Here is a 230686-nt window from a genome sequence, read left to right as displayed (position 1 = left end):
GGCGGCGTTGAAGTCGATGCCGGCATCGCCGAGTCCTACGACCTCGCCGTGGTGGCCGAGGGCGGCGTCTTCGCTGACCAGGCACGCAAATCCTTCGCGCATGACTACCAGCAGAACGCCTGGGTCGGCACGGTCACCTTGAGCGACCAGAGCCCCGTCGGCGTGGCCTACGAACGCTTCACGCGCAACGGCCCGCTGGCCCTGCTGCCCCTGCGCCCGCGCGACGGCCAGCGCCGTGCGGCCCTGGTCTGGTGCCTGCCACAGGACGAGGACGATGTGGCCGGCCTGAGCGACGCGCAGCGCCTCACCGTCATCAACCAGCTGCTGGCCGACGAGGTCGGGCCGCTGCAGGCGATCAGCCCGCTCAAGTGCTTCCCGCTTGGCCTCAATGCCGAGCGCACCCTGGTCGAAGGCCGCAGCATCCGCATCGGCAACGCAGCCCAGACCCTGCACCCGGTCGCCGGCCAGGGGCTGAACCTGGGCCTGCGCGATGCCTGGAGCCTGGTCGATGCGCTGCGCCGCTCGAACGACATCGACGCGGCGCTGAGAAGCGTCGAATGGCAGCGCGCCCCCGACCGCTGGAGCACCATCGTCAGTACCGACTTCCTGGCCCGCACCTTCAGCTGGCGCTGGCCGGGCCTGCCGGCCGCACGAGCCCTCGGCCTGGCGGCACTGCAGTCGCTGCCGCCGCTGAAGAAGGCCTTGGCAAGACAGATGATGTTTGGGCGGCGCTGAGCAGCGACGGGCCGCGCACAAGGAGGGCAGACCCTTCCGCCCAGGGCCTTCGCGCTCCGGCAGAATCCAGCGATTCCTGCTCCACCGCACGCACCCATGCCCGCAGCCCTGCCCACCCCGCGCTTCAACGAGTTCTACCGCTACGACGCGCTGACCCAGCTCCTGTTCGAGTACGCGGAAGCGCGGCCGAATCTGGTCTCCGTGCGCTCCATCGGCAAGAGCTTCGAGGGCCGCGACATCTGGCTGCTGGTGCTGACCAACACCGCCACCGGCGCCGACGTGGACAAGCCGGCCTTCTGGCTGGACGGCAACATCCACGCGGCCGAGCTGACCGCCTGCACCACCTGCCTGTACTACCTGCACCAGCTGCTGCGCGACCACGGCAACGACGCTGCCATCACCCAGCTGCTCGACACCCGCACCCTCTACATGGTGCCGCGCCTCAACCCCGACGGCGCCGAGCTGGCCCTGTCGGACCGGCCGCGCCACATCCGCAGCTCGACCCGGCCCTACCCCTACGACGAAGAGCCGGTCGAAGGCCTGACGGTCGAGGACATCGATGGCGACGGCCGCATCCTCACGATGCGCATCCCCGACCCGCATGGCGGCTACAAAAAGCATGCGGGCGACCCGCGCCTGATGGTGCCGCGCGAGCCGGGCGAGTTCGGCGGCGAGTACTACCGACTGATGCCCGAGGGCTTCATCAAGGCCCACGACGGCCTGACCGTGGTCGTCAACAAGGACCGCGAAGGCCTGGACCTGAACCGCAACTTCCCGAGCGACTGGCGCCAGGAATACAAGCAGCTGGGCGCCGGCCCCTACCCGACCAGCGAGCCCGAGGTGCGGGCCATGGTGGACTTCGTCGCCACCCATCCCAACATCGGCGCCGCCATCAGCTTCCACACGCACAGCGGCGTGATCCTGCGGCCCATGGGCACACAGAGCGACGAGGACATGATCCCCGAGGACCTCTGGACCTACCAGCGCTTCTCGGCCCTCGGCGAGAAAGCCACCGGCTACCCGGCCATCAGCATCTGGCACGACTTCCGCTACCACCCCAAGGAAGTCATCACCGGCACGCAGGACTGGATGTACGAGCACCTGGGTGCGCTGTTCTGGGTGGTGGAGCTGTGGTCGCCGGCGCGCGAGGCCGGCATCGCGAACACCAAGTGGATCGACTGGTACCGCGACCACCCGGCCGAGGACGACCTGAAGCTGATCCAGTGGAGCGACGAGCAATGCGACGGCCAGGCCCATGTGGACTGGCGGCCCTTCTTCCATCCGCAGCTCGGCGCGGTCGAGATCGGCGGCTGGGACAAGATGAACTACTGGCGCAATCCGCCGCCCGCCTTGCGCGAGCGCGAGGCGGCGCGCTTCCCGGCCTGGCTGACGCAGATTGCCCTCTCGCTGCCCAAGCTGGAGCTGGTCCGCACCGAGGTGCGGGCCCTCGGCCCCGACACCTGGCGCGTGCGCCTGGCCGTGGCCAACAGCGGCTACCTGCCGGCCTATGTGACCAAGCGCGCGCTGGAGCGCAAGGTGGTGCGCGGCGTGATGTTCGACATCCACCTGCCGGCCAATGACCCCGAGGTCAGCCTGATCAGCGGCAAGGAGCGCCTGGAAGGCCCTCAGCTGGAAGGTCATGCGCCCAAGCAAAGCCAGCTCGCCTTCATCGGCACCCGCGAAGTGACGGCCGACCGTGCCGTGGCCGAATGGGTGCTGCGCGCGCCGGTCGGCACGCGGCTCACGCTGACGGCCAGCGCGGAGCGCGCTGGAACGATACGGACCGAGGTGGTGCTGGACTGAGGGCCATGCGCGAAGACAAGCCGTTCAGGCCCTTGGCCGCATTGCTGATTCGCAGGATCCTGGTCTGGGCCCTGCTTGCGACGCTGGCTTTTGCTGCGCTGCAGGCCTGGCTGACCTACCGGGCTGTCGAACAGAGATTCGTCGATACGTTTCGCAGCGTAGGCTCGTACACCGCGGAGACTCTGACGCCGCTCGTCTGGCGAATCCACGACGACCTGGCTCAAAGCATGCTGGATGCGTTGGCAAAGAATCCCATGGTGGGCTACGTCGAGGTGAGAGAAAACTCAGAGGGAACCGGAAGGGTGTTTGCCAAGAGCGGCGACGGGAGCAACACGGATCGTGGCATTGAACTGAGCTTCAGCATCATGGCGCCGTATCCAACAGAGCACGCGATTGGGCAATTGAGGCTGGTCATGAGCAAAGCCGCGTTGCTGGCGGAGGTCTGGAAGAGCGTGGGGGTCGTCGTACTGCAGTGTGCTGCCATGACGGCACTGCTGGTCGCTGCCGTACTCGCTCTGCTCCAACGAAATTTGCTGAGGCCGATGGCGCAGCTCGGCGAGTTCGTCACCAAGCTCGATGCCAACAACCTGAGCGCGCCGCTGGCCATCCGGCGCAGCAGCTCGGCAACTCGCGACGAACTCGACCTCGTGGTCGACGGCTTTCAGACACTGCAGGGCCGCATTGCCAGTCACGTGGACACCCTGTCCGAGCAAGTGGCCGACCGGACCGCCCACCTGCAACGTGCGCTGGACAGCCTGAAGGTCTTGTCAACGACCGATGCGCTGACCGGCTGCTACAACCGCCTGCACTTCGGCGAGCGCTTTCCGCAGGAGCTGGCGCGCGCGCTGAGGTACGGGCGGCCGCTGTCGACCATCTTCTGCGACGTGGACCGCTTCAAGTCGGTGAATGACACCCATGGCCACGCGGTCGGCGATCAGGTGCTGCGAGCCGTCGGCCTGCGACTGCGCGAATCGCTGCGCTCCAGCGGCGACTGGGTGGTCCGCTATGGCGGCGAGGAGTTCGTCCTGGTGCTGCCGGAGACCAGCCTGGTCCAGGCCAGCCAGTTGGCCGAGCGGATACGGCAGGCCGTGGCCGAGCAGGTCCGCATTCCCTTGGCCGACGGCTCGGAACTTTGCGTGACCGTGAGCTTCGGCGTTGCCGAGCAGCATCCGAGCGACGACGGCGAGTCCCTGCTCAAGCGCGCCGACCATTGGCTCTTCGAAGCCAAGCGCTGCGGCCGCAATCAGGTTCAGCCGGTCCTGTAGCGGCCGGCTGGAAGAAGCTCACTCGTCCTCTTTCTCGGCCAGGCCCTGCTCCTTCGCCGCCTGCATGGCCTCGCGCCAGACATGGGCCGGCACGAAGCTCTGCAGCTGCTCCAGCGCGCGCTCGATCAGCTCGTCATGCAGCTCGTGGCCGATGCCGGGGAGGATGTCGGCGGTGACATCGGCACCCAGCTGCACCAGTCGCTGGGCGGCCGTGACCTGGTCCTGGCTGGGCAGCACGCCGTCCTGCAGGCCGTGCAGCAGATGGACGCTGACCTGCGCCGGCGCATGGCCCGGCATGGTGGCGTAGCCGCCGCTGAAGGCCAGCACACGGCCCACCAGCGCCACCTCGACCTGCACCGCCTCCAGCGCCAGCACCGCGCCCTGCGAGAAGCCGGCCAGGGCCACGCGTTGCCAGGGCAGCTCGAACTGCGCCGCCCAGCTGCGCACGGTGGCGATGAAGTCGGGCAGTGCGGCGTCAACGCGCGCCGCGTGGTTGTCGTCATTGGCACCGACCAGCGAATACCACTGCCAACCACTGCCGCCGCCGGGAATGGCGTCGTAAGGCTCAGGGCCATTCAGCGACAGCACGGCCGCCTGCGGGTACTGCGTGTGCAAGGCCTGGGCCAACGGCCGCATCTGCGCGGCATCGGCGCCAGCGCCATGCAGCAGCAGGAACAGCAGATCGGGCTTGCCCTCGGCCGGCAGCAGGGCCAGGGCCTGGGAGCGATGGGTGTCGTCAGCGGTGCTCATGGCACGGATTCTCGCTTGCAGCGCCGGCCGACGCTGCTGCTTTGAGCGCCGTCAAGCCCGCGCAAGCCAGGGGCGTCACCATGAACGCCCTCAACGGTGAGGAATTCCGTCATGCCCATCAAGCGTCGCCCGCTGCTGCTGCTGCCACTGGCCCTGGCGGCCTGCCAGGACGCAGCCACGCCGCTGAAGCTGGGTTTTCTGGGCGGGCTGTCCGGCCGTGTGGCAGACCTCGGTGATGCGGGCCGCAATGGCGCCCTGCTGGCCGTTGAACAGTGCAATCAGGCCGGCGGCCTGCAGGGCCGGCCGGTGGAGCTGCTGATTGCCGACGACGAGCAGAACGAAGAAGCGGCACGGCGCGGCATTGAAACGCTGCGTCAGGCCGGCGCCCGGGCCGTGATCGGCCCGCTGACCAGCTCCATGGGCGTGGCCGTGCTGCCGCTGATCAACCAGCACCAGTTGCTGACCCTCAGCCCCACCATCACCTCGACGGAGCTGTTCGGCCTGGACGACTACCTGATGCTGGTGGCGCCGCCGGTGAGCGAGAACTGCGCGCGCAGCGCTGCCCACCTGCATGCCAAGGGCCTGCGGCGCGCTGCCGTGGCCTATGACCTGGGCAACCGCAGCTACACCGAGGACTGGCTGCGGCACTTCAGCAAGTCCTTCGCCGCCCTCGGGGGCAGCGTGGTGGGCCAGGCTTCGTTCCGTGCCGGCGAGAGCTATGGCGACGTGGTGGGCCGCTTGCTGGCCAGCCAGCCCGACCTGCTGATGTTTGCCGCCAATGCGCTGGATACGGTGCGCCTGACCCAGGCCGCACGCAACCAGGGCGCCACGCAGGCGATCAGCGCCGCCTCCTGGGCCGCCACCGAGAGCCTGCTGCAGCTGGGCGGGCGCACGGTCGAGGGCATCAGCCTGCCGCAGTACTTCGACAGGGATGACCGTTCGCCCCGCTACCTGGCCTTTGCCGAGGCCTACCGCCAGCGCTTCAAGCAGGAGCCCGGTTTTGCCAGCGTCGCCGCGCATGACGCCACCCGTGCGCTGCTCAGCGTGCTGGCCAGCGGCTCGGGCGCGGCGCTCAAGGCCGCCCTGCTGGCCGGCCAGCGCTTCGAGGGCCTGCAGGCCAGCTTCAGCTTCGACCGCTTCGGCGACGCCCAGCGCAAGACCCACATGACCGAGGTGCGCGACGGCCGCTTCGTGCGACTGCCGTGAAAGGGCCGTCCTGGCCCCGCATCGAGCTGCGCCTGCGCACCTCGCTGATGCTGCTGATGGTGCTGGCGGCGGCGCTGACCTTCGGCCTGGTCGGCGGGGCCATCCTGTCGTTGCGCCTGCCCCAGGTCGAGCTGCGGGCGCAGGAGCAGCTGCGCGCACGCGCGCTCAGCACCGCCCGCCTGCTGGACCTGGACCTCTCCGGCATCGAGGCGCAACTGCGACCGCTGAGCCACCTGCTGGCCAGTGCCGCCGCCGATCCGCAGCCGGTGCTGGATGCACTGACCCGCGCCGACAGCCCCTTCGTGGCCGTCTTCCTGCTCGAGGCCAGCGGCCGCGTGCAATCGCTGGGGCTGCGCGATGGCCGCGCCGAGACCCGGGGCGAGTTGCGCGGCGCGGATTTCTCCGGCAACCCGCTGTTCCGAGCCATGCAGGAGCGTGGCAGCGCCGGCAACGGCGCGCTGTGGAGCGACAAGTACCTGTCGACGCTGGCCGGCACCACCACGGTGGCCCTGGCCCTGCCGGTGGACCGCCGCCTGCTGATTGCCGAGCTCGACCTGGGCCGCATGCTGACCAAGCTGGAGCATGCGTCCAAGGAGGCCGAGGCCGAGGTCTTGATCGTCGACGGCCGGGGCCAGTGGCTGGCCTCCACCCGCAGCGCCTTCAGCAGCACCGAGCGCCACCTGAACTACGCCAACATGGCCAGCGTACAGGCACTCGACCGGGGCGAAGCCGGGCCCGGCCGGGAGATGCTGTTCGGCGAGACGCGCCTCATCAGCGCCGTGCGGCCGGCCTTGCTGGGCTGGAGCATCATCGCCAGCGCGCCGGCCGGCTGGGGCCAGTACTCCTACCGGGTCACCGTCCTGCTGGTGCTGGCCGGCTTCGGCGGCGCGCTGGCCATCAGCATGCTGCTGGCGCCCTGGTTTGCCACGCTGTTCACGCGGCCGGTGCAGGCCCTGATCGCGCGTGCGCACGCAGTGGCCGACGGCGACTACCTCGGCGCATGGCCGGGCCGGGGTCCGATCCGCGAGCTCAACCAGCTCGGTGCCGACCTGGCCCGCATGGTCAAGACCATACAGACCCATGGCGAGCGGCTGCGCGCCACGCTGGACAGCGCGCCGGCCGTGTCGGTGCAGTGGTACAGCCCGGACGGCCGCGTGCTGTACTGGAACCAGGCCTCGGAGTCCATGTACGGATACAGCGCGAGCCAGGCCCTGGGCGCCGAACTGCGCGAGCAGCCCTTGATGTACCTGGACGGCGCCCAGGTGCAGGCCTTCCTGGACATCCTGGCCACACTGGACCGCGACGGCGGCAACTTCGGGCCAGCCGAGTTCGAGCTGCGGCACCGCGACGGCCAGCCCGTCCATGTGCTGGCCTCGGTGTTCGCCGTGCCGGGGGAGCGCGGCCAGAAGGTCTTCGTCTGCATGGACGTGGACATCACGGCCGCCAAGCGCAACGAGGCCGAGATCCTGCGCCTCAACCAGGGCCTGGAGGCCCGTGTGGCCGAGCGCACCGAAGCGCTGACCGCCGCGAACGAGGAGCTGCAGACCACCATCGAGTACCTGAAGGCCACGCAGCAGCAGCTGGTGCGCTCCGAGAAGCTGGCCGCCCTCGGACGCCTGGTGGCCGGCGTGGCCCATGAGCTGAACACCCCGCTGGGCAACGGCCTGATGGTGATCACCACGCTGCGCGAGAGTCTGCGGGCCCTGCAGGCCGAAATGAGCCAGGGCCTGCGGCGCAGCACGCTGGACAGCTTTGTGGCGCAGGCCGAGCAGGGCAGCGACATCGCCGAGCGCAACCTGCGCCGCGCCGCCGAGCTGGTGGCCAACTTCAAGCAGGTGGCGGTGGACCAGACCAGCGCGCAGCGCCGTCAGTTCACGCTGAAGGAGATCGTCGGCGAAGCCTTGCTGATGCTGAGTCCGACGACGCGCAAGACGCCGCACCGCCTGCGCACCGTGCTGGCGGAGAACATCTCGATGGACAGCTACCCCGGCGCCCTGGTCCAGGTGCTGAGCAACCTGGTTGAGAACGCGCTGGTGCACGGCCTCGCTGAATGCGCCGAGGGCGAGATCCTGATCTGCACCGAGGCCGGCGCACCCGGCCAGGCCCGCATCGTGATCAGCGACAACGGCTGCGGCATCCCGCCCGAACACCTGGGCCGCATCTTCGACCCCTTCTTCACCACGCGCATGGGACGCGGCGGCTCGGGCCTCGGGCTCCATGTGGTGCACGAGCTGGTCGGCAGCGTGTTAGGGGGCCGAATCAGCGTCTACAGTTCACCGGGCGCAGGCGCCCGGTTCGTGATCGAGCTACCGCTTGCCGCTCCGTTGCAGGTAACGCAGCCGGGTGATCTCTGAACGGGGGTCCTGCCGCCGGCTTGATCCACATCATTCGCCAAGTCGCGCAACAGGCCAGGATGAGATCATCGGCGTCGTAGGCCCCTAACCAGCTCAGCTCGTGAATGAGGATGCCATGCAGACCAACACCGAACCCGAGGTGCCCCTGCCCCTCACCGTGCTCGTCGTCGACGACACCGGCGAGAACCTCAGCATCATCGGGCAGCTGCTGCGCCCCCACTACCGCGTGCGGGTGGCCAACTCGGGCGCGCATGCGCTGGTGGCGGCTGCCGGCGAGCCCCGGCCCGATCTGATCCTGCTCGACGTGATGATGCCGGAGATGGACGGCCACGAAGTGCTGCGCCGCCTGCGCGCCCAGCCTTCCACCGCGGACATCCCGGTGATCTTCGTCACTGCGCTGGACGCTGACGAGGACGAGGAGATCGGTCTGGCCCTTGGGGCCGTGGACTACGTCACCAAGCCGATCAAGCCGGCCCTGCTGCTGGCCCGGGTCAAGGCCCACCTGGAGCTCAAGCGCTGGCGGGACTGGCTGAGCAACAAGAACGCCGAACTGGATGCCGAGGTGCATAGGCGCATGCTCGAGAACGAGCTGATCAAGGAGGTCAGCCTGCATGCCCTGGCCCTGCTGGCCGAGAAGCGCGACAACGAGACGGGCAACCACCTGCATCGCACCCAGTCCTACGTGAGCGTGCTGATACGCGCGCTGCGCAAGCATCCGCGCTTCGAGGCCGCGCTGGCCAACCCGATGGACTGCCAGCGCATGGTGCGTGCCGCGCCGCTGCACGACATCGGCAAGGTGGGCATCCCGGATGCCATCCTGCTCAAGCCCGGCAAGCTCACGCCCGACGAATTCGAGATCATGAAGACGCACGCTGCCATCGGCAGCCAGGCCCTGGCGGACGCCATCGAGCGGGTGCGGAACCGCCAGCCGTTCAGTGGCGTCGACTCGGACACCTCGCTGGCCTTCCTGGCGACGGCGCAAGACATTGCCGGGGGGCATCACGAGAAATGGGATGGCAGCGGCTACCCGCGAGGGTTGGCCGGCGACGCCATTCCGCTGCCCGCGCGCCTGATGGCGGTGGCCGACGTGTTCGATGCGCTGATGTCCCGGCGCCACTACAAGCAGGCCTTTCCACTGGAGCAGGCGCTTGAGATCATGCGCGACGGTCGCGGCAAGCATTTCGATCCGGACATCGCAGACGCCTTTCTGCGCAGCGTGGACGAGTTTGTCGACATCTCGCGGCGCTTCGCCGACCACGAGGCGGAGCAGGCGCCATGAGGCGGTGGCTGCTGCTGCACAGCCTGCTCGGCGCCTCGCTGCTGGCATGCGCGCCCGCTCTGGTGCAAGCGCAGGCGCAGGCAGCCAGCTCACCGGCCTTCAAGGAACGCATGGCCACGCCGGCCCAACTGAAGGCCCTGCGCCAGGGCGGCTATGTGCTCTACATCCGCCACGGCGCCACCGACAACAGCCGAGCCGACCACCTGCCCGTCGATCTCAGCAACTGCGAAACCCAGCGGGTGCTCAGCGAGGAGGGGCGTGCCGGCATGCGCCTGCTGGGCCAGCGCTTCCGCCGCCTGGGCATCCCGGTGCACGAGGTGCTGTACAGCCCGACGTGCCGCACGCGCGACTCCGCCCTGCTCGCCTTCCCGGACCTTCCGCGCCGCAGCGAGCATGACCTGATGTATTCCGCCAACTTCACGTCGGAGCAGAAGAAGCCGCTGCTCGTCACGATCCGAAGGCTCGTGTCCACGCCGCCGCCGGCAGGCAGCAACACGGTGCTGATCGCGCATGCCCCCAATCTGGCCGACCTGATCGGCTACTTCGTCAACCCGGAAGGCACGGTCGTCATCCTGCAGCCGCACGGCAAAGGCGGCTTCGAGTACCTGGCCAGCATCCCGCCAACGCTCTGGGACAGCTTGCTGGCCCGACCCCTGAGCCCATGACCACCAACCAGAAATTCGCCAAGCAGGCCCGCCGACTGCGCTTCCTGGCCGTGTTCTTCGTGCCGATGGCGCTGGCACTGAGCGGCAGCCTGCTCTATGCGATGTGGTCGGATCGGGTCCAGGCGCAGGCCACCGAAGCCGTGTTCGTCGAGCAGCGGCATGACCTGGCGGTGGCCGCCGATGCTCTAGCGATCAGCCGCGAGTTGCTGGGCCTTCAGCAGCAGGTCGAGGACCTGATGGCCGACACGCACCGCCTGTCCGACGCGGCCCAGACCTATGCGCTGCACGCCCGTGCCGTCGATGCGATGGCGGGGGTCGAGCAACGCCTGCTCAAGCTGCCGGTGACCCAGGCAAACGCGGAAGCCGAGGCGACGCTGGCCCAGGCCCGTGAACGCTTCAATGATTTCCGGCGCGACCTGATCCGCAGCACCGACCTCGCCGCCATCGATGCCACGCAGGCACGTGAGCTGCTGAGCCGCACGGCGCGGCACTTCCTGAGCTTCTCGCAGAGTGCGCATGTACTCGCCCAGCAGCTGACCAAGCACACCAGCGACGAAGCACAGGCATCCATTGCCCAGGTCCGCGAGGACAACGCAGTTCGCCTTCGCTGGGTGGCGCTGGGCACGCTGGCCCTGGTCCTGGCCTGGCTGGCCGTAGCAAGGCGCATCGCCATGCGGCTGGACTGGATCAACGAAGCGGTGAACGACATCGCCCAGGGCAGCGGCATCGACGATCCCAAGCTGCGCGAGCAACTGCTGACACAGGCCAGGCCCTCGGGCAGCCTGCTTGGCTCGCTGGCGGCCTCGCTGCTGGAGTTCTCGCGCGTGCAGGCGGAGCGTGACCAGGCGCAACAGGCCCTGGACGCGGAACGCCTGCAATTGCGCACCCTGATCCAGGGAATGCCCGACCTGGTCTGGCTCAAGGACGCCGACGGCGCCTATCGCATCTTCAACCGGCGTTTCATGGAACTGACCGGGCGCGAGGCGGCCGATCTGGTCGGCAAAACCGATGCAGACCTGTTCGCCGCTGAAGAGGTTCAGCGCTACCGCGACGCCGACCGCCTGGCCCTGGCAACGGGCCAGCACACGGTCGAACCGCATTGGCGGACCTTCGCCGACGGCCACCGCGAACGCGTGCTCGTGATCAAGACCCTGATCCGTGATGCGGCCGGGCAGTTGATCGGCATCCTCGGCGTGGGCCGCGATGTGACAGCCCTGCATGCCGCCGAGCAGGAACTGATGCAGCACCGCGAACGACTGCAGCAACTGGTGGCCGAGCGCACGGAGGAGTTGCAACGTGCGAATGAAGAGCTGCGCATCGTGTTCGACGCTGCCACCGTCGGCATCGTGCTGCTGCGCCGCCGACGCGTCCTGCGCTGCAACGCCCGGTTCGCACAGATGCTGGACCGGCCCATGGAGATGCTGACCGGCGAATCAACCCGCCTCTGGTATGGCAGCGACGAGGAATTCGAGCAGGCCGGACGCCAGCTCTACCCGGAAGGCGCCAGCTACGACAACCCCGCCGCCCTGGAGCAGTCGCTAACGCGCAGCGACGGCAGCCGTTTCTGGGCACGCATCACAGGCGCGCCGCTGCGCCTGGAGGGCCAGGCTGATCTGGTGATTGGCATCATCGAAGACGTGACGCGCGAGCACGAAGTGGCCGAGGCCCTGCGTGCCGCCAAGGACGCGGCCGAGAGCGCCAACCGCGCCAAGAGCTCCTTCCTGGCGAACATGAGCCACGAGATCCGCACGCCGATGAACGCCATCATCGGCCTCACCCATCTGCTCAAGCGCGACCAGGTCAACGAGCGCCAGCGCCAGCAGCTCGAGAAGATCTCCGGCGCGGCCCTGCACCTGCTGGCCGTCATCAACGACATCCTCGATTTCTCGAAGATCGAGGCCGGCAAGTTCACGCTGGAGCCCACGGACTTCGACCTCGAACGCTGCATCGCCAACGTGTTCGCACTGAACGCCGATCGCGCCGACGCCAAGAACCTGGAGGTGGTGGCCGACATCGGCACGCTGCCGCCCCAGCTGCATGGCGACGGGGTGCGACTCGGCCAGGTGCTGCTGAACTTCGTCAGCAACGCGGTGAAGTTCACCGAACACGGCAGCGTGGTGCTGCGCGGCAGCCTGGTGCTCGAGGAGGGCGAGGAGCTCTGGCTGCGCTTCACCGTCACCGACACCGGCATCGGCCTCACGCCGGAGCAGCAATCCCGCCTGTTCCGGGCCTTCGAGCAGGCCGACACATCGACCACCCGGCTGTACGGCGGCACGGGCCTGGGCCTCGCCATCTGCAGGCGGCTGGCCGACCTGATGGGCGGGCAGGTCGGGGTGCGCAGCGAGCCCGGAAAGGGCAGCAGCTTCTGGATTGAGCTGCCGCTGCGCCGCGCGCAGGCGCCGGTGGCAGAGCCGGTCGCCCTGCCCCCCGGCACGCGGGTGCTGGTGGTGGACGACATGGAAGAAGCACGGCAGTCCCTGTCCGACATCCTGAGCCGCCTCGGAGCCCGGGTGGAAACTGCGAGCGACGGCAGCCAGGCCCTCGTGCTGCTGGCCGAGGCCGAGGCCAGCGCCGACCCCTACAGCCTGCTGCTCACCGACTGGCAAATGCCCGAGATCAACGGTGTCGAGCTGGTGAACCGGCTCACACAGCTCAACCTGCGCCAGCGCCCTGTCTGCCTCCTCATCAGCGGCTCGACCGGTTGCCCGCAGGCCGACATGTTGCCGGGCGAGATCGCGGCCTTCCTGCCCAAGCCGGTGCTGCCGGCACAGTTGCTCGACGCAGTGGCCAAGGCCTGGGCTCAGGCCCTGCACACGGGGCCCGACCCGCAGCGGGCGCCACCTGCTGCCCCCCCCAAGACGGCGGGTGCACGCATCCTGCTCGCCGAGGACAACCCGCTGAACCAGGAGGTGGCAGCCGAGCTGCTGCGCGAGCTCGGCTATGCCGTGGACCTGGCCGACGACGGCCTCGCGGCGCTGGAGATGGCACAGCAGCATCGCTACGACCTGATCTTGCTCGACCAGCAGATGCCGCGCCTCGACGGCCTGGAAACCTGCCGACGGCTGCGCGGCCTGCCGGCCTACCGGACGACCCCCATCATCGCCATGACCGCCAACGCCTTTGCGCAGGACCGCGCAGCGGCGCTGGCTGCCGGCATGAACGATCATGTGCCCAAGCCGGTGGAGCCGGACCAGCTGCGCGACACGCTGGCACGCTGGCTCCAGGCCGCCCCCGGGGCGACTGCCGCGGCCGACGCGGCACCTGCACATGCTGCCCCACCCCTCACCGGCCCGACCAGCGAGCTGCGCGAGCGGCTGAAGGCGCTGGCCGGCTTGAATCTCGAACTGGGCCTGCGCAGCGTGCGGGGCCAGGAGCAGCGCCTCGCCGCCCTGCTGCAGCGCTTCAATCAGGACCACAGCGCCGACGCGCTGCATTGCCGACAGGAATTGCAGGATGAACATCCCGACCAGGCCCGCCACCGCATGCACACGCTGCGCGGCGTGGCAGGTACGCTGGGGCTTTCGGCCATCCAGCAGCTGGCACGCGCGGTGGAACAGCCCCTGCAGGCCCAGCCGCCCGACACCGCCGCTGCCGAGGCCGCCCTCGAGCCGCTCGCGCAGGCGCTGGCGCAGGTCCAGCAGCAAATGGGCACCTGGCCTGACATGGTGCTGGCGCCGGCAAGCACCAGTCCCAATCTGGAGCGGCTGCGTGAGGCGCTGATGAACTGGCTGGTGCTGCTGCGGCGCGACGACCTGGACGCGGCGGACGCCTTCGTTCCGTTGCGCCCCTGGCTGGAGCAGTTCTGCCCGGAGCTCGTGCGCCCGCTGACGGTGGCGGTCGATGGCTTTGATTTCCGGACCGCCGCCACCCTGGCCGAGCAGGCCTGGAAAAGACTGACTCCGTCCTGAGGCCGGCGCTCAGCTGCGCTGCTTGTCGTTGTCCTTGTGGCCGATCAGGCGCACCAGCGCCTGGCGCAGGCGCTGGGCATCGATGGGCTTGGTCAGGAAGTCGTTCATGCCCGCAGCCAGGGCTTCATCGCGCTCGGAGATCAGGGCGGCGGCGGTCAGCGCAATGATGGGCAGTTCGGTCGCATTGAAGCGGCGGCGCACCACGCGCGTGGCCTCGTGGCCGCTCATCACCGGCATCTGCACGTCCATCAGCACGGCGTCATAGGGCTTGCCCAGCGTGGCGGCGGCGTTGATGGCCTCGATGGCCTGGCTGCCGTCGCTGGCCTGCGCCACCTCCAGGCCCCACTGCTCCAGCAGGGCCACGGCGATCATCATGTTGACCGGGTTGTCCTCGACCATCAGCACACGCAGGCCTTCGAGGTCCTCGTTGTTGCGCGCCTCGCGCAGCTGGGTGCTGATGGGCGTGGGCGCGGCCGGCAGGTCCAGTTCGGCCCAGAAGACCGAGCCCTGGCCGTATTCGCTGTCGACGCCGACCTGGCCGCCCATCAGCTCGGCCAGCTCGCGGCAGATCGAGAGGCCGAGGCCGGTGCCGCCGAAGCGCCGCGTGGTCGATTCGTCGGCCTGCGTGAACGGCTGGAACAGGCGCTCGCGCAGCTCGGGCGAGATGCCGGGGCCGGTGTCCTGCACCTCGATGCGCACGCGCTCGGCGCTCAGCGCCCGCACGCGCACGGCCACCGAGCCGCTCTCGGTGAACTTGAGCGCATTGGTCAGGTAGTTGGAGAGGATCTGACGGGTGCGCACCGGGTCGCCCACCACCCAGGCCGGCACGCTCGCGTCGACTTCGATCTGGAACGTGAGGCCGCGCGCCTGCGCCAGCGTCAGGTAGGCCAGCTTCATCGTGCCGAGCATGTCGCGCAGCGCGAAAGGCACCGTCTCCAGCGTCAGGCGGCCGGCCTCGATCTTGGAAAGGTCGAGGATGTCGGAGATCAGGCCCGAGAGGCTCTCGGCGCTGTCCAGCATCTGGTCCAGGTACTCGCGCCGCTTGTCCTCCTTCATGTCGGGCTGCTGCAGCATGCGCGCGAGGCCCACGAGGCCGTTCAAGGGCGTGCGGATCTCATGGCTGGTGTTGGCCAGGAAGGCGCTCTTGGCGCGGTTGGCGGCCTGCGCCTCGTCCTTGGCCTGGGCCAGCGCGGCCTCGACGCGGCGGCGCTCGGTCACATCTTCAAGAATCCAGATCGTGCCGCCGCGGCTCGGGTGGTTGGGGTCCACCGCGCGGGCCAGCAAGCGGCACAGGAAGGTGGAGCCGTCGCGGCGCTTCATCGAGCGCTCGGTCTCGACCTGTTCGCCGGACGCCAGGCGCGGCCCCAGCTCGGCGCCGACCAGTTGCCAGTCCTCCACGCTCGGCCAGACCACGCTGCCATGCTGGCCCACCAGCTCGCCCGGCCCCCAGCCGAACATCTGCTCCACCAGCGGGTTGACCAGCACGAAATGCTGGTCGCGCGTGAGCGTGATGCCGATGGAGGCGTTCTCGAGGATGGCCGAGTGCACGAGGCGGGTGCGCTCGGTGTCGGTCACGTCGCGGGCATTGATGACCAGGTAGCTCTGGCCCTCCATCTCGAAGGGCGCGGCCGACAGCACCATGGACACCGGCAGGCCTGACTTGCTGCGGAAGCTGACCGGCAGCTCGCTCGCCCTGCCATGCTCCCGCACCGCCGCCACCACGCGGGCGCGGTCCTCGGGGTCGTACCAGATACCGAGCTCGTCGGCCGTGCGGCCCAACACCTCCTCGGTGGTGTAGCCGCTCAGCTGCTCGAAGGTCTTGTTGACCATGGCGTAGCGGCCGGTCGCCATCTCGGTCAGCGTGATCACGTCGGGGCTGGTGGCCACCAGGTGCGAGAGCAGGGCCTCGGAGCGGCGCAGCGCCTCCTGGGCGCGCGAGGCCTCGGTCTGGTCAATGAAGAAGGACAGCGTGGCCGGACCGCCGATGGCATCAACCCGCACCGTCGTGACCTGCACCAGGCGGCGCCGGCGCGACAGCGTGCGCAGGCGGAACTCGGCCTGCGGCAGCATCGCGCCCACCGGCATGGCCTCGATGCGGGCGGCGCGCTGGCGGGCCCGTTCGTCCTCGCCCGGCTCGTAATGGGCAAAGATGTCCTGGCCGATCATGCTGGAGCGCTGGGTGTAGCCGAACATGGCCATGGCGGCCGGGTTGGCATCCAGCACGCGGCCCCAGCGGTGCAGCACCAGCGGGCTCGGTGAGCGGCGGAACAGCTCGCGGTAGCGCGTCTCGGTGGCCTGGATGGTCTGCTCGGCCTGGACCTCGTTGGTCACGTCGCGGCCCACGCCCCAATAGCCGCGGAAGTTGCCCTCGGCATCGAAGCGCGGCTCCCCGCTGATCGACACATAGCGCTGGCCGCCGTCGCTGCTGCGGCGGCGCGCCACCAGGCCATGGAAGGAGCGGTGCGATTCGAGGTCGGCGCGGTGGGCATCGAGCTCCTCGTCCGACAGGCCCATGTTCTCCAGCTCCCAGGGCGTCTTGCCGAGGCGCGAGCTGAGGTCGAGGCCCGAGGAGCCGGGCTTGTCCTCGGCCAGGTGGGTGAAGCGGAACTCGCGGTCCATCTCCCAATACCAATCGGCCGCCATCGACAGCAGGTGGCGAAAGCGGGCATTGCGGTCGTTGGCCTCGCTGACCGACCGCTTGACCATGCGCAGGGTCGCCAGGCCCACCACCAGGCCGGTCAGCAAGACCACGGCATGAGCAGCCAGCATCAAGGGGATCCGGGGCGGCCCGGTCCTCGGAACGATCTCGCCGCTCAGCTGGCCCCAGGCGATGGCCGCCAGGCCCGCACCGGCCGCCGCCAGCATCGCCAGGCCGGAGCGCAGGCCCTGTATGGCCGTGGCCATGGCCACGGTCAGCGCCAGCACTCCCAGACCGACAGCATTGATGCCGGCCTGGCGCACGAAGGCCGCTGCCACGGCGACGAACACCACGCTGAACAGCACGGCGAGCACGAAGCCGCGTCCGTAGCGCCGGGGCAGCTTCCACAGGCCGATGAAGCACAGGCCGATGAAGCACAGGCCGCTCATCAGCACCAGCAGCAGCGGCATCAGCCAGCCCTGCATCAGCTCATCCGGCCTGCGGTAAATCAAGAGCGCCAGGCTCAGTGCCAGGCCCAGCGTGCCGCAGCCACCCGCCAGCAGGCGCACCGAGCGCCACTGGATGCGGCTCTCGAGCGCCCCCTGCTGGGTCGCCAGGTCATGTTCCTGGCCAACCAGGCTGCTCAGTTCCTCGAGGGTGTCCCTGCTCTTCTTGATCACGCGGCCATGCTCCCGGCATCAGAAGCGTGAGTCTGACCCAGAAGGCGGTCACCGGGCCATAGAGAGCGGCCCCGTCGGCGCGAAAACCGCCCGCTTTGCCGCGCAGGTCACGATCGGCGCGACAGAGCGAGAAATACTGCTCAGCCCTGACCACACGGATTGTGGCGGGCCTTCGACAGCCACAGGCCCCTTCCGGGCCCTGTGCGCGGTCTCAGCGCGCCGCGTTCAAGCTGTCGCGCGTCTGCATCGCCACGCGACGGGCGGCCGCGGCGAAGTCCTCGCCCGAGCTGGCGTAAAGCACGGCCCGCGAGCTGTTGACGATGATGGGAGCACCCTCGCGCCAGCCGGCCTTGACCGTGGCCGCCGCATCGCCGCCCTGGGCGCCCACGCCGGGGATCAGGAGCGGCAGCGTCGGCGCCAGCTCGCGCACGCGGGCGATTTCCTCGGGGAAGGTCGCGCCCACCACCAGGCCCAGTTGGCCGTTCTTGTTCCACTCGGTTTCGGCGAGGCGGGCCAGGTGCTCATAGAGGCGAGGCTGGCCCGGCACATCGGCCAGGCGCTGCATCTGCCAGTCATTGCCGCCGGTGTTGGAAGTGCGGCACAGCAGGATGGCGCCCTTGTCGGGGTAGCGCAAATAGGGCTCGATGGTGTCGAAGCCCATGAAGGGCGAGAGGGTCACGGCATCGGCCTGGTAGCGCTCGAAGGCCTCGCGGGCGTACTGCTCGGCGGTGGAGCCGATGTCGCCGCGCTTGGCGTCGAGGATCACCGGCACCTGGGGCGCCACGCGCTTGATGTGGGCCATCAGGCGCTCCAGCTGGTCTTCGGCGCGCTGGGCATGGAAGTAGGCGATCTGCGGCTTGAAGGCGATCACCAGGTCCTTGGTCGCGTCGACGATGGCGGAGCAGAAGTCGTAGATGCGCGAGGCATCGCCCTTCCAGGCGCCCGGGAACTTGGCCGGTTCCGGGTCCAGGCCCACGCACAGCAGGGAGTTGTTGAGGCTGGCGGCGGCGTGGATCTGCTGGACGAAGTTCATGGCTTGAGTCAGGGGCGCGAAGACCCGCTATTGTCCTGCTTTTGAAATCGGGGAGAGAGAAGCGATGCAGGTCCTGAGCACCGAGCGGCTGCGGCTGCGCTGGTTCGACGCCGACAAACCCGGCGACGCCGAGTTCATCCTGGAGCTGCTCAACGAGCCGTCCTGGCTGCAGAACATCGGCGACCGCAATGTCCACAGCCTCGACGCTGCCCGCGCCTTCATCACCGACCGCCTGGTCGGCGGCTACTGGTTCCAGGGCTTCGGCTTCTGGGCCGTGGAGCGCCTCGCGGATGGCGCCCTGCTCGGCATGTGCGGCCTGATCAAGCGCGACAGCCTGCCCCATGTGGACGTGGGCTACGGCTTCGTGCCGCGCGCCTGGGGCGCCGGCTATGCCCGCGAGGCCGCTGCCGCCTGCCTGCGCTACGGCCATGAGGTGCTGGGGCTGAACACCATCCTCGGCATCACCTCACCCAGCAACACCGCCTCGGCCCGCGTGCTGGAAGGCATTGGCCTTCGACATGTCGAAACCACCGTGCTCGATGGCGAGACCCGCGAGACCGCGCTGTTCCGCTGGGACGCGCCGGCCACCGCCCCCCTGGACGACATCGCCCAGATCGAGCTGCTGCTGCACCGCGTGCTGGGCGCCTTCGACAACCGGCAGGGCGCGATACCGCTGATCGCCAGTCTGCCGCGCTGGCTGCTGCCCCACGCCAGCATCGCCTGCGACCGGCCCGAGGGCCTGGAGCTGATGGATCCGCGCACGTTCATCAAGCCGCGCGCCGAGCTGCTGTTCGGCGGCCGATTGAGCGAGTTCACGGAAGGCTTGCACGGCCCGCTGCAGACCGAGCTGCTCGGCCGCATCGCCCAGTTGCGCCTGCGTTATCGCAAGTCCGGCGTGCTCGACGGCCAGGCTTTCGAGGGCAGCGGTGAGAAGCGGCTGCAAGTCGTCAAGACCGCCGACGGCTGGCGCGTGGCCGCGCTGGCCTGGTGTGACGACGTCGCGGCCTGATCCGCCAGAATCAAACCCAGCCCACAGGAGATGCCCATGCGCCGCCGCCAGCTCTTGATTGCCTCCGCACTCGCCCTTCCCCTGCTGCAGGCCCAGGCCGCCGAAACGGGCAGTACCGGGGAGTGGTACTTCATCTTCCTCGAGACCGGCAAGCCCACGCCGGACGACAAGGCGGCCGTGCAAAAGATGCAGCAGGGCCATCTGGACAACTTCGTGCGCCTGCATGCCGAAGGCAAGCTGTTTGCCGCTGGGCCCATGCGCGACCCGGCCCGCGTCAAGCGCGGCATCGTCGTGGCCAAGGCGCCGTCGCGCGAGGCCTTGCAGCGCTACTTCGATCCGGACGAGTACGTGCGCGAGGGCTATATGACGGTCAACGCCGCCGTCGCCCGGCCCAACAAGGCCTTGATCACACTGGCCGTGAATCCCGGCGGCATCGAGGAAGCGCGCATCGTACTGATCGGCCGCGACGAGAAGGCCACGCCGGCCGCGCAGGTTCAGCGCCGCGCGCTGCTGCAGCAGCAGGTCGACAGCGGCCGTTTCGGCGCCTGGTACTCGCTCGCCACCGGTCCGGTGGCGGAGGTGCTGTTCGCCAAGACCACCGATGGCGACGCCCTGCAAGCCGCGCTGGCCGCCTACCCGGGCTTGGCCGACAAGACGGTCAGCCTCGATGTGTGGGGTCAGTGGCTGGGCAAGGGCGTGCTGAACTGAGCGCTCAGATCCGCACTCAGATCCGCTTCGCCAACTCTTCCGCCTTGCCGGTGTAGCTGCCCGGCGTCATGGCCAGCAGCCGGGCCTTCTCGGCCTCGGGCAGTTCCAGCGTGGCGATGAATTCGGCGATGGCCTCGCGGGTGATGGCCTTGCCGCGGGTCAGCTCCTTCAGGCGCTCGTAGGGGTTGGGCAGGGCGTAACGGCGCATCACGGTCTGAATGGGCTCGGCCAGCACTTCCCAGGCGTGGTCGAGGTCGTCAGCCAGGGCGGCTTCGTTGATCTCGAGCTTGTCCAGGCCCTTCAAGAGCGAGTCGTAGCCGAGCACGGCGTAGCCGATGGCCACGCCCATGTTGCGCAGCACGGTGGAGTCGGTCAGGTCGCGCTGCCACCGGCTGACGGGCAGCTTCTGCGACAGATGGCTCAGCACGGCCGAGGCCAGGCCGAAGTTGCCCTCGGCATTCTCGAAGTCGATCGGGTTGACCTTGTGCGGCATGGTCGAGCTGCCGATCTCGCCGGCCTTGGTGCGCTGCTTGAAGTAGCCCAGCGACACATAGCCCCAGACGTCGCGCGACCAGTCGATCAGGATGGTGTTGACGCGGGTCATCGCGTCGAACAGCTCGGCCATGTAGTCGTGCGGTTCGATCTGGATGGTGTAGGGGTTGAAGGTCAGGCCCAGCTGGCCTTCGATCACGCGCTGCGAGAAGCCTTCCCAGTCGAACTCGGGCCAGGCGCTCAGGTGGGCGTTGTAGTTGCCGACGGCGCCGTTCATCTTGGCCAGCAGCTTCACGTCAGCAATGCGCTCGCGGGCATTGCGCAACCTGGCCACGACGTTGGCGATTTCCTTGCCCACGGTGGTGGGGCTGGCGGTCTGGCCGTGCGTGCGGCTCAGCATCGGCGTGGCGGCCATGGCGTGGGCCATGTCGGTGAGCTTGGCGATGATCTTGTCGATGGTCGGCAGCACCACGTCCTGGCGCGCGGCCTTCAGCATCAGGCCGTGGCTGGTGTTGTTGATGTCTTCGCTGGTGCAGGCGAAGTGCACGAACTCGCCGGCGGCCTTCAGCTCGGGCTGCGACTCGAAGCGCGACTTCAGCCAGTACTCGACCGCCTTGACGTCATGGTTGGTGGTCTTCTCGATGTCCTTGATCGCTTGCGCGTCGGCTTCCGAGAAGCGCGTCACGAGGCCGCGCAGCAGGCCGCGCGAGGCTTCGGACAGCGGCTTGAATTCGGCGAAGCCGGCATCCGACAGCGCGATGAACCACTCGACCTCGACCTGCACGCGGCGGTGCATCAGGCCGAACTCCGAGAGCAGCGGGCGCAGGGCGGCGAAACGCGAGGCGTAGCGGCCGTCCAGCGGCGAGAGAGCAGTCAGAGCGGAGAGCGTCATGGTGGGGTGTGGCGCAGGGCCGGATGAGGGCAAACCCGCAGATTTTAGCCGCAGGGCCCGGGCGGGGAATCGCCCCCACAATGCGGCCGCTGAGCTCGACAACATTCAGTCCAACAAAAATCCTCGGGGAGCCCGATCTTGTCTCGTCCATTGCGCACCGCCCTGCTCTGCGCCGGCCTGCTGGCCTTGAGCGCCTGCCAGCCCAAGAGCGCCGAAGCCCCCTCCGCCGCGAGTTCGCCTGCTGCCAATGCCGCGCAACTGGCCCAGCTGCAGCAGGGCGTCGACCAGTTGCTCAAGCGCTACCGCCAGATGATCGTGCTGATGGACGGCGAGGCTCAACTCAAGCCTGCCGAGCGCCGCGCCGTCGCGGCCGTGGGGCAGCTGATCTTCCACGAGATGCGCGAGGGCACGGAAGCGCTGTGGAAGCTCTCGGCCGCCCACCAGGACCCGGCCCTCGTGGCCGCGCTGGCCCAGGTGCTGGACCGCATCGAGTCCGAGCCCAGCTGGTTCGATGCCGACCGCCTGGCCTTCAAGGACTACCTCGCCCGCATCGCCGAGCAGTACGCCGGCGCGCAAAGCCTGGCGGCGCTGAAGCTGGCCAAGCGCGCGAACGAAGACCTGGCCGTGCTGGCCGAGGTCGAACAGGCTTACGAGCGCGAGCTGAAGGACGTCTTCGGCCGCTTCGGCAACAAGCGCGGCATCGAGCTCAAGCGCGAGAAGTGGAGCGACTACGTGGCCAAGCTGCGCAGCCTCTACAGCCGCGAGCAGATCCTGCGCGACTACGCCACCATCGTGCCCTATGCCAGCGCCACGCCGGCACCGGCGGCTTCATCGGCAGCACCGCGCGAGCTGTTCGGCGAGGACCTGCCAGCGAAGACGGTCCTGCTGACCTTCGACGACGGCCCGCATGGCCGCTACACCGACGAGATCCTCGAAATCCTCAAGCGCTACCAGGCGCCCGCCGTTTTTTTTCAGCTGGGCCAGAACCTCGGCAAGCTTGACGCCAAGGGCCAGGTCTTGCCTGGGCCGGGCAGCCAGGTGGCGCAGCGGGTTCTGGCCGCCGGCCACCAGCTCGCCAACCACAGCTTCACCCATGGCCTGATGTCCAAGTTCGAACAGGCCAAGGTGCGCGAAGAAGCCGCCAACACCGAGGCCCTGCTCGACAAGGCCGGCCGGCAAGGAGCGCCGCTGTTCCGCTTCCCTTACGGCGCGCGCAACGAGGCCGCGCTGGCCACCGTCGAGGCGCTGAAGCTGCGCTCGATGATGTGGAACATCGACTCGCTGGACTGGTCTGACCCCATCCCCAAATCCATCGCCGCGCGCGTGCTCGGCGAGCTGGACAAGCGCCAGCGCGGCATCGTGCTCTTCCATGACATCCATGCCCGCACCGTCCAGGCCCTGCCCCTGGTGCTCGACCAATTGAGCGCCGAAGGCTACCGCTTCGCCAGCTGGAAGGACGGCCGCATCGTCACGGCCGACGCGGCGGCGCCCGCGCCCATGCCCACGGCCGGCACCAGCCTCTACCGCGACAGCCATGCGCTGATCGTCGGTATCGACCAGTACGACAAATGGCCACGCCTCTCGCATGCGGCCCGCGATGCCAAGGCCATGCGTGAGGCGCTGGAGACGCGCTTCGGCTTCCGCGCCGAGAACATCACGATGCTGCTCGATGGCGAGGCCACGCGCGCCAACATCCTGCGCGCGCTGAACGACAAGCTCGGCGATGCCAAGCGGGTCAAGCGCGACGACCGCGTGCTGGTGTTCTTCGCCGGCCACGGCAGCACGCGGCGCCTGCCCAGCGGCCGCGAGATCGGCTATGTGATCCCGGTCGATGCTTCGCAGGATGATTTGCAGACCGACGCCATCGCCATGCCGCAACTGCAGGAAGTGGCCGAGGCCTTGAGCGCCAAGCATGCGCTCTTCGTCATCGACGCCTGCTACTCGGGCCTCGGCCTCACGCGCGGCGGCGCCGCCAATTTCGCGCGCGACAACAGCCGCCGCATAGGCCGGCAGATGATGACGGCCGGTGGCGCCGACCAACAGGTGGCCGACGATGGCCCTGGCGGGCATTCGGTCTTCACCTGGACGCTCTTGCAGGCCCTGTCGGGCAAGGCCGACCTGAACGGCGACGGCCTGATCACCGGCACCGAGCTGGCCGCCTATGTAGCGCCGGCCGTCTCGGCCATCGCGCACCAGACGCCGGCCTTCGGCAGCCTGCCGGGCTCGGAGGGCGGCGAGTTCGTGTTCGAGCTGCCGGTGGTGGAGCAGGCCTTGAGCGGCGACAGCAACCAGCTCGACGCCGCCGCCAGCCGCCTGGCCAAGCGCATCGACGAGGTGGCTTCGCCGCAGACCGCCGCCAGTGCGGTGAAGGTGACCATCACCGGGCTGGATGGCAAGGAGCAGTCGCTCTCCACCTCCACCGCCAAGGTCGAGACCGGCTCGCGTGTGGCCGCCCAGCGCGCCAACGACCGCGGCCTGCAGCTCTACAAGGAGCGCCGCTACGACGAGGCCGAGGCCGCCTTCGTCGAGGCACTGAAGCAGCAGCCCTCATTCGCCCTCGCGGCCAACAACCTCGGCTTCGTCTACTTCAAGCGCGGCAAGCCGGCCGAGGCGGCGCGCTGGTACGAAAAGGCCATTGCGATGGATGGCAGCCGGGCCCTGGCCTGGCTCAACCTCGGCGATGCGCGGCTGCAGGCCGGCGACGATGCGAAAGCACTGGAGGCCTACAAGACCTTCGTGGGCCTCTCACCCAAGCATGGCCGTGCGGCCGAGCTGCAGGCCTTCATCGCCGAGCCGGATGCGGCGCACCGGCCCAAGCTGCCGCTCTGATCAAGTGTTGAGCGGCCGTTTGATCAGCGACTGATCAACGCCGGCCGGGCAAGGCCCAGCGCAAGCCGCGCGTGAAGGCTGCAGGGGCCACCGAGAGGTGGTCCTCGTCGGCGATCACCTGCGACTGGATCTGCAGGCCGCGCAGCTTGCCGGCGCGCAGCAGCTTCTCGAAACGCTGCATGTCGCCGACGATGTCGTCACCCTCCTCGCGCGAGCCGCGCGGCCGCTCCTTGGCGCCGGCCAGCAGCAGCACATGCGCCGGCAGCTCGCCATGCTCGGCGGCCAGGGCCTTCGCGCGCTTCAAGAGCAGGCCCTCGTCGTACCAGAGCGAGGGGCTGCTGAGGATGTATTGCTCGAACATCTTCGGCGTGTTCAGCAAGATGTGCGCGCCCAGCAGGCCGCCATAGGAATGGCCGGCGAAGACCTTGCGACCCATGTCGGCGCGCCAGGTCTTCGCCACATAGGGCAGGACCTGCTCGGCCAGGTAGCGGCGGTACGGTTCGGCCTCGCCGTAGACCTTGCTGGCGCCTCCGCCATCGCGGCGCGGCGTCGGCGTGTAGTCGCGGTTGCGGCTGACCGTGGCGCTGTCGCCCTCCGAGTACGACAGCCCGACGAGGATGAAGTCCTCCAGGCCCCGGCCGCCGTCGCCCACCCGACGGGCAATGCTGCGCAAGAGCGGGAAGCCGTAGTCGGCATCGCTGATGAAGAGCACTGGATAGCGGCGCTGCGGCTCGGCCTCGTAGGAGGCGGGCAGGCTGACGAAGAGCTGGTAATTGCGCTTCAGCGCCGGGGCCGGGAGGGCATGCACCTCGGTGCGTGAGAGCGTGTAGGGAGACTGAGCTTGCGATGGCGCCGCAGCGGCCACGAGCAGGCCCAGCCCCAGGCACAGGGAGCGGATCAGCATGACGGCGCGCCTCAGCTGTGCAGCTTGGCGAGCGACTGGCGGATGCGGGCCGCGTCGCGCAGGCGCTGGGCCGAGCCATCGGCGTCCAGCAGCACCACCGTCACTGGCTTGCCGCCGCTCACCATGCGCATGGTCAGGCAGCGGCCGGCTTCCTCGGTGTAGCCGGTCTTCGAGAGGCGGATGTCCCAGCCCTTGGCACCGACGAGGCGGTTGGTGTTGTTCACGTCGCGCGGCTTGCCGTTCAGGGGCACGCTCGCCTTCTTGTCGCTGGTGATCTTGCTGATCTCGGCATAGCGGGCGGCCGCGTTGGCGATCTTGGCGACCTCGACCGCCGTCGAGGTGTTGGCGGGCGAGAGGCCGGTGGGCTCGGCAATCGCCGTGCGCGTGAGGCCGAGGCTGCGGACCTTGGCCTGCGCGGCCTGAACAAAGGCCGCCATGCCACCGGGGAAGGTGCGGCCCAGGGCGGCAGCGGCGCGGTTCTCGGAGGCCATCAGGGCCATCTTCAGCGCGGCGAGGCGGCTCATCTCAGTGCCCACGCGCACACGCGAGGCGCTGTGCTTGAGCGTGTCCACGTCCTCGGGCGCGATGCGGATCTTCTCGTTCATGTCGAGCTTGGCATCGAGCACGACCATGGCCGTGATCAGCTTGGTCAGCGAGGCGATGGGCACGACCTGGTCGGCGTCCTTGGCCATCAGCACGCGGCCGGTGGCGTCTTCCAGCACCAGGGCGTGCTTGGCATTGACGGCGAGCTTGAAGGCCGGCGCATCAGCGGCGGATTCGGCGGCCGGGGCCGGCTTGGCGATGTTGCGGGCTGCCGACGGCAGGGCGGCGAAGGCGAGGCTGAGGGCCAGCAGGCTCAGCCAGTTTTTGGGGGTGGTTTGGGGGACGGGAACCATGGCTAGCAGAGACGGCATGGCGCGCATTGTGGCCGCATTGCGGGGCTGCCCCAGGAGATACCAGTGCGACCGCCCAACTTGGACTGGCCTGCAGGCGGCCATCGCCCAATCGTGAGCAATCTCACGAGTAGGCACTGCCGCCTAGGTAGAAACCTTGATTCGTTGATACCAATCAAAGACACTTCGTTACCACTTGGCACACCCGCTTGAAAGACGGGGTCGCAAAGCCTCCGGTCTACCGCCATGCCCTCTCGGGTGCGGCCACGATAGCGGGGTTGCCGGAGGGCCCGCAAGGGTCGCTCTGCCGCAAGCGGGGCTCAGGCCCCGCTGCTTGCTTCATGGTCTTTCGCGCGGCTGCGCCGGCACTTCATCGAGGGCTCAATCGCCTGCTGATCGGGGTGCAGTCCAACCCCAGCGTCCGCCTTGAAGAAGCCATGAAGTCCTCCCCCTCGAAGTCCCTTCCCCATGCCAGCCTGGCGCGCCGCGTCGCGGTTGCGGGCAGCCTCGGCGTCGCCGCCCTGATCGGTCTCTCCTGCCTCGCCCTGAGCCTGCGCAGCGCCGGCCATGAGCGCGATGCCGCCGCCGCCCTGGCCCGCAGCGAAGCCGGCGCCATCGCCCGCATGGCCGATGCCTTCGATGCCCAGGCCCGATTGATGGCCGAGCGCTTCTACAACACCTTCGCCACCGAGTTCAGCGGCCGCTTCAGCCAGAACACCGAGGGCGAACTCATCTACGACGGCCGCAAGCTGGCCGGCAATTTCGACGCGGTGGACCGCTTCAGCCAGAACACCGGCGGCGCCGCCACCATCTTCGTGCGCGAGGGCGACGACTTCCGTCGCATCGCCACCTCCTTGAAGAAGGAGAACGGCGAGCGCGCCATCGGCACCTTGCTGGGCACCACGCACCCGGCCCACGACAAGCTGATCGCCGGCCAGGCCTATGTGGGCCGCGCCCAGCTGTTCGGTAAGCCCTTCATGAACCGCTATGAGCCGATCCGCGATGCCCAGGGCCGCGTGATCGGCATCCTCTTCGTCGGCTTCGACACCAGCGGCTTCCAGCAGTCGCTCGAGCACCTGGCCGGCGGCGTCAAGCTGTTCGAGCATGGCGGTGTGTTCCTGCTCGACCCCAAGGGCGCCAGCGGCAAGCCGCTGCTGCGCGGCCTGCCGGGCCAGGCGGCCCAGCCGCTCGCCGAGCGCGTGAGCGAGACCGAGGCCTTCATGGCCCAGCTGCAAGACGGTGCCCTCATCCAGAAGGCGCCGGCTCTCCTGAACCGCAAGGCCGAGGACAGCTGGCTGGTGGCCCGCCAGAGCAAGGACAGCGGCCTGTGGGTGCTGGCCGAGGTGCTGGACCATGAGGCGCTGGGCCAGTACTGGATCAACCAGCGTGCCCTGTGGCTGACGCTGGGTGGCGCCAGCCTGGCCCTGGCCATCGGCCTCAGCCTCTTGCTGCGCCATTGGCTCGGCGGCCCGCTGCGCTCGCTGAACCGTGCCGTGGCCCGCGTGGCAGACGGCGATCTCTCAACCACAGTGACCGTGCACCGCAACGACGACCTCGGCGCCCTGGCGCACAGCGTGGAAGCAATGCGCCAGCGCCTGGCCCAAACCATGGGCTCGGTGCGCGAGGCCACCGACAGCATTTCCACCGCCAGCGCCCAGGTGGCCGCCGGCAGCCAGGACCTCTCGGGTCGCACCGAAGAAGGCGCCGGCAGCCTGCAGCAGATTGCCAGCTCGGTGGAGCAACTGGCCGCCGCCGTGACGCAGACGGCCGAGGCCGCCCAGTCGGCCAACACGCTGGCCGGCAATGCCCGCGACGTGGCCTCGCGGGGCGGCGCACTGATGGGCCGCGTGGTCACGACCATGGACGAGATCAATGGCGCCAGCCGGAGAATCAGCGACATCATCGGCACCATCGACAGCCTGGCCTTCCAGACCAACATCCTCGCGCTGAACGCCGCCGTGGAAGCGGCCCGCGCCGGCGACCAGGGCCGGGGCTTCGCTGTCGTGGCCAGCGAGGTGCGCAGCCTCGCGCAGCGCAGCGCCGAAGCCGCCAAGGAAATCAAGCGCCTGATCGGCAGCAGCGTCGAGCAGGTCGAGGCCGGCGCCGAGCTGGTGCACCAGGCCGGCGACAGCATGAGCGAGATCGTGGCCAGCGTCGAGCGCGTCAGCGCCGTCGTGGCCGAGATCAGCACCGCCACGCAGGAGCAGCGTGCCGGCATCGGTGAGGTCAATGGCGCCATCACCCAGCTGGACGGCGCCACGCAGCAGAACGCCGCACTCGTCGAGCAGAGCACGGCCGCCGCCGAAAGCCTGCGCGAGCAGGCCCGCAACCTGGCCGAGGTGGTGGGGGGCTTCCGGCTGCAGCCGGTCTGACATCGAGAGCGCGGCTGAAGCGGAGCTGAAGCCGGGTGCGCTGGACCGGGGGTATGCTGAAAGCCTTCAGCCAGCCCCCAGCCGAGCCATGTCAAATCAAGCCAGCGTTCCCCCCCTGCACTACGACCGTCGCAGCATCCTGCTGCACTGGGTCAGCGCCTTGCTGGTCTTCGGTCTGTGGTGCGTCGGACAGACCATCGACTGGTTCCCACGTGGCACGCCGCGCATCACGGTGCGCAGCCTGCACATCACGTTCGGCGTGCTGCTCGGCTTCCTGATCCTGGCTCGCCTGCTGTGGTGGGCCCGTGGCGGCACGCGGCCGGCAGCCGACTCCGGCCTCGCAGGCCGCATCGCGAAGGCCGCCCATGGCCTGCTCTACCTGCTGCTGATTGCCGCAGTCGGCGCCGGCATCGCCCTGACCCTGGTGCGCGGCGACAACCTGTTCGACCTCTACAAGATCACCTCGATCGCACCCGACAACAAGGCGCTGCGCCACGATGTCAAGGAGCTGCACGAACTGGCAGCCAATGCGCTGCTGATCCTGGCCCTGCTGCATGCGGCAGCGGCCGTCTGGCACCACCGCGTGCTGAAGGACGGCGTGCTGCGCCGCATGTGGCCCACGCTCAAATAGGCGCGCGAGCCCGGCCATGCTGATACGCGATGTCTGCTTGAGCGATGGCCGCCAGGGCCGGGACCTGCTGGTGCAGGACGGGCGCATCGCCGCCATCGGCCCACAGCTTGCCGCGCCGGAGGGCACGGAGATCATCGACGGTCAGGGCTGGCTGCTGAGCCCGCCCTTCGTCGATGCGCACTTCCATCTCGATGCCACCCTGAGCCATGGCCAGCCACGCGTCAACGACAGCGGCACCCTGCTCGAAGGCATCGCGCTGTGGGGCGAGCTCAAGCCGCAGCTGACGCAGGAGGCGCTGATCGAGCGCGCCCTGCGCTACTGCGACTGGGCCGTGGCACGCGGCCTCCTGGCGATACGCAGCCATGTGGATGTCTGCGACGACAGGCTGCTCGCGGTCGAGGCGCTGCTGGAAGTGAAGCGCCGGGTCGCGCCCTACCTGGACCTGCAACTGGTGGCCTTTCCGCAGGATGGCCTCTTGCGCTCAAAGAACGCGCTGGTGAATCTGCGCCGCGCGCTGGACCTCGGCGTCGAGGTCGTCGGCGGCATTCCGCATCACGAGCGCACCATGGCCGAAGGCGCCGAGAGCGTGCGCATCCTCTGCGAGCTCGCCGCCGAGCGCGGCCTGCGCGTGGACATGCATTGCGACGAGAGCGACGACCCGCTGTCGCGCCATGTCGAAAGCCTGGCCTTCGAGACGCAGCGCCTCGGCCTGCAAGGCCGCGTCACCGGTTCGCACCTGACGTCCATGCATTCCATGGACAACTACTACGCCGCCAAGCTGATCGCCCTGATGGCCGAAAGCCGGCTCGGCGTGGTGGCCAATCCGCTGATCAACATCACGCTGCAGGGCCGCTTCGACAGCTACCCCAAGCGCCGCGGCATGACCCGCGTGCCCGAGCTGCTGGCGGCCGGGCTGGATGTCGCCTTCGGCCACGACTGCGTGCTCGACCCCTGGTACTCCATGGGCAGCGCCGACATGCTGGAGGTCGCCACCATGGGCCTGCACGTGGCGCAGATGACCTCGCGCACCGCCATGCGCCAGTGTTTCGAGGCGGTGACGGTCAATGCCGCGCGCATCGTCGGCCTCGAGGGCTATGGGCTTGAAGTGGGCTGCCATGCCGACTTCGTCCTGTTGCAGGCCCGCTCGCCGGAGGAGGCGATCCGGCTGCGCGCTGCGCGCCTGCTGGTGGTGCGCCGGGGCCAGGTCTTGAGCCGCATGGCGCCGGCCATCGCCTCGCTCCACCTGGCGGGCCGCCCTTCCAGCGTCGACTGGAGCTTCAGCCCACCCCGGTGAGCCGGCCGAAGCAGCCAGGGCGCGCAAAAGTGTGGCGCAAGCCCGCAGGCCTGACAAGCCGCATTTCCCTGCCCTAGATCGCCGATTTTGTACAGCCTATCGTGGCCGAACCGCTTGGCTAGAATCGCGCCGCACTGAGAGGGGGCCGTCGGCTCCTCCCACCCAAGACATGAAGCTCATCGGATCCCTTACCAGCCCCTACGTCCGCAAGGTCCGCATCGTGATGGCGGAGAAAAAGCTCGACTACCAGCTGGTGCTGGAAGACGTGTGGAGCAATGACGCCATCCTCAAGATGAACCCGCTGGGCAAGGTGCCTTGCCTGGTGATGGAAGGCCAGGACTCGATCACCGGCGCGGTGTTCGATTCGCGCGTCATCGTCGAGTACGTGGATACCTTGTCGCCGGTCGGCAAGCTCATCCCCGAGCGTGGCCGCGAGCGCACCGAAGTGCGCACCTGGGAAGCGCTGGCCGATGGCCTGATCGACGCCTCCATCCTTTCGCGCCTAGAGCACACCTGGGGCGGCCGCACGCCCGAGCAGCGCAGCCCCGCGTGGATAGAACGTCAGATGGGCAAGGTCTACGCCGCCCTGCGCGCCATGGGCCAGGGCCTCGGCGAAAAAGCCTGGTGCTCGGGCAATCACTTCTCGCTGGCCGACATCTCGGTGGGCTGCGCGCTCGGCTACCTGGACCTGCGCTTCCCGTCGATTGACTGGCGCGGTGACCATCCCAACCTCGCCAAGCTCTACGAGAAGCTCAGCACCCGCCAGAGCTTCATTGATACCGTTCCACCCGCCGCCTGATCGGGCGACCTGCAGCGCATTCAGGCGCTGTGCTGGACGGCACGCTGCGGTAGCAGGTGCAGCTCGTGGTACAGCGCCGCAAACCGTCGCTCCACGTCGGCAAGGCTCAACTGCCAGCGCTGACCGATTTCCTCGCTCAACAGGCCACTGGCCACCAGGCTCAGCAGGTGCTGGTCGCTGAGGCTCAGCGGCTCATGGCCGGCCAGCGGTGCCAGGTCTTGCCCCGAGGCCACGCATTGCGCCAGTTGCAGGTTGCTGCGCGGCAGGCCGAAGGCGGCCAGCATCTGGCGCGCGATCATCGGCGACATGCCCGCCCGACCCTCATGCAACTGGCTGAGCGCCGCCGGCAGGGCCGCGCCTGAGCCGGCGTCGACGCAGTAACCGTCGCCGCCGCTGCGCAGCGCTTCAAAGAGCAAGAGATCGTCGGCCGAAGGCGTCAGCAGCAAGACCTTGGGGCGCTGTTCGCCCTCGGGCTGCAATTCGCGCAACAGGCGCGTGGCATTGCCATCGACCAGGCGCAGATCGCAGGCCAGCACATCGGGCTGGTGCAGATGCACCTGGCCAGCGGCCTCGCGCACCTGCTCGGTCTGGCCGCAGAGCTGCCAATGCCCTTCCTGGGCCAGCACGGTGCCGGCGCGTATCAGCGATTGATGGGTTCGACGGATCAGGAAGGCGGAGGGCATGCAGCAGGAACACGAGGTAGCGCTGCGGATTGTCCCGAGCGCGCCGGGCCGGACAACCCCGTGATCCGGTGCCCCCCAAATCCAGGGATCGTTCCAGGGATCAGGCCGGCGATGGCTCAGGCATGCGGCGAGCCCACCAGGCCCTGCGGCGCAAAACTCTGCGCGCTGGCGATCGGCCAATAGACCTTGAACACATTGCCCGGCAGTTCGCCGCCGCCCAGCAGCGCGCCCGGCTTGATGAAGGGCAGGAGGTTGGCCAGCAGCTTGACCTCGTGCCGGCTGACCCGGTGCACGATGTGGGCCGCCGTGATGTCGCCCGGGTGCAAGAGGCCGGCCGCCTGCACCAGCTCCTGCAGGGCCTTCAAGGTGTTGTCGTGATAGCTGAAGACGCGCTGGGTCTTGTCGGGCACGACGAGGGCCTGCTGGCGCAGGCTGTCCTGCGTGGTCACGCCGGTGGGGCAATGGCCGGTGTGGCAGGCCTGGGCCTGGATGCAGCCCAGCGAGAACATGAAGCCGCGCGCCGAATTGCACCAGTCGGCCCCCAGGGCCATCATGCGCGCGATGTCGAAGGCGCTGACCACCTTGCCGGCGCAGCCCAGCTTGACCTTGTGACGCAGGTTCAGGCCGACGAGCGTGTTGTGAACCAGGAGCAGCCCCTCTTGCAGCGGCGCGCCCACATGGTCGGTGAACTCCAGCGGCGCGGCGCCGGTGCCGCCCTCGGCACCGTCGATGACGATGAAGTCCGGCGTGAGCCCGGTCTCCAGCATGGCCTTGGCGATGGCGAACCATTCCCAGGGATGGCCGATGCAGAGCTTGATGCCGACCGGCTTGCCGCCCGAGAGCTGGCTCAGCCGCTCCAGGAACTGCAGCAGTTCCACCGGCGTGCCGAAGGCGCTGTGCGAGGCCGGTGAGATGCAGTCCTCGCCCACCGGCACGCCGCGTGCCTCGGCGATCTCGGGCGTCACCTTGGCACCGGGCAGCACACCGCCATGGCCGGGCTTGGCGCCCTGGCTCAGCTTCAGTTCGATCAGCTTGACCTGCGGATCGCGGGCATTGGCCTCGAAGCGCTCGGCATTGAACGTGCCATCGGCATTGCGGCAGCCGAAGTAGCCCGAGCCGATCTCCCAGATCAGGTCGCCACCGTTGGCGCGGTGGTGCACGCTGATCGAGCCCTCGCCGGTGTCATGCGCGAAGCCGCCTTTCTTGGCGCCGGCATTGAGCGAGCGGATCGCATTGGCGCTGAGCGCGCCGAAGCTCATCGCCGAGATGTTGAAGATGCTGGCCGAATAGGGCTGGGCTCGGCCCTCGCCGATGGTGATGCGGAAGTCATGCGAAGGCAGGTGGGTGGGCGAGAGCGAATGGTTGATCCATTCGTAGCCCTCCAGCTGCACGTCGAGCTGGGTGCCGAAGGGGCGCTTGTCCGGGTCGCCCTTGGAGCGCTGATAGACCAGCGAGCGCTGCTGGCGCGAGAACGGCGCGGCCTCGCTGTCGCCCTCGATGAAGTACTGGCGGATCTCGGGGCGTATGTATTCGAGGATGAAGCGCAGGTGGCCGATCACCGGGTAGTTGCGCAGCACCGAGCGCTTGGTCTGGCGCACGTCGTACCAGCCGACCCAGGTCAGGGCACCGAAGAGCAGCACCAGCGGCACGCCATAACGGCTGTAGAACAGCAGGCCGAGGCTGATGCCGAACAGGGCCGCGCAGAGCAGCCAGGTGGCATAGCGGACCGGAAAGTGATGATCGACGGATTGCAACCAACGGGGCATGGAGAGCACCTTTCGCGCTGAACAGCGCTGGCCTGCATGCTATGCCCCGCAAGCCCGGCCGTACCCTGGGGCAAGCCATGCCCTGCTGCACAATCGGCGCCACATTCTGGGAAAGCCTGTTCATGACCCTCCTGAAGAAAATCTGGTCGCCGATCAGCTGGTTGCTTGGCAAGTTCTGGTGGCTGCTGGACGGCTCGCGTCGCGCCTTCATCAACCTGCTGTGGCTGCTGCTACTCATCGTGCTGTTCAGCGCCCTGTTTCGCAGCGGCCCCAAGCCCTTGCAGCAGAAGACCACCCTGGTGCTGAGCCTGCGCGGCCCGCTGGTCGAGCAGTACTCGGGCTCGGCCCGCTCGCAGGCCCTCGCCGAGCTGCAAGGCCAGAAGGCCGCCAAGCAGACGAGGCTGCGCGACGTGCTGGCCGTGCTGGACGGCGCCGCCAAGGACCCGCAGATCACCGCCGTGCTGCTGGACCTGGATGAATTCAGCGGCGCCGGCATGGCCGGCCTGCACGAGGTCAGCAGCGCGCTGCAACGCTTCAAGAAGGCCAGCAGCGGCAAGAAGGTCTATGCCTATGGCGACCACTACAGCCAGCGCGCCTACCTGCTGGCTGCGCAAGCCGACGAGATCTACATGCACCCGATGGGCAATGTGATGATCGAAGGCTTCGGTGGCTACCGCACCTACTACAAGGACGCCTTCGAGCGCCTCGGCGTATCGGCCAATGTGCTGCGCGTGGGCACCTACAAGAGCGCGGCCGAACCCTACTTCACCAATGCCCCCAGCAAGGCCACGCAGGAGGCCGACAGCCTGCTGTACGGCGCGCTGTGGACCAGCTACACGGACCAGGTCGAGGCGGCCCGCAAGCTCGAGAAGGGCGCCATCGCCCGCGACATCGAGCAGCTGCCCGAGCAACTCGCCGCCGTGAAGGGCGATACCGGCCAGCTTGCGCTCAAGCAGAAGCTGGTCGACGGCCTCAAGACCCGCGACGAGATGCGTGCCCTCTTGGTCGAGCGCGGCGCCAAGGAAGGCGCTAGCTTCCGCCGCATCGCCTATGGCGACTACCTGGCCCACCTGAAGCACAAGCCGCCGTTCGGCCCGGCCGTGGGCGTGGTGGTGGCCGAGGGCTCCATCGTCGATGGCGAGACGCAAGCCGGCCGCGTGGGCGGCGACTCGACCGCCCAGCTGATTCGCCAGGCGCGCGAGAACGAGCAGGTCAAGGCCATCGTGCTGCGCGTCAACTCGCCAGGCGGCAGCGCCTTCGCTTCCGAGATCGTGCGCCGCGAACTCGAGATCACGCGCAAGGCTGGCAAGCCGGTGGTGATCTCCATGGGCGACGTGGCGGCCTCGGGCGGCTACTGGATCTCCATGAGCTCGGACAAGGTGATCGCCGATGCCGACACCATCACCGGCTCCATCGGCGTGTTCGGCATGCTGCCCACGGCCGACAAGCTCGTCGAGAAGCTCTCGCTGCACAGCGCCGGCACCACCACCACCTGGCTCAAAGGCAGCTACGACCCGATGCGGCCGCTGGACCCGCGCTTCGCCTCGCTGGTCCAGTCCTCCATCGGCCACATCTACGACGACTTCACCGCCAAGGCCGCGGCCGCGCGCAAGAAGAAGGTCGAGGAGATCGATGCCGTGGCGCAAGGCCGTGTCTGGACGGGCGCGCAGGCGCTGGAGCGCGGCCTGATCGACCAACTCGGCAGCTATGCCGACGCGATCCAGGCCGCCGCCCAGCTGGCCAAGCTGGAAGGCGAGCCGCGCCTCATCTACATCGAGCGCGAGCCGGGCAAGCTCGACAAGCTGCTGGCCTCGTTCGCGGATGCCGTGGCGCCGTCCATCTCGAATGCCATCCGCGAGCAGCTGGGCTTCACGGCCGCCGTGCCCACGCCGCTGCAGCAGGTCCAGCAGGACCTCGCCTGGCTCTCCGAAGTCAGCGAAGGCCGCAAGCCCTTCACAGGCGTGGTGCACTGCCTCTGCGCCCTGCCTTGATCGCCCCTCAACGGAGCCCACGATGAAGACGAAGATGACGATGCTGGCCGGTGCCCTGTGCGCCTCGGCCTTCGCGATGGCCGGCGCCGAGCCCTATCCGGCCACGCCGCGCCTGCCGGTGCAGGACACGTACCACGGCACCACCATCACCGACGACTACCGCTGGCTGGAAGACTTCGGCAAGCCCGAGGTCAAGGCCTGGGTGGCGGCGCAGAACAAGCTGAGCCGCGCCGCACTGGATGCCGTGCCCGGCCGTGCAGCCGTGGAAGAGCGGGTGCGTGGACTCCTGAACTCGCGCTCCAGCATGTACTACGGCCTGCAACGCGCCGGCGGGAAGTGGTTCGCGATCAAGCAGCAGCCGCCCAAGCAGCAGTCGCTGCTGGTGATGCTGGATTCGCCCGACGCGCTTGCCAGCGAGAAGGTGGTGCTGGACCCGAATGAGCGTGCCGCCGACGGCTCGCTGGCCATCGACTTCTACGTCCCCTCGCCCGATGGCAAGCGCGTGGCCGTGTCGCTGTCCGAGAAGGGCAGCGAAGACGGCTCCATCCACCTGATCGAGGCCGCCAGCGGCCAGCAGGTCGACGTGGTGATCCCGCGCGTGCAGTACCCGACCGGCGGTGGCTCGGTAGCCTGGAGCGCCGACGGCAAGAGCCTGTTCTACACGCGCTACCCGGCACCGGGTGAACGTGCGGCGAGCGAGCTGCATTTCCATCAGCAGGTCTGGCAGCACCGGCTGGGGCAGCCGCTGAAGGCCGACCGCTATGTGATCGGCAAGGAGTTCCCGCGCATCGGCGCCACGGTGCTGAGCGTGGCCAGGAGCGGCGAGCAGCTGGCCATGGTGGCCAATGGCGACGGCGGCGAGCATGCCTTCTACCTGCACGGCAAGCAGGGCGGTTGGCAGCGCCTGGCCGCCTACGAGGACAACATCAAGAAGGCCGAGTTCGGCAACGACGGCTGGCTCTACCTGCTGTCGAACAAGGACGCACCGCGCGGCAAGATCCTTCGCATTCCCCTCGCCAAGCCGCAGCTGAAGAACGCCCAGCTGCTGGTGCCGGAAACCGAGGGCGTGCTGCAGCACATGGAGATCAACGGCGGCAAGCTGTTCGTCTCGGCCTTGCTCGGCGGGCCCTCCAAGCTCAGCGTGGTCGACCTGAAGACGCTGGCCATGAAGGACATCGCGCTGCCGCCGGTCAGCAGCGTGAGCGGCCTGCAGGGCGGCGCCGACGGCGAGGTGCTGGCCCTCTTGCAGAGCTACACCGAGCCGCCGGCCTGGTGGCGCCTGCAGAGCGAAGGCCAGCCCGTGAAGACCGCGCTGGCCAGCCGCAGCCCGGTGGACTTCAGCGACGTGGAGGTGAAGCGCGAGTTCGCCACCTCCAAGGACGGCACCCAGGTGCCGCTGAACATCATCCACCGCAAGGGCCTCAAGCTGGACGGCAGCAACCCGACCATCCTCAACGGCTACGGCGGCTACAACATCAGCCAGACACCGGGCTTCTCGATCACGCGCAAGCTCTGGCTGGAGCGCGGTGGCGTCTACGTGATCGCCAACCTGCGTGGCGGCGGCGAGTACGGCGAGGCCTGGCACCTGGCCGGCAACCTGACCAAGAAGCAGAACGTGTTCGACGATTTCATCGCCGCGGCCGAGCACGTGATCGCACGCGGCTACAGCTCGCCGGCGAAGCTCGCCATCCAGGGCGGCAGCAATGGCGGCCTCTTGATGGGCGCGGCGCTGACGCAGCGGCCCGAGCTGTTCCGCGCGGTCCATGCCTCGGTCGGCATCTACGACATGATGCGCATCGAGCTGGACCCCAACGGTGCCTTCAACGTCACCGAGTTCGGCACGGTCAAGGACAAGGCGCAGTTCGAGGCGCTGTATGCCTATTCGCCCTTCCATCGCGTGAAGGATGGCACCGCCTACCCGGCCGTGCTGTTCACCACCGGCGACCATGACGGCCGCGTCAACCCGGCGCAGTCGCGCAAGATGACGGCCCGCCTGCAGGCTGCCAACCCGGCCGGCCAGCCCATCCTGCTGCGCACCAGCAGCGCCAGCGGCCATGGCATGGGCTCCTCGCTGGACGAGACCATCAAGCTGCAGACGGACACCTTCAGCTTCCTCTTGCAGCAGCTGGGCATGGCCCAGCCCTGAGCCGGGTCGGGCCGCTACAATGCGGCCCACAGCGCCGATTTGTTCCGGATTGCGGGCGCTATAGAAATTCCGCTAAACAGGAACGCCACCCGGTGTTCCGTCTTGTCAGCGGCACCGGTTTTTCTTTTTTCGGAAGGCGTGAATCCATGACCCCGCAAAGCGTCGGCTTCGTCCAGCCGCAGCGCATGCAGTTCGAAGAGCCCCTGCGACTGCGCAGCGGCGCGCAGCTCGGCCCTTACGAGCTGCACTACGAAACCTACGGCCGGCTCAACGCCGACCGCAGCAATGCCATCCTCGTCTGCCACGCCTTGAATGCCAGCCACCATGTGGCGGGCGTCTACGAAGGCCAGGACAAGAGCGAAGGCTGGTGGGACAACCTGATCGGGCCCGGCAAGCCGCTGGACACCAACCAGTTCTTCGTCATCGGGATCAACAACCTCGGCTCCTGCTTCGGCTCGACCGGCCCGATGCACCAGAACCCGGCCACCGGCCGCGCCTATGGCGCCGACTTCCCGGTGGTGACGGTGCATGACTGGGTCGATGCACAGGCCCGTGTGCTGGACCGGCTGGGCATCACGCAGCTGGCTGCGGTCCTGGGTGGATCGCTCGGCGGCATGCAGGCGCTGGACTGGTCGCTGCGCTACCCCGAGCGCATGCGCCACTGCATCGCCATCGCCACCGCACCCAGCCTCTCGGCCCAGAACATCGCGTTCAACGAGGTGGCGCGGCGCGCCATCATCACCGACCCCGACTTCCATGACGGCCATTACTACGAGCACGGCGTCGTGCCCAAGCGAGGCCTGCGCGTGGCGCGGATGATCGGCCACATCACCTACCTCAGCGACGACGTGATGGAACAGAAGTTCGGCCGCCAGATGCGTGCGGCAGAACTCGGCTATTCCACGCAAGACATCGAGTTCCAGATCGAAAGCTATCTGCGCCACCAGGGTGACAAGTTCAGCGAGTATTTCGACGCCAACACCTACCTCCTGATCACCCGCGCGCTGGACTATTTCGACCCGGCCCGCGAGCACGGTGGCGACCTCTCGCGCACCTTCGCTGCCGCGCGCTGCAAGTACCTGCTGGCCAGCTTCAGCACCGACTGGCGCTTCTCGCCGGCACGCTCACGCGAGATCGTGAAGGCCCTGCTCGACAACAAGCTCGACGTCTCCTACGCCGAGATCGATGCACCGCACGGCCACGATGCCTTCCTCCTGGAGGACCCGCGTTATCACGGCGTGCTCAGGGCCTATTTCCAACGCATCGCGGGAGAGCTGGCATGAGCGCCGTGCAAGTGATGGAACAGATCGCGGCGCTGGTGCCCCAGGGCTCGCGCGTGCTTGACCTCGGCTGCGGCACCGGCGAGCTGCTGGCCTATCTGCAGAAGCATCGCGGCTGCACCGGCTATGGCGTGGAGCTGAACGACGCCAACCTGCTGGAATGCGTGAAGCGCGGCGTCAACGCGATCCAACTGAACCTGGAAGAAGGCCTGTCGATCTTCGAGGACCAGAGCTTTGACGTGGTCCTGCAACTGGAGACGCTGCAGCACCTGCGCAATACCGAGGCCATGCTGCGCGAGACCGCGCGCGTGGGCCGCAGCGGCATCGTCAGCTTCCCCAATTTCGCCCATTGGCCCAACCGCCTGCAGGTCCTGCTCGGCCGCATGCCAGTGACGCGCGTGCTGCCCTACCAGTGGTACGACACGCCCAACATCCGCGTCGGTACCTATGCCGACTTCGAGGTGCTGGCCGGCAAATGCGGGCTGCGGGTGCTGGACAGCTTCGGCATCCAGGAGGGTCGTGCGGTTCGCACGCTGCCGAACCTGATGTCCAGCATGGCCGTCTTCAAGTTCGACCGCGGCTGAAACGACGGGCCGCCTCCCACGCGGCCAGCCTGCTCAGCTTTCAAAGCGCCCCAGCCTCACCATCGTGTTTCCCGGCTTGCCATGCTGGGTCGAGGGCATGACCAGCACCGTGCGGTCATGGCGGGTGCGGAACACGGTCGCGCCATCCTGCGCGAAGGCCGTGCCGGCCTGCTCGATGACCTGGAGGCCCCGCACCGGGAACAGGAAGTGGAAGTCGCTGCTCAGCGCCACCACGGCCTCGTCCACCCGCACCAGGTGCTGGACCTCGGGCAGCGGCAAGCGCAATCGCGCTGCGGCCCAGGCCTCGCTGACCACGCCGGTGAGGCGCAGAAAGCGCACGACGCTGTCGATGGCCACCTCGGCCGACGAAGCCTCCCAATGCTGGCCGCATTCGATCAGGAGCGCATTCTTCTCGCTCGCCGGATCGCCGAAGCCGCCCCGGTCGCGCATGCGCAGGCCGGACGGGTGGCCGGTGTCGATCAGCAAATCGCCCGGCATGCCGAGCTCGCGAGCAAAGGACGCGCCCTTGTCGAGCAGGCCGCAGACCATCAAGGGCCGGCAGGCGTCCTGCATGGAATGGATGTCGAGCAGCCAGTCGGCCGCATCGACAAACGGCTGGAGCTGGCGCGCCCGGCGCAGCTCCACCGAATCGCGGGGGCCGAGCAGCTGGGCGTCGTCCCAGACGCGGTTCAGGTCTTCGTCGACGCAACGAGACAGGTTCGGATAGGCCGCGTCAAAACGCTGGTAGGCCGCCACATTGGCGAAGCTCAGGAGCAGCCTGCCTGTAGCCGGGGTCAGATCTTGCGCCGAGTGCTGGCCGAGCAGCCAGTCCAGCGCGATGGCACCGCACAACTCATTGCCATGAGTCAGGGCCTGCACCATCACCGTCTTGCCGGGCCGGCCCGAGTCGAAGACATGGACGTAGTCCACGCCACTGTGGCTCTCGCGCCAGCGGGAGATATCGGGCGGGCTCAGTTCGATCGGACTTTCGCTAGCGGACATGACTTCCTCAATGACGGACGGCCTCGGCAGTGGCCTGCTTGACCCAATTCAACGACTGCTCGCGCACCCATGACTGGTCAGCCTCACCCTCATAGCCACTGTAGGCTGCAAAGTAGACCACCTTGTTCTTCAGGACGAGCGTTGTCATTCCAATCACCATGGGCACCTGGGTCGACTTGCCTCCAGCCTCAGCCTGGAAGACCGTGAGTATCGTGAACCCTATCCGGTCAGCTTGATCGAGAAAAAACTCCTGTGGGCGAACTTCTCCGACACGCATCTTCAGATCGGGCACCCCCAGTCCTGGCCCGAGCTCACTGGTCGCCTTGTCCATCTGCTTTTCAATGCCTGGCCGGGCCAGCTTGAGCATGTCATCGAACTGGTCGCGCAACACCTTCCGCACGGACTGGAACATGGGGGCACTGACCTCGGTACGCTCAGCTTGACGCAGCGTCTGGACCATGAAATAGCGCCGCAACGGCTTCAGCTGCCCAGCCCTGACAAGATCGATATCGTCTTCAGCGACAAAAAAAGCCAAGAGGCGATTGGTCGGTGCCGTCATCGCTTCACCTATGCGAAGCAGACCCGGCAATTGGGAATCGACCGTAGCGAACCCCTGTGGCACCGGCAAGTAAAGGGCTGTGGAGCCTATCCTTGCATCAACGGCCCCTGGGCGGGTCTGCGCAGCTGCCGCAAGCGGCATGACCAGGAAGGCCAGCGTAAGCAAGCCAGCAAGGCGGGCGCGTAGTTGATTCAGCATCAGGAAACTTGCAGTTGGTTGCCGGCTGCCGGACGGCAAGGCCGCGCAGCCGGACTGTAATTGCTTCAGCGCGCCGTCGCCGGCGGCAGCTGCAAGGCCAGCAAGTCGCGCAGCACCAGCTTGATGCTGTCGCGGATGGCGGCCTCGTTGGCCAGGCGCAGGCGCTCGACCGGCAGCAGCTTGTCGCCGATCTCGACGGTGGCGGCGTTGCGCACCGTGCGCTGGTAGACCGTCGCCTTGCTGCTGCGCTCGACCAGGGTGTAGCTGATGCCCAGCCGCACCGTGGTGTCCAGCGAGACGAGGGGCTGGTCCAGGTCGGTCAGCTTGATGTCGAGCTGGTAGCGGCCGGCCTCGCGCACCAGCGGGAACATGCCCACCGCCCGCAACGAATCCTCGAAGGCCTGCTCCAGCGCCTGGCTGCTGACCTTGGAACCCCACCAGCGGTTGGTGGCCTGGCCGCCGGTGACCGGGCCGAGCGCCACGTTCTGGCGCAGCGCATCGGGCACCCAGGCGCGCATCTGCAGCGCATCGGCCGGGCTCAAGCCCATGGAGAGCGATTCGGACGGCGTGCCACAGCCCGCCATCAGGCCCGCCGCCAGCGCCGCGAGCATCGAGGCCACGATGATCCTGCCTGTCTTCGCCATCATCATTCCACCCTTGCTTGTTCAGAGCCGCCGGTGCTGCAGCGCCGGCAGTTGCTGGCGCACGGCCGCCAGCCGCGCCAGGTCCAGCTCGGCCTGCACCAGGCCTTCGCCCTCGGGCAGCACATCCAGCACCTCGCCCCAGGGGTCGACGATCATGCTGTGGCCCCAGGTGCGCCGGCCATTTTCATGCCGGCCGCCTTGCGCCGAAGCGAGGACAAAGGCCTGCATTTCGACCGCTCGCGCCCGCAAGAGCAGCTCCCAGTGCTTCTCGCCCGTGGTGTAGGTGAAGGCCGCCGGCACCGCGAACAGCGCGCAGGGCGGCTGGCCCGGTGCAAAGCTCAGGGCCCGGTAGAGCTCGGCAAAGCGCAGGTCGTAGCAGATCGACAGGCCCACGCGCACGGGTCCGGCCTGCACGGCCACCGGCTCGCTGCCGGCCTCCAGCACGCGGCCTTCGTCGTACTGCTCGCTGCCGGTCTGGAAGCGGAACAAATGGATCTTGTCGTAGCGCGCCGCGAGCATGCCCTCGGGGCTGTAGACCAGGCAGCTGTTGCGCACGCGGGCCGGATCGGCCGTGCGCAAGGGCAGGGTGCCGCCTATCAGCCACAGGCCCAGCTCGCGGGCCGTGTCGGCCAGCATGCGCTGGATGGGCGCGGCGGGGTCCTGGTAGGTTTCGGCGATGCGCAGCTTGTCGTCATCCTGCTTGCCCATCAGGCAGAAGTACTCCGGCAGCAGGGCCAGCTCGGCGCCGGCAGCCGCAGCGCGCTCCAGCCACAGGCGGGCGCTGGCCAGGTTGCGGTCCACGTCGGGCGTGGAGACCATCTGCACGGCGGCGATCTTCATGGCGAGGCTCCGGAGGCGGCTGAGCTGGCGGCGGGGGCGGCGGGTTTGAGCTCGACCTTCTCGACCTTGGGATCGTCCCAGTTGCCCGAGACCAGGAACTCGCGCGTGCCGGCTTCCATCATCGGCCGGCGCAGTATCAGCTGGGCCAGGAAGGTGGCCAGGCCCACGGCCGGGTTGATGGCCGCATAGGCCAGCGAGGCGCCGCCGGCATTGACCTCGGGCATCACCAGCACGCGCAGGTTCTGGGTCTCGGCCGCCAGATCGGCCTCGCCCTCGATGGCCACGATGGCCTGCACGCCGCGCATGCGCAGGTTCTTGCTGTGGGCCACGCCCCGGCGGATGTCGATATCGCCCTCGACGCCATCGAAGGCAAAGCCTTCCTGGAACACGTCGCGGAAGTCGAGCAGGAAGCGGCGCGGCAGCGACTGCAGGCTCAGCACGCCGAGCAAGCGGCCCACACCCGGCTCGGCCTGCAGGAACTGACCGGCATCGAGGTGCAGCTTGAGCTGGCCCGACATGCTCGCGTAGTCCGGGCTCAACGGCGAACCGAGCCAGCCGATCTGGCCGGCGAGCTGGCCCTTGCCGCCGCGCAGCAGCCTGCCGTGGCCCAGCTTCTCGAGCAGTTGGCCGGCATCGCTAACGTCCAGTTTCCAGTCCATCTGCGCGCGGCGCTGCGGCTCGCCGGGCAGCAGCGCCCAGGTGCCGGTGGCGCTGAGCAAGGCGTCGGGATGGCGGATCTGCAAACGGTCCAGCTTCCATTCGCGGCTCGGGCCCTGGTGCTGGGCCTGCACCTCGAGGCGGCCAAGCTTCTTGCCGCGCAGCTCGAAGTCGTCGACCACGATGTCCAGCGCCGGCACGCTGCTGGGCGCCTGGTCGAGCAGCTGGCTGACGCTGTCGACCTCGCTCTTGGGCAGCGAGAGCCGCGCCAGCCGCGCATAGACGGTGCCGGGCTGCGGCGCGCGGGCCGGCCGCAGCTCCACGTAGCCGCTGAGCTGCTGGGCATCGAGCGTGGCCCGCCAGGTCTGCTTGTCCGCCGCCAGCGAGACACCGGCCATCACCCGATTCAAGGGCCGGCCCGCCACCTGCAGCGCTTGGGCGCGCAGGCTGATGTTGGCGGGCAGATAACCGCCGCCATCGCCGCCGGCATCACCGGACTGCAGGTTGAACAAGCGCTGGGCCGTCTGGCTCCAGGCATCGAGGTTGACCGTGGCCAGGTTGGCCGTGGCGCGCACGCCGGTCTCGGGCAGCTCGGCGAGGCTGTCCTGCACCGCCAGGCTGCCGCGCAGCACGCGCGCGCCCTCGCCGCTGACGTCGCGCTGGTAATGGGCCTGCAGGAGCGTCTGGCCGAGTTCGACACGCAGCTCGTCGCGCTTGGCGTCGATCATGCTGATGCGCAGCACGAGCGGCCATGGCGCCTCGGCCTCCTTCTTGAAGGGCGCCGGCAGCTCGGCCGCCATGCCTTGCAGCGAGCTGGTGAGGTCCAGCTCCACATGGCCTTGCACCAGGCCCAGCTGCAGCTTGTACGCCGCCTGCCCTTGCAAGGCGGGCGCCAGCTTGGCCGCCAGGCCCAGCTCGGGCGCGCGTCGCAAGCCCTCGGCCGTGGCCAGGCCCTGGGCCGTGAAACGCAGACTGCCATCGCCCTGACTGCCACCTTCAAACGTGGCCTCGCCACCGGCCACGCGGGCCGCGCCATTGCCGATCTGTACACCCTTGTGGTCGAAGTCCACGCGCGCGCGGGCATTGGCCAGCAGCGGCACGTCGGGGCGCAGCTTGAGGTCGTTGCCCGCCAGCAGGACCTGGCCCTTGACCGTGCTGTGGGCGATGTCGGCCAGCGGCAGCTGCAGCGCCAGCTTGAGCTGGGCGCTGCCGGTGGCGGTGGCTGCATCGAGGCCATGGCCGGTCCAGCCCGACACCGGGCTGGCGCGCAGATACGCCAGCAGCGCGTCTGCCGCGCCGCGGCCGCCGCCTTCGAGCTCCAGCACCGGCTTGTGGTGCATCAGGTCCTTGATGCCGCCGTTGACGCCGCTGAGCTCGAAGCCCATCACCCGCGTGCTGCCGTTCTTGATCTGAAGGCTGCCCCGGTCGATCACGACCTGGGCATTGAGCTGCTCCATCACCGGCCAGGGCGAGTTGTAGGCCGGCGCCTCGGCGGTGGCGGCGTGGCTGGGCACATAGGCCAGCTCGACGTCGCGCGCCTCGGCGCTGATGCGGAACTGGCCCTGGCTCTTGGGCGCGTCGAAGGGGAACTCGGCCAGGTCGCCGTTGAGCCGCACGCTGACGGCGCGCGCCTCGCCGGCCCGCAGTGCATCGCGCAGGTAGCGACGGGTGTGTGAGTCCAGCACCTGCGGCAGGTAGCGGGCCACGCGGGAAGCCGGGGCGCGGTCCACCTTGCCGGTGAGCTTCAGGAGGCCGGGGAAGCGCCCTCCCTTGCCCACGCCGGTGCCGGGGCCGCTGCGCCAGTGCAACTCGAAGTCACCCTGCAGGTCGCTGTTCGCCAGCTGCAGGTTCGTGAGCTTGAAGTCCAGCTGCGGCGGCAGGCCGTCCTTGCGCGGCTCGATCTGCCAGGCCAGCAGGCCGGCCAGACGCTGCACCGGCAGCACCGGCTCTTCATAGAGGCCAGGCAGGTCGATCTCGCCTTCGGCCATCTTGAAGCGCGCCTCACCGCCCTTCTCGCTGGCCTCGATCTGGGCGCTGACGCCGCTGATGCCGGGCCGGCCTATGCCGGTCTCGGCTGCATGGCTGCGCAGGATCAGGCCCTCGACCTGGGCCCGCGCCTTGTAGCTGCGCGGCGCGGCCACGGCGCCCTGCCAGCTGAGGCTCAGCTCGCTGAGCACGCCCTGCGGTGCCAGCTCGGCCAGCCATTCGCGCTGCGCGCTGGACAGCGGGGCACGCTCGGCGATCTGGGCCATCAGGGCGAAGTCCAGGCGGTCGGCGCTGAGCGCGCCGCCCGTGAGCTTGCTGGCATCGACGCTGAGGCCGAGACCACCGGGCTGCTGCAGCGTCACCGACCAGTCGGAGCGCGGCCAGGCCAGACCGTCATCGGCCACGAAGCCCAGCTGCTGGGCCGACAGCGTGACCGTGTCGCCGCCCCGGGCCAGGCTGAGCCGGCCTTCGATTCTCTCCAGCTCCAGCTCCGGCGCATCGCTGGCCAGGCGCAGCTGCACCTGGCGCAGGCCCATGTCCACCGTGGCGCGTTCGGCCTGGCCGGCCTTGATGTCGATCCAGGCCCGCAGCGCGCCATCGCCGGCGCTCAGCTCGAAGGGCAGGCTGACGTAGCGGCGCAGCTGGCTGACGTCGGCACGCGGCAGATCCGCATAGAGCTGGCCGGTCCAGTGCTTCAGGCTGCCGGCGCCATGCAGCAGCGACTGGTTGAAGCGGCCCCGCAGGCTGAAGCGCTCGCCCCATTCTGCCGGCGGCGTGGCGTCGAGGCGCAGCTCATGGCGGCGCAGGCCGTTGCGCACGACCAGGTTCAGGTCGGAGAGCTGCAGCGGCGCCGCCTGGCGGGCTTCGTCCACCCAGCGCAACCGACCCTTGAGGATGACGAACTCATGCTGCGAGAAAAACCAGTCGGCCAGGTCGCTGCCGGCCTCGGCGCGCTCGTCGGGCTGCAGGTCGAAGCCGGCCACGAAGATCCGGCCTTGCGCGTCGCGGCGCACCTCCATCTCGGGGCTGTCGACCAGCAATTGCTCGAAGCGCGGCGACAGTGCCAGGAAGGAGCGGGCCGACAGCGCCGCCACCACCCGCGGCAGGCGCAAGACCTCGCGCTGGCGCTTGTCCAAGAGGCGCAGGTCGTGCAGTTCCAGCGCCGGAATCCAGCCGCCGGAGCGGACTTCGATCTGGGCGATGCGCACGTCCGCGCCCAGGATGTGCGAGGCTTGGCGTTCTATCGCCGGACGCCAGTCGTCGATGTACGGCAAAATTGCCCAGTGCAGCAGCAACCAGCTCAGCAGAACCAGTCCCCAGGCCAGCATCAGCAGGCGCAGGGCCCAGCGCAGAGTCCACCGCATCAAACGGTAGGGGCGCAGGGCGGCTTTCTTGGCGGCAGCGGAGAGGGTTGCTGGTACAGACGACATGAGAGAGGGCTCGCCCTGGAGCCGCGACCTGCTCCGGCATCGCCGGGCCACCGCCAGGCTTGTTGCCGAAGCGCGAGCACCCAGGAGCGCAGCCAATCTAGCACAGCGCAGACCATCCAATGACCGAGGCTTCCCCCGTCGCCATCCTCCCGGCCAGTGCCGATCACAGCCGCTTCGTGCAGCGGATTCGCCGCCGCTATGCCGCCGAGCTGCCCCTGCTGCCGCCCGGCCTGCCCGGCCGGACCGAAATCGAAGCCCTGGTCGCCGCACTGCAAACGGGTGGCCGGACCCTGGCCTCGGCCCTGCGTGTGGCCCGCCACCTGGTGCTGGAGCGCCTGGCCGTGCTGGACATCGAGCAGGGCGCCGCCGTCAAGGACGTCACCGAGGTGATGACCCTGCTGGCCGAGACCACGCTGTGCCTGGCGCTGGAGCAGGCGCGGCGCGAGCAGGATGCGGTCAATGGCGTGCCCCGCAATGAAGCCGGCGAGCGCATCGAGTTCTGGGTCGTCGGCATGGGCAAGCTGGGCGGGCGCGAGCTGAACGTCTCGTCCGACATCGACCTGATCTACGTCTACGACGACGACGGCCAGACCGACGGCCCCGCCTCCATCAGCGCCCACGAGTACTTTGCCCTGCTGGCGCGCAAGCTCTATGCGCTGATCGGCGAGGTCACTGAGGACGGCCAGGTCTTCCGCGTTGACCTGGCGCTGCGGCCCAATGGCAACTCGGGCCCGCCGGTGGTGAGCCTCGCGATGCTGGAAGAGTATTTCCTCGTCCAGGGCCGCGAATGGGAGCGCTTTGCCTGGCTGAAGAGCCGCGTGGTGGCGCCGCTGGATGCGCCCGCCCTGCAGCGCGCCCAGTATCTGCGCCAACTGGTGACGCCCTTCGTCTACCGCCGCTACCTGGACTACGGCGTGTTCGAGGGCCTGAGGCAACTGCACCGCAAGGTGCGCGACGAGGCCCAGAAGCGCGCCGCCGGCCGGCCCGAGCGGGCCAATGACGTGAAGCTCTCGCGCGGCGGCATCCGCGAGATCGAGTTCATCGTCCAGCTCTTGCAGGTGGTGCGCGGCGGCCAGTTCCCCGAGATCCGCACCCGCTCCACCGTCAAGGCGCTGCGCAGCCTGGCGGCTCGCGGCCTGATGAAGCCGGCCACGGCCGAGGGCCTGGCCGAGGGCTACCGCTTCCTGCGCCAGGTCGAGCACCGCATCCAGTTCCTCGATGACCAGCAGACCCATGCCCTGCCCGGCAGCGACGAGGACCTGGCCTGGATCGCCCGCAGCCTGAAGCTTGCCTGCCGCGCCGATGCCTGCGAGCTGCTGGACCGGCTCTGCGAGGTGCGCGAGCTGGTGGCCACCGAGTTCGATGCCCTGCTGCACGACGGCCAGGCGCCGCAGACGAGCGGCAGCGGCAACGGCTGCAAGAGCTGTGGCGGCCCGCCGCTGCCCATCGATACCGAGGAGTTCCTGGAGAAGCTGCAGCCCGAGTTGGCCGACAGCGTGCGCCGCTGGGCCAAACAGCCGCGCGTGCAGAACCTGCGCGAGGAGTCGCGGCTGCGCCTGGCCAAGCTGGTCGGCCGTGCCTCGTTGGCGGTCAAGGAAGGCAAGAGCACCCTGGATGCGGCGATCCGCTTCGTCGACTGGATCGAGCCGCTGCTCAGGCGCGAGAGCTACCTGGCCCTGCTGGTCGAGCGCCCGGCGGTCCAGGCCCGTTTGCTCTCGCTGCTGGGCCTGGCGCGCTGGCCGATGCGCTACCTGATGCTGCATCCCGGCGTGATCGACGAACTGGCCGACAACCGCCTGATGAACCAGCGCTTCGACGGCGCCGCCTTCGTCGCCGAGCTGGAAGAGCGCCATGCCGCCTGGGCCCGCCACGGCGAGGCCGACGAGGAAGCGCTGCTCGACACGCTGCGCCGCTCCCACCATGCCGAGGTGTTCCGCACCCTGGTGCGCGACGTGGAGGGCCAGATCACGGTCGAGGAAGTGGCCGACGAGCTCTCTGCGCTGGCCGACGCCACCTTGCAATGCGCGATCAACTGGGCCTGGGCTCGCTTGAAGCAGGCGCACCGCCCCGCGCCACGGCTCGCGGTCATTGCCTACGGCAAGCTCGGTGGCAAGGAGCTGGGCTATGGCGGCGACCTGGACGTGGTCTTCCTGTTCGACGACGAAGACGAGAACGCGCCCGAGATCTACGGCGCCTTCGTGCGCAAGCTGATCACCTGGCTGACCCTACGCACGGCGGCCGGCGAGCTGTTCGACATCGACACGGCGCTGCGGCCCAACGGCAATTCGGGCTTGCTGGTCACGTCCGTCAACAGCTTCGAGAACTATCAGCAGGGCCGCGGCGGCAACACCGCCTGGACCTGGGAGCATCAGGCCATCACACGGGCGCGCTTCTGCGCCGGCGACCCGGCCCTGGCCGAACGCTTCGAGGCTGTGCGCCGCGCCGTGCTGACCGCCCCGCGCGACCATGCGGCGCTGAAGCAGGAAGTCCAGGCCATGCGCGAGAAGGTGCGCTCGGCCCGGCCGGTGCGCGCCGGCCTGTTCGACGTCAAGCACAGCCCCGGCGGCATGATGGACGCCGAGTTCGCCCTGCAGTACCTGGTGCTGGCCGAAGGCGGCCAGCATGCCGAACTGCTCGACAACAAGGGCGCCATCGCGCTCTTGCAGCGCGCCGAGGAAGCCGGCCTCTTGCCGGCCGGCGTGGGCAGCGCGGCGGCCGATGCCTACCGCGAACTGCGACGCGCCCAGCACAAGGCGCGGCTGGATGAGCAGCCCACGCAGGTGGACGAAGCTCTGCTGCAAGAGAAGGGCCTGGCCCCGCCACGCGAGGCGGTGCTGGCGCTGTGGCGCGCAGTCTTCGGCTGAGCGCCTGGCCGCTGCTGGCCGGGCTGTTCGGCCTCGCCGCAGCGGCCCTGTTTCCGCTTCACCTCGAGCCCGCGGTGATCTCGCCGCTGGCCGCCCTGGTCCATCTGAACGAACGCCATCTGCTCGCCAACCTGGCCGGCTGCGCCGTGCTCGGCTGGCTGGGCCACCGGGCCGGCATGGGCTGGCCGCAGGCGCTGGCCTGGCTGCTGGCCTGGCCACTTGGCCAACTCGCCCTGCTCGCAGGGCCGCCGCTGACGCACTTTGGCGGGCTCTCCGGCTGGCTGCATGCGGGCAGCGCCCTCATCATCGTGAGCCTCTTGATGCGCGGAGGCCGTGAGCGCTCGATAGGCACGGCCCTGCTCGCTGGCTTGCTCGTCAAGCTGGCGCTGGAACAGCCCTTCGCGCCACCACGCTTCGATCCGGACTGGGGCTTTGCGCCGGCCCCCTTTGCCCACCTCGCCGGCAGCGTGATCGGGGCCGGCCTGGCCTTGGCCGCGCGATACTGGCCGCTTCGAAGTTCAAGGAGACAAGACCCATGATCACGCTGTGCGGCATGTCGCTGTCCAACTACTACAACAAGGTCAAGCTGGTGCTGCTGGAAAAGGGCCTCCCCTTCCAGGAAGAACTGGTCAAGACCTTCTCCAATGATCCTGAGGTGCTGGCCGCCTCGCCGCTGGCCAAGATCCCCTTCATCCGCCTGGCCGACGGCCGCACGCTGTGCGAGAGCGAGGTGATCTGCGAATACCTGGAGGCCTTGCAACCCACCCCGGCCCTGCTGCCGACTGACCCCTTTGAGGCGGCCAAGGTGCGCGAGCTCATCACCTTCGTGGAACTGCACCTGGAACTGGTGGCGCGCGAGCTCTACGGCCAGGCCTTCTTCGGCGGCAGCTGCAGCGAGAGCAACCAGCAGCGCGTGCGCAAGCAGCTCACCAAGAACATCGAGGCCTTCAAGCGCCTGGCCAAGTTCTCGCCCTACATCGCCGGCGACCACTACACGATGGCCGACTGCGCCGCCTGGGCCAGCCTGTCCGTCGTGGGCATGGCCACCAAGGCCGTGCTGGGCGAGGACCTGCTGCTCGCCGCCGGCATCGACTGGAAGACCTACACCCGCTTCATCGCCGAACGCCCGGCCGTGCAGCGCGTAGTGGCCGACCGCAAGGCGGATGCCGAGAAAGCTGCGGCCGCCAAGGGCTGAACCCGGTTGCCACCAGGCCCGGAAGGCTAGCGCCAAGGGCGCTTGACGGCCTGTCCGTCGATTTCTGCAGTCTGTCGCGCCTCGTTTGGGCGCCGGGAGGGTCGGAGATATGGTGTGCTACATCAGCAACACACCGGCCACAGGCCCAGTTCGATATGCAGACCTGGAACCAAACCGCCCCGATCTACCAGCAGCTCGCCGACCGCCTGGCCGTGCAGCTGCTGGATGGAGATCCCTCCGAAGGTGAAGCCATGCCTTCGGTCCGCGCCCTGGCAAGCCGCTATCTGATCAATCCGCTGACGGTCAGCCGCGCCATCCAGGCCCTGTCTGACATGGGCCTCGTGGAGACGCGGCGCGGCATGGGCATCTATGTCCGCCCCGGCGCCCGCGCAGCACTGCTGAAGAGCGAGCGCGAGCAGTTTCTTCAGGAAGAATGGCCCGCCCTGCGAGAGCGCCTGGCCCGGCTGGGCATCTCGGCCACCGATCTGAACTGGGAGTCGCAACAATGAACGACAACAACAACCTGATCGAAGCCAGCGGCTTCTCGCTGCGCTACGGCCGCAAGACCGCGGTAGACAACCTGAGCTTCCACATTCCCAAGGGCCGCGTGGTCGGCCTGCTGGGCCACAACGGCGCCGGCAAGACCTCGCTGATGAAGGCCATGGTCGGCCTGCATGGCGGCTCCGGCTCGCTGAAGGTGCTGGGCCTGGACCCGATCTCGCAGCGCGGCGAGCTGCTGGAGTCGCTGAGCTACATCCCCGACGTGGCCGTGCTGCCGCGCTGGGCCCGCGTGCATGAGCTGATCACGCTGATGAGCGGCCTGCAGCCCAAGTTCTCGGCCGAGCGGGCGCGCAAGCTGCTCAAGCGCACCAGCGTCGGCGAGAACGACAAGGTCAAGGCGCTCTCCAAGGGCATGGTCACGCAACTGCACCTGGCCCTGATCGCCGCCATCGACAGCAAGCTGATGATCCTGGACGAGCCCACGCTCGGCCTCGACGTGATGTCTCGCAAGAGCTTCTACGAGATGCTGATCGACGAGTGGTGCGACGGCGAGCGCACGGTGATCATCTCGACCCATCAGGTCGAGGAGATCGAGTCCCTGCTGTCCGACGTGATGATGCTGGACGAGGGCAAGCTGGTGCTGAACATCAGCCTGGAGGAGATGGACTCGCGCTTCGTCGCCCTGGCGCACGACCCGGCAGCCGCCGATGCGGTGGCCGACGCCCACCCGCTCTTGCGCTACCGCCAGCAAGGGCGCCCGGCCGCGCTGTTCGACGGTGCACCGCCGGCCCATCTCGAGGGCGTGGGGCAGCGCTTCCGCCCCAGCCTGGTGGACCTGTTCATGGCCCTCACCCGCAAGCCCGAGATGCAGCGCCAGCAGGCCTGATACCCAGCGCGCAAGGAGCAAACAATCATGACGACGACAAAACGTTTCACGACCCTGATGCAGCGCGAATGGATGCAGCATCGCATCGGCTGGATGGTGGTGATGGCCCTGCTGCCCGCGATCACGCTGGTGGCCATGCCCTTCCAGGGTTCGGCCGAACTCGGCAATGCCAAGCTGCCGCCGGCCTCGCTGCTGGCCCTGATGATCATGGGCGGCACCGCCGCCGCCGTGTTCGGGCTCAGCTGGTTCGTGGCCATGTTCCAGTTGCCTGGCCTCGCCCGCCGCGATCAGCAGGACCGCACGATCGAATTCTGGATGTCTCTTCCGGCCAGCCACAGCGAGAGCGTGGCCGCCACGCTGCTGACGCATGCCGTGCTGGTGCCGATTGCGGCGCTGGCGGTCGGCCTGGGCTTCGGTCTGATCGTGGGCCTGGCCTCGATGTTCAAGCTGATCGGCGTGGCCGCACTGAGCCAGGTGAGCTGGATCACCGTGATCGGCACCGCGCTGGTGGGCGTGCTGAGAATGGCTTTCGGTGTGCTCTTGATGACGCTGTGGACGGCGCCGATGTTCATGATCCTGATGGCGGCCTCGGCCTGGCTCAAGCGCTGGGGCGTGCCGGCCGTGATCGGCGCCCTGGTCATCGGCGGCAATGTGCTGGACAAGGTCTACGGCATCCGCATCGTCGGCGACCTGCTGAAGGCCCAGTTCCAAGGCGCCGGTCACGCGCTGTTCAATGCCAGCAACACCTTTGAAGGCCGCACGATGAAGAGCCCGGACGAGGTGGGCGACTTCCTCAACAACCTGGCCACCTGGGCCCTGCAAGACGCCGGGGCGGCCGTGCAGCAGCTGGCATCACCGCACCTGATCGGTGGCCTGCTGGTGGCGGCCGGCTGCTTCTACCTGGTGATACTGGCCCGCAAGCGCTCGACCTGAAGCGAGCCCACCCATGCAAAGAGCCCGCACAAGCGGGCTCTTTTTGCTTTCAGCGGTCGGGGATGCCGATCAGGCTGCCGGCTGCGCTGCCGCGCCGGTAGCGGCGGCCACCTTGGCCGTCACCTCCTTGCGGAAGCGGTTCAGTTCCTGGACGCTGGCAAAGCTGCGCTCCATCAAGAGGCTCATGTTGTGCAGGATGCGTTCGACCACCTTGTTCTCCCACACGGCGTCGAACTGGATCTGCTTGTCCAGCCAGTGCTCCAGCCATTCCGGGTCGGGCAGGCGGCTCTGGATGGTGTCACGCGGGAACAGCTTGGCGTTCACATGCAGGTTGGTCGGGTGCAGGGCCTGGGCCGTGCGGCGGGCACTGGCCATCAGCACGCCGACCTTGGCGAAGGCGGCACGGGCCTCGTCGCCAAACTTGCTCATCGCGCGCTTCATGTAGCGCAGATAGGCACCGCCATGGCGGGCTTCGTCGCGGGCCAGGGTCTCGTAGATCGCCTTGATGACCGGCTCGGTGTGCCATTCGGCAGCACGGCGGTACCAGTGGTTCAGGCGGATCTCGCCGCAGAAATGCAGCATCAGCGTCTCGAGGGCCGGGGCCGGGTCGAAGTCGAAACGGATCTCGTGCAGTTCCTGCTCGGTCGGCACCAGGTCGGGACGGAAGCGGCGCAGGTATTCCATCAGCACCAGCGAGTGCTTCTGCTCCTCGAAGAACCAGACGCTCATGAAGGCCGAGAAATCGGAATCGTCACGGTTGTCACGCAGGAACATCTCGGTGGCCGGCAGCGCCGCCCACTCGGTGATGGCGTTCATCTTGATCGTGCGGGCCTGGTCTTCGGTCAGCAGGGCCGGATCGAACTTGTCCCATGGGATGTCCGTATCCATGTTCCAACGCACGGCTTCCAACTGCTTGAATAGTTCTGGGTAAAGCATGGTCTCCATCCTTAGCGGGTGCGGCACGATTCTAAGCTTGTCATATGACAAAACTAGGCCAAACCCGTAGGCCTTGGACGGGCAGCCCAGTGTGCCAGCGCCGACGCCAAACCAGCCAGATCCGACACATGACGCACGCCGGCCGGACAGCGCCGCAGCGCGTTGGAGCCGCCCCCAGCCCACAGCTCGATCTGCGCGGGCAGCAGGCTGCGCAGGCGCCGCAGCTCGTCCAGCAGCACAGCCGCCGGCAACTGGCCGGAGCAGCTGAGGGCCACGATGTCGGCCCGCTGCATGGCCGCCGCCAGAACGATGTCGCTCGGCGGGGTCTGCACCCCCAGGGACAGGCAGCGGCAGCCCTCCAGGGTCAGCAAGGCCTCGACCATCAACAGGCCCAGGCCATGCTGCTCACCCGGCAGCGTGGTCAGCAGCACCCGGGGACCCCCTGGCGGCGTGGCGCGCTCGAGCCCGTGAATCGCCGGTCGCAACACCTGCTGCAGCGACTCGCTGTAGATGTGCTCCTCGAACACCTGCAGCTCGCCGCGCATCCAGGCCTGGCCCACCTCGGTCGTCAGCGGCCCTATCAATTCCTTGATGCAGACGGCCAGGCCCATGCGGATGATGGCCTGGGCCAGGCGCTGCCTCAATAACTCCACCTCATGGGAGCGCAGCAAACTTATATAGCCCGCCAATTCGGGTGCCGTCACCACCTCCGGACCCAGGCGCCGGGCCCGTTCGGTGCGGGCTTGGAGCAGCAGCTTTTCCAGCTCCTCGGGCGGTGCAGCCACCACCCGCCCCGGCCGGAAACCCGCGTCCAGCAAGCGTTTGAGCAGGTGCAAGCGCCGCAACTGGGCCTCGCTATAGAGGCGCTCGCCCTGGGCGTCACGCTGAGGAGCAGGGAAGCCATAGCGCCGCTCCCAGACCCTCAGGCTGTCCTTGCTGATGCCGGTCGCCCGCTCGACTGCCGCGATGCCGTGCAGGCCAGTTTTGGCAGCCGCGCTACACATCGCACACTTTGCAATCAGACATGATTTGTGTACGACAAATGTCGTACAAGACACATTTCTGGGTCAAATCGGCCTCAATGACATGGTTTGACTATGACAAACAATGTACACCACACACTGCAGGCCCGACTCAATCCACAGGCAGATGCCAAGACCTCATCCGGGCACACGAAGGCAGGCGCTCGATTCCTTGCCTGATCGCAAGCCAAGCCCTTGGCGCCAGGTCGGCGGCTTTCCTTGCGGGGGGCTGATGTTGCATACTTCAGCCCTGACGAATAAATTTGTCCCTGCTGCTCGGGACAATCTGGAACGAAGTTCCAACAAAGCCGGCAGTCAAGAGTACATAAGCGAAATGTCGAGCAAGAAGGCTAGACGCGCGAGGCCCGGGGTTTGATGCCCAAGACCGCGCAGGCGCATCAGAAGACCAGAACAACCAGGACGTATTTCAGTCGCCAGATCTCCCCGTTCGCGGGGATGCAATCCCGAAGCCTTTCTCCTCCTCCTCCCTCCCTCCCTCGTTAGCTTCGGGGCGTCTCGCGACTACTTTTATGACCAGGGCTTCCGCCAGCGGCGGGAGCCCTTTGCATTTGTGCAGCGCATTTCTTTCGCCCGGGAGGGCGAGCAAGGAAGAAGGTAGCCGGCGGCGGGAGGCTTAGCGCAGCCAGCCCTTGCGGCGGAAGTAGATGAAGGGCGCGGCCACCGAGGCCACCATCAGGGCGATGGCGAAGGGGTAGCCCCATTCGGCCTCCAGCTCGGGCATGTGCTTGAAGTTCATGCCGTAGATGCTGGCGATCAAGGTAGGCGGCAGCAGCGCGACGCTGGCCACCGAGAAGATCTTGATGATCTTGTTCTGGTTGATGTTGATGAAGCCGACGGTGGCGTCCATCAGGAAGTTGATTTTGTCGAACAGGAAGGCCGTGTGCGAATCGAGTGAATCGATGTCGCGCAGGATCTGGCGCGACTCCTCGAACTGCTCGGCGTTGAGCATGCGGCTGCGCATCATGAAGCTGACTGCGCGGCGCGTGTCCATCACATTGCGGCGGATGCGGCCGTTCAGGTCTTCCTCACGGGCGATGGCCGCCAGCACCTCGCCGGCCTCTGCATCGTTGACGTCCTTCTTGAGCACGCTGGCGCTGATTTTCTCGAGGCTGTCATAGATGCTCTCCAGCGCGTCGGCCGAGTACTCGGCGTCGGCGTCGTAGAGCTTCAGGAGCACGTCTTTCGCATCCTCGATCAGGGCCGGGATGCGGCGTGCCCGCAGGCGCAAGAGGCGAAACACCGGCAGGTCCTCGTTGTGGACCGAGAACAGCACCTTGTTGTAGAGGATGAAGGCCACGCGCACATTGCGCGGAGCCTCGTCGTCGTCGATCAGGAAGTCGGAGCGGATGTGCAGCTCGCCGTTGTCTTCCTCGTAGAAGCGGGCCGATTCCTCGAGGTCGTCGTCGACGATGTTCTCGGGAATGGTCAGGCCGAAACGGTCACGTATCCAGCCCTTTTCCTCGCTGCTGGGATTCTCCAGATCGACCCAGACCGGCTGCGACTGGGCCAGGGCCTCGGGGCTTTCGATTTCTTCTTGGAACAGCCCGCCCTTCAGGCGGCCATTGTCCAGCGTGAACACATTGAGCATGCAGATCTCCAGCGCACTCCGCGCCGTCGTCACTTCGTCGAGAGAGGACGGGCTGGGCCGTCCGGGGGAGGGGATGCACCCGTCTCACTCCGGACAAGCGGCACGGATCGGCAAATACTGCTGAACCGCTGCCTTCTGATGCCATCGAGGCATCTACTTGGCGCTGGAGTGGACGGTCACCGAGGGTGGTCGCTGTCCAAGAAAAGCTCCAGAGATTGGATCGAATGATTATGTCATTCACCAAGAGGCCGCAGCAAGCCGGAAATCTTCTTCACCGACTGCGACAAAGTGCACTTGCAAAAGGCTTGTCAGCACCTAGCTTCGGTAGCACACTGGACTCGCACTCCCCCTCAACCCAAGCCTCATCCTCCGCTACCCGACATCTGCCTCAACTGCTCTTTGGTTCTCTCATTTTTTCCCCTCGAAGACTTGATCCACCCCCTGTGAAAGGAGGCTTTATGAACCTGACTATCAGTGGCCACCATCTCGAAGTGACTCCAGCGCTGCGCGAATATGTGCTGACCAAGCTGGACCGGGTGACCCGACACTTTGACCAGGTCGTTGACATCAACGTCCTGCTCACCGTGGAAAAGCAGAAGGAAAAGGAACGCCGGCAAAAGGCCGAAGTCACCCTTCACGTCAAAGGACGAGACATCTTCGTCGAACAAGCGAGCGAAGATCTGTATGCAGCCATTGATCAGTTGATGGACAAGCTGGACCGACAGGTCTGCCGTCACAAGGACAGGATCCAGGACCACCAGCATGCCTCTGCCAAGCGCCTGGAGATGCCAGCGCCTTGAGCCTCACTGGCCCTGCGGCCCACAACGGAAGCGACCCGCAGGGTCGCTTTTTTTGCGCCCGCAGCCCCGCCGACCGCCTTGTTGCTGCGCCGCCGCAAAATGCGCAATACTCCGACCCGGGGGTAGGTCGGCACGACAAGCAGACCGCGCCCTTCCTATAATTCCGCCTCACCTATCCGAACAAGCGTCCTGCCCAAGGCCTACCGGCCGTAGACGGCGCTGTGACCTGATGAACCGTCTCGCCGCTATCCTGCCCGCCAGCAATGTGCTGGTGAATGTGGACGCATCCAGCAAGAAGCGAGTTTTCGAACAAGCCGGCCTGCTGTTCGAAAACAACCATGCGATTGCGCGGGCCCTGGTCACCGACAACCTGTTCGCCCGCGAGCGCCTGGGTTCCACCGGCCTTGGCCATGGCGTGGCCATCCCGCACGGCCGCATCAAGGGCCTGAAGAACCCGCTGGCTGCGGTGCTGCGCGTGCAGCAGGCCATAGGCTTCGATGCACCGGACGACGAACCGGTCGGCCTCTTGATCTTCCTGCTGGTGCCCGAGGCGGCCACCCAGCGCCACCTCGAGATCCTGTCCGAAATTGCCGAGATGCTGTCGGACCGTGAGCTGCGCGAGCGACTCAAGTCCGAGGGTGAGGCCAGCGCGGTGTTCCGCCTGATCGCCGACTGGGAACCCTTGAAGTCCGTCGCCTGAGTGAAACCTACTTCCATCAGCGCCGACCGGCTCTTTGAAGAGCATCGCGAAGCGCTTCGCTGGGAGTGGATCGCGGGGCACGCCCATCCCGAGCGCCGCTTTGACGAAACCGCTGTGCGCGACGCGCAGTCGGCCGCCGACCTCGTCGGCTACCTGAACTACATCCATCCTTACCGCGTCCAGATCGTCGGCCGCCGCGAGGTGGCCTACCTGAGCCAGGCCTCGGGTGAGGTGCTGGACCGCCGCATCTCGCGCATCGTCACGCTGGAGCCGCCGGTCATCATCGTGGCGGACAACCAGCCTCCGCCGGACAAGCTGGTCGCCATGTGCGACCGCGCCGAGATCCCGCTGTTCGTCACCACCGAATCGGCAGGCCATGTGATCGACGTGGTGCGCGCCTACCTGGCCCAGCTCTGCGCCAATCGCAACACCCGCCACGGCGTGTTCATGGACATCCTCGGCCTCGGCGTGCTTCTCACCGGCGAATCTGGCCTTGGCAAGAGCGAGCTCGGCCTGGAGCTGATCTCGCGCGGCCATGGCCTGGTGGCTGACGACGCGGTCGACCTGTTCCGCATCTCCCAAACCGCCATCGAGGGCCGCTGCCCCGAGCTGCTGGCCAACCTGCTGGAAGTGCGCGGCATCGGCCTGCTGGACATCAAGGCCATCTTTGGCGAGACGGCCGTGCGCCGCAAGATGCGCTTGAAGCTGATCGTCCACCTGGTCCGCAAGGAGACCATGGAACGCGACTTCGAGCGCCTGCCCTATGAGCCGCTCTACGAAGACGTGCTCGGCATGCCGGTGCGCAAGGTGGTGATCGCCGTGGACGCCGGCCGCAACCTGGCCGTGCTGGTAGAAGCCGCCGTGCGCAACACCATCCTGCAACTGCGGGGCATCGACACCTACCGCGAGTTCGTCGAGCGCCATCAGCGTGCCATCGCCAACGGCGGGCACGGCGACGACGATTTGTAAGCGCGCTGAGGCGGCCGCTCAGCCCCGATGCGGGCAAGCCGTCTTGGTACAGGTCGCGTACAGCGCCAGCGAATGCTCCTGCAGCTCGAAGCCCCGCTCCAGCGCGATGGCGTGCTGGCGCTCTTCGATGGCCGGGTCGTAGAACTCCTCGACGCGACCGCAGGTCAGGCAGACCAGGTGGTCGTGGTGATGCCCCTGGTTCAGCTCGAACACAGACTTGCCGGTCTCGAAGTGATTGCGCGACAGCAGGCCGGCCTGCTCGAACTGGGTCAACACCCGGTAGACCGTGGCCAGGCCGATGTCGGCGCCCTCGGTCAGGAGCGCTTTGTAGACATCCTCGGCCGTCATGTGGCGCTGCGCCGTGTTCTGGAACACCTCCAGAATCTTGATGCGGGGCAGGGTGGCCTTGAGGCCGCTGTTCTTGATCTCTTCGGTCTGGTTCATCGGGTTTTGGATGCGTCCGGCCGCTCCCGGGCCTGCCGCTAGAATGCGCCGATCATAGCCAGCTTGGCTGCTCCCGCGACACGGCAAGTCCCTACACATGCGCTCGATTTCCAGAACTGCGTTGTTCCCGCTGGTGGCCCTGTCCACCCTGCTTGGCGGCTGCTCGTCGCTGCCCTCGCTGAGCGATCTGACCAGTGTCACCGGCGAAAAGATGCTGGGGCTGATCACGCCCTACCGTGTCGAGGTGGTGCAGGGCAATGTCCTGACCAAGGAGCTGGTCGCCAAGGTCAAGCCCGGCATGCCGCGCGCCCAGGTGCGCGACCTGCTCGGTTCGCCGATGCTGACCGATGCCTTCCATGAAGACCGCTGGGACTATGTGTTCACGATCCAGCGCCAGGGCGCGGCGCCACAGAACCGCAAGGTCGTGGCCCTGTTCGAGGGCGACAAGCTGAAGTCGCTGGACGTGCCCGACGACCTGCCGGCCGAGAACGACTTCGTCGCCGCGATCAACACCTTCAAGCCCACCGGGCCAGGCCCCAAGCTGAGCCTGAGCGAAGCCGAGCGCGACAAGCTGCCAGTGCCGAAGAAGGCCACACAGCCGGTGCAGGAACCCACCGGCGCCGTGCGCACCTACCCGCCGCTGGAGCCCCGCTCGTGACCGGCGCAAGCCGCAAGATCCGCATTGCCATCGCCGGGGCCTCGGGCCGCATGGGCCGCATGCTGCTTGAAGCGGTCCAGCAATCGCCCGATTGCGAACTCAGCGGCGCCCTGGACCGCGAAGGCAGCGAGAGCCTCGGGCTCGACGCCTATGCCTTCCTCGGCCAGCGCAGCGGCGTGACGATCACGGCTGACCTGCGTGCCGGCCTGACGGGCGCTGACGCACTGATCGACTTCACCCGCCCCGAGGGCACGCTGGCCCACCTGGCCATCTGCCGCGAACTGGGTGTGCGCGCCGTTATTGGCACCACCGGCTTCACCGAAGCACAAAAGGCCGAGATCGCCGAAGCTGCCAAACACGTCGGCATCATGATGGCGCCGAACATGAGCGTGGGCGTCAACGTCGTGCTGCGCCTCCTCGACATGGCAGCCAAGGCCCTCAACGAGGGCTATGACATCGAGATCATCGAGGCCCACCACCGCCACAAGGTCGATGCCCCCAGCGGCACCGCGCTGGCCATGGGTGAGGCCGTGGCCAATGCCCTGGGCCGCGACCTGAAGCAATGCGCGGTCTACGGCCGTGAAGGCGTGACCGGCGAGCGCGACCCGTCCACCATCGGGTTCGCCACCGTGCGCGGCGGCGACATCATCGGCGACCACACCGTGCTGTTCGCCGGCACCGGCGAGCGCATCGAGATCTCGCACAAGTCCAGCAGCCGCGCCACCTATGCCCAGGGCAGCCTGCGGGCCTGCCGCTTCCTGATGCAGCAGGGCCCTGGCCTGTACGGCATGAACGACGTGCTGGGCCTGGCCTGAACTCACGAGCAAACAAGCTAGCAAACGACAGCGGCACATGAGCGGATTCAACGACTTCTGGCTGCAAGGTGACCTGGTCACCCGCACGGTAGCGCTGTTGCTGCTTTGCATGTCGATCAGCGCTTGGGTGGTGATCTTCTGGAAGGGCTGGATACTGGCCCGCACCCGTCGCGACATCGCCCGCGCCGTGCCCGCCTTCTGGGCGGCCGCCTCGACCACCGACGGCCGCCAGGCGCTGCAGAATTTCGATCGCGAGCAGGTGCTGCTGCCTTTGCTGGATGCGGCACTGACCGCCGCCAGAAGCGGCACGCTCGAATCCGCCGGCCGGCGCGAATCGCAACTCACCCGCCGCCTGCGCGACGCCCTGCATGCCGTGCTCGCCCGCCTGCAGTTCGGCCAGGTGCTGCTGGCTTCCATCGGCAGCACGGCGCCCTTCGTGGGTCTCTTCGGCACGGTCTGGGGCATCTACCACGCCCTGGTCAGCATCTCAGCCAGCGGCGCCATCACGATCGAGAAGGTTTCGGGCCCGGTGGGCGAGGCGCTGATCATGACGGCCGCCGGCCTGGCCGTGGCCATCCCGGCCGTGCTGGCCTACAACATCTTCGGCAAGCGCGTCGCCGCCTGCGAGGCCGAGCTGGAAGGCTTTGCGCATGACTTGCGCGAGCTGCAAACCCACGCCGACTGAACGAACACGCCATGGCTTTCGGCAGGCTCGAGCGCAGTGATCAGCCCAAACCGATGGGCGAGATCAACATGACGCCGTTGATTGACGTGATGCTGGTCCTGCTGGTGATCTTCATGATCACCGCTCCCTTGATGAGCAGCTCGCTGCGCCTCGATCTGCCGCAGAGTACTGCCGCCACGCCCTCGGACGCGCCGCAATACATCGCCGTGGCGATCACGCCCGACGGTGCGCTCTACCTCGGCGAGGCCAAGCTACCGCCGGCCGAATTCCAGGCCCGCATCAAGGCCCAGGCCCAGGCGCGCCCCGAGACCGAGGTGCAGCTGCGCGCCGACAAGACCGTGCCCTATGGCCAGGTGGCCGAGCTGATCGGCTGGGTGCAGGCCGCCGGCCTGAACCGCATCGCCTTCGTGGCCGAGGCGGCAGCCAGCCGCTGAAGCCAAGGCCGGGAGGCCTCCTTCTACAATCCCCGTCTTTCGCGCCCCATGCCGGGGCCGCACGCCGCCTGCCTTTTCAGCATGAACGACAAGTACGCACCGAACGAGATCGAAGCCGCCGCCCGCCAGTACTGGAACGGACGCGACGCCTACAAGGTCGTGGAAGACCAGAGCAAGCCGAAGTTCTACGCCTGCTCCATGCTGCCCTACCCCAGCGGCAAGCTGCACATGGGCCATGTGCGCAACTACACGATCAACGACATGCTGACCCGCCAGCTGCGCATGAAGGGCTACAACGTCCTGATGCCCATGGGCTGGGACGCCTTCGGCCTGCCGGCCGAGAACGCGGCCATGAAGGGCAAGCTGCCGCCGGCCAAATGGACCTACGACAACATCGCCTACATGAAGGGCCAGATGCAGGCCATGGGCCTGGCGATCGACTGGTCTCGAGAAATAGCCACCTGCCAGCCCGAGTACTACAAGTGGAACCAGTGGCTGTTCCTGAAGATGCTGGAAAAGGGCATCGCCGAGCGCCGCACCCAGGTCGTCAACTGGGACCCGGTCGACATGACCGTGCTGGCCAACGAGCAGGTGATCGACGGCCGCGGCTGGCGCTCCGGCGCCCTCGTTGAGAAGCGCGAAATCCCTGGCTACTACCTGAACATCACGCAGTACGCCGAAGAGCTGCTCGCGGCCGTGGCCGACCCGGCCAGCCCCCAGTACCTGAGCGGCTGGCCAGAGCGCGTGCGCCTTATGCAGGAGAACTGGATCGGCAAGAGCGAGGGCGTGCGCTTTGCGTTCCCGCATGCCATCCAGGGCGCCGACGGCGCGCTGATCCAGGACGGCAAGCTCTACGTCTTCACCACGCGTGCCGACACCATCATGGGCGTGACCTTCTGCGCTGTGGCGCCGGAGCATCCGCTGGCCGCGCACGCCGCCGCCTCGAACGCCAAGCTCGCTGCCTTCATCGAGGAATGCAAGCAAGGCGGCACGACCGAGGCCGAGCTGGCCACGCAGGAAAAGAAGGGCATGGCCACCGGCCTGTTCGTCACCCATCCGCTGACTGGCGCGCAAGTCGAGGTCTGGGTCGGCAACTACGTCTTGATGAGCTACGGCGACGGCGCCGTGATGGGCGTGCCGGCGCACGACGAGCGCGATTTCGAGTTCGCCAAGAAGTACGGCCTGGCCATCAAGCAGGTCGTGGCCGTCGAAGGCCAGAGCTACAGCACGGCCGCCTGGGCCGAGTGGTATGGCGACAAGCAAAAGGGCGTCTGCATCGAGTCCGGCATCCTGAACGGCCTCGGCTACAAAGCCGCCGTCGACAAGGTGGCCGAGCTGGTTGGCGAGAAGAACCTTGGCGCCAAGAAGACCACCTGGCGCCTGCGCGACTGGGGCATCAGCCGCCAGCGCTACTGGGGCACGCCCATCCCCATCATCCATTGCGAAGAGCATGGCGCCGTGCCGGTGCCCGAGAAGGACCTGCCGGTCGTGCTGCCCGAGGACTGCATCCCGGACGGCAGCGGCAACCCGCTGGCCAAGCGCGCCGACTTCCTGAACTGCAGCTGCCCGATCTGCGGCAAGCCGGCCAAGCGCGAGACGGACACGATGGACACCTTCGTGGACTCGTCCTGGTACTTCATGCGTTATTGCGACGCGAAGAACAGCGAGGCCATGGTCGGCGACGGCACGGCCTACTGGATGCGCCAGGGCGCCGCGATGGACCAGTACATCGGCGGCATCGAGCACGCCATCCTGCACCTGCTCTACGCCCGCTTCTGGACCAAGGTGATGCGCGACCTCGGCCTCGTCAAGATCGACGAGCCCTTCACCAAGCTGCTGACGCAGGGCATGGTCTTGAACCACATCTACTCGCGTCGCAACGAGAAGGGTGGCATCGAGTACTTCTGGCCGCATGAGGTGGAGAACACCTTCGACGAAGGCGGCAAGATCACCGGCGCCAAGTTGAAGAGCGACGGCTCGGCCATCGATTACGAGGGCGTGGGCACCATGTCCAAGTCCAAGAACAACGGCGTCGACCCGCAGGAGCTGATCAACCAGTACGGTGCCGACACGGCCCGTTTGTTCGTGATGTTCGCTTCGCCGCCGGAGCAGACGCTGGAGTGGAACGATGCCGGCGTCGAAGGCGCGCACCGCTTCCTGAAGCGCGTCTGGGGCTTTGGCGCCAAGAACGCGGAAGCGATCAAGGCTGGCGGCGCTGACTTCGCGGCCCTGAGCGGCGACGGCAAGGCCCTGCGCCGCGAGGTGCACCTGGTGCTCAAGCAGGTCTCGTACGACTACGAGCGCATGCAATACAACACCGTCGTCTCGGGCGGCATGAAGCTCTTGAACGCGCTGGAAGGCTTCAAGGCCACCGGCCAGGATGCTGCCGTGCGCGAGGGCTTCTCGGTGCTCTTGCGCGTGCTCTACCCTGCCTGCCCGCACATTGCCCACACGCTGTGGCAGGACCTGGGCTTTGCCGCCGAGCTCGGCGATCTGCTCGACGCGCCCTGGCCCGTGGTGGATGAATCGGCTCTGGTACAGGACGAGATCGAGCTGATGCTGCAGGTCAACGGCAAGCTGCGCGGCGCCATCAAGGTGGCAGCCGGCGCCGACAAGGCCGTCATCGAAGCGGCCGCCCTGGCCAACGAGGAGTTCCACAAGTTCTCCGAAGGCAAGGCGCCCAAGAAGATCGTCATCGTGCCGGGCCGCCTGGTCAACGTGGTGGTCTGATCGATGGCCATGCTCTCGCGCCGCCGCTTCGCCCTCCTGCTGCCGACCGCGGCATTGGCCGCCTGCGGCTTCGAGCTGCGGCGCGACAGCGAGTTGAAGATCCACGCGATCTGCCTGCAGGGCTTCAAGCCCGAATCGCCGATGCTGGCCGAGCTGCGCCGCCAGCTGGGCCGCAGCCAGGTGCGGCTGGAGGACGACCCGCAGCGCGCCGAGCTGGTGCTCGAGACCAAGCGAGACCTGCGCGACAAGACCGTCGTCGCCTCCACCAGCGCCGGCCAGGTGCGTGAATGGCAGCTGCGCCTGCGCTTCGATTTCCAGCTGCACACACCGGGCGGCGAGCTGCTCTTGCCACGCACCGAGCTGCGCCTGACCCGCGAGATGAACTACACCGAGACCGCGGCCCTGGCCAAGGAGCAGGAAGAAGCGGCGCTGTACCGCGCGATGCAGTCCGACGCGGTCGCCCAGGTCATGCGCCACCTCGCTGCCGTGCGCCTGCCGACGACCTGACCATGCAACTGCGCGCCGAGGCCTTGCAGGCCCACATCGCCAAGGGCCTGAAGCCGGTCTACACCGTACATGGCGACGAGCCCCTGCTCGCGCAGGAAGCGGCCGACGCGATACGCGCCGCCGCCCGCAACCAGGGCTATGCGGAGCGCAAGGTCTTCACCGTGGCCGGCGCCCATTTCGACTGGGGCCCGGTCCTGGCCGCTGCGCAGGCCATGAGCCTGTTCTCGGAACGCCAGCTGATCGAGATCCGCATCCCTTCCGGCAAGCCCGGCAAGGACGGCTCCGAGGCCTTGCAGCGCTATTGCGAGCTGGCACCCGAAGACATCCTGACCCTCGTCACGTTGCCGCGCCTGGACAAGACCCAGCTCTCCAGCGCCTGGTTCCTCGCCCTGGACGGCGCCGGCGTGACGCTGAAGGTGGAGCCGGTCGAGCGCCGTGCCCTGCCGCAATGGATTGCCCAGCGCCTCGCGGCCCAAGGCCAACGTGTGGCCGAAGGCGAGGAAGGGCAGCGCGCACTGGCCTTCTTTGCCGACCGGGTGGAGGGCAATCTGCTGGCCGCTCACCAGGAGCTGCAGAAGCTCGCGCTCTTGCACCCGGCCGGCGAGTTGACGTTCGAACACATCGAGCAGGCCGTGCTGGATGTGGCCCGCTTCGACGTCTTCAAGCTGAGCGAGGCCGTGCTGGCGGGCCAGACCGCCCGTGTGATGCGCATGCTCACCGGCCTGGAAGCCGAGGGCGAGGCCGCCGTGCTGGTGCACTGGACGCTGGCCGAGGACATCCGCGCCTTGAAGCGCGTGCGCGACGGCATGGACGCCGGCAAGCCGTTGCCCATGGCGCTGCGCGAGGCGCGCGTCTGGGGCAACAAGGAGCGGCTGTTCGAGCGCCTGCTGCCCGGGCTCAAGACCCGCGAGCTGGCCAGGCTGCTGGAAGCCGCCCAGGTGGTGGACGGCATCGTCAAGGGCCTGCGCCATCCGCAGTGGCCGGCCGAACCCTGGGCCGCGCTGCAACGCCTGGCCCTGATGCTGATGCGCGAGGCCGCGCCCAAGGCCGCCACAATGGGCGCCCCGGGCCGGCATTAATCCGCTGCGCTCCGGGGAATGGGGGTATCTTGCGGATGGTTTTCACCTAGCATCAGAGCCCATGCGACCGCCCCTGCCCCTGATCGTCGCCCCCATGCTGCTGAGCCTGGTAGCGGCCGCCTCTGCCGCCCCCTGGACCGTGCTCGTGCGCGGGCAGGATGGCAAGCCGCTCGCCGACGCGGTGGTGGCCGTGGAAATCAAGGGCCAGCACAGCAGCACCAACGCCGCCAAGGCCGAGATCTCGCAGAAGGACCGCCAGTTCCTGCCTTTCGTCCTGGTGATACAGACCGGCACGGCGGTGAGCTTCCCCAATTTCGACACGGTGCGTCACCATGTCTACTCCTTCTCGCCGACCAAGAAGTTCGACCTGAAGCTCTACGCCGGCACGCCGGCCGCGCCGGTGGTGTTTGACAAGGCCGGCGTCGCCACGCTGGGCTGCAACATCCACGATCAGATGAGCGCCCATGTGGTGGTGGTGGACACGCCGGTGTTCGCCAAGACCGATGCCAGCGGCGTCGCCAGGCTCGATCTGCCGGCCGGTGACCACCAGCTCAAGACCTGGCACCCACGCATGCCCGACCCGCGCCTGCAGGCCCAGGGCCTGAGTGTGGGCACAAGTACCGGCCAGACGGTGGTGACGCTGCAGGTGGAATGAAGCCACGCATGAAGCTGCCCCGTTTCCTCGACCTGCGCCGACTCGAAGGCCGCATCGTCGCCATGTTCCTCGGCCTGCTGCTGGCCGTGCAGCTGATCAGCTTCGCCATCATCGGCAGCAGCATCGAGCGCAACGCCGAGGCCTCGATCTCGACCCAGTTGGAAACCGGCGAGCGCCTGCACCGCCGCCTGCTGGTCTCTGAGGCCGAGAAGCGCAGCGACGCGGCCCGCGTGCTGGCCTCCGACTACGGCTTCATCGAAACCATAGGCAAGGGCGAAGGCGTGCAGCAGGACGTGCCCACCATCATCGACGCCCTGCAAAACCACGGCGACCGCATCGGTGCCACGGTGGTTGTATACGCAGACCCGCAGCAGCAACTGGTCGCTGCCACGCGGCCCAAGGCTGAAGGCTTCGTCAAGCTGCTGGGAGCCATGGCACGGCGGGCCAAGTGCCGGGGCAGCAGCGAACCCATCCAGGGCCCCAACCTGGTCATCGTCGGCGACCTGCCCTACCAGGTGGTGGCAGTGCCGGTCTGCACGCCAGCGCCCAACGGCTGGGTGCTGATGGCGTTCGCGCTCGACGACGCCTCGCTGCAGGAACTCAAGCAGTTCTCGCGCCTGGACTCGGTCATCGTCAACAACGGCCCCGACTGGCAGGCGCTTGTGAGCAGCCTGCCCAAGGCTGCCGCCCAGGAGCTGGCACCGCAGATCGCCGCTGACGGCACGCTGTTCAAGCTCACGCTCGCCGGCGAGCGCCTGCGCGGCCGTTACATCAGCCTGGTGCGCGAAGGCTCGCACGAGGTCGGCGCCGTGTTCCTGCGCTCCTTTGACGAAGCCGTCGCGCCCTATCGGCAACTGCAGTGGAGTCTGCTCGGCTTGACCGGCGCCGGCGTCGCCTTGTTCGCGGTGCTGAGCATCCCGTTCGCGCGGCGCATCACCGAACCGATCAAGGCCCTGGCCGAATCCGCCAAGCGCCTGGGCCGCGGCGACTACGACACGCCTATCGAGCGGAGCTCCCAAGACGAGGTCGGCGCACTGGCACGCGCCTTCGAGGCGATGCGGGTCGATATCCGCAGCCGCGAGGAACAGGTGCACCGCCTGGCCTTCTGGGACCCACTGACCGGCCTGCCCAACCGCGAGCAGTTCAGCCAACGCCTGCAGGAGCAACTGGACGCCGACAAGCCGTGCGCGGTGCTGATGCTGGACCTGGACCGCTTCAAGCATGTAAACGACGTGCTGGGCCACGGCTTCGGCGACAAGCTGCTGTGCAGCGTGGCCGAGCGCCTGGGCCAGCTCTCACCTGGCGAGCGCGGCATGCTGGCGCGCCTGGGTGGCGACGAGTTCGTGCTGCTGCTGGAGCGCGCCGACGCCAAGGCCGCGCTGGCCATGGCCCAGACCATCCTCACCGACTTCGAGCAGCCGCTGCACATCGAGGACCAGACCGTGGACATCGGTGCCGGCATCGGCATCGCGCTGAGCCCGGCCCATGGCCAGGAAGTCGGCCTGCTGCTGAGCCGTGCCGAGCTGGCCATGTACTCGGCCAAGCGCCGCCAATGCGGCAGCATGATCTACGAGGCCTCGCTGGATGCGGGCAGCCAGGAGTCGCTGTCGCTGCTGACCGAGCTGCGCCGCGCCATCGAGAACGACGAGCTGCGGCTGTTCCTGCAGCCCAAGGTCGACCTGAAGAGCGGCGCCGTCATCAGCGCCGAAGCCCTGGTGCGCTGGGAGCATCCGCAGCGCGGCCTGGTGCCGCCGATGGAGTTCATCCCGTTCGCCGAGCAGACCGGCTTCATCCGCCAGCTCACCGCCTGGGTGTTGGCTGAATCGGCCCATGCGCTGAAGCTGGCACAAAGCCAGGGCGTGGACCTGCGCATCAGCGTCAACCTCTCGACCCGCGACCTGCTGGACCAAGACTTGCCGGCCAAGATCGAGCAGTTGCTGGCCGGCTATGGGGTCACGCCCCAGGGCCTGTGCCTGGAGATCACCGAGAGCGCCATCATGGACGACCCGCAGCGTGCGCTGCACACGCTGGAGCGGCTCAGCGAAATGGGCTTCAAGCTCTCGATCGACGACTTCGGTACCGGCTATTCCTCGCTGGCCTACCTGAAGCGCCTGCCGGTCAACGAGCTGAAAATCGACAAGAGCTTCGTGATGGCCATGGAGAACGACCTGGACGACGCCAAAATCGTACGCTCGACCGTCGAACTCGCTCACAACCTCGGACTCACGGTGGTGGCCGAGGGCGTGGAGACAGGCAAGGCCTGGAAGCTGCTGGCCGAGCTGGGCTGCGACGAGGGCCAGGGCTATTTCATCAGCCGGCCGATGCCGAGCAGCAAGTTCTTCGAGTGGCTGCCGCGCTGGAAGGCGCCGGACGTCAGCGGCGAGCGGCTGGACACGGCCTTCGCCGACCTGGGCTGAACGAGCCTGCAGCTGTCTATCAGTAGCCGCGCTGGCGCTGCACCTGGTGCAGCAGCGGCCGGCCGGCGCGCAGCGCGAGCACATTGGCGGCCACCACGGCAGCGGCGGTGCGCGCATCGGTCTGCGCCGCCGTGTGCGGCAGCACCGTCACCTGCGGATGCTTCCAGAAGCGGTGCTCGGCCGGCAGCGGCTCCTGCTGGAACACGTCCAACACCGCATGGCCGACCTGGCCACTGTCCAGCGCCGCCAGCAGGTCGGCCTCGACCACATGGGCACCGCGCGCCAGGTTCACGAGCGTGCTGCCCTTCTTGAACTGGTCCAGGCGCTTGGCGTCGAAGAAATCGCGGGTTGAAAGCGTCAGCGGCAACAGGTTGACGACGGTGTTGGCCGAGGCCAGCTCCCAGGCCAGCGCATCCTCGCCGTGGCTGCAGGCCACGCCGGGCAAGGTAACCTGGCGCGTGGCCCAGCCGCTGACCGCATAACCCTGGCCGGCCAGGGCCCGCGCCACGCGACCGCCCAGTTCGCCGAGGCCCAGCACCAACACGCGCCATTCGGAGGCGCGGCGGTACTTGAGCGACTGCCACTGCGCTTCGCGCTGCTGGGCGGCCAGCTCGAAGAAGCGGCGATGCAGACTCAACACGGCCCACAGCGCCGTGTGCACCATGGCCTCGTTCATGGCCGGGTCGACCATGCGGGCCAACGGCACTTCGGGTGGCAGCGTGGCGTCGTTCAGGAGCTTGTCCACGCCCGCCCAGACTGACTGGATCAGCTTCAGATTTGGCAGGCCTTGAAGGCTGCCGGGGAGCGGGTTGGCCACGATGGCCACCTCCACCTTGGCGGCCTGGGCCGGATCAGTGGGCGGCTGCACCAGCCATTCCTCGTGCGGCAGCGCTTCCTGCAGGGCCGAGAGCCATTGTGCCCGTTCGTCCTGCGCGGCGGCATCGCTGCGGCCGTTCCAATGTCCGACCAGCAGCAGGCTCATGACTCCTTCTCCTCGACCGCGTCGCAAAGCGCCATCAGGCCGGCGCGCATGGTGGCCGCACGCACCTCGTGGCGGCCGCCTTCGAACAGCTCTTTCCAGACCTTGGTCGGCGTGCCCTGATGCGCCAGCGCCAGCCAGACGGTGCCGACCGGCTTGCTCGCGCTGCCGCCGGTAGGGCCGGCGATGCCGGTGACGGCCAGGGCCCAGTCCAGCGGCGCATGGGCCAGCAGGCCGCGCGCCATGTGGTGGGCCACCTCGCCGCTGACCGAGCCGTGCAGCGAGATCAGCGCTGCCGGCACGCCCAGCAACTCGGTCTTGGACTGGTCGCTGTAGCTGACCACGCCGCGCTCGAACCACTGGCTGGAACCCGACACGCTGGTGCAGGCGGCGGCAATCAGGCCACCGGTGCAGGACTCGGCCGTGCCCATGCGCTCGCGGCGCCGTATCAGGGCCACGCCGATGCGGTCGATCAGCTCATGTTCTTCTGGAAAAAGCATGACTCAGCCTTTCATCCCAAGACGGCGCGCCACAGCGCGATCACGGCAAGCGTACATCCGGCTGCGACGAAATCGTCAAACAAAATGCCGAAGCCCTGCGCCCAGCCCACCGGCGCACCCGGGCTGCCCTTGAAGAGCCCATCGGCCCAGCGCACCGGGCCCGGCTTGGCCGCGTCGAAAAAGCGGAACAGGCCGAAGGCCACGGCCTGGCCGACGAGGCCCACGGGCATCACCAGCCACAGCACCAGCCAGAAGGCCAGCACCTCGTCCCAGACGATGGCACCGGGGTCAGGTATTGCCAGGTTGCGGGCGGTGACGGTGCATGCCCACCAGCCGACGAGCGTGCCACCACCTATCAGTGCGGCCCAGCCGATGTCGCTCAGCCAGGGGTTGATCACGATGAAGGCCAGCCAGGCCCACAGCGTGCCGGCCGTGCCCGGCGCCTTGGGCGAGAGCCCGCTGCCGAAGCCGAGGGCGATCCAATGCGCCGGGTGGCGCAGCATGAAGCCGGCAGTGGCGCGGCGCGGGGCTTGATCAGCCATGGCGGGTCTTGAAGTGGTCGAAGGCGTCGAAGGTGGGCGGGACGGTGCTGCCTTGCTCGTCGATGAGTCGCAGGCCCGCCTCCGCCTCCGCCTCGATGCGGCCGATGCGGGTCACGCGGGTGCCGGCGCTGGCCGCCGCAGCTTCGACGGCAGCGCGGGCGGCGGCGGGTGCGGTGAAGAGCAACTCGTAATCATCGCCACCGCTGAGCGTGCACAGGCGCTGAACGGCCAGCGGCTGTGCGGCCAGGATGCGGCTGCGCGGCAGTGCATCGACCTCAAGCCGGGCACCGACGCCTGAGCGTGTCAGCACATGGCCGAGGTCGCCGATCAGGCCGTCGGAGATGTCGATCGCGCTCGTGGCGATGCCACGCAAGGCCTGACCCAGGGCCACGCGAGGCCGTGGCAATTCCATCGCGCGGCGTACGGTCTCGAAGGCATCGCCGGCCAGACTGAGGTCGCCACGAAACACTTCCAATGCCAATCGCGCATCACCCACTTCGCCACTGACATACAAATCGTCGCCAACCCGCGCGCCGCTGCGCAACAAGGCCTGGCCCGGCGCGGCCTCGCCGAACACGGTGATGCAGATATTCAAGGGGCCGGCCGTGGTGTCGCCACCGACCAGCTGGATGCCATGCGCATCGGCCAGCGCGAACAGGCCGGCCGCGAAGCGCTCCAGCCAAGCGGCATCGGCTCGCGGCAGGGCCAGGGCAAGGGTGAATCCACGGGGCGTGGCGCCGCAGGCCGCGAGATCGCTGAGGTTCACCGCCAGCGCCTTGTGGCCGAGGCGCTCGGGCGCGACGGTGGAGAGGAAATGGCGGCCCTCGACCAGCATGTCGGACGAGATCAAGAGCTGCTGGCCCGGCGTCGGACGGAGCACTGCGCAATCGTCGCCAATGCCGACTTCGACACCGGCTTGTGGATGCTCGCGCTGGAAGAAGCGCCGTATCAGGTCGAATTCGCCAAGAGACATGGCCGCATTCTCGCAGTCCGTCCCGTGTCAGCTGCACTCCTACAATCAGTGCCCCGCTTCTCCACGGCCCTCACGCCCACGAGCCCATGTCCACGTCCGAAGAAAAGAGCGCAGAACTGCGCAAGGCAGCTCTCGAATATCACGAGTTCCCGACCCCGGGGAAGATCGCCATCGCGGCGACCAAGCAGCTCGTGAACCAGCGCGACCTGGCCCTGGCCTACTCGCCCGGCGTGGCCGCCGCCTGTGAAGAGATCGTGGCCGACCCGGCCAATGCCTTCCGCTACACCTCGCGGGGCAACCTCGTCGCCGTGGTCACCAACGGCACGGCCGTGCTGGGCCTCGGAGACATCGGCCCCCTCGCCTCCAAGCCGGTGATGGAAGGCAAGGGCGTGCTGTTCAAGAAGTTCGCCGGCATCGATGTGTTCGACCTGGAGATCCAGGAGCGCGACCTCGACAAGCTCGTGGACGTGATCGCCGCACTGGAGCCCACCTTCGGCGGCATCAACCTCGAGGACATCAAGGCACCGGACTGCTTCTACGTCGAGCGCAAGCTGCGCGAGCGCATGAAGATCCCCGTGTTCCACGACGACCAGCATGGCACGGCCATCGTGGTCGGCGCAGCCTTCCTGAACGGCCTCAAGGTGCTGGGCAAGGACATCAAGCAGGTCAAGCTCGTGACCTCGGGCGCTGGCGCGGCAGCCCTCGCCTGCCTCAGCCTGCTGGTGAAGCTGGGCCTGCCGCGCGAGAACATCTGGGTGACCGACCTCGCCGGCGTGGTCTACGAAGGCCGCACCGAGCTGATGGACCCGGACAAGGCCCAGTTCTGCCAGAAGACCGAGCAGCGCAGCCTGCGCGACGTGATCCAGGGTGCGGACGTGTTCCTCGGCCTGTCGGCCGGCGGTGTGCTGAAGGCCGACATGGTGGCGACGATGGCGGCGCGGCCGATGATCTTTGCGCTGGCCAACCCGACGCCGGAGATCCTGCCGGAAGCCGTGCATGCGGTGCGCACGGATGCCATCATGGCCACCGGCCGCACCGACTATCCGAACCAGGTCAACAACGTCCTGTGCTTCCCCTACATCTTCCGGGGCGCGCTGGATTCGGGCGCCACGACCATCAATGACGAGATGGAAATCGCCGCCGTGCGCGCGATTGCCGAGCTGGCCCAGGCCGAGCAGAGCGAAGTGGTGGCGGCTGCCTATGCCGGCGCCAATCTCTCGTTCGGCCCCGAGTACCTGATCCCCAAGCCCTTCGACCCGCGATTGATGATGAAGATCGCGCCGGCCGTGGCCCAGGCGGCCATGGACTCCGGCGTGGCCCTGCGCCCCATCAAGGACATGGAAGCCTACCGCGAGAAGCTGCAGAGCTTCGTCTATGCCTCGGGCACGACGATGAAGCCGATCTTCAACGTCGCCAAGCGCGCGCAGAACAAGCGCGTGGCCTATGCCGAGGGCGAGGAAGAGCGCGTGCTGCGTGCCGTGCAGGTGGTGGTGGATGAATGCCTGGCCCGCCCGACGCTGATCGGCCGCCCCGAGGTGATCGCCGAGCGCTGCGAGCGCTTCGGCCTGCGCCTCAAGCAGGACCGCGACTACGACATCGTCAATGTCGAGCAGGACCACCGCTACCGCGACTACTGGCAGACCTATCTGCAGATGACCGAGCGCAAGGGCGTGACCCAGCAGCTCGCCAAGATCGAGATGCGGCGTCGCCTGACCCTGATCGGCTGCATGATGCTGCACAAGGGCGAGGTCGACGGCATGCTGTGCGGCACCTGGTCCAACACGGCCATGCACCTGCAGTACATCGACCAGGTCATCGGCAAGCGCCCGGGCGTCAAGAACTACGCCTGCATGAACGGCCTGATCCTGCCGGGCCGCCAGGTCTTCCTGGTCGACACGCATGTGAACTACGACCCGACGGCCGAGCAACTGGCCGAGATCACGCAAATGGCGGCCGAGGAGCTGATGCGCTTCGGCATCCGGCCGAAGGCGGCGCTGCTCTCGCACAGCAATTTCGGCTCCAGCAACAACCCCTCGGCCGTGAAGATGCGCGACACCCTCGCGCTGCTGCAGCAGACCGCACCCTGGCTCGAGGTCGATGGCGAGATGCACGGCGACACCGCGCTCGATGCCGCCTACCGCCAGCAGCTGATGCCACGCTCCACGCTGACCGGCGAGGCCAACCTGCTGGTCCTGCCCAATATCGACGCCGCCAACATCTCCTACAACCTGCTCAAGACCACGGCCGGCGGCGGCATCGCCATCGGTCCGGTGCTGCTGGGTGCGGCCAAACCTGTGCATGTCTTGACGCCTTCGGCCACCGTCCGACGCATCGTGAACATGACGGCACTGACCGTGGCGGACGCCAATGCGGCGCGCTGAGCGCCCACAAGACCCGGCTGTTTACAAAAGTTTGTAAGAGCTCACCCGCCCCCAACGCCGGCTGAATTCCCATATTTGGCCGGACGTTTCGCAGCTGTGTGCGCACACTAACTCTGCCTGGATTCCGGTCCAGGCGGAGGGCTGCGGCTTGAGCTTTTCAGGCCGTTTCGGTACCATGTCGCCTTTCAGGAACAGGGTAAACCCGTGTCTTTGTTTGATCGGTCACCGATGTGGCCATCTTGGCGCCGTCTTGGTCTGGCAGCCGTCTTCGCGACGAGTTTGACCCTAGGCGCCGAGGTGCAGGCCAAGGAATCGGCGTCCGACATGGCAACGGTGTCCTTGTCGGCATTGCCATCGCAGGCCCAATCCACGCACAGCATGATCCTCGCCGGGGGGCCTTTCCCCTACGACAAGGACGGCAGCGTGTTTGGCAACCGCGAGAAGCGCCTGCCGTCCAAGGCCCGGGGCTATTACCGCGAATACACCGTCAAGACGCCGGGCGCACGCAACCGGGGTGCAAGGCGGCTGATTTGCGGCGGCACGCCACCAACCCGACCTGATGCTTGCTATTACACCGACGACCACTATGCGAGCTTCCGGCGCGTGACGACGCCCTGAAGCCAGCGGACCGGCGGCCCAGAGTTGATGACTATATAGGAGGAACGTGACCATGCTTTTGCAGACCGTCCGTCCAAATATCGTGCAGGCCATACGGGCCTACCGCGTAGAGGACTTGATGCAGGCAGCCCAGGATGCCGGCCAGCATTTCCTGTATGCCAACTTGAATGAGGCCCAGTCCAAGCAGGACGTGCTCGAAGGCATCGCCCAATCGTTTCTGTTCCCGGCCCATTTCGGCAAGAACCTGGACGCTCTGTACGACTGCATGACCGACCTGGTCCACAAGTCCGGCAGCCAGCCAGGCTTCGTGGTGGTGCTGGAGCAGTTGCCCGACAACATCCGCTTCGACCGCGAGGCGCGCGAGCAGTTGCTCGATGTGTTCCGCGAGGCGGCCGATTACTGGGCCGATCGCAAGATCCAGTTCAGGTGCTTCTATTCTTTTCAGTAGCCCGCTCACAAGAAAATACTTCTTGGGAGCGGGCTGCCGAAGAGACCCCCGCACCGGTTGCAAAGCCCGCCGCAAAGAATGCCAAGGCGGCTGCCAATGCCAATTTCGGCATGAACATGCCGATGATGAGCAGCGCGTTCGACACCGCCATGTGGCTTAGCGCGGCTTGATCGCCGACTGATTCACCCGCCAACAAAAAGAGGCCCCATGGGGCCTCTTTTTTCGCCTGCCGATCGATTCAGGCAGCGTCAGCTGTTCACAGCGACTGGGCCAGCGCGACGAATTCATCCACCGGCACTTCCTCGGCCCGGCGCTGCAGGTCGAAGTGCCCCGTGAAGCCGCGCGCAGCCAGCCAGACGCCCAGCGAATGGCGCAGCAGCTTGCGGCGCTGCGAGAAGGCGGCCGCCACCATTTCACCGAGCAGGGCCGGGTTGAGCGCCGGCGGTTCGGCATAGGGCTGCATGCGCACGATGGCCGAATCCACCCGTGGCGGCGGATCGAAAGACTCGGGCGGCACGTCCAGGATGGACTCGACCCGGTAGCGCCACTGCAGCATCACCGACAGCCGGCCGTAATCCTTGCTGCCCGGGCTGGCGGCCATGCGGTCCACCACCTCCTTCTGCAGCATGAAGTGCTGGTCGACCACGCTGTCGACGAAGCCGAGCAGATGGAACAGGATGGGCGTCGAGATGTTGTAGGGCAGGTTGCCGACCACGCGCAGCTTCTGGCCCTTGGCCTCGGCCAGCGCGCCGAAATCGACCTTCAGCACGTCAGACTCGATCACCTCCAGCCCCTCGCGCTTGCGCAGCTTGGCAGCCAGGTCACGGTCCAGCTCGACCACGGTGAGCGGCTGGATGCGCGCCAGCAGCGGCAAAGTCATCGCACCGAGGCCGGGGCCGATCTCGACCAGGATCTCGCCCGCCTGCGGGTCGATGGCATCGACGATGGCGTCGATGATGAAGCGGTCGGTCAGAAAATGCTGGCCGAAGCGCTTGCGGGCGATGTGGGCCATCAGCTTACAAATTCCACTCGCGCATCTCGACGAAAGCCTTGGCGCGCAGGTCCTTGACCCATTCCTGGTAGGCCTCGTCGAACTTCTGCTCGCGCAGGGCCGAACGGGCCTGGTCGCGCAGTTGCTTGGCTTCCACCTCGATCACGCGGCGCTCCATCACCTGGATCAGGTGCACGCCATAACGCGAGGTCACCGGGCCCGAGATGCCCATCAGCGGCAGTGTGTTCATCACTTCCTCGAACTCGGGCACGAAGTTGCCGGGCGACACCCAGCCCAGGTCGCCGCCCTGCGAGGCGCTGCCGTCCACGGAATTGGCCTTGGCAATGTCCTCAAACTTGGCCTGGCCGCTCTCGATCTGACGCTTGAATTCGACCAGGCGCTGAGCAGCCACTTCGGCGCTCAGCTGGGCCGAGGGCTGCAACAGCACATGGCGCGAACGGGTCTGGGTGACCTGGTTGGCGGCCAGCGGCGCCTGGCGCTCGATCAGCTTGAGCACGTGAAAGCCCGAGGGCGAGCGCAGCACGCTGCTGCGCAGCTCGCCGCTCTTGAGGCCCTTCACGCCCTCGACCAGCAGGTCGGGCAGGCGCTCGGCAAAACGCAGGCCGATCTCGCCGCCCTTGTCGCGGAAGCTGTCTTCAGAGAGCTCGCGTGCCACCTTGGCGAAGTCCTCACCGCCCTGGATGCGGGCCAGCGCCGCTTCGGCCCGTGCCTTGCGCTCTGCCACCACCGTGTCGGACGCGCCTTCCGGTACGCTGACCAGGACCTGGGCAATGTTCAGCTGCGGATTCTTGTTGGCCTTGGCGTGCTGCTCATCCAGGTATTTGTCGATCTCGATGTCGTTGACCTTGATGCGCTTTTGCACCTCGGCATCGCGCACCCGCTCCATCAGCATCTGGTCGCGCAGGTTCTCGCGGAAGCGCTTGTAGTCCATGCCGTCGGCCTTGAGCCGCTCGCGCAGTTGCTCCAGCGTCAGCTTGTTCTGGGCGGCAATATTGGCCACCACACGGTCCAACTCGGGCTCGTCCACCTTGGCACCGGCTTCGCGGGCGTTGGTGACCAGCACACGGTCGACGATCAGCGCCTCCAGCGCAATCTTGCGCATCTCGTCAGGCTCCATCACATCGCCGCGCCGACGGGCTTCATCGCGCAGCTGGGCGATGCGGGCCAGCACCTCACTGGCGGCCACCACATCCGAGTTGACGACGGCGGCGATCTGGTCGCCTGGCCGCACCGTGCTCGTGCTGCCTTGGGCCTGGGCGGGCAGGACGTTCAGGGCGGCACAAACAGCCGCAGCCGAGACCAGGAAACGGAAGGAGCGATCAGTCATAGGAAGCATCGGGGCTGGCCGAGCGGTCAGAGCTCAGGGGACGGTAACCAGGGATATTGTCTCTCAGGACCTTGAGGGCGTTGGAGCCGAGGCGGGACAGGCCCACCAGCTCCAGTTGCAGCAGCAATCGCGTGTTGGTTTCGGCGCGGCCGGTGGACAGGCGCTCGGCACCCACGCGCAGGATCCAGCAGCCGGCGTCGTACTCGACCCCCAGCACCGAATCGGTGAAACGCTTGTCCTTCAGGCTGTACTGCACACGGCCGGCGCTGTACCAGGCCCCGCCGCAACTGCTGCCCGAAGAGGAGGAGGACGCACTGCTGCGCCGCGAGCTCTCGTCGGGCTTGGCGCCGAACAGCGGCCATTGCCAGCCCAGCTCGACCTGCTCGCTCTGGCCGCGCGCCAGGCGGTAGGCCAGGCTGACGGTGCGGAACGGGCCCGGCGAGTAGCGCGCCGAGGTCACGGTACGCACGGCCTGGTTGCTGTCCGGGTTGTACTGCACGGCCGCGTCCATCCACCACTGCGAGTTCAGGTGGGCCGAACCGAGCAGCAGCAGGTCCGAGAGGCGCTGCGTCTGCGGCTGGCCGTCGGGCGTGATGCGCTGGTCGCGGAACAGGTAGCGCTGCACCAGGCCGAGGCGCAGCAGCTCGCCGCCCTGCGAGGCATTGACCCAGCGGCTGATCGCACCAAAGGTCAGCTGATGGTTGTCCGACACCCGGTCCACGCCCGAGAACTGGTTGTCGGTGTAGATCGAGTCGAAGTTGAAGTCCTTGGGCGCCGCGTCGAAGTTCGGCAGGCTGGCCTGGTCGCGGTAAGGCGTGCTCACGTAGAGCAGGCGCGGCTCCAGCGTCTGCAAGGTGCCACGGCCGAACAGCTCGGTCTGGCGCTCGAACACCCAGCCGTTGTCCACGCTCAAGGAGGGCACGCTGCGCGACATGCTGCGGCGGCCGTCCGTCTGCGCACGGTCCAGCGAGTAGGCCGCTGCATTGAGCGACAGCTTGGGAATCAGCCACCAGCCCGCGCCGCCAAAGGGCAGGCTGACATGGCCCAGCACATGGGCGCGCTGACCGGTCGGCAGGTCGGCGCGCTGGCTGGCCAGGGCGTCGCGCGGCAGGTCGAAGCGGTTGTATTCCAGCTCCAGCGCGCCTTCGAGGCGGGCCTGGCGGCCCCAGGGACGGAAGCCGGCCATCACCGCATCGTCGGCCTCGGTGGCAAGGCGCAGGCCCACCTGCGGCGAGCGCTGGTACGGCGTCTCGTAGCGGGTCAGGGGGTCGGCACCTTGCAAGGCCTGCCAGGTCTGCACGCGGGCATAGGCCTGGGCCTCGCCCCATTCGCGCTGCACCACGCGGCCAAAGCGCAGGTCGGTGGCCAGCAAACGGGGCGTCTGGCTTTGCAGGCGCTTGGGCAGGTCTTTCCAGTACTCGTCGTCCGAGACCCGCTCCGAGCGGATCTGGTAGCGCCAGTCGCGGCCTACATCGCCCTGCTGGGCCAGGTCCACGGCCCAGCGGCCACGGTTGGCCACACGGTCGTTAGGCAGCCAGGCCAGCTTGACCTCGCCGTTGTGCTGCGGTTCCAGATAGCGGAACTCGCTGTCCACACCGGCGCCCCGGCGCGTCATGATGAAGGGCGTCAGCGTCGCGTCGTGCTGGGGCGCGATATTCCAGTAGTACGGCAGGCCGATTTCGAGGCCACTGCGGTTGTCCAGGCCGATGTTGGGAGGCAGCCAACCCGACTTGCGCGCCGAGCCGAGCGCGAAGCTGATCGTCGGTGCCGCCAGGATGGGCACGCCATAGAAGCGCAGCACGGCGCCGCTGGCCACCCCCTCGTTGGCCTCGAAGTCCATGCGCAGCTGCTTGGTCGTCAGCTGCCAGGCCGGCTCCTTGCCGTCCTCCTCGGCCGGGCAGGAGCTGTAGGTGCCGCCATCGGCGAGCACGCGCTGCTGACCGAGGAAGCGCAGGCGCTCGGCCTTGCCGCCGCCACCGGTCAGCGAAAAGAAATAGCTGGGGTCGAGGAACTCGCCCTCGAAGCGCTGCACAAACAGGCGCAGCTCGCTGCCCCTGAACACATTGCCGCCGACACCCACCTCGACACGGCCCTGGGCGCGCGCCTCGTCCTTGGGCTGGAAGTAGCTGAGCTTGTCGGCCTTGAGCAGCAGCTCGCCGTAGCGCAGCTCGGCCTCGCCCTCGGCGATCGACTGCTGGTCCAGCAGGCTTTGCAGGCTTTTGGCGCCCATCACGACGGCGGGGCGCACGGTGCTGCTGCCCGGCATGGTCAGCACCTTGCTGCGGCGCAGGACAGGCTCAGCCTCCTGCGCCGTGGCCAGGCCGCTCGCGGCGAGCAGGAGCACCAGGGGCAGCAGCCGCGCTGCAGGACAGGAAAACAGGGGGCGCGGCACGGCAGGCTGGAGGATCGAGTGGGGGCGGACGGGAGGGATGAGGCGGCGTTTGTAGAATTCATTATCCATGAGGGGCTCGCGCCGGCAGGCGCCCTGTCGAGCCCTCCCGCCGCCGCCTGTCTTCCCCTGCCCCGATGAGCTCCTCTCTTTGGCCCACTGCGGCCCGCGAAGCCCAATTCCACGCCTGGCTGCAGCCGCTGATCGCGCCGCAGCGCCTGCTGCCCGAAAGCCTGGCCCTGGCCAGCGTCGACGCCAGCACGCGCCGCTACCTGCGCATGCAGCAACAAGGCGGTGGCTCGGTGATCGTGATGGACGCGCCGCCCGACTGCAACGACGTGCGGCCCTTCGTCGCCATCGCCCGCCACATGGCGGACTGCGGCCTGCGCGTGCCAGCCGTCTTGGCCGAGAATGCCGAGCGCGGCTTCCTGCTGCTCGGCGACCTGGGCACGCAGACCTATCTGCAGGCCCTGCTAGCCGCCACACCCGCCGAGGCCGACCGGTTGATGCGCGCCGCCATCCAGGCCCTGATCCAGTGGCAGCAGCGGGGCGACGCCACGCGCCTGCCTGCCTTCGACGAGAGCTTCGTGCGCCGCGAGCTGCAGATTTTTGTGGACTGGTGCGTGCAGCATCACTACGGCAAGACCTGGGACGCCAAGCAGCAGGGCTGGTGGGAGCATTGCTGCAAGGTGCTGGTGAGCAACATCCAGCAGCAGCCACAGCTGGCCATGCACCGCGACTACATGCCGCGCAACCTGATGACCAGCCTGGACGGCGTGCCTGGCGTGCTGGACTTCCAGGACGCCGTCTGTGGCCCCATCGCCTACGACATGGCGGCCCTGCTGCGCGACGCCTTCATCTCCTGGGACGAAGAGCGCGAGCTGGACTGGGCGATCCGCTACTGGGAACAGGCGCGCAAGGCCGGCCTGCCGGTGGGCGAGGACTTCGGCGAGTACTGGCGTGCGCTGGAACTGACCGGCCTGCAGCGCCACCTCAAGATCCTGGGCCTGTACTGCCGCCTGAACTACCGGGACGGCAAGCCCGCCTACATTGCCGACCTGCCGCGCTTCTTCGCCTATGCGATCAAGGTCAGCACCCGCTACATCGAGCTGTCACCGCTGACCCATCTGCTGGAAGACCTGCAGGGCGGCCTGACCCAGACCGGCTTCAATCTGCGCTGAATCGCTGCGACCCGCCACCCATCGAGGTTTCGCAGCCGGCCGCTGCCAGCCAGGGGTCGCGGTCCTCGCCGCCGAAGATCTCCAGCAGGAAGTCGAGGAAGGCGCGGGTGCGCGCCGGCATGTACTTGCGTGTCGGCAGCGCGGCCCAGATGGTGAAGTGGTAGAGCTGCCACTCCGGCAGCACACGCTCCAAAGCCTGTTCCATCAGCGCGTCCTCGGCCAGGAATGAAGGCAAACCGGCGATGCCAAGACCATGAAGGGCGCCCGAGTAGTTGGTGTCGACATGGCTGGCGCTCAGCAGCGGCTTGTGCGGTGCCAGGTTGACCACCTCGCCATCGCTGACGCGGGTCAGCGAAATGCCACGCTGCATGTCCGACATCGGTGGCAGCAGGGCGTCATGGCGGGCCAGGTCGTGCGGATGCTGGGGCCGGCCGCGCTTGTCCAGGTACTCCGGCGAGGCACACATGATGACCTCGGAGCGCGCCAGCCGGCGGGCCACGAAATCACCCTCCAGCGGATGCTTGCTCGTGACAATGGTGATGTCGTAGGCCTCGTCCACCGTGTCCACCGGCCCCGGCGAATGCAGCTCCAGTGTCACCAGCGGATAGCGCTCGTGAAAACGCGAAAGATGCTTGGCCAGTTGGTGCACGGCCACGGCCGGCGGCAAGAGCACACGCAGATGGCCGCGCGGCTCGGCCGTGGCGGAGCTGACCAGGGCTTCGGCTTCATCGAGCTCGGCCAGGATGCGGCGGGCACGCTCCAGGTAGCTCTCGCCGATGTCGGTCAGCGCCAGGCGCCGCGTGGTGCGGTTCAGGAGGCGAGAGCCGAGGTGGTCTTCCAACTCGGCCACCAAGCGCGTGACGACGGCCGGCGCCAGATCCAGGGCACGCGCCGCGCCAGCGAAGCTGCCCTCGTCAATGACGCGAACGAAGACCCGCAGCGCTCTTAATTGGTCCATACCTTCGGTTTCATCGTGCCTTCCCGAGCGAACCCCGCTGATCCGGCTTTGCCGGGCAGACGGGGTTGCCCCCTTGAGGGGGCGCGCGCAGCGCGTAGGGGGTGGGTCACGGATGCGCAGCCATCACTTGAGCGACCGCTGCCGTCAAGCGCTTGCCATAAGGCACGTGCAGGAACTCGTTCGGGCCATGGGCATTGCTCTTGGGGCCCAGCACGCCGCAGACCATCATCTGCGCCTTGGGGAAGCCCTTTTGAAGCATGCTCATCAAGGGGATGGTGCCGCCCTGGCCGATGTAGCCCACCGGCTTGCCAAAGTGGGTCTGGCTGGCCGTGTTGATCGCCTCGGACAGCCAGGGCGACAGGTCGGGCGTATTCCAGCCCGTGGCGCCCAGGGCGCCGGCGCGGCCGTCGGGCGTGAAGGTGACGTTGGCGTTGTAGGGCGCGTTGTCTTCCAGCAGCTTCTTCAGTTCCAGCGCAGCGCTGTTGCCGTCGATCACTGGCGGCAGGCGCAGCGAGAGCTTGAAGGCCGTGTGCGGGCGCAGCACATTGCCCGCATTCTTCAGCTCTGGGAAACCGTCCACGCCGGTGACCGACAGCGTCGGGCGCCAGGTGCGGTTCAAGAGCACCTCGACCGGCTCGGCCGTCATCGGCAGCACCGGGCCGCCGTCGGCACCACAGGCCCAGGGCATGCGCTTGTAGACCTCTTCCTTCAGGATGGCGGCCGTGGCCTTGGCCTGCTCGATGCGCTCGGCCGGGATCTCACAGTGGAAGCTCTCGGGCAGCAGGCGGCCGGTCTTGGAGTCTTCCAGGCGGTCCAGCACCTGGCGCAGGATGCGGAAGCTCGAGGGCACGACGCCCGAGGCATCACCGGAGTGGATGCCCTCGGTCAGCACCTCGACCTTCAAGACACCCGAGACCATGCCGCGCAGCGAGGTGGTCATCCACAGCTGCTCGTAGTCGCCGGCGCCGGAATCCAGGCAGACGACCAGGGACACATTGCCGAGGCGCTCCTTCAGCAGCTCAATATAAGCCGGCAGGTCGTAAGAGCCGCTTTCCTCGCAGGTCTCGATGATGCCCACGCAGCGCGGGCGCGGGATGCCCTGCTTGTCCAGGGCCATGATGGCGGTGAGCGAGGCGTAGACCGCGTAGCCGTCGTCGGCGCCGCCGCGGCCGTAGAGCTTGCCGTCCTCGTACTTGGGCGTCCAGGGGCCGAGGTCGGCGCGCCAGCCGTTGAACTCCGGCTGCTTGTCCAGGTGGCCGTAGAGCACGATGGTGTCGTCGCTGCCGGCCTTGGTGGCGGGCACCTCGAAGAAGATCACCGGCGTGCGGCCGGGAATGCGGATGACCTCCAGCTTGAGGCCGGCCACCTTCTTGCTCTCTACCCAGGTCGCTGCATCGCGCAGCACCTTCTCGATATGGCCGTTCGCGGCCCAGTCGGCATCGAACATCGGGCTCTTGGCCGGGATGGCGATGTACTGAGTCAGGGCGGGGACGATTTCCTCATCCCAGACACGGGCGGCAAACTCGCCCAGGGCGCTGGCTTCATCGGCTTGCAGGGGCAGCTGCGGATCGCGTGCATTCATCTCGGGTCTCCGGCGGGTGGCGCTTGTGGCGCCTGGTAAGCGCAAGGCCCCGAGTTTAAATCCGCCCGAATTCAGAACATGCTGGTACGGGCAAAGCGCTCGTCCAGCCAGGACTGCATGCGCGCGAACACCTGCTCCTGCTCCGGCTCGTTCATCACCTCATGGAAGAGCCGCTCGAAGCAGAAGCTCTGCACCACCAGGCGCGGCGCGGCCGCCGCAAAGGCCGCGCTGCCGGCCGGGGATACACAGCGGTCGGCGCCCGCCCACAGCAGCAGCGTGGGCACCAGCCATTCGGAGGCATGGTCCAACACTTCTTCGCCGGCGTCGACGATCATGCGGGCCAGCATGGGCGTGATCTTCTTGTGCACCAGCGGGTCCGCCACATAGGCCTTGACCACGGCGGTATTGCGGGAGATCCAGGCCGGCTTCAGGCCGTTGCCGGCCGCCAGGTGCGGCGCCAGCGGCTTGGCCACGGCCAGCAGCAGCTTCTGGAACCAGGACATGCCGGGATCGAGTGCCGGCGAAGTCAGCAGCAGGCCGTCGACCGGGCGGAACCAGTCGGGCAGCACGCCGCCCGCGCTGGTGCTCAAGCCACCCGCCACGAAACGCGCGGCCACCAGGCCGCCCATGCTGTGGCCGAGCAGGACCAGAGCGCCGGCACCCAGTTGCTCGTCGGCATGCAGGGCATCGATCACCAGGGCGAGGTCCTGCAGCAGGCGCTCAGGGTTCGGGATGTCGCCGCGCGCACCGCCCGAGGCCCCATGGCCGCGCTGGTCATAGGCCACCACATGCCAGCCCCAGCTGTTCAGCTTGGCGGCCACGTGCTGATAGCGGCCGGCATGCTCCCCGAGGCCATGCACGATCAGCACCGTGCCGCGCGCCTTGTCCAGGCCCGGCTTGCTCCATTGCCGCCAGTGCAAGGGCAGGCCGTCGTCGGTTCGCAGCGTTCGCATGGCGGTCAGTGTAGGCAGCGCCCCTGCGGCCAAGCCCGAGGGCTTCCCCGGACGGTGAAACTACTGTCACCAACAGGATGGACAGCCGCGCCCGCGCCGCTAGGCTTGGCGCATGAACGACTTCTTCACCGTCGAACGCGATGCACGCGGCATCACCGGTCTGGTCCATCTGGAGCTCTGCCAACCGGCCCGGCTCAACACCATGAGCCTGCCCTTCTTCCCGGCCCTGCGCGATGTGCTGCGCAGCCTGCATGACGAGGGCCGCACGCGGGTGCTGGTGATCTCCTCGACCGGCAAGCATTTCAGTGCCGGCATGGCCCTCGATACCTTTGCGGGAGACAGCCCGGCGCTGGACACCAGCAATGCCCGCGCCCGCCTGAGCTTCCAGGACATGCTGGGCCGCTTGATGGACTGCTTCACCGCACTCGATGAAGCCCGCTTCCCGGTGCTGTGTGCCGTGCAGGGCGGCTGCATAGGCGGTGCGCTCGACCTGGCCGCCGCCTGCGACATGCGCTATGCCTCGGCGGACGCCTTCTTCTGCGTGCAGGAGATCAACATCGGCATGGCCGCCGACCTCGGTGTGCTGCAGCGCCTGCAACGCCTGCTGCCCCAGGGCCTGGCACGCGAACTGGCCTACACCGGCGAGCGCCTAGGCGCCGAGCGGGCGCTGGCCCTGGGCCTGGTCAACGCCGTGCTGCCCGATGCAGCGGCGTTGCTGGAGCACGTAATGCAGGTGGCGCGGCAGATCGCCACCCGCTCGCCGCTGGCCATCGCCACCAGCAAGCTGGCCCTGAACCATGCGCGCGACCACGGCACGGCGGCTTCGCTGGCGCAGATGAAACTGCTGCAAAGCGCCGTTTTCGATACCGCCGAGATGGCCCGCGCCATCAGTGGCTGGCAGCAGAAGAAAGACGCGGACTTCGATCCCCTGAACCCCGTTCCGTCGCTCTAGCGCATCAAGGGGGTAGACACGCGTTCCCCACGGGAGAGCAGGCGCCTAGACTTTCGGTAACAACTCGAAGCGTCTGCCATGTCGTCTGCCACTTCTTTGTTCGCCGCCTGCAGGCGCTGGGCCTCCCTGACCCTGCTCGTCCTGCTGACGGCCTGCGCCTCCGCGCCCAAGTTCACCGTTGACGACGGCCGCAAGGTCGACCCGGTGCTGCTGGGCAGCATCTCCACCTACGGCGCCGGCGAGCGGGCGATCCGACCCGCCATCGCCCGCAGCGCCGCGCTGAAGGACAAGGAGTGCGACAAGCAGTGGGAGCTGCCCTTCGCCGTGGTCTCCAGCCAGGGCTGGGACGAGACCGACCGCGTGGCCTGGGTGCGCGCCCTCGGAGTCGACGAGCGGCTGACCGTCATCGCCACCGCACCCGGCTCGCCGCTGCAGATGGGCGACAAGCTGGTCTCGGTGGCCGGCAGCTCGAGCCCCGAGGCCGAGCAGCAACTGCTCGCGCTGTCCGAGATCCGCGACCGCGGCCGGCCGTTCTCGGTGCTGCTCTCCACCGGACGCAATGTGGTGATCCAGCCCTTCGAGGTCTGCCGCGGCTACACCCGCTTCGCGCCGCCCAACACGCCCAAGCTGCAGGACTATCACTGGCTGCTGAGCATGCACCCGCTCGAGGTGCCGCTTGCCAATCTGAACGACGACGAGGCGCTGTGGCTGGTGCTGTGGTCGCAGGGCGTGTCCGAAGAAGGCGGCGCGCGCATGAAGACCGTGCACTACGGCAGCAAGGTCGCCAGCACGCTGTACAGCATCTTCACCATCGCCACCGGCCTCAAGGGCGCGGCGCTGGCGGCCGACGCGGCCGTGGCGGCGGCCAAGAACGCGGCCGCCTCTGCTGTCTCCGACGTGCTCAAACAGCAGCTGATCGACCAGGGCAAGGCCCTCGCGCTGCAGAAGCTGCGCGAATCCTTCACCGACTCGCTGGAACAGATGACCAAGGGCCAGGTGCTGGGCGCGCTGCAGAAGGCGGCCGCCAACCGGGGCGCCCTGTCGGGCATCTCCTACATCGCCTCCACCGTGTTCGAGCGTGCCGATGCCTGGGCGTTCGCCCGCGTCGCGCAGCTGAACGGCAATCCGCTGGCCGCTTTCAGCCTGCACCAGAAGCTGCTGGAGCGCGACCTCACTTCCAACTCGATGATCATGGATGCCGAGCGCCTCAACGCGCTGAACAAGATCGCGGCAGCCAAGGGCTTCGAGACCGAGGTCGTGGCCATCCTCAAGGGCATCAGGCCCGACGAGATGGTGGCCGACGTGGGCGCCATGCCGGTGGCCTCGGCGCGCAAGCGCTTCAGCTACACGCTGGACAACGACCCCGGCGCCAACCCCTACGCCAACGGCCTGATCGATGCCACCTTGTCCATGCCCCTGGCCACCAAGAAGGGAAATTGAGGCCATGCGCCTGTTCTTGCACTTTGCTTCCAGTCTCACCCTGCTGCTGTCGCTGACAGCCGCCCCGGCCAGCGCCCAGCCCGAGACCGCCACGCCGCCGGCCGCACCGGCCTCCGCTGCATCCAGCCCCGAGGCCACAGCGCCCGCCCAAGCCGCCTCAGCACCCGACCCCGCCGCCAGCGCGCCCGCCACGCCCCCTTCTCCGCCACCACCCAGCTGCGGCGCCCTCACCACCAAGGCCAACGCCGCCGACCTGCGCGCCGCCACCGCCCTCGCACAGAACAAGCCGCTGGAAGAGCAGGTGCGGCTCTACGACGAGGCCCTGGCCCTGTGGACCCAGGCCGCCAACACCTGCGACGGCCGCGCCCGCGAACGCGCCAACCGCAACCTCGCCGACACCCAAGGCCAGCGCGAACAACTGGCCGAGCGCCTGGCCGCTGGCAGCCAATGCGAGACGGCGCACCGCGATGCCGCAGCCCTCGGCGAACTGGCCGCGCAGGCGCTGGCCGAGAGTCGCTGGGACCAGGCGGCCCTGCTGTTCCGCAAGGCCGAGAACGGCTGGGACCTGGCCACCGAGGTCTGCACCGGCGTGCAGCAGACGGTGGCCGGCAAGCGCCGCGAGGAGGCCGAGGTCGATGCCCACAACGCCGAGTTCTGCGCGCCCATGTTTGACCGCGCCCGCAGCTTCTGGCTGAAGTTCCGCAGCGCCCAGGCCGGCCTCGCGCCGGACGAGCGCCAGCGCCAGTCGCAGATCTCGGAGACCCTGTGGCGCGAGGCCGCCAACCAATGCCGCAACGACGCCTCGACCACGGCCCGCAACACCGCCCAGACCCTGGCCCGCGAGCGCGGCACACCCTGGGTGGCGACGCAGCCGCCGGCGCCACCGCCCGGCACGGCCGCGGCTGCCGCACCGCGACCGGCACCTCCTCCCAAGCCGGCACCAGCGGCCGCGCCGCCCAGCAACGCGGCGGCCGCGAATGCCAAGCCGGCGGAAGCCAAGCCCGGCGCGTCCATGCCCACGCCACCGGTGGCCGGCGTTGCCGTCGCCACCAACACCGGAGCCCAGACGACCGCCCAGGCAGCCCAGGCAGCCCAGGCAGCGACCCAGCTTGCCGCCTCGCAGGCCGACCCCAAACCCGAGCCCAAGCCGGTCGCTGCCGTGGCCCAGGAGGTCGATCTGCGCAATGGCAATACACGTTTCAAGGGCCTGTTCGCGCGCGAAGGCGGCGGCAACCTCTTGACCGGCAGGGGCCGCATCGATTGGGACAACGGTGACAGCTATGAGGGCGACCTGGTGCGCGGCGAGCGCCACGGCCAGGGCGAATTCCGCTGGGCCAGCGGCCAGCAGTACAAGGGCCAGTGGGTCAACGACAGGGCCAGCGGCCAGGGCGAGATGCGCTTCGCCAACGGCAATTTCTTCAAGGGTGCCATCGTCGACGGCCAGCCCCAGGGCGATGGCGAGATGCAGTACGCCTCCGGCGACCGCTACAAGGGCACGATGCACCAAGGCCTGCCCGAGGGCCTCGGCACCTATGTCTGGAAGAGCGGCCAGCGCTACGAAGGCCAGTGGGTCAACGACAAACCCAACGGCCGCGGCAAGCTGCACTTCGCCAATGGCAACGACTACGAGGGCCAGGTGCAGAACGGCCTGCCGCATGGCACGGGCAAGCTGCAGTTCGCCTCAGGCGACGTCTACGAAGGCGACTTCAAGCAAGGCCAGCCGGACGGCCAGGGCACCTACGTCTGGAAGCATGGCGACAAGTACGTGGGCCGCTGGCTGGCCGGCCTCAAGGAGGGCCTCGGGGCCTTCCTGTGGAGCAACGGCGACCGCTGGGAAGGCGTGTTCAAGAACGACGACCGCAGCGAGGATGGAAAGCTAACAAGAAAGGGGCAGTGAGGCTCACTGCCCTTTGAAAAGCCCCTGGAACTGCCGCGACACCGGCAGCTTCTCTTCGCGGCCTTTCAGCGTCAGCACCATGGAGTTCTCGTCGATGCGGATCGCGCTGGCGATGCAGCGGCTGTTGACCAGCACCGAGCGGTGGACCTGCCAGAACTCCTCGGCGTCGAGCTGGGTCAGCAGCTCTTTTAGCGCCGTGCGTATCAAGGCCTCGCCGCCCGTGTAGACGACGCGGGTGTAGCGGTTGTCGCTCTCGAAATAGATCACGTCCTCGGGCGCGATCATCTTGACCTCGCGGCCCAGCGAGGCCTGAATCATCTTCGGGCGCGGCGCGGCAGCCGGCAGCAGTTGCTTGAGCAGGGCCTGCAGGTCCGGGCCGCTCGCCGCAGGCTCGGGGCGCTGGAGCCGGCCTTGCACGCGCTCGATGGCCTGGGCCAGGCGGGCGTCGTCTACGGGCTTCATCACATAGTCCACCGCGCCGGCATCGAAGGCCGACAGCGCATGGTCGCCAAAGGCGGTGACGAAGACCACCTGCGGCGGCGTGGCCGTGGCGGCCATGCGGCGCGCCACCTCGATGCCGGTCAGGCCGGGCATGCGAATGTCCAGGAAGCAGACCTCGGGCTCATGCTGCAGGAAATCGTCCCAGGCATCGACACCGTGAATGCTGGCCGCCACGATGTCCAGCTCGGGCCAGAGCCGCTGCAGGGCCGCACGCAATTGCTCACGTGGGCCTTCCTCGTCGTCGGCGATCAGGGCGGTCACTTTCTTGTTGTTGCTCATCGCTGTTCTCTCTCCTCAGTTGTCATTCAAAGGGGCTTCTGGTCCTGGCCATGGCCACTCAGCTGCACGGCAGCGCAGCAGCCGCCCTCGGCACGGTTGGCCAGCTTGAGCGCTGCGCGGCCGCCAAAGGCCTGCTGCAGCCGCAGGCGGCTGTTGTGCAGGCCGAGGCTGCCCTCGGCTACCGGGGCCAGCGGTGGCAGGCCCGGGCCGTCGTCCAGCACCTCAAGCAGCAGCTCACCGCCCGGCAGCAAGCGGGCCTGCACCCGCACTTCGCCGCCCAGCAGGCTGGGCTGCACGCCATGCTCGACGGCATTCTCGACCAGGGTCAGCAGCACGCCCGGCGGTAGTTGCACCGAGGCGGCCTCGGGCGCGATGTCCAGCGAGAAGCGCAGCCGCTCGCCGAGTCGTGCCTGCATCACCTCGAGATAGCGGCGCGCCGCCTCGGCCTCCTCGCCCACGGCCAGCAGCGGCCGCTCGAACAGCGGCAGCGTGGCGCGCAGATAGGCCGTCAGCGAGGCCAGCAGCGGCGCCGCACGGTCGTCCTTGGTCAGCACCCAGTGCTGCAGCGAAGCCAGCGAGTTGAACAAAAAGTGCGGCTGGATCTGGGCGCTGGAGAGCTTGCGCGCGGCCTCGGCGGCCTGGGCGCGCAGGTCTTCGTCATGCAGCCAGTCGGCCAGGAATTCGTTGCGCCACATGGCCACGACCCAGATGCCGAAAGAGAACAGAATGCCGAGCATCACGTCGCGCATCAGCACCTCGCGGGCAATCTCGCTGAGCCCGTGGTTCTTGAGATAGGACATCGTGAAGCCGGCCAGGATGCCGGCCGGGAACGAGGTCAGGCCATAGGCGATGTAGAGCCGCTTCATCGTCGGCCGGCGCCAGATCGCAGCAGCCAGGCACAGCATCAGCAAGGCCTGGGCCAGGAAGATCAGGAAGGTCGGACCGGCCACGCCGGCGGGCAGCTGCAGCACCAGCATGGCAGAGGTCGCCACGGCATTCACCAGGGCCGCCACCTTGACGCTGGGCGAGATCGCGACCTGCGGCGCCAGCCGCTGCCACTGCTCATCCGTGAAGCTGTGGCGCGGGCCCAGCATCAGGGCCATGCGCCAGTCGACGCGGGCAAAGAACTGCTTGAGAGCACCGAACATCACGCCGCCTCCACGCGCAACTGCGCCAGGCAGCCGCCGAGTGGGCCGTTGTCCAAACTGAGCCGCGCCCGCTCGCCAAAGCGCTGCGCGAGCCGCAGCCGCGAGTTGCTGAGGCCCACGCCCCGGCCAGGCGCTTGAGGCGCGGGCTGCTCGGGCAGGCCCGGGCCATCGTCGGCCACACTGATCAAGACGCCGCTCTTCAGCTGGCGGCCCTCGATGCGCAAGGTGGCCTCGCCGAGCTTGGGCACCACGCCATGCTCGATGGCGTTCTCGACCAGGGTCAGCAAGATGGCCGGCGGCAGCAGCTGCTGGTGCAGGGCCGGGTCAACGTCGATCTCGACCCGCAGCCGCTCACCGAGCCGCGCCTGCATCACCGCAAGGTATTCGCGCACGGCCGCCAGCTCTTCGCCGACGCTCAGCTGCTCGCGGTTGAACAGCGGCAAAGTGGCACGCAGATAGGCGGTCAGGGCCTCTAGCATGGGCGCCGCGCGCGGATCCTGGCTGCGCACCCAGTGGCCGAGCGAGGCCAGCGAGTTGAAGAGGAAGTGAGGCTGGATCTGCGCCTGCAGCAGCTGGGCCTGCAAGGCCGCCTGCTGATCGCGCTCGTCCAGTTCGCGCAACCTGGCCTTGATCTGATGCTGCCGGAACACCAGCAGGCCCCACCAGGCCGAGGTGCAGAAGAACAGCAGCACGGCCAGCACCACGATGGACGGTATCGCATGTGGTTTGTCGAGCAGGCCTGCGGATGCGAACACACCGCCGGTGTAGATCAGGCCGGCGAGGCGAATGGCCGCATTGACCCGCTTGGACGATGGGTCGCGCCACAGGCGGCGGCTCTGCGCAAGGATGCCGAGCATCAGCACCAGGCCCCCAAGTATCAGCAGCGGCGCCAGCAGCCGGGGCATCAGCACGAACAGCGCCACCGAGATGGCGAAGTACTGGATCAGCACATAGCGGTCGAGCTGACGGGGCCAGGGGTCGCCGCCCGCGCGGGCCAGTTGCTCGGGCGTGAAGGCCTTCAGGTCGCCCATCAGGCAGAAGCGCTTGAAGGCGCCCCACAGCGGGAACTCAAAGCGCATGGCCCGCTCCCTGCACGCTGATGGTGGCGCGCGTGCCACGGCCGTCCGGGTCTGCATCCAGCACCAGGCTGGCCCGCTCGCCAAAGGCATGGCCCAGGCGGGCGCGGCAGTTGGCGAGGCCGAGCCCCTCAACGCCGAAGTCCTGCATGCCCACGCCGTCATCGCAGACTTCGAGGCGCCAGCCCTGCTCACCATCTGGCGACAGCAGGATGCGCAGCTGCCCGCCGCTGAGTGCCGGCGCGAGGCCATGCTCCAGCGCGTTCTCGACCAGCGAGAGCACGATGCCCGGCGGCAGCGTGGCGTGGGCGGCCAGGTCGGCGTCGATGTCGAGCTGGTACTGCAGGCGCTCGCCCCAGCGGGCCTGCATCACCTGCAGGTAGTGCTGGACCTGGGCCAGCTCCTCGGCCAGGCTGACCTCGGGCTTGAGCATCTGATCGGCGCTGCCGCGCAGGAAGGCCGTGAGCGAGCGCAAGAGGCTGCTGGCGCGCGGATCCGCGCTGTCCACCCAGTGCTGGACGGCCGACAGGCTGTTGAAGATGAAGTGCGGCTGGATCTGGGCCTGCAAGAGGCGCAGCCGGGCCTCGCTGGCCTCGCGCTGGCTCTGGGCTTGCGCCTCGGCCTCGCGGCTGCGCTGCAGCTCCTGCTGCAGCATGTTGCGGCGGGCAGCCGCCATCAGCGAGATCAGCAGCGCAATCGCCACCGCAAAGCCCAGGGCCAGCGGCAGGCCCACGCGGACCAGACGCTCCAGGTCGTCCGGCAGCCGCTCCAGGCCGGCGAGGCCGTTGCGCGTCAGGCGGCCCACCATCCAGCCGAGGCCCAGGCCGCCAATGGCGCCCAGCACCACCTTCAGGAACAGGCCGCCGAAACGCCGGCGACCCAGGAATTTCTCCGGCTGCATCCAGGCTGCTGCAAACGCCGCCAGCAGGCCCAGCGTCATCACCAGCGAGAGGCCCAGAGCCGGCAGCCAGGCCAGGCCGGCGCCAATCAGGCCGGCCGTGGTGCCTATCAGCCCACCCGCCAGCCCCACCCAGATGCCGAGGCCGGCGCGGCTGTAGAGCATCTGATCGAGCGCCCGGACCTGGACCTGCAGCTCGGGGCTCAGCCGCTGGTAATGCGGTTCGGCCCAGCCGAAGTACCAGCGCTGGAAGCGGTTCTGGGGGGGGATGGTCGTGCTCATGGGGCCGCAGTCTAGGCGCTGGCCCGCTGCTGCCGGGCGCTTGCCGCGGCGAGTGGCGGGATGGCGGGATGAATGGCCGGATCGCCGATGCGGCGGCCGGCGCCCTCCGCCCTCAGGGGCGCGGCAGCCCGTCGACGAAGACCTTCAACTGCCCCGGCTCGAAGGCCACCCAGGCCTCGTCGCGGGTCAGGGGTTCGGTCGCGATGACAGCGACGCGGTCCTGCGCCGTCGTGGCCTGCGCGAAATCGACGCTCATGTCCTCGTCCTGCAACTGCACCCGGCCGAAGGGATGCTGGCGCAGCAGGTAGTGCAGCTTGGTCGAACCATGGGCCCACAGCGCCTGGCCGTTGGAGAGCAGCATGTTGAAGGTGCCATAGGCGTTCAGCTGGGGCATCAGCTCGGCCAGCGTGAGGCTCAGCTCCTCGATGCTGGGCACCGAGTAGTGGGCCTTGGCCAGCTCCTGCATCAGCCAGCAGAAGGCGCGCTCGCTGTCGGTGTCGCCCACCGGGCGGAAGGCGCCATGCAGGCGCGGCTGGAAGTCCTTCAGGTTGCCGTTGTGGGCGAACACCCAGTAGCGCCCCCACAGCTCGCGCTGGAACGGATGGGTGTTGGCCAGCTTGACCTCGCCCTGCGTGGCCTTGCGGATGTGGGCGATGACGTTGTCGCTCTTGATCGGGTAATGCTTGACCAGCTCGGCCAGCGGCGAGTGGCGCGCGCTGTGGTGATCGACGAAATGCCGCAGGCCACGGTCCTCGAAGAAGGCGATGCCGAAGCCGTCCTTGTGCTCGTCGGCCCGGTTGGCAAGACCGGCGAAGCTGAACATCACGTCGGTGGGCGTGTTGGCGTTCATGCCCAGCAGTTGGCACATCGGTGAGCTCTTTCTTTTGTGCTTACTCGAGGAACAGGCGAGACAGGCCCTTCAGGCTCACCAGGTTGCCCGGGTTGCTGGTCTCGTTCAGCACGCCGCTCATGCGCTGCAAGAGACGGGGGCTGTGCTGGGCGCGCCAGATCAGGAGGTCGGCCAGCCACGGGGCTGCATTGACGCGGTTGGCCCGCTGGTAGAGGTCGAACTTGGGCTTGAGCGCGCGCAGGCCGGCCTCGTAGCTGGCACGCACGGCGGCATCGTCCAGGTCCTCGCGGCGGCCCTTCAGCAGCGCATCGGCGGCCAGCATGCCGGTCTCCATCGCCTTGCCTATGCCCTCGCCGGTGAAGGAATAGGTGCTGCCTGCCGCCTCGCCGGTGACCAGCAGCCCCGGCCGCGACCAGCGGGCGCCTTCCAGCGTGCAGCGCAACGGGGCGCCCTTGAGCTCCCCCACCAGTTCGCCCTCGCGCATCAGGCGCGCGGCCGGCTCGTAGTGCTCGCAGAAGGCGTCGAAGATGGCGCGCAGGTTGAGTTCCTTCTTGGCGCCCTTGCCGCCCACGGCGCGGTGGCTGTCGGTCACGCCGACGCCGATGTTGAAGCAGCCATCCGGCGCCGGGAAGATCCAGCCATAGCCCGGCCGCACGGCCTTGCACCAGACCACTTCCAGCGCCTTGATCTGGCCGACCAGGGACGGCGCGCGCACATAGCCGCGCAAGGCCACGCCACTGGGCGTGTGGCGCTCGCACAGGCCAGCGGCGCTCAGCGCCTTGGGCACGGCGCCGGTGGCCAGCACCACCCAGCGGGCGGCCACGTCCACATCGGCTCCATCGACCTTCAGACGCGCACCGGCCACGCGGCCGGCTGCATCCTCGATCGGCGCCTCGAAACGCGCCGGCGCCAGCAAGCGGGCACCGGCGTCCTGGGCCGCGCGCAGCAGCAGGGCATCGAGCTCGCGGCGCGGCAGCACGGCGAGCGTGCCCGGCACGTCGATGCGGCCACCGCGCGGACCGATGCAGCCCACATGTTCAGCACGCTTCGCGCGCGCCATCACCTGGTCCAGCACGCCAAGGCGCGCCAGCGCGGCATGGGCATCGGGGATCAGGCCGTCGCCACAGATCTTGTCACGCCCCGGCGCAGCCTGGTCGATCTGCAGCACATCCAGCCCGGCCTGGGCCAGCACCCGCGCGCAGGCACTGCCGGCAGGGCCAGCACCAACGACCAGCACTTCGCAGTTGAGCGGACCCGTCGGCGGGGACGAAGCAAATGTCATCAAGGATCTCCAGATTTCTCCAGGGATTTTCGCAGCATAAAAAAGGCGGGCCCGCAGGCCCGCCTCTGTGATGAAGAACGATCCGGGGATCAGAACTTCAGCGTTGCACCGAGCGTGTAGGCGCGGCCGATCGGGTCGTACACCGACGGCATGGTGTTGCCGCTCACGCCACCGGTGGTGGCGATGGTGTTGCCGACCGTCGGCGGTGCCTTGTCGGTGATGTTGTTGACCGTCAGCGTCAGCTTCAGCATCTTGTTGACAGCCCAAGAGGCATTGACGTCGAAGTAGTCGTAGGACTTGACCTTGGTGAAGTCGGCAAACCAGGTGCCGCTGCCCGGCTCGACCACCATGGCGCTCAGGTGACGCCAGTTGTAGCCGGCCGTGAAGTCGCCGGCGGACCAGGTGGCACGCTGCGAGAAGCGCAGGCCGTTGTTGCCTTCGCCGCAGGCATTGGAGTAGTAGCCACGGCAGATGCGGCGGATCGAGGTCGGCGTGGCCTGGCGGTCGTTGTCCATCACCTGGTTCAGGTTCAGGCTCAGATCCAGGCGGCCCATGGCCGGGCTCAGGCCCATGTCCTTGGCGGCGAGGCCATAACCCACCGTCAGGTCATAGCCGCTGGTCCAGCGACGGCCCTGATTGCTCGAGACCACCAGCACACCCTTGGAATCAGCACCATTGAAGGTGCCGGTCGCCGTGCTGCGGAAGACGGCCGCGCAAGCGGCGTTCATCGTCAGGCCCGGGTTGTACTGGGTCTTGTAGCACTGGTCCAGGATGTCGGTGGTCGACGGCGAAGCGATGGCACCGGTCAGGTTGATCCGGTAGTAGTCCAGCGAGATCAGCAGGTTCTTGATGAAGCTGGGCTCGTAGACGAAGCCAAGCGTCTTGGTCTTGGCCTTCTCGGGGCCCAGGTTCGGGTTGCCGCCCGACAGCACATTGATCTGGCCCGACGACGGTGCCGGCAGGCTGCCGACCACCGAGGCCGGCACGCCGGTCAGCACGCACAGATTGGACAGCGTGCCGGCCGTGTTGGCCTGAGCGGCATTGATGTTGGCGCCCTGGCAGGGGTCGGTCGCCAGGTTGGACAGGCCGGTCACCTGCGGCGCGAACAGCTCGTTCACGTTGGGTGCGCGGGTGGCGTTCTGCATCATGCCGCGCAGGCGCAAGCCCTTGATCGGCTCCCAATCGAGACCGTACTTGTTGCTGTTGTACGAGTTCGAATTGGTGGTCGTGAACTTGGTTTCGCGGTAGCCGAGTTCCGCCGTGACGTTGCGGGCGAACGGCAGGTTCTGCACCAGCGGCACCTGGGCTTCGCCGTAGAACTCCTTCAGGGTGAAGCTGCCGCGGCGGTCAGGCGTCGGGGCGCCGGTGCCCAGCACTTCGGATTGCGTCTGCGAGGCGCCGTCCGACTGGGTGCTGGCCGTGACCTTGCGCTCTTCGGCACCAAAGGCCAGGCCGATAGGTGCCTTGGCCCAGGGGCTCTTGATGTCACCCAGGTCGCCCGAGGTCGACACGGCGGTGACCTGCTGACGCACCTTCTGCAGCAGCAGCGAGCTCAGGTTGATGAAGTTCAGCATGGCCGGGGTGATGGTCCCCTCGGCGCCCCACACGTTCAGCGGCACGCAGCCGTTGGCGGTGTTGGCGCATGCCGTGGTGCTGGTGGCATTCAAGGCCTGGCCCAGCTTGGAGAACGAACCCCAGTTGCGGCGGATCTGGGTCTGGTCGGCCTCGCCCGTGGTGAGGTAAGCGTCGTAGGTCCAGCTGCCGATCAGGTCGCCACGCATGCCAACGGTGGTCTGCAGCGTCTTGTTCTCGAAGTCGTTGAAACGCGGGCCCAGCTCGGTGAAACGACGGCTCAGCGTCATCGGCACCAGCGTGGCGTTGCCGGCCACACAGTTGATGGCCGCGATGCCACGTGCCGAGCAGATCTGCTGGCGGGCGGCGTCAGGGATGTAGGGGTTGCCGATCGGCACGTTGAACGTGTTGCCGAAGGTGCCGCTGGCAGCCAGCACCGAATTGACGACCGCACGGGTGTAGAACACCTGGGCATAGGCCTCGGCATGCTCGTTGATCGAGTAGCTGGCCAGGCCGGTCAGCTGACGACGATCCAGCGGGGTCTGGAAGTAGTTGGGCGGGTTGGTGTTGAACGAACCCACGGCCGGGTCATAGGCTTCGAAGCGGCCGGTCGCCGGGTTCAGCTGCTTGTTGCCGGTGCCCAGGGTGTTGGACGCAGCCGGCACGCCGGCGGCCTGTGCCACGGCGATCACCAGCGGCACGGTCGTGTCCGAGCCGGTGAACTTGCCCGTGGCCGAGCTGGTCGTGGTCTTGCCGATGTCGCGGTCGCCCACCAGCAGCGGGTCGGTCTTGGTCGTGCCGATGCTCAGCACGGCATTGCCCTTGCCGTCAGCGAAGTTGCCGCCAATGGTCAGGTCGGTGCGGCGGCGGATCGCGTCGCCGCGCTCGGACACGCCATAGCTGCTGGCCAGCTCGATGCCCTGGAAGTTCTTCTTCAGGACGAAGTTGACAACACCCGCCACGGCGTCGGCGCCGTACACGGCAGAGGCGCCGCCGGTCACGATGTCAATGCGTTGCAGCAGGGCGACCGGCACCGAGTTGGTGTCGACCTGACCTGCCAGATTGAACGGCACCAGGCGGCGACCGTCGATCAGCACCAGCGTACGGCTGGCGCCCAGGCCGCGCAGGTCCAGCGTGGCACCGCCACCCGAGCCGTTGTTGACGCCCGGGCCGATAGCCGGCGTGGCGGCGGGCATGCCGCGGATGATCTCTTCAACGGCCACCGACTGGCTGGCCTTGATTTCTTCGGCGCCCACCGAGGTGATGGGGCTGGCGGACACGGCGCCGACGGTCTTGATGCGCGAACCGGTGACTTCGACGCGTTCCAGCGTCTCCTGGGCGAAGGCCGACGCTGCGGCCACGGTACCGAGGCAGATCAGCGCAGCACTGTTGACTGCATTGCGTTTGAACATGGAGGGAGCTCCTAACGATTGGGGTCCTGAGTGCCGCCCCTTCTTGGGAGACGGCTTCGACACTACCGATGACTTGCGGGCGCACTTCACCTGAAAGTCACAGATGCCGGAGTTTTCGGGTTTCGCACTCGCGCGACTGCGCGGGTTCGCCCCAATTGCTCAGGCCTCTCGTTGTGCCTTGTCACAAAATCGTGCGACGCGGGCCCAAAACCCAGTGCAAACCCCAGGTTTGAATTCATATCAATTGCAAAGATATGTTGCCACCCGACTACGCCTCAGCGTCCGCCCCTTACCCCCCCCCCCCCGGGAGGCGATGCGGACTCAAAAGCAAAAAGGGCAGACCTTGCGGTCTGCCCCGGCCACCCGCAGGACTGCGGGTGGCATCTGGCTGGCCATGCCTGCCGATGGCTCAGAACTTGAACGTGGCGCCCAGCGTGAAGTAGCGGCCGATCGGGTCGTAGAGCGACGGCAAGGTGTTGCCGGTCGCCAGCGAGGAGCCGACCACGCTGTTGCCGGTCAGCGGCGGCTGCTTGTTGGCAGCGTTGTTGACGCTCAGCGACAGCTTCAGGTGCTTGCTGTAGTTCCAGTTGGCGTTCAGGTCAAGGTAGTTGACGGCGGGAATGTGGCTGTAGTCCGCAAACCAGGTGCCGCTGCCTGGCTCGAAATTGAGCGCGCTCAGGTGGCGCCAGTTGTAGCCCACCGACCAGTCGCCCATGGTCCAGGTGCCCCGCTGCGCGAACTTGGTGCCGTTGTTGCCGACGCCGCTGTTGAGGCTGCAGGCGGTCGAGACATAGCCCCGGCACTTGCGGCGGATCGAGGTCGGCGTGGCCTGGAAGTCGTTGTCACCCACCTGGTTGTAGGTGAAGCCCAGGTCCAGCCGGCCCAGCGCCGGCGACAGGCCGATGTCCTTGGCCGCCAGGCTGTAGTTGACGCTCAGGTCGTAGCCGCTGGTCCAGAGCTTGCCCTGGTTGGTCGACACCACGGCCACGCCCTTGGAGGCATTGCCGTTCAACGTGCCGTTGTTCGGGTTGCGGCCCACGGCGCCGCAGGCGGCGTTCATGCCAAGCGCCGGGTTGAACGCGGTCTTGTAGCACTGGTCCAGGATGTCGGTGGTCGACGGGGCCGAGATCGCATCGCTGATGTCGATCTTGTAGTAGTCCACCGAGATCAGCAGGTTCTTGATGAAGCTCGGCTCGAACACGAAGCCCAGGGTCTTGGTCCTGGCCTTCTCCGGGCCCAGGCTTGGATTGCCACCGGACAACACATTGATCTGACCCGAGGAGGGCTGGGCCACCACGCCGACCAGCGATGCAGGCACGCCGGTCTGCACGCACAGATTGGAGAGCGTGCCGGCCTTGCCGGCGTCGGCCGCGCTGATGGCCGCCGCACCGCAGGGATCGACCGCGAGGCTGGACAGGCCGGTCACCTGGGGCGCGAACAGCTCGTTCACATTGGGCGCGCGGGTGGCCTTTTGCACCATGCCGCGCAAACGCAGGCCCTTGATCGGCTCCCAGTCGGCGCCGATCTTGGAGGTGCCGTAGCGGGTGACCCTGTCGGTCTTGAACGAGGTGTGGCGGTAGCCCAGTTCCATCGAGACGTTGCGAGCAAAGGGCAGGTTCTGCAGCAGCGGCACTTGCAGCTCACCAAACAGCTCGTTCAGCTGGTAGCTGCCCGAGCGGTCGGGCGTGGGCGCCCCGCTGCCCAGCACCTCGCCGCTGATCTGCGAGGAGCCATCCGACTGCGTGGCGGCGAACACCTTGCGCTGCTCGGCACCGAAGGCAGCACCGATCGGGCTGCTGGCGGTGGGCAGCTTGAAGTCGCCGAGATCGCCCGAGGCCGAGGCCGCCAGCACGTTCTGGCGCACCTTCTGGTTCAGCACCGAGCTGAGGTTGATGAAGGCCAGCTGGGCGGGCGTGATCGTGCCCTCGGCGCCGAACAGGTTGATAGGCACGCAGCCGTTGGCCGGGTTCACGCAAGCCGTCTTGCTGACCGCGTTCAGTGCCTGCTGCAGCTTGGCGAACGAGCCCCAGTTGCGTCGCACCTGGATCTGATCGGCCTCGCCGGCCGTGGAATAGACGTCATAGCTCCAGCCGCCGAACAGCTCGCCCTTGAGGCCGATGGTGGTCTGCAGGGTCTTGTTGTCGAAGTCGTTGTAGCGCGGCCCTAGCTCGGTGAAGCGGCGGTTCAGCGTCATCTTCACCAGCGTGGTGTTGCCAAGCACGCAGTTGGCGGCCGAGATGGCACGCGCCGAGCAGATCTGGGCGCGGGCCGCGTCGGAGATGTAGGGGTTGCCGATGGGCACGTCGTAGTCGTTGCCGAACGAGCCCGACTCGGCCAGCTGCGAGTTGACAACCGAGTGCGTGTAGAAGACCTGGGCGTAGGGCTCGAGATGCTCGTTGATCGAGTAGTTCGCCAGGGCCGTGACCTGGCGGCGGTCCAGCGGGGTCTGGAAGTAGTTCAGCGGGTTGGTGTTGTACGAGCCCTTGGTCGTATCGAAGGCCTCGAACCGGCCGGTGCTCAGGTTCAGCTGGCGGTTGCCGGTGCCGAGGGTGTTGGCGCTGGCCGGCACGCCGGTGGCTGGGGCCACGGCCAGCACGAGAGGCACGGCCGTGGCCGAGCCGGAGAACAGCCCGTTGGTCGAGGACAGCGTGGTCTTGCCGATGTCGCGCTCGCCGGCCATCAGTGGGTTGGCACGGGTCACGCCCAGGCTCAGCACCGCATTGCCCTTGCCGTTGGCGAAATTGCCACCCACGGTCAGGTCGGTGCGCTTCTTGACCGTGTCGCCCTGCTCCGAGACGCCGTAGCTGCTGCTCAGCTCGATGCCCTGGAAGTTCTTCTTCAGGATGAAGTTCACCACGCCGGCCACGGCATCGGCGCCGTACACGGCCGAGGCACCGCCCGTCACCAGGTCCACGCGCTGCAGCAGCGCCATCGGGATCGAGTTGGTGTCGACGCGGGCGCTCAGGTCAAAGGGCACCAGGCGCTTGCCGTCGATCAGCACCAGCGAGCGCTGGGCGCCGAGGCCGCGCAGGTTGATAGTGGCGCCGCCGCCGGTGCCATTGTTGGTGGCCGGGCCGACGGCCGGCACGGCTGCTGGCAGGCCGCGTATCACCTCCTCGACCGCCACCGCCTGGCTGGACTTGATCTCCTCGGCACCGACCGAGGTGATCGGGCTGGCCGACACGGCCCCCACCGTCTTGATGCGCGAGCCGGTGACTTCGACGCGCTCCAGCTGCTGCGCCTCCTGGGCCTGCGCAGCACTGGACAAGGCGCCGGCCAGCGCGGCCACGGCGGCGCCAACGGCGCTGATCTGGCACTTGTTTAGCATGTGTCTCCTCATGGTTATTTGTTTTCATCAACGAGCGCGGCAGGCCGCGCCACCGCTGATTTCCGTGTCGGGCTCTAGCGGGTCGGCGGACTGTATGGCGCGGCCTGTCAGCAAAAATGAATGTAACTAATGCGTTTGCTGAACGGCTGACGAATGCAGCCGTTCTATGAACTGCAGGCAGAAACGATAAGGGCTGCCAGAGGCAGCCCTTATCGCAGCAAACAGACGCTGGCTCAGCGCGCCTTGACCCGCAGCCGCCAGGCATGCAGCAGCGGCTCCGTGTAGCCGCTGGGCTGGGCCAGGCCCTTGAACACCAGGTCCAGCGCTGCCTGGAAGGCTGCCCCCTGCGGGTTCGCCGCCATGCTCTGATAAGCCGGGTCGCCAGCGTTCTGCTGGTCAACCACGGCCGCCATCCGCGTGAAGGTCTCGCGGACCTGGGCTTCGCTCACCACCCCGTGGTGCAGCCAGTTGGCGATGTGCTGGCTGGAGATGCGCAAAGTGGCGCGGTCTTCCATCAGGCCGATGCCGTTGATGTCGGGCACCTTGGAGCAGCCCACACCCTGGTCGATCCAGCGCACCACATAGCCGAGGATGCCTTGCACGTTGTTGTCGAGTTCCTGCTGGCGTTCGGCGGCGCTCCATTCGGCCTTGGCGACGACCGGGATGTTCAGCAGCTTCTCGAGGATGGCGTCGCGCTCGGCGTCTGCATCGATCTTCTCCAGCTCGGCCTGCACCGCAGCCACGCTGACCTGGTGGTAGTGCAGCGCATGCAGGGTGGCGGCGGTCGGCGAAGGCACCCAGGCGGTGTTGGCGCCGGCCTTGGGGTGGCCGATCTTCTGCTCCAGCATGGCGGCCATCAGGTCGGGCATGGCCCACATGCCCTTGCCGATCTGGGCGCGGCCGCGCAGGCCGCAAGTGAGGCCGGTCAAGACATTGCTGCGCTCGTACGCCTGGATCCAGGCCGAGGTCTTCATGTCGCCCTTGCGCAGCATCGGGCCGGCCAGCATGGCGGTGTGCATCTCGTCACCGGTGCGGTCGAGGAAGCCGGTGTTGATGAAAGCCACGCGGCTGGAAGCGGCGGCGATGCAGGCCTTCAGGTTCACGCTGGTGCGACGCTCTTCGTCCATGATGCCCAGCTTGACGGTGCTGTCCGGCAGCCCCAACAGCTGTTCGACACGTCCGAACAATTCAGCGGCGAATGCGACTTCGGCCGGTCCATGCATCTTGGGCTTGACGATGTAGATCGAGCCGGCGCGCGAGTTGCCGCGGCGCTTGAGGTCATGGCTGGCGACGGCCACGGTGACCAGCGCATCCATGATGCCTTCGGGAATCTCTTTGCCACCGTCCCAGAGGATGGCCGGATTGGTCATCAGGTGGCCGACATTGCGCACGAACATCAGCGAGCGGCCGTGCAGCGTGACTTCTCCGCCAGCGGCTGCGGTGTAGACACGGTCAGGGTTCAGCGTGCGGGTGAAGGACTTGCCACCCTTGGCCACCTCCTCGGTCAGCGTGCCGAGCTGGATGCCGAGCCAGTTGCGGTAGGCCAGGAGTTTGTCTTCGGCATCGACTGCAGCGACCGAATCTTCCAGGTCGAGGATGGTGGATAGCGCCGCTTCCAGCACCAGGTCGCTGACACCTGCGGCATCGCTCGCGCCAATGGCGGTGGAGCGGTCGATCTGGATGTCCAGGTGCAGGCCGTTGTGGCGCAGGAGCACCGAGCTGGGTGCATTTGCAGTGCCTTGGAAGCCGACGAATTGCGAGGCATCGACCAGGCCGGTGCTCGCACCGCCACTCAGATCAACGGCCAGCTTGCCGTTCTCGACACGATAGGCGGTCGCGTCCTTGTGCGAAGCGCCATTGGCCAGCGGCGCCGCCTGGTCCAGCACCTCGCGGGCATAGGCGATGACCTTGGCGCCGCGGGCCGGGTTGTAGCCACCGGCACGCTCGGCGCCGCCGTCTTCGGAAATCGCGTCCGTGCCATAGAGCGCGTCGTACAGCGAGCCCCAGCGGGCATTCGCGGCATTCAACGCATAGCGGGCGTTCAGGATGGGCACGACCAGCTGCGGACCGGCCTGCGTCGCCAGCTCGGCATCGACGTTGGCCGTGGTGACCTGCGTCTTGCCTGGCTGCGGCACCAGGTAGCCGATGCGCTCCAGGAAGGCTCGGTAGGCCGGCATGTCGGTGATCGGGCCCGGATGGGCGCGATGCCAGGCGTCGATCTCGGTCTGCAGGCGATCGCGCTCGGCCAGCAGGGCGGCGTTCTTGGGCGCCAGCTCATGGACGATGGCATCGAAGCCAGCCCAATAGGCCTCGGGACTCACGCCGGTGCCGGGCAGCACCTCGTTGTTGATGAAGGCGTACAGGGCGCTGTCGACCTGCAGGCGGTGGAGGGCGGTGCGTTGGCTCATGGCGGGCTCCGAAAGGCAAAGAGAAGAAGGCGAAGGCAGGAACTGCCCCCAATTTAGACCCTGCGAGGTGAAAGATTGCTGACGCCGGACGCATTGGATTCATTACTTTTATGCAAAGATGGAGCCAAATTCATTGTTGATTACATGGATCGCCTGAAGCAGATCGAATCCTTTGTCGCCATCGCCAGCAAGGGCAGCCTGAGCGCCGCCGCCCAGGCCGAAGGCGTCACGCCGGCCGTGATGGGGCGCCGGCTGGATGCGCTGGAGGCGCGCCTGGGCATCAAGCTGATGCTGCGCAGCACGCGCCGCTTGACGTTGACGCATGAGGGCAGCGCCTTCCTGGAGGACTGCCAGCGCCTGCTCATCGACTTCGCCAATGCCGAGGCGTCGGTCAGTGCCGGCGGCATCCAGGCCAGCGGTCACCTGCGCCTGACCGCCCCGGCCGGCTTCGGCCGCCGCCATGTGGCGCCGCTGGTGCCTGAGTTCCTGGCGGCGCATCCGGACCTCAGCGTCTCCCTGAACCTCAGCGACCGCATCGTCGACCTGGCGGCCGAGGGCTATGACTGCGCCGTGCGCGTGGGCGACCTGCCCGACTCCAGCCTGGTGAGCCAGCGCCTCGCTGACAACCGACGGCTCTGCGTGGGCGCACCCGCCTACCTGAAGCGGGCGGGCGCGCCGCGCCATCCGGCCGAGCTCACGCGCCACGCCTGCCTGGTGCTGAGCTCGGATGCCAGCCAGTCGCGGGGCTGGGCCTTCATGATCGACGGGCAACTGGTCCACACCCGGCCCAGCGGCCGCCTGGACTGCAGCGACGGCCAGGTGCTGCACGACTGGTGCCTGGCGGGCCTCGGCCTCGCCTGGCGCTCGACCTGGGAGGTCGAGGCCGACATTGCGGCCGGCCGCCTGCAGGCTGTGCTGGACGACTATGCCGCTGCGCCCAACGGCATCTATGCCGTCTACGCCCAGCGCAAGCACCTGCCGCTGAGGGTGCGGCTGTGGGTGGATTTTTTGAAGACGCGCTACGGCAGCGCGGCCTACTGGCGCGGCGCGTCCGCGCTCAGGCCCTGAAGCGCTGCAGCGCGCTGGCCACCACGCCCTCCAGCCCGGCGCTGGACTGCTGGGCGTTGCGCAGGAACTGCGCGCCATTGCCGACAAAGAGCAGCTGGTGCAAGCGCTCCAGCCCAGCCTCGGCGCCCAGCCGCTCGGCCTGCGGTTGCAGGCGGCGCAGCGTGCGCAGCAGGTCTTCACGCAGGCTCAAGGACTCGTGGCTGCGCGGATCGACCAGGCCGCCATCGAGGCCGAAGCGGCAGGCCTGGAAGCGGTTGTAGTTGTAGACCAGGTAGTCGTCCTCGGCCGGCAACTGGCTGCGGTTCTCCAGCAGCTCGGCGCACAGGCACTGCAGATAGACCGCCAGCGCGGCCGCGTCTTCGACCTGCAGCGGCGTGTCGCAGACGCGCAGCTCGATCGTGCCGTACTCGGGCTTGGGCCGGATGTCCCAGTAGAAGTCCTTCATGCTCTTGACCACGCCAGTTGCTTCCATCTTGCGGAAGTAGCCGGTCGCAAACTCGTCCCAGGACAGCGTGAACGGCGCGCGGCCGCTGAGCGGGAAGGCGAACACCGAGTTCAGGCGCGCCGAGCTGAACAGCGTGTCGCGGCCCTGCACATAGGGCGAGGAGGCCGCCAGCGCGATGAAATGCGGCACATAGCGCGACAGCGAATGCAGCAGATACATCGCGTCGTCGCCGCTGCTGCAACCCACATGCACGTGCTGGCCGAAGATGGTGAACTGGCGCGCCAGATAGCCGTAGAGCTGCGACACCTCCTGGAAGCGCGGCTTGGGGAAGATGCGCCGCTCGGTCCATTGCTGGAACGGATGCGTGCCGCCGCCGGCCACGCCGATATTGAGCCGCTCGCCGGCCTCGACCAGGCGGTCACGGATCTCATGCAGCTGGGCCAGCAAGCCGCTGTGGCCGGTCTGCACATCGGTCGACACCTCGATCATGCTTTCGGTGATCTCGGGCACCACATTGCCCGGGAAGGGCCGGCGGCCGAGCAGCTCCAGCATGTCGCGGCTGGCGGCCGTGAGGTCGTAGTCGCTGAGGCTGACCAGTTGCAGCTCGAGCTCCACGCCGAGCGTCAGCGCCGCCGAGGTCTTGAAGGGTTCCAGCGCCATCGCTCAGCCTCCCTTGCGTTCGTCGGGCAGCTCGCCGCCCAGGCGCAGCGCCAGCTGCAACACGGCCGGGCCCAGCAGCTCCAGCACCAGGACCATGGCGGCCAGGGCCGGCAAGGCGAAGTTCAAGGCCACACCCATGTGGCGCGTCTGCTCCAGCAAGAGGATCACAAAGGCCGACAGCGGCGTCAGCGCCAGCCCGGTCAGCAGGCCCTTGCGCACCGTCGTGCCGCTGGGCCGCGCCAGCAGGGCCACGGCGCCGGCCTTGGCCAGCAGCCGCACGAGCACCAGCGCGATGCCGAGCCCCAGGCCGGCCATGGCGGCGGGCCCGTCGATGCGCGAGGCGATGAAGATGAACAACAGCAGCGAGAGCAGCTCGCCCAGCGCACCGAAGCCGCGCTGCGCCCGGCCGAACACGATGCCCTGCTGGCGCACCGTCAGGCCAAAGGCCAGGGCCGCCACGATGGGCGAGAGCCGCAGCGAATAGGTCAAAGCCACCAGCAGCGTCACGCCGAGCACGAACAGCGGCGTGCAATCGCGGTCGCCGCCAAGCAGGCGAAGCAGGCCCGGTACCAGGGCACCGGCCGCCAGGCCGAGCAGGGCCGAACCCATCACCACCACCGAGCTGGCATAGAGGGCCTGCAGCAGATTGCCCGATTGCTGGAACACGAACTGGCCGAGCAACAGCTTGAAGGCCAGCACCGCCAGCACGCAGTTCAGCGCTGCCAGGTGCAGCACGCGCTCGGTGATCTGCCCCGCGCTCTGGCGCTCGTGGATCACGCGCAGGATGGCGGCCGGCGACGAAGCCATGGCCAGCACCGCCACCAGCCAGGCGTCCAGATCGGCCAGGCCGAACAGCCGGGCCAGGCTCAGCACGGCCAGCAGCGTGAGCAGGCTCTCCAGCAGGCCGGCGGCGACCAGCCAGGGGTTGCGCCAGAACCAGCGCAGGTTGATGCGGTAGCCGAACTCGAACAGGATCAGGCCGAACGCCAGATTGGCGCCATACAGCGCCAGGGCCGGTGCCGGGGCGGGCAGCCAGCCGAGTTGAGTCGGTGCCGCCACAAAGCCCACCAGCGCATAGACGCAGATGCGGGGCAGGCGCAGGGCACGGTAAGCCCATTCGCCTGCCAACCAGGCCAGCAGCAACACGAGGGGCCAGGCGAGGTCGCCAAGCGGCAACCAATCGACCCAGCGGCCGGTGTCGGTCTCGAACATGGGCGCAGTGTAGGCGCCAGGGGAAAGTCGGGTCGGCAGCCGCTCAAGACCCCTTGGGCGGTGCCGGTTTTGGGAAGGGCTTACTTGGCGCCGGCGCCGGCGTCAGCCACACATTTCTTGGTGAAGCTGTTCTTGGCAGCGCCATGCAGCTTGCTGGCGGCGGCCTTGGCTTCGCAGGCCGCTTCCGGACCGGCGGTCGCAGCGCCGCCGGCATCGGCCACGCACTTCTTCGTGAAGCTGGTCTTGGCTGCGCCAGCCAGCTTCTTCTCGGCCGCCTTGGCATCACAGGCCGCTGCGGCATCGCCGCCACCAGCATCGGCCACGCACTTCTTCAGGAAGCTGGTCTTGGCGGCACCCGCCAATTTCTTCTCGGCGGCCTTGGCATCGCAGGACGAGCCGGCATCGGCAGCAAAGGCAGGCGCTGCCACAGCGGCAGACAGGACAAGCATCAGGGACAGCAGGGACTTCTTCATCGCAACAACCTCTCTTGGTGGGAACAACGGGAAACCAGGGGCTACATGATCCGGCGCGGGTGTGACAGCTGCTCATGCGCCGCATGCAGGCGCCGCACCAGCACCTGAATGAAGGCGCGGTCGAAGCGGTGCTGGCATTCGGGGCTGAGCAGGCCCAGCGATTCGGGCGTGAACGAGATCGTGGTGCAGACCTCGCTCACGCGGATGTCGGTGCTGTGGCGGCGCAGGTCGGGGTTGGGCGCCAGGTAGGCCATCTCGCCGACCGAGGTGCCCTGGCCGAGCGTCACGACCTTGTTGCCGTCACGGAAGACGTCGACCTGGCCCTGGGCAATGATGTGGAAGGTATTGCCCTCCTGGCCCTTCTTGTACAGCGCATGCTCCAGCGGATAACGGCGCCAGCGCGCGCGGTGCACCACCTCCCACAGCTCCACGTCGCCGAAGTCGGCGAAGAACTCCAGGTCGCGCAGCATGTTGAAGCGCTCCGAGTCGCGCACTTCGTAGAGCCGCGCCAGCGGCACCAGCTGCTTGGCCACCAGCTCGGAGAGCGCGCGGGCGAAGCTGCCCCAGTCCGGGTAACGCTCTTCGGGATGCTTGGCCAGCGCACGGCCTATCACCGCCTCCAGCTCCGGCGTCACGCCACCGCGCAGGTCGGCCAGCGAGGCCGGCTGCTGGTGGTAGATCTGGTGCATCAGCGCCATCTGGTTGGGCGCGTCAAACGGTGGGCGGCCGGCTATCAGGTGGTAGAGCACGGCGCCGAGCGCATAGATGTCGGCGCGGCAATCGACGTCGCCGCCCTCCACCTGCTCGGGCGGCATGTAAGCCAGCGAGCCGACGCGGTGGACCTGCGTCTTGTCCGACATCAGGTTCAGGGCCGAGCCGAAGTCGCTCACCTTCACATCGGTGACCTGGCCCTGCGCATCCAGCACGGCCAGCAGGTTGGCCGGCTTCACGTCGCGATGGATGAGGCCCTGGCGGAACACATAGTCCAGCGCCATCGCGCACTTGAACCCGAGCTCGACGATCTGGTCCAGCGGCAAGAGCCGGTCGCTGCGGCAGAAATTCTTCAGCGTGACGCCGGGCACGTACTCCATCACCAGGTAGGGCGAGTCGGGGTCGGGCACGGCATCGAGGATCTGCACCACGTTCGGATGCTGGAGCCGGCCGGCGAGCGCTGCCTCGGCGGCAAAGAAGCGGTGGCTGATCTGGCCCTCGGCATCGTCGGCACTGATGGCCCAGGAGCGCACACGCTTGATCGCCACCTCCTTGCCATTGAAGCCGTCCATGGCCAGATAGACGTCGCTGGTGGCGCCCTCGCCGAGCCGGCGCAGCACGCGGTACTTGCCGATGTAGGCAGGCAGGTCGCCTGTGGTGCTGGCAATCGAGGCCAAGGGGCCGCCGGTCTCCGTGCTGCTCATGCGGCCATCATAAGCATGCCCCCGTAGAATTCGGCCCCATGATTCAAGCCAAGCAGGAACTGCTCGCCGCCCTGGGCGAAGCCATCCAGGAACTGAACCCCGGCGCCGACCTGGCCGCCGCCTTCGAGTCGCCCAAGCAGGCCAGCCATGGCGACTACGCCTGCACCGTGGCCATGCAGATGTCCAAGGCGCTCAAGACCAACCCGCGCGCGCTGGCCGAACAGCTGATCGCCCTGCTGCAGGCCAAGCCGGCCTTCCAGCACTGGACCGAGGCCCTGGAAATCGCCGGCCCCGGCTTCATCAACATCCGACTCAAGGCCGCCGCCAAGCAGGCCGTCGTGGCCGAGGTACTGGCCGGTGCCGAGGCCTTCGGCCACCAGCCGGCCAACGACACCCATGTGATGGTCGAGTTCGTCTCGGCCAACCCCACGGGCCCGCTGCACGTGGGCCATGCCCGCCAGGCCGCCCTCGGCGATTCGATCTGTCATCTGTTCGAGACGCAGGGCTGCGACGTCACCCGCGAGTTCTATTACAACGACGCCGGCGTGCAGATCGCCACGCTGGCCAATTCCACGCAGAAGCGCCTGCAGGGCCTCAAGCCCGGCATGGAAGGCTGGCCCGAGGCCGCCTACAACGGCGACTACATCCAGGACATCGCCGACGCCTTCTTGCGCAAGGAAACGGTCAAGGCCGACGACCGCGAGTTCACCGGCTCGGGCGACGTGAACGACCTGGACGGCATCCGCCAGTTCGCCGTGGCCTATCTGCGCCATGAGCAAGACCTGGACCTGCAGGCCTTCGGCCTCAAGTTCGACAACTACTTCCTCGAGTCCAGCGTCTACGCCGGCGGCCAGCTGGAGAAGGCCGTCGAGCGCATGATCGCCGCCGGCAAGACCTATGAGGAAGGCGGCGCGCTGTGGTTCCGCTCGACCGACTACGGCGACGACAAGGACCGCGTGATGCGCAAAAGCGAAGGCGGTTTCACCTACTTCGTGCCGGACGTGGCCTACCACGTCAACAAGTTCCAGCGCGGCTACACCAAGTGCATCAACATCCAGGGCACCGACCACCACGGCACCATTGCCCGCGTGCGCGGCGGTCTGCAGGCGCAAGACCTGGGCATTCCGCAGGGCTTCCCGGACTACGTGCTGCACAAGATGGTCACGGTGATGAAGGGCGGTGAGGAGGTCAAGATCTCCAAGCGCGCCGGCTCTTACGTCACCCTGCGCGACCTGATCGACTGGACGAGCCGCGACGCCGTGCGCTTCTTCCTGATCAGCCGCAAGGCCGACACCGAGTTCATCTTCGACGTGGACCTGGCGCTCAAGCAGAACGACGAGAACCCGGTGTTCTACGTGCAGTACGCCCATGCGCGCATCTGCTCCATCATCCGCCGCTGGGTCGATGAAGAGAGCGGTGATGAGGCCAAGCTGAACGGCGCCGACCTGAGCCTTTTGAGCGCGCCGACCGAAGCTGCCTTGATGCTCAAGCTGGCCGACTATCCCCGCATGCTCAGCAGCGCCGCAGCGGGCCTGGCGCCGCATGACGTGGCCTTCTACCTGCGCGATCTGGCCGGCGCTTTCCACAGCTACTATGCGGCCGAACGCGTGCTGGGCCAGGCTGCAGAGCTGACCCGCGCCCGGGTGGCCCTGCTGGCCGCCACGCGCCAGGTGCTGCGCAATGCGCTGACGGTGCTGGGGGTCAGCGCGCCGGAAGCAATGTCTCGTGAACAAGCAACGACGGAGTCTGCATGAGCAAAGGTCAGGGCGGTGGTGGTGGCGGTGGCAACAGCGAGCGCGGAGGCTTCGTCCTCGGCCTGATCGTCGGCCTCTTGATCGGCCTGGCCGTGGCCCTCGGCGTGGCGCTGTACATCAACAAGACGCCCATCCCCTTCGTCAACAAGGTGCCGCAGCGCACCGCCGAGCAGGACGCCGAGGAAGCTGCGCGCAACAAGAACTGGGACCCCAACGCACCGCTGGCCGGCAAGAACGCCAAGGCTGCGAGCGGCGTGGTGAGCGGCGGCGAAGCCAAGCCGGTCGTGCCGGTCCAGGCCCCGGCCAGCGCCGCCCCGGCACCAGCGCCCGCAACCACGGCGCCGGCCGCAGCACCCGCGCCGGCTCCTGCGCCCACTCCCGCCGCCAGCAAGGCCGCCAAGGCAGAAGCCAAGACTGAGGCCAAAGCCCCGGCCGCCGACCCTTCGATCTACTTCGTGCAGGCCGGCGCCTACCTGAAGAATGACGACGCGGAGAGCCAGCGCGCGAAGCTGGCCCTGCTCGGCCATGCGGCCAAGATTTACGAATTCGAACAATCGGGCCGCACCGTGTACCGCGTGCGCATCGGCCCGGTCGACGCCCGCGAGGAAGCCGAGAGCCTGCAGAAGAAGCTGGAATCCTCAGGCGTCGAGGCCAATCTGGTGCGCGTCCAGCGCTGAGCGGTCGTCTGGTCTACGATCCCGGCCGTTGTCCCATTTACCGCCCCCTCAGAGGTAACCGATCCATGAACCGTCGCGACTTTTCCGCCCTTGGACTTTCCGCCCTCGCGCTGGCCGCCGGCCAGGCCCAGGCCCAGGGCGGCCCCGTCGAGGGCAAGAACTTCAAGCGCCTGTCCAGCCAGTTGCCCACCACCCCGGGCAAGATCGAGGTGATCGAGTTCTTCTGGTACGGCTGCCCGCATTGCTATGCGCTGGAGCCCATGCTGCACGAATGGGTCAAGCAGTTGCCGGCCGACGTGAGCTTCCGTCGCATGCATGTGGGGTTCCGGGCCAACATCAAGCCGCACCAGAAGCTGTTCTTCACGCTGGAAGCCCTGGGCAAGGCCGAAGAACTGCAGGCCCGCGTGTTCGATGCCTTCCACCGCGAGCGCGTCGATGTGGACTCCGACAAGGACATGCTGACGCTCGCCACCCGCCTGGGGGTCGACGGCCAGAAGTTCACGGAGATGTACAACTCCTTCGGCATCAACGGCAAGCTGCAGCAGGCCAACCGCCTGTTCGAGGCCTACAACATGGACGGCGTGCCGGCCCTGGCCGTCGGCGGCCGCTTCTGGACCGCGCCCTCGATGGCCGGCACGGCGGGCATGAACGAGCAGGAACTCGGCATGCGTGCGCTGCAGATCGTCAACACCCTGATCCAGCGCGTGCGCAGCGGGAAGGTGTGACGTAATTGCGGGTGGCTGGTCGCCAGGCTGGGCCTAGAATGGCCTGCAAGTTTTGTGCCGCCCACCACCCATGCGCCCTGCCCACCTTTACTCCTCGCTGCTGCTGAGCGCCCTGGCCTTGCTGGCCGCCGCGCCGGCAGACGGCGCCGACAAGCCGGACCGCCGCCTGGTGGGTTTCTCCATCTCGGCGGTGACGCAGGGCGAGGTCAATCTCGCTCAGCCCGGCACCGAGTTCATAGGCAATGTGCTGCTGAGCCGCGAAGGCTTGCTGCTGAAGGCGCACAAGGTGCTGGTCTGGGAGAACGCCGCCGGCTTCCACATGGCCTCGGCCACGGCGCTCGAAGGCGGCCAGGTCTACTTCCGCCAGAACCGCGACAAGCCCGATGAATTCGTCGAAGGCACGGCCGACCGCATCGAATACGACGGCCAGACCGAGGTCGTGCGCTTCATTGGCGGCGCCAATGTGCGCAGCCTGCAGGGCAGCGCCGTGACCCGCGAGGCCAGCGGCGCCGAGATCCATTACGATGGCCGTGCCGAGCAACTGAACCTGAAGGCGGGCGACAAGTCCCCCGCGCCCAATGGCCGCGTGCGCCTGATGCTGCTGCCTTCGGCCGCCTCCGGCGCCGCCAGCAGCCCACCGGCCGCCTTGCAGCCCAGCACCACGCTGCAAACCACGCCGCGCAAGCCCTCATGAGCGGCGTCGAGAGTGCAACGGCGGCGACCGGCCGCACGAGCCGCCTGGAGGCCGAAGGCCTGCAAAAGACCTATGGCGTGCGCCGCGTGGTCAAGAACGTGCACCTGGCCGTGGACAGCGGCGAGGTCGTCGGTCTTCTGGGCCCCAATGGTGCCGGCAAGACCACCAGCTTCTACATGATCGTGGGCCTGGTCCGCGCCGATGCCGGCGAGATCCGGCTCGACGGCGAGGCGCTGGAGCGCCTGCCCATCCACCGGCGCTCGCGCCTCGGCCTGTCCTACCTGCCGCAGGAGGCCTCGATTTTCCGCAAGCTCACCGTCGAGGAAAATATCCGCGCCGTGCTGGAGCTGCAGCAGGACGAAAACGGCAGGCCCTGGACCAAGACCCGCATCAACGAGATGCTGGACAGCCTCCTGCACGAACTCTCGATCGAGAAGCTGCGAGACAGCCCCGCGCCAGCCCTCTCGGGCGGCGAGCGCCGCCGCGTCGAGATCGCCCGCGCGCTGGCCACCCAGCCGCGCTTCATCCTGCTGGATGAGCCTTTTGCCGGCGTGGACCCCATCGCCGTGCTGGAGATCCAGCGCATCATCGGCTTCCTGAAGGCGCGCGGCATCGGTGTCTTGATCACCGACCACAACGTGCGCGAGACCCTGGGCATCTGCGACCGCGCCTACATCATCAGCGAGGGCGAGGTGCTGGCCGAAGGCACGCCGGACGAACTGGTCTCGAATGCCGACGTCCGCAAGGTCTATCTGGGCGAACACTTCAAAATGTGATCGTGTTCGGCTGACATGAAACCCACCCTGCAGGTAAGGCTCAGTCAGCATCTGGCGCTGACACCCCAGTTGCAGCAGTCGATCCGGCTGCTGCAACTCTCCACGCTGGAGCTGCACCAGGAGGTGGAGCAGATGCTGGCGCAGAACCCGCTGCTGGAGACCGACGAGGAGTTCGGCAGCGCCGTCACCACGCCCGAGCTCAGCGAGATTCGCGGCAATGCCGCCGACGAGCCCGACGCCGCCCACAGCAGCGACGGCGAGACCAGCAGCGAGATCAAGGCCGAGGACTTCGGCACCACCGAGCGCGAGGACTGGGAGAACGGCACCGAGCGTGACGACTTCGACGGCATCCGCGAGCTGCCTGGCAGCGCCGCCCCGGCTGGCGACGACGACGGCGAGCGCCCCGAGGCCGAGGGCCCCGGCATCAGCCTGCAAGACCACCTGAAGCTGCAGATGGCCGGCATGTCGCTGAGCCCCGAGGACCGCGCCGCCCTGTTCGTGCTGATCGAATCGCTGGACGAGGACGGCTACCTGGCCGACCCGCTGGAAGAAATCGCCGCCGCGCTGGCCGGCAGCGACGATCCCGAAGCGCTGGAAGAGCTGCAGGAGCGCCTGCAGGTGGCACTGCGCTGGCTGCAGAGCATGGAGCCCACCGGCATTGGCGCGCGCACGCTCTCCGAATGCCTGCTGCTGCAACTGCGCAGCAAGCCGCGCAGCCAGGTGCAGGTGGTGGCCATCCTGATCTGCAAGAGCCACCTGGAGCTGCTGGCCAAGCGCGACAGCAAGAAGCTGATGGCCCTGACCGGCGCCGACGAACACCTGCTGCGCGAGGCGCAGACGCTGATACAGACGCTGGAGCCCAAGCCGGGCCGGCCCTTCGCGCCGGGCGAGGCAGCGGCCGTGGTGCCGGACGTGATCGTCAGCAAGAGCGGTCGCGGATTCCGTGTGATGCTCAACCCCGAGGTGGCGCCCAAGCTGCGCATCAACGAGCTCTATGCCAATGCGCTGCGCGCCACGCGCGGTGGCATCAGCAACAGCGCGCTGGGCGGCCAGCTGCAGGAGGCGCGCTGGTTCATCAAGAACATCCAGCAGCGCTTCGACACCATCCTGCGGGTTTCGCAGGCCATCGTCGAGCGCCAGAAGGGCTTCTTCCAGCACGGCGCGCTGGCGATGAAGCCGCTGGTGCTTAGAGAAATAGCCGACGAGCTGGGCCTGCACGAGTCGACCATCTCGCGCGTGACCACGGCCAAGTACATGGCCACGCCGCATGGCACTTTCGAGCTCAAGTATTTCTTCGGCTCCGGCCTCAACACCGAGGCCGGCGGCAATGCCTCCAGCACGGCGGTGCGGGCCCTGATCAAGCAGTTCGTCGATGCCGAGGATGCCCACAAGCCGCTGTCCGACAGCGCCCTGTCCGACATGCTGGAAGAGCAGGGCATCCAGGTGGCGCGGCGCACCGTGGCCAAGTACCGCGAGGCGCTGAAGATCGCCCCGGCCAATCTGCGCAAGGCGCTGTAGGAGTGTTCGCGATGAAGCAGAAGACTGTGCTGAGCCTCTTGATCTCGGCTGCGCCGCTGCTGGCCACGGCCGCCGCCACCGATGCCCAGCTGCAGCAATGCCGCGCCATTGCCGACAAGACCGCGCGCCTGGCCTGCTATGACGCGCTGCCGGTGGTCACTGCGCCCACGGCCGCCGTGCCACCGCGCCCGGCCAGCGCCGTCGAGATGAAGCTGCCGCCGCCGGTGCCGCACATCGCGCCCGCGCCACCGGCCGAGGCTGCTGCCAAGTTCGGGCTGGAGCAACGCGAGGTGAAGCAGGTCGAGCGCATCGAGAGCCAGATCACCGGCAGCTTCGAAGGCTGGAACCCCGGCACGCGCATCCGCCTGGCCAATGGCCAGGTCTGGCAGGTCAGCGACGACAGCCGCGCCAGCCTCTATCTGCAGAACCCCAAGGTGGTGGTGCGGCGCGCCGCCATGGGCACCTTCATCCTCGAGATCGAGGGCAGCAACCAGGCGCCGCGCGTGCGCCGCATCGACTGAAGCAACCCCGGCGGCTGCGGCAAATCCGGGCCGCATGCTCGGACTTTGCCGGGCCCGTCTGCAGCCCGCAACAGCGGGCACCCAAACGATCAAGCACTTGATCGAAGCAGTCCGATGGCGCCAGGGATAACCCGCGAAGTTGGCGGCCATCCATCCTGCTTTACCGGCCCTTCACCTGCTATTCAAAATTCCAATAGATCGCTGCACAAGCGTCATAGCTCGTTTTGAACATGCGCTCCTAAGCTGAGCTCCTCACAAGCGTCTGCTGGCCTGATCCGGGCCCGGCGAGGCGGCTTGTAGATCGCCGCCCCGTTACTGCGAGGGGCGCTTGCGGTGAAAACCAGTCAACAGAAAAACGCCGGCCCCGTGCACGGCGACGGAGACAGCTTGTGAACAAGATTTCGAAACTGGCCCTGCGGCCGGATTGCCTGAGCCTGGCCGTTTCCATGGCCCTCACCCTGATGGCCAGCCAGGCCGCGCTGGCGCAGACCGCCACAGCGCCAGCCAAGGAAGCCACGCCCGAGACGGCGCCCGCCAAGGACGCGAAAGCCGCCAAGGAAGAGGCCGAGGCCAAGGCCACCAAGGACGTCAAGAAGCCGGCCACCACGGCCGAGCTGAGCTCGGTGCTGGTGATCGGCACGCGGCTCTCTCAGCAGTCCAGCATCGACCGCAAGAAGCGCGCCGCCACCGCCACCGACTCCGTCGTGGCCGAGGACGTGGGCGCCTTCCCTGATCGCAACATCGGCGAGGCGATCTCGCGCATTGCCGGCGTGGCACTGGACCGCGGCGACTTCGGCGAAGGCGTCAGCGTCTCGGTGCGCGGCACCGGCGCCGACCTGACCCGCGTGGAAATGGACGGCCAGGCCGTGCAGGCCGGCGGCGGCACCGACCTGCTGGGCGGCGGCGGCGGACGTGGCGTTGAGCTGCGCGAGCTCTCCTCCGACCTGATCAAGAGCGTGGACGTGGTCAAGGGCTACACGGCCGCCATGACCGAGGGCTCGCTGGGCGGCAGCATCATCATCAACACCCGCACCGGCCTGGACTTCAAGAAGCCCTATTACTCGCTGCGCGTGGCCGCCACCGAGAGTTCGCTGAACAAGAAGACCACGCCCAACCTGAACCTGGTGCTGGCCGACAAGTTCCTGGACAAGCGCCTCGGGGTGCTGGTCAACCTGAACAAGTCCAATTACAACAGCGAGTCGCACCAGCTCAGCAACGGCGGCGTCAATGGCCAGCAGGGCCTCTTGCGCCAGGCCGACTTCGACAACTCGCCGGAAAAGACCTTCGCGTTCAACCCGGCCACGCTGTCCAAGACCGATCCTGCCGTCAACACCACGCTGCTCGCCTCGCCACTGACCGCCGGTGGTACTTTCAACGCGGCCACGCCGATGGAGCTGGTCAGCAAGTCGGCCTCGGCGCAGAGCAAGGCCGACTGCTTTGCGCTGTTCCCCAACCTGACGACGACGCAGGCCAATGCGATCAACGGCTCGACGGCCCGCACGCTGGCGATCAACCAGCGCAACAACGAGCAGCTGACCTGCCTGAACCAGTGGAACGACTACACGCCGGCGCTGATCCGCTCCTATGTGCGTGGCCAGGACGACCGCCGCCACGGCGGTGACCTGCGGCTGGACTTCAAGGTCAGCGACGAGCTGAGCGTTTATGGCAAGTTCGCCAAGAACCAGCGCAAGGTCGACGACGTGGTCGGCAACTTCTCGGTCGGCGGCACGCCGACCTTCAACACGACCGGCACCTTCGTCGACTCCGCCTCGGGCGTGCGCTCGGTGGCTTCGGGCCTGACCTATCCCTATTCGCTGCTGCCCAGCACCTACAGCTACCGTGCCGGCACCACGCTGGCGCAAGGGGCGACCGTCAACGTCAAGCCCGGCTACACGGTGGACGACTCGCACCATGTGACGAGCTACACGACCACCGACAGCTACTACAACACCGACATGATCTTCAGTCGGATCAAGACCGATTCGAAGTACCTGCAGGCGGGCGGCGAGTACAACAGCGGCCGGCTCAAGGCCAAGTTCCTGGGCGGCACGGCGGATTCCAGCATGTTCCGCTTCGACCGCCGCGCCTCGTTCGGCTACCAGTACGGCGAGAGCTCGTTCGCGCTGCAGCCTGATGGTTCCTGGAGCTTCGCGCTGCCGCCCGGCAGCAGCAACGACCAGCTGAACTACGACAAGTACGCCACGCTGTTCAACCAGGCCGCCACGGCGGCGGCGCCCGTCTCGGCAACCAACACGGTCGCCGTGCCGGCCTACACCTCGGCCCAGAAGCCGCTGGTCACCCAGGTCACCAATGTCCTGATCAGCCGCATCTACAAGAGCGAGACCTCCGAGAAGACCGGCAAGCTGGACCTGAGCTACGACCTGCAGGACAAGGTCCCCTTCCTCACCTCCTTGCAGGGCGGCGTCAACCGGCGCACCACCTCGGGCACCTTCTGGGGCCTCGGCGGCGCCACCATCCAGGAGCCGCTCGGCACCTTCGGCCAGGCCGGCTATGTGCCGGGCATCTACCTGCCCACCGTCAATGTGCGCAGCTCCATCGTCGGCTGCGAGAACACGGCCGGCTCGCTGGGCGTGGGCGGCCAGCCCTGCGCCTACGGCTTCAATCCGAGCACCAACCCGGCCACGCCGCAGAACGGCCAGACCGTGCTGACGCAGGCCCAGTACCGCGACCTGGTGAAGCAGGTGCTGTCGGTGGCCCCGGCCGGGCAGTTCTATGCCGGCGCCAGCGGCCGCTCGGCCAACCTGATCAACGGCTGGAACCAGATCGACGTCGAGAAGCTGTTCCAGGGCGCCGGCATCCCGCTGAACCTGGACTGCGTCGTCACCTGCAAGGCCAGCGACGGCAAGGTCTATGACCAGCCGGTCTCGCGCTTCCGCGAGAAGTCCACGGCCGCCTACCTGATGACCGACTTCGAGATGGAGCGTCTGCCCTTCACCGACTGGCGCCTGCCCTTCGGCATGGAACTGGCCGGCAATGTGGGCGTGCGCGCGGTCAAGAACGACGTGACCGGCACCGGCTACCTGACCTTCATCTCGCGCAAGAAGACCGCGGCCTACGACCCGGTCAACCCGGATGCAGCAGCCGGCATCATCAGCACCACCTATCGCAAGAACACCTCGATCCAGAAGTCGACGACGGACGTGATGCCCTCGCTGAACCTGGCCCTGTGGGTGGTGCCCGAGAAGACCGTGCTGCGCTACAGCGGCGCCAAGACCATCGCCCGGCCGGCCTACAACGTTCTCCTGCCGTCTGGCACCTGCATCTACGACGAACGCCGCGAAGACTGGGCCAACGAGGCCGACGGCAGCGATGCCGACCAGAACTGCACCGGCACCATGGGCAACCCGGGCTTGAAGCCCTGGACCAACATCAATCAGAACCTGGCCATCGAGTGGTACCGCAGCCGCGACACCATGTTCACGGCCGCCGTGTTCAAGCACAAGGGCCTGGTGGGCGCGCCCACCCTCGTGGTGCCACGCACCAACGTCAAGGTGTTCGAGGGCACCGACACCATCGACCCCGCGACCGGCAAGCCGCTGTCCGAGCTGGAGTTCAGCTTCAACCAGTGGGGCAACCAGCAGCCCTCCACACGCCGTGGCCTGGAGCTGGGGATGAAGACGGCCTTCACCTTCCTGCCCTCGGTGCTGCGCTTCACCGGCCTGGACGCCAACTACACCCGCGTGCGCTCCAAGCAGCAGGTGCCCACGCTGGACCTGATCACCGGCCAGGAGCAGCCCATCGTCGGCGAGCCCAAGTACTCGTACAACGCCTCGCTGTGGTACGACGACGGCGGCTTCTCGGCCCGCGTGGCCCTGCAGGTGGTGGCGCCGCGCTACTTCTGCTACCAGCCCTGCGGCACGAACTCGACGCTGAACGTCAACAACTACCCCTCGGAAGGCACCTACAACTGGCGCCTGCCCTACAACCCGGGCGTGCCGATCTGGGGCAGCCAGACCCGCTTCGTCGACGCCAAGATGGCCTACAAGTTCAAGAACGGTGTCGAGATCTTTCTCGAGGGCCGCAACCTGACCGGCCAGCGCACGCAGACCAACACCGGCGGCTACGAGGAATACAGCGGCGGCATCCCGAGCGTCTACAGCGACGCCTACAACGGCCGCCGCTACATGGTCGGCGTCAACATCCGGAGCCCGCAGTGATCAGGGGGGCGGGGCTTTCGGTCCTGCTGCTCGTCCTGGCCGGCCCCGCGCCGGCCGAGGACAGCGGCCAGAAGAAGCAGGAGCTGGCGACCGTGCAGGTCAGCGGCAACCGCAATGGCGGCGTGGACCCGGCCGTGGTCACCGCCGCCAAGAGCAAGGTCCTGTCGCGCAACTACGCCTCCTCCTGCGCCTTCATGAGCAGCTACAAGGCCGGCGAGGATGCGGTGACGTTGGCCTATATGCGCGACTTCGGGCTGCAGGACAGCCCCTCAAACGAGGCCGAGCGCCTGCGCGATACCGCGCCTGAGGGCTCGGCCGCGACCAACATGCCGGCCTCCAGCCTGGCGGGCGAGGAGGTGCCCGACCCGAACGCGTCCTCGGTCGGCTGCTCCAAGGCCGACCGGGCCTTTGCGGCCGGCCGCAACTGGATCGCCCGCAAGGACAAGTCGCTGACCCAGGCCTTCGATGCCTTCGAGGCCGAGGACTTCGTCCAGGCCCGGCAGTTCTTCGAAGCCGCCTGGAACAAGGTCGGCTACGAGGAAGCCGCCATGATGCTGGGCCGCATCCACCTGCTCGGCCTCGGCACGCCCAAGGACGCGGCCCAGGCCACGACCTGGTTCCGCCAGGTCACCGACGGCCGCTACGACCCTGTGGCCGACCGCATGCGCTTCGACCCGCGCAAGCCCGACCAGCTGAGCGTTCGCGTCGACGCGGCGCTGATGCTGGCCAAGATCCAGATGACCGGCGCCGGCGGCGCGGCCCGCAACCCGGCCGAGGCACGCCGCTGGTATGCCAAGGCGCTGGACTTCGGCTTCGTGCCGGCCGGCCACACGCTGGCCCAGGCCTCGCTGACCGGCTATGGCGGCGAGAAGAGCGCACGCCAGGCCTTCGAGCAGTTCAAGCAGGCGGCCGAGGCGGGCTTCGCGCCCTCGCAGGTCGAGCTGGCCCGCCTCTACTACAACGGCACCGACGGCCAGGCCCGCGACCTGCCGCGCGCCGCTGCCTGGTACCTCGAGGCCGCCAAGGCCGGCCATGCCGAGGCCATGTTTGCCGCCGCCCGCATGTACGACCTGGGCGAAGGCCTGCCCCTGGACCAGGGCCGCGCCATCGCCCTTTACAAGGACGCCGCCCTGAAGGGCCATGCCGACGCGCAGAACGCGCTGGCCACCTACTTCTACAACGGCCAGTTGCTGAAGCAGGACCTGGCCACGGCGCGCAAGCTGTTCCAGGCGGCGGCCACGCGCGGCCAGGCAGAAGCCATGTTCAACCTCGGCGTGATGCTGACGCGCGCCGAGGGCGGCGAGAAAGACCTGGGCACGGCCTATGCCTGGTTCACGCTGGCCCGGGCTTCAGGCCACGAGCAGGCGGCCGCCGCCCAGGCCGCGATAGCGCCGCTGATGCAGGCCGAGGACCGGGCCCGCGCCGACGCCATCCTGAAGCCCAAGCCCAAACCCTGAGCCTCAATCTCCAGCTCTGGGACAATCACCGCCTGATTCCCAAGAACCCAGGCCGCGCCGATGTCCCGCCCCGAAACCCTCGATCTGTTTGTCTCCTGCCCCGGTGGCGTCGAAGCCCTGCTCGAGGCCGAGCTGCGCGCCATCGTGCCCAAGGTCCACACCGAGGCCCTGCGCGGCGGCGTGGCGCTGAACAAGGCACCACCCGAGGCGGTGCTGGCGATCAACCTGGAAAGCCGGCTTGCGCAGCGCGTGCTGGTGGAGCTGATCGAAGGCGGCTACCGCCATGAGGACGACCTCTACGCCATGGCCCTGAAGATCGACTGGACCCGCTGGATCACGCCGCGCGAGACCATCAAGATCGACACCACGGCCCACCGCTCGCCGCTGAAGAGCCTGAACTTCGCCACGCTGCGCATCAAGGACGCGATCTGCGACCAGCTGCGCGAGGAATTCGGCGAGCGGCCCAGCGTGGACACCCATGACCCCGACTTCCCGGTCGTGCTGCACCTCGGCGAGGAGCGCGCCGCGCTCTATGTGGACACCTCGGGCCAGCCGCTGTTCAAGCGCGGCTGGCGCCTCGACAAGGGCGATGCGCCGCTGAAGGAAACGCTGGCCGCCGCCATGCTGGCCGCAGCCGGCTGGCGCGGCACGCCGGAGACCGGTGGCGCGCTGCACGACCCCTGCTGCGGCTCGGGCACCATCCCCATCGAAGCGGCCCAGATCGCCTGCGGCATCGCGCCCGGCATCAACCGCCGCTTTGCGTTCGAACGCCAGCTGCCGTTCGCGCCGCTGCAGAACCGCTGGTCCGAAATGAAGCGCGAGGCGCAGGCCCGCGTCCATCCGCCGGCCGTGCCCATCTTCGCCAGCGACGTGGCCTTCCGCATGGTCGACTTCTCGCGCCGCAATGCCGAGCGCGCCGGTGTGGCTGAGTACATCCAGTTCAATGGCGGCGACGCGCTGGAGCGCCCGGCGCCGGCGCTGCCTGAGAACATGCCCGGCACGCTGATGATGAACCCGCCCTATGGCGAGCGGATCGAGGTGCGCGGCAAGGCCGCCGCCTTCCGCGATGCCTCCGGTTCTGAGCAGCGCGATGCCGACGACGAGTTCTTCCCGCGCCTCGCTTCGCACTGGAAGCGCGGCTACACCACCAACGAAGCGGGCTGGACGGCCTGGATGCTGAGCCCCGACATGAAGCTGCCGAACAAGATGCGCTTGAAGGAATCGCGCCGCTTCCCGATGTGGAACGGGCCTATCGAATGCCGGCTGTTCCGCTTCGACCTGGTCAAGGGCTCGGCCCGCGAGAAGCGGACCGAGCAAGCATAGTCAGCCGCCGTTCGCCGGGCCGCTCCCTAGGACGGCGGCCCGTCCCCTCGGGGGACCGCACGTGTATTCCACGGGCGAGGGGCGTCAGTTCCTGCCAGCGTTGACCAGGGCCAGCATGCGGGTGCAGCGCATCCACACCAGGGCCAGCGCTATCAGCTGAGCCAGCAGCAGGGCGGCGGCAAAGCTCGCTGCACCGACCGGCGCCACCTGGATGCGCAGCAAGCCGATCAGCCCTGCCAGGGCCAGGCCCAGCAGCGTGATGCCCACATAGAGCAGGATGCGGCCGGGCCGGCGCAGCAGCTCCTTGGTCGCCAACCACCAGGCCTTCAGCACCGAGCGGCGCTGCGGCTCCAGCGCCAGGCGGGCGCGCGCCGCGTCCAGCGTGGCATGGGCCAGCAGGAACACGAGGGCGCCCACGGCCAGTGCCGCGCGGGCCAGCCATTCGGCATCGCTTTCCAGCACCAGGGTCTGGCCATGCTCCTTGGCCGCACCGGCCAGCGCGCCGCCGATCACCAGCGCGAGGCCGAGCGGCAGCAAGGCCCAGAGCCACAGACGTGCCATGCGGCCGTACTCGCGCAGGCCGCCTTGCAAGAGGCCGACAAAGCTCAGCACCACCGTCGAGCGCGCCACGGCGATCAGCGTTCCGCTGAGCCAGGGCAGCAGCAGGATCATCATCGCGACACCGGCGAAGCCCGAGTTGGCCGAATAGCCGCGCTGGCCGAGGCCGCCGATCAGTTCGACCAGCACGGCCGGGTCAAAGCCTTCGACCAGCTTGTCGGCCAGCAGGGACTTGTCGAGCGCACCGCCGAGCACCATCCACAAGGGCAGGATGGTCAGCAGCGTGGGCAGGGCCAGGGCCAGTAGCCACAGCAGCAGCAGGCGCCATTGCAGGGCCTGGCGGGCAGCGCTGACGAAGCTCGCCATCAGGCCGGGAGTGGTTGCGGTGTTCATAGCGTGGCAATCAGGGCGAGCAGGGTTTGGACCAGGCCACCGGCGTCGGTGGCGAGGCGGCGGGCGGCGCGGCCATCGGGCTTCAGGCGCTGGCCGTTGTCGGCCAGGCTGATGTCGAGCGAGTGCTGCTGCTCGGGGTCGAGTTGGGCCGAGACGGCCTTGACCGGTTTGACCCAGGAGACACGCTTCCAGCGCTCCTCGTCGTCCCAGACCACGGTCTCGCTGCTGCCATCGGCGAACTTGACCACCAGGGTCTGAGCCTGGGCTGCACCGCGCCGCCGCAGCATCACCGTCGTGCGGTAGGGGAAGGCGCCGCCCTGCTCGGCCTTGGCATCCGGGTGGGCCTTCTTCCAGGCCTTGCGGGCCTGCTCGACCTGCTCGTCGCGCTGCTTCTCGCTGAGGCCGGCGCCCAGCAGCGGCAGTTCCTCCACGCTCTTGAAGCTCTCGATGCGGTCGTCCACCTTGTTCGAGGCATAGACATGCTGATCGAACAGCTTGTGGATCAGCGCCGGCTGGCCCGAGACCTCGGCCAGCACTTCGCGCAGGTCGGCCGTGCTCGGATGGCGGTACTTCCAGCGCTGGTAGTAGGTCTTGAAGGCCTGCTCCAGCTTGTCCTTGCCGATCTGGGTCTCGATGTCGTGCATCAGCGTGGCCGTACGGGCATAGACCGTGCCGTAGCTGCTGCTGGAGAAGCGGTGCCAGGAGCTGTGGCCCAGCGCGTCGGGCGGGTCGACGAGGCCGGCCGTGGCGCGCTCCATGTCGAAGACCTTGACCTTGGCGCCCACACCCAGCTTCTTCAAGAGCGGCGTGCTGAGGTGCAGGTCCTGGTTGCGGGCGCGCATCATGCGCTGGTCCCAGAACTCGTTCATGCCTTCGTCGAGATACGGCTCCTCGAATTCGTTGGATGCCAGCAGGCCGTAGAAATAGCCATGGCCGAATTCATGGATGGTGACGAAGTCCAGCGCGTACTCGGCCACCGTGCCGGGTTCGGCCTTGGCCATGCCCGAAGCGGTGAAGAAGGTCGGGTACTCCATGCCGCCGGCCTCGGTGGCATTGAAGGGCGGTATCACGGCCGTGACCGTCTTGTAGGGATAGGGGCCCAGAGTCTCCGAGAACCAGGTCAGCGCGTCCTTGGTGGCCTTGAGCACGGCGGGCGCCGTGGCCGCGTACTCGGGTGGGTAGAGCACCTTGACCTTGACCGGCGGGCTGCCCGGGCCGCTCCAGTCGGCCTCCAGCGGCTTGCCGCTGCGGCTGTCGGCCGTCCAGGCGAAGTCATGCACGTCGCCCTGCACGAAACGGTGGATGCTGCGGCCGTCCTTCTTGACGGGCAGCCCCATCTCCTCGCCAGTCGCGCCGACGACATAGCCCTCGGGCACGTTGATCGTCACGTCGTAGCTGCCGAAGTCCGCATAGAACTCGCTGTGCAGATGAAACTCGTGCACGTTCCAGCGCGCCGCGGTGGCGCCCCGTTCGCCGGGCAGCTCCAGCACGCCGACCTTGGGGAACCACTGGCCCACCAGGTGGAAGGTCCCGAAGTAGCCGGTGCGGGCCATCACGCGCGGCAGCTTGTCGATGAAATCAATGTCGAGCGTGGTCGAGCCACCGGCCGGCACGGCCTGCGGCAGGTCCAGGCGCACGACCGTGTGGTCGGTCGTCGGGCCGCCATCGGGCTGGACGAACTGCCAGGGCACGTCGGCGCCGGCCTGCTGCACCTTGTTCAGCTTGATGTGGCCCCAGTCGCCATCCTTGACCGGCACATCGCTGCGGAACTCGAAGCCCTTCAGGCGCTTCTCGCTCATGAAGGTGCTGCCCTCGCCCTCGAAGGCATTCAGGTAGAGGTGCAGGTAGATCGAGCGCACCTCGCGGTCGCTGCGGTTGCGCCAGGTGGTCTTCTGCTTGCCTTCGATGGTGTGGGCCACCGGGTCCAGCTTGGCCTCGATCTGGTAGGCAACCACGCGGTCCGACAGCGTCGCTTCCTGACCGGTGCGCGCACCGCCCCAGGCCTTGGCGCTGCTCGCCTCGCGCACGGCGCCGGCCTGCGGGTCGGCCAGGGCAATGCCATCGGGCGAGACCATGGGGCCGGCGCTGGCCTCACGGGCGGCCGGCAAGGCGGCGGCTGAAGCCGCAGCCTCGGGCACCGGTGGTGCTTCGGCCTTCTCGTCACGGGAGCAGGCGGTCAGCCCCGCTCCCGCCATGCACAACACGGCCCATGCCGCTGCCCGTTTCAGGGCCCTGGATCGACACTTCATGCGCGCTCTCGCTTGGTGAGGACGCGCGATGGTAGGGAGGGGTGGCCTTCGTCACGCTCGGTGCTTTCACCAAGCGCGTTGACCCGGCATGACTTTCGGCATCGGAAACCTCGGCACCGGCTCAGTTCCCGGTCAGCCCCCGGGTCAAGATTCGCTCAAGGCCACCCATCCGAGCACGGCCAGCGGCGCCGTGTCGGCGCGCAGGATGCGTGGGCCGAGGCGGGCCGCGACAAAGCCCTGGGCCCGGGCCGCCGCCTCTTCGGCCGGGCTCAGGCCGCCCTCGGGGCCGCTGAGCACCAGGGTCTGGTCGGCTGGCTTGGCGTTCAAGGTGGAGAGCGGCTCGGCCGCCGTGGGGCTCAGCAGCCAGCGCCGCTGACCCGCTGGCGCCTCGCCCAGCGACGCCAGCCAGGCTGCCAGCGTCTGCACCGGCGCAATGCGCGTCACCTTGCTGCGCCCGCTCTGCTCGGCGGCGGCCACGGCCACGCCCTGCCAATGCGCCTGCTTCTTCTCGGCCCGCTCGCCGCTGAGGCGCAGCACCGAGCGCTCGCTCATCAGGGGCTGGATGTGGGCCGCGCCCAGTTCGGTGGCCTTCTCCACGAGGCCGTCCATGCGGTCGTTGGCAGGCATCACCACGGCCAGCGTGATCGCCTGCGACAACTCGCGCTGCACCAGGTGCTGGGACTGCAGGCGCACCGTCACCTCGCTGCGGCCCATGCTCAGCACCTCGGCCTGCCATTCGAAGCCCGAGCCGTCGAACAAACTGATGGCGCTGCCCGGCTGCAGGCGCAGCACCTGGACATGGCGGGCGGCGCCGGGCGGCAGGCTCAATTCGGTCTGGCCGGCGAGCGCAATATCGACAAAGAAGCGAGGAGGCATGGTTGAATTGTCCCGCACTCAACCGGGAGTTCCCATGCGCCTTGCCCTGCTGCCCCTGCTCGGTCTTTTGATGACGACCCCGGCCCTGGCCCAGGACGCGCCCACCCCGCCCGCCTGGCTGGCCGGCTGCTGGAAGCTCGATGGCGCCGAGGCTGGCTCGGTCGAGCAATGGATGGCACCGGCCGCCGGCCAGATGATGGGCATGTCGCGCACGCTGCGCAAAGGCAAGCTGGCCGAGTTCGAGTTCCTGCAGATCCGCGCGAACGCCGAGGGCAAACTGGACTACGTGGCCCAGCCGCAAGGCCGGCCGCCCACCGCCTTCACGCTGAAGGAACAAGGGCCGCAATCGGTGCTGTTCGAGAACCCGGCGCACGACTTCCCGCAGCGCATCAGCTATGCCCGCGACGGCCTGGCACTGAAGGCGCGGATCGAGGGCCTGCGCAACGGCCAGCTGCGCGGCATCGATTTCGCCTTCCGCAAGATCGCCTGCGACGGCGAGTGAGGCTTTAGCCCTTCAGGCCCAGCAGCAGCCGCAGCTCGCGCGCGGCGTCCTCGCCCTTGTCAATCGCCACGCGCTCGACGAACTGCAGCCCGAGCAACTGCAGCTCAGACAGCGTGCCGCATTTCTCCACGTCCAGCACCATGCTGTAGCGCTTGATGAGGCTGAGGTATTTGGGCGCCTGGCTGGTGAGCATCGAGTACAGCTCTTCGTAGTTCAGGAGCGGCGGATCGCCGTAGGCCTGCACGAGCAGCGGGTCGGCGGCCGGCGCTGCCGGCGCCACGGGTGCTGCAGCCGGTACGGCCGGTGCAGCAGCTTTCACGCCCGCGGCAGCGGTGGCCGCAGCGATCAGCCCCGGCTCCAGCAGCGAGCGGAAATGCTCTTCCTCGGCACCCTGCACCAGACCCAGCCATTCGCGCGCCGTCTTCGTCGCGTCGATCACCAGCAACAGGTTGCGCGCGGTGCGCGACAGGCCCAGCGCCCGCGTCTTGATCTCGGCGCGGCCCGCGTCGGTCTTGGCGTAGCGCTGGTCGAGGCTCATGTCTTGTCGCGCAGCTCGCGGCGCAGGATCTTGCCGACCGGTGTCTTGGGCAGCTCGGTGCGGAACTCGACGATCTTGGGCCGCTTGTAGCCGGTCATGTTGGCCTCGCAATAGGCGCGCACATCGGCTTCGGTGAGGTTCGGATCGCGCTTGACGATGACGACCTTGACCGCCTCGCCGGCCTTGGCATCGGGCACACCCACGGCCGCGGCCTCGAGCACGCCGGGCATCTGCGTCAGCACATCCTCGACCTCGTTCGGATAGACGTTGAAGCCGCTGACCAGGATCATGTCCTTCTTGCGGTCGACGATCTTGAAGTAGCCGCGTTCATCGACGATGCCCACGTCGCCGGTGCGGAAGAAGCCGTCGGCCGTCATCACCTTGGCCGTCTCATCCGGGCGCTGCCAGTAGCCGGCCATGACCTGCGGGCCACGGATGGCGATCTCGCCGGCCTGGCCGGGGGCCACCTCGTGGCCGTCATCGTCCAGCAGCTTGAGCTCGGTGCTGGGCAGGGGCAGGCCGATGGTGCCGGTGTAGGCGGTGCTGTCGGTCGGGTTGCAGGCGGCCACCGGCGAGGTTTCCGAGAGGCCATAGCCCTCGCAGATCGGGCAGCCGGTCTTCTCGAGCCAGAGCTTGGCCGTGGCCTGCTGCACGGCCATGCCGCCGCCGACCGAGATCACCAGATGGCTCCAGTCCACCGTGTTGAACTGCGGGTGATTGGCCATGGCCATGAACAGCGTGTTGACCGCCGGCAGGCTGTTGAAGCGGTGCTTGGACAGCTCCTTGAACACCGCCGGCAGGTCGCGCGGATTCGGGATCAGGATGTTGCTGCCGCCCACGTGCATGGACAGCATCATGTTCGTGGTGAAACCGAAGATGTGATACAGCGGCAGCGCGCAGACACTGACCAGTTGATCGCTCGCCGGCACCTTCTTCAAGGCCGGCTGGTACCAGGCCTCGGCCTGCATCACATTGGCCACCAGGTTGCGGTGCAAGAGCACGGCGCCCTTGGAAACGCCGGTCGTGCCGCCGGTGTACTGCAGCACGGCGATGTCGGTCGGCCCCACCTTGGGCGACTTGTAACTGAGCGCACGGCCGCGGGCCACGGCATCCTTGTAGCGCACGGCGCTCGGCAGCTCGAACTCGGGCACGAGCTTCTTCACCTTGCGCACCACGTAGTTGACGATCATGCCCTTGGCAAAGCCCAGCATCTCGCCCATGGACGCGAGCACCACATGCTTGGTCGGCACATGCTGCATCACCTGCTGCAGGGTGGACGCGAAGTTCTCGAGGATGACGATGGCCTTGGCGCCGCTGTCCTTCAGCTGGTGTTCCAGCTCGCGCGGCGTGTACAGCGGGTTGACGTTGACCACCACATAGCCGGCACGCAGCACGGCGGCCACGGCCACCGGGTACTGCATCACATTGGGCATCATCAGGGCGACGCGGTCGCCCTTCTCGAGGCCGAGGCTCTGGAAGTAGGCGGCCAGCGCGCGCGACTCGGCATCGAGCTGGCCGAAGCTCAGGCTGCGGCCCATCATCGTGTACGCGGGGCGCTCGGGGTACTTCTTGAACGCCGCCTCCATCAGGTCCACGAGGGACGGGTACTGATCAGCATTGATCTCGGCGCTCACGCCGGCCGGGTAATGCTGCAGCCAGGTCTTGCTCTCCATTGCCTTGTCTCCAGGGTTCGGGCGGCATTCTCACCGATGCCTTGACCCTTCTGTCATCGGGCGGTAACCGGGGGCGCTGTGCGCCCGCCGGCCGCTGCCTTGCCTTGTTGGCTACTCCACCGCCTTGAGCATGTCCTCGACCACCTTCTTGGCGTCGCCGAAGACCATCATGGTCTTGTCCATGTAGAACAGTTCGTTGTCGAGGCCCGCATAGCCGGCGGCCATCGAACGCTTGTTCACGATGATGGTCTTGGCCTTGTAGGCCTCCAGGATGGGCATGCCGTAGATCGGGCTGCCCTTCACATGGGCGGCGGGGTTCACCACGTCGTTGGCGCCGAGGATGATGGCCACGTCGGCCTGGCCGAACTCGGCATTGATGTCTTCCATCTCGAACACCTGGTCGTAGGGCACCTCGGCCTCGGCCAGCAGCACGTTCATGTGGCCCGGCATGCGGCCGGCCACCGGGTGGATGGCGTACTTCACCGTCACGCCCTTCTCGGTCAGCTTCTGCGCCAGCTCCTTCACCGCATGCTGGGCGCGCGCCACGGCGAGACCATAGCCCGGCACGATGATCACGCTCTCGGCATTGCCCATCACGAAGGCCGCGTCGTCGGCGCTGCCACTCTTCACATTGCGCTGCTGCGCGGCGCCTGCGGCCGGGCCACCGGCCTCGCCGCCAAAGCCGCCCAGGATCACGTTGAAGAACGAGCGGTTCATCGCCTTGCACATGATGTACGAGAGGATGGCGCCCGAGCTGCCGACCAGCGAACCGGCAATGATCAGCATCGAGTTGTTCAGCGAGAAGCCGATGCCCGCCGCCGCCCAGCCGGAGTAGCTGTTCAGCATCGACACGACCACCGGCATGTCCGCCCCGCCGATAGGGATGATCAGGAGCACGCCCAGCAGGAAGCCCAGGGCCAGCACCAGGCCGAAGTCCATCCACGAGGCCGAGTGCCAGAAGCCGAACATGAAGAAGGCCGACGCGAGGCCCAGGATCAGGTTCAGCTTGTGCTGGCCGGCGAAGGTGACCGGCGCGCCCTGGAACAGGCGGAACTTGTACTTGCCACTGAGCTTGCCGAAGGCGATGACCGAGCCGCTGAAGGTGATGGCGCCGATGAAGGCGCCGAGCGCCAGCTCGATGCGGTTGCCGCCCGGTATCAGCATGCGCACCGGCGCGATGCCGAAGGCGTTCGGCTCCAGCACCGCCGTGGCCGCGATGAAGACCGCCGCCAGGCCGATCATGCTGTGCATGAAGGCGACCAGCTCGGGCATCTTGGTCATCTCGACCTTGTTGGCCATGTAGGCGCCGAGGCTGCCACCGATCAGCAGGCCGACCAGCACATAGCTGAGCCCGAAGGGGTTGCCGTGCGCCAGCTTGTAGATCAGCGCCGCCGTGGTCAGCGAGGCGATCAGCATGCCGGCCATGCCGAAGAGGTTGCCCTTGATGGATGTGGTCGGGTGCGACAGGCCCTTCAAGGCCTGGATGAAGAAGACGCTCGCGACGAGGTAGAGCAGGGTGACGAGGTTCATGCTCATTGCTTGGCCTCCGTCGGTGCTTTCTTCTCTTTCTTTTTGAACATCTCCAGCATCCGGCGCGTCACCAGGAAGCCGCCGAACACGTTCACCGCCGCCAGCGCCACGGCCAGCGTGCCCATGAACTTGCCGGCATCGGTTTCGGTCAGCGCGGCCGCCAGCATGGCGCCGACGATGACGATGGCCGAGATCGCATTGGTCACCGCCATCAGCGGTGTGTGCAGGGCGGGCGTGACGGTCCAGACCACGTGGTAGCCCACGTAGATGGCCAGCACGAAGATGATCAGGTTGGTGATCAGCGGAGAGACCATTTCCATCGCGCTCAGCTCCTCTTGACCGCGCCGCCCTGCGTCATCAGGCAGGCCGCGACGATGTCGTCATCCATGGGCACCTGGAAGCCACCGTCTTTCGGCAGCACCAGCTTGAGAAAGTCCAGCACATTGCGGGCGTAGAGGGCCGAGGCATCGGCGGCGACGAGCGCGGCCAGGTTGGTCTCGCCCACCAGGGTCACGCCATGCTTGACCACGGTGGTGCCGGCCTCGGTCAGCGGGCAGTTGCCGCCGGCCGGGGCCGCGATGTCCACGATCACCGAGCCCGGCTTCATGCTCTTCACCATCTCTTCCGTCACCAGCACCGGCGCGGCGCGGCCGGGGATCAGGGCCGTGGTAATCACGATGTCAGCCTGCGCCACGCGCTTGGCCACCTCGACCTTCTGGCGCTCCAGCCAGCTCGGCGGCATGGGCTTGGCATAGCCGCCCGAGCCTTGGGCCGCTTCCTTTTCTTCGTCGGTGTCGTAGGACACGTCGATGAACTTGGCGCCCAGCGACTCGACCTGCTCCTTGACCGCCGGCCGCACGTCGGAGGCCTCGATCACGGCACCCAGGCGCTTGGCCGTGGCGATGGCCTGCAGGCCGGCCACGCCGACGCCCAGGATCACCACCCGCGCGGCCTTCACCGTACCGGCCGCCGTCATCAGCATGGGGAAGAAGCGCTGGTACTTGTCGGCCGCAATCATCACGGCCTTGTAGCCGGCGATATTGGCCTGGCTGGACAGCACGTCCATGCTCTGCGCCCGCGTGGTGCGCGGCGCCGCTTCCAGCGCAAAGCTGGTCAGGCCGGCGCCGGCCAGGGCCTCGAGGCCGGGGCGGTCGAAGGGGTTGAGCATGCCAACCAGGGCCGCACCCGATTTCATCAGGGTGAGTTCCTCGGCATTCGGGCTCTTGACCTTCAGCACCAGCTCGGCGCCGAGGGCGGCCGCGCGGTCCACGATCTGGGCGCCGGCGGCCGTGTAGGCCTCGTCGATGGCGCTGGCCGATACGCCGGCCCCGCTCTCGACGAGCACGGCATGGCCTTGCGCCACCAGCTTCTTGGCCGTCTCGGGGGTGACGGCGACGCGAGTTTCTCCGGCCGCGCTTTCGCGCGGGACACCAATCTGCATGAATCCCTCCTGGGGAAGATCTGAGAGTCGGGCTGAGCGGATGCTTGCGGCGAGCTTACACAAGGTCAGTGACAACCCGCCCCCGGGGAAGCCAGCAAGCCACAGATGACGAATTGCGAACACTGGCGCCCGCCAGAGTTGCTTTTCGATGGCCCGCCTCTATGCTGCCGCAGCACTTCTTTGGGAGACCCCATGCTGTTACGGCTGTTGAGCCTGGCCCTGTTGGCCTTCACCCTGACCGGCACGGCCAGTGCGGCCGAGGGAGCCGACCCCTACGCCGCCGCCGAGGCCTGGCTCTGCCTCCCCGGCCGCGATGACATCTGCAGCCAGCCCCGCCAGCGCCTGGTGGTCGCGCCCGATGGCAGCCTGCAGGAGCAGCCGCTGGAACGCCCGGCCAGCCCGCCGCCCATCGACTGCTTCTACGTCTACCCGACCATCTCCGAAGACCCGGCACCCAACAGCGGCCGGGTCGCCGGCCCGGGTGAGCGCCGCGCGGTGGAGCAGCAGCTGGCCTTGTTCGCCCCGGCCTGCCGCTTGTTCGCGCCGCTGTACCGCCAGGTCACGCTGGCCGGCCTGCGCGCCCTGCTGACCGGCCAGCCCACCACGGCCAATATGGCCCTGGCCTACGGCGACGTGGCAGCCGCCTGGAAGCACTACCTGGCCCAGCACAACCAGGGCCGCGGCGTGGTGCTGATCGGCCATTCGCAGGGCTCTCTGATGCTGATCCAGCTCTTGCAGCGCGAGATCGAGGGCCAGCCGGCCCAGGCCAGCCTGGTCTCGGCCGTGCTGGCCGGCTATCCGGTCGAAGTGCCGAACGGCAAGGACAGCGGCGGCAGCTTCAAGCAGCTGCCGCTTTGCCGCAGCGGCGAGCAGACCGGCTGCGTGATCAACTACTCCAGCTTCCGCGCCAGCAGCCCGCCGCCGCCGAACGCCCTCTTTGGCCGCACGCCCAAGCCCGGCATGCAGACCGGCTGCACCGACCCCGTGGCCCTCTCGGGCAAACCGGTCGACAGCTATCTGCTGCTGCAGCGCAACCTGCTGGGCCTCGCAGCGCCGCGCGAAGACTGGGCCGCCCTGGCCGCCCGCAGCCCCGCCCAGTTCGTCAGTCTGCCCGGCCTCGTGGAAGCCGCCTGCGTGAACGCCGACGATGCCGCCTACCTGGCGGTCAGCGTCAAGCCCGGGCGCGAGGCCAAGCGGCCGGCTGACATCCCCGGCGATCTCTATGTGGCCGGCAATGTGTTCGCGCCCTGGGGCCTGCACCTGATCGACATCAACCTGGTGGCCGGCAACCTGGTCACGCTGGTCCAGCGCCAGGGCGCCGCCTGGCTGCGGGCCAAGGGCTCCTGAACATGGCAGAGCGCCTTTTCAAACCCTCGGTCACCGTGGCGGCCGTGGTCGAGCAGCAGGGTCGATTCCTGCTGGTCGAGGAAGAAACGCCCGCTGGCCTGATGCTCAACAACCCGGCCGGCCACCTGGAGCAGGGCGAATCGCCGCTGGAGGCGGTGGTGCGCGAGGCCTTGGAGGAGACGGCGCGGGATTTCCGGCCCGAGTTCTTCCTGGGCGTTTACCTCGCACGCACACAACGAGTGGCCGACGACGTCACCTATGTGCGTCTGGCCTTCGGCGGCACGGTGGGCGAGCAGATCGCCGGCCGGGCGCTGGACGCAGGCATCGTGCGCACGCTGTGGCTCACGGCCGACGAGATCCGGGCCAGCGCCGAGCGACACCGCAGCCCGCTCGTGCTGCAATGCATTGAAGACCATCTCGCTGGCCGGCGCCTGCCGCTGGCCGCCCTCCATGTGCATGCCTCGGTGAAGTCCCTGAGCTGAACCCCTGATGCCGAGTTTGAAACCCTCGCGCCGAGGCGCCCTCGGCCTGCTTTTGTCAACGCTGCTGGCTGGCCAGGCCACTGCCGCCGAGCCTGCGGTGCGCGTTGCCAGCTGGGACCGCAGCTCCGACCCGCTGACCGCCGTCAGCGAGGCCGTGCTGCAGCGCGCCTACCAGGAGCTGGGCCAAAAACTGGAGTTTGTGGAGCTGCCCAACCGCCGCGCACTGCAGGCCCTGCTGGCCGGCGAGGTGGATGGCAACCTGCACCGCGTCAAGTCGCTGGCGGAAGGCCAGCCGGGCTTGGTCCGTGTCGAGTTCCCCATCGGCACTTCGACCGTGCGGGCCTACACCCAGCGCCCCGAGCTGGGGCTGGCCGGCTGGGCCCAGCTCAAGGGCCTGAAGGTCGCCTACCAGCGCGGCATCCTGCGTGTCGAGCAGTTGCTGCCGGCGGGCGCCCAGCGCGTGGAGGCCAGTTCCAGCCATGAGCTGTTCCGCCTGCTGGCCAGCGGTGGCGCCGATGTGGCACTCAGCACCGAACCCGGCCAGGCCCCGCCGTTGCGGCGCGCCCCCGGCCTGCGCCGGCTGGAGGTGGTGCTGGACGAGCACACGCTCTACCACTACCTCGCCGCCCGCCATGCCGAGCTGGCCCGGCTTCTGGCCCCGGTGCTGCGCAAGCTGCAGGCCAGCGGCGAGCTGGATCAGGTGCGCCGCCACGCGCTGCAAGTCTGGCTGCCGACCACGGGCACGACCGGCGAATGACGCGATCAGGGTGCAATGCCCTGACTGCGGCGCCGATCCTGAGCCTTGCGGGAGAATCGGGCCCATGAGTTCCGGGAACATGAAGAAGCAACGCATCGTCGTCGGCCTGTCCGGCGGCGTCGATTCCGCCGTCACCGCCCATCTGCTGAAGCAGCAGGGCCATGAGGTGGTGGGCATCTTCATGAAGAACTGGGAGGATGACGACAGCGACGACGACAACAACAAGTACTGCTCGTCCAACATCGACTTCGTGGACGCGGCTGCCGTGGCCGACGTGATCGGCATCGAGATCGAGCACGTCAATTTCGCTGCCGACTACAAGGACCGCGTGTTCGCCGCCTTCCTGCGCGAGTACCAGGCCGGCCGCACGCCCAACCCCGACGTGCTGTGCAATGCCGAGATCAAGTTCAAGGCCTTCCTGGACCATGCGATGCGCCTCGGCGCCGAGAAAATCGCCACGGGCCATTACGCCAGAGTCCGTGAACTCGATGGCGAGGTCCAGTTGCTGAAAGGCCTGGACCCCACCAAGGACCAGAGCTACTTCCTGCACCGCCTGAACCAGGCCCAGCTCGCCAAGACCCTGTTCCCGGTCGGCGAGCTGAAGAAGACCGAGGTGCGCCGCATCGCCGAGGAGATCGGCCTGCCCAACGCCAAGAAGAAGGACTCGACCGGCATCTGCTTCATCGGCGAGCGGCCGTTCCGCGAGTTCCTGAACCGCTACCTGGCCCATCAGCCCGGCCCCATCAAGGACGAGCGTGGCCGTAACCTGGGCGAGCATGTCGGCCTGTCCTTCTACACGCTGGGCCAGCGCCAGGGCCTCGGCATCGGCGGCGTCAAGGAAAAGGGCTCGCCGCGCGGCGGTGGCGAGCACGAGCCCTGGTTCGTGGCCCGCAAGGACATGGAGAGCAACACCCTGATCGTGGTCCAGGGCCATGACCACCCCATGCTTCAAAGCAAGCGGCTGGTGGCCGACGACCTCAGCTGGTGCAGCGGCCGCGCGCCCGGCAAGACCGACCTGGCCGCCAAGAGCCGCTACCGCCAGGCCGACGCCGCCTGCCAGTTCGCCGAGCTGCCGCCGGACCGCCTGCTGCTGCGCTTCCCCGAGCCGCAATGGGCGGTGACACCAGGCCAGAGCGCCGTGATCTACGACGGCGAGGTCTGCCTGGGCGGCGGCGTCATCGTCGGCGCCGAGGGCTGAGGCCCTGGCAGCATCGGGTCAGGGGGGGCGCATGACCATAGTCACTGTGAGGAAAGTTCGGCCTCTGCCACCCTTCGCACCTTTTGCCGCACCGTGAACCGATTTGAGCGACTGCTACAGCACATGGCCCAGCCCGGGGTCGTGCTGCGCATTGCAGCGCTGTCGATCTGCCTGCTCGAGATGATTGCCGCCGGCGCCGCCCTCGCCGGCCGCCGCACCGATGCCTACGACGGCATCCTGCCCAACATCTACCGCCGCCTCGGTGGCGCCAGCGACGACCTGGGCCTGCTGCTGGCCTGCCTCACGCTGCTGGCCCTGTTCGCCTACGGCTGCTGGCGCCTGACCACCCAGGCCGACGATGTGCCGCCGCGCCACGCGCTGGCGGGACTGATTGTGCTCAACGCTCTGGCCCTGGCCGTGACGCCGGGCCTGCCCTTCCTGGTGACCGCCTTGGCCGCCGTGCGGCTGCGCAGCCGGCCGGCCCTGATCTTCGGCATTGCCCAGATCGCCATTGGCCTGCTGCTGTACCTGCTGCTGCCGAGCGACAGCCAGCGCGCCGAGCTGCTGACCTCCGAGCTGCCGATCTGGGTCAATGCGTTTTCGCAGCTGATGGCCCTCGTGGCCCTGCATGGCCTGGCTTTCGGCCTCGGCCGCATGGCCGCCGCCGAAACCGAGAAGCGCCGCTGGCTGCAGGCCATGCTGGCCGAGCGCATGAGCGCCGAGCAATGGCAGGCCGAGCAGATGCGCTTCGCCGAGCGCCAGCTGATGGCCCGCGAGCTGCACGACGTGGTCGGCCACCATCTCACAGCGCTGAACCTGCAGCTGCAGCTCGGCTCCGCCCTGCTGCAGCGCGAAGACCCAAACGCCGCCGCCCAGGCCGTGGCCCGGGCCCAGCAGGGCGCCGCCCATCTGCTGGCCGACGTGCGGGCCGCCGTGTCGGCCGAACGCAGCGCCCAGCGCATCGACCTCAGCAGCGCCCTGCAGGCGCTGGCCGAAGGCATCAACCACCCGCGCATCCAGCTGGACATCGCGCCGGCGGCCCGCGACCTGGGCCCGCGCGCCGCCCATGCGCTCTTGCGCTGCGTGCAGGAGGCGGTCACCAACAGCGTCCGCCATTCGCACGCCAGCGAAATCCGCATATGCTTGTCGGCCCCCAGCGCTGATGCCGTGCGGGTCAGCGTGGAAGACAACGGCCAGGCCCCCCGCGTCCTGCAGCCCGGCAACGGGCTCAAGGGCATGGCCGAACGGATGAACGAGCTGGGCGGCAGCATGAGCACGTTGACGCTGCAACCCGGTTTTGCGATCGAACTGCATTGCCCCCGAACGGCCTGACCGACTGACTCACCGACCGAGTACCCATGAGCAAGAGCAACACCCCCCACGCGAACCCCACCATCAAGCTGCTGCTGGTCGAGGATCAGCAACTGGTCCGCGAAGGCCTCAAGGGCCTGCTGGCCTTGCATGAGGAATTGCAGCTGGTCGGCGAAGCCAGCGATGGCGCTGCCGCCCTGGAATGGATCGCCGCCGCCAGCGCCGAGCAGTTGCCCGATGTGATCCTCTCCGACATGCGCATGCCGCGCATGGACGGCGTGGGCCTGATCCGGGCCCTGGCCGCGCGGGCCCTGAAGATCCCGGTGCTGCTCTTGACCACCTTCGACGACAGCGCCGCCTTCGACGAAGCCGTCTCGGCCGGCGCCCGTGGCTTCCTGCTCAAGGCCACCAGCCCTGAAGTGCTGCTGCACTCGCTGCGCGATGTGGCCGGCGGCGGCACGGCGCTGCGCCCCCTGATCACCGAGCGCATCGAGCGCCACAGCGGCGAACGCGCCTTCAGCGCCACGCCCGAGCCCGATCCGCTCTCGCCCAAGGAACTGCAGGTGCTGCGCCTGGTGGCCAGCGGCCGCAGCAACACCGAGATCGCTGCCCTGCTGGGCAACAGCGAAGGCGTGATCAAGAACCACTGCTCGACGGTGTTCTCCAAGATGGGCGTGCGGGACCGTACCCAGGCCGTGCTGCGCGCCATCGACCTCGGCTGGATCTGAAGCGAAAGCCTGCCACCATGCGCCGCCTGGTCCATCCGCTGCTCTTGCTGCTGACCCTGGTCAGCGCCTGCACCGCCGCGCCACCGCCGCCCAAGGCGGCTGCCCTGCGTGCCGAGCTGATGAAGGAGGTCGGCGACGCCGCCTGCGACAGCGATGCCCAGTGCCGCACCGTGGCCGTGGGCCACAAGGCCTGCGGCGGGCCGGCGGGCTACATGGCCTGGTCCAGCAAGCGCAGCAGCGAGGCCAGGCTCAAGGACCTGGCGCGCCGCCAGAGCGAGGCCGAGAAAGCCGAGAACGAGGGCAACGGCATGATGTCCAACTGCGCCGTGGTGGTGGACCCCGGCGCGGTTTGCAAGGCGGCGCGCTGTGAGCTGCGCGCCGACAAGCCGGCCGGCGAGCGAGCCCGTTGAAGCCTTTCGATCAGCCTGCCGCCTGGTAGGCCGACGCAATCCATCCCAGCAGGTCCGCATCGATCTGCCCGGCCTCGCTGATCCGTGTCGTCGCCTGGCACATGCCGCCGGGCGCCAGCACCTTCAGCCGCGCATGCGGTGGCAAGGTCTTGCAGTTGAGGCCGATCTCGATCTCGCTGGCCGTGGCCGGGCCGACCATGGCGAACTGCTTGCTGCGGCGCAGGCTCAGGTAGGTCTTCTTGGGCGCAATCTCGAAATCTCCGAGCTCGGCGATGCGCGCCATCACGGCGTCATGCAGCGGCCGAAGTGCGGCCTTCTTGCTGGTGTAGATGGCATCCAACGGATCGCCCTCGGCGGCCGGCGGCGCCGCGCCCACCTCCACATCGGGCAAAGGCTTGCCCTCGTAATGCACGACCGTGTTGGCATCGCCATAACCGAGGCCGAAGCGCTCCATCAGCCACGTTCGCTTCTCGCCATGCTTCTGCTGACCCGAACCGGCGAGGTGCTCATGCAACTGAGCGAGCGTGAGGCCGGTCTTGGCCTGGATGTTCTTGACCTGGGTGAGCAGGGCTTGCTGCGGATCGGCCATCTCAGTCTCCTTTCGAGGCTTTCGCCTTCATCGGCCAGTTGCTGCTGCGGCAGCGCTTGGGCAGGACGAACTCCATGTGCTTCATCATGAAGTACATCAGCTTCGTCGAGAACGGCAAGCCCTGACCCTCGGCCAGCAGCTTCAGGTGCTTCAGGATGAAGTCGCCGCCGCTGGCCATGGCCTTGCCGGTGGCCGTGCCCTCGGGGAGGCCCACGACGCGCAGCAGCACCTCGACTTCGCCGCCACCGAGCTCCTTCAGTTCGTAGTGCACTTCGCAGACCGGGTCGTCATGCTGGGTGAAGCGGTGCGTGTGGGCGTAGTGGTGCGGTGGATTGAAGACCAGCACATGGCCGTCGACGATCACGTTCTTGCCCGTGCCGGTGCGCATCTGCATGGGCGCACCGGGGCCCAGCACCGTGGTGTGCAGCCAGGCGTCGTAGATCGCGCCTTGCCCCTCGTCGGTCTTGGTCAGCTCGCGCCAGATGCGCTCGATGGGCGCACTGATGGTGATGCGGAACATGCGTTCGCTCATGGCTAGGACTTCCTCTTGGCGGTGGGGAACAGGGAATGGACCTCGGCGCCTTCGGCCGCGTATTTCAGGGCCGTCAAGCGGGGCGCCCAGTAGGCGCTCAGCTCCGTGCTCCAGCGCTCGTGGATCAGCTGCATGGGCGCGGCGTTGAACCAGAGCAGGCGCTCGCGCCCCTCCTTGCGGGAGATGACGAGATTGCCGCGCTCCAGCACCTGCAGGTGCTTCATCACGCCGAAGCGACTCAGCTCGCCCTCGAAGCATTCACACAGCCGCGCCACATTGCAGCCCGGCTCCTTGACCAGCCAGTCGAGCATGCGCCGGCGCGGCTCGGAGGCGAGCGCGTGGAAGGTGGCGTCGAGTTCGTCGGGCTTCATAGGTGACTCAATGGTCACATATTGAAGCCGGGCTGGCAAGCCTGGGTTTTCAGACTCAGGCTGGCAGCTGGTAGTCGAAGCGGTAGTGGTGCTGGCCGCCGCTGATCTCGATCTGCATCGTGCCGCTCAGGCCCAGCAGCTCCTCCGTGCCGGAATCCGGCACGACACGGCATTGCAGGGTGGCCTGGCCCCGGTCCATCACGCCGAAGTGCATCATCAAGAAGCTGCCGCGCTTGCCCTGCAGCGTGCCGGTGATTCTCTCCATCGCCACATAGCCGGCCGAACCGGGCTGCGCCGTGCCGGCAGCTAGCATCTCGCCGAGGCTGTGGGCCGCGAGCTCGCCATGGAACTGCTTGTCCAGGCTGCGGCGGCCGAGGCCGGCAGCCTCGGTGCCCGGGGCGGGCGGCTGGTTGACCAGCTTCACATCGAACAGACCTTGGGCTTGCATGAAAAGAACTCCCTTCTTGTTGATGACAGCGGGCTGTGCCCCGGCGGCGCCCGCCAGGGCGATCAGCAGGGCCGCGGCACGGCGGCGTGAGTATGGCGCTGGGTTCATGCCCGCCATTGCATTCGAAGCGGCGCGCCGATGATTGGAAAAACGCGACCGCCCGCACCCGGCCCGGCACGCGGCGTCCTGAACCAGCGCCTCGATCCGCAGCGCTTCCAGCACCAGCGACAGGCGCCTTGCGAGGCCCTGGCGCCCTGGGTCGAGCATTTCTGGCATGTGGGCTGGGACCTCGAAGGCCTGCCCGAGCAGCAGCAGGAGACGCTGCCGCATCCAAACGTGCAGCTGGTCGTTGAGGGCGGTGAGGCGCGGCTCTGGGGCGTGCACGGCGGCCGCTTCGTCAAGCGGCTGGCCGGCAAGGGCTGGGTGTTCGGCATCAAGTTCCGGGCGGCGGCGTTTCAGCCGTTCTGGGGCCAGGCGGTGAGCGGCCTGGCGAATCGCTCGATGGCGGCGGAAGAGGTATTCGGCGCGGCCGCGCAAGCGCTCACGAGCTGGCGCGAGTGGCCGGGCATGGAGACGCTCGCGGCGCAGGCCGAGGCCTTGCTGCTGGCCCGCCTGCCAGCCCCCGATCCGCAAGTGCAGGCCCTCGGCGATCTGGTGGCGCTGATCGCCCAGCGGCCGGACTGGACCTCGGTGGAGCAGCTCGCCGAACACAGCGGCCATTCGCCCCGGCAACTGCAGCGCCTGTTCAGCCACTATGTCGGCGCCAGCCCGAAATGGGTGATCGCCCGCTACCGGCTGCACGAGGCCCTGGCGCTCTTGCAAAGCGGCGAGGCGCGGCCCGATGCCGAGCTGGCGCTGCGCCTCGGCTACTTCGACCAGGCGCATTTCATCCGCGACTTCCGCCGCCTCGTGGGCCGGCCGCCAGCCGCCTATCTGAAGACGATGGCCTGAGCCTGGTTCAGGCCCACAGGCGGTAGGGCCAGAAGGCCAGCTCCTCGCGCATGCGGCGGCGCAGTTCCTCGGGGCTGAAGCCGGTGAGCCGGCGCGTCTCGCGGCACAGGTGCGATTGATCGGCATAGTCGGCCTCGACGGCCAGCTGGGCCCAGGCTGGCGCTTCGGCCCCAGCCACGGCCGCCAGAAAGGCCTGCTCCCCGCGCGAGACGGCCCGCAGCTCGCGCATCGGCAGGCCGGTGAAGGCCTTGATGCGGCGCTCGAAGCTGCGCAGGCTGCGGCCCGCCGCACTGCCGGCGGCCCGCACGGCCAGCGCCTCCAGCCATTGCGAGTAGCGCTGGCCCACGCCCTCCTGCGAGCGCAGGGGTTGCCAGCGCGGCGCGAGGAAGGCTTCGAGCGAGGCCAGGCGGGCCTCGTCGTCCACGAGGCCGGCCAGGGATGCAGCCCATTCGCACCAGTCCGGAGGAAGGAGGCTGGCCGCGTCCACGCAGCGGTCCACCAGCGAAGCGGCATCGATGCCGGTCAGCAGGCGGAAGGCATCCGGCAGAAAGAGCAGCTGCAAGCCATGCACGCCCGAGGGCGCCACACGCAGGTGCGTGGGCCCGGTGACCGGGCCGCTGAGCGCCACCGGCCAGACCTGGAAGCCCGCCGAGGGCGGCACGAAACCGGGCGAGGCCAGCCACTCGGCCGAGCCTTCGAAGGTCCAGGTCAGGCAGACCAGGGGCGAGGCGGGGTAGTAGGTGTCGAGCTCGGCATCCTGCAGGGCCAGGCCCCGCGTGTCGCGCAGAAAACCGGCGCGCACGCAACCTGCCAGGTTCAGCGGGGGCAGCCAGAGGCGGGCGCCGTCGTTCTTCATGCGGCGGCATTGTGTCGCAATCGTTCTATAGCCAGGCCGTGCCACCCGGCACCATGGGCCCATGAACACCTTGCGCTACGACGAACTCCCCGGCCCGGACGCCTCCTGGTTCGGCCTGCTCCAGCTGCGCGACATGGCACGCGACTACCTCGGCCTGCTGGAGCGCTATCGCCACGAGCATGGCGACGTGGTGCGGCTGCGCGTCGTCAGGGAGCGCACGCTGGACCTGTTCGACCCCGAGCTGGTGCGGCGCCTGATGGTCGACCATGCCGACGACTTGATCCGCTGGGAGCGCGGCACCGAGGTGTTTGCCGAGTCGGTGGGCCAGTCCGTGCTGGTGACCGAGGGCGCGACCTGGCAGCGCCAGCGGCGCATGCTGATGCAGGCCTTCACGCCCAAGAAGGTCGCCGGCTATGCGGCGCTGATGGCCGAGGCCGGTGAGGCCGGCCTGAACGCCCAGCGGCCCGGTGACGTGGCCATGGACGGCCTGTTCGCCCAGCTGACCATGGACGTGATCTCGCGCACCTTGTTCAGTCGGCCGATCAGCAGCTCGGGCACGAACACCACCGAAGCCGCGGCCGCCGTGCAGCGGCTCAGCGAGATCGGCCTGCGCGAGATGTTCTGGCCGATGACGCTGCCGGACTGGCTGCCGCTGCCGGGCAAGGCCGCCAAGCGCCGGGCGCTGCGCCTGATCAATGGCTTGCTGCATGAACGCATCGAGGAGCGCCGACGGTCTGGCGAAGCGCGCAGCGATCTGCTGGGCATGCTGCTCGCGCTGCGCGACGAGGAAGGCGGCGGCGCGCTGAGCGAGCAGGAGGTCTTCGATCAATGCATGCTGAGCTTCCAGGCCGGCCACGAGACCAGCTCGACGGCCCTCCTGTGGTGGAGCTGGCTGATGGCCCGCCACCCCGAGGCCCAGCAGCGCGCGGCCGAGGAGATAGGCCAGCTGCAGGGCCGCGCGCCCGGCCCCGAAGACCAGGCCCGCCTGCCCTGGCTCACCGCCAGCTTGAAGGAGGCGATGCGGCTTTACCCACCGGCCGCCGCGCTGATGACGCGCCGGCTCAAGCGCGACATCGTCCTGCCGCTGCCCGATGGACGCCAGTTGCAGCTGCCGGCCCGCACCATGGTCCGCATCACGCCCTGGCTGCTGCACCGCGACCGCCGCTGGTGGCTGGAGGCCGAGGCCTTCCGCCCCGAGCGCTTCCTGCCCGGCGCGAACGACGCGATTCCGCGCGGCGCCTACCTGCCCTTCGGCCTCGGCCCGCGCGTCTGCCTCGGCCAGCATTTCGCGATGCTGGAGATGCAGGTGCTGGCGGCCCAGCTGCTGCAGCGTTTCCGCTTGAGTACGGTGCCAGGCGAGCCCGAGCCGGTGCCCCGGCTGGCGGTCACGCTGCGGCCGGCGGGCGGGTTGAGACTGCGCCTAGAGGCCGCCTGAGGATCAGGCCGGCGGCGCGGCCAGCAGCGCTTCGAAGCCGGCCCGGCGCACCTCGGCATCGATCTTGGGGTTGAGCTTGCGTGCCGCTTCCAGATCGCGCTGCGCCAGCTCCGCCTTGCCGAGCTGCTGCAGTGCGACGGCACGGCCGTAGAGCGACCAGGCGAACGGTTTCATCTCAATGGACGCCTCCAGCGCCTTCCTGGCACTGGAGGCCTCGCCCATGCGCAGATAGAGCCAGCCGAGGCTGTTGCGATAGCCGGGCTCGCCACCGTCCTTGCTAACAGCCTGCTTGCAGTCCTTCAAGGCCTCGGGCAGGTCGATGTTCAGCCGCGCGCGCAGCCAGCAGCGCTGGTTGAGGATGCCGGGCAGGGCATTGTCGTCGACATGGGTGGGAATCCAGAGCTCCCACTGGCGCAGGGCCTCGGGCGCGCGGTCCAGCTGGGCGTACACACCGGCCATGCCGGCCCGCAGGTGGGACGAGGGGTTCTGGCTGCCATCCAGTTCCCTGAGGTCGACCTCGGCACCGGCACGGTCAGCAAAGACTAGGCGCAGGCGCGCGCGGCTGAGGCGCGCCTCACCCAGGTCGGGCTGCAGCCGCAGGGCCTCGTCCAGGTCCTTCAGCGCCTCGCGCGGCTGGCGCAAGCTCAGCTTCACCTGCGAACGCGCCATGAAGTGGCGGGCCACCGTGGGTGCGATCTCGCAGGCCCGGTCAAGGTCGCGCAGGGCGCCGGCATGGTCGCCCCGCAGGACGGCCGCCGCCGCGCGCACCGCCAGGCCCTCCGCGTCGTCGGCTGCCAGCTCGGCAGGTGCCGCCGCATGGCGGGCATCCGCTTCACCGACCTGGCCATCGCGAGCGAAGACCGCACCACCGTTCCAGGTGGCCGACACCTGCTTCTGCAGCCGCGACACATAGATGCGATGCGACAGGAAATAGTCGAGGCCGATGATCATGTCGTGGTCATCGCTCTGCGCGTCATCGATGACGAACTGGTTGTTCTGGATCTTCTCGCCGCCGAACTCGAACGAAGCCACGGTGGCCGTCCAGGCCCGCACCTTGCCCACGCCGGCACCGCCGGTGCGGCCGGCCAGCGTCATGTCCTTTTCTTCGATGCCGGCGCGCCTGGCGGCACTGCGCAGCAAGGTGGTCACGGGCGCGCCGGTGTCCAGCAGCGCGCGCAGCCGCGTGCCGTTGACCGTGACGATCACGCGCGCCGCCGTATCCCGACGGTCGCTGGGCCGGAGCAGGCGCTCGCTGATGATGGGCGCATCGCCAGCCCAGTAGAGCAGCTGCGTCTTCTCGCAGTCCCCGGTCGGGAACATCAGGCGGACCATGCCGCGCGCCAGGTCGTATTCGGTGTCGGCGCCGGACAGGAAATTGCGGCCGAGGATGCCCTGGATGCCCGAGCCCAGCTCATTGCCACCGACGACGAACTCCACCTTGGGCAGCTCCGCGCCCTGCAGCCTGACCTTGTCGACCCGGGTCAGCCGGGCCTCCACCTCGCCTGCATGGCCTTGGATGGTGAAGCCGGGCGGCAGGGCATACAGCGGCAGCTTCAGCTGGGCCGCCACCGAGGGCGAGAGGAAGCTGTAGAAGGCCCCGCTGTCGACCAGCAACGGCAGGTCGACGCCGTTGATGCCCACGGTCGCGATCGGCCGCGCATTGACCAGTCGCACCGGGATTTCGACCGACTGCAGCCTGCAGGCGGCCGAGGCCGGCAAGGCCAGAGCGGCCAGGGTCAACAGGCCCGGGAGTTTTCCGATCCCTCTTGTCTTTTGCCTCATGCCCGCAGCCCTCCACCGCCGCCACCGGCTCACGCCCGGTAACCGGGTCGGTCGAGCCAGACAATAAAAAAGCCCGCTGCGGCAAGCGCGGCGGGCCTCCTGGCCGGGGATCTTACTGAGGAAGATCCGGAGCTTGGGAATGATCAGAACGGAATGTCGTCGTCCATGTCGTCGAAGCCGGTGGCCGACTTCGGTGCCGGTGCGGCTGGGCGGGCGGCAGGCGCACGCGGGGCCGGGGCGCGGCTTTCGCGCTCGTAACCGCCGCCACCGCCTTCGTCGCCACCGCCGGCGCCACGGCCGCCGCGGGCATAGCCGCCGCCACCGCCGCCTTCTTCGCCGCCGTCACGGCCGCCGAGCAATTGCATCTGGTCGGCAATGATTTCGGTGGTGTAGGTGTCGCGGCCTTCCTTGTCCTGCCACTTGCGGGTGCGCAGGCGGCCTTCCACATAGAGCGGGCGGCCCTTCTTGCAGTACTCGCCAACGATCTCGGCCAGCTTGTCGTTGAAGACGACGCGGTGCCATTCGGTCTCTTCCTGGCGCTCACCGCTTTCGCGGTTCTTCCACTGGCGCGTGGTGGCCAGGCTGATGGTGCAGAAGGCGACGCCGCTGGGGTTGTAGCGCAGCTCGGGGTCGCGGCCGAGGTTGCCGATGAGGATGACTTTGTTGACCGAGGCCATGTGCAGCGCTCCGCTGGAAGGAATCTAGAGGGGGCGATTATGCCGCCCGCGCCTCACCCAGGCCGCCAGGCGGCGGCGGCTCATCCCTCGAATCCGGGATTTGGTCTGCCACCCGCCCGAGCCGCCCAGGGCCATGCCTAAGATGCCGCCATGCCTCGCAGTACCAGCCCCAAGACCCCGCCCCGCAGCCGCAGCAGCGGCCGCCTGCTGCTGGGCTATGGGGCGGCCTGCCTGGTGGCCTGGCTGCTGTTCGTGCTGGCCGGCACCGAGTTCCAGCGCGGGCTCTGGCAGCTGTGGGAGGCCGTCTACCAGGCCACGCTGACACTGTGGGCGCCGATGCTGCTCGGCCTCACCGTGCTGCCGCTGGCCCAATGGCTGGCCCGGCGCGACCGCAGCATGCCGCTGCAGCTGGCCGTGCACCTGGCCGCGGCCTTCGCCTTCAGCCTGGCCTGGCTCGGCCTCGACTATGGCGCGGCCGCCCTGCTGTTCGGCTTCGAGCATGCCGACGCCACGCTGGAGCAGAGCTTTCTGTGGCGGGCGATCTGGGGCTTGCTGGTCTACGCCGCGCTGTCCACAGGCTTCGTGGCCGCGCTGAACGCCCGCCGCGCCAAGCTCCTGGCCGTGACGGCGGCGCAGGCCGAGTCGGCCCTCGCACGGGCCGAGCTGGCGGCCATCAGCGGCAAGCTGAATCCGCATTTCCTGTTCAACACCCTGAATTCCATCATCGCCCTGACCCGCAAGGACGCCAAGGCGGCCGAGGCCGCGCTGCTGCGCTTCTCGGGGATGCTGCGCTATGTGCTGGCCACCAAGCGCGAGGCGACGGACCGGGTCACGCTGCAGGAGGAGCTGGACTTCCTGCGCGACTACCTGGCCCTGGAGGCCCTGCGCCTCGGCCAGCGGCTGAAGGTGGAGTGGGAGCTGGACCCGCGCACGCTGGAAGACGAGATCCCGCCGCTCACGCTGCAGCCGCTGGTGGAGAACAGCATCGTGCACGGCATTGCCCCGCGCACCCAGGGCGGCTGCATCACCATCAGCGCCCAGCGCGATGCGCTGACCGATGGTCTGAACCTCTGCGTGCGCGATGACGGCGAGGGCTGCGACCCGGCCCAACTGGAGAGCGCTGCCTCGCGCCCCGGCATCGGCCTCGGCGCCCTGCGCCGCCGCTTCGCGCTGGACTATGAAGGCCGTGCCCGCCTGCGCGTGCACACCGCCCCCGGCGCGGGCTTTCGCGTCGACCTGTGGATTCCGCAATCATGAGCAACACAAAGATCACCACCCTGATCGCAGAGGACGAGCCCTTGGCAGCCGAGAGCCTGGCCGAATGGGTCAAGGAGCTGCCGCAGCTGGACTTGCTGGGCATCGCCTCCGATGGCCCTTCGGCACTGGAAATGATCCGCGCCCGCCAGCCCGGCCTCGTCTTCATGGACATCAGCATGCCCGGCATGACCGGCCTGCAGGTGCTGCGCGCCCTGGCCGAGTCCGAGGCGGCGGGCCTCGCGCAGGCGCCGGCGGTGATCTTCACCACGGCCTACGACGAGCATGCGCTGGCCGCCTTCGAGCTGCATGCGGCCGACTACCTGCTCAAGCCCTTCTCGCAGGACCGCTTCAACGAGGCGGTGGAGCATGCCTTGCAAAGGCTGCACAGCGCCGGTGCGCTGAACGAGGCCCTGAGCGAAGCCCTGAGCGAGGCCAGCCAGGCGCCGGCCGAGCCGCTGCAGCGCATCCTGGTGCGCGACCAGGGCAAGATCTTTCCGATCAATGTCGAGGCCATCGAGTACCTGCGCTCCGACACCAAGTACACGGCCGTGGCCAGCCGGGGCAAGCAGTTCCTGGTTCGGCTGCCGATCACGGCCTTCGAACAGCGGCTCGACGCCCAACGTTTTCTCAAGCTGCAACGCAGCTGCATCGTCAACCTGGACTTCGTCGAATCGATGACGCCTGACGACAACTCACAGCTGGTGGTGCAGATGCAGGACGGCACGCGCTTCACCGCGAGCCGCGAGGTCTCCAAGAAACTGCGGGAGCAATCGATATGAAAGCCATGATCCACAAGCCCACGCAAGCCCTCTTCATCAGCAGCCTGCTGCTGGCCAGCCTCGCCGGCTGGGCCCAGCAGGGCACCCGCCCGCGCGAGGGCCAGGTCTACAGTCTCGGGCCCTTCGAACGCCTGGAGGTGGCCGGCTCGGCCAATGTGAAACTGGTGCAGGGCGACAAGGACGAGATCTTCATCGTCGGCGGCAGCGACGTGCAGCGCAGCGTCGAGGTGTCATTGAACGGCGACCGCTTGACGATCAAGCCCACCGGCAGCTGGCGGTTCTGGAACAACACGCGCCTGCAGATCGACGTGGAAATGCGCCAGATGAGCCAGCTGGTGCTCTCGGGCTCCAGCGACCTGCACGCGCCCGGCGCGGTCAAGTCCGATCAGCTGAAGATCCACATCTCGGGTGCCGGCCTGGCCCGCTTCGACGACCTGGTCTGCGACCAGCTGAGCTTCGGCATCTCGGGCGCCGGTGAAGGCCAGTTGCGCGGCAAGGTGCGCGAGCTGGCGCTCAATGTCTCGGGCAAGGGCAAGCTGCAGGCCGAGGATCTGCAGGCGCAGAAGGCCGGCGTGTCGATCAGCGGCATCGGCAGCGCAGCGCTCTGGGTGATCGAGGACCTGAAGGTTGGCGTCTCCGGCATCGGCAGCGTCGACTACTGGGGCAAGCCGAACGTCAGGCGCAGCAGCGCCGGCATGAGCTCGGTGACGGCGCACGGCGAGAAGCGCTCGCAGTGAGCTGAGCGCCCCTCGGGGGGGGCGCCCGTGTACCCGATGGCGGGGGATCAACGTTGCCGTGATTGCTTCTGCTGGTACATCAGCCGGTCCGCCTCGGCTAGCAGGGCAGCGGCATCGGGATGGCGGTCGGGGTCGAAGTCGGCCCGGCCCACGCTGTGGCGCAGCGGGTAGGCGGCCGTGGCGTTGTGCTCGTACAGCGCGAGGCTCAGGCGCTGCAGCGCATGGTCGCAGTCCTGCGGCGTGGCATTGGTCAGCAGCACGGCGAACTCGTCGCCGCCCAGCCGCGCCACCACGTCGGACTCGCGGAAGGTGCTGCGCAGCAGGCGCGCGAAAGTCTGCAAGGCACGGTCGCCCTCGGCATGGCCGTGCTGGTCGTTGATGCGCTTGAAGCCATCGAGATCGAAGAACAGCAGCACGGCCGGCCGCTGCAGCCGCCGGCACATGCCGAGCGAGTGGCGGGCCAGGGCCTCGAAGCCGCGCCGGTTGGTCAGGCCGGTCAGCTCGTCCAGTGTGGCGAGCAGGAGGATGGCGAGCTCATGCTCGACCATGTCGGCCAAATCGCCGAGCAGGGCCAGGTCTTCGTCGTTGAGCTCGCGCGGCTGGGTGTCGAGCAGGCACAGCGTGCCGACCGGATGGCCCGACGGCGAGCGCAAGGGGCGCCCCGCATAGAAGCGGATATACGGCGAGCCAACGACCAGCGGGTTGTCGACGAAGCGCTCATCCAGCAGCGCATCGGGCACGACCATGGCCTGGGGCCGCAGGATGGCGTGGCCGCAGAAGGAGATATCGCGCGGCGTCTCGCTCACGCCGTCCAGGCCCTGGGCGGACTTGAACCACTGCCGCTCGGCATCGACCAGGCTGACCAAGGCGATGGGCACATTGAACAGGCGCTTGGCCAGCCGCGTGAAGCGGTCGAAGCGCTCCTCGCGTTCGCTGTCCAGCACATGCAGCGATTGCAGCGCCTGCAGGCGCTCGGCTTCGTCGGGCGGAAGGTCAGGGATCTTCATCGTGAGTGGGGTGGAGGAGGCGCACGGCAAAGTCCTCGACAATGCCGGTCTTCCATGACGACAAGACCAGACCATCATCCCGTGGCCCAGCACATCCTGCAAGAGGTGTTCGGCTACAGCGCCTTCCGGGGCGCCCAAGCCCAGATCGTCGAACAGGTCAGCAGCGGCGGCGATGCCCTGGTGCTGATGCCCACCGGCGGCGGCAAGAGCCTGTGCTACCAGATCCCCGCCATCGCCCGGCACCGCGCCGGCCAGGGCGTGAGCCTGGTCGTCAGTCCGCTGATCGCCCTGATGCACGACCAGGTCGGTGCGCTCGAAGAGGCCGGCGTGCACGCCGCCTTCCTCAACTCCACGCTGAGCAGCGAGCAGGCCCAGCATGTGGAGCGCGAGATGATGAGCGGCCGCCTGGTGATGCTGTATGCAGCGCCCGAGCGAGTCACGAATGCGCGCTTCCTGGCCCAGCTCGATTCGCTTTACGAGCGCGGCCTGCTGAGTCTGTTCGCCATCGACGAGGCGCATTGCGTCAGTCAATGGGGGCACGACTTCCGCAGCGAATATCTGGCGCTGTCGCTCTTGCACGAGCGCTACCCGGATGTGCCGCGCATCGCGCTCACCGCCACGGCCGACGACCTGACGCGGGCGGACATCATCGAGCGGCTGAGGCTGGAGGAAGCGCGCGTCTTCATCAGCAGCTTCGACCGACCCAACATCCGCTATTCCATCGTCGAGAAGGACGCCAAGCCGCGCGAGCAGCTCTTGCGCCTGATACGCGACGAGCATGAAGATGAAGCCGGCGTCGTCTACTGCCAGAGCCGCAAGAAGGTCGAGGAGACGGCCGCGTGGCTGACCGCCGAGGGCATCAAGGCCCTGCCCTATCACGCCGGTCTGGACAGCGAGGTGCGCCAGCGCCACCAGGACCGCTTCCTGCGCGAAGACGGCATCGTGATGGTGGCCACCATCGCCTTCGGCATGGGCATCGACAAGCCCGACGTGCGCTTCGTCGCCCACCTGGACCTGCCCAAGAACATCGAGAGCTACTACCAGGAGACCGGCCGCGCGGGCCGCGACGGCGAGCCGGCCGACGCCTGGATGACCTACGGCCTCGCCGACGTGGTCAACCAGCGCCGCATGATCGACGAAAGCCCGGCCGAGGAAGAGTTCAAGCAGGGCCAGCGCGGCAAGCTCGACGCGCTGCTGGCCCTCGCGGAGGCCACTGACTGCCGGCGCGTGCGCCTGCTGGCCTACTTCGGCGAAGAAAGCCAGCCCTGCGGCAACTGCGACAACTGCCTGAACCCACCGGCCACCTGGGATGGCACCGAGGCCGCGCGCAAGCTGCTCAGCTGCATCTACCGCTTCCAGCAGAACGGTGGCCAGCGCTTCGGCGCCGGGCATTTGATCGACGTGCTGCGCGGCAAGGTGACCGACAAGGTGACGCAGTACGGCCACCAGAGCCTGTCCACCTGGGCCATAGGCACCGAGCTGCCCGAGGCCCAGTGGCGCGCCGTGCTGCGCCAGCTGATTGCCCTGGGCCATGTGCGCACCGAGGGCGAGTACCACACGCTGGTGCTGACCGAGAGCGCCCGCGCGGTGCTCAAGGGCGGCGTGCAGCTGTTCTTGCGTGTGCCAACCGTGCCGCCCAAGAAGTCCGCCAAGACCTCGCGCGCGGCCGGAGGCAGCAGCCGGCCGCGCGCCGAAGCGGTGGACCTCGACGCCGAAGGCCAGCGTCGTTTCGAGGCGCTGAAGAGCTGGCGAGCCGAGGTGGCCCGGGAGCATGGCCTGCCGGCCTATGTGATCTTCCAGAACGTCACCCTGGCCGAGATGGCCCGCCAGCAACCTGGTTCGCTGGACCAGCTGGCCCAGATCAGTGGCGTCGGTGCCAAGAAACTCGAAGCCTACGGGCGTGAAATTCTGCGGGTTCTGGACGACTACTGAGCGAATACTGAGCGCGCCGGGTTCCGGCCTATCTTGTTTGCGTCGATATTGCTAGGCTGATGCCTCGGCCCATCCCTGGCACCGTCAGACGGAGACAAGACCCATGAACCTGAACAACCTGCGCGTCTCGAGCAAGCTCTGGGGCGCCATCCTGCTGCTGCTGGTGGCCATGCTGCTGATTTCCGGCATCACGCTCAGGAGAGCCAACAGCGTGCATGCCGAGGCCATGGCGGCGGTCAATGCCAGCCATGACCTGATCGAGAAATCGGCCGTCTGGAAGGGCATGACCGAAACCGCCGTGACGCGCAGCATGGCCTCCTCGATCAGCAGCGACCCGAGCGTCGGCGAGCTGTTCAAGGACAACCTGGTCAACGACACGCCGCGCGTGGTCAAGCTGCGCGAGCAGATCACCGAGCTGGCCAAGACCGATGCCGACCAGGCCCAGCTGAAGAAGATCCTGGCCAATGGTGGCGTGCTGCTGGCGGCCAGCAAGAAAGCCAAGGAGCTGGGCGCGGCCGGCGACCAGGCCGGCGCCAAGGACGTGATCAAGAAGGAATACGTGCCCTCGGTGGCTGCCTACCTCGGCGCCATCGACGACTTCGTCAAATTGCAGAAGGACAAGAACGAGCAGGCCCAGAAGTCCGCCACCGAGGCCCAGCAAGGCCTGTTCATGTGGAGCACGCTCGGCGCCCTGGTGGTGATCGGCCTCGGCATGTTCGTGGCCGCCGCCCTGGTGCGCTCGATCCGCCAGCCGCTGCAGCAGTCGGCCGATTTCGCCAAGGCCATTGCCGATGGCGACCTGACCCGCAGCATCAGTGCCAACCGCAGCGACGAGTTCGGCGAGCTGCTCAATGCGCTGGGCCAGATGAATGCCTCGCTGGCCCGCATGGTCGGCAACGTCCGCAGCGCGACAGACAGCATCGCCACCGCCTCCAGCGAAATCGCCACCGGCAACCAGGACCTGTCCAGCCGCACCGAGCAGACCGCCAGCAACCTGCAGCAGACCGCCTCCAGCATGGAGGAGCTGACCAGCACGGTGCGCAACACGGCCGACTCTGCCACCACGGCCAACCAGCTCGTCAACTCGGCCACCGAGGTGGCGCGGCGCGGCGGCGAAGTGGTCTCCCAGGTCGTTTCGACCATGGACGAGATCAACACCAGCTCCAAGAAGATCAGCGACATCATCGGCGTGATCGACGGCATCGCCTTCCAGACCAACATCCTGGCGCTGAACGCCGCCGTGGAAGCGGCACGGGCCGGCGAGCAGGGCCGCGGCTTTGCTGTGGTAGCCAGTGAAGTGCGCAGCCTGGCTCAGCGCAGTGCCGAGGCCGCCAAGGAAATCAAGACCCTGATCGGCACCAGTGTCGAGAAGGTCGACTCCGGTTCGCGCCTCGTCGCTACCGCCGGCGAGACCATGGGCGAGATCGTCACCAGCGTGCAGCGCGTCACCGACATCATTGGCGAGATCAGCGTGGCCAGCGGCGAGCAGAGCTCGGGCATCGGTCAGGTCAATGGCGCGATCGCCCAGCTGGACCAGATGACGCAGCAGAACGCCGCCCTGGTGGAGCAATCGGCCGCCGCCGCGATCAGCCTGCGCGAGCAGGCCACCAAGCTCGCCGAGGTGGTCAGCAGCTTCCGCATCTCGGGGACGGGCCCGGCCGCCACCACGCATCGCGGCCCCAGCCCAGCGCCGGCGCCTCGGCCCGTGAGCAGCCCCGCACCGATCAAGAAGCCCGTGGTCGGCCTGAAGAAGCCTGCATCGCCACCCAAGCCGGCCAGCAGCCCGCGCCCGGCCGCGTCGCCGCCTGCCCCGCGCCCGACGCCGCCCGCCGCCGACAGCGGCGACTGGGAAACCTTCTGAGCGCAATCAAGCTGCCAATAGAAAAGGCCCGCCGAAGCGGGCCTTTCCATTCGCGGCGACCAGGTCTTGCTGATTCAGCAGACGCCGACCTTGCAGTCATCGAGGCGGGCGACCTGGAAGCTGGCCAGGCTGCGGCCTTCGATCACCACGCGCGGCAGCTGCACGATCTGCGATTGCGCGTCCGGCAGCCGCTTGCCCACCACCACCACGCGCTCCAGCTTGTGCACCGCCGGCGCATCAGCCACCGAGAGGTGGTCGGCCATGCCGGTGCCGATGGCAGCGGCGCCGGCGACGGCGATCAGGGCGGTGAAGAGGGTCTTGGCAGCTGCGTTCATGGTGGGCTCCTTGGGGTGTTAGGACCGGGTTCGTTGCGATGATTGAAGTGTCGTCATCACGTCCGCTTCAAACCAGCGGCAGGCGATGGATGAACGGCAGCGCGGGATGAAATGCGGCTGATGACGACTGATTGGGCTGCATCGCTCCAGCATTACTTTCAGCAAACATCAGAAACAACAAAGCCCAGCCTAGGCCGGGCCTCTCGAGCACAGGGAACCGGGGCTGCCGTGCTCAGCAGACTTGCTTGGTCAGACAGGCCGGGGCTTGCGCCACTTGCAGATCGCTGCCGACCTGGTTGCGGCGGCCGTCGATGACGACGCGCGGCAGTTGGGCGATGTGCTCCACACCCATGCGCTTGCCCACCACCACCACACGCTCCAGCTTGACGATCTTGGGCTGCGGTGCGGCAGCTTGGTAAGCCAGGGCGAAGGCGCTCAGCGTGGCGGCGCAGACGGTGGCAAGGACGATGGTCTTGGCGATGAAGTTCATGATGGGCTCCTGGTGGTTTGCTGTGTCGGTACCTGTAGTTTCGGCAAGCAGGCAGGGCATCGCCAGGCGCTTGCGATGATCCGCAAGCCGGCGCGGCCGAACGGCTTGTGAAGCCGATGAACAGTGACTTTCAGCCAGGGTCGGCGCTGCGCACCCACAGGGTTGAAACAGCCACAGACCATGAAGAAGGGCCGGATGCTGTTGAGCATCCGGCCCTCTAGAAATGACTGAACCGATTCAACGATGCACCGTGACGATGCGCCCTTGAATCGGCTCAGAACGGGGGAGATTTCTTGTCTTGCTTCATGCAGTCGTTACCCCGAATCAGCCACCGCGAGCGGCACGGCGGACGGCTTGCGTGTTCAGCGCGAACAGGGCTTGCTGGCTCTGCAGGCTGCGGCCCTCGATGACGACGCGGGGCAGCTGCACGACTTGCTGGCTCTGCACCGACTTGCCGGTGATCACGACGCGGGGCAGTTGCTCGACCTTTTGCGGGGCGGCAGCGGCGAAGGTGGCGGTGGCCAGCAGGCTGGCGGCGACGAGGGCTTGGATCAGGTTCTTCATGATGGACTCCTGGTGTTTGCTTGGGTTTCGAAACAGCCCTTTGCTGTGTCGATGGAGTCAGTATCGTGAGCCGCCCCTGGCCTCGCGAGGCGCTTGCGATGGATGGCACGAAACGCGTCGCCAGCTGCAAGTCATGGGGCTTGAAGCGCGTGCGCTGTCGCCCGACTTGCCTGTGGCTGGCGGCGTGGAACAGCGTCGGCCTATGATGGCGAGTTCACTGCCTGCTTGCCCAACGACGCCGCCATGTCCGATGTTCTCCGCCCCCAACCAGAAGCCACCTTGATCAAGGTGAGAGGGGCGCGCACCCACAACCTGAAGAACATCGACGTCGACCTGCCGCGCAACCAGCTGGTCGTCATCACCGGCCTGTCGGGTTCGGGCAAGTCCAGCCTGGCTTTCGACACGCTCTACGCCGAGGGCCAGCGCCGCTACGTGGAAAGCCTCTCGGCCTATGCCCGTCAGTTCCTGCAACTGATGGACAAGCCGGACGTGGACGTGATCGAGGGCCTGTCGCCGGCGATCTCCATCGAGCAGAAGGCCACCAGCCACAACCCGCGCTCCACCGTCGGCACGGTCACCGAGATCCACGATTACCTGCGCCTGCTCTATGCCCGCGCCGGCACGCCCTTCTGCCCCGACCACCACCTGCCGCTGGAGGCGCAGAGCATCGGCCAGATGGTCGACGCGGTGCTGGCCATGACCGACGAGAGCAAGCTGCTGCTGCTGGCGCCGGTGGTGCGAGACCGCAAGGGCGAGTTCGCCGACCTGTTCCAGGACCTGCAGGCCCAGGGCTATGTGCGCTTCCGTGTGGACGGCGTGACGGTCGAGGTGCCCGACATCCCCCTGCTCAAGAAGACCGAGAAGCACGACATCGACGTGGTCGTGGATCGCATCAAGATCCGCCATGACGCCGCGGACACGCTGCGTCAGCGCCTGGCCGAGAGCTTTGAGGCCGCGTTGCGCCTGGCCGAAGGCCGCGCGCTCGTGCTCAATCTGGACAGCGGCGAGGAGACCATCTTCTCCAGCAAGTTCGCCTGCCCGATCTGCAGCTACTCGCTGCCCGAGCTGGAGCCGCGACTGTTCTCCTTCAACTCGCCGGTGGGCGCTTGCCCGAACTGCGAAGGCCTGGGCCAGGTCACGGTGTTCGATCCGGACCGCGTGGTCGCCTTCCCGACGCTGAGCCTGGCCAGCGGCGCCGTGAAGGGCTGGGATCGCCGCAATGCCTATACCTTCTCGATGCTGGAGAGCGTGGCCGCGCATTACAGCTTCGACATCGACCTGGCCTTTGAAGACCTGCCGGACCAGGCCCGCCAGGTGCTGCTGCATGGCTCGGGCAGCGAAGACATTCAGTTCAGCTACCAGGCCGAGACCGCCAGCGGCAAGAAGCGCAGCGTCAAGCGCTCGCACCCGTTCGAAGGCATCCTGCCCAACCTGGCCCGCCGTTTCCGCGAGACCGACTCCAGTGCCGTGCGCGAAGACCTCGCCCGCTACCAGGCCGCCAAGCCCTGCCCGCATTGCGAGGGCTCGCGCCTGCGCCGCGAGGCCCGCCACGTGGTCTTGCAGCCGGCCGAGGCCGCGCCGGGCTTCAAGGGCCGGCCGATCTACGACGTGGAGCACGCCACGCTGCGCGAATGCCTCGAGTATTTCGAGGGCCTGCAGTTGAAGGGCGCCAAGGCCGAGATCGGCGGCAAGGTGATCCGCGAGATCGCCTCGCGGCTGCGCTTCCTCAACGACGTGGGTCTTAACTACCTGAGCCTGGATCGCAGTGCCGACACCCTCTCCGGGGGCGAAGCCCAGCGCATCCGCCTCGCCTCGCAGATCGGCTCGGGCCTGACCGGCGTGATGTATGTGCTGGACGAGCCCAGCATCGGCCTGCACCAGCGCGACAACGACCGCCTGATCGCCACCCTGCGCCGCCTGCGCGACCTCGGCAACTCGGTGCTGGTGGTCGAGCACGATGAAGACGCGATCCGCGCCGCCGACCATGTGCTGGACCTCGGTCCCGGCGCCGGCGTGCACGGCGGCCGCATCATGGCCCAGGGCACGCCGGCCGAAGTGGCGGCCAATCCGGAGTCGCTGACCGGCCGCTATCTGAGTGGCGTGGAGCGCATCGAGGTGCCGGCGGAACGGCACAAGCCGGCCGACGATGCGGCCCGGCTGCGCATCGTCAACGCCCGTGGCAACAACCTGAAGGGCGTGACGGTCGACATCCCGGTCGGCGTGCTGACCTGCGTGACCGGCGTCTCCGGCTCTGGCAAGAGCACCCTGGTCAACGACACGCTCTACGCTGCCGTGGCCAAGAAGCTCTACCAAAGCCACCAGGACCCGGCTGCACACGACGAGATCGAGGGCATGGAAGCCTTCGACAAGGTCATCAACGTCGACCAGTCGCCGATCGGGCGCACGCCGCGCTCGAATCCGGCAACGTACACCGGCCTGTTCACGCCGATCCGCGAGCTGTTCGCCGAGATGCCCACCGCCCGTGAGCGCGGCTACGGCCCCGGCCGCTTCAGCTTCAACGTCGCTGGCGGCCGCTGCGAAGCCTGCCAGGGCGATGGCGTGATCAAGGTGGAGATGCACTTCCTGCCGGACGTCTACGTGCCCTGCGACACCTGCCACGGCGCGCGCTACAACCGCGAGACGCTGGAGGTGCTCTACAAGGGCAAGAACATCACGCAAGTGCTCGGCCTGACGGTCGAAGACGCCTATGCCTTCTTCAGCGCCGTGCCGACGCTGGCGCGCAAGCTGCAGACGCTGCTTGATGTGGGCCTCGGCTACGTGAAGCTGGGGCAGAGCGCCACGACGCTCTCCGGCGGCGAGGCGCAGCGCGTGAAGCTGGCGCTGGAGCTTTCCAAGCGCGACACCGGCCGCACGCTCTACATCCTCGACGAGCCCACCACCGGCCTGCACTTCGCCGACATCGCCCTGCTGCTCAAGGTGCTGCACCAACTGCGCGACGCGGGCAACACCATCGTCGTGATCGAGCACAACCTGGACGTGATCAAGACGGCCGACTGGTTGATCGACATGGGCCCCGAGGGCGGCTCCGGCGGGGGCCAGCTCTTGCTCGCGGGCACACCGGAGCAGCTGGCGGCCCACGAGGGCAGCCACACCGGCCGCTACCTGAAACCACTGCTCGGCCGCTGAAGCAGGGCCCAAAGGCCTCAAAGGCCCCTGGCTGCGCACGGGATGCGAGCGGACTAGACTGGCCGCCCGCCTCTCGCTCCAGGAACCCAGACCATGGCCTCGACCCTTTCGGTGGACTACTACTTCGCCCCCAACTCGCCCTGGACCTACCTCGGCCACCAGCGCTTTGCCGACATTGCCAAGCGCCACGGCGCCGCGGTGCGCATCCTGCCCTGCGACCTGGGCGGCAAGGTCTTCCCTGTCTCGGGCGGCCTGCCGCTGGCCAAGCGGGCGCCGCAACGCCAGGCCTATCGCCTGGTCGAGCTGCAGCGCTTCAGCGAATGGCTGGACGTGCCGCTGACGCTGAAGCCGCGCTACTTCCCGGTGCAGCCGGACGATGCGGCCAAGCTGATCGTGGCCGTGGACCTGCTGGACGGCACCGAAGCCGCGATGAAGCTCGCTGGCGCCGTGCTGCGCGCCGTTTGGGTGGAGGAGCAGAACATCGCCGACGAGCGCGTGCTGGCCGAGTTGCTGGCCCGGCAAGGCCTGGCCCCGCGCCGCCTGGAAGATGGCCATTCACAGGCCGCTGCCGAGCGCTACGAGCTCAACACGCAGCAGGCCATCGACGCGGGCGTGTTCGGTGCGCCCACCTATGCGGTGGAAGGCGAGCTCTTCTGGGGCCAGGACCGGCTCGACTTTCTGGAGCGCCGACTGCAGCGCTCGCGCTGACGCCGCCCGGACCATGAAACGCTGCTAGGCTCCAGCGCCATGCCCCGCGTCCTGTATGTCGAAGACGACCGCCTCAACATCGTGCTCATGGAAGAGGTGTTCCGCCTGCTGCCGCCCGAGCAGCAGTGGCAGCTCGAGGCGGCGGAGTCTGGCAGCGAGGCGCTGGCCCTGCTGGCCCACGAGAGCTTCGATCTGCTGCTGGTGGACATGAACCTGCCCGACATGAACGGCCTGCGGCTGCTGGCCCGCCTCCGCGCCGATGCCAGCCTGCCGCAGCCGCCCTGCGTGGCGCTGTCGGCCGACGCACTGAACGAGCAGGTGGCGGCCGCACGCGCGGCCGGCTTTGCCGACTACTGGCTCAAGCCCATCGACGTGAAGCAGTTGCTGGCCGCGCTGCAAAGCCAGTTCGGCCTGCCTTAGGCAGGGCGCGCAAGGCGCCATAAAAAAACCCGGCCAGGGCCGGGTTGTTGCAGCGGTCGGCGCGGCTGCGAGAGCCGCGCCAGCGCTTCACTTCAGGTGGCTGTTGATCAGCTTGGTCATCTCGAACATATCGGCCTTGGCCTTGCCGAAGATTTCCTTCAGCTTGGCATCGGCGACGATGATGCGCTTCTGCACCGCGTCTTGCAGCTTGTTCTTCTTGATGTACTCCCAGACCTTTTTGGTCACGTCGGTGCGCGGCAGCGGTGCCGAGCCAACGATGGCGGCCAGTGCAGCGGAAGGCGTCATGGCCTTCATGAATGCTGCATTGGGAGTCCGCTTCTTGGCGGGAGCGGCGGCCTTCTTGGCGGGTGCAGCCTTCTTTGCAGGAGCTGCTTTCTTCGCCGGAGCGGCCTTCTTGGCCGGAGCCGCCTTCTTGGCCGCCGGGGCGGCCTTCTTAGCCGGAGCCGCCTTCTTGGCGGGGGCGGCCTTCTTCGCAGTTGCCATTTCGATTCTCTCCATCAAAGGTTGTTGATGTGCCGGGTCCGGGGGAAGGTCTTGACCCTTCGTTTCTCTCTAGCACCCTGCGCAGCGAATGGTACTGCGCACCTCTCGCATTGAGAAGGCTCTCATAGAGGAACTTTGCGACAAGACGCGCTGATTCCGGCCTTGTTTACCCTTGGTTGTCGCTCGCGTGCATCAGTTCGCGCTGCATGCGGCGCGCATGCAGTGTCCATCGCATGCGGGAGCGAAGCGGGTTCTCAGTCGATATCACCGGGCTGTGGCGTGCGTTTGCGGCCATTGAACATGGCCGCCACGAGGTTCTCGCGATGCCGCCAGCAGGTGAAGACAACCCCCATCAGATGCGCCACCACCAGCACCATCACGAACCAGGCGAGCAGCGCATGCAGGTTCTCGAGCCACTCGTAGCCCCACAACCATTCGGTCGTGTAGAGCCAGCCCGTGAGGCTCAGGGCGGCCGTGACCAGCAACAGCGCCAGCACCATCCAGCCACCCAGCGGGTTGTGGCCGATGTAGCGCGGCTCCGCGCTGATGCGCAGCTGCCGCGCGTAATCCAGCGTCTGCCGAGGGCCGCGCACGAACTGCCGAAAGCGCGCATAGCGCCCGCCGGCAAAGCCCCAGGTCAGGCGGATCAGCACGATGGCAGCAGCGAAGTAGCCCGCCGTGTGATGCACCTCATCGAACCAGGGCGGCTGCCAATGGCCGCTGCCCCAAGCCGTGACCATGGCTGCCGCCAGCAGCCAGTGCAGGCTGCGGACGAGCCGGTCCCAGACCTTGATCCAGCCGCCTGCAGCGGGCTGCGAGGCCGAGCTCACTTGCGCTCAGGTGCCTTCTCGCCTTCGGGATAGACGCGCTCGAAGGTCTTGGGATGGAAGAAGGCCTCGGCCTTCTGGCCCTTGTCGTCGAAGCCATAGACCTCGTAGCAGTTGTTGTAGTTCTTGACCTGGCGCACCTTCCAGCCCTCGCCTTCGAGCTTGCGCTGCAGGTCCATCTGCGGCTTCTTCTCTTCCTTCGGAACGACCGGGCAGCTGACGTTGCCATGGGCGAAGGAGGCGCTGGCGATGCCGGCCAGCAGCAGGGCGGAGGCGATGCGGGTGACAGTGACGGTTTTCATGATCAGCCTTTCAAGCTTGAAGGAAGGGAAGAAAGAAGTAGGGAGCGCTCAGGTCGGCCACAGCAGTTGCGGGGCTGCCTCGTCCAGCGTCTTGCAGCCCGTGAGGGCCATCGCGATCTCGAGCTCGTCGCGCAGCAGGCGCAGCGCATGGGCCACGCCCAGCGCACCGGCTGCGGCTAGCGCATGCACATAGGGCCGACCGAGCAACACCGCATTGGCACCCAGCGCCATGGCCTTGAGCACGTCGGTGCCACGGCGTATGCCGCCATCCACCAGCAGCAGCGCCCCCGGGCCGAGGGCCGCGCGCAGCGGCGGCAGCAGCTCGGCCGTGGCGGGCAGGGTGTCGAGCGCGCGGCCGCCGTGGTTGGAGACCACCAGGCCGGCCACCCCGCGTTGCATCGCGAGCTTCGCGTCGTCCACATGGCTCACACCCTTGAGCAGCAGCGGCAGGCGGCTGTGCTCGCGCAGCCAATCGATCTCGGCCCAGGTGGCGGCGCGCGGCATCAGGCCATCGAACAGCGCGCTCTGGCCGGGCTGCAGGTCGAGCGGCTTCTTGCGACCGCCGAGGTTGACCGCTCGGATGTGGTCGGGCAGCTTGAATCCGGCGCGGCGCTCGCGGTCGCGCGCGCCATGCACGGGCGCATCGACGGTCAGCACCAGGGCCTGATAGCCAGCACGCTCGACGCGCTGCAAGAGCGCCTGCATGAAGTCGCGGTCATCGCGCCAGTAGAGCTGGAACCACAGCGGCCCCGCCTGTGGGTCGGCCAGCATGGGCGCAGCAACCTCTTCCATCGTCACGCTGGCTTGCGCGCTGAGCACGAGGCCGGCCGATTGCGCGGCGGCCGCATGGGCCATCGCCAGCTCGCCATCGGCATGGAACAGGCGCTGATAGGCGATGGGCGCCAGCAGGATGGGATGCTGCAGCTCACGGCCCAGCAGCTGCACACGCGTGTGACCGCCCGAGAGATCGCGCAGCACGCGGGGATGCAGGCGGAGCTGATCCCAGGCCGTGCGGTTGGCGCACAGCGTCAACTCGTCGGCCGCGCCACCATTCAGGTAGGCCCAGGCTTGCTCGTCGACGCGGGCACGGGCCGGTGCCTCGAAGTCAGCGAGGTTCGCCAACCCGGCAGGCAGTGGCTCGATCGCAGGCGCCTTGACGGGCTGCTCGCTCATGTATCTGCCCACATGCGCAGGAGGTTGTGATACGTGCCGGTCAACTGCACGGCCGCTTCGCTCTCGCCGTACTCGCTGCGCAGGCGAATCAGGCTCATGTCCATCTCATAGAGCAGGCGGCGCTGCTCGTCGCTGCGCACCATGCTCTCTATCCAGAAGAAGCTCGCCAGTCGTTCGCCGCGCGTGACCGGTTCGACGCGGTGCACGCTGGTGCCGGGGTAAAGCACCAAGTCGCCGGCCGCGAGCTTGACGCGCTGCTCGCCGTAGGTGTCGGCGATCACCAGCTCGCCGCCGTCGTAGTCGGCCGGGTCCGAGAAGAACAGCGTGCAGGAGATGTCGGTACGCACGCGCTGGCCGCTGCCCGGCACATAGCGCACCGCCTGGTCCACATGGTTGCCGTACTCGTTGCTGGCGCCGGCATAGCGGTTGAACATCGGCGGCAGCACACGCTTGGGCAGGGCTGCCGAAAAGAACAGCGGATGCCGCTCCAGCGCCTGCAGCACCAGCTGCTGCAAGGCCTTCGCGGGCTCGCTGCCCAGCGCCAGCTGCTGGTTGTTCTTGACCAGAGCGGCCTGCGTTCCGGCGGTGGCGCGGCCGTCCTGCCAGGGTGCGTTGGTCAGCACGCGGCGCGCCTCCTGCAGGGCCTCGGGGGTCAGGACTTGAGCGATCTTCAGCAACATGGCGTGGGCTTCAAGAATGAAAAGGCCCGAGTGAACCCGGGCCGATCGTGCGCTTATGAGTGCATGGGTTCAGCCGATCAGAACTTGTAGGTTCCGGTCAGGCTCACCACGCGGCCACTGCCGGGCACGTAGAAGGACGTGTACAGCTGGTCAGCATAAAGCTTGTTGGTCACATTGCTGACGTAGAGCTTGAACTGCAGCTGCTCCGGCACGACCGTGTACTCCGCCATCAGGTCGGCGGTCACGAACTTGGGTGCATAGAAGCCCGGATTGCGATTGGGCTGCTGGCTGCTGCGGCCGTTCACGCCAGCGCCGAGGCGCAATTGCGGCAGCACCTGGTAGGCCGTCCACAGATTGCCCGAGTACTGCGGCGTCAGCGAGGGGCGCGTGCCCTGGCCTTCAGCGCCGGCCACACCGATGTCGATCTTGGAGACCGGCATCCAGGTGAAGTTGCCGAAGACTTCCCATTCCGGCGTGATGCGACCAACCACGTCCACGTCCAGGCCCGCGGCATGGCGCTTGCCCGACAGCGTCACCAGGTTCACCAGCGGGTCGGTATTGCGCTCATGCAGCTTGGTGTTGCGGAAGGCGCTGCCGCGCAGGCTCAGCTTGCCGTCGGCGCTGTCCCACTTGGCGCCCAGCTCCACGTTGACCGACTTTTCGGGCGGGATGTTCACATTGGCCGCGCTCAGCGAGTAGGCGTCGCCCGAGGTGTTGAACGAGGTGGCGCCCATCAGGTGGAAGGACCATTGCGCATCGGGCTGGAACAGCACGGCAGCGCGCTTGCTCACTTCGGACACCTTCATCTGGTAAGACGCAGTGACCGGCGGCGTGGCGGCCGAGTAGGTGTTGTAGTCGCCCTTCAGGTTGTCGTAGCGCAGGCCAGCCAGCACCTTCCACATCGGGGCGATCTGTACCAGGTCCTGCACATAGCCGCCATAACCCTTGGAGACGTAGTCGCTGCTGGTGCGGAAGCTGCGCAGCGATTCGTCGTAGGAGGCGCCGTCGTACGGCGTGCCAATCGTCGTGCTGGGCTTGGCCGCTTGCGCACCGACGGTGGCGAACACCTGCTTCTTCTCATGCGAGAAGTCGAGGCCGGCCTGCAGGCTGTGCTCAAAGCCCCAAGCCTGGAACTTGCTGCTGAGGTCGCTCTGCGCGGTCACCGTCTGCATGTCCTGCTTCTTCAGCTGCAGCGAACGGGTGATGACGGTGCCGGCGTTGATGTTGTCGTTGGCCACGGTCAGCTTGGTCGGCTGCAGCGTGGCGGCCGCAAAATTCCACAGCGTGGCGCGCTGATCGCGGGTGTATTCGGCGTAGCGCACCTTGGTCACCAGCTCGGTGTTGCCCGAGAAGCGATGGGTGTGCTGGAGCATGCCGTAGTAGGCGCTGCCCTTGTTGAAGTCGCTGCTCATGCCGTAGTAGGCATCGGGGTCCAGCGAGCTGACCAGCGCGTTGGCCGCCGTGGCCGTGGCCGTCGGACGGATCCAGCGCACGCCGTAGTTGATGCCGTTGTCGTTCTGCAGGCCGTAGACGGTGACGCCGAATTCATCGTCTTCGTCGATGCCGAAGCGGTAGCTCGCGCCGATGCCGCGCTTGTCGATCTTGGAGCCGGCGCCGTTGCTGTCGGCCTTGTTGGCCATGGCGCTGACGCGGAAGGCCGCCGTCTCGCCGGTGCGCTTGTTGAAGTCGGCCACGGCGCGCAGCGAGTTGTGGCTGCCCATGCTCACGTCGATCTGGTTCTGGTCGGCCAGCACGGCCTGCTTGGTCGCCTGGTTGACGGCGCCGCCGGTGGAGCCGCGTCCGAACAGCAGCGAGGCCGAGCCGCGCAGCAGTTCAAGGCGGTCCAGGAAGAAGGTGTCACGGTCGTAGAAGGCCGGATCGCGCATGCCGTCGATGAAGACGTCGCCCGTGCCCTGCAGCGAGATGCCGTGGATCTTGATATCTTCCTCGCCGCCCTCGGCCGCCTGGAAGCTGATGCCGGAGGTGTTCTTCAGCACTTCCTTGACGCTGTTGAAGTTGCGGTCGTCCATCACCTTCTCGGTGACCACGGTCAGCGCCTGCGGAATGTCGCGGATCTCCTGCTTGCCCTTGCCGATGCGGGTCTCGGTGGCCTGGTAGTCGTCCTTGCCCTGCTTCTCGGCGCTGGCCTTGGCACGCACCACCGGCAGGGTGTTTTCGGCGGCGGGCGCCGGAGCGGGCGTAGATGCGGGTGCAGAGGCTGCACTGGCGGAGGGCGCTACCTGGGCCAGGGCGGCTGAGGCCAGGCCGAAGCCAGCGGCCAGGGCGCCCAGCGGCAGCAGCGCGCTGGGAATGGGGGACTTGTTGTTCTTGCGTGGCATGGAAACTCCTCGTTATTCAATAGGCATGGCTCTGCCCGCGGCGGCTCGAAACCGTCGTTAGGCATGGCTGGAAATGGGGGACTCTGGGGGGTCAGCGATCGACTTCGTACGACATCGGCGCGATGACCTCCCATTCGATGGGCTGACCGTTCTCGGTTTGCGCCACGAAGCGGGCGCTGAGCATGTCTTGCAGGGCCTGCTGGTCCAGGCGGGCAAAGCCCGAACTCTTGTGCAGAACGATGGCCTTGGGCTTGCCGCTCACATCGACCAGCACCCGCACTTGCACGATGCCCGACTCGCGCAGGCGGCGCGACATCAGCGGCACCGTCATGCGCGGCTCGCGCAGGTAGCGCACGGCGCTGGCCGGGATCTGCTTGACCGCGGGCGGTGCAGGCGGTGGCGCGGCAGCCACGGCAGGCGCCGAGGCCGGTTGTGGCTGTACGACCACCGGCGCAGGCGTCGCCACCGGCACGGCGGCCATCACCACCGGCGAGGGCGCGGGCGGCGCGGCCGTGGCAATCATCGGCACCTCGATCAGCACCGGCTTGATCTCGGCCAGCACCGGCGCGGGCGGCGGGGGCGGCAGCGGCTTGGCAGGCTGGACCTCGGCAATCAGGCGCACAACGACGGGCGCCACCTGCGCCACCATGCGGCGCACGCCGTGCATCTGCATCAAGCCCCAACCGAGGAGCAGGTGGGCCGCCAGCACCCCCACCGCCATCCAGCGGCGCGAGCCCTCTACGGCCTCGCCATAGATGGGCCGGGGCGCGAGCAGTGGCGCGGCCTTGGCACGCAGCACAGGCGCCGCCATGACGGCGGAACCGGGTTCAACAAAGGCAAGAGCGGGTTTCAAAGCGGACCAGGAGGCAGACCTGCTGCAAATCAGGCCGAAGATCGTAACACAAATGCGAACGATTCCTATTGCCATTTCTGATCCAGGTCAAACCTGCTCGCTGCTCCCGATGCGACCCGCCCTGGGCCACCTGTATGCTCGGCCCATGAAGACCCTGCTTCGTTGGTTCCTGCTGGCCGCCGCCCTGCTGCTGCTGGCGCATCTCTACCCCGGCGTCGAGGTCAAGAGCTTCGTCTCGGCCCTGATCGCAGCCCTGGTGCTGGGCCTGCTGAACACGCTGCTGCGGCCCATCCTGGTGCTGCTGACCCTGCCGGTCACCGTGCTGAGCCTCGGGCTCTTCCTGTTCGTGATCAATGCGCTGATGTTCTGGGCCGCCGCCAAGCTGCTGGACGGCTTCGCAGTCAGCGACTTTGGGGCTGCCCTGGTCGGCTCGCTGATCTACAGCCTGTGCGGCATGGTGATCGACGTGGCCATGGAACGGCTGTTCCCGGCTGTCGAGTAGAGCCCAAACTCAGGGCAGCTCGGCGCCGGGAGGCGCACCGCGCGGGTACATCTCGGCCATCAGCTGGCGGCGCTCGTACAGCAGCGTGCGCAAGCGGGCGTCAATGACCGAGGCCTCGATCTGGTCGGAGTCGCGGCTCTTCGATTGGCGCAGGCCGGAGCGAAGCCGGTCGATGGCGCCATTCAGATCACCCACTGCCGCCCGTGCCTCACCCTGCGCGCGCACGGCCCGCAGCGGCTGGTTCAGGCGCTCCCACAGCTGGGCCAGCTGATTCCAGGCCGTGGCATCGCGGTTGTTGACGGCGACAAAGGTCTGCAGCCCATCGGCCGCGTCGCGGGCCGAGCTGAGGTCCGGATCGACCATGCCGATCTTGGCTCGCTCGAACAGCATCACGCGGCCGCGCTCGCCATCGAGCCTCTTCAAGGCCGCCATGGCCGCGTCGGGCCGGCCACGCGCCACCGCCAGCTCGGCGGCCAGGTAGTGCAGGATGCGCATTCCGCGCATATCAGACCCGAGATTGCTGAGCTCAAGGTAAGCCGCCCCCAGCGCCGCCTCAGCCCGGTCGTAAGCACGCATCTTGATCGAGGCCAGTGCGCTGGCGTAGCGTGCGCCCAGTTGCTCGTAACTCTTACCGTCGATAGTGCGCGCGCCGGCATCGAGGTTCTGCAGCTTCGCCCAGGACTCGGCACGCGGGTCCATCAGCACGCGCGAGCGTGCCGCCATCAGCACATGCTCGGCGGCGCTGCGCGGCCGCTCCCAGCTGCCAGTGCCCAGGCGGGCGCGGGCATCGCCGATGCGCTCGCTGGTCAGCGGGTGGGTGCGCAGATAGGGGAAGGCGCCGGAGTCGTTCAGGTGATTGGCCTGCTCCAACCGCTCGAACATGCTGTACATGCCGGTGCCGGCGTAGCCCGCGTCGGTCAGCACGCCGAAGCCGATGCGGTCGGCCTCGCGCTCCATGTCACGCGAGAAGTTCAAGGACGCCTGCTGCGCCGCCGCCTGGCCACCGATCATGGCTGCATTGGCCACGTCCGGGCTGCCGCCTTTCACAGCCACCAGGAGGCCGGCCAGCATGGCCGCCGTGGCCAGCAGGCTGTTGCGCGACTCCTGCGTCACCGAGCGCGCAATGTGCCGCTGCGTCACGTGCGACAGCTCATGCGCCAGCACCGAGGCCAGCTCGTCGCGGCTGGCCGTCATAGCGATCAGGCCCAGGTGCACGCCCACGTAGCCGCCCGGCAGGGCGAAGGCATTGACGCTGCGGTCACGCACCAGGAAGGGCTCCCAGGCAAAACGGTCCTTGACGTCCTCACCCAGGTTGCCGAGCCGCGTCGAAGCGCCGACCAACGGCTGCCAGATGTTGCTGAGGTATTCGAACAGCAGCGGATCGTCGAGGTAGTCGGGATCGAGCTTGATCGAGCGCATCACCTGGTCGCCGATGCGGCGCTCGTTGCTGATGCTGAACTCGTCGGACACCACGTCGCCCAGCGAGGGCAGGTTCACCTGGGCCCGCAGCGGCGTTTGTGGCGCCAGCATCAGCAAGCTGCTCAAACAAGCCACGGCCAGGCGGCTGGGTCGGTTCAGGAGACGGGACATGGCATCGGCACCGGGGAACAAGGCCCCTATCATGGCAGAGACTCGGTATCAGGATTGTTTCCAGCCCATGAACTCCCCACTGACCCATTTCGACGCCCAAGGCCAGGCCCACATGGTCGATGTGGCGGCCAAGGCCGAGACCCACCGGGTGGCCGTGGCCGCCGGCCGCATCCGCATGCAGGCCGCGACGCTGGCCCTGATACAGAGCGGCACGGCCAAGAAGGGCGACGTGCTGGGCGTGGCCCGCATTGCCGCCATCCAGGCAGCCAAGCGCACCTCGGAGTTGATCCCGCTGTGCCATCCGCTGCCGATCACACGCGTGGCCGTGGACTTCGAGATCGACGAACCGGCCCTGGCCGTCATCTGCCGCGCCCAGGTCGAGACCCTGGGGCGCACCGGCGTCGAGATGGAAGCGCTGACCGCCGTGCAGATCGGCCTGCTCACCATTTACGACATGTGTAAAGCCGCCGACCGCGGCATGGTGATGGAGCAGATCCGCGTGCTGGAGAAGCAGGGCGGCAAGAGCGGCGAGTGGAAGGCACAGATATAGCTGGTGAGCAGGCCGATGTGCACGGCCGTCAGCGCTTCCATCTCGACGCCGGTGTAGCCCTTCAAAGCTGCTGAAAATCCCGGGTGAGTGCCCGATTGGGCCGTTGGAGTGGATCACCATTGGATCAACGGTGTCAACGCCCCGGACCGGCGTTGATCACAGCCAAGTGGGCTCAAGCGGCCAACCCCGTCTCGTGTCTACAGAGAGGGCGCGCTAGTCTTGTCCCGAACGGCCTCCGATGGCGTAAGCCCAAGCCTCAGAACCCGATACTTGAGCGTGCTCGGCGCCATGTGAAACGCCTTGGCGGCGGAGGTCCAAGAGGGATATTGGCGGCCATCGATTTGCACTGGGCACCCGTGAACCGACTCGACTCCGGCGCGCTTGTCGATCCATTGCCAATTCAAAGGGCCCCAGGGCAAGCGACTGTCGATCCTAAAAAGCGCCCTGCCGGGCGGCACGGGCGAAACGTCTGTCTTGAATTGTTCATACGACGCCCCCCACGCCTCGTCAACGCTTGCCGAGCAACGCTTCAGAATGCCCTTCCAAACACGGAAGAGCTTGGTCCCAGCATCCGGGTGCCTGCTGTGTACACGAGCGCTCGATGGAAGTGGGCGCCCGGACGTCAGGCGGGCTTCGACGACGTGGGGAGCGAGCCCATGGACCTCGCCCAGGCACCGCGCCGCCAGCTTCTTCGAGGGGAATACTTCGCCGCCGAACTCGAAAGGCTTGCCTCGAGAGCCGCCAAGCCCCCCGGCGGGCGCCGTATTTAGGCCACCTGGTCCGCGCGCCGCCAGCGCCTCGACCCAATGGCGTTCTCGGGCACGCAGTTCCTCGGGGCTGCTCAGGCCATCCTCAAGCACGACAACAGTAAATCCCTCTGGGCCGTCAAGGCGGATCGCTTGTGCAAGCTTGGTCGAGCTCCCCGCCCTCGCTCGTGAGCAATGCATTGCCCAGCGTTGTCGAATGTCCAAAGTCGTCAAACCCACGTACTTGAGCCCTGTCGACAGCTGCAGTACGAGGTAGACGCGCCCCTTGCCAGTCCCAACATGAACTGGCACCTCCAAGGCATCGTCCATGGCCCACCCCCGCCTCAGTCTGTTCCACACCACTTCACGCTGGTGGTACCGCCCAACTGCCTTGAGGAACGAGGTGACGCTCAAGAACTCACGACCCTGGAGTCCTTGGAAAATCTCCCCTTCATAGATGAATGCACGACGGCGCCCACCTCCGTAGTGCGTTTGCCAATCAGCCTGCTTCAGCATGGCAGCAGCTGACAGTGCATTTCGGTCGAGCAACGCGCGGCCGCCGACGCTCTGGACCCGGGAGCGAAAGGTCGCATACGACACCCCCGGTTTTTGCAATGCGTTGTAGAACGGCAATAGGTCCACGACGTCACACTCGACGTGCGCCCGCGTCCTGCGAGGACAGTACTTGCGCCGGTACTCGGGCGAAGAAAGCGTCAGTGCATCACCGAAAGACTGGGCATCCAATGCGCCACGTCGGCGGAGACGCCGTACTCGCTCTAACAGCCGTTCAAGGCCAACACCTCCCAATCCTGCTATGGCTGAATACGACGCGGCGCCAGGCTCTACGGCCGGCACGCCAAGGAGCAAGTCAGATGCCCCGCTGGCTAAAGATGTACCCACTTCAGTCGTCAAGATGCAGCTCCCTTTCCACGCACCTGCGAGGTCGCAGGGCTTTCGGCAAAGGCATCCTGATCTCGGGCAGCACCGACAGCCAGAGCGCTTTCAACAATGGAATTTCGCCACTAAGCTAGCCAACTGAGGCCGCAAGAGCTATCGAAACAGTCAGTGCTGACTGTCGGCAACTAGCCGGAGCAAGCGCCTAGGCGCTACTTGCGCCAGATCTTCGCGAGCTGACTCTTATGCCGCCGCCTCATCAGCTGAATCTCAGCCTTCGATACTCCACGCGCAGCCAGTTGCGCAATCTGAAATGCTGAAAGGCTGCTATGGGCGCTAGGGTCGACCGTAGTTGGGAACTCATTGCCCTGCGGCTTCCTTGCGCCTTGCGTTGCAGGCAAGTTGGTGGGCACGGGGCGAGCTTGCACTTCTGCCTCGGCAAGCCTTAGTGCAACCATCGGCCCTGCCGCCTTCACCTTCGTCGACTTCCGCTCAAGTGGCCGTCGACTCTTGTATTCCACCGGGGCGGTAGGTGTTCGGCACGGTGTAGCTATCGCTCCGCTGCCAGTGCCATGCACTCCCACTCTCTTCTCGATACCCGGCTCCATAGAACGCGCCACCCCAGCCGCAGCTGCAATTGGCGGGGTGATTCCAAGCGTTGCAACTCATAAAGCCCCCCTGGACTGAACGAAGTCTCTGACGAGCCGACAGGCACTAGCGACCGTGGCGCGAGCCGGCTGCGGCTGCCGACGCACCGCTGTGTGGGGGAACCCCTCAACTAGGAAATGGCTCGGCGATTTAAAGGGCAGCCCAATAAGGGATTGCGTGCGAAAGCGCCCCCAATTCCTACACGCATGGACCCAGTGAAGAAAGGTTGGCCGCACAGAGCGTGCCGGCCTCTAGTATCCGTTTATGGGCTCGACGCCGCCCGCACCCGCTAGTCAATAAGTTTAATGGGCAAGCCGTCGCCACAGCGACCCAGTCCTTAGGGGGCTGATGGCCGGTCAGGCCAAATCAATCTGGAGGCTGGTGCGAATGGCCCTGACTGGATCCCATCCAGGCCGCCAAGCTCTCTGGCGCTAGCTGTAGTAGCCCCAAGCTACAGCGCAAAGAATGAGCCCCAACGCAAACCAGCGGCCAAAGCCACGCTGCGGTTTGGGATGTAGTTCGAAGTCCCTTGCAGGACTTATCGCGATCGGAAGGCTATCGGCTGATGGCGCCCTCTGGCGTTCAGCAACCGAAATGCTCTGATTGCCTGTGGGCGAGACTGACTCAGTCCCATGAAGGCGCGCCGGTCGCCGCTTAGGTCCATGCTCCTTACCAATCAGGCTGAGGCCCATTCCTAGGCCGATGAACGTTGAGATTGCATCAACCAATGCATAGTTGGAACTACCAACAGCGAACGCGACATATAGGACTGCGAGTGCGGAAAGCCAAGTTAACAGTCGACTCTTGGTCAGCAGAGCAATGCCTAGAACCGCCAGCAGGTGAAGTGATGCAATGGTCGTTGCCATTTCCTAGCGTCCTCGCTGTTGAGTGGCATTCAAAACAGCCCGCATTCAGTCGTCCTTCACTCGTTCAATGAGCGACACACAACTTGCCATAACCGCTCAGCGTTCACATATTTGGTAGGTCTGATGTTCGAATTCCCAACGCACGATCGCAGTCTACGGCTTGGTTTATGGCACGCTGAAACTGGCCTTGATCCTTTGATTGAATAGCCCGCCTCAGCATTGTTTCCAGCTTGACTGCGGCGCGCTTGTTCTTCTCCAAATTGGACTCGAAGACCTGCTTGAATACCGCATTATTTTGATTGGCTTGTACGTAGCCAGCCGCCCACCCGATCCTCGGTTGACCAAAATGGAAGAGGCTCTGGTGCGGGAGGTCTCGACCAAGCTCGGTGATCGGTGCATAGACAAAGAAGCAGCGCGAGACCGTCTCAAATGAAGGGGTCGCCATTTGCGCTCGGGCGGCTAACGGAAGAAGCGCCGCGATGACAAACGTCAGTCTAAGAATTCGCATCGCCCACCTCTGAAGCTAATGTCTAAGCCTGAGTCTAGACGCTAACCAACTGCGGCACCGGCGCCAGTCGAGGACCCGTTCCACCATGGTCATCCGCTTCAATCACGGTGACTCAGGTTCGCGAAATCCCACAGGTCCGTTTGCTTGGCCTCTTGCCACGAGAACGCGTTACCCGGCACTACCTCGCTGAGATCTTGGAAGACATCGCGAGCAGGCTCACTGACCTGCTCGGCTTAATCGAGACAGTAATTCCTAGAAGACGGCGGGTTGCAGGTCTTGGCGGAGTTGCTGCTTGAACTCCACCGGGGTCAAGTATTGCAGGCTGCTGTGCGGGCGGACCTCGTTGTAGTGCTGACGCCAGGTTTCGATGACGACGCTGGCCTCGCGTCGTGAGCGAAACCATTCGATGGACAGGCACTCGTCGCGGAACTTGCCGTTGAAGCTTTCGTCGGTGCCGTTCTGCCAGGGCTTCCCAGGATCGTTGAGCACCGTGGCAATGCCAGCGCTGGCGATCCAGTCCAGGATGGCCAGGCTGACGAACTCGGGGCCGTTGTCCGAGCGCATGAACAGCGGTGCGCCGTGCAGGCTCACCAGCCGCGACAGCACCTCGATGACGCGCTTGGAACGGATCGAACCCGCCACGTCGATGGCCAGGCACTCGCGGGTGAACTCGTCCACCACGGTCAGACACTTGAACTGCTGGCCGTTGGCCGTGGTGTCGAAGACGAAGTCGTAGGCCCAGACCATGTTGGCCTTGAAGGGCGTATGGATACGAGGCCGCACCGATGCAATGCGCTTGCGAGGCCGCTTTCGAGGCACCAGTAGGCCCGCCTGGCGCCACAGCCGATGCGTGCGCGACCAGCTCAGCTCAAAGCCCCTGCGCCGCAGGAACACGCGGATGCGACGGTAGCCGTAGCGCGGGTACTGGGCCGAGAGTTCCTTCATCGCCTCGATCACCGGCGCATCCTTGGCCGGCAGGCGCGGTTGGTAGCTGGGCGTCGCCCTGGACATGCCGATCAGCCCGCAGGCCCGACGCAGACTCAGGCCCCGCTCGCGAGCGAGGGCGATCTGAGCACGCCGAGCCAGCGGGCTCACCATTCTTTTGCGTTGATCTCTTTCAGGATCGCGTTGTCCAGCGTGGCCTCGGCCAGCAACTTCTTCAGCCGGCTGTTCTCAAGCTCCAGCGCCTTGAGCCGCTTGACGTCAGCGACCTCCAGTTGGCCGAAGTGCTTGCGCCAGGCGTAGACCGTGGGCTCGCTCACCTTGTACTTCTTGGCGGCTTCGGCCACCGTCGTGCGGTCCGCCTCGCGCAGGATCGCGACCATCTGCTCTTCCGTGAATCGACTCTTTCTCATGGGCTCCTCGGGGGATGGAGCCATCTTCTCTTGGAATCAGTGTCTCGGAGAATCCGGGCAGGTCATCACCATGAAGTGGTTCGTCCAGGTCCTTTGGGTTGCACATTGAAATGCCTCCTGTACATGTTCTTAACAACACCCAGATGCTCCGCCTTAAGTGGCGGGGCGTTCCGAGCTGCAGGCTGGGTATCGGATGCAGTGGCGGAGCGCTTCAACGCGCTGATGGAATTGCATCAGATCGATGCGCGCTCGACCATCCTTGCTCCTTTTGACCGCTAAATGCCGCTGAACTACGCGGCGGATGAGCGTCGACGAAAAGCCTGCCACACGGTTTGTCATATGGTTGACTTCGTTGGCGTTCTCTTCGCGGCATTGTGAGTGGCGAACGCCGCTAATTCGATCCGACCAGCATGCCAGGATCCGACTCCAGCGAGACCTTGCGGACGACGTAGAGCTGGCCGATATGAGACTCCAAGTCTCGTCGCAGATCCTCGAGGCTCGCCGCGCTGGGCTCGACCTCACCCCCTCCTGCACTTACCACTTCGGACTGCCCGAAGGTCATTTCGACTTCGATCGTCGCAATAGCTCGAAACGTGTAGTCCATGGCATCCGTCCGGTTGTTAAGTTTGCTCGGCCCTGCCGCTGCTTATGACTGCGTGTTCGCGTCGACGAAGGCGCGGCGATACGCCCCCTCGAGCTCACGAAGCGCAACGAGCGCCTTCTCTGCGCCGGCAGCGTCTGCACCAAACGACCCGGTGGAAGGGGCGAGGGCTGGAACGGCAATAGACACTGAGACCGACTTTCCAGCAGGCTCCAATCGCATGATCGGACTCAGGTGTGGTTTCACCCGCTGTTGAATGTCATCGAAGCGGTCCGCTTGCCCGTCAAAGAACAGCTTTGCGAAGCCTGAGGTAGTTTGATGCACCAGCTGAACATCGTTGGGAAATCCGGCCGGCCGGAAGTACATCCATGTGTTGCCGGCGGCACGCTCGCCTGGCTCACGGACACCAAGCTCTGGGAACGAGGTCCGCGCATACTCGCCGTATGCCTTGAAGTAGTCTGTGACTTCACGGCTCAACACGCGAACTGGACGGCGACGATTCTGCTCGATCGCCTCGTTGATGACTTGCGCTTTGTAGGCAAAGCGCCTGTCACGAGTTCGACGGCAAGAGAAGTAGGCCATCAACTCCTCGTAGCTGATCTCATAGTCATATCCACCAGGGTGCTTCTCTGAGCTCAGGTACCGCGCGGGCGCGATAACGACCGAGCGATGCTCAGCCCAATCTTCTGAAGCCTGGCCCGCATCGCCCCGCATGCGGTAGCGTGCGGCCTGCTCGGGCTGCGCAATTGCATCAATCTTGTTCTCAAGAAGCAGCGCTCGACGAGTGCCGTCGTGGGAGATGAACACGAACACCGCATCAGACTCACCCAAACTGCCACTCGTTACGGAGTGCCAAGCCCCGACTGAACTCGAGAACTTTTTGAGGCCCCAGGTCCGGGCGACGAGCCAGTCTGCGAACTCGTCGCTCGAACTTAGCTCTTCCACAATCAGAAGGTCTACATCACGCTCCTGGATCGAGGCATGGTAGGCAAGGTTCAAGATTGACATGAGTTCGCCGTTCTCGGTTTGAATGATTGGGGTGGCCAGTCAAGCAGCCACTGCCGACCTGAATGCTCGCTGCTCAGTGGCTCATGGCGTGAGCTAGTTTTTCGAGGAGATACATGCCTGCACTTTTTGGATCAACGATCTAGCGACGCGCTCTGCGGCATCAACGCCGTCGGCCAACTCATCTGCCAGCCGCATCGCATTGATCCGCTCACCAGAGGCCGACGCAGCCGCAAATTCAGTTCCCAGCGCCGCACAAATGCGAGGTCGATCTTCAGTAGGCACTTGCTGAGGCTTCCAAAGCAAAGTGACCCTGAACTTTGGCTTGCCTGTGGCCTCCGAGTTCACATGCCTGATCCGCAGGTACAGAGGCCAGTAGTCATCGACCTGGGGGATGATCGTGTCGAAGGGAAGCCGATAGCCTGTCCATACACGGCCCACGTCGATCAGCTCGTCGTCGTGATCCAGTATTGGGTAGCCCTCAGTTAGCTTGCCATGCAGCAGTTGTAGCGCCGGCAGGTCAATCAACCTGTCCAGGGCCTCAGCGTGCTGCATGTAGAGCCGCAGGAGCTGTCCATCGGTGTTGTCAGCGCGCATGAGGTTGGGCGTCCACAGCTCAGGGCGGGTCAGCTCCTGTGCCACACGCTTGATTTCTTGCACCACTGATGGGAATTCGATGGCCAGTTCCTGGGCTTTGCGGGATATCTGTCGCTCCTCGTCTGACTCGTAGCCAGACTGTGCGCGGCAGTAAGACAGGAGCAGCGCTGCCCCCTGGTTCCCGCGTTGCACCGCCAGTTCGGCTCGCTGCGCGCCAGGCTTCAGCCAGCCGTAGTCAAGATGAGCCCATCGCGGGTCGAATTCGTCGTCTGTGGATTCCAGTTCCTCGTCTGATTCAGGGTCCCAGTTGCGGTCCATCGCCACGAACGCGACATGGAAATCCTTGAAAGCCGCTTTGGACAGTAGCGCCTTTTGCACCCCCTCGACGTACTCCTTGAGCTGTCCTGGTCTGAAGCGCGCTCCCGCCTTGTTCTCGATCACCACAAGAATCCGGTTGTCCGGGTCAATGACTACAAGATCCAGACGGCGGCCCGCGCTGGATGCGGCAGCCTTGGGAAGCGTGTACTCGCGGAGGCAAAACGCACCCGCGAAGCTGGCAGTCAGGATTCGCGCAGGTGTCCAGGCACGCACGAAGTCTCTTGTCAGGCCGCGGCCAAAGATGCGATCCCCGGCTTCACTCGAGGTTGACTGTTTGAAGACGGCGAGCAAGAAGTCCTTCAGGATCGCGTCACCCTGACCGTGCCCCTCTCTCGCGTTGAAGCACCATGCCAAAAGGTCAGAGTGCTGGTTCTCGCGGGGCGTGAGCAGGTCCAAGATGTCATTGCTGCTCTTGACCCTTTCAAGCAGGTCGACAAGCGTGGGGGATGAGCAAAACTTAAGGAGCTCGTTGTTCATTCGGTCTAAGGGCGTGCCAATTTTGGATGAATGTCTTGTTTGGCGGCCAGCTTCAGGATGACCATGCAGTCCTTAAGAATCGCAAGCGGCGATCTCAGCGGACTTCGGCGAAGTCAGCCACCTTGAGGTCGCCACAACCATTCAACATGTCTGACGCCAGTGCTCGTTTCTTGCTCAGCAACTTGTCCAGGGTGACATCGAAGCTCACGAGCTTGTCGCTCACCACCCCTGGGTAATAAACCGTGACCACCCGCGATTGGCCGATCCGATAAGCCCGGGCCGTCGCTTGGTCCTCCTTGGCAGGATTCCAGGTGCGAGTGAAGTGCACGACGTGATTCGCGGCCTGGATATTCACGCCAAAGCCCACCGCCAACGGCGACAGGATGATCGCGTTGAAGCCCGCCTTGCGCTGAAATGCATCGATCAGCTTCTGACGCCCCTCAGTCGACTTGGGATCGGCGGAGGTGTCGCCATTGACGATGCTCGGCGCGAACCCGAAAAACGCGGCAACGACCCGCTGCAGCATCAATTGCAGTTCGCGGAACTCGCAAAAGATGATGACCTTGTGCTCCTGCTCAGGTTGCCCTGCAAGCGTCTTGAGCCGGTCGACCAGCCAACCCAGCTTGGGCGACTCGTGCACCAAACGTTGAATGGCAATGGCGCGGGTGTCTGGCTCGGCATGGCCGTGCGGGTCTGAGCAGATCTGACGAATCGCCATCAATGCCTGAAGCTGGGCGGCTGGATTTGTCGCACGCTCCTGATTAAGAATTCTCAGCGCCGCGTCGTAGAGCCCGTGCTGGTACGTTGACATGGGCAACGACTTGCACGCCGTGTCTTCAATCGGGACCGGCAAGTCCGTGGCAACTTCGGTCTTCTTACGGTGCAGGATCTGGGGCTGGATGATGGCTCGAAGTTCTTCCACCCTGGCCTTCTGTTCCGGCGTCTTAGCTTCGATTGGCTGCCGGTAGGTTCGGGAAAATTGATTCAACGCACCGAGCATGCCTGGCTGAACGTAGTCGAACAGACACCACAAGTCCGCCAATGAGTTCTCGACGGGCGTGCCCGTGCAAGCTATTCGGAAACGCACCTTCTGCTTCTTCGCCGAACGGGTCACCATCGCAGCCGGCGTCTTGATCTTCTGCGCCTCGTCACACACCATGACTGACCACTGCTGACTGGCTAGCGCAAACTCCAGGTCGCGCATCGTTTCATAGGTCGTCAACACCAGCTTCGCGCCACCGATCCAGTTTTTCTTCAGCAAGCGGGTCACCCCCAGCTGCTTCAGCTCGGCGTCCAGCTCATGCTTCCCAACCCGAAGCCGGGCCAGCGCATCCCCATACAGAGTGAGCAGGGGCAAGGCACCGGGCATGAAAAAACGCTCAAGCTCGCTGCGCCAGTTGTCGAGCAGCGCCACTGGTGCGACCAGAAGCGCAGGCGGCAGGCTCGGGTCTCGCTCAAAACAGCTGGCCAGAAAGGTCAACAGCTGCAGCGTCTTCCCAAGACCCATGTCGTCAGCGAGCACAGTTCCCCGGCATTGGGTCGGGGAGGCGTCCCAGAGGTGCTGAAGCCAGGCCACACCCACCAACTGGTGCGGCTTCAACGCAACTTCCGGTTTGAGGCATCGAGGCAATCGGGCCGCCGCGCCATCCGGCATCTGGAGCGCCACCGCACGGAACTCGTTGTAGTCCACGTCCTCCAGGTTGCGCTTGATGATGAGGCGCTTCTTCGCTACCCCAATTCCCGGCGCAGCTTCCGGCACGAACTTGTTGCGGCGCAGGTCTTGTGCTGCCTTCTTCAGCGCCTCGACCGCCTGTCGGGCCTCCTTGATTGGCACGGGGACCTGGAGGCCAGGCAAGCACACGTCCGGCCGACCGGCTTTCTCCGCGCGGTTCACTGCCTGCTCGAGCGATGGAATTTCTACAAGCTCTACAGGCAGTATCGTCGGCGGTGCATCGGCACCGTGCTCAACGCGAATGCCCACGGCGACGTTACCCTCGAACCACCCGTGGCCTGAATCATTCCTGGCGATGACCGGGGTGACAAAGGATTTTTCTATCCCGATGTCCTCGATACGCGCCGAGTAGTGACTGAGGTCCAGCACCTCGTCAGCTGTCCACAACGACGGGCTTGACCATTCGCGGAGCCAAGACTGAAGCAAAGCCAGGTGGTCCGCTGAGTCGCCGATGATCTCAAGCTCACGCCCGCGCCAGGTGACGCACTGAGCGCCCGCCTGAATGCAGCGCTCCAAGTGATCAACAAACCCAGCCAAGTCAGCTGGCGAATCGATCCAAGTCGGCTCAGAGGGAATGCCCAGGCTGCCAAGCGTCTCCACCAGCAGCGCTACCCGCTGGACCTCGCCTCGATCACCGCGTTCCACGTGCGGCGTGAAGCGAGTGAATTCGATGCCTGCCGTCGCGCGTGCCTCCTCGAATTCATGCTGATCGATCACCGCTTCGGCGTCCCCTCCGAGGATGGCGTATGGGTTGCGCACGAAGGCTTGGGCCCGCGGGCCGGCCACACGGCGTCCGGGCATTCGCTTGATCTCGGCGAGCACTGACTTGACCTCAGGAGAGACGACGACTCGCACCAGAGAAGCGCCATCAGGCACGTCGTAGCTGTCCTGTAAAGGCAGGCGATCGAAGAGGCTCAGCCACTGCGCCGGCTCTTCATCGAAACTCGGTGCGACCTCTACCACCCGACCCTCGGCTTCACCACGGCTGCTCATCGCCAGGCGCAAGCGCTCGGGTGTCAAGACCACAGTCCGATCTACATAGTCTGAGACTGCACAGCCGCTGACCTTGGCCAGCTTGCGCATTCGTCCAAAGGCTTGTTCCTTGAACGACAGGCTCCGTTCGGCAGCCGGGTAGGCATGAAAGCGAGTCAGCTCATCCAGCAATTCATTCAATGCGCCTGGCAGGAGATGTACCTGCTCGCCGATCTTCAGTACACGACCTTCGAGTCGGGGCGCCGGCTGCATCGGACGTCCCGTCGGGTCCAGCCAGCCGTCAAGGAAGATCCCAAAATCTGTGTCCATCAAAGCGCCTCGGCTCGTCAACCGAGGTCTGACCTCGGTTTCGGCCGGGATGGACAAGGCATCACGGAAGTTCGTCAGCTCCGGGTGGTTCAGCAGCGCATAGACGTCCGCCCAGGGCAGCAGAAATTCAGTCTCCAGCCGGCTACCAAGCCCTTCCAGAAACACCTGCTGAAGCCGCGCGCCCAGGTCCGCCGCGTCGCCGTAGTCATAGGGCATCGCGAGCCATTGAGCAGTCGATTCTGCTGGCGAGTTGTAGTGAATTCCGGCTTCATCGAACCGAACTGCAGGGCTCTGGACCTTGGTCTCAGCCTTGCCAAACAAGCGATCAAACATGCTTACCTTCGTCCTTGAGCCAGAGCCCCTTGCCCTCGGCATACTGGAAGCCCTGCGACTCAAGCTGTTTCGCGAAGCGCTCGAACTTGCTGCGATCGGGCATCAAAACCCAGAGCGCACCACCCTTGTCACGCCGGTCCTCCAGGCCAAGGCCCACGGTCCTGCAGTACGCAGCGATCTGCATCTGGTCGAACGTCGACAACTTGCTCTTCGCTGCCGCCGGTGATGGCGCGAAAGGCGACCATCGGTCGGCAATAGGCTGCTTGGGCGCCGGCGGCGCAGGCTTGTGATCCACACGCGGCGCAGCGGGCGGTGCGCTGGGCTGCAAAGTGCCCTTGGACAATGGCACATTGCTGAGCAGCCGGCGAAGCTCGGAATCAAACTTGAACTCCCAAGTCGACATGTGCGAAAGACGAGTCGCGCCAGATCTTTGCTTCAGCGCATGGATGGAGAAGGTTCTAGCCTGCAGATCGGACTTGAAGTCCGCAGCCGCGAACACGTAGCAGGCGTTACCTGTCACGCCGAATTCGATCACCAGGAGCTGTCCAATACGCATGACGAAGGCGTTGTTCGAGCCGTTGGGGTCCTGCAGCACTCGCTCACGGCCTTCCATGCGCTTGCGCAATTCCCTGAATGCTGTCGTCGGGTTGTGCCGGGCATCGGTGCCCAGGACAAACCACATGTCGGTAATCTGTGGCTCCCACTTCAGCCAGTAGTTCAGCCGTCGAAGGTCAGCCCCACCATCCTGCGCCAAGAGTTCGAAGAAGTCCTTAATCAGGCGGCGCTTCAGCCACCCTTCGATCATCTGTCGGGCCGCTTCATCGTTGACATGTGCAGCCCAGGCCGAGCGACTCAGCCAGGGGTTGCCAATGCGTGCCAGACTGGTGTCGCGAAGGTCGGCGTGTTCGGGCTTGTCCTCGCAGCGGGCATAGCGCGAAACGGTCAGCGCGGTCGCCTTGGTCCCCAGCGTCGACGGCAGGCGCAGATCCAGCCTCTCGTTGACCAAGTCCAGCACGCCAGTCAGACCTCGCTTGAAGGCTGGGTCGGACCCGGCGCAAACGAGATCAACGTAGGCCATCAATGCGTCGTCCCATACCCATGAGCTGCTGGCGATGCCCAGCCCTTCGCACACGGCGCGCAGGCCGCTGGTATCACCGTTCAGCAATGCATTGGCGTAGGGGGCACAGGGCTCGTCACCCAGCAGATTGCGGTGCTCAGCGAGCAGCTCGACCCATGGAGGAGGCTCACCACGCTGCCGGGCGCTCTTGCGAACCCCATCGAGTCTGCTGCCCAGGAAGCCACGCAGCCGCCCCCAGTTGTCTGGCCCGAACTCCGTTTGCACGGCGTACTTCTCGTAGCCGAAGTACGCGTTGAGCAAGCCCTGGTAGCAGCGCCTGAATTGCTTGGCCTGCGCCTCGCGGACTTCAACCAACTGCAGCAGCTTGTCAAACAGCGGCGGCCGATCAATCAGCCGGGAACTGCCTTGGCCCAGGGGGACCGTGGCGCCGTAGCAGAGGTACTTGAGTTCAGTGAAATTCGGCACCGTCTGCGTCTGCGCAAACTGCCTCAGTGAGTGCTGAAGCCTGTCCAAGCTGGGCTTGCCATCATCGCTTGACGACAAGTCATGCCGGATCTGCCGCAGCGCCTTGCTCATCGCCTGCGGGTCTCCCCAGACCGGCGCATGAAAGACATGCTTGGGGTCCAGTCCTTCGCGCAGCCGGCTGCGCAGCTCGTCTAGCGATCGCGAACTTGGCATGGCTCGTTGACGTTCAGTGCGGCGCTCAGCGTCGCGTCATCGACGTTCTGATGTGGATGTGTCTGCTCGTCCGCAAGCTCCTGCCGAGTCTTGAATTCCAGCTTGAACTCGATACGCCGGCTGGCATCGCCAGGCCGCAAAGAGTTGAAGGACGCACCTCCAACGAAGAATTTCGTTGCTATCAGCTTGCGATCGTCAACGGACAGCGTTTGAGTCGGGTCCGGTGCCGCATGCAGCAACTCGCATAGCACGCGACCGCTGCGCTCCAGGCTCAGATTGAGATTGAACAAATAGGAGCCCGTCTGGCTGGCGTAACCCTCCACCACCGCCCGCTTGAACCAGCGCTTGCCCGCGTCGGAATCGCGAAGCTTGTCCAGCAGCGTGGGAGTGAACTTGCGTAGCACCTCTCGCTGAGCGATCGACAAGGTGTTCTGCCCCTCACGCTCAAAGGTGCCACGGGGGCCGAAGTCGATGGTGTTGCCGATCACTCGTATGCCCTCGAACTCCTTGCGGGTCAGGACCTCGCGCAGATCCACCATCAGTGCTTCGATGGCATCGGCACGACTGCGCTCCTCTCGTTCAGCGTCCGACACCTTCTTAGTCACCGCCAGCAGCGCCACGCTCATTGCCACGAGGAACAGCACCATCAGCGCCGACATCAGATCGGAAAACGAGATCCAGAACGGCCTTTCACCCTCTTCTCGGGCGCGCTTGCGCGCCGTGGCTTGCATGCCAATCATGGTTCAACTTCTCCCTGATCAATGCTACTGCGGTATGCCATCGACCACGTCGCCCAGATCCTGGATTGCGCCCTTGAGCAATCCCGTCGCCTGGGCCAGTTCCTGATGGAAAGCGCGATTGCCCTCGCGCAAGGTGGTCTCCATGTGCTTCGCGAACTCAGCGTGTGCCGTCCCCAGCACTTCGGACACCGAGGCCAGGTACTGATCGGCTTGCCCTGCTGCCGAGCCCAGCGTCTCACTCGCGGCTCGCAGCTGCTGGACCAGTTGCGCCGTCATTGAGCCCTCGCGCTTGGCGGTTTCAATGGTGGCACGCAGGTCCTGCACCATAGAGGCCAGCGCGTCGCGGACGGCGCGCTGCTCGCCCAGGGCCTGCTGCGTTGCCGTCAGTGCGGTACCCAACACGCCACTGGCAGCGTTGAGCTTGTCTGCCGAGCCGCTCAGCCCGCCAGAGGCGCTACGCATCTCGTCCAGGTTGCTGCTGAGCGTGTTGCTCGCCTGGAAAAGCCGTTCGGCACCCATCCCCATCCGGTCGATGTTCTCGTGCGTGGCGGTCTTCATGCGATCCACGGCCTCGCGCATCGCTGCAGCAGCCGCCTCAACCGTGGCGGACAGCCCGCCCACCGCCTCGGCCTGTGCGCCCAACAGCTCGCTGGTGTCGCGCGCCATGGCAGCCTGGCGAGCGCTGAATTCGGCCCCCGCCGCATGGCTCTGCTGCTGCAGTTGCTTGACGAGAGCACTGGTGCTGTCGCCCAGCTCCCTCATCATGCCCATGGCCAAGTCGGCAGACTCACTTTGCCCCTGCGCCACGCTGGTCTTGAGCTGCTCGATGAACGCACGCATCTGCTCATTGGCCTCGGCCTGCCGCGCCTGCATCTGCTTGAGGCTCTCATCCATGCGCAGAGCCATCCCCTCGACCGCGCCGGTCCCCGCCTGCTGGATCTGCGCCGCGAGCGCCTCAAAGCGCTGCGAAGCCGTTTGTATCGTTGCAGCGGTCTGCCCAAGCATCTCGTTCATGCCGCGCATCTGGCCGCCGAACATGGTCTCCATCTGCTGCGTGAAGCCGGCGAGCACATCGGTCAGCAGCTTGTTGACCGCGTCCCCCTGATTGCCACTCACGCTTTGCACCGCATCTGAGATGCGCGCGAGTGGTTCCTTGAGACCTTCACTGAGGCTGCCGGTGATAGTTTCGCCGAGCTGGCTGCTCGTGGCGCTCATCGTGGCGATCTGCTGCTGGGTCAATTCAGTCAGCACCTGCTTTAGGTCCGTGACCAACGACTCCTTCATTTGCATGGCCTGCGTAGCCGAGGTCTCGCTTGCCTCGACCAGCCGGAGGAGGTACTCCTCACCTGCGCCTGAATCGAACAGGCTGTCGATCACGCTGCACAACCGTTCCAGCTGGGTGTAGCGGCCGTTGATCATCAGCTTCTCGACCGTGGTCACCAGCATGGCCAGGAAGATCGCCGCGCCCGAGACAACGAAGGCACCGCCCACGCTGTCCACGAGGCTCTTGAGGCCGGCCCGCACCTTGCCAGCATCGTCCGACACGTCAAACCCACTCAGCCCGAGGATGAGGCCGGTAAAGGTGCCAATGATGCCCAGGCCCGTCAGGATGCCGGGAAGGTGCTTGTAGAACTCGGTGCGCAGCGGTGCATCAACCAGACTCTGCTCGGTGAAGAAGGCATTGGCCTGCGCGGTCTGGCGCCAGCGCACCACCTCCATCATGCCCATGGCATTGGCTCGCTTCTGCGCGTGCAGGGTGTCGCGGAACTCGCTCCAGCAGTGCTGCAGCGCAGGCGCGCTCATTACCTCACGCTCGATCTGGTCCAGGTCCAGCACGGGCCCGGACGCCTTGATCGCAGACAGGCGATCGATGGCCAACGCCAGTTGCCTGCGCACCCGCCAGGCGGGTACCAGGAACTGGATCAGGAAGAAAACAGCTGCCAGTGCCAGCAGCCCCCCTACGCCCCAGTGCACGATCGTGCCCAGGACTTCTTTGTTTTCAAACATGCTGATCAATCTCGCTCAGAAAGGTGGAACAAAGGATCAGGTCGCGCGGGCAGCCCTCCCGCGCTGGATCTTGGGCGCTGCCGCGCGTGATGCGGCAAGCCGCTTCAGCAGCTCGCTAGCGGGTTCGTCGTTGGGGTCTTGGGGCACCAGTTCGCCTCGGAACGCCTTGGCCAGCAGGGCAGGGGTCAGGCGTTGCGCGGCGGTCTGGGCGGCTTGAAGGCGGGCTTCCAAGCGGTCGGCGTAGGCGAAGAGGAGTTCGACGCGGCGGACGATTTCTACCTGTTCATCGCGTGGAGGAAGCGGTATCGGAAACGTCTTGAACATTGACAAGTCGATGCGAAGCCGCGTGACACCGAAGCAGAGTGCTTCAACGATCTTTCTAGAGTTTGGCGAGTTGAAGAAGTGCATGAGATAGCGTGAATCAGCCGCGTTCGGGTTCACGCTCATCTTCATCACATCTGGGGTGACCATCGCCGCTCCAACACCTTCGGGATAGATGCACGCAGTTCCGGGCGGGTCACCAAGTTTCGTGACCAATAGCTCCCCTCCATATACCGAGTACGGTTGATGGTGCTCTCTCCATACTTCCGTTGCCATGAACCCCGGCTTTCGGGTCGAGTAGTAGCCCTCACCGATGTGCCTCAGAAAAATGATCGGCACACCCTCGTCACGGAAGTCCTTGGCCTTAAAGATCGTTCCAAACGGCCCAGCGCAAATCGCGTTTGAGTCATGCTCGGCCAGTTCATGATTGAGTACCCATGCCCAAGAATTCGGCAGCTCGTACAACACCTCACGGCTAACCCGTGCCGCTTCACCTCGAACCCTTACGCGGCCAGATTGGCCTTGGAGAATTTCGTCCAGCGCGTGCCTCGAATTGATGGGTGCTGATGCAAGTGCACCTCGCCACTCTTCCGTCAACCTCCCAGCGGTCGCCGCCGCCAGCACGGATTGCCGAAAGCGCTTGAGCAAGGGGGCGACGCGGGCGAGGCGGTCGTTCACCGCGTCCACGCGGGCCAGCAAGGTATCGAGCTTGTCGGTGATGCGGCGTTGCTCGGCAACAGGAGGCAAGTTGACACCGATCGAGTAGGCGTCGGTGCGGCTTAACCCGGGAATGGCAGTGGACTTGTTCAGGCTCTGCAGCTCCAGCGAGCGAAGCTGATGCAGCCAGTATCTGAACTGGCCACCGGGCACTTGGTCGACGTAATACGTCGTGTCAATCGGGCTGCAGGCGCCCGCCGAAAAATGAACCTGCCCTACGCTCCCTTTGCGACCGACGACGATGGTGGGCCCGCAGGTCAAAGGTACTTCATGCCTACCCACTTCGCCGTTGGAACCAAACACCGGGAATCCCGAACCTGAGCGCAGCCTTTCAGGCAGGGCCTTGCCGTATTTGAACTCGACCAGTCCACCTAGCTTCGCGTGAGTCCAGCCCCGTGGGGTTTCAGAAACTGTCACGATGCCTCCGCCTCACCAAGCTCCGCCAGGATCGCCTCCAGCTCTTCGACGGCCGCATTCAGTTCATCGACAGCCTCCCGAGCCAACAACGCAGGTTCGGGCAGGTCAGCTACATCCTGGGCGTTCTCATCCTTGAGCCAGGCGATGTCCAGGCTGTCGCCCTTCTCTTTGGCAATCCACTCCCGGCTGAAGCGACGGAAACGCCCGGCTTCGCCCTGGTCTAGCCGCTCAGCTTGCCCGTTGGCGTACCTACCGAACGCAGTCTCAAACTCGGCGAAATGCGTGCGCGTCAGCGGCGTGCGCTTGCCAAACTTGGGCGCGTTGGCCCGCATGTCGTAGACCCAGACTTCCTGGGTGCTGCCAGTCGCGGTCTGGCTCATCTTCTGGAAGAACAGCACATTGGTCTTCACGCCCTGGGCATAGAAGATGCCCGTGGGCAGGCGCAGGATGGTATGCAGGCGGCACTTGTCCATCAGATCGCGCCGGATTTCGGCGCCGACACCGCTCTCGAACAGCACGTTGTCGGGCAGCACCACGGCGGCGCGGCCACCGTCCTTCAGGTGTCGCACGATGTGCTGCAAGAAGGCCAGCTGCTTGTTGCTGGTAGCGTAGGTGAGGTCGTCGCGGGTGGGGCCGCCGCCACCCTTGGCGGTGCCAAAGGGCGGGTTGCTGAGCATGATGTCGCTCTTGGGCAGGCTGCTGCCGACGCTGCCCAGGGTGTTGCCGATGTGGACCACGCCTTCGTCGTCACCCTCCATGCCGTGAAGCAGGCAGTTCATCAGCGCCAGGCGGCGGGTGCTGGAGACCAGCTCCATGCCCAGGTACGCCTTGTTGCGCTGAAACTGGCGCTGCTTCTCGCTGAGGTTGTAGAGGTCGTCGGTCTGGCTGCGGATGTAGCTGTCGGCGGCGATCAGAAAGCCGGCCGTACCTGCGGCGGGATCCTGGATGGTTTCGCCGGCCTGAGGCTTGATCAGGTGGATGATGCTGTCGATCAGCGGGCGCGGCGTGAAGTACTGGCCGGCACCGCTCTTCGTCTCGTTGGCGTTTTTCTCGAGCAAGCCTTCGTAGAGATCGCCCAGGCCGTCCTGCTTGGCGCTGAACCAGTCGATGCCGTCCAGGCTCTTGATCAGCTGCTCGAGGTGACGCGGCTCCTTGAGGCTGGTCTGTGCGTCGGCATAGATGGCAGCAATCAGCGGATCCGGACTTTGCGAAAGCTGGAGCAGGCTGGTCTTGTAGTGCGTCAGCAGATTCAGGCCGGAGCGGCTGGTGAACTCGGGCCAGCGGGCGTAGTCGGGCAGCTTGTGCGCCTGCAGGATGCCGCTCTCGGTGTTCTCGAACTCCATCTTGATGAAGAGCAGTAGCACCAGCTCGGTGACGTAGTCGCTGTAGTTGATGCCGTCGTCGCGGAGGACGTCGCAGAGGTTCCAGAGTTTCTGGACGATGTCGGAGGTGGTCATGGGAGCGAGGAATGGAGTCGGCGACGATTCTGCGGCATGTATCGGTCTGCACGGCTTGCGCAGGCCGCGAAATGGAGTGCCTCGGGGCGATCACCGCTTCAGCGGCGGGAACCCTTCGTAAAGGCTGGCGTACTCCTCGCGCGGCGGCTCTCCGCGCAGCAGCAAGCCCCGCGGCTCGATGTAGCTGTGGATCTCGCGCTTCGGCTGCTCGTGCCAGCCGATGTTGAACGCGCAGAGTTTCGGAAAGAACTGCAGGCTGCTGTACGGCAGGTGGTTGTGAATCCAGTACGCCATCCGGCGCCACTCAAGAGGCTCGAATCTGGCGTTGAACCAAGGTACAACGACACAGGCCATTGCACCCATGCGGCCATTGGCGTCGGGCCGGTCCCAGATGTGGGCGGCATAGTTGCTCTCATTGGAGCCGCAGTTGTGACCCTTCTCGTTGCCCAGGGCGTTGATTGCGGCGCTTCGGTAGGCCGAGCGGATGGCAATGCGGCCAAACGTGTCCTGCAGCGGCTCCAGCAGTTCCTCGCAGAGCCGACGGCCGTTCTGCAGGGCCAGGTCCGGGTCGTCCGGCACGTTGGGCTGGCCGTAATGGTTGGCAATCTCGCTGTACAGGAAATCGCGCATGAAGAAAGTGCGCGAGAGCGGTTCGCGGCCAAGGTTCTCAAGTGCCTCTACGGATGCTGGCTTTCTCACAACAACTCCTCTGCTTGACTGCTGGTTCTCAAGCCGCCTGCGACCAGAGCGACCCCGCGAGCAACTGCATGACCCGGTCCAACTCGCCCCCGAGCAGCTTGTCGAGCTGCTTGGACCCGCCGTCCTGAGCAAAGGCGGTGTTGACGAAGGCGGTGTCCATCACCACTTCGTGGGTCAGCTGCTTGGCGAGGCGGTCCAGCCACTTGCGTTGCACCGGGCTCCAGGCGCGCTGGGAATAGATCTTCTGCATGGCGTTAGCCACGCGCTGCTCGAAGGGCAGCAGGGCCTCGCCGAGAGCCGCCTGCCGGATGTAGCCCACGATGCTGGCAGCGATCTCCTGATTGCTCTTGGTACGCCAGGCTGCCTTCAAGTTGGCTTCTGAGTAGCCATGCTCGTCCAGCAGCAGGCGCACCTGCTTGAGCTGTTCCCGGGTCAGGTCCTTAGGACGCTGCACGACCACGGCCAGTGCGGCCGACTGATTGAGCTGCTGGCGGATGAACGTGCCGAAGCTGTCGAGGTAGTCCTCGGGCTTTTTGTAGGTGCCCCAGCTTTGCTCTCGGAGCACGAGCTCATCGGCATGCTGCGAGAGGATGGGCATGTAGGCCGTGCCCAGCAGCTCCTGCACCTCGGCGAGCTGGGTGAGCAAGCGCGTGCTGTGGCGAAGGTACTCAGCCGCGGCCTTCGGGCCGTGCTTCTGCCCGAGCTCGTGCAGGTGCCGGTGCAGTTGCGCGGGCGGCAGGCCCCACTGCTGCTCCAGCGCGACCAGATGATCCCGCAGTTTCGGGCGCTTCTCGGCGCTGTGCGCGGCCTTGCGCAGCACGCGCATCAGCTTCTGGTTCAGTTGGTCGAGCACGTCGTGCGCATGTGATCGACCCTGCTCGATGCCCGGGGCGTCGTAGCTGGCAGGATTGTTCAGCTCGTCGATCAGTTGTTCGATGCTGACCTTGGGATCCTTGACGAGAGGCCGCATGGTGTTGACCTCCTGCAGCGCGGCATAGAGGTCCACCGGGTCGTAGATCTTGAAGACGGTTTTTCCGATCTCGTCGCAGCGCCGGGTGGCTCGCCCGATCATCTGCTCGTACAGGATGCGAGAGCGCACGCGGCGCATGAAGACCAGGTGGCAGATGGGCGGCACATCGATGCCTGTGGTCAGCAAATCAACCGTGATCGCGATGCTCGGATAGCGCTCATTCTTGTAGAGCCGGATCAGCTGATCGACTTTGTCGGACGCGCCGGTGATCTTGCGCACCGCGGCCTCGTTGTACTGGCTCCCGTGAACAGCCTTGAATGCGTCGTCCAGCAGTCGCTTGACCATGTCGGCATGCGCGTCGGTAGCGCAAAAAATCATGGTCTTTTCTTCGCTGGTCGGGTCCAGCTCCTGGGCCAGCTGCTCACAGATGACCCGGTTGAAGTCCTCGCTGATGACGCGCTTGTTGAAGCTCTCCAGCTCGAAGCTGAGCTCGTCGTCGAGCTCGGCGGTCTGAATCTCGCCCGTGCCGAGGTTGATGGCCTCGACGGCCTGCCCCTTGGCAAAGTGGATGCCGTTCTGGCTCAACAGGGTTTCGTAGCGGATCGGAGGCTCGTGGTCGATCAGCCAGTCGTCGGCCACGGCCTCGCGGTAGGAATAGGTGAAGACCGGCTTGCCGAAGATGTCGGTCGTGTGGCGAGCCGGGGTCGCAGTGAGGCCGATTTTTGCGGCATCGAAGTAATCGAGCACGCGTCGGTAGCTGGAGAGGTACTGAGACTGATCCCGGAGCGCCATCTCGCCCTCGGTCATCTCCTGGTCCAGCGTGTAGCCCCGGTGGGCCTCGTCCACGATGATGCAGTCATAGGCATCGACGCTGGGGGGGGAATCGCTGCCGAACACGCGTCGGACCATGGCCTGGACCGTGGCAACCTGCACACGGGTTTCCGCCTCGGCAGCCATGTCACCCAAGTCAGCGATGTTGTAGATCTTGGAGAGCGGCTGGTTCTGCTCGAGAGGCGCCTCGTTGAAGGCGTCGATCGCCTGGTCGCCCAGCGCGGTGCGGTCGACCAGGAACAGGATGCGCCGAAAGCGCTCCGCCTTCAGGAAGCGGTACATCAGGCCGATGATGGTCCGGGTCTTGCCAGTGCCCGTGGCCATGGCGAGCAGGCAGTTCTGCTGCCCCTGTGCCAGAGCAGCTTCAACAGCCGCAATGGCTCGCTCCTGGTAGTCGCGCAGGCGCAGGTAGGCAAAGCCTTCTTGCTGCAGCTTGGCCTCGGCCTCAGCCTTGCTGCGGGTCAGCTGGTCGAGCAGCCCCTCGGGGGAGTGAAAGCTCGGAAGGGGCCGCTTGAGATGCGATGGATGCCGCAAATCGCGGTGCCAGGTGCCGCTCGCCTCGGCGCTCTGCTTGACCAGCGGTCGGCCGTTGCTGGAGTAGGCGAATGGCACCAGGAATTCGCCACCTTGACCGTCCGGCCAGGGGCCATGCCGACCCTCAAGATGCCAGGCCGGGACTTGCTCCGCCATCAAGGCCATGCCGCGCGCGTATCGCTCCGCCTGTTCGATCTTGCCGGCGACGTTGACGTTCAGGCGCTTGGCCTCGACGGCGGCGATGGGCGTCATCCCCGCGAAAAGGATGTAGTCGGCGCTCTGCTTGCCCTGGGCAGGCCATTCAGCAATCGCCCTGTTCTTGTTGCGCTCCGGGCGCGCACCCTTGGCGTGGGTCAGGTTGACGGTGTCCGCCTCCCAGCCCGCGTCATTGAGCTGCTGATCGATGATGAGTCGCGTGGCGGCCTCGTCCATGACGACCTTCTTGGCGGCCACGTTGGCCCGTTCGGCAAAGTCGTTGATCTGCTCCTGAGTCGCCATGGGGGCGGGCACGGACACCCTGGCGTCGAATTCGGCCTTGAGCGCGGCAAAGCGCTCGCTGGCTTCATGGGCCAGGGCCTCGTAGATGCTGCGCTCTTCATGCGCCCGCTGCGCCATGTCGCGCTCTTGCGCAGCCCGGGCTTCCATGAGCTGCGCGAGCTGCGACTGACTGGATTCGGCCTGCTGGGCGCTCTGCAAATCCTGGCTGAGCTGCGCGATCTGCTGCTGCAGGCTGACCAGCTTCTGGCTCGGATCGTCGGGAAGGACAAACGGGCCCGGCTTGAATTCAGGCTTGTTGCCGAAGCTGCGGTGGAACCAGACGGCAATCTCCCTGGCAATCTTGAGAGCCTCGAGGCCCTCGCGATAGCCGATGTCATGGTCGATCTGGTGTGCCGCCGTGTTTCCGCGCTGGCGAAGCAGGTGGAACATCTGGCGTACCTGCGGGTCCATGCCCAGCCGATGATCCACCGCACGGAGCAGTTCGGCCTGAGTGGGCTGCTGCAACCGGACGCCGACACGGGCGGCGATTTCCTGCGTGAGCGCTTCAGCAAGCAGCCGCAGCTTGAGGATGCAGCTGGCTGGGTCAAACGGGTACAGGCGCTCAGCTGTGGCACCCAGGTCAGCGAGTAGCGCTGAGTGCTCTGCAAGAAAGCTGAAGTTGCTGGACTCGCGCATCGACCCTCCCAGGTGAACGCCTTATACGGCGCGGCTCGCAGACGAGCGCCGCGGCACAAAACCGGGCGAGCATAACGCGGCGATCGCCTGCCGCTCTCTAGCGACTTGCCCTCATGAGCGCACGGCGACCGCGCCGTTCCATGCTCCAGGAGAACGCGAATCCTTAGAAAGGGCGCATGCCCATGAATGAGCACATCACCTTATATATCCACGCCTGGAGGCAGGAAAAATTACCAACCAAGGGCCACGCAAAGCCACCGTCTCAATAGGGGGTGCAAGGTTGCTTCCTGCGTCGTCGCGATCGACCTGATTTCTAGGTCGAAGCTTATGCAGCACCATGTACTGAACTGCACCAGCGTACTAGACCGTCCCCGACCGTTGCTTGACACCAGACTTCAAGCCGGTCGGGCGATCTATTTGTCGTCGCGTCGCAGCAGTTGGGCTACGCCCTGCTTGGCTGCGGCGGCCGACGAGCCGAGGGCGCTGCCCACCTGCTTTCCAGCGTTGACTGTCGAGCTCACGGCAGCCGCGGCAGCCGCCTTTGCCTTCTCAGCGGACGAGCTCGCGGCCTCACCTACGACTTCTGCGGTAACGGTGGCGGCACGTGCTGTGGCTTGCGCGACCGACCTGCTGACCTCGCTTGTGGACGTTGCAATGGTCGAGCCAATTGCCGATGCCTGATCTGCCATTGCCGATGTCGCGCCGCTTGCCGCGTCCGCCACTGCGCTCGCAGCACTGGATGCAAGCTGGGCTGTCGTGCGGGCGGCATCACCGACACCGGAGATCACGCGGTCGCTGGTAGCTGCAGCGGCACCTGCGACGAGGCCCGCCGTGCTTTTCATCTTGCTAGCCGTGACAACAGCCGCACCAGCAACCGCCTGCGCCGTAGCCGTCGCCGCGCCGGAGGCTGCCTGGACCGTCTTCTGGGTAGCGACACGACCTGCACCCACCAAAGCCTCACCTGTACTCGAAGCTACGCTCTTGGCCACGCGGACGCCGCAATCCCTGGTAACCGCACCAAGCAGCGAGATTGCGGCGAGCGACGCGCTTCGGCGAACAGAACGATGGTCAGGTTGCACCAGCGCCGCGCAGTAGTGCTTGGTAAGCATCGCCACGCGCAGTGTCAGCAACGCGTTGGCGGCGCCGTTGGCCAAGCTGTTGACCAGCAGCCTGGAGATCCCTCCCAGTCCGGGGACCGCCCCGGCCAGGGACGGCGCGGCGGCCGTAACGATGGGTGATGCGAGCTCCGCGAAATCGACATCCTCGATGCCACTGGATATCACCAGGGACGTGCCGACGTTGGCGTAAACATCCAGGACCTGCCTGACTGTGGGCCGGGTGTTGTAGAGGGCGAGAACATGCCATATCAGCCGCATTTGGCTAGCCAGGACCACCAGCCCGTCCAGCCGACCGTTCTGCATCATCGCAGTGCCGATAAAGGTGTTGCTGGCTGCACGCAACGCCAAGTCGTCAGCGAGCCGGCCCAGTTCGTCCATCGCGCCCGGGATCTGATCGAAGTCAGTGGGCGGCTTGTCGGCGAGCCGCGGGTTCAGCTGCAGCTGACGCAATGTCTGTGCGCGGTACGCAGCAATTGCAGGTTCATCCCCCTCCCGGGGACGAGGCACAGGACGCCTCAAGGAGAAGTACATCACCCAAGGAGACGCCGCCAGCCCCGACATCAGGAGCGACAGAGACCAGAACACGTATGTTCCAGAACCATCAGCAACACGATCTGCCGCAGCGGCAAGCTGGGTGATGGTGGCCAGGACAGAAGCCCCGGCCCAGATGACCACCAGGATGGCAAGGGCAAGAAAGGCGTTGCGGACAGGTCTGCTCAACACGGCTCCTTGCCCATGCAGGGCGCTGACGGGTGCGGCAGCATGCCGGGAATCCAACTTGCCTCCCAAGGAGTTCCGGCAAGCTACTCACTTGCTTGCACCAGTCTAGCCCGGGTGACTCAACATCCCCGGGGTGTCCGCAACGCCGACGGCAGCCGAAAACACCCTGTGTAGATGCTGCCAGTCCAGCACGGGATAACCCATGTGAGTCCGTCTGTCTTCGGACCATCTGTCAGTCAGTGTTTACTGTAGAAATCCAGTATTCATGAGGTCTTGCAGCCTATCCGACCAGAGAAAAACCCCTCCTTCTACCTTCGGTAGAAGGAGAGAGCGCTGACACCGACTACGTCCCACCGCCGTGCCACGCTCGAGTGCGAAGCTCGCACTGCTCTGCAATCTTCTTCCGGGCCGCATGCATCGACTGGCGCGATATTGTTTTCCCGGTCATCCAGGCGTAGATCTGAGCCGCATCCGATGGGTTCCCAGCCGCCATCTCGATGGCCTCAGCCTGAATCAGGCGGCTGGCCAGCTGTTCAGGCTTCAACGGGTACGTGGCGCGATCGGCCAGCCCCTCCAGGCGCGGCTTCACCACGTCTCTCACACGCCGACGTGCGTTGGTCCGCAACTCACCCCGATCCCTGTCCACGAGACCGACCAGACTGAACCTGAGCAGTGTCGGCACGCTCAAGCCAAACAAGACCTTGCGATTGGACTCAGGCCCATACCGTCCGTTGCTGTCTCGTGATTTGATGCGCGTCGCGGCGAAGTACCCCCGCATGGCGACGGCAGGATCAGGATCGAAGAGTGGCGCAAATGCAGTCCAGGCAGTCGCATGATTGGGCCCCAGCACGGTGCGCAGCCACTCAAGGTCAATCCACCGCTTCAAGAGGTTCAGCTTGAGCTGGTCGCTGAGCGCCCGGGGCTTGCCGGGCGCTCTTGGGGGCGCTGGCGCACCGGCGTGGATGAACTCCGGGATCTCCCGCCAAGCTGGACCGATTCCACGACGGGTGAACTCGCAATTGATCTCCCAGACCAGCGACACCATACGCGCCCAACCAACTGGTTCTCTGAGCCACTTGTTGTTCTCTGCGCGCAGGTCTGCCAGCGTGAGGGCCTTCAACGCCTCAACCTGCTTGGGGTGGGTTGGATAGCTTGCCAGATCAAGGCGACGCGCAATTTCGGGCGGTGCGAACTGCACGTAACGCGATTCACCCGTAACAGTTCTCTCGGCAATCAGAGCCTTCAGCGATTTCCCGAGCGAGAGTTCCTCGTCACCTATGAGCAGCTTAGCCAGCGAAGGCGCCGATGGAGCATCGTCACCCATGAATGGATACCCTTCCTGTCGACAACGCGCGTCGCCGAGCAGGCGGGAACTCCGACAGCAGCACAAGAGCGGCAGCACCGCCAGCCATTGACCTCGCCCTCGGCAACGGCTGCACAGCTTTCAGGCTGGCGCGCAGGGCTTGGAGATGCCTGCCAATCCTCAATTCTCTGTCCCAACTCGGCATGTTCGCCGCCCCTCCTCGAAGACTACTGACCCAGGCCATCCGGTTACCCTCATGCGCGCCCAACTTGCCTCGTTGTCGCGATGAATCTTGGCGAACACGACGTTTCATCACGCACCATCCCCATGGAAAGTGCAGCTTTCCTTATAGGTGCTCGCTTGGAAGGTAGATACCTTGCTCTTCTTTGGCCTGAAGTCCCGGTGCTCCATATAGGCGGAGTCAGGTCAATGTCGTTTCACCTCTGGGGAGGTCTTGCTGTCGTGGCCGACCACGTTGACTTCGGCTTGCGCTAGATTTTGGAGAACTAGCGAAATTGCTTGATATCTCGTTGACGTTTCTTTGACATTTCGAGTCCCGGGAGCAGCTGCGAGCCTCCCAGTGCCAGAAACAACTCAAGGTAGGACAGGCATAACTGGGACCGCCTCACATTGGGTGGGGTGATCCGGGTGAGGAAGGCCAAACTCACCCCACCCACGAGCGAACTCTTGGTTGGGGCGGCCGTCCCTGCCCGGATCAAGATCCGTACTGGGTCCTACATTCCTCGCACACATTGGCTACGCTGTTCTGTTGCGCGTTCAGGGTGTGGTGCGTCCAGCCCACCCTGGGCACTCACTGACTCGGCCGTAGCGCTGGGTTCCCCCGCCTTTCGCCGGAACGCTATGTCAGGTCCTTCTAGCGTCTCTTGGTTGCCCACCCCGAACGTCTGGATGCCGATGAAAGGTGGGCTTGTTTGGGCGGCGAGCCGACCTCCCGCGGTGATTATAGGTAGCGGCCACCTACTGTCTGAATTAGGTCGCTGCGATGCGCCTCTGTTCATCTAAACACTCATCCGGGTCTGGCGAGCATGCTGCTGGTCCGACTCCGGGGCGGTTTGGTGTGGTGGCACGCCTCGCCTGTGCGGGCAGGGAGGCCAATTTCGCGGCGACGGATTTCGCCTGTAGGTGCGTGTACCGGATCAACATCCGGGTCGACTTGTGACCGCTGATACTCATCAGCTCGGCCAAGGAAAGGGCGCCTGTGGCCGTCCACGCCGTGACAGCATGGTGCCGTAGGTCGTGAAGCCGAAGATCGCTCAAAAACCTATCCTGAGGCTCCTGACCCTGCTCCAGGCAGACATCCTTGTACATTCGTTGGGCCCGACGGACCGTTACCGTGAACCTCGTCGACATGCTTCCACACGGACCGATCGGTACCAGCAGGTCGCGACATTCAGCCTCCGCTGCTGCAGACAGCTGGCGCATGGCACTCAACGCGTCTGGACACAGCGGTACATCCCGGGCCGAGCCATTCTTGGTATCACTCAAGTGCGCAGTGGCAGCCTCGAAGTCAATGTCCTGCCGGCGCAACGAGCAAAGTTCGCCTCGTCGCATGGCGCTGCACATTAAGACGACGAGAGCAGGGTGCAGCCACTTCGCCTTGCTCGTAAGTGCTGCCTGGAGCAACCAGTCAATTTCCTCACTGGTTAGCGTTCGCGCCCGGCCCTCGCCTTGCCGGGGCTTGCTGACTGCAGACAGCACATTCCCGGCAACCCAACCACGCTCCCGCCAGGCCCAGCTGAAGATGCTGCTCAACATGGCCAGCTTACGGGCGACCGTCGACGGTTTGTGCTGATGCAATTGCTGATCGCGCCAGCGAGCGACGTCTGCCGGCAGCACCTCGTTCACCGGCTTGCTCGAAAAGGGCAGCCTTGCCAGCTCGTCGAACCGGTATCGGTAGGTCAGAGCGCCCTTCTGCCTCGGGGCGACGACTTGTCGGTACTCCTGGATTACCTCGCAGAGCGTAGGGACTCTCTTGGTTGCCAATTGCCAGCGGCCAGCCTCCATGTCGGCCTCTACGCGCCGCCCCCAGGAAACAGCATCGCTTCGGCGCGTAAAGGTCTTGGTCGCGGTTGGATACCCCTGGCGCCGCACACGAACTAGGAAGCGGCCGTTGCGTTCAAAAATCGATGACATGCGAATGATCCCGGTTGAGGTTGGATCACCCGTGGATCAACACTGCTTAGAGAGCCCGCTTCTCATAGAGAGCATTTACGACATGTGTAAAGCCGCCGACCGCGGCATGGTGATGGAGCAGATCCGCGTGCTGGAGAAGCAGGGCGGCAAGAGCGGCGAGTGGAAGGCAGCGCTCTGACTCAGCGTCAGCGCATCTCCTTGAAGCTGTAGTCGCGGCTGGGCGGCTCGCACTGGAAGGGCTGCGGCACGCCTGGCTCGGGCGCCGCGCTGCATTCGGCCAGCCAGTCGTCGCCCTGGCTGCTGCGGAATTCTTTCAAGCGCTGCACCACATAGCGCGCCCGGTCGTCGTCGCCGGTGGCATGCAGGGCCTGCGCCCAGGCCATCATCAGCCGCACATCAATCAAGTTATGAGCGGTTCGCCTGGACGCCTCCAACGCCGCTGCATTGACTCCAAGGCTGGTGGCGGCCGCGTACTCGGCCTGCGGCGCGAAGAACAGGCTGGATTGACCGTCGGCGATGCGCTGCTGCAGAGGACCGGCGTTCTCGGCCGGCGCATAGATGGCCACCACGCGCTGGTAGTCCCAGCGCGCGACGACGCTGCCAAACAGCAGCAGCAAGCCGCCGATCAGCAACAGGTGGCTGCCCAAAGAGGCGCTCGGTGGCGCCTTGTCGGAGGCCAGGCACAGGCCCAGCGCGCAGGCCGTGGGCAGCAGGAAGTAGGCATACCAGAGAGGGTATTCGAGCAGGCTGTGCAGGCCGATCATCAGCACCAGCATGAAGGCACTGCGCAACATGGCGCCCTGCTCTCCGACCTGGGCACGACCGGCCGCAAAGGCCCGCCACAGCGACCACAGCAGCAGACCCAGCACCGCCAGGCTCAGCGGAATGCCGAGCTCCACCATCAGCTGCATCACCAGGTTGTGCGTGTGATCGAAGAACGCGACCGGGCGATCTGGAAACGGCGTCATGGTCCAGGCAAGGTTGAACTCGCCCCAGCCCACGCCGGTCAGCGGATGGGCCAGCACCAGAGCCCAGGCATTGCGCAGAATGGCCAGGCGCGACGGCGAACCCGCACCCTCCGCCAGGCGCGACTCGGCACCGAAGGCATGGCCGCCGGCATGGGCCCAGGCCGCCATCAGCTCCCAGCTGACAAAGAGCATCAGCGGCGTCAGCAGCAATGCGATGCGGCTGGTCCGGCTCAGCTTGCCGTCCAGCCTGTCCAGCGCCCCCCAAAGCGCCAGCAGCCCGACGCCGATCATGCCGGTGCGCGAGGCCGTCAGCACCACGCAGAACACGAAGGCGAACAGCAGCACGGGCAGCAGCACCGCGCGGGTGCGCCGCCAGGCGCCGTAGCGCTCGGCCAGGTAGACGGCTGCGATGCAGGCCCACAGCAGCAGGCTGGCCAGGTGGTTGGGCTGCCGCATATTGCCCACCGCACGACCGGCAATGCCCGAGCGCGCGATCCAGTTGCCATCGGCCCATTGCGGCGCGAACACCTGGACCAGGGACACACCCACGCTGGCCACGCCGGCCAGCAGCAGCGCGGCGGCCAAAGCATCAAAGGCCTTCAGCCGGCCTTCACCCGACAGCCCAGCCGCGGCCAGCATCACCAGCAGGGCCGCACCCACGAGGCCCACGCCGCTGAGGGCGAGCGACAGCGGCAGGCCGGTCCAGAACGGCGAGGCAGCAATGGCCGCCAGCAGCAGCAGCAAAGCCCAACCCGCCGCCGGCAGTCGCGCGGCCAATCGCTGGCCCTGCGCCGCCATCAAAACCAGCACCACACCCCAACCCGCCAGCGAGGCCAGCTGATTGAACAGCGTGGCCGAGGGGGTGAGGTTGTAGGCGAGCAGGGGCGGCAGGGCCGCGGCCAGCAGCATGGGCCAGGACGATGCCGCCAGGGCTCTTGCGTCAGCAGGTGTCGAGGTGTGCATCCGGGCGCTTCAGGTCAGGGCGGGAGGCTGAACTGTAGCGGCAGCGGGCTTCAGCGCTGCGAGCTGCTGGCTGGCCGGCTGTCGCATTGCTTGCCCAGCAGGTCCTTGTCGAAGTCACCGAAATGGGTCACCAGTCGCGGCGCCGGCCGGCGCTCGGCGGCGCCGAGGTCGCCATGGGCGTGCGGCGCTGCAATGTCGAAGCCGGCCAGCCCGGTCAGCGTGGGGAAGACGGCCAGCGCGCTGACCGGCTCGCTGCGCAGGCGCTCCAGCTGGCGTCGCCCATCCGGCTTGTCCAACTGCCAGCGGTCCGACAGCCACACGAACATCGGCACCCGATAGTTGACCGCCGCCGCAAAGCCATGGCCGGCTCGCTTGCAGTCGCCGTCATACAGCGTCTCGCCATGATCAGCCGCGTACATCAGGCTGCTGCGCCGCTGGGCATGGTCCAGCATGCCGATCACGGCGTCGATCACGTGGTCGGTGTAAAGCACGCTGTTGTCGTACGCGTTGCGCATCTCTTCCACCTGAACGGGGCGCCAGATGTCGGGCTTGTCGCGCAGGGCCAGCGCTGGCTTGAAGCGCTCGAAGCTCGGCGGATAGCGGTGGGCGTAGTGCAGGTGGCTGCCCAGCGTGTGCAGCACGATGAACTGCCGCGCCTCGCCCTTGTCCAGGATCTTTTGAACCAAGGGCAGCAGTTCGCCATCCAGCGCTCCCGCCCCGCGGTAATCGACGGCGTTGACGAAATGCTGCTCATCGGCCTCCCGGGCCAGCACCGAGATCGGGGTTTCGTGGGCCCCTGCGGCGCCTTGGGTGCTGAGCCAGTAGGTCCTGAATCCTGCCTGCTTGAATGCAGTGACCACCGACGCCTCGTTGGGTGGCGCCAGCATCTGCGCCGGCGGACGGCGGGTCAGCATCAGCGGCACGGCTTCGCGCGTGGCGGAGGCGCCGCTGACTGCATCTTCGAAGCTCACGATGCCACGGCGCGCGGACAGCTTGGGCGTCGTCTCGCGCGGCGCCCCAAACAGTTGCCAACGATCCGGGCGCCCCGTCTCGCCGATGACCATCACGACCACCTGGGCTTGCGTGGCGTCCTGCGCATCGCGCCATCGGACATGGAAATCGTGTCGCGCCGCGGCCTCCCGATGCGCTGAGAGTGCCTGCTGATGCTCGCGAAAACGCTGCCAGCGAAGCGGCAGGCCCCAGGGGAAGCTGCGCTCCAGCTGGGAGAGCAGGCCGGGGTCGGACACCGCCAACGAATGCGCCAGGTACTCGTTGGCCGGGCGCTGCATCTTGGATTCAACCTCCAGGGTCGCCCACTCGATGCCGGCCAGCAGCAGCAGCAGCGCGGTGCTTCCGCCCAGCACCAGACGGCGGAGTCGGGGGTTCCAGCGCAGGTCCCCATGCTGGATCTGGCGCACGACCCAGGCCAGCATCACCAGCAGCAACACCATGGCTGCGGCGAAAGGCCAGAGCCAAGGCCCCATCCAGCTCGAGGCCTCCTGCCAATCGGTGTCGGCTACGACACCGTAGACATGCAAGCCCGAGGGCAAGCGGAACTGCAGCAGGTAGAAGAACTCCAACGGCGCAATGGCGGCCAGCGGCATCAGCAACCAGAGCGCCGACCTCAACCTCGCACGGGCCGACAGCAACACGCCAAGCAACAGCGTATGCAGCAGCAGGGGCAGCAGCCTGAAACGCAGTGTTTCGTTGCCGCTGTCCATCAGCGCCAGGCCAACATCCAGCAGGATGGGGCCGCTGAGGAACAGCAGCAGGAGCAGCAGCAACAGCCAGGCCGGAGCCATCCGCAAACGGCCGCGTGCCAACGCCGAATCTCGCCTGGTCAGAACCATGGTGGAGGTGGGGCTGAAACGAGAAAAAGGGGGCCGAAGCCCCCCTCTTGGGTGGAGCGACCGAGGTCGCTCGTCGCTGATGTTGGCTTAGGTGCCGGTGGCGGCAGCGGAGCCAGCAACGCTGTTCTTCTCGATGGCCGTCTTCAGGATGGTCGAGGTCGTGTTGGCCTCGATCTTCCAGGTCACGGCGCTGGAGCCGACCGTGGGGGTGAAGATGATCGTCGTGCCGCCGAGGTCGGTGCCAACTTCAGACGCGGCCTGGAACGTGGCGGTGATCACGCCGTCCTTGGCAGTTGCCGTGGTCACTTCCTTGGTGGCCGTGAACTTCGGAATGCCGTTCGTTTCGGAATCGCAGCCAGTCAGCGTGCCAGTTTCCTGGGCGCACAGGGCCACGGCATTCTTGATGGCGTCAACGGCCGACAGGGCGTTGCCAGCCTTGGCCTTGGCCGTGTAGTCCTTGTACTGGGGGATGGCCACAGCGGCCAGGATGCCGATGATCGCCACGACGATCATCAGTTCGATCAGGGTGAAACCTTGTTGGACGCGCTTCATAGGGAACTCCTGCAGCAATGAGGTTGGGGGTAGAGACATCCCCCTTGAATGCAGGGGCCGTGCCAGCCCTGCGCAGGGCCTGTTTCGTGAGGCAGGTCACGGAACCCGCGGGGAGTGCCAAAAGAACTGACGGAATTTGTCAGGTCGGCCTGCCGCGATTCGGCACCCTGGCGGCAGGCTGACATTTTTTGTCAGGCCTGCCGCGGCCCCGCAATGCAAACGGCCGCCTGTGCGGCGGCCGTCTGGGGCTGCGAATGCCGGGTCATCACCAGCTCAACAGCTGCCCGGCACTCAAGGCCTGGATGCGGTGCGGGCTCGCCTGGGCGCCGATCTCGCTCATCACGGCATCGAGCTCACCGGGCTTGATGTGGGTGATGTGCACGTCCACGCTGCCGGCCAGCTGCGCCAGCTCGCGGCCCAGCTCGCTCGGGCAGAGGTGCTGGCTGATGCGGGCCAGTTCGCTTTCGTCGTCGCCAAAGGCCGTCTCGATCACCAGGTGCGCGAGCTTCATGCCGGCCAGACGCTGCCAGAGGGCCGGATTGGGGCCGGTGTCGCCGGTGAAGACCCAGTGGCCACTTGCCTCGCCGCCATCCACGGCAAAACCGACGGCCGGCACCGTGTGCATGGCGCTGAGCACCTCGATCTGGCGGCCGCCCAGGTTCAGGCGCTCGCCGACCTGGAACGGATGAAAGCTCAGCACCGGCGCTTCCGGGCTCGGGAGGCGGCTGAAATCAGGCCAGATCACGCCATTGAAGACGTGAGCGCGCAACGCCGCGATCGTCTCCGGCAGGGCATGGACCTGGATGGCCGGGCGCCCGGCCTGGGCCCGCAGGCGCAGCACGGTGTCGGCCAGCAGCGGGATGCCGAGCACATGGTCGAGGTGGGAATGGCTGACCAGGATGTGGTCGATGCGGGCCAGCTCCTGCAGCGTGAGGTCGCCCACGCCGGTGCCGGCGTCGATCAGGACGTCGTCGTCGAGCAGGAAGGCCGTGGTCTTGTAACCGGCGGCAATGGCGCCGGAGCAGCCGAGAACGCGAATATTCATGGATGGGGCTTGCGGGCTCCGAGGCCAGGGATTGGCACAGGGGCAACAGGAGCTACAGGCCTTGAATTTACGCGCTGAGCGTGGCGTCGCCCACGCCCTAGTTCACGCATGACAGGCAGATGAACCAGGGGCGCGCGGCGCGCCGCTGGCTCACGTGATTTGCATCACGCGCTCTGGACGAACTGCATGCGGGTGCCGGCCAGCTCGATCACGTCGCCGCTGCGCAGCGCGACGGACTCGGCGGTCAACGGTGCGCCGTTGACGCTGGGGCGCTGGGCGCCTTCCACATGGGCGAACACATAGCCCGAGGGGCGCTTGGTGATCGAGGCCACCTGCACGCCGGGCTTGCCCACGGTGGTGACGACCTTGGTCAGGCTGACCTCGCGGCCAGCGGCGGCGCCGGTCAACACCTTGATCACCGCAGGCTGGGTGCTGCTGGCCGGCGAGGACAGGGCGCCGAAGCTGGAGGGCAGACCGAAGCCGGTGGGCGCATTGGCGCCCGGCTTCAGGATCATGGTCTTTTCGTAGTCGGCGCTGTCTTCGACCAGGTACTTGATCTTGTACTTGCCCACTTCGACGATGTCGTTGTTGGCCAGCAGCTGCTTCTTGATCGCCTTGCCGTTGATGTAGGTGCCGTTGGTCGAGTTGAGGTCTTCGATGAAGACGTCGTTGCCCACCATCTGCAGCACGGCGTGCTCGCCGCTGACGGCCAGGTTGTCGATGACGATGTCGTTGTAGGGCCGCCGACCGAGCGTGGTCTTGTCCTTGGTGACCTGCACCTCCTTGATCACCACTCCATCGAGCGAAACAACCAGCTTGCCCATTGTTGACCCCATAGTTATCTGCGGCGTGCCGGCGCCGATGCGGTGCTGCTTACCAGGCCCTTGCGGGGCTCAGCGTCGGCCAAATGGCCACCAGGTACGACCCGTGGGTCGAGCCCGGCCCTCGGCGCGGACCAAAACGACCGCAATATTATCCTTGCCACCCATGTCATTGGCGGCGTCGATCAGTGCCTGCGCCGCTTCCGACAGCGAAGGGTGGCTAATCAACAACTGTGCCAGTGCGTCGTCGTCGAGCATATCGGACAGGCCGTCCGAGCACATCAGGTAGACATCCCCGGGCTGGACCTCGTGCTGATGCAGCTCCAGCATCACCGCATCCTCGACGCCCACGGCGCGGGTGACCAGGTTCTTGTTACTGGAAAAAACAGCTTCCTCGGGCGTCAGCAGGCCGGCGTCGAGCTGCTCCTGCAAGAGCGAATGGTCGCGGGTGATCTGGCTCAGCTGGCCATTGCGCAGCCGATAGGCGCGTGAATCGCCAACGTGGCCGAGCAGCAGGCCTTCTTCGCGGAACACGGCCAGTACCAGGGTCGTGCCCATGCCGGCATAGCGCGGATTGGTGTTGGCGGCATTGAAGATGGCGCGGTTGGCGTTGTCCACGCAGATGTCCATCGCGCGGCGCACGTCAGTGGGCGGCACGCCGCTGCCGGATTCCTTCAGCCAGCGGCCCAATTCGGCCTTGATGAAGGAGGTCAGCATCGAGCTGGCCACCTCGCCGGCGTTGTAGCCGCCCATGCCATCGGCCAGCACCGCAAGGCCCACGGCCTCTTCCATGGCCACGGAGTCTTCGTTGTTGTCACGCGCGCGGCCGACGTCGGTAGCGCTGAAGAACTCCAGGGTCATGGGCGTGATGGGGCGCGGGTTGAGGTGAAGCGGGCTGACAGCAAAGTTCAGGGATTCTGCCCTGGATCCGCCACGTCCAGACGCTGGGTTTGTGCGAAAGGATCCACGCTTTGGGCCTCGCCATGGGGGTTGGCCGCATCGGCCGGCAGCTGCGGCAGCACGGCTTCCAGGTCCTGCGCCAGCTGCTCGCCGCTGCTGTAGCGCAGCTCGGGCCGCTTCTCCAGCGTCAGGGCCAGCACCAGGGCCAGCGATTCGGGCAGCTCCTTGCGGTGGTGGCGCGCGTCGGGCGCCGGCTCGTTGGCGATGCGGTACATCAGCTTGGCCATGGACTCGGACTGGTGCGGCAACTGCCCGGTCAGCAGCTGGTACAGCAGGGCGCCGAGCGAATAGAGGTCGCTGCGACCATCGACCTTGAGGCCGGCCAACTGCTCGGGCGACATGAAGGACGGCGTGCCCAGCACCAGGCCGGTGCGGGTGCGGCTGCCGTCGGCGATGCGGGCGATGCCGAAGTCCATGATCTTCACCGCCGCACTGGCCCGGTCCAGCATCACATTGGCGGGCTTGATGTCGCGGTGCACCACGCCCTGGCTGTGGGCATAGGCCAGCGCCCGGGCCAGGCGTATGCCCAGTTCGACGGTCTCGCGCAGCGGCAAGAGCTGGCCGGCGCGGGTGAAGTGGCTGAGGTCCTGGCCCTGGACCAGTTCCATGGCGATGAAGGCGTCCTGCTCGGCCTCGCCGGCATCGATCACACGCAGGATGTCCGGGTGCTGCAGATGGCCGGCGGCGCGGGCCTCGCGCATGAAGCGCTGGCGCACCTCGGCCAGGTCTTCGGCGGCGAACTCGCGCTGCAGGGCCAGGCGCTTGATGGCAACGACCTCGCCGGTCTGCTTGTCGGTCGCACGGTAGACCACGGCCATGGCGCCCCGGCCGATTTCCTCGCCGATCTCGTAGCGCTGCAGGCCGGCCGGGGCGGCCGCACTGGCAGCATCGGCGTCATTGCCGGCGCCGCCCATCACGCGCTTCCAGAATCCGCCTCCGCTCATGCCCGCTCCCTAGGACTTGCGCCTGGCCAGCAGCTTACCAATCAACAGCACCAGCAGCGCACCACCGGCCGCACAAGCGTAATGAAGAGCCGGCAGCACGTCGGGCGCGCCGCCCGGCTTGGCGGCCGGCACCGTGGGCACCCAGGCCAGCAGGGCCGGATCATCGATGGCCATGCCGCCGGCGATCCAGCCGAGCAGCATGCCGCCCAGCGTGATGACGATGGGGAAGCGGTCCATCAGCTTGATCACCAGCTGGCTGCCGCCCACGATGATGGGAATGGAAACCAGCAGACCGAAGATCACCAGCGGCATCTGATGGTCGCCACCGGCGCCCTCGGCCGCACCGGCAATGGCCACCACGTTGTCCAGGCTCATCACGAAGTCGGCCACGATGACGGTCTTGATCGCGGCCCAGAGCTTGTCGCTGGCCTCGATGCCGGCGTGCTCGTCTTCATCCTCGGGCACCAGCAGCTTGATGCCTATCCACAGCAGCAGAGCCGCGCCTATCAGCTTGAGGAAGTGCAGCTTCAAGAGCGTCAGCGCGAAGAAGATCAGCACCACGCGCAGCAGGATGGCGCCGACCGTGCCCCAGAAGATGCCCTTGCGGCGCTGCGCATCCGGCAGCTTGCGGCAGGCCAGCGCGATCACCACGGCGTTGTCGCCACCCAGGAGGATGTCGATCATGATGATCTGGCCGACGGCCAGCCAGAACTCGGGGCTCAGGAAATTGTCCATTGCTGATTGATGTCATGGCCCGGGCAGACCGGGCGCGGCCCACTATAGCGAAGGCCCTTGCGGCCACCGGATGAAACGAGAAAGGGGCCGCGAGGCCCCTTCTCAAACGCGCGACAGCGCGGTGCTTACTTCAGCAGGCCCTTGAGCAGCTTGCCCATTTCGGACGGATTGCGCGTGACCGTGAAACCGCACTCTTCCATGATGGCCAGCTTGGCATCGGCCGTGTCGGCGCCGCCCGAGATCAGCGCGCCGGCGTGGCCCATGCGCTTGCCCGGAGGGGCGGTGACGCCAGCGATGAAGCCGACGATGGGCTTCTTCATGTTCAGCTTGCACCAACGGGCGGCTTCCGCCTCGTCCGGGCCGCCGATCTCACCGATCATGATGACGGCATCGGTGTCCGGATCGTCGTTGAAAGCCTTCATCACGTCGATGTGCTTCAGGCCATTGATCGGGTCGCCACCGATGCCGACGGCCGACGATTGGCCCAGGCCGATTTCGGTCAGCTGCGCCACGGCTTCATAGGTCAGCGTGCCCGAGCGCGAGACCACGCCGATGCGGCCCTTGCGGTGGATGTGGCCGGGCATGATGCCGATCTTGATTTCGTCGGGCGTGATCAGGCCGGGGCAGTTGGGGCCCAGCAGCAGCGTGCGCTTGCCACCGGCGGCTTCCTTGGCCTTCATCTTGTTGCGCACTTCCAGCATGTCCTTGACCGGGATGCCTTCGGTGATGCAGATGGCCAAGTCCAGGTCGGCTTCAACGGCTTCCCAGATCGCGGCAGCGGCGCCAGCGGGCGGCACGTAGATCACGGAGACCGTAGCGCCGGTCTGGCCGGCAGCTTCCTTGACGGTGGCATAGATGGGGATGTCCGAGAACTTCTCGCCCGCCTTCTTGGGGTTCACGCCGGCGACGAAGGCGTTCTTGCCGTTCGCGTAGGCCTGGCAGCCCAGGGTGTGGAACTGACCGGTCTTGCCCGTGATGCCCTGGGTGATGACCTTGGTGTCTTTGTTGATGTAGATGGACATGTTTTCTTTCCTTGCGTGGGCTTAGGCAGACTCAGGCAACGGCGGCGACGATCTTGGTCGCGGCTTCGGCCATCGAATCGGCAGCGATGATGGGCAGGCCGGATTCGGCCAGCATCTTCTTGCCCAGTTCTTCGTTCGTGCCCTTCATGCGGACGACCAGCGGCACAGACAGATTCACGGCCTTGCAGGCGGTGATCACGCCTTCGGCGATGGTGTCGCACTTCATGATGCCGCCGAAGATGTTGACGAGGATGCCCTTCACGGACTCGTTCTTCAGCATGATCTTGAAGGCTTCGGTGACCTTCTCGGCCGTGGCGCCACCGCCGACATCCAGGAAGTTGGCCGGCTCGCCGCCGAACAGCTTGATGGTGTCCATCGTGGCCATGGCCAGGCCGGCACCGTTCACCAGGCAGCCAATGTTGCCGTCCAGGCTGATGTAGGCCAGGTCGAACTTGGAAGCCTCGACTTCGGCCGGATCTTCTTCGTCCAGATCGCGGTAGGCGACTATTTCGGGGTGGCGGAACAGGGCGTTGGCGTCGAAGTTGAACTTCGCGTCCAGCGCCATCAGGTTGCCCTTGGAGTCGCAGTTCAGCGGGTTGATTTCAACCAGCGAAGCGTCGGTGTCCATGTAGCACTTGTAGAGCTTGGCGAAGATGTCGACGGCTTGGTCGATCGAGGCGCCGGTCAGGCCGATGGCCGCGGCGATCTTCTTGCTCTGCTCGGCGGTCAGGCCCACCAGCGGGTCGATCATCTCGGTGATGATCTTCTCGGGCGTCGAGTGGGCGACCTCTTCGATGTCCATGCCGCCTTCGCTGGAAGCGATGAAGGCGACCTTCTGCGTGCCGCGGTCGGTGACCAGCGAAACGTAGAGCTCGTTCTTGATGTCGGCGCCGTCTTCGATGTAGAGGCGACGGACCTTCTGGCCTTCAGCGCCGGTCTGGTGCGTGATCAGCTGCATGCCGAGGATCTTCTCGGACAGGGCCTTCACATCGTCCAGGGTCTTGGCGACCTTGACGCCACCGCCCTTGCCACGGCCACCGGCGTGGATCTGAGCCTTGACCACCCAGACCGGGCCGCCCAGCTTCTGAGCGGCTTCCACCGCTTCTTGCACGGTGAAGGCGGGAATGCCGCGCGGCACCGGCACACCGAACTGGCGCAGGATTTCCTTGCCCTGGTATTCATGAATCTTCATAGGGGTCTCGCTTAGAGGGAAAGAGTGTCAGGAAGAGGTGGCCGGAGCCGCAGCCGGGGCGGCCACGCGGGCCTCCCCTTGGCGGTACCAGCGCGGGTAATGAGCTTGCACGACCGCGCCATCGCGACGCAGGGCGTGGCAGCGGTCGAGTTGGAACGGGGGCTGGCCATCGTCGCTGCCTTCGCGGGTGTCGATGACCACGCCGGCAAAGGCCTGGATCACGGCGGTAGGCAGGACCTGGCAGAGCTCGGTCAGGTGGGTGCAGCCCCGCAAGCCGGAGAGCTGCTGCTTCACGGCGGCCCGGAAACCCTTGAGCAGGTTCAGGCCCTTCAGGCGTCCATAGGCTTCACCATGCTGCTCGCAATGGCCGGGATACGGCATGGCCCGGGTCGCGGAGCCGGCCTCGAGAATGTTCAGTTGGGTATCGACCACCAGGTGCAGCAGCATGTCGTGCACCGGTTCGCCGGCCTTGCGCACGCCGGCCGAGAGTTGCATGTCGCGGGTCTTGGTGTCGCGCAGCTCAGCCTCCACATCGAACAGGCCGTCATCGCGTGCATAGACCTGCACCAGCGTGGCGCGGCTGTGCATCAAACGACGCTCGGGGGAGGGGGCGTTCGGGGACATCGGGGGAAGTGATCGCAAGGTTCACGACAAAACCGCCGGGGCACGGTGAAAAACCGGCGACGGCGGCGTTTGCGCAAGCCGGCAATGTAGCATGCTGCGCCGCATCAAGCCTGTCGCGGAACTGTCGCCGCGCCCTGCCTTGGTGCCTCGCCGGCTCAGTCGGGGTCTTTCAAGGCCTTGCGGATCACGTCGGCAGAAAAGCCTCGGGCCGCCAGAAAACGGGTCTGCTTGGCCCGGCCCGCGGCATCGGCTGGCAGCGCCTCGCCGAATTTGCGCCGGCGGATTTCCATCGCCCTCGGTAACTCCGCCTCCCGCAGGCCTTGGGCCTGCTCGCTGGACAGGGCCAGCCCATGCTGGGCCAACTCCTGCTTGATGCGCAGGCTGCCAAAGCGCTGCGAGCGCAGGTGCAGCCGCGACTCGACGAAGCGCTCTTCGTTCAGGTAGCCCTGGCTTTGCAACCAGGCGAGCAACTGCTCGACCTCAGCCTCCACCGCGTTCGCCGCCGGCTCATCGTCGGGTTCGGCAAAGACATCCGGCTTGGCCGCCGCTTCACCCGCTTCAGCCACCGCAGCCGCTCGGTCCCGATCCCGCCGATCCCGCGCGATGCGCAGCAGCTTGCGTTGCAGCTCGGCCCTGCTGTGCTCGCGCTGAGCCAGCAGAGCGATTGCGCGGGCCTTCAGCGACAGCGGCTTGCCTGCCGCCACGGCACTTACTCGGCTCCGGGGGCGGTGTTGAGCAGCGCGATGCCGACCGACTCGCGGATCTTGTTCTCGATCTCGACGGCCACGTCAGGGTTCTCGCGCAGGAACTCGCGGGCGTTGTCCTTGCCCTGGCCGATCTTCTCGCCGTTGTAGGCATACCAGGAGCCGGACTTCTCGACCACCTTGGCATTGACGCCCATGTCGATGATCTCGCCTTCGCGGCTGATGCCCTCGCCATAGAGGATGTCGAACTCGGCCGTCTTGAACGGGGGGGAGACCTTGTTCTTGACGACCTTGACCTTGGTCTCGGAGCCGATCACCTCTTCGCCCTTCTTGATCGAGCCGATGCGGCGGATGTCGAGGCGCACCGAGGCGTAGAACTTCAGGGCGTTGCCGCCGGTGGTGGTTTCGGGGCTGCCGAACATCACGCCGATCTTCATGCGGATCTGGTTGATGAAGATGACCGTGCAATTGGTCTTCTTGATCGTGGCGGTGAGCTTGCGCAGGGCCTGGCTCATCAGCCGGGCCTGCAGGCCGGGCAGGGAGTCGCCCATTTCGCCTTCGAGTTCGGCCTTGGGGGTGAGCGCGGCGACCGAGTCGACGACGATCAGGTCCACCGAGCCGGAGCGCACCAGGGCGTCGACGATTTCGAGGGCCTGCTCGCCGGTGTCGGGCTGGCTGATCAGCAGCTCTTGCAGATTGACGCCCAGCTTCTGCGCGTACTGGATATCGAGCGCATGCTCGGCGTCGATGAAGGCGCAGGTGCCGGCCAGCTTTTGCATCTCGGCGATGACCTGCAGCGTGAGCGTGGTCTTGCCGGAGGACTCGGGGCCGTAGATCTCGACGACGCGGCCGCGCGGCAGGCCGCCAACGCCGAGGGCGATATCGAGGCCCAGCGAGCCGGTGGAGACGACCTGGATGTCTTCGATCACCTCGCCTTCACCGAGGCGCATGATCGAACCCTTGCCGAACTGCTTTTCAATCTGGGCCAGGGCGGCTTGCAGGGCCTTGGCTTTTTCGGTGTTGAGGGCTTTGACCGGTGCGTCCATGTTTTCTCCTGTTGGGGCTGAAGGCATTATCAGCCGAAATCTGTATATCCGTACAGTAGTTTAACCAGGGTCTGCTGCCAAGCTTTGTCAGCATGCTTTGCTCCCTAGAATGGGGGAAACACGGAGACAAGCCCATGCGGATCCTGATTGCGGAAGACGACCAAGTGCTGGCCGACGGCCTGTTGCGCTCGCTGCGCGCCTCGGGTTATGCCGTCGATCAGGTGGGCAGCGGCAGCGAGGCCGACGCGGCGCTGGCCTCGCATGAATTCGACCTTCTGATCCTCGACCTCGGCCTGCCCAAGCTGCATGGCCTCGAGGTGCTGCGCAAGCTGCGCGGCCGTGGCTCCAGCGTGCCGGTGCTCATCCTGACAGCGGCCGACAGCGTGGAGCAACGCGTCAAGGGCTTGGACCTGGGCGCGGACGACTACATGGCCAAGCCCTTCTCGCTGCAGGAGCTGGAGGCGCGGGTGCGCGCCCTCACCCGCCGGGGCCTCGGCAGCGCCTCCACCGTCATCAAGCACGGCCCGCTGTCCTTCGACGCCACCGGCCGCGTGGCCTATATCAATGAGCAGATGATCGAACTGTCGGCACGCGAGCTGTCGCTGCTGGAGGTGCTCTTGCAGCGCGCCGGCCGCCTGGTCAGCAAGGACCAGTTGGTCGAGCGCCTCTGCGAATGGGGCGAGGAAGTCAGCAACAACGCCATCGAGGTCTATATCCACCGGCTGCGCAAGAAGATCGAGCAGGGGCCGATCCGAATCGCCACCGTGCGAGGCTTGGGTTACTGCCTGGAAAAGATCCCTGGCTGAATGACTGAGCGGAACACGCCGATGACCCAGCGCGGCCGTCGGCCCACCGAGCGATGAGCACCGAACCCCAGCCCCGCTCGCTGTTCGGCGAGATCCTCGACTGGATGCTGGCGCCGCTGCTGCTGATCTGGCCTATCAGCGTGGCGCTGACCTGGCTGGTGGCGCAGGGCATCTCGGCCAAGCCCTATGACCGCGAGCTCGGCGAGATGGCGCGCAACCTCGGCCTGCAGGTGGCGGCCGAGTCGGCACGGGCCACGCCGAGCAAGGGGCGCTATGCACTCTCGGCCGAGGCCGCCGCGCTCCTGCGCGCCGACGAGAGCGACACCGTCTACTACCAGGTGCTGGGCCTGCGCGGCGAGTACCTGAGCGGCGACCGCGCGCTGCCAGTGCCTCCCACCGACCCCGCCATCCAGCCCTGGGAACTGCAGTTCCGCGATGACGAGATCAGCGGCGAGAGCGTGCGCGTGGCCTACCTCTGGGTCGCGCCCGACGGCCAGACCGGCGCCAACCGCACCATGCTGGTCCAGGTGGCCGAGACCCTCGGCAAGCGCTCGCGCCTGACCAACGAAATCATCAAGGGCGTGATCCTGCCGCAGTTCGTCATCCTGCCGCTGGCCGTGCTGCTGGTGTGGCTGGCGCTGGCGCGCGGCATCGCTCCGCTGAACGAGCTGCAGCGCCGCATCCGCCGCCGCGAGAGCTCGGACTTGAGCCCCATCGACGAGCGCCGCGTGCCCGATGAAGTGGCACCGCTGGTGCGCGCCATCAACGACCTGCTGGCGCGGCTCGATCAGTCGATCAGCAGCCAGAAGCACTTCCTCGCTGACGCCGCCCATCAGCTGAAAACGCCGCTGGCCGGCCTGCGCACGCAAGCCGAGTTCGCCCAGCGCGAAATCGACGAGGGCCGCAGCTCGCCGCCGGAGTTGAAGCGCTCGCTGCAGCAGATCTCCCTCTCGAGCCAGCGCGCCGCCCACATGGTCAACCAGCTGCTCGCCATGGCCCGCGCCGAAGACAAGGAGCATGCGGCGCGCCGCAGCCTGGTGAATCTCTGCGGCCTGGCGATAGAGACGGTGCGCGACTTCGTGCCCCGCGCGATGGAGAAGCGCATCGACCTCGGCTACGAGGGTGCCGAATTCGCCGCCAGCCAGCTGCGCGTGCTGGGCCATCCGCTGCTCATCCGCGAGCTGATACGCAACCTCGTGGACAACGCACTGCTCTACACGCCTGCGGGCGGCACGGTGACGGTGCGGGTCGTCGAAGACCCGTTCGGCCAGGTCGTGGTGCTGCAGGTGGAAGACTCAGGGCCGGGCATTCCGGAGAGCGAGCGCGAGAAGGTGTTCCAGCCTTTCTATCGGGCGCTGGGCACCGAGGTCGATGGCTCGGGCCTCGGCCTCGCCATCGTGCGCGAGATCGCGCAGCAGCATGGCACCGAGGTCACGCTGGACGAGACCCGCGAGCGCCGCCCGGCGGCAGGCAGCCAAGAGACACCCGGTGCACGCTTCACCATCCGCTTCCAGGCCCAGTCGCCGTCACAACAGACGCCGCCCGAACCGCCTCAGCCGTGATGCGATGAGGCGTTGCGGCGGCTGCGGCCTATGCCCATCAGGAGGCCGAGGCTGATGCCCAGCATCACCATGGCCGTGCCGCCATAGCTGATGAAGGGCAGGGGCACGCCCACCACCGGCAGGATGCCGCTGACCATGCCCATGTTGACGAAGACATAGGTGAAGAAAGACAGCGTGATGGCGCCGGCCAGCAGGCGCGAGAACATCGTCGGCGCCTCGCTCGCGATGGCCAGGCCGCGCAGTATCAAGGCGGTGAAGCCGATCAGGAGCCCAAGTGCGCCGAGCAGGCCGAACTCCTCGCCATAGGCCGCGAAGACGAAGTCGGTGGTGCGCTCGGGAATGAACTCCAGGTGGGTCTGCGTGCCCTTCATGAAGCCCTTGCCGGTCACACCGCCGGAGCCGATGGCGATCTCGCCCTGGATGATGTGGAAGCCCTTGCCCAGCGGGTCCTTGCTCGGGTCCAGCAGGGTGCAGACGCGGTTCTTCTGGTACTCGCGCAGCACCGGCCATTTCACATCGGGCTGGCAGATCGCGTCCTCGCTCATCACCAGGGCCGTGATGGCAATGGCGCCCGCCACCACGGCCGGCACGATCAGCTTCCAGGACAGGCCGGCGAAGAAGATCACGTAAAGCCCGGCTGCCAGCACCAGGATGGAGGTGCCCAGGTCGGGCTGCTTGGCGATCAGGCCCACCGGCACGGCCAGCAGCAGGAAGGCGGCGATGAAGTCGGGCAGGCGCAGCTGGCCCTCGCGCTTCTGGAACCACCAGGCCAGCATCAGCGGCACGGCGATCTTCAGCAGCTCGGAGGGCTGGATCTGCGTGATGCCGATGTTGAGCCAGCGCGTCGCGCCCTTCTTGCTGATGCCGAACAGAGCCACGGCCAGCAGCAGGGCCACGCCCATCGCATACAGCGGCACCGCGAGGCGCGCCACCTTCTGCGGCGGCGCCTGTGCCACCAGGAACATCACGCCCAGCGACAGCAGCATGTTGCGCCCATGGTCGACGAAGCGCGTGCCATGGTCGTAGCCGGCAGAGTACATGCACAAGAGGCCCAGGGCCATCAGCCAGAACATGGCCAGCAGCAGGGGCACGTCGAAGCCGGCGAACAAGGGCCGCATGCGGCGCAGCAGGCTGGGTTTGCTGAGGACGGCGCTCATCGCGATGCTCCTGATGCGGCCGCGCTCGCCGCACTCGCCACGGAGGCCGCCGAGGCTGGCGCACTGGCTGCCGCCGGGCTGCCCGGCAGGGGCACATCGGCCGCGCGGCGCGGCGTGCCAATCGGTGCATAGGTCTTGGCTTGCTGCGTCTGCAGGATGTCTTCCTCGCTCGGGTACTGACCCTGCAGCACGTAGTCGAACACGCGGCGGGCAATCGGCGCCGCACCGCTGGAACCCCAGCCGGCGTTCTCCACGATCAGGGCCAGCGCAATCGTCGGCGCCTCCATCGGCGCGAAGGCGACATAGAGCGAGTGGTCGCGCTTGCGCTCGTCGGCCTTGATGTCCTTGTACTTCTCGCCGGCCTTGAGGCCCACGGCCTGGGCCGTGCCGGTCTTGCCGCCGCTCTGGTAGGCCGCGCCGAGGAAGACCTGGCGCGAAGTGCCTTCCAGCGTCACGCCGTTCATCGCATTGCGGATCACGTCCACATGCTCGGGCTTCAGCGGCAGCGGCTCCAGCGCGTCACTGGCCATGCGACGGTTCTTGTGCTGCACCACGTCCTGGATCTCGCGCACCAGGCGCGGCTTGAAGCGCTGGCCGCCGGAGGCGACGGTCGCGTAGGCATTGGCCATCTGCAGCATGGTGAAGTTGTTGTAGCCCTGGCCGATGCCCAGCGAGATCGTCTCGCCGGGGAACCACTTCTGGTTGGCCGGATTCTTGGCGAAATAGCGGCGCTTCCAGTCCTGGGAGGGCAGCACGCCGGTGACCTCGCCCTGCAGGTCGATGTCGGTCTTGCGGCCGAGGCCGAAGGGTTCCAGCTGGTCATGGATCAGGTCCACGCCCATCTCGTTGGCCAGGCTGTAGAAGTAGACGTTGGACGAGCTGACGATGGCCAGGCGCATGTCCTTGGGGCCGGCACGGTCGGTCTCGGGGCTGCCGAACACCTTGTTGCCAAAGGTGTAGTTCAGGTTGTCCATGATGACCACATTGGCCGCCCGCTTGCCACTGTTCAAGGCCGCCATCGCCATCAGCGGCTTGAAGGTCGATCCCGGCGGGTAGGTGCCGCGCAGCGCGCGGTTCAAGAGCGGCTTGTCGGGGTTCTCGTTCAGGTCGCGCCAGCTGTCGGCATCGATACCGTCAACGAAGAGGTTGGGATCAAAGGTCGGCTTGGAGACGAAGGCCAACACCTCGCCATTGCGTGGGTCGATGGCCACGAGCGCGCCGCGCCGGTCCTTGTAGAGCTCTTCCACCAGGGCCTGCAGGCGGATGTCGATGGACAGCACCAGGGTATTGCCCGGCGTCGGCGGCCGGTGCGCGAGGCGCCGCACGGCCTTGCCGCCCGCGCTGGTCTCGACCTGCTCGAAGCCGGTGATGCCATGCAGCTCGCGCTCATAGGCCTGCTCCAGACCCAGCTTGCCGATGTACTCCGTGCCGCGGTAGTTGGCGATCTCTTCTTCGCTCCAGTCGTCCTGTGCCTTCTTCTCGGCCTGGTTGATGCGGCCGATGTAGCCGATCAAATGGCTGCCGACCTCGCCGAGCGGATAGCTGCGGAACAGCCGCGCCTTGATCTCCACGCCGGGGAAGCGGAAGCGCTGTGCCGCGAAGCGCGCCACCTCCACGTCCGTCAGCTTGGTGCGGATGGGCAGCGACTCGAAGTTCTTGCTCTCCTCCATCAGGCGCTTGAAGCGCTTGCGGTCGCGCGGCTGGATCTCGATCACGCCTGAGAGCTCGTCGATGGCCTTGTCCAGGTCCACCACCTTGGAGGGCGTGATCTCCAGCGTGTAGGCCGAGTAATTGCTGGCCAGCACGATGCCGTTGCGGTCCACGATCAGGCCGCGGTTGGGCACGATGGGCACGACCGTCGTGCGGTTGGATTCGGCGCGCTCCAGGAAGGCGTTGTGCTGCACCACCTGCAGCCAGACGAGGCGCGCCAGCAGCAAGAGGAAGCAGAACAGCACGAAGGCGCCGGCCGCGAGCACGCGCAGGCGGAAACGGCCCAGCTCCTGGTGAAGGTTCGTAATCAGCGTCACAGGCTAGACCAGCCTCACAGCGGACGGTGGGCGTCGGGATCGGGCGGCCGGCGTTGCGGCGCCAGCAGCAGCGCCGTGGCGATGGGCCACAGCGCCGTCTCGATCAGCGGCGCGAAGATCAGGGTCCAGCCCGGCCACATGCCGCCGACGATCAGGCGCACGATCAACGAGACCGCATGCGCGCCAATGAACAGCGGCAGCACATGCAAGGCCTGCTCGCGCAGCTTGAACCACAGCAGGCGGCGGTGCAGCGCCACAGCGCCGAAGCTCAGCATGCTGTAGGCCAGCGCATGTTGACCGAGCAGCGCGCCGTGGTGCACGTCGACCAGCAGGCCGAAGAAGAAGGCCCAGCCCACACCCACGCGGCGCGGCTGGTGCACGTTCCAGAACACCAGCACCAGGGCCAGCAGGTCCGGCATGGCAGCCACGCGGCCGATGGGCACCATGTCAAAGATCAGCGCCAGCAACAGGCTCATGGCGATGAACAAGGGGTTGACCGGCAGCAGCAGCTGGCCGGTGCCACGCGGCATGATCATCGTTCGCCCCCCTGCGCCTTGCTGGCTGCTGCGGCGGCGCGCGCCTCGGCAGCCTTGGCTTTGGCATCGGCCTTGATTTCGGCCTTGCGCTGGGCCGCGCTCGCGGCTTCGGCCGAGTCGGCTGCTGCCGCTTCGGTCCGCGCCGCCTCATGCAGGGCCAGCGGCTCCAGCACCAGCACATGGCGGGCTGCATCGGGCGGCGAGGCGGGCTTCAGGGCGATGCGGGCGAAGCTGGTGTCGCCCCGGCGCTCGACGGCAGCCACCGTCGCCACCGGGAGGCCCGGCGGATAGACACCGTCCAGGCCCGAGGTGGACAGCAGATCGCCGACCTTGATGTCGGCATTGGCCGCCATGAAGCGCAGCTCCATCGCACCTTCGCTGCGCTCACCGCCATAGGCCACGCCGCGCTGCTGCGTGCGGTTGTTCAGCACGGGGATGGCTGCATCCTTGTCGCCCAGCAGGGTCACCTCGCTGGAAAGCAGGTAGACCCGCGTGACCTGACCCAGCACGCCGGCATCGTTGATCACCGGCGCGCCGGCGCGCACGCCATGGCGGCTGCCATGGTCGATGACGACACGGCGCGAGTACGGGTCAGCCGCCTCGTACAGCACCTCGGCCGCCAGCGTGGGCACCGATTGCGCGGCCTGCATCTTCAGCAAGGCGCGCAGCCGCTCGTTCTCGACCTGCAGCTGGCTGGCACGCGAGAGCTTCTCGGCCTGCTGCACCAGCTGGCGGCGGGCCTGGTTCTCGGCCTCGGTGGCGCGCTCCATGCCGCGCAGGTAGTCGCCGCCGGCCTCCCAGGCGTCGACCGGCGCCAGCAAGGCGCGCTGCATCGGATGCAGGGCGGTGGCCAGCAGCATGCGCAGCGGCTGGGTCATGTTGAAACGAGCGTCGGCCACCATCAGGAAGATGGCCAGCGCCGCGAAGACCGCCAGCTTGCTGGCGGCCGACAGGCCTTGCCGGAACAGCGGCGGCGGGTTGCGATCGAGGGTGCCTAAGCTCATGGGCGCCAAACGGAGAAAAGCCGGCCCGTCGTACAACGTGCCGGCTTGCTCAGGAACATGGAGGGGATTACTCGGAGGCGAAGATCAGGCCCAGGCGCTCCATGCGCTCCAGCGCCATGCCGCAACCGCGCACCACGCAGGTCAGCGGGTCTTCGGCCACCAGCACCGGCAGGCCGGTTTCCTCAGCGAGCAGGCGGTCCAGGTCGCGCAAGAGCGCGCCACCACCGGTCAGCATCATGCCGCGCTCGGCAATATCGGCACCCAGCTCGGGCGGGGTTTGTTCCAGCGCGTTCTTGACGGCCGAGACGATCTGGTTGAGCGGGTCGGTCAGGGCTTCGAGGATCTCGTTGCTAGAGATGGTGAAGCTGCGTGGCACGCCTTCCGAGAGGTTGCGGCCCTTGACTTCCATTTCCTTGACTTCGGAGCCCGGGAAGGCCGAGCCGATGTTCTTCTTGATCGCTTCGGCCGTGGGCTCGCCGATCAGCATGCCGTAGTTGCGGCGGATGTAGTTGATGATGGCCTCGTCGAACTTGTCGCCGCCGACGCGGACCGAGCCCTTGTAGACCATGCCGCCCAGCGAGATCACGCCGACCTCGGTGGTGCCGCCGCCGATGTCGATGACCATCGAGCCCGAGGCCTCGGAGACCGGCAGGCCGGCACCAATGGCCGCGGCCATCGGTTCCTCGATCAGGTGCACCTCGGAGGCGCCGGCGCCCAGGGCGGCGTCGCGGATCGCGCGCTTCTCGACCTGGGTGGAACCGCAGGGCACGCAGATGATGATGCGGGGGGACGGGCGAAGCAGCTTGGTGTCGTGCACCATCTTGATGAACTGCTTGATCATCTGCTCGGTGATCACGAAGTCGGCGATCACGCCGTCCTTCATCGGGCGGATCGCCTCGATGTTGCCGGGCACCTTGCCCAGCATGGCCTTGGCCTCGCGGCCGACGGCCTGGATGGTCTTCTTGCCGTTGGGGCCGCCTTCGTGGCGGATGGCGACGACCGAGGGCTCGTCGAGCACGATGCCCTTGCCGCGGACGTAGATCAGCGTGTTGGCGGTGCCGAGGTCAATGGCGAGGTCGGTGGAGAAATAGCGGCGCAGGGATGCGAACATGGTGTGTTTGGAGGCCAACGCGGCGCTTCTTGCGCTGTAGCGTCAAAGGTCGCGTTGCTGGCTGGGCGCGTATTTGGGGTCGGGAAACAGCGGTCGCTCAACCTGAAGTCAGGCGGCCGCGGGCGGTGTTCGCACCATGTACAACGAGGCTGCCTGAACCGTGCCGGTCGGGCAGCCCCGTAGCCATGGAGATAAGCGGAGATAATACCCGATCACCCCCTAAATTACGCATGAGGGAAGGCCCTTGGGAGCCTTCTTTCGCAGGCTTTGGAGCCCCCACCCGATGGCCCTGACATCCGACGACGTGAGCCGCATTGCCCACCTGGCGCGGCTGGAACTTTCCCCCGCTGAAGGCGCCGCCCTGCTGCCCCAGCTCAACGGCTTTTTCTCCATCGTCGAGCAGATGAGTGCCGTGGACACCAGCGGCGTCGAGCCGCTGTACACGCCCCTCTCTGCCGTGCAGGAGGTGCACCTGCGCCTGCGCGACGACAAGGTCACGGAAAGTAACCAGCGCGAGCTGAACCAGCAAAGCGCACCAGCGGTCGAGGACGGCCTGTTCCTGGTGCCCAAGGTCATCGAATAAATAGCAAGAAGAGAAGCGAGCCGATCTCCATGAAACCCTTGCACGAACTGGGCGTGGCCGAGTTGGGCCAGGCCCTGCGCCAGCGCCAGACCTCCAGCCGCGAAGTGACCCAGGCTCTCCTGGCCCGAGTCCAGGCCCACGAATCGCTGGGCGCCTTCCTCCATGTGGATGCCGAAGCCGCCCTGGCCCGCGCCGATGCGGCCGACGCCCGCCTCGCAGCCGGTGAAACGGGCGCGCTGATCGGCGTGCCGCTGGCCCACAAGGACATCTACGTCACGGCCGACATGCCGACGACGGCCGGCTCCAAGATCCTCGCCGGCTACCGCAGCCCCTTCGACGCCACCGTCGTCGCCCGCTTGAACGTGGCCGGCACGGTCTCGCTCGGCAAGCTGAACTGCGACGAGTTCGCCATGGGCTCGGCCAACGAGAACTCTGCCTATGGCCCGGCCCACAACCCCTGGGACACCGGCCGCGTGCCTGGCGGCTCGTCCGGCGGTTCGGCCACGGCTGTGGCGGCGCGCCTGGTGCCTGCCAGTACCGGCACCGACACCGGCGGCTCGATCCGCCAGCCGGCCAGCTTCACCGGCATCACCGGTATCAAGCCGACCTATGGCGTGTGCTCACGCTACGGCATGATCGCCTTCGCCTCCAGCCTGGACCAGGCCGGACCGATGGCCCGCTCGGCCGAAGACTGCGCCCTGCTGCTCTCCGCCATGAGCGGCTTCGACGAGCGCGACGCCACCAGCGTGCAGCAACCGCCGCAGGACTTCCATGCGCAGATGCTGCAAGCGCGCGAAGGCGCCACGGCGGCACAGCCGCTGAAGGGTTTGCGCATCGGCGTGGCCGCCGAGTTCTTCCCACAGGGCTTGTCGGCTGACGTGAACAGCGCCGTGCGCCAGGGCCTGGCCGAGCTGGAAAAGCTCGGCGCCACCCTGGTGGACGTGAGCCTGCCGCGCACCGAGCTGGCCATTCCGGTGTACTACATCATTGCCCCGGCCGAGGCGAGCTCCAACCTCTCGCGCTTCGACGGCGTGCGCTTCGGCCACCGCGCCGAGAAGTACACCGACCTGCTCGACATGTACAAGAAGACCCGCGCCGAAGGCTTCGGCGCCGAGGTCAAGCGCCGGATCATGATCGGCAGCTACGTGCTCTCGCACGGCTACTACGACGCCTACTACCTGCAGGCCCAGAAGCTGCGCCGCATGATTGCGGACGACTTCCAGCAGGCCTTCGCGCAATGCGACCTGATCGCAGGCCCGGTGGCCCCGAGCGTGGCCTGGAAGGCGGGCGAAGGCTCGGACGATCCGGTCAAGGCCTACCTCGCCGACATCTTCACGCTGCCCGGCTCACTGGCTGGCCTGCCCGGCATGAGCGTGCCGGTGGGCTTTGGCGAAGGCGGCATGCCCGTCGGTTTGCAGCTGATCGGCAACTACTTCAAGGAAGGCCAGCTGCTGCACGCGGCCCATGCCTTGCAGCAAGCCACCGACTGGCACCTGAAGGCACCGGCAGGATTCTGAGCATGACGACGACTCAAAAACCCAAACTCATCCGTGGCTACGAGGTCGTGATCGGCCTGGAGAACCACGTCCAGCTCTCGACCCAGTCGAAGATCTTCAGCGGCTCCTCCACCGCCTTCGGCGCCGAGCCGAACACGCAGGCTTCGCCGGTGGACCTGGCACTGCCCGGCACGCTGCCGGTGCTGAACCGCGCAGCCGTTGAACGCGCCATCCGCTTCGGCCTGGCCGTGGGCGCGAAGGTGGCGCCGCTGTCCATCTTCGCGCGCAAGAACTACTTCTACCCCGACCTGCCCAAGGGCTACCAGATCAGCCAGTTCGAGATCCCGGTGGTGCAGGGCGGCGCGGTGGAGTTCTTCGTCGGCGATGTGAAGCACAAGGTCAACCTGACCCGTGCCCACCTCGAGGAAGACGCGGGCAAGAGCCTGCACGAGGACTATCACGGCCAGAGCGGCATCGACCTGAACCGTGCCGGCACGCCGCTGCTCGAAATCGTCTCCGAGCCCGACATGCGCTCGGGCGCCGAGGCCGCCGAATACGCCAAGACGCTGCATGCGCTGGTCATGTGGCTGGGCATCTGCGACGGCAATATGCAGGAAGGCTCGTTCCGCTGCGACGTCAACGTCTCGGTGCGCAAGCCCGGCGAGCCCTATGGCACGCGCCGCGAGATCAAGAACCTCAACAGCTTCCGCTACCTCTTGCAGGCGGTGGACTATGAGGTGAACTGGCAGATCGACCAGATCGAAGACGGCCTGAAGATCCAGCAGGCCACCGTGCTGTTCAACCCGGACACCGGCGAGACCCGCGCGATGCGCAGCAAGGAAGACTCGGCCGACTACCGCTACTTCCCCGATCCCGACCTGCCGCCGCTGGTGATCGCACCGGAATGGGTGGAGCGCGTGAAGGGCGAGATGCCCGAGCTGCCGGGCGTGATGGCCAAGCGCTTCGTCGAGGCCGACGGCCTGCCGGAGTACGACGCGACGATGATGACGCAGAGCCTGGCCACGGCGCGCTACTACGAGGCCGCCAAGGCCGCGGGCGCGGCGCCCAAGCTGGTGGCGAACTGGGTGATGGGCGAGATCAGCAAGCGCCTGAACAGCGAAGGCATCGAGATTGATGCCGCGCCAGTCGGTGCCGAGCTGCTGGCCAAGCTGATCGCCCGCATCGCCGACGGCACGATCTCGAACAACTCCGCCAAGCAGGTCTTCGACGCGCTGTGGGCCAAGGAAGGTTCGGACGTGGACGCCATCATCGCGGCCAAGGACCTGAAGCAGTCCAACGACACCGGCGAGATCGAACGCATCCTTGACGAAGTGCTGGCCGCCAACCAGAAGTCGGTGGACGAGTTCCGTGCCGGCAAGGACAAGGCATTCAACGCCTTGGTTGGCCAGGCCATGAAGGCCACCAAGGGCAAGGCCAACCCCGGCCTGGTCAACGAGCTCTTGAAGAAGAAGCTCGGCGGTTGATGAGTGAAGAGCTGGACTGGCTGCATGTCGACGAGACCTGCGTCGTCGTCGACAAGCCAGCCGGCCTGCTCTCGGTGCCCGGTCGCGGTGAAGACAAGCAGGACTGCGCCGCTGCCCGCGTCCAGCAGCGCTACCCCGAGGCCCTGATCGTCCACCGGCTAGACCAGGCCACCTCGGGCCTCTTGCTGTTTGCGCGTGGTGCCGAGATGCAGCGGCACTACAGCTACGAGTTCATGCAGCGGCGCGTGCACAAGCGCTACGTCGCCGTCGTCGAAGGCCTGCTGCCGCTGGACGGCAACTGGCATGAGATCGCCCTGCCCCTGATTGCCGACTGGCCGAACCGGCCCAAGCAGAAGATCGATCACGAGCAGGGCAAGCCCTCGCTGACCCGCTGGCTCGCTCTCGCCCATGAAGCGGGGCGCACCCGCGTCGAACTGGAACCCGTCACCGGCCGCTCCCACCAGCTGCGGGTGCACCTGATGGCGCTGGGCCATCCGATCGCCGGTGATGCGCTGTATGGTGACGCGTCCAGCGCGGCACGCCTGCTGCTGCATGCCTGCGAGCTGAGCATCGGTGCGCTGAGCGTCACGAGCCCGGCTCCCTTCTGAGTACCATCCGCGCCATGAGCAACGGCAAGCAGCACCTCTTCATCGTCACCGGCAGTTCGCGCGGCATGGGCGCGGCCCTCGCGAAGCGGCTGGTGGCGCCCGAGCACCGCGTGATCGGCATCGCCCGCCGCACCGCCCCCGAGCTGACCGGTATGGAGCAATGGGAGCAAGACCTGGCACAGCCTCTCGAAGCGGCGGAGCGCCTGCAGGCCTGGCTGACGGGGCAAGCGCCTTTTGCCAGCGCCACTTTGATCAACAACGCGGGTGTGATCTCGCGGCCCGGTCCCGTCGAGCAGACCTCGCTGGCCGAGTTGTCGAATGCAATCCGCGTCGGTCTGGAGGCCACGCTCCTGCTGTCAGCCGCCTTCCTGCAGGGCACGCGACCCTGGGGCGTGCCGCTGAAGATCCTCAACATCAGCTCCGGCCTCGGCCGCCGCGCGATGGCCGGCAGCGCGCCCTACTGCGCGGCCAAGGCCGGCATGGACAACCTTTCGGCGTCGATGGCGCTGGATGAGGCCGCTCGGCCGAACGGCGCGCGCATCGTCTCACTGGCGCCGGGCGTGATTGATACCGACATGCAGGTGCAGCTGCGCACGGCGGACCCGGCCGGCTTCCCCGAGCAGCAGCGCTTCATCGAGTTCAAGGCCAGCGGCGCGTTGATGAGCCCCGACGAAGCGGCCGCCAAGCTGGTGGCCTACCTCAATCGCGCCGACTTCGGCAGCCAGCCCGTCGCCGATATCCGCCAAGCTTGAGCCAGGCTTGAAACCGCGAGCACGGCCCCCATTTCGCATCCTGCCCCTCTCCCGGGGCGAATCTGGAGACCCTGTGAATTTCCTGAACAAGCTCTTGCTGAGCGCCCTCATCGTCACCCTGAGCCTGGGTGGCATCGAAGCCAATGCCAAACGCATCGGCGGCGGCGGCATGAAGCGCACGGTGCCGCAGCAGACCACACCGGCCCAGCCCGCCAAGCCGGCCGCACCGACGCAAAACGCGGCCCAGCCGGCCCCGGCCGCACCAGCCCCGGCCGCCGCACCGGTCCAGCCGCCCAAGCGCTCCTGGATGGGCCCGCTGGCCGGCCTCGCCGCCGGTCTCGGCCTCGCCGCGCTGGCCAGCCATTTCGGCTTTGGCGCCGCCATGGCCAACATCATGACCATGGTCTTGATCGGCCTGGTGGCCATGCTGGTGATTGGTTTCCTGGTGCGCCGCTTCGGCGCGGCCAAGCAGGCGCAGCCGGCCTACGCCGGTGGCAATTTGGGCGGCCAGGGCGGTGGCTACGCACCGGTGCAGCGCATCGACCCGCAGCCCCTCTCTGCTTCGGCCGCCCCGGCCGCCGCAGCAGCGCCCGTCGCCGCGTCCGCCGAGGACGCCGAGTTCGCCCAGTTGGCCAAGAAGGTCTTCATCCGCCTGCAGGCCGCCAACGATGCCGGCGACCAGGCCGACCTGCGCCGCTTCACCACACCCGAGATGTATGCCTCCATCCAGCAGGAGCTGCTGGACCGCAAGGGCGCCACGCAGCAGACCGAGGTGCTGCAGCTCGATGCCACCGTGATCGACCGGGCCGAGGAACACGGCCAGCAGGTCGTCAGCGTGCGTTTCTGGGGCCTGGTGCGTGAGCGCAGCGAAGACGCAGCGAGCGGCTTCGATGAGGTCTGGCACCTGGCGCGTCCGCTGGACGGCAGCCGCGAATGGGCCATCGCCGGTATCCAAGCCAGCCAGTAAGCCAAGCGGCGCCCCACCCTGGGGCATGACCTATGAAGGGCCCTTCCGACCACGGTCAGAATGGCCCTTCGTCATTTCTGCTGAACGGGAGTTCCTCGATGCAACGACCCCTGTCTTCGCTGCGCCTCGCGGCGCTGCTGCTCGCACTGAGCGCGGGCGGCCTCGCCCAGGCCCAGGACACCAAGCCGCCCGCCACGCTGCAGCCCAATGCCAACCTGGTGATCCAGGGCATCCCGCCAGTGCCGCAGAGCCTGGTCGAGGCGGTCAGCGCCTACAACGATTTCCGCGGCCACGGCTTCGTCGACTGGCACCCGAGCAAGCGCGAGATGCTGATCGCGCACCGCAAGGCCGGCGCCAACACCGCGCAGCTGTTCCGCCTCGCCGGCCCGCTGGCCGAGCCCGAGCAATTGACCGATGGCGTCGACCCGGTGGCCGACGCCAGCTACGAGCCCGGCAGCGGCCGCTACATCGTGTTCGCCCGCGCCAGCGGCGGCAACGAGGTGGCCCAGCTCTACCGCCTGGACGGCAAGGGCAAGGAGCCGGTGCTGCTGACCGACCCCGACCAGCGCCATGCCATGAGCGGCTGGCTGCACAAGAGCAGTCAACTGCTGTTCACCTCGGTGCCGCTGGACCGCACGGCGCAAGGCGGCAGCCGTGCCCAGGTGATGACCCAGCTGTGGATCATGGATCCCGAGAAGCCCGCCGAAAAACGCAAGATCGCCGAGCTGCCCGGCGGCGGCTGGGGTGTGGGCTCGGTGTCGTGGGACGACAAGCAGCTGGCGCTGACCGAGTACGTCTCGGCCAACGAGGCCCGCGTCTGGCTGATGGACCTGGCCACCGGCGAGAAGCGCCAGGTCTTGCCCGCGCCCGGCCAGACCGAGCGCGCCAGCCACTCACCGGCTTCGTTCACGCGTGACAACAAGGAGCTGTTCGTCTCCACCACGCGCTTCAGCGAGTTCCGTGAGATGGCCCGGCTCAAGCTGGCCGACGGCGCGCTGCAGCGCCTGGACAGCGGCATGGCCTGGGACGTCAGCGGCGGCACGCTCACCGAGGACGGCAAGAAGCTGGCCCTGCAGTTCAATGTGGCCGGCCGCGATGAACTGCGCTTCTACGACGCCGAGAGCTTCAAGCCGCTGCCCAGCCCGAAGCTGCCCGCTGGCTCGGTAGGTTCGGCCAGCTACGACCGCGCGCGCGGCGAGCTGATGTTCAGCCTCAACAGCGCTCAGGGGCCGGGCCAGATCTTCTCGCTCGACGCGGCCGGCAAGGTCGAGCAATGGACCCGCGCCTATGCGCCGCCCGGCATCGACACCAGCAAGTTCGGCGACCAGCAGATCGTGCGCTGGAAGAGCTTCGACGGCCGCCCCATCTCCGGCCTCATCAACCTGCCGCCGGCCGCCAAATTCCCGGGCAAGCGCCCGGTGCTGATCAATATCCACGGCGGGCCCGAGGGGCAATCCACCATGGGCTTCATCGGCCGCAACAACTACTTCGTGCAGGAGCTGGGCATCGCGATGATCCAGCCGAACGTGCGCGGCTCCAGCGGCTACGGCAAGACCTTCCTGGACCTGGACAACGGCTTCAAGCGCGAGGACTCGGTCAAGGACATAGGCGCGCTGCTGGACTGGATCGCGACCCAACCCAACCTGGACGCGAGCCGCGTGATGGTGGTGGGCGGCAGCTACGGCGGCTACATGGTGCTGGCGGTGTCCACGCATTACGCCGAGCGCATCGTCGGTGCGATCGACATCGTCGGCATCTCGCACTTCGTGACCTTCCTGAACAACACCGAGAGCTACCGCCGCGACCTGCGCCGCGTCGAGTACGGCGACGAGCGCGAGCCGGCGATGAAGGAATTCCTGGACAAGATCTCGCCGCTGACCAATGCCGCCAAGATCAAGAAGCCGCTGTTCGTGGTGCAGGGCAAGAACGACCCGCGCGTCCCCTACACCGAGGCCGAGCAGATCGTGGCCAAGGTGCGCGAGCAAGGCACGCCGGTCTGGTACCTGCGCGCCGAGAACGAGGGCCACGGCTTCCAGCGCAAGGAGAACCAGGACTACCTGTTCTATTCCATGATCGGCTTCATGCAGCAGAACCTGCTCAAGCACTGACAGCGCAGCCAGCGCAATGAAGAAGGCCCGCCGAGGCGGGCCTTCTGCTTTTCAGTGAGAAGCGGCCGAGGCAGAAGGAATGCTGCCCAGCGGCGCGCCGGCCCACAGTCGCTTCAGGCGCGCCAGCTCCTGGTCGTAGAGCTTGTTGACGCGCACCAGCTCGGACTTCTGGTTCTCGATCAACACGCGCTGGGCTTCGGCGGCGGCATCGTTGGCATCGAGCTGCTGCTTGAGCTTGGGCGGCAGCGGCTTGCCGACGTAGAACTCGGCCTCGTCGGACAGCGGCTTGCGCTCGGCCGCCAGGTCGAGCAGGCGGCGCTCCGAGGTCCGCATGGCGGTGTTCACATCGTCCAGCGCGGCCGTGCGGGCGCGCTGATGGGCCGCCTCGTTGGGGAAGCGCAGCTTCAGGTTGCGGTCGCGCCGCACCGCATCGGCCAGAGCCGAGCGCTCGACGGCCTGCTTGCGCTCCAGCTCATCCTTGGCCGCCTTCTCCTCCAGCGACAGCGAGGGCGGCAGGATGCTGCGCAGCGAGCCGTCGGCATTGAGCACGCGCTGCTCGCGGGTCATGCAGTCGGCAATCGGGCGGTCGCCGGTCAGTTTGCGGCCGTCGGTCGTCGTGCAGGTATAGATCGCCTTGCCACCGCTGCCTTGCGCCAGGCCCTGAGCGCAGGGCAGCGCGACGAGCAGGGCAACCAGCGGCAGGAGAGTAGGCAGGCGGCGCATCAGACTCCGTAGCGTTGGCGGTAGGCCAGCACGGCCGCCGCGTGCGATTGCACGGCCGGGTTGCTGGTGTTGCTGAGATAGGCGAGCAGATCGGCCAGGCCGGCGATGGCCACCACCGGCAGGTTCAGCTGGCGAGTCACGTATTGCACGGCGCTCCATTCCATGTCGACGCCGTTCTCGGCCGCCTTCTCCTGGCGGTCCAGCGCGATGCTCACGCCGCAGGGCGTGGCGCCGGCGGCCTGGATCATGGCGATGGACTCGCGCACCGAGGTGCCGGCCGAGATCACGTCATCGATGATCAGAACGCGGCCCGCCACCTTGGCGCCGACAAGGGTGCCGCCTTCGCCATGGTCTTTCGCTTCCTTGCGGTTGTAGGCGAAGGGCTTGTTGTGGCCGAGGCGCGCCAGCTCGATGGACACGGCGGCGGCCAGCGTGATGCCCTTGTAGGCCGGGCCGAAGATCATGTCGAACTGCAGGCCCGAGGCGATCAGCGTCTTGGCATAGAACTCGGCCAGGCGCGCCAGCTTGGCGCCATCGTCGAACAGGCCCGCATTGAAGAAGTAGGGGCTCAGCCGCCCGGCCTTGGTCTTGAACTCGCCGAAGCGCAGCACGCCGGCATCGACCGCGAAGGCGACGAAATCCTGGGCGAGCGAGGCGGGGGCGGAGGCAGTCATCGAGAAGGCGGGGCGATTAGGGGTCGGCGCATTGTAGGCAGAGTCCCGCGCGCTGCCACAATGCGCGCGCAGCAACGCTTGTGGCCTTCCCATGAAACTGATCACCGCCAACCTGAACGGCATCCGCTCTGCCGCGACCAAGGGGTTCTTCGACTGGGCGCCCAGCCAGAAGGCGGACGCCATTGGCGTGCAGGAAGTCAAGGCGCAGGCCGACGTGGTGGATGGCCAGTTCGACACCATAGGCCCGCTGCAAGGCCACTTCCACTATGCCGAGAAGAAGGGCTACTCGGGCGTGGGCCTCTACACCAAGGAGGAGCCGAGCGACCTGATCATCGGCTTCGACGGCGGCGAGTTCGACACCGAAGGCCGCTGGGTCGAGAAGCGCTTCGACAAGCCCGGCCGCAAGCTCAGCCTGATCTCCTGCTACTTCCCCAGCGGTTCTTCGGGCGAGGACCGCCAGCAGGCCAAGTTCCGCTTCCTCGCGCTGATGTACCCGCACCTGATGGCGCTGAAGGCCGAGCGCGAGTTCATCCTGGTCGGCGACATCAACATCGCCCACCAGCAGGCCGACCTGAAGAACTGGCGCAGCAACCAGAAGAACTCCGGCTTCCTGCCCGAGGAGCGCGCCTGGCTGACCCAGCTGTTTGGCACCGGCAACGAAGGCGGTGGCCTGGTCGACGTCTACCGCCAGCTCGAACCCGGCACCACCGACGATTGCTACACCTGGTGGAGCAACCGCGGCCAGGCCTATGCGAACAACGTGGGTTGGCGGCTGGACTACCACTTCGCCACGCCGGCCCTGGCCGCGCTGGCCAAGCGTTGTGCCATCTACAAAGACCAGAAGTTCAGCGACCACGCACCGCTGAGCATCGACTACGACTTCAAGCTCTGACCCGGCATCGGGAGCGGGCTTGACACCGATGCGCTGCGCGAAATCCTGGATTGCATTCACCGCGGCCTGCCTAGTCCTGGCGACGCCGGTGGCATCGGCTTTCACTGCGGCAGCGCCGGCCAGCGCTGCCGAACTGCGCCAGCAGCTCGAGGCCACCCCCGCGAAGGACCGCGCGAGGGCCATCGCCATGGCGCGCCAGGCGCTCGCGGGTCCGCTGGAGCCAGACCAACGGGCCTGGTTCCTGGATCGGCTGGCGGCCGATCAACTGCGTCTGCGGCGCTGGGACGAAGCACTGAGCTCGGCGCAGCAGGGGCTGGCGTTGACCCAGGTCGGTACGCCGCTGCGGGTGCGCTTTGCCAGCTTGCTGGCCAAGGGCCGGCTCGGCCTTGGCCAACCGGCCGAGGCACTGCGC

At 66.9% G+C, this 230686-nt stretch carries 189 protein-coding genes, 1 pseudogene and 2 riboswitches (2 of these 192 cut by a window edge); of the genes and pseudogenes, 87 read left to right on the top strand and 103 right to left on the bottom strand.

Annotated elements, in window-relative coordinates; genetic code table 11:
• The 3 genes from J7U46_RS17545 to J7U46_RS17535 form a co-directional block, all read left to right on the top strand.
• Positions 1-735, top strand: the 3' portion of a protein-coding gene (locus J7U46_RS17545) for an FAD-dependent monooxygenase (RefSeq protein WP_282828146.1). Its footprint begins 459 nt before the window's first position; only the last 735 of its 1194 coding nucleotides appear in the window; the start codon falls outside the window, past its left edge; the stop codon is at positions 733-735.
• A 96-nt stretch (positions 736-831) separates the two neighbouring features.
• Positions 832-2538, top strand: coding sequence for a M14 family metallopeptidase (locus J7U46_RS17540; RefSeq protein ID WP_282828144.1), 1707 nt, complete (start codon positions 832-834; stop codon positions 2536-2538).
• 5 nt (positions 2539-2543) lie between these two features.
• Positions 2544-3803, top strand: a complete 1260-nt coding sequence (locus J7U46_RS17535; protein WP_282828142.1) for a sensor domain-containing diguanylate cyclase — start codon at positions 2544-2546, stop codon at positions 3801-3803.
• An 18-nt stretch (positions 3804-3821) separates the two neighbouring features.
• Here the strand turns inward: J7U46_RS17535 and ypfH are convergent, their stop codons facing one another.
• Positions 3822-4553: an esterase gene (ypfH, locus tag J7U46_RS17530; RefSeq protein WP_282828140.1), complete on the bottom strand. Its 732-nt coding sequence runs from the start codon at positions 4551-4553 to the stop codon at positions 3822-3824.
• Positions 4554-4664: 111 nt separating this feature from the next.
• On the opposite strand from ypfH, the gene J7U46_RS17525 reads away from it, so the two are divergent.
• From J7U46_RS17525 to J7U46_RS17505, 5 genes are all read left to right on the top strand, one after another.
• On the top strand, positions 4665-5759 hold the full coding sequence (locus tag J7U46_RS17525; RefSeq protein WP_282828138.1) for an ABC transporter substrate-binding protein: 1095 nt from the start codon (positions 4665-4667) through the stop codon (positions 5757-5759).
• Positions 5756-8113 carry an ATP-binding protein gene (locus J7U46_RS17520; RefSeq protein ID WP_282828136.1) on the top strand — a complete coding sequence of 786 codons (2358 nt, stop codon included), beginning with the start codon at positions 5756-5758 and terminating at the stop codon, positions 8111-8113. Before J7U46_RS17525 ends, J7U46_RS17520 begins: the two co-directional genes overlap by 4 nt.
• Positions 8114-8228: 115 nt before the next feature.
• Positions 8229-9392 carry an HD domain-containing phosphohydrolase gene (locus J7U46_RS17515; protein WP_282828134.1) on the top strand — a complete coding sequence of 388 codons (1164 nt, stop codon included), beginning with the start codon at positions 8229-8231 and terminating at the stop codon, positions 9390-9392.
• Positions 9389-10057, top strand: a complete 669-nt coding sequence (locus tag J7U46_RS17510; protein WP_282828132.1) for a histidine phosphatase family protein — start codon at positions 9389-9391, stop codon at positions 10055-10057. The genes J7U46_RS17515 and J7U46_RS17510 overlap by 4 nt, the downstream gene beginning before the upstream one ends.
• Positions 10054-13965: a response regulator gene (locus J7U46_RS17505; protein ID WP_282828130.1), complete on the top strand. Its 3912-nt coding sequence runs from the start codon at positions 10054-10056 to the stop codon at positions 13963-13965. Before J7U46_RS17510 ends, J7U46_RS17505 begins: the two co-directional genes overlap by 4 nt.
• Before the next feature lie 9 nt (positions 13966-13974).
• On the opposite strand, the gene J7U46_RS17500 is transcribed toward J7U46_RS17505, so the two are convergent.
• Both J7U46_RS17500 and pyrF read right to left on the bottom strand, forming a co-directional pair.
• Entirely contained in the window at positions 13975-17283 is a 3309-nt protein-coding gene (locus J7U46_RS17500) for a PAS domain S-box protein (RefSeq protein WP_282828128.1), read from the bottom strand.
• A 211-nt stretch (positions 17284-17494) separates the two neighbouring features.
• A complete protein-coding gene (gene pyrF / locus J7U46_RS17495) occupies positions 17495-18316 on the bottom strand; it encodes an orotidine-5'-phosphate decarboxylase (RefSeq protein WP_282828126.1) in 822 nt (273 codons plus the stop codon).
• A gap of 64 nt (positions 18317-18380) precedes the next feature.
• Between pyrF and J7U46_RS17490 the strand changes: the two genes are divergently transcribed.
• Positions 18381-19325, top strand: coding sequence for a GNAT family N-acetyltransferase (locus J7U46_RS17490; RefSeq protein ID WP_282828123.1), 945 nt, complete (start codon positions 18381-18383; stop codon positions 19323-19325).
• Between the two features lie 36 nt (positions 19326-19361).
• Positions 19362-20033 (top strand): YciI family protein, encoded by a 672-nt coding sequence (locus tag J7U46_RS17485; protein WP_282828121.1) that lies wholly within the window; start codon positions 19362-19364, stop codon positions 20031-20033.
• A 16-nt stretch (positions 20034-20049) separates the two neighbouring features.
• Here the strand turns inward: J7U46_RS17485 and purB are convergent, their stop codons facing one another.
• A complete protein-coding gene (purB, locus tag J7U46_RS17480; RefSeq protein ID WP_282828119.1) occupies positions 20050-21417 on the bottom strand; it encodes an adenylosuccinate lyase in 1368 nt (455 codons plus the stop codon).
• Positions 21418-21555: 138 nt separating this feature from the next.
• Between purB and J7U46_RS17475 the strand changes: the two genes are divergently transcribed.
• Positions 21556-24246: a polysaccharide deacetylase family protein gene (locus J7U46_RS17475; RefSeq protein ID WP_282828117.1), complete on the top strand. Its 2691-nt coding sequence runs from the start codon at positions 21556-21558 to the stop codon at positions 24244-24246.
• 34 nt (positions 24247-24280) lie between these two features.
• Here J7U46_RS17475 and J7U46_RS17470 read toward each other — a convergent pair whose 3' ends face one another.
• Both J7U46_RS17470 and J7U46_RS17465 read right to left on the bottom strand, forming a co-directional pair.
• Positions 24281-25150: an alpha/beta hydrolase-fold protein gene (locus J7U46_RS17470; protein WP_282828115.1), complete on the bottom strand. Its 870-nt coding sequence runs from the start codon at positions 25148-25150 to the stop codon at positions 24281-24283.
• 11 nt (positions 25151-25161) lie between these two features.
• On the bottom strand, positions 25162-26046 hold the full coding sequence (locus J7U46_RS17465) for a serine hydrolase (protein WP_282828113.1): 885 nt from the start codon (positions 26044-26046) through the stop codon (positions 25162-25164).
• Positions 26047-26231: 185 nt separating this feature from the next.
• Positions 26232-26329, top strand: a riboswitch (cyclic di-GMP riboswitch).
• 151 nt (positions 26330-26480) lie between these two features.
• Here J7U46_RS17465 and J7U46_RS17460 point away from each other — a divergent pair.
• The 4 genes from J7U46_RS17460 to J7U46_RS17445 all read left to right on the top strand — a co-directional run bounded on the left by J7U46_RS17460 (position 26481) and on the right by J7U46_RS17445 (position 31139).
• Positions 26481-28415 carry a Cache 3/Cache 2 fusion domain-containing protein gene (locus J7U46_RS17460; protein ID WP_282828111.1) on the top strand — a complete coding sequence of 645 codons (1935 nt, stop codon included), beginning with the start codon at positions 26481-26483 and terminating at the stop codon, positions 28413-28415.
• An 88-nt stretch (positions 28416-28503) separates the two neighbouring features.
• Entirely contained in the window at positions 28504-29046 is a 543-nt protein-coding gene (locus J7U46_RS17455; protein ID WP_282828109.1) for a cytochrome b/b6 domain-containing protein, read from the top strand.
• A 16-nt stretch (positions 29047-29062) separates the two neighbouring features.
• Entirely contained in the window at positions 29063-30340 is a 1278-nt protein-coding gene (locus tag J7U46_RS17450; RefSeq protein ID WP_282828107.1) for an amidohydrolase family protein, read from the top strand.
• A gap of 169 nt (positions 30341-30509) precedes the next feature.
• The gene (locus tag J7U46_RS17445; protein WP_282828105.1) at positions 30510-31139 is read left to right on the top strand and encodes a glutathione S-transferase C-terminal domain-containing protein; all 630 of its coding nucleotides are present in this window, start codon (positions 30510-30512) and stop codon (positions 31137-31139) included.
• 20 nt (positions 31140-31159) lie between these two features.
• Here J7U46_RS17445 and J7U46_RS17440 read toward each other — a convergent pair whose 3' ends face one another.
• Both J7U46_RS17440 and J7U46_RS17435 read right to left on the bottom strand, forming a co-directional pair.
• Positions 31160-31822, bottom strand: coding sequence for a hypothetical protein (locus J7U46_RS17440; RefSeq protein WP_282828103.1), 663 nt, complete (start codon positions 31820-31822; stop codon positions 31160-31162).
• 116 nt (positions 31823-31938) lie between these two features.
• Positions 31939-33588, bottom strand: coding sequence for an FMN-binding glutamate synthase family protein (locus J7U46_RS17435; protein WP_282828102.1), 1650 nt, complete (start codon positions 33586-33588; stop codon positions 31939-31941).
• 122 nt (positions 33589-33710) lie between these two features.
• Between J7U46_RS17435 and sppA the strand changes: the two genes are divergently transcribed.
• From sppA to metW, 4 genes are all read left to right on the top strand, one after another.
• The gene (sppA, locus tag J7U46_RS17430; RefSeq protein ID WP_282828100.1) at positions 33711-35579 is read left to right on the top strand and encodes a signal peptide peptidase SppA; all 1869 of its coding nucleotides are present in this window, start codon (positions 33711-33713) and stop codon (positions 35577-35579) included.
• 22 nt (positions 35580-35601) lie between these two features.
• A complete protein-coding gene (locus J7U46_RS17425; protein WP_282828098.1) occupies positions 35602-37725 on the top strand; it encodes a prolyl oligopeptidase family serine peptidase in 2124 nt (707 codons plus the stop codon).
• Between the two features lie 21 nt (positions 37726-37746).
• A riboswitch (SAM riboswitch) is annotated at positions 37747-37822 on the top strand.
• A 49-nt stretch (positions 37823-37871) separates the two neighbouring features.
• Positions 37872-39008, top strand: coding sequence for a homoserine O-acetyltransferase (locus J7U46_RS17420; RefSeq protein ID WP_282828096.1), 1137 nt, complete (start codon positions 37872-37874; stop codon positions 39006-39008).
• Positions 39005-39589: a methionine biosynthesis protein MetW gene (metW, locus tag J7U46_RS17415; RefSeq protein WP_282828095.1), complete on the top strand. Its 585-nt coding sequence runs from the start codon at positions 39005-39007 to the stop codon at positions 39587-39589. The genes J7U46_RS17420 and metW overlap by 4 nt, the downstream gene beginning before the upstream one ends.
• Before the next feature lie 33 nt (positions 39590-39622).
• Here metW and J7U46_RS17410 read toward each other — a convergent pair whose 3' ends face one another.
• From J7U46_RS17410 to J7U46_RS17390, 5 genes are all read right to left on the bottom strand, one after another.
• Positions 39623-40591: a succinylglutamate desuccinylase/aspartoacylase family protein gene (locus tag J7U46_RS17410; RefSeq protein WP_282828093.1), complete on the bottom strand. Its 969-nt coding sequence runs from the start codon at positions 40589-40591 to the stop codon at positions 39623-39625.
• A 7-nt stretch (positions 40592-40598) separates the two neighbouring features.
• Positions 40599-41348, bottom strand: coding sequence for a hypothetical protein (locus tag J7U46_RS17405; RefSeq protein ID WP_282828091.1), 750 nt, complete (start codon positions 41346-41348; stop codon positions 40599-40601).
• A 65-nt stretch (positions 41349-41413) separates the two neighbouring features.
• On the bottom strand, positions 41414-41995 hold the full coding sequence (locus tag J7U46_RS17400; RefSeq protein ID WP_282828089.1) for a hypothetical protein: 582 nt from the start codon (positions 41993-41995) through the stop codon (positions 41414-41416).
• Between the two features lie 18 nt (positions 41996-42013).
• Positions 42014-42832 (bottom strand): carbon-nitrogen hydrolase family protein, encoded by an 819-nt coding sequence (locus J7U46_RS17395; RefSeq protein WP_282828087.1) that lies wholly within the window; start codon positions 42830-42832, stop codon positions 42014-42016.
• A complete protein-coding gene (locus J7U46_RS17390) occupies positions 42829-46905 on the bottom strand; it encodes a YhdP family protein (protein WP_282828085.1) in 4077 nt (1358 codons plus the stop codon). The genes J7U46_RS17395 and J7U46_RS17390 overlap by 4 nt, the downstream gene beginning before the upstream one ends.
• Before the next feature lie 119 nt (positions 46906-47024).
• On the opposite strand from J7U46_RS17390, the gene glnE reads away from it, so the two are divergent.
• The 6 genes from glnE to J7U46_RS17360 all read left to right on the top strand — a co-directional run bounded on the left by glnE (position 47025) and on the right by J7U46_RS17360 (position 53284).
• Entirely contained in the window at positions 47025-49769 is a 2745-nt protein-coding gene (gene glnE, locus J7U46_RS17385; protein WP_282828083.1) for a bifunctional [glutamate--ammonia ligase]-adenylyl-L-tyrosine phosphorylase/[glutamate--ammonia-ligase] adenylyltransferase, read from the top strand.
• On the top strand, positions 49748-50308 hold the full coding sequence (locus tag J7U46_RS17380) for a hypothetical protein (RefSeq protein WP_282828081.1): 561 nt from the start codon (positions 49748-49750) through the stop codon (positions 50306-50308). Before glnE ends, J7U46_RS17380 begins: the two co-directional genes overlap by 22 nt.
• The gene (locus J7U46_RS17375; protein WP_282828079.1) at positions 50305-50964 is read left to right on the top strand and encodes a glutathione S-transferase; all 660 of its coding nucleotides are present in this window, start codon (positions 50305-50307) and stop codon (positions 50962-50964) included. The genes J7U46_RS17380 and J7U46_RS17375 overlap by 4 nt, the downstream gene beginning before the upstream one ends.
• Before the next feature lie 155 nt (positions 50965-51119).
• Positions 51120-51473, top strand: coding sequence for a GntR family transcriptional regulator (locus tag J7U46_RS17370; protein ID WP_282828077.1), 354 nt, complete (start codon positions 51120-51122; stop codon positions 51471-51473).
• The gene (locus J7U46_RS17365) at positions 51470-52351 is read left to right on the top strand and encodes an ABC transporter ATP-binding protein (protein WP_282828075.1); all 882 of its coding nucleotides are present in this window, start codon (positions 51470-51472) and stop codon (positions 52349-52351) included. The genes J7U46_RS17370 and J7U46_RS17365 overlap by 4 nt, the downstream gene beginning before the upstream one ends.
• 27 nt (positions 52352-52378) lie before the next feature.
• Positions 52379-53284: a hypothetical protein gene (locus J7U46_RS17360; RefSeq protein WP_282828073.1), complete on the top strand. Its 906-nt coding sequence runs from the start codon at positions 52379-52381 to the stop codon at positions 53282-53284.
• A 69-nt stretch (positions 53285-53353) separates the two neighbouring features.
• Here the strand turns inward: J7U46_RS17360 and J7U46_RS17355 are convergent, their stop codons facing one another.
• The 3 genes from J7U46_RS17355 to corA all read right to left on the bottom strand — a co-directional run bounded on the left by J7U46_RS17355 (position 53354) and on the right by corA (position 56851).
• A complete protein-coding gene (locus J7U46_RS17355) occupies positions 53354-54220 on the bottom strand; it encodes a ferritin-like domain-containing protein (protein ID WP_282828071.1) in 867 nt (288 codons plus the stop codon).
• Between the two features lie 53 nt (positions 54221-54273).
• Complete coding sequence (locus tag J7U46_RS17350; RefSeq protein ID WP_282828069.1) at positions 54274-55224, bottom strand: MerR family transcriptional regulator; 951 nt, start codon at positions 55222-55224, stop codon at positions 54274-54276.
• Positions 55225-55876: 652 nt separating this feature from the next.
• Positions 55877-56851: a magnesium/cobalt transporter CorA gene (gene corA, locus J7U46_RS17345; RefSeq protein WP_282828067.1), complete on the bottom strand. Its 975-nt coding sequence runs from the start codon at positions 56849-56851 to the stop codon at positions 55877-55879.
• A 458-nt stretch (positions 56852-57309) separates the two neighbouring features.
• Between corA and raiA the strand changes: the two genes are divergently transcribed.
• The 3 genes from raiA (at position 57310) to hprK (ending at position 59320) form a co-directional block, all read left to right on the top strand.
• The gene (gene raiA / locus J7U46_RS17340) at positions 57310-57651 is read left to right on the top strand and encodes a ribosome-associated translation inhibitor RaiA (protein WP_282828065.1); all 342 of its coding nucleotides are present in this window, start codon (positions 57310-57312) and stop codon (positions 57649-57651) included.
• A 229-nt stretch (positions 57652-57880) separates the two neighbouring features.
• A complete protein-coding gene (locus tag J7U46_RS17335; protein WP_282828063.1) occupies positions 57881-58351 on the top strand; it encodes a PTS sugar transporter subunit IIA in 471 nt (156 codons plus the stop codon).
• Complete coding sequence (gene hprK, locus J7U46_RS17330; protein WP_282828061.1) at positions 58352-59320, top strand: HPr(Ser) kinase/phosphatase; 969 nt, start codon at positions 58352-58354, stop codon at positions 59318-59320.
• Between the two features lie 18 nt (positions 59321-59338).
• Here hprK and fur read toward each other — a convergent pair whose 3' ends face one another.
• Positions 59339-59764 (bottom strand): ferric iron uptake transcriptional regulator, encoded by a 426-nt coding sequence (gene fur, locus J7U46_RS17325; RefSeq protein WP_282828059.1) that lies wholly within the window; start codon positions 59762-59764, stop codon positions 59339-59341.
• Positions 59765-59861: 97 nt separating this feature from the next.
• Here fur and bamE point away from each other — a divergent pair, with 97 nt between their 5' ends.
• The 9 genes from bamE to J7U46_RS17280 all read left to right on the top strand — a co-directional run bounded on the left by bamE (position 59862) and on the right by J7U46_RS17280 (position 69744).
• On the top strand, positions 59862-60422 hold the full coding sequence (gene bamE / locus J7U46_RS17320; protein WP_282828057.1) for an outer membrane protein assembly factor BamE: 561 nt from the start codon (positions 59862-59864) through the stop codon (positions 60420-60422).
• Positions 60419-61237, top strand: coding sequence for a 4-hydroxy-tetrahydrodipicolinate reductase (gene dapB / locus J7U46_RS17315; RefSeq protein ID WP_282828055.1), 819 nt, complete (start codon positions 60419-60421; stop codon positions 61235-61237). Before bamE ends, dapB begins: the two co-directional genes overlap by 4 nt.
• A 37-nt stretch (positions 61238-61274) precedes the next feature.
• Positions 61275-61922: a MotA/TolQ/ExbB proton channel family protein gene (locus J7U46_RS17310; protein WP_282828053.1), complete on the top strand. Its 648-nt coding sequence runs from the start codon at positions 61275-61277 to the stop codon at positions 61920-61922.
• Between the two features lie 11 nt (positions 61923-61933).
• Entirely contained in the window at positions 61934-62356 is a 423-nt protein-coding gene (locus J7U46_RS17305) for a biopolymer transporter ExbD (RefSeq protein WP_282828051.1), read from the top strand.
• An 81-nt stretch (positions 62357-62437) separates the two neighbouring features.
• Positions 62438-65086, top strand: coding sequence for a leucine--tRNA ligase (gene leuS, locus J7U46_RS17300; RefSeq protein WP_282828213.1), 2649 nt, complete (start codon positions 62438-62440; stop codon positions 65084-65086).
• Between the two features lie 3 nt (positions 65087-65089).
• Entirely contained in the window at positions 65090-65593 is a 504-nt protein-coding gene (gene lptE, locus J7U46_RS17295) for an LPS assembly lipoprotein LptE (protein ID WP_282828049.1), read from the top strand.
• A gap of 2 nt (positions 65594-65595) precedes the next feature.
• Positions 65596-66672 carry a DNA polymerase III subunit delta gene (holA, locus tag J7U46_RS17290; RefSeq protein WP_282828047.1) on the top strand — a complete coding sequence of 359 codons (1077 nt, stop codon included), beginning with the start codon at positions 65596-65598 and terminating at the stop codon, positions 66670-66672.
• A 61-nt stretch (positions 66673-66733) separates the two neighbouring features.
• Positions 66734-67327 carry a methylamine utilization protein gene (locus tag J7U46_RS17285; protein WP_282828045.1) on the top strand — a complete coding sequence of 198 codons (594 nt, stop codon included), beginning with the start codon at positions 66734-66736 and terminating at the stop codon, positions 67325-67327.
• 8 nt (positions 67328-67335) lie between these two features.
• The gene (locus J7U46_RS17280) at positions 67336-69744 is read left to right on the top strand and encodes an EAL domain-containing protein (RefSeq protein ID WP_282828043.1); all 2409 of its coding nucleotides are present in this window, start codon (positions 67336-67338) and stop codon (positions 69742-69744) included.
• A 19-nt stretch (positions 69745-69763) separates the two neighbouring features.
• On the opposite strand, the gene J7U46_RS17275 is transcribed toward J7U46_RS17280, so the two are convergent.
• The 4 genes from J7U46_RS17275 to thiL are packed head-to-tail and all read right to left on the bottom strand — an operon-like array spanning position 69764 to position 72738.
• Positions 69764-70726 (bottom strand): glyoxylate/hydroxypyruvate reductase A, encoded by a 963-nt coding sequence (locus J7U46_RS17275; RefSeq protein WP_282828041.1) that lies wholly within the window; start codon positions 70724-70726, stop codon positions 69764-69766.
• Complete coding sequence (locus tag J7U46_RS17270) at positions 70723-71223, bottom strand: CinA family protein (protein WP_282828039.1); 501 nt, start codon at positions 71221-71223, stop codon at positions 70723-70725. Before J7U46_RS17270 ends, J7U46_RS17275 begins: the two co-directional genes overlap by 4 nt.
• An 11-nt stretch (positions 71224-71234) precedes the next feature.
• Positions 71235-71765: a phosphatidylglycerophosphatase A gene (locus J7U46_RS17265; RefSeq protein WP_282828037.1), complete on the bottom strand. Its 531-nt coding sequence runs from the start codon at positions 71763-71765 to the stop codon at positions 71235-71237.
• Entirely contained in the window at positions 71758-72738 is a 981-nt protein-coding gene (gene thiL / locus J7U46_RS17260) for a thiamine-phosphate kinase (RefSeq protein ID WP_282828035.1), read from the bottom strand. Before thiL ends, J7U46_RS17265 begins: the two co-directional genes overlap by 8 nt.
• An 86-nt stretch (positions 72739-72824) precedes the next feature.
• Here thiL and J7U46_RS17255 point away from each other — a divergent pair, with 86 nt between their 5' ends.
• The 3 genes from J7U46_RS17255 (at position 72825) to J7U46_RS17245 (ending at position 76185) form a co-directional block, all read left to right on the top strand.
• Positions 72825-75119: an NADP-dependent malic enzyme gene (locus J7U46_RS17255; protein ID WP_282828033.1), complete on the top strand. Its 2295-nt coding sequence runs from the start codon at positions 72825-72827 to the stop codon at positions 75117-75119.
• 324 nt (positions 75120-75443) lie between these two features.
• Positions 75444-75737 (top strand): ribonuclease domain-containing protein, encoded by a 294-nt coding sequence (locus tag J7U46_RS17250; RefSeq protein ID WP_282828211.1) that lies wholly within the window; start codon positions 75444-75446, stop codon positions 75735-75737.
• A 52-nt stretch (positions 75738-75789) separates the two neighbouring features.
• Positions 75790-76185: a barstar family protein gene (locus J7U46_RS17245; protein ID WP_282828031.1), complete on the top strand. Its 396-nt coding sequence runs from the start codon at positions 75790-75792 to the stop codon at positions 76183-76185.
• 256 nt (positions 76186-76441) lie between these two features.
• On the opposite strand, the gene rsmA is transcribed toward J7U46_RS17245, so the two are convergent.
• The 3 genes from rsmA to lptD are packed head-to-tail and all read right to left on the bottom strand — an operon-like array spanning position 76442 to position 80916.
• Positions 76442-77197: a 16S rRNA (adenine(1518)-N(6)/adenine(1519)-N(6))-dimethyltransferase RsmA gene (gene rsmA / locus J7U46_RS17240; protein WP_282828029.1), complete on the bottom strand. Its 756-nt coding sequence runs from the start codon at positions 77195-77197 to the stop codon at positions 76442-76444.
• 4 nt (positions 77198-77201) lie between these two features.
• Positions 77202-78524: a peptidylprolyl isomerase gene (locus J7U46_RS17235; RefSeq protein WP_282828027.1), complete on the bottom strand. Its 1323-nt coding sequence runs from the start codon at positions 78522-78524 to the stop codon at positions 77202-77204.
• Complete coding sequence (gene lptD / locus J7U46_RS17230; protein ID WP_282828026.1) at positions 78517-80916, bottom strand: LPS assembly protein LptD; 2400 nt, start codon at positions 80914-80916, stop codon at positions 78517-78519. The genes J7U46_RS17235 and lptD overlap by 8 nt, the downstream gene beginning before the upstream one ends.
• A gap of 134 nt (positions 80917-81050) precedes the next feature.
• Between lptD and J7U46_RS17225 the strand changes: the two genes are divergently transcribed.
• Positions 81051-82094, top strand: coding sequence for a phosphotransferase (locus tag J7U46_RS17225; protein ID WP_282828024.1), 1044 nt, complete (start codon positions 81051-81053; stop codon positions 82092-82094).
• Here J7U46_RS17225 and J7U46_RS17220 read toward each other — a convergent pair.
• The 3 genes from J7U46_RS17220 to J7U46_RS17210 form a co-directional block, all read right to left on the bottom strand.
• Positions 82081-83052 carry a LysR family transcriptional regulator gene (locus tag J7U46_RS17220; protein WP_282828022.1) on the bottom strand — a complete coding sequence of 324 codons (972 nt, stop codon included), beginning with the start codon at positions 83050-83052 and terminating at the stop codon, positions 82081-82083. The two genes, J7U46_RS17225 and J7U46_RS17220, sit on opposite strands and share 14 nt — an antisense overlap.
• Positions 83053-83158: 106 nt before the next feature.
• Positions 83159-84634, bottom strand: a complete 1476-nt coding sequence (locus J7U46_RS17215) for a M20 family metallopeptidase (RefSeq protein WP_282828020.1) — start codon at positions 84632-84634, stop codon at positions 83159-83161.
• A gap of 71 nt (positions 84635-84705) precedes the next feature.
• Positions 84706-85587 carry an alpha/beta hydrolase gene (locus J7U46_RS17210; RefSeq protein WP_282828018.1) on the bottom strand — a complete coding sequence of 294 codons (882 nt, stop codon included), beginning with the start codon at positions 85585-85587 and terminating at the stop codon, positions 84706-84708.
• 112 nt (positions 85588-85699) lie between these two features.
• Between J7U46_RS17210 and J7U46_RS17205 the strand changes: the two genes are divergently transcribed.
• From J7U46_RS17205 to J7U46_RS17195, 3 genes are all read left to right on the top strand, one after another.
• Positions 85700-86539 (top strand): enoyl-CoA hydratase-related protein, encoded by an 840-nt coding sequence (locus tag J7U46_RS17205; RefSeq protein ID WP_282828016.1) that lies wholly within the window; start codon positions 85700-85702, stop codon positions 86537-86539.
• 78 nt (positions 86540-86617) lie between these two features.
• On the top strand, positions 86618-87979 hold the full coding sequence (locus J7U46_RS17200) for a hypothetical protein (protein WP_282828014.1): 1362 nt from the start codon (positions 86618-86620) through the stop codon (positions 87977-87979).
• 4 nt (positions 87980-87983) lie between these two features.
• The gene (locus J7U46_RS17195) at positions 87984-89876 is read left to right on the top strand and encodes a hypothetical protein (protein ID WP_282828012.1); all 1893 of its coding nucleotides are present in this window, start codon (positions 87984-87986) and stop codon (positions 89874-89876) included.
• A gap of 3 nt (positions 89877-89879) precedes the next feature.
• On the opposite strand, the gene J7U46_RS17190 is transcribed toward J7U46_RS17195, so the two are convergent.
• The 9 genes from J7U46_RS17190 to J7U46_RS17150 all read right to left on the bottom strand — a co-directional run bounded on the left by J7U46_RS17190 (position 89880) and on the right by J7U46_RS17150 (position 104912).
• Positions 89880-90656, bottom strand: a complete 777-nt coding sequence (locus tag J7U46_RS17190) for a LytTR family DNA-binding domain-containing protein (protein ID WP_282828010.1) — start codon at positions 90654-90656, stop codon at positions 89880-89882.
• Positions 90657-90682: 26 nt separating this feature from the next.
• Positions 90683-91804 (bottom strand): histidine kinase, encoded by a 1122-nt coding sequence (locus tag J7U46_RS17185; protein WP_282828008.1) that lies wholly within the window; start codon positions 91802-91804, stop codon positions 90683-90685.
• Complete coding sequence (locus J7U46_RS17180) at positions 91804-92883, bottom strand: histidine kinase (RefSeq protein ID WP_282828006.1); 1080 nt, start codon at positions 92881-92883, stop codon at positions 91804-91806. The genes J7U46_RS17185 and J7U46_RS17180 overlap by 1 nt, the downstream gene beginning before the upstream one ends.
• A complete protein-coding gene (locus tag J7U46_RS17175; protein WP_282828004.1) occupies positions 92873-94060 on the bottom strand; it encodes a histidine kinase in 1188 nt (395 codons plus the stop codon). The genes J7U46_RS17180 and J7U46_RS17175 overlap by 11 nt, the downstream gene beginning before the upstream one ends.
• 112 nt (positions 94061-94172) lie before the next feature.
• Positions 94173-94928 (bottom strand): class II glutamine amidotransferase, encoded by a 756-nt coding sequence (locus tag J7U46_RS17170; RefSeq protein WP_282828002.1) that lies wholly within the window; start codon positions 94926-94928, stop codon positions 94173-94175.
• A 22-nt stretch (positions 94929-94950) separates the two neighbouring features.
• The gene (locus J7U46_RS17165; protein ID WP_282827999.1) at positions 94951-96192 is read right to left on the bottom strand and encodes a geranylgeranyl reductase family protein; all 1242 of its coding nucleotides are present in this window, start codon (positions 96190-96192) and stop codon (positions 94951-94953) included.
• An 89-nt stretch (positions 96193-96281) separates the two neighbouring features.
• Entirely contained in the window at positions 96282-99176 is a 2895-nt protein-coding gene (locus J7U46_RS17160) for a TonB-dependent receptor (protein ID WP_282827997.1), read from the bottom strand.
• 409 nt (positions 99177-99585) lie between these two features.
• Positions 99586-102504 (bottom strand): TonB-dependent receptor, encoded by a 2919-nt coding sequence (locus tag J7U46_RS17155; RefSeq protein WP_282827996.1) that lies wholly within the window; start codon positions 102502-102504, stop codon positions 99586-99588.
• 233 nt (positions 102505-102737) lie between these two features.
• The gene (locus J7U46_RS17150; RefSeq protein WP_282827994.1) at positions 102738-104912 is read right to left on the bottom strand and encodes a malate synthase G; all 2175 of its coding nucleotides are present in this window, start codon (positions 104910-104912) and stop codon (positions 102738-102740) included.
• A gap of 144 nt (positions 104913-105056) precedes the next feature.
• On the opposite strand from J7U46_RS17150, the gene J7U46_RS17145 reads away from it, so the two are divergent.
• Positions 105057-105980, top strand: coding sequence for a LysR family transcriptional regulator (locus tag J7U46_RS17145; RefSeq protein WP_282827993.1), 924 nt, complete (start codon positions 105057-105059; stop codon positions 105978-105980).
• Here J7U46_RS17145 and J7U46_RS17140 read toward each other — a convergent pair.
• The 4 genes from J7U46_RS17140 to J7U46_RS17125 all read right to left on the bottom strand — a co-directional run bounded on the left by J7U46_RS17140 (position 105970) and on the right by J7U46_RS17125 (position 110185).
• Positions 105970-107085 carry a YbdK family carboxylate-amine ligase gene (locus J7U46_RS17140; RefSeq protein ID WP_282827991.1) on the bottom strand — a complete coding sequence of 372 codons (1116 nt, stop codon included), beginning with the start codon at positions 107083-107085 and terminating at the stop codon, positions 105970-105972. The genes J7U46_RS17145 and J7U46_RS17140 overlap by 11 nt on opposite strands.
• Positions 107086-107088: 3 nt before the next feature.
• Positions 107089-108297, bottom strand: a complete 1209-nt coding sequence (locus J7U46_RS17135; protein ID WP_282827989.1) for a cation:proton antiporter — start codon at positions 108295-108297, stop codon at positions 107089-107091.
• 80 nt (positions 108298-108377) lie between these two features.
• On the bottom strand, positions 108378-108770 hold the full coding sequence (locus J7U46_RS17130; protein WP_282827987.1) for a hypothetical protein: 393 nt from the start codon (positions 108768-108770) through the stop codon (positions 108378-108380).
• Between the two features lie 41 nt (positions 108771-108811).
• Positions 108812-110185 carry a serine/threonine-protein kinase gene (locus J7U46_RS17125; protein WP_282827985.1) on the bottom strand — a complete coding sequence of 458 codons (1374 nt, stop codon included), beginning with the start codon at positions 110183-110185 and terminating at the stop codon, positions 108812-108814.
• A gap of 38 nt (positions 110186-110223) precedes the next feature.
• On the opposite strand from J7U46_RS17125, the gene argS reads away from it, so the two are divergent.
• The 10 genes from argS to J7U46_RS17075 all read left to right on the top strand — a co-directional run bounded on the left by argS (position 110224) and on the right by J7U46_RS17075 (position 123808).
• Positions 110224-111939, top strand: coding sequence for an arginine--tRNA ligase (argS, locus tag J7U46_RS17120; RefSeq protein WP_282827983.1), 1716 nt, complete (start codon positions 110224-110226; stop codon positions 111937-111939).
• Complete coding sequence (locus J7U46_RS17115; RefSeq protein WP_282827981.1) at positions 111936-112616, top strand: SPOR domain-containing protein; 681 nt, start codon at positions 111936-111938, stop codon at positions 112614-112616. The genes argS and J7U46_RS17115 overlap by 4 nt, the downstream gene beginning before the upstream one ends.
• 65 nt (positions 112617-112681) lie before the next feature.
• Positions 112682-113341 carry a thiol:disulfide interchange protein DsbA/DsbL gene (locus tag J7U46_RS17110; protein ID WP_282827978.1) on the top strand — a complete coding sequence of 220 codons (660 nt, stop codon included), beginning with the start codon at positions 112682-112684 and terminating at the stop codon, positions 113339-113341.
• Between the two features lie 70 nt (positions 113342-113411).
• Positions 113412-114035, top strand: coding sequence for an LptA/OstA family protein (locus J7U46_RS17105; protein WP_282827977.1), 624 nt, complete (start codon positions 113412-113414; stop codon positions 114033-114035).
• On the top strand, positions 114032-114811 hold the full coding sequence (gene lptB / locus J7U46_RS17100; RefSeq protein ID WP_282827975.1) for an LPS export ABC transporter ATP-binding protein: 780 nt from the start codon (positions 114032-114034) through the stop codon (positions 114809-114811). The genes J7U46_RS17105 and lptB overlap by 4 nt, the downstream gene beginning before the upstream one ends.
• A gap of 15 nt (positions 114812-114826) precedes the next feature.
• Positions 114827-116329: an RNA polymerase factor sigma-54 gene (locus J7U46_RS17095; protein WP_282827973.1), complete on the top strand. Its 1503-nt coding sequence runs from the start codon at positions 114827-114829 to the stop codon at positions 116327-116329.
• A gap of 11 nt (positions 116330-116340) precedes the next feature.
• Positions 116341-116850, top strand: coding sequence for a hypothetical protein (locus J7U46_RS17090; protein WP_282827971.1), 510 nt, complete (start codon positions 116341-116343; stop codon positions 116848-116850).
• A 389-nt stretch (positions 116851-117239) separates the two neighbouring features.
• The gene (locus J7U46_RS17085) at positions 117240-121028 is read left to right on the top strand and encodes a TonB-dependent receptor (protein ID WP_282827969.1); all 3789 of its coding nucleotides are present in this window, start codon (positions 117240-117242) and stop codon (positions 121026-121028) included.
• On the top strand, positions 121025-122485 hold the full coding sequence (locus J7U46_RS17080) for a tetratricopeptide repeat protein (protein WP_282827968.1): 1461 nt from the start codon (positions 121025-121027) through the stop codon (positions 122483-122485). Before J7U46_RS17085 ends, J7U46_RS17080 begins: the two co-directional genes overlap by 4 nt.
• A 60-nt stretch (positions 122486-122545) precedes the next feature.
• Positions 122546-123808, top strand: a complete 1263-nt coding sequence (locus J7U46_RS17075) for a THUMP domain-containing protein (protein ID WP_282827966.1) — start codon at positions 122546-122548, stop codon at positions 123806-123808.
• Positions 123809-123892: 84 nt separating this feature from the next.
• Here the strand turns inward: J7U46_RS17075 and J7U46_RS17070 are convergent, their stop codons facing one another.
• The 3 genes from J7U46_RS17070 to J7U46_RS17060 all read right to left on the bottom strand — a co-directional run bounded on the left by J7U46_RS17070 (position 123893) and on the right by J7U46_RS17060 (position 127884).
• A complete protein-coding gene (locus J7U46_RS17070) occupies positions 123893-124759 on the bottom strand; it encodes a hypothetical protein (RefSeq protein ID WP_282827965.1) in 867 nt (288 codons plus the stop codon).
• On the bottom strand, positions 124756-127008 hold the full coding sequence (locus tag J7U46_RS17065; RefSeq protein WP_282827963.1) for a M1 family metallopeptidase: 2253 nt from the start codon (positions 127006-127008) through the stop codon (positions 124756-124758). The genes J7U46_RS17070 and J7U46_RS17065 overlap by 4 nt, the downstream gene beginning before the upstream one ends.
• A gap of 144 nt (positions 127009-127152) precedes the next feature.
• Positions 127153-127884: a 16S rRNA (uracil(1498)-N(3))-methyltransferase gene (locus tag J7U46_RS17060; protein ID WP_282827961.1), complete on the bottom strand. Its 732-nt coding sequence runs from the start codon at positions 127882-127884 to the stop codon at positions 127153-127155.
• Between the two features lie 34 nt (positions 127885-127918).
• Between J7U46_RS17060 and J7U46_RS17055 the strand changes: the two genes are divergently transcribed.
• The gene (locus J7U46_RS17055; protein WP_282827959.1) at positions 127919-128386 is read left to right on the top strand and encodes a DUF6265 family protein; all 468 of its coding nucleotides are present in this window, start codon (positions 127919-127921) and stop codon (positions 128384-128386) included.
• A gap of 4 nt (positions 128387-128390) precedes the next feature.
• On the opposite strand, the gene J7U46_RS17050 is transcribed toward J7U46_RS17055, so the two are convergent.
• From J7U46_RS17050 to J7U46_RS17030, 5 genes are all read right to left on the bottom strand, one after another.
• Positions 128391-128924, bottom strand: a complete 534-nt coding sequence (locus tag J7U46_RS17050) for a hypothetical protein (RefSeq protein ID WP_282827957.1) — start codon at positions 128922-128924, stop codon at positions 128391-128393.
• Complete coding sequence (locus tag J7U46_RS17045; RefSeq protein ID WP_282827955.1) at positions 128921-130597, bottom strand: long-chain-fatty-acid--CoA ligase; 1677 nt, start codon at positions 130595-130597, stop codon at positions 128921-128923. The genes J7U46_RS17050 and J7U46_RS17045 overlap by 4 nt, the downstream gene beginning before the upstream one ends.
• A gap of 111 nt (positions 130598-130708) precedes the next feature.
• Positions 130709-132133 (bottom strand): NAD(P)(+) transhydrogenase (Re/Si-specific) subunit beta, encoded by a 1425-nt coding sequence (locus tag J7U46_RS17040; protein ID WP_282827953.1) that lies wholly within the window; start codon positions 132131-132133, stop codon positions 130709-130711.
• The gene (locus tag J7U46_RS17035; RefSeq protein ID WP_282827952.1) at positions 132130-132447 is read right to left on the bottom strand and encodes an NAD(P) transhydrogenase subunit alpha; all 318 of its coding nucleotides are present in this window, start codon (positions 132445-132447) and stop codon (positions 132130-132132) included. Before J7U46_RS17035 ends, J7U46_RS17040 begins: the two co-directional genes overlap by 4 nt.
• Before the next feature lie 5 nt (positions 132448-132452).
• A complete protein-coding gene (locus J7U46_RS17030) occupies positions 132453-133568 on the bottom strand; it encodes a Re/Si-specific NAD(P)(+) transhydrogenase subunit alpha (RefSeq protein WP_282827950.1) in 1116 nt (371 codons plus the stop codon).
• 192 nt (positions 133569-133760) lie between these two features.
• Here J7U46_RS17030 and J7U46_RS17025 point away from each other — a divergent pair, with 192 nt between their 5' ends.
• The 7 genes from J7U46_RS17025 (at position 133761) to J7U46_RS16995 (ending at position 139801) form a co-directional block, all read left to right on the top strand.
• Positions 133761-134915 carry a DUF3089 domain-containing protein gene (locus J7U46_RS17025; protein WP_282827948.1) on the top strand — a complete coding sequence of 385 codons (1155 nt, stop codon included), beginning with the start codon at positions 133761-133763 and terminating at the stop codon, positions 134913-134915.
• Between the two features lie 2 nt (positions 134916-134917).
• Positions 134918-135397 carry an NUDIX hydrolase gene (locus tag J7U46_RS17020; RefSeq protein ID WP_282827947.1) on the top strand — a complete coding sequence of 160 codons (480 nt, stop codon included), beginning with the start codon at positions 134918-134920 and terminating at the stop codon, positions 135395-135397.
• A gap of 7 nt (positions 135398-135404) precedes the next feature.
• Positions 135405-136154 carry a transporter substrate-binding domain-containing protein gene (locus J7U46_RS17015; protein WP_282827946.1) on the top strand — a complete coding sequence of 250 codons (750 nt, stop codon included), beginning with the start codon at positions 135405-135407 and terminating at the stop codon, positions 136152-136154.
• A gap of 79 nt (positions 136155-136233) precedes the next feature.
• Positions 136234-137352, top strand: a complete 1119-nt coding sequence (mnmA, locus tag J7U46_RS17010; RefSeq protein WP_282828209.1) for a tRNA 2-thiouridine(34) synthase MnmA — start codon at positions 136234-136236, stop codon at positions 137350-137352.
• Positions 137353-137475: 123 nt separating this feature from the next.
• Positions 137476-138684 carry a histidine kinase gene (locus J7U46_RS17005; RefSeq protein ID WP_282827944.1) on the top strand — a complete coding sequence of 403 codons (1209 nt, stop codon included), beginning with the start codon at positions 137476-137478 and terminating at the stop codon, positions 138682-138684.
• 26 nt (positions 138685-138710) lie between these two features.
• Complete coding sequence (locus tag J7U46_RS17000; protein WP_282827943.1) at positions 138711-139391, top strand: response regulator transcription factor; 681 nt, start codon at positions 138711-138713, stop codon at positions 139389-139391.
• Positions 139392-139408: 17 nt separating this feature from the next.
• Entirely contained in the window at positions 139409-139801 is a 393-nt protein-coding gene (locus J7U46_RS16995; protein ID WP_282827942.1) for a hypothetical protein, read from the top strand.
• A gap of 10 nt (positions 139802-139811) precedes the next feature.
• On the opposite strand, the gene J7U46_RS16990 is transcribed toward J7U46_RS16995, so the two are convergent.
• Genes J7U46_RS16990 through J7U46_RS16975 form a run of 4 tightly spaced genes read right to left on the bottom strand, consistent with a single transcriptional unit; the run spans position 139812 to position 141741 of the window.
• Positions 139812-140390: a DUF5655 domain-containing protein gene (locus J7U46_RS16990; protein WP_282827941.1), complete on the bottom strand. Its 579-nt coding sequence runs from the start codon at positions 140388-140390 to the stop codon at positions 139812-139814.
• A gap of 1 nt (position 140391) precedes the next feature.
• Positions 140392-140922, bottom strand: coding sequence for an SRPBCC domain-containing protein (locus J7U46_RS16985; RefSeq protein ID WP_282827939.1), 531 nt, complete (start codon positions 140920-140922; stop codon positions 140392-140394).
• A gap of 2 nt (positions 140923-140924) precedes the next feature.
• Positions 140925-141293, bottom strand: a complete 369-nt coding sequence (locus J7U46_RS16980) for a helix-turn-helix transcriptional regulator (RefSeq protein WP_282827938.1) — start codon at positions 141291-141293, stop codon at positions 140925-140927.
• Between the two features lie 55 nt (positions 141294-141348).
• Entirely contained in the window at positions 141349-141741 is a 393-nt protein-coding gene (locus J7U46_RS16975; RefSeq protein ID WP_282827937.1) for a DUF3224 domain-containing protein, read from the bottom strand.
• A gap of 138 nt (positions 141742-141879) precedes the next feature.
• Between J7U46_RS16975 and J7U46_RS16970 the strand changes: the two genes are divergently transcribed.
• Positions 141880-142692 (top strand): helix-turn-helix transcriptional regulator, encoded by an 813-nt coding sequence (locus J7U46_RS16970; protein WP_282827935.1) that lies wholly within the window; start codon positions 141880-141882, stop codon positions 142690-142692.
• A 7-nt stretch (positions 142693-142699) separates the two neighbouring features.
• Here J7U46_RS16970 and J7U46_RS16965 read toward each other — a convergent pair whose 3' ends face one another.
• Positions 142700-143548, bottom strand: coding sequence for a helix-turn-helix domain-containing protein (locus tag J7U46_RS16965; RefSeq protein ID WP_282827934.1), 849 nt, complete (start codon positions 143546-143548; stop codon positions 142700-142702).
• 61 nt (positions 143549-143609) lie between these two features.
• Here J7U46_RS16965 and J7U46_RS16960 point away from each other — a divergent pair, with 61 nt between their 5' ends.
• A complete protein-coding gene (locus tag J7U46_RS16960; protein WP_282827932.1) occupies positions 143610-144983 on the top strand; it encodes a cytochrome P450 in 1374 nt (457 codons plus the stop codon).
• A 3-nt stretch (positions 144984-144986) separates the two neighbouring features.
• Here J7U46_RS16960 and J7U46_RS16955 read toward each other — a convergent pair whose 3' ends face one another.
• A complete protein-coding gene (locus J7U46_RS16955; RefSeq protein ID WP_282827930.1) occupies positions 144987-146723 on the bottom strand; it encodes an aspartyl protease family protein in 1737 nt (578 codons plus the stop codon).
• Positions 146724-146908: 185 nt separating this feature from the next.
• The gene (ssb, locus tag J7U46_RS16950; RefSeq protein ID WP_282827929.1) at positions 146909-147442 is read right to left on the bottom strand and encodes a single-stranded DNA-binding protein; all 534 of its coding nucleotides are present in this window, start codon (positions 147440-147442) and stop codon (positions 146909-146911) included.
• A gap of 150 nt (positions 147443-147592) precedes the next feature.
• On the opposite strand from ssb, the gene J7U46_RS16945 reads away from it, so the two are divergent.
• Genes J7U46_RS16945 through J7U46_RS16935 form a run of 3 tightly spaced genes read left to right on the top strand, consistent with a single transcriptional unit; the run spans position 147593 to position 150215 of the window.
• The gene (locus tag J7U46_RS16945; protein WP_282827928.1) at positions 147593-148699 is read left to right on the top strand and encodes a histidine kinase; all 1107 of its coding nucleotides are present in this window, start codon (positions 147593-147595) and stop codon (positions 148697-148699) included.
• Positions 148696-149478, top strand: a complete 783-nt coding sequence (locus tag J7U46_RS16940; protein ID WP_282827927.1) for a LytTR family DNA-binding domain-containing protein — start codon at positions 148696-148698, stop codon at positions 149476-149478. Before J7U46_RS16945 ends, J7U46_RS16940 begins: the two co-directional genes overlap by 4 nt.
• Positions 149475-150215: a head GIN domain-containing protein gene (locus tag J7U46_RS16935; protein ID WP_282827926.1), complete on the top strand. Its 741-nt coding sequence runs from the start codon at positions 149475-149477 to the stop codon at positions 150213-150215. Before J7U46_RS16940 ends, J7U46_RS16935 begins: the two co-directional genes overlap by 4 nt.
• Before the next feature lie 47 nt (positions 150216-150262).
• Here J7U46_RS16935 and J7U46_RS16930 read toward each other — a convergent pair whose 3' ends face one another.
• Positions 150263-151222, bottom strand: coding sequence for a sensor domain-containing diguanylate cyclase (locus J7U46_RS16930; RefSeq protein WP_282827925.1), 960 nt, complete (start codon positions 151220-151222; stop codon positions 150263-150265).
• Positions 151223-151276: 54 nt separating this feature from the next.
• On the opposite strand from J7U46_RS16930, the gene recQ reads away from it, so the two are divergent.
• Together recQ and J7U46_RS16920 are read left to right on the top strand one after the other, a co-directional pair.
• A complete protein-coding gene (gene recQ / locus J7U46_RS16925; RefSeq protein WP_282827924.1) occupies positions 151277-153154 on the top strand; it encodes a DNA helicase RecQ in 1878 nt (625 codons plus the stop codon).
• Between the two features lie 103 nt (positions 153155-153257).
• Positions 153258-155015 carry a methyl-accepting chemotaxis protein gene (locus tag J7U46_RS16920; RefSeq protein ID WP_282827923.1) on the top strand — a complete coding sequence of 586 codons (1758 nt, stop codon included), beginning with the start codon at positions 153258-153260 and terminating at the stop codon, positions 155013-155015.
• Positions 155016-155089: 74 nt separating this feature from the next.
• On the opposite strand, the gene J7U46_RS16915 is transcribed toward J7U46_RS16920, so the two are convergent.
• The 3 genes from J7U46_RS16915 to J7U46_RS16905 form a co-directional block, all read right to left on the bottom strand.
• On the bottom strand, positions 155090-155350 hold the full coding sequence (locus J7U46_RS16915) for a hypothetical protein (RefSeq protein ID WP_282827922.1): 261 nt from the start codon (positions 155348-155350) through the stop codon (positions 155090-155092).
• A 232-nt stretch (positions 155351-155582) separates the two neighbouring features.
• The gene (locus J7U46_RS16910) at positions 155583-155840 is read right to left on the bottom strand and encodes a hypothetical protein (protein WP_282827921.1); all 258 of its coding nucleotides are present in this window, start codon (positions 155838-155840) and stop codon (positions 155583-155585) included.
• Positions 155841-156164: 324 nt separating this feature from the next.
• Complete coding sequence (locus J7U46_RS16905; protein ID WP_282827920.1) at positions 156165-156404, bottom strand: hypothetical protein; 240 nt, start codon at positions 156402-156404, stop codon at positions 156165-156167.
• Between the two features lie 243 nt (positions 156405-156647).
• On the opposite strand from J7U46_RS16905, the gene uvrA reads away from it, so the two are divergent.
• The 3 genes from uvrA to J7U46_RS16890 all read left to right on the top strand — a co-directional run bounded on the left by uvrA (position 156648) and on the right by J7U46_RS16890 (position 160679).
• Positions 156648-159551 carry an excinuclease ABC subunit UvrA gene (gene uvrA / locus J7U46_RS16900; protein WP_282827917.1) on the top strand — a complete coding sequence of 968 codons (2904 nt, stop codon included), beginning with the start codon at positions 156648-156650 and terminating at the stop codon, positions 159549-159551.
• Between the two features lie 93 nt (positions 159552-159644).
• A complete protein-coding gene (locus J7U46_RS16895) occupies positions 159645-160259 on the top strand; it encodes a 2-hydroxychromene-2-carboxylate isomerase (RefSeq protein ID WP_282827916.1) in 615 nt (204 codons plus the stop codon).
• A 39-nt stretch (positions 160260-160298) separates the two neighbouring features.
• Positions 160299-160679 carry a response regulator gene (locus J7U46_RS16890; protein ID WP_282827915.1) on the top strand — a complete coding sequence of 127 codons (381 nt, stop codon included), beginning with the start codon at positions 160299-160301 and terminating at the stop codon, positions 160677-160679.
• An 87-nt stretch (positions 160680-160766) separates the two neighbouring features.
• On the opposite strand, the gene J7U46_RS16885 is transcribed toward J7U46_RS16890, so the two are convergent.
• The 7 genes from J7U46_RS16885 to J7U46_RS16855 all read right to left on the bottom strand — a co-directional run bounded on the left by J7U46_RS16885 (position 160767) and on the right by J7U46_RS16855 (position 167315).
• Positions 160767-161183, bottom strand: a complete 417-nt coding sequence (locus J7U46_RS16885; RefSeq protein WP_282827914.1) for an SWIB/MDM2 domain-containing protein — start codon at positions 161181-161183, stop codon at positions 160767-160769.
• A gap of 254 nt (positions 161184-161437) precedes the next feature.
• A complete protein-coding gene (locus J7U46_RS16880) occupies positions 161438-162013 on the bottom strand; it encodes a cytochrome b/b6 domain-containing protein (protein WP_282827913.1) in 576 nt (191 codons plus the stop codon).
• The gene (locus J7U46_RS16875) at positions 162010-162312 is read right to left on the bottom strand and encodes a PepSY domain-containing protein (protein WP_282827912.1); all 303 of its coding nucleotides are present in this window, start codon (positions 162310-162312) and stop codon (positions 162010-162012) included. Before J7U46_RS16875 ends, J7U46_RS16880 begins: the two co-directional genes overlap by 4 nt.
• Positions 162313-162360: 48 nt before the next feature.
• Positions 162361-163485, bottom strand: coding sequence for an alpha-hydroxy acid oxidase (locus J7U46_RS16870; RefSeq protein ID WP_282827910.1), 1125 nt, complete (start codon positions 163483-163485; stop codon positions 162361-162363).
• On the bottom strand, positions 163482-164165 hold the full coding sequence (locus tag J7U46_RS16865; protein WP_282827909.1) for a Fe2+-dependent dioxygenase: 684 nt from the start codon (positions 164163-164165) through the stop codon (positions 163482-163484). Before J7U46_RS16865 ends, J7U46_RS16870 begins: the two co-directional genes overlap by 4 nt.
• A 77-nt stretch (positions 164166-164242) precedes the next feature.
• A complete protein-coding gene (locus J7U46_RS16860) occupies positions 164243-166504 on the bottom strand; it encodes a TonB-dependent receptor (protein ID WP_282827907.1) in 2262 nt (753 codons plus the stop codon).
• 91 nt (positions 166505-166595) lie between these two features.
• The gene (locus J7U46_RS16855; RefSeq protein ID WP_282827905.1) at positions 166596-167315 is read right to left on the bottom strand and encodes an energy transducer TonB; all 720 of its coding nucleotides are present in this window, start codon (positions 167313-167315) and stop codon (positions 166596-166598) included.
• 187 nt (positions 167316-167502) lie between these two features.
• On the opposite strand from J7U46_RS16855, the gene J7U46_RS16850 reads away from it, so the two are divergent.
• Complete coding sequence (locus tag J7U46_RS16850; RefSeq protein WP_282827903.1) at positions 167503-167859, top strand: phage holin family protein; 357 nt, start codon at positions 167503-167505, stop codon at positions 167857-167859.
• Positions 167860-167868: 9 nt separating this feature from the next.
• Here the strand turns inward: J7U46_RS16850 and J7U46_RS16845 are convergent, their stop codons facing one another.
• Positions 167869-169449 (bottom strand): M48 family metalloprotease, encoded by a 1581-nt coding sequence (locus tag J7U46_RS16845; RefSeq protein WP_282827901.1) that lies wholly within the window; start codon positions 169447-169449, stop codon positions 167869-167871.
• 67 nt (positions 169450-169516) lie between these two features.
• On the opposite strand from J7U46_RS16845, the gene moaC reads away from it, so the two are divergent.
• A complete protein-coding gene (moaC, locus tag J7U46_RS16840; protein WP_282827899.1) occupies positions 169517-169999 on the top strand; it encodes a cyclic pyranopterin monophosphate synthase MoaC in 483 nt (160 codons plus the stop codon).
• A gap of 3257 nt (positions 170000-173256) precedes the next feature.
• Here the strand turns inward: moaC and J7U46_RS16835 are convergent.
• The 16 genes from J7U46_RS16835 to J7U46_RS16760 all read right to left on the bottom strand — a co-directional run bounded on the left by J7U46_RS16835 (position 173257) and on the right by J7U46_RS16760 (position 198358).
• Positions 173257-173598, bottom strand: coding sequence for a hypothetical protein (locus J7U46_RS16835; protein ID WP_282827898.1), 342 nt, complete (start codon positions 173596-173598; stop codon positions 173257-173259).
• Positions 173599-173913: 315 nt separating this feature from the next.
• Positions 173914-175016 (bottom strand): IS3 family transposase gene (locus J7U46_RS16830; RefSeq protein WP_282827896.1). Its coding sequence is split into 2 segments (ribosomal slippage): positions 173914-174761 and positions 174761-175016, totalling 1104 coding nucleotides; the frame shifts between segments, so codons are not numbered across the junction.
• Between the two features lie 391 nt (positions 175017-175407).
• Positions 175408-175620, bottom strand: a complete 213-nt coding sequence (locus J7U46_RS16825; RefSeq protein ID WP_282827894.1) for a hypothetical protein — start codon at positions 175618-175620, stop codon at positions 175408-175410.
• A gap of 42 nt (positions 175621-175662) precedes the next feature.
• On the bottom strand, positions 175663-176625 hold the full coding sequence (locus J7U46_RS16820; RefSeq protein ID WP_282827892.1) for a hypothetical protein: 963 nt from the start codon (positions 176623-176625) through the stop codon (positions 175663-175665).
• A 93-nt stretch (positions 176626-176718) separates the two neighbouring features.
• A complete protein-coding gene (locus J7U46_RS16815) occupies positions 176719-178074 on the bottom strand; it encodes a PD-(D/E)XK nuclease family protein (RefSeq protein WP_282827890.1) in 1356 nt (451 codons plus the stop codon).
• Positions 178075-178168: 94 nt separating this feature from the next.
• Positions 178169-181441, bottom strand: coding sequence for a DEAD/DEAH box helicase (locus J7U46_RS16810; protein WP_282827889.1), 3273 nt, complete (start codon positions 181439-181441; stop codon positions 178169-178171).
• Positions 181434-183197: an EH signature domain-containing protein gene (locus J7U46_RS16805; RefSeq protein ID WP_282827887.1), complete on the bottom strand. Its 1764-nt coding sequence runs from the start codon at positions 183195-183197 to the stop codon at positions 181434-181436. The genes J7U46_RS16810 and J7U46_RS16805 overlap by 8 nt, the downstream gene beginning before the upstream one ends.
• On the bottom strand, positions 183176-183937 hold the full coding sequence (locus J7U46_RS16800; protein WP_282827885.1) for a flagellar motor protein MotB: 762 nt from the start codon (positions 183935-183937) through the stop codon (positions 183176-183178). The genes J7U46_RS16805 and J7U46_RS16800 overlap by 22 nt, the downstream gene beginning before the upstream one ends.
• 24 nt (positions 183938-183961) lie before the next feature.
• Positions 183962-185944, bottom strand: a complete 1983-nt coding sequence (zorA, locus tag J7U46_RS16795; RefSeq protein ID WP_282828208.1) for an anti-phage ZorAB system protein ZorA — start codon at positions 185942-185944, stop codon at positions 183962-183964.
• Positions 185945-185980: 36 nt separating this feature from the next.
• Complete coding sequence (locus J7U46_RS16790) at positions 185981-187399, bottom strand: restriction endonuclease subunit S (protein WP_282827883.1); 1419 nt, start codon at positions 187397-187399, stop codon at positions 185981-185983.
• On the bottom strand, positions 187396-188856 hold the full coding sequence (locus J7U46_RS16785; RefSeq protein ID WP_282827881.1) for an N-6 DNA methylase: 1461 nt from the start codon (positions 188854-188856) through the stop codon (positions 187396-187398). Before J7U46_RS16785 ends, J7U46_RS16790 begins: the two co-directional genes overlap by 4 nt.
• Positions 188857-188946: 90 nt before the next feature.
• Positions 188947-189486 carry a hypothetical protein gene (locus J7U46_RS16780; protein ID WP_282827879.1) on the bottom strand — a complete coding sequence of 180 codons (540 nt, stop codon included), beginning with the start codon at positions 189484-189486 and terminating at the stop codon, positions 188947-188949.
• A 97-nt stretch (positions 189487-189583) separates the two neighbouring features.
• Positions 189584-193063 carry a type I restriction-modification system endonuclease gene (gene hsdR / locus J7U46_RS16775; protein WP_282827877.1) on the bottom strand — a complete coding sequence of 1160 codons (3480 nt, stop codon included), beginning with the start codon at positions 193061-193063 and terminating at the stop codon, positions 189584-189586.
• Between the two features lie 413 nt (positions 193064-193476).
• The gene (locus J7U46_RS16770) at positions 193477-194901 is read right to left on the bottom strand and encodes a hypothetical protein (protein ID WP_282827875.1); all 1425 of its coding nucleotides are present in this window, start codon (positions 194899-194901) and stop codon (positions 193477-193479) included.
• 343 nt (positions 194902-195244) lie between these two features.
• Positions 195245-196225 (bottom strand): hypothetical protein, encoded by a 981-nt coding sequence (locus tag J7U46_RS16765; RefSeq protein WP_282827873.1) that lies wholly within the window; start codon positions 196223-196225, stop codon positions 195245-195247.
• A gap of 969 nt (positions 196226-197194) precedes the next feature.
• A complete protein-coding gene (locus tag J7U46_RS16760; RefSeq protein WP_282827871.1) occupies positions 197195-198358 on the bottom strand; it encodes a site-specific integrase in 1164 nt (387 codons plus the stop codon).
• A gap of 61 nt (positions 198359-198419) precedes the next feature.
• Between J7U46_RS16760 and J7U46_RS16755 the strand changes: the two are divergent.
• A pseudogene (locus J7U46_RS16755) lies at positions 198420-198536 on the top strand (cyclic pyranopterin monophosphate synthase MoaC); the annotation flags it as partial.
• 7 nt (positions 198537-198543) lie between these two features.
• Here J7U46_RS16755 and J7U46_RS16750 read toward each other — a convergent pair.
• From J7U46_RS16750 to recA, 13 genes are all read right to left on the bottom strand, one after another.
• Positions 198544-200289, bottom strand: a complete 1746-nt coding sequence (locus J7U46_RS16750) for an O-antigen ligase family protein (protein ID WP_282827869.1) — start codon at positions 200287-200289, stop codon at positions 198544-198546.
• 50 nt (positions 200290-200339) lie between these two features.
• Positions 200340-202139: a phosphoethanolamine transferase gene (locus J7U46_RS16745; RefSeq protein WP_282827867.1), complete on the bottom strand. Its 1800-nt coding sequence runs from the start codon at positions 202137-202139 to the stop codon at positions 200340-200342.
• An 87-nt stretch (positions 202140-202226) separates the two neighbouring features.
• Positions 202227-202691 carry a prepilin-type N-terminal cleavage/methylation domain-containing protein gene (locus J7U46_RS16740; RefSeq protein ID WP_282827865.1) on the bottom strand — a complete coding sequence of 155 codons (465 nt, stop codon included), beginning with the start codon at positions 202689-202691 and terminating at the stop codon, positions 202227-202229.
• Positions 202692-202956: 265 nt separating this feature from the next.
• A complete protein-coding gene (locus J7U46_RS16735) occupies positions 202957-203736 on the bottom strand; it encodes a 3',5'-cyclic-nucleotide phosphodiesterase (protein WP_282827863.1) in 780 nt (259 codons plus the stop codon).
• Between the two features lie 164 nt (positions 203737-203900).
• Complete coding sequence (locus J7U46_RS16730) at positions 203901-204560, bottom strand: FHA domain-containing protein (protein ID WP_282827861.1); 660 nt, start codon at positions 204558-204560, stop codon at positions 203901-203903.
• A 69-nt stretch (positions 204561-204629) separates the two neighbouring features.
• Positions 204630-205418 carry a Stp1/IreP family PP2C-type Ser/Thr phosphatase gene (locus tag J7U46_RS16725; protein WP_282827859.1) on the bottom strand — a complete coding sequence of 263 codons (789 nt, stop codon included), beginning with the start codon at positions 205416-205418 and terminating at the stop codon, positions 204630-204632.
• Positions 205419-205465: 47 nt separating this feature from the next.
• Complete coding sequence (locus J7U46_RS16720) at positions 205466-206461, bottom strand: serine/threonine-protein kinase (protein WP_282827857.1); 996 nt, start codon at positions 206459-206461, stop codon at positions 205466-205468.
• Positions 206462-206470: 9 nt separating this feature from the next.
• Positions 206471-207196 (bottom strand): TerC family protein, encoded by a 726-nt coding sequence (locus J7U46_RS16715; protein WP_282827855.1) that lies wholly within the window; start codon positions 207194-207196, stop codon positions 206471-206473.
• A gap of 125 nt (positions 207197-207321) precedes the next feature.
• Positions 207322-208218 carry a succinate--CoA ligase subunit alpha gene (gene sucD, locus J7U46_RS16710; protein WP_282827853.1) on the bottom strand — a complete coding sequence of 299 codons (897 nt, stop codon included), beginning with the start codon at positions 208216-208218 and terminating at the stop codon, positions 207322-207324.
• 31 nt (positions 208219-208249) lie between these two features.
• Entirely contained in the window at positions 208250-209410 is a 1161-nt protein-coding gene (gene sucC / locus J7U46_RS16705; RefSeq protein ID WP_282827852.1) for an ADP-forming succinate--CoA ligase subunit beta, read from the bottom strand.
• A 27-nt stretch (positions 209411-209437) separates the two neighbouring features.
• The gene (locus J7U46_RS16700) at positions 209438-210034 is read right to left on the bottom strand and encodes a DUF2889 domain-containing protein (protein WP_282827850.1); all 597 of its coding nucleotides are present in this window, start codon (positions 210032-210034) and stop codon (positions 209438-209440) included.
• Positions 210035-210189: 155 nt separating this feature from the next.
• Positions 210190-210738 carry a regulatory protein RecX gene (locus J7U46_RS23210; RefSeq protein ID WP_349239496.1) on the bottom strand — a complete coding sequence of 183 codons (549 nt, stop codon included), beginning with the start codon at positions 210736-210738 and terminating at the stop codon, positions 210190-210192.
• A gap of 5 nt (positions 210739-210743) precedes the next feature.
• Complete coding sequence (gene recA, locus J7U46_RS16685) at positions 210744-211784, bottom strand: recombinase RecA (protein ID WP_282827848.1); 1041 nt, start codon at positions 211782-211784, stop codon at positions 210744-210746.
• Positions 211785-211918: 134 nt separating this feature from the next.
• Here recA and J7U46_RS16680 point away from each other — a divergent pair, with 134 nt between their 5' ends.
• Entirely contained in the window at positions 211919-212590 is a 672-nt protein-coding gene (locus J7U46_RS16680) for a response regulator transcription factor (protein ID WP_282827846.1), read from the top strand.
• Between the two features lie 53 nt (positions 212591-212643).
• Positions 212644-214152 carry a sensor histidine kinase gene (locus J7U46_RS16675; RefSeq protein ID WP_282827844.1) on the top strand — a complete coding sequence of 503 codons (1509 nt, stop codon included), beginning with the start codon at positions 212644-212646 and terminating at the stop codon, positions 214150-214152.
• On the opposite strand, the gene rodA is transcribed toward J7U46_RS16675, so the two are convergent.
• The 5 genes from rodA to J7U46_RS16650 all read right to left on the bottom strand — a co-directional run bounded on the left by rodA (position 214143) and on the right by J7U46_RS16650 (position 219987).
• Complete coding sequence (gene rodA, locus J7U46_RS16670; protein WP_282827842.1) at positions 214143-215309, bottom strand: rod shape-determining protein RodA; 1167 nt, start codon at positions 215307-215309, stop codon at positions 214143-214145. The two genes, J7U46_RS16675 and rodA, sit on opposite strands and share 10 nt — an antisense overlap.
• Positions 215306-217336 (bottom strand): penicillin-binding protein 2, encoded by a 2031-nt coding sequence (gene mrdA, locus J7U46_RS16665; RefSeq protein WP_282827840.1) that lies wholly within the window; start codon positions 217334-217336, stop codon positions 215306-215308. Before mrdA ends, rodA begins: the two co-directional genes overlap by 4 nt.
• A gap of 14 nt (positions 217337-217350) precedes the next feature.
• Entirely contained in the window at positions 217351-217872 is a 522-nt protein-coding gene (gene mreD, locus J7U46_RS16660) for a rod shape-determining protein MreD (RefSeq protein ID WP_282827838.1), read from the bottom strand.
• Positions 217869-218876: a rod shape-determining protein MreC gene (gene mreC, locus J7U46_RS16655; RefSeq protein ID WP_282827837.1), complete on the bottom strand. Its 1008-nt coding sequence runs from the start codon at positions 218874-218876 to the stop codon at positions 217869-217871. The genes mreD and mreC overlap by 4 nt, the downstream gene beginning before the upstream one ends.
• A gap of 67 nt (positions 218877-218943) precedes the next feature.
• A complete protein-coding gene (locus J7U46_RS16650; protein ID WP_282827835.1) occupies positions 218944-219987 on the bottom strand; it encodes a rod shape-determining protein in 1044 nt (347 codons plus the stop codon).
• 283 nt (positions 219988-220270) lie between these two features.
• Between J7U46_RS16650 and gatC the strand changes: the two genes are divergently transcribed.
• The 7 genes from gatC (at position 220271) to J7U46_RS16615 (ending at position 227985) form a co-directional block, all read left to right on the top strand.
• Complete coding sequence (gene gatC, locus J7U46_RS16645; RefSeq protein WP_282827833.1) at positions 220271-220570, top strand: Asp-tRNA(Asn)/Glu-tRNA(Gln) amidotransferase subunit GatC; 300 nt, start codon at positions 220271-220273, stop codon at positions 220568-220570.
• A 29-nt stretch (positions 220571-220599) separates the two neighbouring features.
• Positions 220600-222087 carry an Asp-tRNA(Asn)/Glu-tRNA(Gln) amidotransferase subunit GatA gene (gene gatA / locus J7U46_RS16640; protein WP_282827831.1) on the top strand — a complete coding sequence of 496 codons (1488 nt, stop codon included), beginning with the start codon at positions 220600-220602 and terminating at the stop codon, positions 222085-222087.
• A gap of 2 nt (positions 222088-222089) precedes the next feature.
• Positions 222090-223550, top strand: a complete 1461-nt coding sequence (gene gatB, locus J7U46_RS16635; protein WP_282827829.1) for an Asp-tRNA(Asn)/Glu-tRNA(Gln) amidotransferase subunit GatB — start codon at positions 222090-222092, stop codon at positions 223548-223550.
• Positions 223550-224158, top strand: coding sequence for a pseudouridine synthase (locus J7U46_RS16630; protein ID WP_282827827.1), 609 nt, complete (start codon positions 223550-223552; stop codon positions 224156-224158). The genes gatB and J7U46_RS16630 overlap by 1 nt, the downstream gene beginning before the upstream one ends.
• A 14-nt stretch (positions 224159-224172) precedes the next feature.
• On the top strand, positions 224173-224910 hold the full coding sequence (locus J7U46_RS16625; RefSeq protein ID WP_282827825.1) for an SDR family NAD(P)-dependent oxidoreductase: 738 nt from the start codon (positions 224173-224175) through the stop codon (positions 224908-224910).
• A 73-nt stretch (positions 224911-224983) separates the two neighbouring features.
• Positions 224984-225877 carry a Tim44-like domain-containing protein gene (locus J7U46_RS16620; RefSeq protein WP_282827823.1) on the top strand — a complete coding sequence of 298 codons (894 nt, stop codon included), beginning with the start codon at positions 224984-224986 and terminating at the stop codon, positions 225875-225877.
• Positions 225878-225975: 98 nt separating this feature from the next.
• On the top strand, positions 225976-227985 hold the full coding sequence (locus tag J7U46_RS16615) for a prolyl oligopeptidase family serine peptidase (protein WP_282827822.1): 2010 nt from the start codon (positions 225976-225978) through the stop codon (positions 227983-227985).
• A 51-nt stretch (positions 227986-228036) separates the two neighbouring features.
• On the opposite strand, the gene J7U46_RS16610 is transcribed toward J7U46_RS16615, so the two are convergent.
• Positions 228037-228708 carry a hypothetical protein gene (locus tag J7U46_RS16610; RefSeq protein ID WP_282827821.1) on the bottom strand — a complete coding sequence of 224 codons (672 nt, stop codon included), beginning with the start codon at positions 228706-228708 and terminating at the stop codon, positions 228037-228039.
• On the bottom strand, positions 228708-229382 hold the full coding sequence (pyrE, locus tag J7U46_RS16605; protein ID WP_282827820.1) for an orotate phosphoribosyltransferase: 675 nt from the start codon (positions 229380-229382) through the stop codon (positions 228708-228710). Before pyrE ends, J7U46_RS16610 begins: the two co-directional genes overlap by 1 nt.
• Before the next feature lie 91 nt (positions 229383-229473).
• Here pyrE and J7U46_RS16600 point away from each other — a divergent pair, with 91 nt between their 5' ends.
• Together J7U46_RS16600 and J7U46_RS16595 are read left to right on the top strand one after the other, a co-directional pair.
• Positions 229474-230274, top strand: coding sequence for an exodeoxyribonuclease III (locus J7U46_RS16600; protein ID WP_282827819.1), 801 nt, complete (start codon positions 229474-229476; stop codon positions 230272-230274).
• An 88-nt stretch (positions 230275-230362) separates the two neighbouring features.
• A protein-coding gene (locus tag J7U46_RS16595; protein WP_282827818.1) for a GGDEF domain-containing protein crosses the window boundary here: on the top strand, positions 230363-230686 show its start. The gene runs 1710 nt beyond the window's last position; only the first 324 of its 2034 coding nucleotides appear in the window; the start codon lies at positions 230363-230365; its stop codon lies off the right edge, out of view.

The sequence above is a fragment of the Pelomonas sp. V22 genome, assembly GCF_030014915.1.
GTDB lineage: Bacteria > Pseudomonadota > Gammaproteobacteria > Burkholderiales > Burkholderiaceae_C > JAUASW01.
This window is presented reverse-complemented; position numbering and strand designations above follow the sequence as displayed.

Excerpts from the sequence above, each read along its gene's own strand:
- J7U46_RS17540 (WP_282828144.1), top strand. The coding sequence starts at position 832 with ATGCCCGCAGCCCTGCCCACCCCGCGCTTCAACGAGTTCTACCGCTAC.
- J7U46_RS17535 (WP_282828142.1), top strand. The coding sequence starts at position 2,544 with ATGCGCGAAGACAAGCCGTTCAGGCCCTTGGCCGCATTGCTGATTCGC.
- ypfH (WP_282828140.1), bottom strand. The coding sequence starts at position 4,553 with ATGAGCACCGCTGACGACACCCATCGCTCCCAGGCCCTGGCCCTGCTG.
- J7U46_RS17525 (WP_282828138.1), top strand. The coding sequence starts at position 4,665 with ATGCCCATCAAGCGTCGCCCGCTGCTGCTGCTGCCACTGGCCCTGGCG.
- J7U46_RS17515 (WP_282828134.1), top strand. The coding sequence starts at position 8,229 with ATGCAGACCAACACCGAACCCGAGGTGCCCCTGCCCCTCACCGTGCTC.
- J7U46_RS17510 (WP_282828132.1), top strand. The coding sequence starts at position 9,389 with ATGAGGCGGTGGCTGCTGCTGCACAGCCTGCTCGGCGCCTCGCTGCTG.
- J7U46_RS17505 (WP_282828130.1), top strand. The coding sequence starts at position 10,054 with ATGACCACCAACCAGAAATTCGCCAAGCAGGCCCGCCGACTGCGCTTC.
- pyrF (WP_282828126.1), bottom strand. The coding sequence starts at position 18,316 with ATGAACTTCGTCCAGCAGATCCACGCCGCCGCCAGCCTCAACAACTCC.
- J7U46_RS17490 (WP_282828123.1), top strand. The coding sequence starts at position 18,381 with ATGCAGGTCCTGAGCACCGAGCGGCTGCGGCTGCGCTGGTTCGACGCC.
- J7U46_RS17485 (WP_282828121.1), top strand. The coding sequence starts at position 19,362 with ATGCGCCGCCGCCAGCTCTTGATTGCCTCCGCACTCGCCCTTCCCCTG.
- purB (WP_282828119.1), bottom strand. The coding sequence starts at position 21,417 with ATGACGCTCTCCGCTCTGACTGCTCTCTCGCCGCTGGACGGCCGCTAC.
- J7U46_RS17470 (WP_282828115.1), bottom strand. The coding sequence starts at position 25,150 with ATGCTGATCCGCTCCCTGTGCCTGGGGCTGGGCCTGCTCGTGGCCGCT.
- J7U46_RS17465 (WP_282828113.1), bottom strand. The coding sequence starts at position 26,046 with ATGGTTCCCGTCCCCCAAACCACCCCCAAAAACTGGCTGAGCCTGCTG.
- J7U46_RS17460 (WP_282828111.1), top strand. The coding sequence starts at position 26,481 with ATGAAGTCCTCCCCCTCGAAGTCCCTTCCCCATGCCAGCCTGGCGCGC.
- J7U46_RS17455 (WP_282828109.1), top strand. The coding sequence starts at position 28,504 with ATGTCAAATCAAGCCAGCGTTCCCCCCCTGCACTACGACCGTCGCAGC.
- J7U46_RS17450 (WP_282828107.1), top strand. The coding sequence starts at position 29,063 with ATGCTGATACGCGATGTCTGCTTGAGCGATGGCCGCCAGGGCCGGGAC.
- J7U46_RS17445 (WP_282828105.1), top strand. The coding sequence starts at position 30,510 with ATGAAGCTCATCGGATCCCTTACCAGCCCCTACGTCCGCAAGGTCCGC.
- J7U46_RS17440 (WP_282828103.1), bottom strand. The coding sequence starts at position 31,822 with ATGCCCTCCGCCTTCCTGATCCGTCGAACCCATCAATCGCTGATACGC.
- J7U46_RS17435 (WP_282828102.1), bottom strand. The coding sequence starts at position 33,588 with ATGCCCCGTTGGTTGCAATCCGTCGATCATCACTTTCCGGTCCGCTAT.
- sppA (WP_282828100.1), top strand. The coding sequence starts at position 33,711 with ATGACCCTCCTGAAGAAAATCTGGTCGCCGATCAGCTGGTTGCTTGGC.
- J7U46_RS17425 (WP_282828098.1), top strand. The coding sequence starts at position 35,602 with ATGAAGACGAAGATGACGATGCTGGCCGGTGCCCTGTGCGCCTCGGCC.
- J7U46_RS17420 (WP_282828096.1), top strand. The coding sequence starts at position 37,872 with ATGACCCCGCAAAGCGTCGGCTTCGTCCAGCCGCAGCGCATGCAGTTC.
- metW (WP_282828095.1), top strand. The coding sequence starts at position 39,005 with ATGAGCGCCGTGCAAGTGATGGAACAGATCGCGGCGCTGGTGCCCCAG.
- J7U46_RS17410 (WP_282828093.1), bottom strand. The coding sequence starts at position 40,591 with ATGTCCGCTAGCGAAAGTCCGATCGAACTGAGCCCGCCCGATATCTCC.
- J7U46_RS17405 (WP_282828091.1), bottom strand. The coding sequence starts at position 41,348 with ATGCTGAATCAACTACGCGCCCGCCTTGCTGGCTTGCTTACGCTGGCC.
- J7U46_RS17400 (WP_282828089.1), bottom strand. The coding sequence starts at position 41,995 with ATGATGGCGAAGACAGGCAGGATCATCGTGGCCTCGATGCTCGCGGCG.
- J7U46_RS17395 (WP_282828087.1), bottom strand. The coding sequence starts at position 42,832 with ATGAAGATCGCCGCCGTGCAGATGGTCTCCACGCCCGACGTGGACCGC.
- J7U46_RS17390 (WP_282828085.1), bottom strand. The coding sequence starts at position 46,905 with ATGTCGTCTGTACCAGCAACCCTCTCCGCTGCCGCCAAGAAAGCCGCC.
- glnE (WP_282828083.1), top strand. The coding sequence starts at position 47,025 with ATGACCGAGGCTTCCCCCGTCGCCATCCTCCCGGCCAGTGCCGATCAC.
- J7U46_RS17375 (WP_282828079.1), top strand. The coding sequence starts at position 50,305 with ATGATCACGCTGTGCGGCATGTCGCTGTCCAACTACTACAACAAGGTC.
- J7U46_RS17370 (WP_282828077.1), top strand. The coding sequence starts at position 51,120 with ATGCAGACCTGGAACCAAACCGCCCCGATCTACCAGCAGCTCGCCGAC.
- J7U46_RS17365 (WP_282828075.1), top strand. The coding sequence starts at position 51,470 with ATGAACGACAACAACAACCTGATCGAAGCCAGCGGCTTCTCGCTGCGC.
- J7U46_RS17360 (WP_282828073.1), top strand. The coding sequence starts at position 52,379 with ATGACGACGACAAAACGTTTCACGACCCTGATGCAGCGCGAATGGATG.
- J7U46_RS17355 (WP_282828071.1), bottom strand. The coding sequence starts at position 54,220 with ATGCTTTACCCAGAACTATTCAAGCAGTTGGAAGCCGTGCGTTGGAAC.
- J7U46_RS17350 (WP_282828069.1), bottom strand. The coding sequence starts at position 55,224 with ATGTGTAGCGCGGCTGCCAAAACTGGCCTGCACGGCATCGCGGCAGTC.
- corA (WP_282828067.1), bottom strand. The coding sequence starts at position 56,851 with ATGCTCAATGTGTTCACGCTGGACAATGGCCGCCTGAAGGGCGGGCTG.
- raiA (WP_282828065.1), top strand. The coding sequence starts at position 57,310 with ATGAACCTGACTATCAGTGGCCACCATCTCGAAGTGACTCCAGCGCTG.
- J7U46_RS17335 (WP_282828063.1), top strand. The coding sequence starts at position 57,881 with ATGAACCGTCTCGCCGCTATCCTGCCCGCCAGCAATGTGCTGGTGAAT.
- fur (WP_282828059.1), bottom strand. The coding sequence starts at position 59,764 with ATGAACCAGACCGAAGAGATCAAGAACAGCGGCCTCAAGGCCACCCTG.
- bamE (WP_282828057.1), top strand. The coding sequence starts at position 59,862 with ATGCGCTCGATTTCCAGAACTGCGTTGTTCCCGCTGGTGGCCCTGTCC.
- J7U46_RS17310 (WP_282828053.1), top strand. The coding sequence starts at position 61,275 with ATGAGCGGATTCAACGACTTCTGGCTGCAAGGTGACCTGGTCACCCGC.
- J7U46_RS17305 (WP_282828051.1), top strand. The coding sequence starts at position 61,934 with ATGGCTTTCGGCAGGCTCGAGCGCAGTGATCAGCCCAAACCGATGGGC.
- leuS (WP_282828213.1), top strand. The coding sequence starts at position 62,438 with ATGAACGACAAGTACGCACCGAACGAGATCGAAGCCGCCGCCCGCCAG.
- lptE (WP_282828049.1), top strand. The coding sequence starts at position 65,090 with ATGGCCATGCTCTCGCGCCGCCGCTTCGCCCTCCTGCTGCCGACCGCG.
- holA (WP_282828047.1), top strand. The coding sequence starts at position 65,596 with ATGCAACTGCGCGCCGAGGCCTTGCAGGCCCACATCGCCAAGGGCCTG.
- J7U46_RS17285 (WP_282828045.1), top strand. The coding sequence starts at position 66,734 with ATGCGACCGCCCCTGCCCCTGATCGTCGCCCCCATGCTGCTGAGCCTG.
- J7U46_RS17280 (WP_282828043.1), top strand. The coding sequence starts at position 67,336 with ATGAAGCTGCCCCGTTTCCTCGACCTGCGCCGACTCGAAGGCCGCATC.
- J7U46_RS17275 (WP_282828041.1), bottom strand. The coding sequence starts at position 70,726 with ATGAGCCTGCTGCTGGTCGGACATTGGAACGGCCGCAGCGATGCCGCC.
- J7U46_RS17270 (WP_282828039.1), bottom strand. The coding sequence starts at position 71,223 with ATGCTTTTTCCAGAAGAACATGAGCTGATCGACCGCATCGGCGTGGCC.
- J7U46_RS17265 (WP_282828037.1), bottom strand. The coding sequence starts at position 71,765 with ATGGCTGATCAAGCCCCGCGCCGCGCCACTGCCGGCTTCATGCTGCGC.
- thiL (WP_282828035.1), bottom strand. The coding sequence starts at position 72,738 with ATGTCTCTTGGCGAATTCGACCTGATACGGCGCTTCTTCCAGCGCGAG.
- J7U46_RS17255 (WP_282828033.1), top strand. The coding sequence starts at position 72,825 with ATGTCCACGTCCGAAGAAAAGAGCGCAGAACTGCGCAAGGCAGCTCTC.
- J7U46_RS17250 (WP_282828211.1), top strand. The coding sequence starts at position 75,444 with ATGGCAACGGTGTCCTTGTCGGCATTGCCATCGCAGGCCCAATCCACG.
- J7U46_RS17245 (WP_282828031.1), top strand. The coding sequence starts at position 75,790 with ATGCTTTTGCAGACCGTCCGTCCAAATATCGTGCAGGCCATACGGGCC.
- rsmA (WP_282828029.1), bottom strand. The coding sequence starts at position 77,197 with ATGGCCCACATCGCCCGCAAGCGCTTCGGCCAGCATTTTCTGACCGAC.
- J7U46_RS17235 (WP_282828027.1), bottom strand. The coding sequence starts at position 78,524 with ATGACTGATCGCTCCTTCCGTTTCCTGGTCTCGGCTGCGGCTGTTTGT.
- J7U46_RS17225 (WP_282828024.1), top strand. The coding sequence starts at position 81,051 with ATGAGCTCCTCTCTTTGGCCCACTGCGGCCCGCGAAGCCCAATTCCAC.
- J7U46_RS17220 (WP_282828022.1), bottom strand. The coding sequence starts at position 83,052 with ATGGACCAATTAAGAGCGCTGCGGGTCTTCGTTCGCGTCATTGACGAG.
- J7U46_RS17215 (WP_282828020.1), bottom strand. The coding sequence starts at position 84,634 with ATGAATGCACGCGATCCGCAGCTGCCCCTGCAAGCCGATGAAGCCAGC.
- J7U46_RS17210 (WP_282828018.1), bottom strand. The coding sequence starts at position 85,587 with ATGCGAACGCTGCGAACCGACGACGGCCTGCCCTTGCACTGGCGGCAA.
- J7U46_RS17205 (WP_282828016.1), top strand. The coding sequence starts at position 85,700 with ATGAACGACTTCTTCACCGTCGAACGCGATGCACGCGGCATCACCGGT.
- J7U46_RS17200 (WP_282828014.1), top strand. The coding sequence starts at position 86,618 with ATGTCGTCTGCCACTTCTTTGTTCGCCGCCTGCAGGCGCTGGGCCTCC.
- J7U46_RS17195 (WP_282828012.1), top strand. The coding sequence starts at position 87,984 with ATGCGCCTGTTCTTGCACTTTGCTTCCAGTCTCACCCTGCTGCTGTCG.
- J7U46_RS17190 (WP_282828010.1), bottom strand. The coding sequence starts at position 90,656 with ATGAGCAACAACAAGAAAGTGACCGCCCTGATCGCCGACGACGAGGAA.
- J7U46_RS17185 (WP_282828008.1), bottom strand. The coding sequence starts at position 91,804 with ATGTTCGGTGCTCTCAAGCAGTTCTTTGCCCGCGTCGACTGGCGCATG.
- J7U46_RS17180 (WP_282828006.1), bottom strand. The coding sequence starts at position 92,883 with ATGCGCTTTGAGTTCCCGCTGTGGGGCGCCTTCAAGCGCTTCTGCCTG.
- J7U46_RS17175 (WP_282828004.1), bottom strand. The coding sequence starts at position 94,060 with ATGAGCACGACCATCCCCCCCCAGAACCGCTTCCAGCGCTGGTACTTC.
- J7U46_RS17170 (WP_282828002.1), bottom strand. The coding sequence starts at position 94,928 with ATGTGCCAACTGCTGGGCATGAACGCCAACACGCCCACCGACGTGATG.
- J7U46_RS17165 (WP_282827999.1), bottom strand. The coding sequence starts at position 96,192 with ATGACATTTGCTTCGTCCCCGCCGACGGGTCCGCTCAACTGCGAAGTG.
- J7U46_RS17160 (WP_282827997.1), bottom strand. The coding sequence starts at position 99,176 with ATGTTCAAACGCAATGCAGTCAACAGTGCTGCGCTGATCTGCCTCGGT.
- J7U46_RS17155 (WP_282827996.1), bottom strand. The coding sequence starts at position 102,504 with ATGCTAAACAAGTGCCAGATCAGCGCCGTTGGCGCCGCCGTGGCCGCG.
- J7U46_RS17150 (WP_282827994.1), bottom strand. The coding sequence starts at position 104,912 with ATGAGCCAACGCACCGCCCTCCACCGCCTGCAGGTCGACAGCGCCCTG.
- J7U46_RS17145 (WP_282827993.1), top strand. The coding sequence starts at position 105,057 with ATGGATCGCCTGAAGCAGATCGAATCCTTTGTCGCCATCGCCAGCAAG.
- J7U46_RS17140 (WP_282827991.1), bottom strand. The coding sequence starts at position 107,085 with ATGGCGCTGGAACCCTTCAAGACCTCGGCGGCGCTGACGCTCGGCGTG.
- J7U46_RS17135 (WP_282827989.1), bottom strand. The coding sequence starts at position 108,297 with ATGTTCGAGACCGACACCGGCCGCTGGGTCGATTGGTTGCCGCTTGGC.
- J7U46_RS17130 (WP_282827987.1), bottom strand. The coding sequence starts at position 108,770 with ATGAAGAAGTCCCTGCTGTCCCTGATGCTTGTCCTGTCTGCCGCTGTG.
- J7U46_RS17125 (WP_282827985.1), bottom strand. The coding sequence starts at position 110,185 with ATGAGCAGCACGGAGACCGGCGGCCCCTTGGCCTCGATTGCCAGCACC.
- argS (WP_282827983.1), top strand. The coding sequence starts at position 110,224 with ATGATTCAAGCCAAGCAGGAACTGCTCGCCGCCCTGGGCGAAGCCATC.
- J7U46_RS17115 (WP_282827981.1), top strand. The coding sequence starts at position 111,936 with ATGAGCAAAGGTCAGGGCGGTGGTGGTGGCGGTGGCAACAGCGAGCGC.
- J7U46_RS17110 (WP_282827978.1), top strand. The coding sequence starts at position 112,682 with ATGAACCGTCGCGACTTTTCCGCCCTTGGACTTTCCGCCCTCGCGCTG.
- J7U46_RS17105 (WP_282827977.1), top strand. The coding sequence starts at position 113,412 with ATGCGCCCTGCCCACCTTTACTCCTCGCTGCTGCTGAGCGCCCTGGCC.
- lptB (WP_282827975.1), top strand. The coding sequence starts at position 114,032 with ATGAGCGGCGTCGAGAGTGCAACGGCGGCGACCGGCCGCACGAGCCGC.
- J7U46_RS17095 (WP_282827973.1), top strand. The coding sequence starts at position 114,827 with ATGAAACCCACCCTGCAGGTAAGGCTCAGTCAGCATCTGGCGCTGACA.
- J7U46_RS17090 (WP_282827971.1), top strand. The coding sequence starts at position 116,341 with ATGAAGCAGAAGACTGTGCTGAGCCTCTTGATCTCGGCTGCGCCGCTG.
- J7U46_RS17075 (WP_282827966.1), top strand. The coding sequence starts at position 122,546 with ATGTCCCGCCCCGAAACCCTCGATCTGTTTGTCTCCTGCCCCGGTGGC.
- J7U46_RS17070 (WP_282827965.1), bottom strand. The coding sequence starts at position 124,759 with ATGAACACCGCAACCACTCCCGGCCTGATGGCGAGCTTCGTCAGCGCT.
- J7U46_RS17065 (WP_282827963.1), bottom strand. The coding sequence starts at position 127,008 with ATGAAGTGTCGATCCAGGGCCCTGAAACGGGCAGCGGCATGGGCCGTG.
- J7U46_RS17060 (WP_282827961.1), bottom strand. The coding sequence starts at position 127,884 with ATGCCTCCTCGCTTCTTTGTCGATATTGCGCTCGCCGGCCAGACCGAA.
- J7U46_RS17055 (WP_282827959.1), top strand. The coding sequence starts at position 127,919 with ATGCGCCTTGCCCTGCTGCCCCTGCTCGGTCTTTTGATGACGACCCCG.
- J7U46_RS17050 (WP_282827957.1), bottom strand. The coding sequence starts at position 128,924 with ATGAGCCTCGACCAGCGCTACGCCAAGACCGACGCGGGCCGCGCCGAG.
- J7U46_RS17045 (WP_282827955.1), bottom strand. The coding sequence starts at position 130,597 with ATGGAGAGCAAGACCTGGCTGCAGCATTACCCGGCCGGCGTGAGCGCC.
- J7U46_RS17040 (WP_282827953.1), bottom strand. The coding sequence starts at position 132,133 with ATGAGCATGAACCTCGTCACCCTGCTCTACCTCGTCGCGAGCGTCTTC.
- J7U46_RS17035 (WP_282827952.1), bottom strand. The coding sequence starts at position 132,447 with ATGGAAATGGTCTCTCCGCTGATCACCAACCTGATCATCTTCGTGCTG.
- J7U46_RS17030 (WP_282827950.1), bottom strand. The coding sequence starts at position 133,568 with ATGCAGATTGGTGTCCCGCGCGAAAGCGCGGCCGGAGAAACTCGCGTC.
- J7U46_RS17025 (WP_282827948.1), top strand. The coding sequence starts at position 133,761 with ATGCTGTTACGGCTGTTGAGCCTGGCCCTGTTGGCCTTCACCCTGACC.
- J7U46_RS17020 (WP_282827947.1), top strand. The coding sequence starts at position 134,918 with ATGGCAGAGCGCCTTTTCAAACCCTCGGTCACCGTGGCGGCCGTGGTC.
- J7U46_RS17015 (WP_282827946.1), top strand. The coding sequence starts at position 135,405 with ATGCCGAGTTTGAAACCCTCGCGCCGAGGCGCCCTCGGCCTGCTTTTG.
- mnmA (WP_282828209.1), top strand. The coding sequence starts at position 136,234 with ATGAAGAAGCAACGCATCGTCGTCGGCCTGTCCGGCGGCGTCGATTCC.
- J7U46_RS17005 (WP_282827944.1), top strand. The coding sequence starts at position 137,476 with ATGGCCCAGCCCGGGGTCGTGCTGCGCATTGCAGCGCTGTCGATCTGC.
- J7U46_RS17000 (WP_282827943.1), top strand. The coding sequence starts at position 138,711 with ATGAGCAAGAGCAACACCCCCCACGCGAACCCCACCATCAAGCTGCTG.
- J7U46_RS16995 (WP_282827942.1), top strand. The coding sequence starts at position 139,409 with ATGCGCCGCCTGGTCCATCCGCTGCTCTTGCTGCTGACCCTGGTCAGC.
- J7U46_RS16990 (WP_282827941.1), bottom strand. The coding sequence starts at position 140,390 with ATGGCCGATCCGCAGCAAGCCCTGCTCACCCAGGTCAAGAACATCCAG.
- J7U46_RS16985 (WP_282827939.1), bottom strand. The coding sequence starts at position 140,922 with ATGAGCGAACGCATGTTCCGCATCACCATCAGTGCGCCCATCGAGCGC.
- J7U46_RS16980 (WP_282827938.1), bottom strand. The coding sequence starts at position 141,293 with ATGAAGCCCGACGAACTCGACGCCACCTTCCACGCGCTCGCCTCCGAG.
- J7U46_RS16975 (WP_282827937.1), bottom strand. The coding sequence starts at position 141,741 with ATGCAAGCCCAAGGTCTGTTCGATGTGAAGCTGGTCAACCAGCCGCCC.
- J7U46_RS16970 (WP_282827935.1), top strand. The coding sequence starts at position 141,880 with ATGATTGGAAAAACGCGACCGCCCGCACCCGGCCCGGCACGCGGCGTC.
- J7U46_RS16965 (WP_282827934.1), bottom strand. The coding sequence starts at position 143,548 with ATGAAGAACGACGGCGCCCGCCTCTGGCTGCCCCCGCTGAACCTGGCA.
- J7U46_RS16960 (WP_282827932.1), top strand. The coding sequence starts at position 143,610 with ATGAACACCTTGCGCTACGACGAACTCCCCGGCCCGGACGCCTCCTGG.
- ssb (WP_282827929.1), bottom strand. The coding sequence starts at position 147,442 with ATGGCCTCGGTCAACAAAGTCATCCTCATCGGCAACCTCGGCCGCGAC.
- J7U46_RS16945 (WP_282827928.1), top strand. The coding sequence starts at position 147,593 with ATGCCTCGCAGTACCAGCCCCAAGACCCCGCCCCGCAGCCGCAGCAGC.
- J7U46_RS16940 (WP_282827927.1), top strand. The coding sequence starts at position 148,696 with ATGAGCAACACAAAGATCACCACCCTGATCGCAGAGGACGAGCCCTTG.
- J7U46_RS16935 (WP_282827926.1), top strand. The coding sequence starts at position 149,475 with ATGAAAGCCATGATCCACAAGCCCACGCAAGCCCTCTTCATCAGCAGC.
- J7U46_RS16930 (WP_282827925.1), bottom strand. The coding sequence starts at position 151,222 with ATGAAGATCCCTGACCTTCCGCCCGACGAAGCCGAGCGCCTGCAGGCG.
- recQ (WP_282827924.1), top strand. The coding sequence starts at position 151,277 with ATGACGACAAGACCAGACCATCATCCCGTGGCCCAGCACATCCTGCAA.
- J7U46_RS16920 (WP_282827923.1), top strand. The coding sequence starts at position 153,258 with ATGAACCTGAACAACCTGCGCGTCTCGAGCAAGCTCTGGGGCGCCATC.
- J7U46_RS16915 (WP_282827922.1), bottom strand. The coding sequence starts at position 155,350 with ATGAACGCAGCTGCCAAGACCCTCTTCACCGCCCTGATCGCCGTCGCC.
- J7U46_RS16910 (WP_282827921.1), bottom strand. The coding sequence starts at position 155,840 with ATGAACTTCATCGCCAAGACCATCGTCCTTGCCACCGTCTGCGCCGCC.
- J7U46_RS16905 (WP_282827920.1), bottom strand. The coding sequence starts at position 156,404 with ATGAAGAACCTGATCCAAGCCCTCGTCGCCGCCAGCCTGCTGGCCACC.
- uvrA (WP_282827917.1), top strand. The coding sequence starts at position 156,648 with ATGTCCGATGTTCTCCGCCCCCAACCAGAAGCCACCTTGATCAAGGTG.
- J7U46_RS16895 (WP_282827916.1), top strand. The coding sequence starts at position 159,645 with ATGGCCTCGACCCTTTCGGTGGACTACTACTTCGCCCCCAACTCGCCC.
- J7U46_RS16890 (WP_282827915.1), top strand. The coding sequence starts at position 160,299 with ATGCCCCGCGTCCTGTATGTCGAAGACGACCGCCTCAACATCGTGCTC.
- J7U46_RS16885 (WP_282827914.1), bottom strand. The coding sequence starts at position 161,183 with ATGGCAACTGCGAAGAAGGCCGCCCCCGCCAAGAAGGCGGCTCCGGCT.
- J7U46_RS16875 (WP_282827912.1), bottom strand. The coding sequence starts at position 162,312 with ATGAAAACCGTCACTGTCACCCGCATCGCCTCCGCCCTGCTGCTGGCC.
- J7U46_RS16870 (WP_282827910.1), bottom strand. The coding sequence starts at position 163,485 with ATGAGCGAGCAGCCCGTCAAGGCGCCTGCGATCGAGCCACTGCCTGCC.
- J7U46_RS16865 (WP_282827909.1), bottom strand. The coding sequence starts at position 164,165 with ATGTTGCTGAAGATCGCTCAAGTCCTGACCCCCGAGGCCCTGCAGGAG.
- J7U46_RS16860 (WP_282827907.1), bottom strand. The coding sequence starts at position 166,504 with ATGCCACGCAAGAACAACAAGTCCCCCATTCCCAGCGCGCTGCTGCCG.
- J7U46_RS16855 (WP_282827905.1), bottom strand. The coding sequence starts at position 167,315 with ATGGCGGCGCCTGTGCTGCGTGCCAAGGCCGCGCCACTGCTCGCGCCC.
- J7U46_RS16850 (WP_282827903.1), top strand. The coding sequence starts at position 167,503 with ATGAAGACCCTGCTTCGTTGGTTCCTGCTGGCCGCCGCCCTGCTGCTG.
- J7U46_RS16845 (WP_282827901.1), bottom strand. The coding sequence starts at position 169,449 with ATGTCCCGTCTCCTGAACCGACCCAGCCGCCTGGCCGTGGCTTGTTTG.
- moaC (WP_282827899.1), top strand. The coding sequence starts at position 169,517 with ATGAACTCCCCACTGACCCATTTCGACGCCCAAGGCCAGGCCCACATG.
- J7U46_RS16835 (WP_282827898.1), bottom strand. The coding sequence starts at position 173,598 with ATGGCGACCCCTTCATTTGAGACGGTCTCGCGCTGCTTCTTTGTCTAT.
- J7U46_RS16825 (WP_282827894.1), bottom strand. The coding sequence starts at position 175,620 with ATGGACTACACGTTTCGAGCTATTGCGACGATCGAAGTCGAAATGACC.
- J7U46_RS16820 (WP_282827892.1), bottom strand. The coding sequence starts at position 176,625 with ATGTCAATCTTGAACCTTGCCTACCATGCCTCGATCCAGGAGCGTGAT.
- J7U46_RS16815 (WP_282827890.1), bottom strand. The coding sequence starts at position 178,074 with ATGAACAACGAGCTCCTTAAGTTTTGCTCATCCCCCACGCTTGTCGAC.
- J7U46_RS16810 (WP_282827889.1), bottom strand. The coding sequence starts at position 181,441 with ATGTTTGATCGCTTGTTTGGCAAGGCTGAGACCAAGGTCCAGAGCCCT.
- J7U46_RS16805 (WP_282827887.1), bottom strand. The coding sequence starts at position 183,197 with ATGCCAAGTTCGCGATCGCTAGACGAGCTGCGCAGCCGGCTGCGCGAA.
- J7U46_RS16800 (WP_282827885.1), bottom strand. The coding sequence starts at position 183,937 with ATGATTGGCATGCAAGCCACGGCGCGCAAGCGCGCCCGAGAAGAGGGT.
- zorA (WP_282828208.1), bottom strand. The coding sequence starts at position 185,944 with ATGTTTGAAAACAAAGAAGTCCTGGGCACGATCGTGCACTGGGGCGTA.
- J7U46_RS16785 (WP_282827881.1), bottom strand. The coding sequence starts at position 188,856 with ATGACCACCTCCGACATCGTCCAGAAACTCTGGAACCTCTGCGACGTC.
- J7U46_RS16780 (WP_282827879.1), bottom strand. The coding sequence starts at position 189,486 with ATGCGCGATTTCCTGTACAGCGAGATTGCCAACCATTACGGCCAGCCC.
- hsdR (WP_282827877.1), bottom strand. The coding sequence starts at position 193,063 with ATGCGCGAGTCCAGCAACTTCAGCTTTCTTGCAGAGCACTCAGCGCTA.
- J7U46_RS16765 (WP_282827873.1), bottom strand. The coding sequence starts at position 196,225 with ATGGGTGACGATGCTCCATCGGCGCCTTCGCTGGCTAAGCTGCTCATA.
- J7U46_RS16760 (WP_282827871.1), bottom strand. The coding sequence starts at position 198,358 with ATGTCATCGATTTTTGAACGCAACGGCCGCTTCCTAGTTCGTGTGCGG.
- J7U46_RS16750 (WP_282827869.1), bottom strand. The coding sequence starts at position 200,289 with ATGCACACCTCGACACCTGCTGACGCAAGAGCCCTGGCGGCATCGTCC.
- J7U46_RS16745 (WP_282827867.1), bottom strand. The coding sequence starts at position 202,139 with ATGGTTCTGACCAGGCGAGATTCGGCGTTGGCACGCGGCCGTTTGCGG.
- J7U46_RS16740 (WP_282827865.1), bottom strand. The coding sequence starts at position 202,691 with ATGAAGCGCGTCCAACAAGGTTTCACCCTGATCGAACTGATGATCGTC.
- J7U46_RS16735 (WP_282827863.1), bottom strand. The coding sequence starts at position 203,736 with ATGAATATTCGCGTTCTCGGCTGCTCCGGCGCCATTGCCGCCGGTTAC.
- J7U46_RS16730 (WP_282827861.1), bottom strand. The coding sequence starts at position 204,560 with ATGGGCAAGCTGGTTGTTTCGCTCGATGGAGTGGTGATCAAGGAGGTG.
- J7U46_RS16725 (WP_282827859.1), bottom strand. The coding sequence starts at position 205,418 with ATGACCCTGGAGTTCTTCAGCGCTACCGACGTCGGCCGCGCGCGTGAC.
- J7U46_RS16720 (WP_282827857.1), bottom strand. The coding sequence starts at position 206,461 with ATGAGCGGAGGCGGATTCTGGAAGCGCGTGATGGGCGGCGCCGGCAAT.
- J7U46_RS16715 (WP_282827855.1), bottom strand. The coding sequence starts at position 207,196 with ATGGACAATTTCCTGAGCCCCGAGTTCTGGCTGGCCGTCGGCCAGATC.
- sucD (WP_282827853.1), bottom strand. The coding sequence starts at position 208,218 with ATGTCCATCTACATCAACAAAGACACCAAGGTCATCACCCAGGGCATC.
- sucC (WP_282827852.1), bottom strand. The coding sequence starts at position 209,410 with ATGAAGATTCATGAATACCAGGGCAAGGAAATCCTGCGCCAGTTCGGT.
- J7U46_RS16700 (WP_282827850.1), bottom strand. The coding sequence starts at position 210,034 with ATGTCCCCGAACGCCCCCTCCCCCGAGCGTCGTTTGATGCACAGCCGC.
- recA (WP_282827848.1), bottom strand. The coding sequence starts at position 211,784 with ATGGACGCACCGGTCAAAGCCCTCAACACCGAAAAAGCCAAGGCCCTG.
- J7U46_RS16680 (WP_282827846.1), top strand. The coding sequence starts at position 211,919 with ATGCGGATCCTGATTGCGGAAGACGACCAAGTGCTGGCCGACGGCCTG.
- J7U46_RS16675 (WP_282827844.1), top strand. The coding sequence starts at position 212,644 with ATGAGCACCGAACCCCAGCCCCGCTCGCTGTTCGGCGAGATCCTCGAC.
- rodA (WP_282827842.1), bottom strand. The coding sequence starts at position 215,309 with ATGAGCGCCGTCCTCAGCAAACCCAGCCTGCTGCGCCGCATGCGGCCC.
- mreD (WP_282827838.1), bottom strand. The coding sequence starts at position 217,872 with ATGATCATGCCGCGTGGCACCGGCCAGCTGCTGCTGCCGGTCAACCCC.
- mreC (WP_282827837.1), bottom strand. The coding sequence starts at position 218,876 with ATGAGCTTAGGCACCCTCGATCGCAACCCGCCGCCGCTGTTCCGGCAA.
- J7U46_RS16650 (WP_282827835.1), bottom strand. The coding sequence starts at position 219,987 with ATGTTCGCATCCCTGCGCCGCTATTTCTCCACCGACCTCGCCATTGAC.
- gatC (WP_282827833.1), top strand. The coding sequence starts at position 220,271 with ATGGCCCTGACATCCGACGACGTGAGCCGCATTGCCCACCTGGCGCGG.
- gatA (WP_282827831.1), top strand. The coding sequence starts at position 220,600 with ATGAAACCCTTGCACGAACTGGGCGTGGCCGAGTTGGGCCAGGCCCTG.
- gatB (WP_282827829.1), top strand. The coding sequence starts at position 222,090 with ATGACGACGACTCAAAAACCCAAACTCATCCGTGGCTACGAGGTCGTG.
- J7U46_RS16630 (WP_282827827.1), top strand. The coding sequence starts at position 223,550 with ATGAGTGAAGAGCTGGACTGGCTGCATGTCGACGAGACCTGCGTCGTC.
- J7U46_RS16625 (WP_282827825.1), top strand. The coding sequence starts at position 224,173 with ATGAGCAACGGCAAGCAGCACCTCTTCATCGTCACCGGCAGTTCGCGC.
- J7U46_RS16615 (WP_282827822.1), top strand. The coding sequence starts at position 225,976 with ATGCAACGACCCCTGTCTTCGCTGCGCCTCGCGGCGCTGCTGCTCGCA.
- J7U46_RS16610 (WP_282827821.1), bottom strand. The coding sequence starts at position 228,708 with ATGCGCCGCCTGCCTACTCTCCTGCCGCTGGTTGCCCTGCTCGTCGCG.
- pyrE (WP_282827820.1), bottom strand. The coding sequence starts at position 229,382 with ATGACTGCCTCCGCCCCCGCCTCGCTCGCCCAGGATTTCGTCGCCTTC.
- J7U46_RS16600 (WP_282827819.1), top strand. The coding sequence starts at position 229,474 with ATGAAACTGATCACCGCCAACCTGAACGGCATCCGCTCTGCCGCGACC.